Origin of the sequence: Rhodococcus sp. NPDC056743, assembly GCF_042790355.1 — a bacterium.
Taxonomy (GTDB): domain Bacteria; phylum Actinomycetota; class Actinomycetes; order Mycobacteriales; family Mycobacteriaceae; genus Rhodococcus_F.
Map to the genome: position 1 here is coordinate 114,807 of NZ_JBHTZI010000007.1, position 229,009 is coordinate 343,815.

At 62.7% G+C, this 229,009-nt stretch carries 220 protein-coding genes, 5 tRNA genes, 1 other RNA gene and 1 pseudogene (2 of these 227 only partly in view); 140 read left to right on the forward strand and 87 right to left on the reverse strand.

Annotated features, from left to right (window positions below):
• Positions 1–76, forward strand: partial view of an ATP-dependent Clp protease ATP-binding subunit ClpX gene (gene clpX / locus ACFRFQ_RS17160; protein WP_033232860.1) — the final stretch only. Its footprint begins 1,205 nt before the window's first position; only the last 76 of its 1,281 coding nucleotides appear in the window; its start codon lies off the left edge, out of view; its stop codon occupies positions 74–76.
• 85 nt (positions 77–161) lie between these two features.
• Here the strand turns inward: clpX and ACFRFQ_RS17165 are convergent, their stop codons facing one another.
• From ACFRFQ_RS17165 to ACFRFQ_RS17175, 3 genes are all read right to left on the reverse strand, one after another.
• Entirely contained in the window at positions 162–1,499 is a 1,338-nt protein-coding gene (locus tag ACFRFQ_RS17165) for an MFS transporter (RefSeq protein ID WP_378659918.1), read from the reverse strand.
• A 199-nt stretch (positions 1,500–1,698) separates the two neighbouring features.
• Entirely contained in the window at positions 1,699–3,930 is a 2,232-nt protein-coding gene (locus ACFRFQ_RS17170; RefSeq protein ID WP_378659921.1) for a glycoside hydrolase family 3 C-terminal domain-containing protein, read from the reverse strand.
• Between the two features lie 35 nt (positions 3,931–3,965).
• Positions 3,966–4,640 (reverse strand): TetR family transcriptional regulator, encoded by a 675-nt coding sequence (locus tag ACFRFQ_RS17175; RefSeq protein WP_378659923.1) that lies wholly within the window; start codon positions 4,638–4,640, stop codon positions 3,966–3,968.
• 114 nt (positions 4,641–4,754) lie between these two features.
• Between ACFRFQ_RS17175 and aroQ the strand changes: the two genes are divergently transcribed.
• The 3 genes from aroQ to ACFRFQ_RS17190 are packed head-to-tail and all read left to right on the forward strand — an operon-like array spanning position 4,755 to position 7,986.
• Complete coding sequence (gene aroQ / locus ACFRFQ_RS17180) at positions 4,755–5,204, forward strand: type II 3-dehydroquinate dehydratase (protein WP_378659926.1); 450 nt, start codon at positions 4,755–4,757, stop codon at positions 5,202–5,204.
• On the forward strand, positions 5,204–6,082 hold the full coding sequence (locus ACFRFQ_RS17185) for a shikimate dehydrogenase (protein ID WP_138872834.1): 879 nt from the start codon (positions 5,204–5,206) through the stop codon (positions 6,080–6,082). The genes aroQ and ACFRFQ_RS17185 overlap by 1 nt, the downstream gene beginning before the upstream one ends.
• Complete coding sequence (locus tag ACFRFQ_RS17190) at positions 6,079–7,986, forward strand: TIM barrel protein (protein ID WP_378659929.1); 1,908 nt, start codon at positions 6,079–6,081, stop codon at positions 7,984–7,986. The genes ACFRFQ_RS17185 and ACFRFQ_RS17190 overlap by 4 nt, the downstream gene beginning before the upstream one ends.
• Here the strand turns inward: ACFRFQ_RS17190 and fdhD are convergent.
• Both fdhD and ACFRFQ_RS17200 read right to left on the reverse strand, forming a co-directional pair.
• Complete coding sequence (gene fdhD / locus ACFRFQ_RS17195) at positions 7,943–8,812, reverse strand: formate dehydrogenase accessory sulfurtransferase FdhD (RefSeq protein WP_378659932.1); 870 nt, start codon at positions 8,810–8,812, stop codon at positions 7,943–7,945. The two genes, ACFRFQ_RS17190 and fdhD, sit on opposite strands and share 44 nt — an antisense overlap.
• Complete coding sequence (locus ACFRFQ_RS17200; RefSeq protein WP_378659937.1) at positions 8,812–11,124, reverse strand: FdhF/YdeP family oxidoreductase; 2,313 nt, start codon at positions 11,122–11,124, stop codon at positions 8,812–8,814. Before ACFRFQ_RS17200 ends, fdhD begins: the two co-directional genes overlap by 1 nt.
• A gap of 82 nt (positions 11,125–11,206) precedes the next feature.
• Here ACFRFQ_RS17200 and ACFRFQ_RS17205 point away from each other — a divergent pair, with 82 nt between their 5' ends.
• The 12 genes from ACFRFQ_RS17205 (at position 11,207) to proB (ending at position 30,696) form a co-directional block, all read left to right on the forward strand.
• Positions 11,207–11,815 carry a GNAT family N-acetyltransferase gene (locus ACFRFQ_RS17205; protein ID WP_378659940.1) on the forward strand — a complete coding sequence of 203 codons (609 nt, stop codon included), beginning with the start codon at positions 11,207–11,209 and terminating at the stop codon, positions 11,813–11,815.
• Positions 11,815–13,842, forward strand: coding sequence for a S9 family peptidase (locus ACFRFQ_RS17210; RefSeq protein ID WP_378660601.1), 2,028 nt, complete (start codon positions 11,815–11,817; stop codon positions 13,840–13,842). The genes ACFRFQ_RS17205 and ACFRFQ_RS17210 overlap by 1 nt, the downstream gene beginning before the upstream one ends.
• Before the next feature lie 164 nt (positions 13,843–14,006).
• Positions 14,007–18,146 carry a molybdopterin-dependent oxidoreductase gene (locus ACFRFQ_RS17215; protein WP_378659943.1) on the forward strand — a complete coding sequence of 1,380 codons (4,140 nt, stop codon included), beginning with the start codon at positions 14,007–14,009 and terminating at the stop codon, positions 18,144–18,146.
• A gap of 72 nt (positions 18,147–18,218) precedes the next feature.
• Positions 18,219–20,900 carry a valine--tRNA ligase gene (locus ACFRFQ_RS17220; RefSeq protein WP_378659946.1) on the forward strand — a complete coding sequence of 894 codons (2,682 nt, stop codon included), beginning with the start codon at positions 18,219–18,221 and terminating at the stop codon, positions 20,898–20,900.
• 44 nt (positions 20,901–20,944) lie between these two features.
• Positions 20,945–22,351 carry a bifunctional folylpolyglutamate synthase/dihydrofolate synthase gene (locus ACFRFQ_RS17225; RefSeq protein ID WP_378660604.1) on the forward strand — a complete coding sequence of 469 codons (1,407 nt, stop codon included), beginning with the start codon at positions 20,945–20,947 and terminating at the stop codon, positions 22,349–22,351.
• Positions 22,348–22,767, forward strand: coding sequence for a DUF4233 domain-containing protein (locus ACFRFQ_RS17230; protein ID WP_033232883.1), 420 nt, complete (start codon positions 22,348–22,350; stop codon positions 22,765–22,767). Before ACFRFQ_RS17225 ends, ACFRFQ_RS17230 begins: the two co-directional genes overlap by 4 nt.
• A gap of 18 nt (positions 22,768–22,785) precedes the next feature.
• Positions 22,786–23,205, forward strand: a complete 420-nt coding sequence (ndk, locus tag ACFRFQ_RS17235) for a nucleoside-diphosphate kinase (RefSeq protein ID WP_138872842.1) — start codon at positions 22,786–22,788, stop codon at positions 23,203–23,205.
• A 452-nt stretch (positions 23,206–23,657) separates the two neighbouring features.
• Positions 23,658–26,924 carry a translation initiation factor IF-2 N-terminal domain-containing protein gene (locus ACFRFQ_RS17240; protein ID WP_378659950.1) on the forward strand — a complete coding sequence of 1,089 codons (3,267 nt, stop codon included), beginning with the start codon at positions 23,658–23,660 and terminating at the stop codon, positions 26,922–26,924.
• Positions 26,925–27,258: 334 nt separating this feature from the next.
• Entirely contained in the window at positions 27,259–27,570 is a 312-nt protein-coding gene (rplU, locus tag ACFRFQ_RS17245; RefSeq protein WP_033232889.1) for a 50S ribosomal protein L21, read from the forward strand.
• A 42-nt stretch (positions 27,571–27,612) separates the two neighbouring features.
• Positions 27,613–27,882 carry a 50S ribosomal protein L27 gene (gene rpmA, locus ACFRFQ_RS17250; RefSeq protein ID WP_003944532.1) on the forward strand — a complete coding sequence of 90 codons (270 nt, stop codon included), beginning with the start codon at positions 27,613–27,615 and terminating at the stop codon, positions 27,880–27,882.
• 225 nt (positions 27,883–28,107) lie between these two features.
• The gene (obgE, locus tag ACFRFQ_RS17255; RefSeq protein WP_378659954.1) at positions 28,108–29,559 is read left to right on the forward strand and encodes a GTPase ObgE; all 1,452 of its coding nucleotides are present in this window, start codon (positions 28,108–28,110) and stop codon (positions 29,557–29,559) included.
• A gap of 33 nt (positions 29,560–29,592) precedes the next feature.
• Positions 29,593–30,696 (forward strand): glutamate 5-kinase, encoded by a 1,104-nt coding sequence (proB, locus tag ACFRFQ_RS17260; RefSeq protein ID WP_138872845.1) that lies wholly within the window; start codon positions 29,593–29,595, stop codon positions 30,694–30,696.
• Here proB and ACFRFQ_RS17265 read toward each other — a convergent pair.
• Entirely contained in the window at positions 30,669–31,526 is an 858-nt protein-coding gene (locus tag ACFRFQ_RS17265; protein WP_378659958.1) for an NAD-dependent protein deacetylase, read from the reverse strand. The two genes, proB and ACFRFQ_RS17265, sit on opposite strands and share 28 nt — an antisense overlap.
• Positions 31,527–31,692: 166 nt before the next feature.
• Here ACFRFQ_RS17265 and helR point away from each other — a divergent pair, with 166 nt between their 5' ends.
• Positions 31,693–33,870 (forward strand): RNA polymerase recycling motor ATPase HelR, encoded by a 2,178-nt coding sequence (gene helR / locus ACFRFQ_RS17270; RefSeq protein ID WP_378659961.1) that lies wholly within the window; start codon positions 31,693–31,695, stop codon positions 33,868–33,870.
• A 4-nt stretch (positions 33,871–33,874) separates the two neighbouring features.
• On the opposite strand, the gene ACFRFQ_RS17275 is transcribed toward helR, so the two are convergent.
• From ACFRFQ_RS17275 to ACFRFQ_RS17315, 9 genes are all read right to left on the reverse strand, one after another.
• Positions 33,875–34,807, reverse strand: a complete 933-nt coding sequence (locus ACFRFQ_RS17275) for a D-isomer specific 2-hydroxyacid dehydrogenase family protein (RefSeq protein ID WP_378659964.1) — start codon at positions 34,805–34,807, stop codon at positions 33,875–33,877.
• 9 nt (positions 34,808–34,816) lie between these two features.
• Positions 34,817–35,215, reverse strand: coding sequence for an ectoine synthase (locus tag ACFRFQ_RS17280; RefSeq protein WP_033232898.1), 399 nt, complete (start codon positions 35,213–35,215; stop codon positions 34,817–34,819).
• Between the two features lie 16 nt (positions 35,216–35,231).
• The gene (gene ectB / locus ACFRFQ_RS17285) at positions 35,232–36,494 is read right to left on the reverse strand and encodes a diaminobutyrate--2-oxoglutarate transaminase (RefSeq protein WP_138872848.1); all 1,263 of its coding nucleotides are present in this window, start codon (positions 36,492–36,494) and stop codon (positions 35,232–35,234) included.
• A 48-nt stretch (positions 36,495–36,542) separates the two neighbouring features.
• Positions 36,543–37,058 (reverse strand): diaminobutyrate acetyltransferase, encoded by a 516-nt coding sequence (gene ectA, locus ACFRFQ_RS17290; RefSeq protein WP_378659967.1) that lies wholly within the window; start codon positions 37,056–37,058, stop codon positions 36,543–36,545.
• A gap of 140 nt (positions 37,059–37,198) precedes the next feature.
• Positions 37,199–39,298 (reverse strand): RecQ family ATP-dependent DNA helicase, encoded by a 2,100-nt coding sequence (locus ACFRFQ_RS17295; RefSeq protein ID WP_378659969.1) that lies wholly within the window; start codon positions 39,296–39,298, stop codon positions 37,199–37,201.
• Between the two features lie 39 nt (positions 39,299–39,337).
• A complete protein-coding gene (locus tag ACFRFQ_RS17300) occupies positions 39,338–40,159 on the reverse strand; it encodes a MerR family transcriptional regulator (RefSeq protein ID WP_378659971.1) in 822 nt (273 codons plus the stop codon).
• A 69-nt stretch (positions 40,160–40,228) separates the two neighbouring features.
• On the reverse strand, positions 40,229–41,095 hold the full coding sequence (locus tag ACFRFQ_RS17305; RefSeq protein WP_378659974.1) for a ribokinase: 867 nt from the start codon (positions 41,093–41,095) through the stop codon (positions 40,229–40,231).
• On the reverse strand, positions 41,092–42,537 hold the full coding sequence (locus tag ACFRFQ_RS17310; RefSeq protein ID WP_378659977.1) for an MFS transporter: 1,446 nt from the start codon (positions 42,535–42,537) through the stop codon (positions 41,092–41,094). Before ACFRFQ_RS17310 ends, ACFRFQ_RS17305 begins: the two co-directional genes overlap by 4 nt.
• A gap of 242 nt (positions 42,538–42,779) precedes the next feature.
• Positions 42,780–43,883 carry an NADH:flavin oxidoreductase/NADH oxidase gene (locus ACFRFQ_RS17315; RefSeq protein ID WP_378659979.1) on the reverse strand — a complete coding sequence of 368 codons (1,104 nt, stop codon included), beginning with the start codon at positions 43,881–43,883 and terminating at the stop codon, positions 42,780–42,782.
• A gap of 115 nt (positions 43,884–43,998) precedes the next feature.
• Between ACFRFQ_RS17315 and ACFRFQ_RS17320 the strand changes: the two genes are divergently transcribed.
• The 11 genes from ACFRFQ_RS17320 (at position 43,999) to holA (ending at position 55,355) form a co-directional block, all read left to right on the forward strand.
• Positions 43,999–45,264 (forward strand): glutamate-5-semialdehyde dehydrogenase, encoded by a 1,266-nt coding sequence (locus ACFRFQ_RS17320; RefSeq protein ID WP_138872861.1) that lies wholly within the window; start codon positions 43,999–44,001, stop codon positions 45,262–45,264.
• A 41-nt stretch (positions 45,265–45,305) separates the two neighbouring features.
• Positions 45,306–46,187 (forward strand): MoxR family ATPase, encoded by an 882-nt coding sequence (locus ACFRFQ_RS17325; RefSeq protein ID WP_033232924.1) that lies wholly within the window; start codon positions 45,306–45,308, stop codon positions 46,185–46,187.
• A gap of 9 nt (positions 46,188–46,196) precedes the next feature.
• Positions 46,197–47,660, forward strand: coding sequence for a VWA domain-containing protein (locus ACFRFQ_RS17330; RefSeq protein ID WP_378659984.1), 1,464 nt, complete (start codon positions 46,197–46,199; stop codon positions 47,658–47,660).
• Positions 47,661–47,680: 20 nt separating this feature from the next.
• A complete protein-coding gene (gene nadD / locus ACFRFQ_RS17335) occupies positions 47,681–48,382 on the forward strand; it encodes a nicotinate-nucleotide adenylyltransferase (RefSeq protein ID WP_378659987.1) in 702 nt (233 codons plus the stop codon).
• A gap of 36 nt (positions 48,383–48,418) precedes the next feature.
• Positions 48,419–48,865 (forward strand): ribosome silencing factor, encoded by a 447-nt coding sequence (rsfS, locus tag ACFRFQ_RS17340; protein ID WP_138872864.1) that lies wholly within the window; start codon positions 48,419–48,421, stop codon positions 48,863–48,865.
• Entirely contained in the window at positions 48,862–49,536 is a 675-nt protein-coding gene (locus ACFRFQ_RS17345) for a histidine phosphatase family protein (RefSeq protein WP_378659991.1), read from the forward strand. The genes rsfS and ACFRFQ_RS17345 overlap by 4 nt, the downstream gene beginning before the upstream one ends.
• Positions 49,523–50,290: a diglucosylglycerate octanoyltransferase gene (gene octT / locus ACFRFQ_RS17350; protein WP_378659993.1), complete on the forward strand. Its 768-nt coding sequence runs from the start codon at positions 49,523–49,525 to the stop codon at positions 50,288–50,290. The genes ACFRFQ_RS17345 and octT overlap by 14 nt, the downstream gene beginning before the upstream one ends.
• Before the next feature lie 4 nt (positions 50,291–50,294).
• Entirely contained in the window at positions 50,295–51,137 is an 843-nt protein-coding gene (locus ACFRFQ_RS17355) for a DegV family protein (RefSeq protein ID WP_378659995.1), read from the forward strand.
• Positions 51,138–51,223: 86 nt separating this feature from the next.
• The gene (locus ACFRFQ_RS17360) at positions 51,224–52,024 is read left to right on the forward strand and encodes a helix-hairpin-helix domain-containing protein (protein WP_378659998.1); all 801 of its coding nucleotides are present in this window, start codon (positions 51,224–51,226) and stop codon (positions 52,022–52,024) included.
• Positions 52,021–54,381, forward strand: coding sequence for a DNA internalization-related competence protein ComEC/Rec2 (locus ACFRFQ_RS17365; protein WP_378660001.1), 2,361 nt, complete (start codon positions 52,021–52,023; stop codon positions 54,379–54,381). The genes ACFRFQ_RS17360 and ACFRFQ_RS17365 overlap by 4 nt, the downstream gene beginning before the upstream one ends.
• Positions 54,378–55,355, forward strand: a complete 978-nt coding sequence (gene holA / locus ACFRFQ_RS17370; RefSeq protein ID WP_378660004.1) for a DNA polymerase III subunit delta — start codon at positions 54,378–54,380, stop codon at positions 55,353–55,355. The genes ACFRFQ_RS17365 and holA overlap by 4 nt, the downstream gene beginning before the upstream one ends.
• Before the next feature lie 124 nt (positions 55,356–55,479).
• Here the strand turns inward: holA and rpsT are convergent, their stop codons facing one another.
• Positions 55,480–55,740, reverse strand: a complete 261-nt coding sequence (gene rpsT, locus ACFRFQ_RS17375; protein ID WP_033232941.1) for a 30S ribosomal protein S20 — start codon at positions 55,738–55,740, stop codon at positions 55,480–55,482.
• Between the two features lie 207 nt (positions 55,741–55,947).
• Between rpsT and ACFRFQ_RS17380 the strand changes: the two genes are divergently transcribed.
• From ACFRFQ_RS17380 to ACFRFQ_RS17395, 4 genes are read left to right on the forward strand one after another with little or no spacing between them, the layout of a single operon-like run.
• Positions 55,948–57,558, forward strand: coding sequence for a circularly permuted type 2 ATP-grasp protein (locus ACFRFQ_RS17380; protein WP_378660607.1), 1,611 nt, complete (start codon positions 55,948–55,950; stop codon positions 57,556–57,558).
• Between the two features lie 55 nt (positions 57,559–57,613).
• Complete coding sequence (locus ACFRFQ_RS17385) at positions 57,614–58,585, forward strand: alpha-E domain-containing protein (RefSeq protein WP_378660007.1); 972 nt, start codon at positions 57,614–57,616, stop codon at positions 58,583–58,585.
• A gap of 8 nt (positions 58,586–58,593) precedes the next feature.
• Positions 58,594–59,424: a transglutaminase domain-containing protein gene (locus tag ACFRFQ_RS17390; RefSeq protein ID WP_378660610.1), complete on the forward strand. Its 831-nt coding sequence runs from the start codon at positions 58,594–58,596 to the stop codon at positions 59,422–59,424.
• 60 nt (positions 59,425–59,484) lie between these two features.
• Complete coding sequence (locus tag ACFRFQ_RS17395; RefSeq protein ID WP_138872872.1) at positions 59,485–60,258, forward strand: aquaporin; 774 nt, start codon at positions 59,485–59,487, stop codon at positions 60,256–60,258.
• Positions 60,259–60,307: 49 nt separating this feature from the next.
• Here the strand turns inward: ACFRFQ_RS17395 and ACFRFQ_RS17400 are convergent, their stop codons facing one another.
• Positions 60,308–60,826: a type II toxin-antitoxin system PemK/MazF family toxin gene (locus ACFRFQ_RS17400; RefSeq protein ID WP_378660011.1), complete on the reverse strand. Its 519-nt coding sequence runs from the start codon at positions 60,824–60,826 to the stop codon at positions 60,308–60,310.
• 73 nt (positions 60,827–60,899) lie between these two features.
• Here ACFRFQ_RS17400 and lepA point away from each other — a divergent pair, with 73 nt between their 5' ends.
• Positions 60,900–62,792, forward strand: a complete 1,893-nt coding sequence (lepA, locus tag ACFRFQ_RS17405; protein ID WP_378660013.1) for a translation elongation factor 4 — start codon at positions 60,900–60,902, stop codon at positions 62,790–62,792.
• 6 nt (positions 62,793–62,798) lie between these two features.
• A complete protein-coding gene (locus ACFRFQ_RS17410) occupies positions 62,799–63,734 on the forward strand; it encodes an NAD(P)H-dependent flavin oxidoreductase (protein ID WP_378660016.1) in 936 nt (311 codons plus the stop codon).
• Positions 63,735–63,757: 23 nt separating this feature from the next.
• On the opposite strand, the gene ACFRFQ_RS17415 is transcribed toward ACFRFQ_RS17410, so the two are convergent.
• On the reverse strand, positions 63,758–65,716 hold the full coding sequence (locus ACFRFQ_RS17415; protein WP_378660019.1) for a glycoside hydrolase family 15 protein: 1,959 nt from the start codon (positions 65,714–65,716) through the stop codon (positions 63,758–63,760).
• Positions 65,717–65,799: 83 nt separating this feature from the next.
• Here ACFRFQ_RS17415 and ACFRFQ_RS17420 point away from each other — a divergent pair, with 83 nt between their 5' ends.
• From ACFRFQ_RS17420 to ACFRFQ_RS17445, 6 genes are all read left to right on the forward strand, one after another.
• Complete coding sequence (locus ACFRFQ_RS17420) at positions 65,800–66,021, forward strand: hypothetical protein (protein WP_378660022.1); 222 nt, start codon at positions 65,800–65,802, stop codon at positions 66,019–66,021.
• A 142-nt stretch (positions 66,022–66,163) separates the two neighbouring features.
• Positions 66,164–66,253, forward strand: a complete 90-nt coding sequence (locus ACFRFQ_RS17425) for an Ms4533A family Cys-rich leader peptide (RefSeq protein ID WP_313905520.1) — start codon at positions 66,164–66,166, stop codon at positions 66,251–66,253.
• Positions 66,254–66,457: 204 nt separating this feature from the next.
• The gene (locus ACFRFQ_RS17430; protein ID WP_378660026.1) at positions 66,458–67,489 is read left to right on the forward strand and encodes a sulfate ABC transporter substrate-binding protein; all 1,032 of its coding nucleotides are present in this window, start codon (positions 66,458–66,460) and stop codon (positions 67,487–67,489) included.
• A gap of 7 nt (positions 67,490–67,496) precedes the next feature.
• Positions 67,497–68,342, forward strand: a complete 846-nt coding sequence (gene cysT / locus ACFRFQ_RS17435; protein WP_378660029.1) for a sulfate ABC transporter permease subunit CysT — start codon at positions 67,497–67,499, stop codon at positions 68,340–68,342.
• Positions 68,342–69,148 carry a sulfate ABC transporter permease subunit CysW gene (gene cysW / locus ACFRFQ_RS17440; RefSeq protein WP_378660031.1) on the forward strand — a complete coding sequence of 269 codons (807 nt, stop codon included), beginning with the start codon at positions 68,342–68,344 and terminating at the stop codon, positions 69,146–69,148. Before cysT ends, cysW begins: the two co-directional genes overlap by 1 nt.
• On the forward strand, positions 69,145–70,182 hold the full coding sequence (locus ACFRFQ_RS17445; protein ID WP_378660032.1) for a sulfate/molybdate ABC transporter ATP-binding protein: 1,038 nt from the start codon (positions 69,145–69,147) through the stop codon (positions 70,180–70,182). Before cysW ends, ACFRFQ_RS17445 begins: the two co-directional genes overlap by 4 nt.
• Before the next feature lie 9 nt (positions 70,183–70,191).
• Here ACFRFQ_RS17445 and ACFRFQ_RS17450 read toward each other — a convergent pair whose 3' ends face one another.
• The 7 genes from ACFRFQ_RS17450 to ACFRFQ_RS17480 all read right to left on the reverse strand — a co-directional run bounded on the left by ACFRFQ_RS17450 (position 70,192) and on the right by ACFRFQ_RS17480 (position 77,373).
• On the reverse strand, positions 70,192–71,088 hold the full coding sequence (locus ACFRFQ_RS17450) for a universal stress protein (protein ID WP_378660035.1): 897 nt from the start codon (positions 71,086–71,088) through the stop codon (positions 70,192–70,194).
• Between the two features lie 54 nt (positions 71,089–71,142).
• A complete protein-coding gene (locus ACFRFQ_RS17455) occupies positions 71,143–71,889 on the reverse strand; it encodes a DUF998 domain-containing protein (protein ID WP_378660038.1) in 747 nt (248 codons plus the stop codon).
• A 65-nt stretch (positions 71,890–71,954) separates the two neighbouring features.
• Positions 71,955–72,710 (reverse strand): sirohydrochlorin chelatase, encoded by a 756-nt coding sequence (locus ACFRFQ_RS17460; RefSeq protein WP_378660041.1) that lies wholly within the window; start codon positions 72,708–72,710, stop codon positions 71,955–71,957.
• Between the two features lie 4 nt (positions 72,711–72,714).
• Complete coding sequence (locus ACFRFQ_RS17465) at positions 72,715–74,001, reverse strand: sulfate adenylyltransferase subunit 1 (protein WP_095969758.1); 1,287 nt, start codon at positions 73,999–74,001, stop codon at positions 72,715–72,717.
• Positions 74,001–74,936 (reverse strand): sulfate adenylyltransferase subunit CysD, encoded by a 936-nt coding sequence (cysD, locus tag ACFRFQ_RS17470; RefSeq protein ID WP_138872885.1) that lies wholly within the window; start codon positions 74,934–74,936, stop codon positions 74,001–74,003. Before cysD ends, ACFRFQ_RS17465 begins: the two co-directional genes overlap by 1 nt.
• Entirely contained in the window at positions 74,933–75,646 is a 714-nt protein-coding gene (locus tag ACFRFQ_RS17475; protein ID WP_378660044.1) for a phosphoadenylyl-sulfate reductase, read from the reverse strand. The genes cysD and ACFRFQ_RS17475 overlap by 4 nt, the downstream gene beginning before the upstream one ends.
• A complete protein-coding gene (locus ACFRFQ_RS17480) occupies positions 75,643–77,373 on the reverse strand; it encodes a nitrite/sulfite reductase (RefSeq protein WP_138872887.1) in 1,731 nt (576 codons plus the stop codon). Before ACFRFQ_RS17480 ends, ACFRFQ_RS17475 begins: the two co-directional genes overlap by 4 nt.
• A gap of 471 nt (positions 77,374–77,844) precedes the next feature.
• Here ACFRFQ_RS17480 and hemW point away from each other — a divergent pair, with 471 nt between their 5' ends.
• Positions 77,845–79,047 (forward strand): radical SAM family heme chaperone HemW, encoded by a 1,203-nt coding sequence (gene hemW / locus ACFRFQ_RS17485; RefSeq protein ID WP_378660047.1) that lies wholly within the window; start codon positions 77,845–77,847, stop codon positions 79,045–79,047.
• A 4-nt stretch (positions 79,048–79,051) separates the two neighbouring features.
• Here hemW and ACFRFQ_RS17490 read toward each other — a convergent pair whose 3' ends face one another.
• Both ACFRFQ_RS17490 and ACFRFQ_RS17495 read right to left on the reverse strand, forming a co-directional pair.
• Positions 79,052–79,864, reverse strand: coding sequence for an RCC1 domain-containing protein (locus ACFRFQ_RS17490; protein WP_378660050.1), 813 nt, complete (start codon positions 79,862–79,864; stop codon positions 79,052–79,054).
• Between the two features lie 262 nt (positions 79,865–80,126).
• Positions 80,127–80,819, reverse strand: a complete 693-nt coding sequence (locus tag ACFRFQ_RS17495) for a TetR/AcrR family transcriptional regulator (RefSeq protein ID WP_378660053.1) — start codon at positions 80,817–80,819, stop codon at positions 80,127–80,129.
• Between the two features lie 94 nt (positions 80,820–80,913).
• Here ACFRFQ_RS17495 and ACFRFQ_RS17500 point away from each other — a divergent pair, with 94 nt between their 5' ends.
• From ACFRFQ_RS17500 to ACFRFQ_RS17510, 3 genes are all read left to right on the forward strand, one after another.
• Complete coding sequence (locus tag ACFRFQ_RS17500) at positions 80,914–81,861, forward strand: ATP-binding cassette domain-containing protein (protein WP_378660056.1); 948 nt, start codon at positions 80,914–80,916, stop codon at positions 81,859–81,861.
• Positions 81,858–82,667, forward strand: coding sequence for an ABC transporter permease (locus tag ACFRFQ_RS17505; protein WP_378660059.1), 810 nt, complete (start codon positions 81,858–81,860; stop codon positions 82,665–82,667). Before ACFRFQ_RS17500 ends, ACFRFQ_RS17505 begins: the two co-directional genes overlap by 4 nt.
• Before the next feature lie 61 nt (positions 82,668–82,728).
• Entirely contained in the window at positions 82,729–83,364 is a 636-nt protein-coding gene (locus tag ACFRFQ_RS17510) for a hypothetical protein (RefSeq protein ID WP_378660061.1), read from the forward strand.
• Here the strand turns inward: ACFRFQ_RS17510 and ACFRFQ_RS17515 are convergent.
• The gene (locus ACFRFQ_RS17515; RefSeq protein WP_033232977.1) at positions 83,361–83,684 is read right to left on the reverse strand and encodes a type II toxin-antitoxin system VapB family antitoxin; all 324 of its coding nucleotides are present in this window, start codon (positions 83,682–83,684) and stop codon (positions 83,361–83,363) included. The genes ACFRFQ_RS17510 and ACFRFQ_RS17515 overlap by 4 nt on opposite strands.
• Positions 83,685–83,781: 97 nt before the next feature.
• Here ACFRFQ_RS17515 and hrcA point away from each other — a divergent pair, with 97 nt between their 5' ends.
• The 5 genes from hrcA (at position 83,782) to ACFRFQ_RS17540 (ending at position 88,981) form a co-directional block, all read left to right on the forward strand.
• Entirely contained in the window at positions 83,782–84,825 is a 1,044-nt protein-coding gene (hrcA, locus tag ACFRFQ_RS17520) for a heat-inducible transcriptional repressor HrcA (protein WP_033232979.1), read from the forward strand.
• 79 nt (positions 84,826–84,904) lie between these two features.
• Positions 84,905–86,056: a molecular chaperone DnaJ gene (dnaJ, locus tag ACFRFQ_RS17525; RefSeq protein ID WP_378660065.1), complete on the forward strand. Its 1,152-nt coding sequence runs from the start codon at positions 84,905–84,907 to the stop codon at positions 86,054–86,056.
• Between the two features lie 2 nt (positions 86,057–86,058).
• A complete protein-coding gene (locus ACFRFQ_RS17530; RefSeq protein WP_378660068.1) occupies positions 86,059–86,820 on the forward strand; it encodes a 16S rRNA (uracil(1498)-N(3))-methyltransferase in 762 nt (253 codons plus the stop codon).
• 134 nt (positions 86,821–86,954) lie between these two features.
• A complete protein-coding gene (locus tag ACFRFQ_RS17535; RefSeq protein ID WP_378660612.1) occupies positions 86,955–88,193 on the forward strand; it encodes an Ig-like domain-containing protein in 1,239 nt (412 codons plus the stop codon).
• A 14-nt stretch (positions 88,194–88,207) separates the two neighbouring features.
• Positions 88,208–88,981, forward strand: coding sequence for an alpha/beta hydrolase (locus ACFRFQ_RS17540; RefSeq protein ID WP_378660070.1), 774 nt, complete (start codon positions 88,208–88,210; stop codon positions 88,979–88,981).
• Here the strand turns inward: ACFRFQ_RS17540 and ACFRFQ_RS17545 are convergent.
• Positions 88,973–90,577, reverse strand: a complete 1,605-nt coding sequence (locus ACFRFQ_RS17545) for an MFS transporter (protein ID WP_378660073.1) — start codon at positions 90,575–90,577, stop codon at positions 88,973–88,975. The two genes, ACFRFQ_RS17540 and ACFRFQ_RS17545, sit on opposite strands and share 9 nt — an antisense overlap.
• A 99-nt stretch (positions 90,578–90,676) precedes the next feature.
• Between ACFRFQ_RS17545 and ACFRFQ_RS17550 the strand changes: the two genes are divergently transcribed.
• The 5 genes from ACFRFQ_RS17550 (at position 90,677) to era (ending at position 95,450) form a co-directional block, all read left to right on the forward strand.
• Entirely contained in the window at positions 90,677–91,357 is a 681-nt protein-coding gene (locus ACFRFQ_RS17550; protein ID WP_378660076.1) for a TetR/AcrR family transcriptional regulator, read from the forward strand.
• A 118-nt stretch (positions 91,358–91,475) separates the two neighbouring features.
• Complete coding sequence (locus ACFRFQ_RS17555) at positions 91,476–92,564, forward strand: PhoH family protein (RefSeq protein WP_378660079.1); 1,089 nt, start codon at positions 91,476–91,478, stop codon at positions 92,562–92,564.
• Positions 92,565–92,612: 48 nt separating this feature from the next.
• Positions 92,613–93,155, forward strand: coding sequence for an rRNA maturation RNase YbeY (ybeY, locus tag ACFRFQ_RS17560; protein WP_138872899.1), 543 nt, complete (start codon positions 92,613–92,615; stop codon positions 93,153–93,155).
• 22 nt (positions 93,156–93,177) lie between these two features.
• Positions 93,178–94,482, forward strand: a complete 1,305-nt coding sequence (locus ACFRFQ_RS17565) for a hemolysin family protein (protein ID WP_138872900.1) — start codon at positions 93,178–93,180, stop codon at positions 94,480–94,482.
• 50 nt (positions 94,483–94,532) lie between these two features.
• Positions 94,533–95,450 (forward strand): GTPase Era, encoded by a 918-nt coding sequence (gene era / locus ACFRFQ_RS17570; protein WP_378660084.1) that lies wholly within the window; start codon positions 94,533–94,535, stop codon positions 95,448–95,450.
• Here the strand turns inward: era and ACFRFQ_RS17575 are convergent.
• Together ACFRFQ_RS17575 and ACFRFQ_RS17580 are read right to left on the reverse strand one after the other, a co-directional pair.
• Positions 95,447–96,007 carry a TetR/AcrR family transcriptional regulator gene (locus ACFRFQ_RS17575; protein WP_378660087.1) on the reverse strand — a complete coding sequence of 187 codons (561 nt, stop codon included), beginning with the start codon at positions 96,005–96,007 and terminating at the stop codon, positions 95,447–95,449. The genes era and ACFRFQ_RS17575 overlap by 4 nt on opposite strands.
• Positions 96,008–96,012: 5 nt before the next feature.
• On the reverse strand, positions 96,013–97,437 hold the full coding sequence (locus ACFRFQ_RS17580; RefSeq protein WP_378660090.1) for an amidase: 1,425 nt from the start codon (positions 97,435–97,437) through the stop codon (positions 96,013–96,015).
• A 317-nt stretch (positions 97,438–97,754) separates the two neighbouring features.
• Here ACFRFQ_RS17580 and kdpF point away from each other — a divergent pair, with 317 nt between their 5' ends.
• Genes kdpF through ACFRFQ_RS17610 form a run of 6 tightly spaced genes read left to right on the forward strand, consistent with a single transcriptional unit; the run spans position 97,755 to position 105,492 of the window.
• Positions 97,755–97,853 carry a K(+)-transporting ATPase subunit F gene (gene kdpF, locus ACFRFQ_RS17585; RefSeq protein WP_116102890.1) on the forward strand — a complete coding sequence of 33 codons (99 nt, stop codon included), beginning with the start codon at positions 97,755–97,757 and terminating at the stop codon, positions 97,851–97,853.
• Entirely contained in the window at positions 97,853–99,538 is a 1,686-nt protein-coding gene (gene kdpA / locus ACFRFQ_RS17590) for a potassium-transporting ATPase subunit KdpA (protein ID WP_378660094.1), read from the forward strand. The genes kdpF and kdpA overlap by 1 nt, the downstream gene beginning before the upstream one ends.
• Positions 99,535–101,631, forward strand: coding sequence for a potassium-transporting ATPase subunit KdpB (kdpB, locus tag ACFRFQ_RS17595; protein ID WP_378660097.1), 2,097 nt, complete (start codon positions 99,535–99,537; stop codon positions 101,629–101,631). Before kdpA ends, kdpB begins: the two co-directional genes overlap by 4 nt.
• 6 nt (positions 101,632–101,637) lie before the next feature.
• Positions 101,638–102,288 carry a potassium-transporting ATPase subunit C gene (locus ACFRFQ_RS17600; protein ID WP_378660100.1) on the forward strand — a complete coding sequence of 217 codons (651 nt, stop codon included), beginning with the start codon at positions 101,638–101,640 and terminating at the stop codon, positions 102,286–102,288.
• A gap of 7 nt (positions 102,289–102,295) precedes the next feature.
• Positions 102,296–104,815: a DUF4118 domain-containing protein gene (locus ACFRFQ_RS17605; RefSeq protein ID WP_378660106.1), complete on the forward strand. Its 2,520-nt coding sequence runs from the start codon at positions 102,296–102,298 to the stop codon at positions 104,813–104,815.
• The gene (locus ACFRFQ_RS17610) at positions 104,812–105,492 is read left to right on the forward strand and encodes a response regulator (protein WP_033233006.1); all 681 of its coding nucleotides are present in this window, start codon (positions 104,812–104,814) and stop codon (positions 105,490–105,492) included. The genes ACFRFQ_RS17605 and ACFRFQ_RS17610 overlap by 4 nt, the downstream gene beginning before the upstream one ends.
• A gap of 17 nt (positions 105,493–105,509) precedes the next feature.
• Here ACFRFQ_RS17610 and ACFRFQ_RS17615 read toward each other — a convergent pair whose 3' ends face one another.
• Entirely contained in the window at positions 105,510–106,400 is an 891-nt protein-coding gene (locus ACFRFQ_RS17615) for a universal stress protein (RefSeq protein ID WP_378660109.1), read from the reverse strand.
• Positions 106,397–107,422 carry a zinc-dependent alcohol dehydrogenase family protein gene (locus tag ACFRFQ_RS17620; protein WP_378660112.1) on the reverse strand — a complete coding sequence of 342 codons (1,026 nt, stop codon included), beginning with the start codon at positions 107,420–107,422 and terminating at the stop codon, positions 106,397–106,399. The genes ACFRFQ_RS17615 and ACFRFQ_RS17620 overlap by 4 nt, the downstream gene beginning before the upstream one ends.
• A gap of 111 nt (positions 107,423–107,533) precedes the next feature.
• Between ACFRFQ_RS17620 and dinB the strand changes: the two genes are divergently transcribed.
• Positions 107,534–108,754 (forward strand): DNA polymerase IV, encoded by a 1,221-nt coding sequence (dinB, locus tag ACFRFQ_RS17625; protein ID WP_378660615.1) that lies wholly within the window; start codon positions 107,534–107,536, stop codon positions 108,752–108,754.
• A 27-nt stretch (positions 108,755–108,781) separates the two neighbouring features.
• Here dinB and ACFRFQ_RS17630 read toward each other — a convergent pair whose 3' ends face one another.
• Positions 108,782–109,060 (reverse strand): DUF1876 domain-containing protein, encoded by a 279-nt coding sequence (locus tag ACFRFQ_RS17630; RefSeq protein WP_378660114.1) that lies wholly within the window; start codon positions 109,058–109,060, stop codon positions 108,782–108,784.
• A 163-nt stretch (positions 109,061–109,223) separates the two neighbouring features.
• Between ACFRFQ_RS17630 and ACFRFQ_RS17635 the strand changes: the two genes are divergently transcribed.
• The 6 genes from ACFRFQ_RS17635 to ACFRFQ_RS17660 all read left to right on the forward strand — a co-directional run bounded on the left by ACFRFQ_RS17635 (position 109,224) and on the right by ACFRFQ_RS17660 (position 113,201).
• The gene (locus tag ACFRFQ_RS17635; protein WP_378660116.1) at positions 109,224–109,637 is read left to right on the forward strand and encodes a nuclear transport factor 2 family protein; all 414 of its coding nucleotides are present in this window, start codon (positions 109,224–109,226) and stop codon (positions 109,635–109,637) included.
• A 71-nt stretch (positions 109,638–109,708) separates the two neighbouring features.
• Positions 109,709–110,698, forward strand: a complete 990-nt coding sequence (locus tag ACFRFQ_RS17640) for a diiron oxygenase (RefSeq protein ID WP_378660119.1) — start codon at positions 109,709–109,711, stop codon at positions 110,696–110,698.
• A gap of 41 nt (positions 110,699–110,739) precedes the next feature.
• Positions 110,740–111,555, forward strand: a complete 816-nt coding sequence (gene recO / locus ACFRFQ_RS17645; protein ID WP_378660122.1) for a DNA repair protein RecO — start codon at positions 110,740–110,742, stop codon at positions 111,553–111,555.
• Positions 111,512–112,330 carry an isoprenyl transferase gene (locus tag ACFRFQ_RS17650; RefSeq protein WP_092808653.1) on the forward strand — a complete coding sequence of 273 codons (819 nt, stop codon included), beginning with the start codon at positions 111,512–111,514 and terminating at the stop codon, positions 112,328–112,330. The genes recO and ACFRFQ_RS17650 overlap by 44 nt, the downstream gene beginning before the upstream one ends.
• An 11-nt stretch (positions 112,331–112,341) precedes the next feature.
• Positions 112,342–112,764: a YbjN domain-containing protein gene (locus tag ACFRFQ_RS17655; protein ID WP_378660618.1), complete on the forward strand. Its 423-nt coding sequence runs from the start codon at positions 112,342–112,344 to the stop codon at positions 112,762–112,764.
• Positions 112,764–113,201, forward strand: a complete 438-nt coding sequence (locus ACFRFQ_RS17660) for a GNAT family N-acetyltransferase (RefSeq protein ID WP_378660126.1) — start codon at positions 112,764–112,766, stop codon at positions 113,199–113,201. Before ACFRFQ_RS17655 ends, ACFRFQ_RS17660 begins: the two co-directional genes overlap by 1 nt.
• Positions 113,202–113,211: 10 nt before the next feature.
• Here ACFRFQ_RS17660 and ACFRFQ_RS17665 read toward each other — a convergent pair whose 3' ends face one another.
• Together ACFRFQ_RS17665 and ACFRFQ_RS17670 are read right to left on the reverse strand one after the other, a co-directional pair.
• Positions 113,212–113,658 carry a Fur family transcriptional regulator gene (locus ACFRFQ_RS17665; protein WP_260683992.1) on the reverse strand — a complete coding sequence of 149 codons (447 nt, stop codon included), beginning with the start codon at positions 113,656–113,658 and terminating at the stop codon, positions 113,212–113,214.
• Complete coding sequence (locus ACFRFQ_RS17670; RefSeq protein WP_138872915.1) at positions 113,655–114,038, reverse strand: helix-turn-helix transcriptional regulator; 384 nt, start codon at positions 114,036–114,038, stop codon at positions 113,655–113,657. The genes ACFRFQ_RS17665 and ACFRFQ_RS17670 overlap by 4 nt, the downstream gene beginning before the upstream one ends.
• A 198-nt stretch (positions 114,039–114,236) precedes the next feature.
• Here ACFRFQ_RS17670 and ACFRFQ_RS17675 point away from each other — a divergent pair, with 198 nt between their 5' ends.
• The gene (locus tag ACFRFQ_RS17675) at positions 114,237–115,628 is read left to right on the forward strand and encodes a glycine--tRNA ligase (protein ID WP_138873721.1); all 1,392 of its coding nucleotides are present in this window, start codon (positions 114,237–114,239) and stop codon (positions 115,626–115,628) included.
• A gap of 91 nt (positions 115,629–115,719) precedes the next feature.
• On the forward strand, positions 115,720–116,301 hold the full coding sequence (locus tag ACFRFQ_RS17680) for a dihydrofolate reductase family protein (protein ID WP_378660130.1): 582 nt from the start codon (positions 115,720–115,722) through the stop codon (positions 116,299–116,301).
• On the opposite strand, the gene ACFRFQ_RS17685 is transcribed toward ACFRFQ_RS17680, so the two are convergent.
• Both ACFRFQ_RS17685 and ACFRFQ_RS17690 read right to left on the reverse strand, forming a co-directional pair.
• Positions 116,289–116,666 carry a MepB family protein gene (locus ACFRFQ_RS17685; protein ID WP_378660132.1) on the reverse strand — a complete coding sequence of 126 codons (378 nt, stop codon included), beginning with the start codon at positions 116,664–116,666 and terminating at the stop codon, positions 116,289–116,291. The genes ACFRFQ_RS17680 and ACFRFQ_RS17685 overlap by 13 nt on opposite strands.
• A 66-nt stretch (positions 116,667–116,732) precedes the next feature.
• The gene (locus ACFRFQ_RS17690) at positions 116,733–117,098 is read right to left on the reverse strand and encodes a nuclear transport factor 2 family protein (protein ID WP_378660135.1); all 366 of its coding nucleotides are present in this window, start codon (positions 117,096–117,098) and stop codon (positions 116,733–116,735) included.
• A gap of 132 nt (positions 117,099–117,230) precedes the next feature.
• On the opposite strand from ACFRFQ_RS17690, the gene ACFRFQ_RS17695 reads away from it, so the two are divergent.
• Positions 117,231–118,010 (forward strand): helix-turn-helix domain-containing protein, encoded by a 780-nt coding sequence (locus tag ACFRFQ_RS17695; protein WP_378660138.1) that lies wholly within the window; start codon positions 117,231–117,233, stop codon positions 118,008–118,010.
• On the opposite strand, the gene ACFRFQ_RS17700 is transcribed toward ACFRFQ_RS17695, so the two are convergent.
• Positions 118,002–118,739 carry a polyprenol monophosphomannose synthase gene (locus tag ACFRFQ_RS17700; RefSeq protein WP_378660141.1) on the reverse strand — a complete coding sequence of 246 codons (738 nt, stop codon included), beginning with the start codon at positions 118,737–118,739 and terminating at the stop codon, positions 118,002–118,004. The genes ACFRFQ_RS17695 and ACFRFQ_RS17700 overlap by 9 nt on opposite strands.
• Before the next feature lie 99 nt (positions 118,740–118,838).
• Positions 118,839–120,920 (reverse strand): TPM domain-containing protein, encoded by a 2,082-nt coding sequence (locus ACFRFQ_RS17705; RefSeq protein WP_378660144.1) that lies wholly within the window; start codon positions 120,918–120,920, stop codon positions 118,839–118,841.
• A 183-nt stretch (positions 120,921–121,103) separates the two neighbouring features.
• On the opposite strand from ACFRFQ_RS17705, the gene ACFRFQ_RS17710 reads away from it, so the two are divergent.
• Together ACFRFQ_RS17710 and ACFRFQ_RS17715 are read left to right on the forward strand one after the other, a co-directional pair.
• Positions 121,104–121,682, forward strand: a complete 579-nt coding sequence (locus ACFRFQ_RS17710) for a YdcF family protein (RefSeq protein ID WP_378660620.1) — start codon at positions 121,104–121,106, stop codon at positions 121,680–121,682.
• Between the two features lie 11 nt (positions 121,683–121,693).
• Positions 121,694–122,992: a deoxyguanosinetriphosphate triphosphohydrolase gene (locus ACFRFQ_RS17715; protein ID WP_378660147.1), complete on the forward strand. Its 1,299-nt coding sequence runs from the start codon at positions 121,694–121,696 to the stop codon at positions 122,990–122,992.
• Between the two features lie 4 nt (positions 122,993–122,996).
• Here ACFRFQ_RS17715 and ACFRFQ_RS17720 read toward each other — a convergent pair whose 3' ends face one another.
• Positions 122,997–123,512 carry a VOC family protein gene (locus tag ACFRFQ_RS17720; RefSeq protein WP_378660150.1) on the reverse strand — a complete coding sequence of 172 codons (516 nt, stop codon included), beginning with the start codon at positions 123,510–123,512 and terminating at the stop codon, positions 122,997–122,999.
• Positions 123,513–123,579: 67 nt separating this feature from the next.
• On the opposite strand from ACFRFQ_RS17720, the gene ACFRFQ_RS17725 reads away from it, so the two are divergent.
• Together ACFRFQ_RS17725 and dnaG are read left to right on the forward strand one after the other, a co-directional pair.
• Positions 123,580–124,374 carry a helix-turn-helix domain-containing protein gene (locus ACFRFQ_RS17725; RefSeq protein WP_378660152.1) on the forward strand — a complete coding sequence of 265 codons (795 nt, stop codon included), beginning with the start codon at positions 123,580–123,582 and terminating at the stop codon, positions 124,372–124,374.
• Between the two features lie 49 nt (positions 124,375–124,423).
• A complete protein-coding gene (gene dnaG / locus ACFRFQ_RS17730) occupies positions 124,424–126,343 on the forward strand; it encodes a DNA primase (RefSeq protein WP_378660155.1) in 1,920 nt (639 codons plus the stop codon).
• A 1-nt stretch (position 126,344) separates the two neighbouring features.
• On the opposite strand, the gene ACFRFQ_RS17735 is transcribed toward dnaG, so the two are convergent.
• Positions 126,345–126,596: a hypothetical protein gene (locus ACFRFQ_RS17735; protein ID WP_378660158.1), complete on the reverse strand. Its 252-nt coding sequence runs from the start codon at positions 126,594–126,596 to the stop codon at positions 126,345–126,347.
• 136 nt (positions 126,597–126,732) lie between these two features.
• Between ACFRFQ_RS17735 and ACFRFQ_RS17740 the strand changes: the two genes are divergently transcribed.
• Positions 126,733–126,805: transfer RNA gene (locus ACFRFQ_RS17740), tRNA-Asn, on the forward strand.
• Positions 126,806–126,941: 136 nt separating this feature from the next.
• Here ACFRFQ_RS17740 and ACFRFQ_RS17745 read toward each other — a convergent pair.
• A pseudogene (locus ACFRFQ_RS17745) lies at positions 126,942–127,094 on the reverse strand (tyrosine-type recombinase/integrase); the annotation flags it as partial.
• A gap of 286 nt (positions 127,095–127,380) precedes the next feature.
• Here ACFRFQ_RS17745 and ACFRFQ_RS17750 point away from each other — a divergent pair.
• A complete protein-coding gene (locus ACFRFQ_RS17750) occupies positions 127,381–127,656 on the forward strand; it encodes a hypothetical protein (RefSeq protein WP_378660161.1) in 276 nt (91 codons plus the stop codon).
• A gap of 25 nt (positions 127,657–127,681) precedes the next feature.
• Here ACFRFQ_RS17750 and ACFRFQ_RS17755 read toward each other — a convergent pair whose 3' ends face one another.
• Positions 127,682–128,743 carry a hypothetical protein gene (locus ACFRFQ_RS17755; protein WP_378660164.1) on the reverse strand — a complete coding sequence of 354 codons (1,062 nt, stop codon included), beginning with the start codon at positions 128,741–128,743 and terminating at the stop codon, positions 127,682–127,684.
• 122 nt (positions 128,744–128,865) lie between these two features.
• Here ACFRFQ_RS17755 and ACFRFQ_RS17760 point away from each other — a divergent pair, with 122 nt between their 5' ends.
• A complete protein-coding gene (locus tag ACFRFQ_RS17760) occupies positions 128,866–129,603 on the forward strand; it encodes a hypothetical protein (protein WP_378660167.1) in 738 nt (245 codons plus the stop codon).
• On the opposite strand, the gene ACFRFQ_RS17765 is transcribed toward ACFRFQ_RS17760, so the two are convergent.
• Positions 129,548–130,189 (reverse strand): hypothetical protein, encoded by a 642-nt coding sequence (locus ACFRFQ_RS17765; protein ID WP_378660170.1) that lies wholly within the window; start codon positions 130,187–130,189, stop codon positions 129,548–129,550. The genes ACFRFQ_RS17760 and ACFRFQ_RS17765 overlap by 56 nt on opposite strands.
• A gap of 140 nt (positions 130,190–130,329) precedes the next feature.
• Between ACFRFQ_RS17765 and ACFRFQ_RS17770 the strand changes: the two genes are divergently transcribed.
• From ACFRFQ_RS17770 to ACFRFQ_RS17780, 3 genes are all read left to right on the forward strand, one after another.
• Positions 130,330–130,632: a hypothetical protein gene (locus ACFRFQ_RS17770; protein ID WP_378660173.1), complete on the forward strand. Its 303-nt coding sequence runs from the start codon at positions 130,330–130,332 to the stop codon at positions 130,630–130,632.
• Positions 130,633–131,158: 526 nt separating this feature from the next.
• On the forward strand, positions 131,159–131,713 hold the full coding sequence (locus tag ACFRFQ_RS17775; protein ID WP_378660176.1) for a hypothetical protein: 555 nt from the start codon (positions 131,159–131,161) through the stop codon (positions 131,711–131,713).
• Positions 131,714–131,852: 139 nt separating this feature from the next.
• On the forward strand, positions 131,853–132,281 hold the full coding sequence (locus tag ACFRFQ_RS17780; protein ID WP_378660179.1) for a hypothetical protein: 429 nt from the start codon (positions 131,853–131,855) through the stop codon (positions 132,279–132,281).
• 108 nt (positions 132,282–132,389) lie between these two features.
• Here ACFRFQ_RS17780 and ACFRFQ_RS17785 read toward each other — a convergent pair whose 3' ends face one another.
• Entirely contained in the window at positions 132,390–132,749 is a 360-nt protein-coding gene (locus ACFRFQ_RS17785) for a hypothetical protein (RefSeq protein ID WP_378660182.1), read from the reverse strand.
• Between the two features lie 279 nt (positions 132,750–133,028).
• Here ACFRFQ_RS17785 and ACFRFQ_RS17790 point away from each other — a divergent pair, with 279 nt between their 5' ends.
• The 4 genes from ACFRFQ_RS17790 (at position 133,029) to ACFRFQ_RS17805 (ending at position 134,162) form a co-directional block, all read left to right on the forward strand.
• Entirely contained in the window at positions 133,029–133,205 is a 177-nt protein-coding gene (locus ACFRFQ_RS17790; protein ID WP_378660185.1) for a hypothetical protein, read from the forward strand.
• Between the two features lie 39 nt (positions 133,206–133,244).
• Positions 133,245–133,442: a hypothetical protein gene (locus tag ACFRFQ_RS17795; RefSeq protein WP_378660187.1), complete on the forward strand. Its 198-nt coding sequence runs from the start codon at positions 133,245–133,247 to the stop codon at positions 133,440–133,442.
• A gap of 68 nt (positions 133,443–133,510) precedes the next feature.
• Positions 133,511–133,804, forward strand: coding sequence for a glutaredoxin family protein (locus ACFRFQ_RS17800; protein ID WP_378660190.1), 294 nt, complete (start codon positions 133,511–133,513; stop codon positions 133,802–133,804).
• 52 nt (positions 133,805–133,856) lie between these two features.
• Complete coding sequence (locus tag ACFRFQ_RS17805; protein WP_378660193.1) at positions 133,857–134,162, forward strand: hypothetical protein; 306 nt, start codon at positions 133,857–133,859, stop codon at positions 134,160–134,162.
• Between the two features lie 20 nt (positions 134,163–134,182).
• Here the strand turns inward: ACFRFQ_RS17805 and ACFRFQ_RS17810 are convergent, their stop codons facing one another.
• Together ACFRFQ_RS17810 and ACFRFQ_RS17815 are read right to left on the reverse strand one after the other, a co-directional pair.
• A complete protein-coding gene (locus ACFRFQ_RS17810) occupies positions 134,183–134,551 on the reverse strand; it encodes a hypothetical protein (RefSeq protein ID WP_378660195.1) in 369 nt (122 codons plus the stop codon).
• Positions 134,552–134,687: 136 nt separating this feature from the next.
• The gene (locus ACFRFQ_RS17815; RefSeq protein ID WP_378660197.1) at positions 134,688–134,825 is read right to left on the reverse strand and encodes a hypothetical protein; all 138 of its coding nucleotides are present in this window, start codon (positions 134,823–134,825) and stop codon (positions 134,688–134,690) included.
• A gap of 32 nt (positions 134,826–134,857) precedes the next feature.
• Between ACFRFQ_RS17815 and ACFRFQ_RS17820 the strand changes: the two genes are divergently transcribed.
• Positions 134,858–135,280 (forward strand): holin, encoded by a 423-nt coding sequence (locus ACFRFQ_RS17820; RefSeq protein WP_378660200.1) that lies wholly within the window; start codon positions 134,858–134,860, stop codon positions 135,278–135,280.
• Between the two features lie 95 nt (positions 135,281–135,375).
• The gene (locus tag ACFRFQ_RS17825; RefSeq protein ID WP_378660203.1) at positions 135,376–136,305 is read left to right on the forward strand and encodes a recombinase family protein; all 930 of its coding nucleotides are present in this window, start codon (positions 135,376–135,378) and stop codon (positions 136,303–136,305) included.
• Between the two features lie 98 nt (positions 136,306–136,403).
• Here ACFRFQ_RS17825 and ACFRFQ_RS17830 read toward each other — a convergent pair whose 3' ends face one another.
• Together ACFRFQ_RS17830 and ACFRFQ_RS17835 are read right to left on the reverse strand one after the other, a co-directional pair.
• A complete protein-coding gene (locus tag ACFRFQ_RS17830; RefSeq protein ID WP_378660205.1) occupies positions 136,404–136,892 on the reverse strand; it encodes a hypothetical protein in 489 nt (162 codons plus the stop codon).
• Between the two features lie 26 nt (positions 136,893–136,918).
• Entirely contained in the window at positions 136,919–137,263 is a 345-nt protein-coding gene (locus ACFRFQ_RS17835; RefSeq protein WP_378660208.1) for a DUF2510 domain-containing protein, read from the reverse strand.
• Between the two features lie 507 nt (positions 137,264–137,770).
• On the opposite strand from ACFRFQ_RS17835, the gene ACFRFQ_RS17840 reads away from it, so the two are divergent.
• On the forward strand, positions 137,771–138,034 hold the full coding sequence (locus tag ACFRFQ_RS17840) for a cyclic-phosphate processing receiver domain-containing protein (protein ID WP_378660211.1): 264 nt from the start codon (positions 137,771–137,773) through the stop codon (positions 138,032–138,034).
• A gap of 307 nt (positions 138,035–138,341) precedes the next feature.
• Here ACFRFQ_RS17840 and ACFRFQ_RS17845 read toward each other — a convergent pair whose 3' ends face one another.
• The 3 genes from ACFRFQ_RS17845 to ACFRFQ_RS17855 form a co-directional block, all read right to left on the reverse strand.
• Positions 138,342–138,503, reverse strand: coding sequence for a hypothetical protein (locus ACFRFQ_RS17845; protein ID WP_378660214.1), 162 nt, complete (start codon positions 138,501–138,503; stop codon positions 138,342–138,344).
• A 665-nt stretch (positions 138,504–139,168) separates the two neighbouring features.
• Positions 139,169–139,381 carry a hypothetical protein gene (locus ACFRFQ_RS17850; RefSeq protein WP_378660649.1) on the reverse strand — a complete coding sequence of 71 codons (213 nt, stop codon included), beginning with the start codon at positions 139,379–139,381 and terminating at the stop codon, positions 139,169–139,171.
• Positions 139,382–139,484: 103 nt separating this feature from the next.
• Positions 139,485–139,682 (reverse strand): hypothetical protein, encoded by a 198-nt coding sequence (locus tag ACFRFQ_RS17855; protein WP_258957221.1) that lies wholly within the window; start codon positions 139,680–139,682, stop codon positions 139,485–139,487.
• Between the two features lie 178 nt (positions 139,683–139,860).
• Here ACFRFQ_RS17855 and ACFRFQ_RS17860 point away from each other — a divergent pair.
• Positions 139,861–139,934 (forward strand) — tRNA-Ile (locus tag ACFRFQ_RS17860).
• Positions 139,935–140,040: 106 nt separating this feature from the next.
• Here ACFRFQ_RS17860 and ACFRFQ_RS17865 read toward each other — a convergent pair.
• Positions 140,041–140,571 carry a hypothetical protein gene (locus ACFRFQ_RS17865; RefSeq protein ID WP_378660217.1) on the reverse strand — a complete coding sequence of 177 codons (531 nt, stop codon included), beginning with the start codon at positions 140,569–140,571 and terminating at the stop codon, positions 140,041–140,043.
• Between the two features lie 91 nt (positions 140,572–140,662).
• On the opposite strand from ACFRFQ_RS17865, the gene ACFRFQ_RS17870 reads away from it, so the two are divergent.
• Positions 140,663–141,181, forward strand: coding sequence for a DinB family protein (locus tag ACFRFQ_RS17870; RefSeq protein ID WP_378660220.1), 519 nt, complete (start codon positions 140,663–140,665; stop codon positions 141,179–141,181).
• On the opposite strand, the gene ACFRFQ_RS17875 is transcribed toward ACFRFQ_RS17870, so the two are convergent.
• Positions 141,182–142,654 carry a mannitol dehydrogenase family protein gene (locus tag ACFRFQ_RS17875; protein ID WP_378660222.1) on the reverse strand — a complete coding sequence of 491 codons (1,473 nt, stop codon included), beginning with the start codon at positions 142,652–142,654 and terminating at the stop codon, positions 141,182–141,184. It lies immediately after the preceding gene.
• Positions 142,655–142,661: 7 nt separating this feature from the next.
• Positions 142,662–143,672 (reverse strand): NAD(P)-dependent alcohol dehydrogenase, encoded by a 1,011-nt coding sequence (locus tag ACFRFQ_RS17880; RefSeq protein ID WP_378660623.1) that lies wholly within the window; start codon positions 143,670–143,672, stop codon positions 142,662–142,664.
• A gap of 143 nt (positions 143,673–143,815) precedes the next feature.
• Here ACFRFQ_RS17880 and ACFRFQ_RS17885 point away from each other — a divergent pair, with 143 nt between their 5' ends.
• The 9 genes from ACFRFQ_RS17885 (at position 143,816) to ACFRFQ_RS17925 (ending at position 152,974) form a co-directional block, all read left to right on the forward strand.
• Positions 143,816–144,814 (forward strand): sugar-binding transcriptional regulator, encoded by a 999-nt coding sequence (locus ACFRFQ_RS17885; RefSeq protein ID WP_378660225.1) that lies wholly within the window; start codon positions 143,816–143,818, stop codon positions 144,812–144,814.
• A 64-nt stretch (positions 144,815–144,878) separates the two neighbouring features.
• Entirely contained in the window at positions 144,879–146,231 is a 1,353-nt protein-coding gene (locus ACFRFQ_RS17890) for an ABC transporter substrate-binding protein (protein ID WP_378660228.1), read from the forward strand.
• A complete protein-coding gene (locus tag ACFRFQ_RS17895; protein WP_138872934.1) occupies positions 146,228–147,178 on the forward strand; it encodes a carbohydrate ABC transporter permease in 951 nt (316 codons plus the stop codon). Before ACFRFQ_RS17890 ends, ACFRFQ_RS17895 begins: the two co-directional genes overlap by 4 nt.
• A complete protein-coding gene (locus tag ACFRFQ_RS17900) occupies positions 147,178–148,035 on the forward strand; it encodes a carbohydrate ABC transporter permease (protein ID WP_378660233.1) in 858 nt (285 codons plus the stop codon). Before ACFRFQ_RS17895 ends, ACFRFQ_RS17900 begins: the two co-directional genes overlap by 1 nt.
• Before the next feature lie 45 nt (positions 148,036–148,080).
• On the forward strand, positions 148,081–149,175 hold the full coding sequence (locus ACFRFQ_RS17905) for an ABC transporter ATP-binding protein (protein ID WP_378660236.1): 1,095 nt from the start codon (positions 148,081–148,083) through the stop codon (positions 149,173–149,175).
• A gap of 90 nt (positions 149,176–149,265) precedes the next feature.
• Positions 149,266–150,177 carry a carbohydrate kinase gene (locus ACFRFQ_RS17910; RefSeq protein ID WP_378660239.1) on the forward strand — a complete coding sequence of 304 codons (912 nt, stop codon included), beginning with the start codon at positions 149,266–149,268 and terminating at the stop codon, positions 150,175–150,177.
• Between the two features lie 175 nt (positions 150,178–150,352).
• Positions 150,353–151,480 (forward strand): NDMA-dependent alcohol dehydrogenase, encoded by a 1,128-nt coding sequence (locus ACFRFQ_RS17915; protein WP_378660241.1) that lies wholly within the window; start codon positions 150,353–150,355, stop codon positions 151,478–151,480.
• Between the two features lie 36 nt (positions 151,481–151,516).
• Positions 151,517–152,344, forward strand: coding sequence for a serine hydrolase domain-containing protein (locus tag ACFRFQ_RS17920; RefSeq protein WP_378660243.1), 828 nt, complete (start codon positions 151,517–151,519; stop codon positions 152,342–152,344).
• Between the two features lie 123 nt (positions 152,345–152,467).
• Complete coding sequence (locus ACFRFQ_RS17925) at positions 152,468–152,974, forward strand: DUF3145 domain-containing protein (RefSeq protein WP_378660247.1); 507 nt, start codon at positions 152,468–152,470, stop codon at positions 152,972–152,974.
• A gap of 70 nt (positions 152,975–153,044) precedes the next feature.
• Here the strand turns inward: ACFRFQ_RS17925 and ACFRFQ_RS17930 are convergent, their stop codons facing one another.
• From ACFRFQ_RS17930 to aceE, 6 genes are all read right to left on the reverse strand, one after another.
• Complete coding sequence (locus ACFRFQ_RS17930; protein WP_378660249.1) at positions 153,045–154,478, reverse strand: acyl-CoA carboxylase subunit beta; 1,434 nt, start codon at positions 154,476–154,478, stop codon at positions 153,045–153,047.
• 108 nt (positions 154,479–154,586) lie between these two features.
• Positions 154,587–155,837: a KasA/KasB family beta-ketoacyl-ACP synthase gene (locus ACFRFQ_RS17935; RefSeq protein WP_378660252.1), complete on the reverse strand. Its 1,251-nt coding sequence runs from the start codon at positions 155,835–155,837 to the stop codon at positions 154,587–154,589.
• Positions 155,838–155,844: 7 nt separating this feature from the next.
• Entirely contained in the window at positions 155,845–156,120 is a 276-nt protein-coding gene (gene acpM / locus ACFRFQ_RS17940) for a meromycolate extension acyl carrier protein AcpM (protein WP_033233096.1), read from the reverse strand.
• A gap of 83 nt (positions 156,121–156,203) precedes the next feature.
• Complete coding sequence (locus tag ACFRFQ_RS17945) at positions 156,204–157,112, reverse strand: ACP S-malonyltransferase (protein ID WP_378660255.1); 909 nt, start codon at positions 157,110–157,112, stop codon at positions 156,204–156,206.
• Between the two features lie 142 nt (positions 157,113–157,254).
• Positions 157,255–158,583, reverse strand: coding sequence for a CdaR family transcriptional regulator (locus ACFRFQ_RS17950; RefSeq protein ID WP_138872944.1), 1,329 nt, complete (start codon positions 158,581–158,583; stop codon positions 157,255–157,257).
• An 81-nt stretch (positions 158,584–158,664) separates the two neighbouring features.
• Positions 158,665–161,505, reverse strand: a complete 2,841-nt coding sequence (gene aceE, locus ACFRFQ_RS17955) for a pyruvate dehydrogenase (acetyl-transferring), homodimeric type (RefSeq protein ID WP_378660259.1) — start codon at positions 161,503–161,505, stop codon at positions 158,665–158,667.
• 232 nt (positions 161,506–161,737) lie between these two features.
• Here aceE and ACFRFQ_RS17960 point away from each other — a divergent pair, with 232 nt between their 5' ends.
• The 6 genes from ACFRFQ_RS17960 (at position 161,738) to ACFRFQ_RS17985 (ending at position 164,517) form a co-directional block, all read left to right on the forward strand.
• Positions 161,738–162,307 carry a hypothetical protein gene (locus ACFRFQ_RS17960; RefSeq protein WP_378660262.1) on the forward strand — a complete coding sequence of 190 codons (570 nt, stop codon included), beginning with the start codon at positions 161,738–161,740 and terminating at the stop codon, positions 162,305–162,307.
• A 177-nt stretch (positions 162,308–162,484) separates the two neighbouring features.
• Positions 162,485–162,910 carry a DUF3052 domain-containing protein gene (locus ACFRFQ_RS17965; protein ID WP_033233108.1) on the forward strand — a complete coding sequence of 142 codons (426 nt, stop codon included), beginning with the start codon at positions 162,485–162,487 and terminating at the stop codon, positions 162,908–162,910.
• 105 nt (positions 162,911–163,015) lie between these two features.
• Positions 163,016–163,480 (forward strand): peroxiredoxin, encoded by a 465-nt coding sequence (locus tag ACFRFQ_RS17970; protein WP_138872947.1) that lies wholly within the window; start codon positions 163,016–163,018, stop codon positions 163,478–163,480.
• 32 nt (positions 163,481–163,512) lie between these two features.
• Positions 163,513–163,584, forward strand: a tRNA-Val gene (locus ACFRFQ_RS17975).
• A 73-nt stretch (positions 163,585–163,657) separates the two neighbouring features.
• A complete protein-coding gene (locus ACFRFQ_RS17980) occupies positions 163,658–163,912 on the forward strand; it encodes a hypothetical protein (RefSeq protein ID WP_378660266.1) in 255 nt (84 codons plus the stop codon).
• Positions 163,913–164,037: 125 nt separating this feature from the next.
• The gene (locus ACFRFQ_RS17985) at positions 164,038–164,517 is read left to right on the forward strand and encodes a hypothetical protein (protein ID WP_378660268.1); all 480 of its coding nucleotides are present in this window, start codon (positions 164,038–164,040) and stop codon (positions 164,515–164,517) included.
• 82 nt (positions 164,518–164,599) lie between these two features.
• Here ACFRFQ_RS17985 and ACFRFQ_RS17990 read toward each other — a convergent pair whose 3' ends face one another.
• Positions 164,600–165,181 (reverse strand): hypothetical protein, encoded by a 582-nt coding sequence (locus ACFRFQ_RS17990; RefSeq protein WP_378660271.1) that lies wholly within the window; start codon positions 165,179–165,181, stop codon positions 164,600–164,602.
• Positions 165,182–165,293: 112 nt separating this feature from the next.
• Here ACFRFQ_RS17990 and ACFRFQ_RS17995 point away from each other — a divergent pair, with 112 nt between their 5' ends.
• Complete coding sequence (locus ACFRFQ_RS17995) at positions 165,294–166,856, forward strand: bifunctional 3-(3-hydroxy-phenyl)propionate/3-hydroxycinnamic acid hydroxylase (protein ID WP_378660274.1); 1,563 nt, start codon at positions 165,294–165,296, stop codon at positions 166,854–166,856.
• On the opposite strand, the gene ACFRFQ_RS18000 is transcribed toward ACFRFQ_RS17995, so the two are convergent.
• Complete coding sequence (locus ACFRFQ_RS18000; RefSeq protein WP_378660276.1) at positions 166,829–167,506, reverse strand: YceI family protein; 678 nt, start codon at positions 167,504–167,506, stop codon at positions 166,829–166,831. The two genes, ACFRFQ_RS17995 and ACFRFQ_RS18000, sit on opposite strands and share 28 nt — an antisense overlap.
• Before the next feature lie 11 nt (positions 167,507–167,517).
• On the reverse strand, positions 167,518–168,831 hold the full coding sequence (locus ACFRFQ_RS18005; protein WP_378660279.1) for a glycosyltransferase: 1,314 nt from the start codon (positions 168,829–168,831) through the stop codon (positions 167,518–167,520).
• 152 nt (positions 168,832–168,983) lie between these two features.
• Between ACFRFQ_RS18005 and ACFRFQ_RS18010 the strand changes: the two genes are divergently transcribed.
• Both ACFRFQ_RS18010 and ACFRFQ_RS18015 read left to right on the forward strand, forming a co-directional pair.
• A complete protein-coding gene (locus tag ACFRFQ_RS18010; protein ID WP_378660282.1) occupies positions 168,984–170,039 on the forward strand; it encodes a type III polyketide synthase in 1,056 nt (351 codons plus the stop codon).
• Between the two features lie 34 nt (positions 170,040–170,073).
• A complete protein-coding gene (locus ACFRFQ_RS18015) occupies positions 170,074–171,078 on the forward strand; it encodes a cobalamin biosynthesis protein (protein ID WP_378660285.1) in 1,005 nt (334 codons plus the stop codon).
• Here the strand turns inward: ACFRFQ_RS18015 and ACFRFQ_RS18020 are convergent.
• Genes ACFRFQ_RS18020 through ACFRFQ_RS18030 form a run of 3 tightly spaced genes read right to left on the reverse strand, consistent with a single transcriptional unit; the run spans position 171,019 to position 173,127 of the window.
• Complete coding sequence (locus tag ACFRFQ_RS18020) at positions 171,019–171,924, reverse strand: SURF1 family protein (RefSeq protein ID WP_378660288.1); 906 nt, start codon at positions 171,922–171,924, stop codon at positions 171,019–171,021. The genes ACFRFQ_RS18015 and ACFRFQ_RS18020 overlap by 60 nt on opposite strands.
• Before the next feature lie 50 nt (positions 171,925–171,974).
• Positions 171,975–172,454, reverse strand: a complete 480-nt coding sequence (locus ACFRFQ_RS18025; RefSeq protein WP_378660290.1) for a low molecular weight protein-tyrosine-phosphatase — start codon at positions 172,452–172,454, stop codon at positions 171,975–171,977.
• Positions 172,441–173,127 carry an HAD-IA family hydrolase gene (locus ACFRFQ_RS18030; RefSeq protein WP_378660292.1) on the reverse strand — a complete coding sequence of 229 codons (687 nt, stop codon included), beginning with the start codon at positions 173,125–173,127 and terminating at the stop codon, positions 172,441–172,443. The genes ACFRFQ_RS18025 and ACFRFQ_RS18030 overlap by 14 nt, the downstream gene beginning before the upstream one ends.
• Before the next feature lie 56 nt (positions 173,128–173,183).
• Between ACFRFQ_RS18030 and cobC the strand changes: the two genes are divergently transcribed.
• The 4 genes from cobC (at position 173,184) to ACFRFQ_RS18050 (ending at position 177,293) form a co-directional block, all read left to right on the forward strand.
• Positions 173,184–174,218: an Rv2231c family pyridoxal phosphate-dependent protein CobC gene (cobC, locus tag ACFRFQ_RS18035; protein WP_378660294.1), complete on the forward strand. Its 1,035-nt coding sequence runs from the start codon at positions 173,184–173,186 to the stop codon at positions 174,216–174,218.
• Positions 174,215–175,345: a Nif3-like dinuclear metal center hexameric protein gene (locus ACFRFQ_RS18040; RefSeq protein WP_378660297.1), complete on the forward strand. Its 1,131-nt coding sequence runs from the start codon at positions 174,215–174,217 to the stop codon at positions 175,343–175,345. Before cobC ends, ACFRFQ_RS18040 begins: the two co-directional genes overlap by 4 nt.
• An 80-nt stretch (positions 175,346–175,425) precedes the next feature.
• Positions 175,426–176,163 carry a zinc ribbon domain-containing protein gene (locus ACFRFQ_RS18045; protein WP_378660299.1) on the forward strand — a complete coding sequence of 246 codons (738 nt, stop codon included), beginning with the start codon at positions 175,426–175,428 and terminating at the stop codon, positions 176,161–176,163.
• A complete protein-coding gene (locus ACFRFQ_RS18050; RefSeq protein WP_378660302.1) occupies positions 176,160–177,293 on the forward strand; it encodes a bifunctional RNase H/acid phosphatase in 1,134 nt (377 codons plus the stop codon). Before ACFRFQ_RS18045 ends, ACFRFQ_RS18050 begins: the two co-directional genes overlap by 4 nt.
• On the opposite strand, the gene ACFRFQ_RS18055 is transcribed toward ACFRFQ_RS18050, so the two are convergent.
• On the reverse strand, positions 177,294–178,523 hold the full coding sequence (locus ACFRFQ_RS18055) for an SLC13 family permease (RefSeq protein ID WP_378660305.1): 1,230 nt from the start codon (positions 178,521–178,523) through the stop codon (positions 177,294–177,296). It lies immediately after the preceding gene.
• Positions 178,520–179,047, reverse strand: coding sequence for a DUF1697 domain-containing protein (locus tag ACFRFQ_RS18060; protein WP_378660307.1), 528 nt, complete (start codon positions 179,045–179,047; stop codon positions 178,520–178,522). The genes ACFRFQ_RS18055 and ACFRFQ_RS18060 overlap by 4 nt, the downstream gene beginning before the upstream one ends.
• 54 nt (positions 179,048–179,101) lie before the next feature.
• Here ACFRFQ_RS18060 and rnpB point away from each other — a divergent pair.
• The 3 genes from rnpB to ACFRFQ_RS18075 all read left to right on the forward strand — a co-directional run bounded on the left by rnpB (position 179,102) and on the right by ACFRFQ_RS18075 (position 181,499).
• Positions 179,102–179,515: RNase P RNA component class A (gene rnpB / locus ACFRFQ_RS18065), an RNA gene on the forward strand.
• Between the two features lie 337 nt (positions 179,516–179,852).
• Positions 179,853–180,038, forward strand: a complete 186-nt coding sequence (locus tag ACFRFQ_RS18070) for a hypothetical protein (protein ID WP_033233133.1) — start codon at positions 179,853–179,855, stop codon at positions 180,036–180,038.
• 9 nt (positions 180,039–180,047) lie between these two features.
• A complete protein-coding gene (locus ACFRFQ_RS18075) occupies positions 180,048–181,499 on the forward strand; it encodes an RNB domain-containing ribonuclease (RefSeq protein ID WP_378660312.1) in 1,452 nt (483 codons plus the stop codon).
• 22 nt (positions 181,500–181,521) lie between these two features.
• Here the strand turns inward: ACFRFQ_RS18075 and pip are convergent, their stop codons facing one another.
• The 3 genes from pip to panB are packed head-to-tail and all read right to left on the reverse strand — an operon-like array spanning position 181,522 to position 183,827.
• Complete coding sequence (gene pip / locus ACFRFQ_RS18080) at positions 181,522–182,493, reverse strand: prolyl aminopeptidase (protein WP_378660315.1); 972 nt, start codon at positions 182,491–182,493, stop codon at positions 181,522–181,524.
• Entirely contained in the window at positions 182,493–182,927 is a 435-nt protein-coding gene (locus tag ACFRFQ_RS18085; protein ID WP_378660318.1) for a hypothetical protein, read from the reverse strand. The genes pip and ACFRFQ_RS18085 overlap by 1 nt, the downstream gene beginning before the upstream one ends.
• Before the next feature lie 54 nt (positions 182,928–182,981).
• Complete coding sequence (panB, locus tag ACFRFQ_RS18090) at positions 182,982–183,827, reverse strand: 3-methyl-2-oxobutanoate hydroxymethyltransferase (RefSeq protein ID WP_378660321.1); 846 nt, start codon at positions 183,825–183,827, stop codon at positions 182,982–182,984.
• Between the two features lie 196 nt (positions 183,828–184,023).
• Between panB and ACFRFQ_RS18095 the strand changes: the two genes are divergently transcribed.
• From ACFRFQ_RS18095 to ACFRFQ_RS18105, 3 genes are all read left to right on the forward strand, one after another.
• Entirely contained in the window at positions 184,024–185,616 is a 1,593-nt protein-coding gene (locus ACFRFQ_RS18095; RefSeq protein ID WP_378660324.1) for an alpha/beta hydrolase, read from the forward strand.
• A gap of 107 nt (positions 185,617–185,723) precedes the next feature.
• Positions 185,724–187,064 carry a type I glutamate--ammonia ligase gene (gene glnA, locus ACFRFQ_RS18100; RefSeq protein ID WP_138872968.1) on the forward strand — a complete coding sequence of 447 codons (1,341 nt, stop codon included), beginning with the start codon at positions 185,724–185,726 and terminating at the stop codon, positions 187,062–187,064.
• Positions 187,064–190,075 (forward strand): bifunctional [glutamine synthetase] adenylyltransferase/[glutamine synthetase]-adenylyl-L-tyrosine phosphorylase, encoded by a 3,012-nt coding sequence (locus tag ACFRFQ_RS18105; protein WP_378660625.1) that lies wholly within the window; start codon positions 187,064–187,066, stop codon positions 190,073–190,075. Before glnA ends, ACFRFQ_RS18105 begins: the two co-directional genes overlap by 1 nt.
• Before the next feature lie 3 nt (positions 190,076–190,078).
• Here ACFRFQ_RS18105 and ACFRFQ_RS18110 read toward each other — a convergent pair whose 3' ends face one another.
• Genes ACFRFQ_RS18110 through ACFRFQ_RS18120 form a run of 3 tightly spaced genes read right to left on the reverse strand, consistent with a single transcriptional unit; the run spans position 190,079 to position 192,880 of the window.
• Complete coding sequence (locus ACFRFQ_RS18110) at positions 190,079–190,930, reverse strand: spermidine synthase (RefSeq protein ID WP_378660328.1); 852 nt, start codon at positions 190,928–190,930, stop codon at positions 190,079–190,081.
• A gap of 25 nt (positions 190,931–190,955) precedes the next feature.
• A complete protein-coding gene (locus tag ACFRFQ_RS18115) occupies positions 190,956–192,239 on the reverse strand; it encodes an alpha/beta-hydrolase family protein (RefSeq protein ID WP_378660331.1) in 1,284 nt (427 codons plus the stop codon).
• Positions 192,236–192,880 carry a hypothetical protein gene (locus tag ACFRFQ_RS18120; protein ID WP_378660334.1) on the reverse strand — a complete coding sequence of 215 codons (645 nt, stop codon included), beginning with the start codon at positions 192,878–192,880 and terminating at the stop codon, positions 192,236–192,238. Before ACFRFQ_RS18120 ends, ACFRFQ_RS18115 begins: the two co-directional genes overlap by 4 nt.
• 182 nt (positions 192,881–193,062) lie before the next feature.
• On the opposite strand from ACFRFQ_RS18120, the gene ACFRFQ_RS18125 reads away from it, so the two are divergent.
• The 4 genes from ACFRFQ_RS18125 to gatB all read left to right on the forward strand — a co-directional run bounded on the left by ACFRFQ_RS18125 (position 193,063) and on the right by gatB (position 197,588).
• Positions 193,063–194,241 (forward strand): sensor histidine kinase, encoded by a 1,179-nt coding sequence (locus tag ACFRFQ_RS18125; protein ID WP_378660628.1) that lies wholly within the window; start codon positions 193,063–193,065, stop codon positions 194,239–194,241.
• Between the two features lie 9 nt (positions 194,242–194,250).
• Positions 194,251–194,913, forward strand: coding sequence for a response regulator transcription factor (locus tag ACFRFQ_RS18130; RefSeq protein WP_138872972.1), 663 nt, complete (start codon positions 194,251–194,253; stop codon positions 194,911–194,913).
• A 106-nt stretch (positions 194,914–195,019) separates the two neighbouring features.
• Positions 195,020–196,051: an ATP-dependent 6-phosphofructokinase gene (locus ACFRFQ_RS18135; protein ID WP_033233152.1), complete on the forward strand. Its 1,032-nt coding sequence runs from the start codon at positions 195,020–195,022 to the stop codon at positions 196,049–196,051.
• Between the two features lie 25 nt (positions 196,052–196,076).
• Complete coding sequence (gene gatB, locus ACFRFQ_RS18140) at positions 196,077–197,588, forward strand: Asp-tRNA(Asn)/Glu-tRNA(Gln) amidotransferase subunit GatB (RefSeq protein WP_378660338.1); 1,512 nt, start codon at positions 196,077–196,079, stop codon at positions 197,586–197,588.
• 407 nt (positions 197,589–197,995) lie between these two features.
• On the opposite strand, the gene ACFRFQ_RS18145 is transcribed toward gatB, so the two are convergent.
• The 3 genes from ACFRFQ_RS18145 to ACFRFQ_RS18155 all read right to left on the reverse strand — a co-directional run bounded on the left by ACFRFQ_RS18145 (position 197,996) and on the right by ACFRFQ_RS18155 (position 200,760).
• Entirely contained in the window at positions 197,996–198,373 is a 378-nt protein-coding gene (locus ACFRFQ_RS18145) for a hypothetical protein (protein WP_378660341.1), read from the reverse strand.
• Between the two features lie 114 nt (positions 198,374–198,487).
• Positions 198,488–199,519, reverse strand: coding sequence for a DUF222 domain-containing protein (locus tag ACFRFQ_RS18150; RefSeq protein ID WP_378660347.1), 1,032 nt, complete (start codon positions 199,517–199,519; stop codon positions 198,488–198,490).
• 80 nt (positions 199,520–199,599) lie between these two features.
• Positions 199,600–200,760 carry a PQQ-dependent sugar dehydrogenase gene (locus tag ACFRFQ_RS18155; RefSeq protein ID WP_378660350.1) on the reverse strand — a complete coding sequence of 387 codons (1,161 nt, stop codon included), beginning with the start codon at positions 200,758–200,760 and terminating at the stop codon, positions 199,600–199,602.
• An 89-nt stretch (positions 200,761–200,849) separates the two neighbouring features.
• On the opposite strand from ACFRFQ_RS18155, the gene ACFRFQ_RS18160 reads away from it, so the two are divergent.
• Positions 200,850–201,677, forward strand: coding sequence for a DoxX family protein (locus ACFRFQ_RS18160; RefSeq protein WP_378660353.1), 828 nt, complete (start codon positions 200,850–200,852; stop codon positions 201,675–201,677).
• Positions 201,678–201,746: 69 nt separating this feature from the next.
• Here ACFRFQ_RS18160 and ACFRFQ_RS18165 read toward each other — a convergent pair whose 3' ends face one another.
• Complete coding sequence (locus ACFRFQ_RS18165; protein WP_378660356.1) at positions 201,747–203,282, reverse strand: amino acid permease; 1,536 nt, start codon at positions 203,280–203,282, stop codon at positions 201,747–201,749.
• Positions 203,283–203,678: 396 nt separating this feature from the next.
• On the opposite strand from ACFRFQ_RS18165, the gene ACFRFQ_RS18170 reads away from it, so the two are divergent.
• The 5 genes from ACFRFQ_RS18170 to ACFRFQ_RS18190 are packed head-to-tail and all read left to right on the forward strand — an operon-like array spanning position 203,679 to position 208,806.
• A complete protein-coding gene (locus tag ACFRFQ_RS18170; RefSeq protein ID WP_378660359.1) occupies positions 203,679–204,632 on the forward strand; it encodes an STM4015 family protein in 954 nt (317 codons plus the stop codon).
• 7 nt (positions 204,633–204,639) lie between these two features.
• Positions 204,640–205,740: an STM4014 family protein gene (locus ACFRFQ_RS18175; RefSeq protein WP_378660362.1), complete on the forward strand. Its 1,101-nt coding sequence runs from the start codon at positions 204,640–204,642 to the stop codon at positions 205,738–205,740.
• Positions 205,737–206,576, forward strand: coding sequence for an STM4013/SEN3800 family hydrolase (locus ACFRFQ_RS18180; protein WP_378660365.1), 840 nt, complete (start codon positions 205,737–205,739; stop codon positions 206,574–206,576). Before ACFRFQ_RS18175 ends, ACFRFQ_RS18180 begins: the two co-directional genes overlap by 4 nt.
• Positions 206,573–207,913, forward strand: coding sequence for an STM4012 family radical SAM protein (locus ACFRFQ_RS18185; RefSeq protein ID WP_378660368.1), 1,341 nt, complete (start codon positions 206,573–206,575; stop codon positions 207,911–207,913). Before ACFRFQ_RS18180 ends, ACFRFQ_RS18185 begins: the two co-directional genes overlap by 4 nt.
• A complete protein-coding gene (locus tag ACFRFQ_RS18190; RefSeq protein ID WP_378660371.1) occupies positions 207,910–208,806 on the forward strand; it encodes an STM4011 family radical SAM protein in 897 nt (298 codons plus the stop codon). Before ACFRFQ_RS18185 ends, ACFRFQ_RS18190 begins: the two co-directional genes overlap by 4 nt.
• Positions 208,807–208,867: 61 nt before the next feature.
• Here ACFRFQ_RS18190 and ilvD read toward each other — a convergent pair whose 3' ends face one another.
• Together ilvD and ACFRFQ_RS18200 are read right to left on the reverse strand one after the other, a co-directional pair.
• The gene (gene ilvD, locus ACFRFQ_RS18195; RefSeq protein WP_378660373.1) at positions 208,868–210,709 is read right to left on the reverse strand and encodes a dihydroxy-acid dehydratase; all 1,842 of its coding nucleotides are present in this window, start codon (positions 210,707–210,709) and stop codon (positions 208,868–208,870) included.
• A 114-nt stretch (positions 210,710–210,823) separates the two neighbouring features.
• Complete coding sequence (locus ACFRFQ_RS18200; protein WP_378660630.1) at positions 210,824–211,351, reverse strand: PH domain-containing protein; 528 nt, start codon at positions 211,349–211,351, stop codon at positions 210,824–210,826.
• 267 nt (positions 211,352–211,618) lie between these two features.
• On the opposite strand from ACFRFQ_RS18200, the gene ACFRFQ_RS18205 reads away from it, so the two are divergent.
• From ACFRFQ_RS18205 to ACFRFQ_RS18250, 10 genes are all read left to right on the forward strand, one after another.
• Complete coding sequence (locus ACFRFQ_RS18205) at positions 211,619–213,559, forward strand: acetolactate synthase large subunit (protein WP_378660375.1); 1,941 nt, start codon at positions 211,619–211,621, stop codon at positions 213,557–213,559.
• On the forward strand, positions 213,556–214,059 hold the full coding sequence (ilvN, locus tag ACFRFQ_RS18210; protein ID WP_033236588.1) for an acetolactate synthase small subunit: 504 nt from the start codon (positions 213,556–213,558) through the stop codon (positions 214,057–214,059). The genes ACFRFQ_RS18205 and ilvN overlap by 4 nt, the downstream gene beginning before the upstream one ends.
• 52 nt (positions 214,060–214,111) lie before the next feature.
• Positions 214,112–215,113, forward strand: coding sequence for a ketol-acid reductoisomerase (ilvC, locus tag ACFRFQ_RS18215; RefSeq protein WP_172937779.1), 1,002 nt, complete (start codon positions 214,112–214,114; stop codon positions 215,111–215,113).
• 250 nt (positions 215,114–215,363) lie between these two features.
• The gene (serA, locus tag ACFRFQ_RS18220; protein WP_378660378.1) at positions 215,364–216,956 is read left to right on the forward strand and encodes a phosphoglycerate dehydrogenase; all 1,593 of its coding nucleotides are present in this window, start codon (positions 215,364–215,366) and stop codon (positions 216,954–216,956) included.
• Between the two features lie 73 nt (positions 216,957–217,029).
• Positions 217,030–218,043, forward strand: a complete 1,014-nt coding sequence (locus tag ACFRFQ_RS18225; protein ID WP_138872985.1) for a 3-isopropylmalate dehydrogenase — start codon at positions 217,030–217,032, stop codon at positions 218,041–218,043.
• 84 nt (positions 218,044–218,127) lie between these two features.
• Positions 218,128–218,901, forward strand: a complete 774-nt coding sequence (locus ACFRFQ_RS18230) for a fumarylacetoacetate hydrolase family protein (RefSeq protein ID WP_138872986.1) — start codon at positions 218,128–218,130, stop codon at positions 218,899–218,901.
• A gap of 344 nt (positions 218,902–219,245) precedes the next feature.
• Positions 219,246–220,406, forward strand: a complete 1,161-nt coding sequence (locus tag ACFRFQ_RS18235) for an alkane 1-monooxygenase (protein ID WP_378660381.1) — start codon at positions 219,246–219,248, stop codon at positions 220,404–220,406.
• A gap of 92 nt (positions 220,407–220,498) precedes the next feature.
• The gene (gene gltX, locus ACFRFQ_RS18240; RefSeq protein WP_378660382.1) at positions 220,499–221,974 is read left to right on the forward strand and encodes a glutamate--tRNA ligase; all 1,476 of its coding nucleotides are present in this window, start codon (positions 220,499–220,501) and stop codon (positions 221,972–221,974) included.
• Positions 221,975–222,127: 153 nt separating this feature from the next.
• A tRNA-Gln gene (locus ACFRFQ_RS18245) sits at positions 222,128–222,199 on the forward strand.
• A 121-nt stretch (positions 222,200–222,320) separates the two neighbouring features.
• A tRNA-Glu gene (locus tag ACFRFQ_RS18250) sits at positions 222,321–222,393 on the forward strand.
• Positions 222,394–222,551: 158 nt separating this feature from the next.
• Here the strand turns inward: ACFRFQ_RS18250 and ACFRFQ_RS18255 are convergent.
• The 3 genes from ACFRFQ_RS18255 to ACFRFQ_RS18265 all read right to left on the reverse strand — a co-directional run bounded on the left by ACFRFQ_RS18255 (position 222,552) and on the right by ACFRFQ_RS18265 (position 224,083).
• Entirely contained in the window at positions 222,552–222,764 is a 213-nt protein-coding gene (locus tag ACFRFQ_RS18255) for a DUF5302 domain-containing protein (RefSeq protein WP_378660385.1), read from the reverse strand.
• A 30-nt stretch (positions 222,765–222,794) separates the two neighbouring features.
• Positions 222,795–223,304 (reverse strand): pyridoxamine 5'-phosphate oxidase family protein, encoded by a 510-nt coding sequence (locus tag ACFRFQ_RS18260; RefSeq protein ID WP_378660388.1) that lies wholly within the window; start codon positions 223,302–223,304, stop codon positions 222,795–222,797.
• A gap of 77 nt (positions 223,305–223,381) precedes the next feature.
• Positions 223,382–224,083 (reverse strand): IclR family transcriptional regulator, encoded by a 702-nt coding sequence (locus tag ACFRFQ_RS18265; protein ID WP_033236580.1) that lies wholly within the window; start codon positions 224,081–224,083, stop codon positions 223,382–223,384.
• A gap of 174 nt (positions 224,084–224,257) precedes the next feature.
• On the opposite strand from ACFRFQ_RS18265, the gene leuC reads away from it, so the two are divergent.
• From leuC to ACFRFQ_RS18280, 3 genes are all read left to right on the forward strand, one after another.
• Positions 224,258–225,679 carry a 3-isopropylmalate dehydratase large subunit gene (gene leuC / locus ACFRFQ_RS18270; protein WP_378660391.1) on the forward strand — a complete coding sequence of 474 codons (1,422 nt, stop codon included), beginning with the start codon at positions 224,258–224,260 and terminating at the stop codon, positions 225,677–225,679.
• A 27-nt stretch (positions 225,680–225,706) separates the two neighbouring features.
• A complete protein-coding gene (leuD, locus tag ACFRFQ_RS18275) occupies positions 225,707–226,315 on the forward strand; it encodes a 3-isopropylmalate dehydratase small subunit (protein ID WP_033236578.1) in 609 nt (202 codons plus the stop codon).
• A gap of 157 nt (positions 226,316–226,472) precedes the next feature.
• A complete protein-coding gene (locus tag ACFRFQ_RS18280; RefSeq protein ID WP_378660394.1) occupies positions 226,473–227,096 on the forward strand; it encodes an HU family DNA-binding protein in 624 nt (207 codons plus the stop codon).
• Positions 227,097–227,202: 106 nt separating this feature from the next.
• On the opposite strand, the gene ACFRFQ_RS18285 is transcribed toward ACFRFQ_RS18280, so the two are convergent.
• Together ACFRFQ_RS18285 and ACFRFQ_RS18290 are read right to left on the reverse strand one after the other, a co-directional pair.
• Entirely contained in the window at positions 227,203–228,129 is a 927-nt protein-coding gene (locus ACFRFQ_RS18285) for an NUDIX domain-containing protein (protein WP_378660397.1), read from the reverse strand.
• Positions 228,130–228,140: 11 nt separating this feature from the next.
• Positions 228,141–229,009, reverse strand: partial view of an RNA degradosome polyphosphate kinase gene (locus tag ACFRFQ_RS18290; protein WP_378660633.1) — the 3' portion only. Its footprint extends 1,273 nt past the window's final position; only the last 869 of its 2,142 coding nucleotides appear in the window; the start codon falls outside the window, past its right edge; it ends in the stop codon at positions 228,141–228,143.

Genomic DNA, 229,009 nt, shown 5'->3' on the forward strand with positions numbered 1-229,009 from the left:
CGTCATCGACAACGTTCTGCCGACTATCGTCCCGCGTAAGCCTGAGCGCGGCGAACGCCGCGACAAGACGGCGTAGAACATCACGCAGTAGAATCTGAAAACAGTTGTGGCCCGGTATCTCTCGCGAGATACCGGGCCACAGTTCTATGTGGGGTGTTCGACTAGATCGGGTTGCCGAGTTCCTTGAGCGGGGTGCGGAAGGTTTCCTTGGCGGTGAAGGCGGAGATCGCACAGATGACGCAGGCGACGGACGTAAGGATTGCGACAGGCATCCAGTGCGTCTTGTCGCCGCCCATCAGAGCGTTGCCGATGGCTGGTGCAAAACCGGCGAGCGCAAATCCGACCTGGGTTCCGATCGCGATGCCGGAGTAGCGAACCTTGGTGTTGAACATCTCGGAGTAGAACGACGGCCAGATGGCGTTGGGCGCTGCGTAGAAGACGGACATCAAGCCGATCGCGGCAAGGAAGATGAGCGGAACGTTGCCGCTGGCGATCGCGCCGAAGTAGACGTAGATGAAGACCGCGCTGCCCAGTGCGCCGCCGATGAACAGTGGCCGACGGCCGATTCGGTCGGACAGCATCGCCCAGGCGGGCTGGCTGATCAGTGCGACGGCGTTTGCGGCAATGGCAACCCACAGCATCGTCGACTTGGGGATACCGACTTCTTCCGTGGTTGCGAAGGCAAGACCGAACACGGAGAAGATGGTCGACACCACGGCGATGAAGGCGCAGCAGATGACGCGGACAAGATTGGCGCTGTGGGTGCGAAGCAGATCGGCGACGGGGAGCTTGGCAACGGTCTTGGCGTCCTGCTGCTCGATGAACTCTTCGGGCTCTTCGAGCTTGAGTCGCATGATGTACGCGGCAATGAGAACAATCAGGCTGCCCCAGAACGGAATTCGCCAACCCCAGGTGTAGAGGATATCGTCAGGGAGTGCGGCGATGGGGAGGAATACCAGGCTGGCGAGGATGAATCCGGCTTGAGTGCCGTTGAGTGTCCAGCTGCAGAAGAAGGCGCGTCGACCTTCCGGCGCGTGCTCGAGAGTGAGTGAGCTCGCGCCACTCTGTTCGCCGGCCGCGGAGATGCCCTGCGCGATGCGCATCAGCACGAGCAGTATCGGGGCGAACACTCCGATCGAGTCTGCGCTCGGGATACATCCGATGAAGAAGGTGGCTGCGCCCATCATGATGAGTGTCAGCAGCATGATCTTCTTGCGTCCGACGCGGTCGCCGAAGTGTCCGAGGACCACGGCGCCGAGGGGACGCGCGATGTAGGCAACACCGAACGTCGCGAGGGAGAGCAGTGCCGCGTGTCCGCTGTCGGGGAAGAACACCGTCGGAAAGATGAGTGCGGCGGCTGATGCGTAGATGTAGAAGTCGTAGTACTCGAGCATGCTGCCGAGGAACGACGACGTGGCGGCGCGTTTGACCTTGGTGGTGTCTGTTGTGGTCAAGTGCCCCGCCTCAGGTCCCGACGGTGTGACCGTACTAGCTGACATGCTCATCTCCTGGTGGAAGCGACTGTGGAGGCTCTACATCCGCTTGTGGTGCCGTTCGTACTTTGAACGTTTGTGCGGAGAGCGATACAAGGAATGTAACTGACGCCACACCAACTACACAAGATTATTAACCAAATAGTTCATAAAAATCTAGCTGCAAGGAGAATGAACATGAAAGGCGCAGTTCAGAGGGTTATGGCTAAGGCTGCTGCGTGGCCGCGACCAGTTCGGCTACTTGCTCCTCCGTGATGCCGAGGCCAAAGGCTGCGAGTTTGCCGAGCGGCATGGAACCCGCCATGGCCATCAGTTCGGGTGCTATCGGCGGGGAATCCTCAGTGGCGGCAGCGGCCATTGCGGCACCGAGAACTGCGCCGCCGACCGGATGCGCAAACCACTCGGCGATGGTGGACATCGAATTCAGCGGGCGAGGGCCGATGTTTCCCGACAGGGTGATCGTGTCCGTGGTTGCAATGTCGCGCGACGAGAAACCGACGCGAATGTCGTAACCCCCGGCTTCGATCGCCCAGTCCTGATCCTCGACCGACCAGTAGGCAAACGCGCGCGGGTCGAGCGTGATCGTCGTAGTTGCCGATTCCCCGGCTTCCAGATGGACCTTGGCAAAGCCCTTCAGTTCCTGGGTCGGGCGGTCGATACCCGAGTTCGCGTCGTGGACGTACACCTGCACAACAGTGCTGCCGGCCCGATCTCCGGTATTGCGGACGGTCACGGTGACCTCGGCAGAGTTCTCGCCAGTGGTGAGTGTGGTGTCGGTGACGGCAAAGGTGGTGTAGCTGCGACCGAAGCCGAAGGGGTACGCAACCTCGCGGTCGATCGCGTCGTAGTACCGGTATCCCACATACAGTCCCTCGCCGTATCGGACATGTTGCGCGGACCCCGGAAAGTGAAGGTACGACGGGTTGTCTTGCAGCCGAAGGGGAATCGTCTCCGTGAGGTGACCGGACGGGTTGACGAGACCGAACAGGATGTCCGCGATCGCCGACCCGCCGGCCTGGCCGAGCAGCCATCCTTCGAGGATGGCGGCCGCGTACATGCGCCACGGGATGATCGAGACGACGCCACCGTTGGACAAGACCACGACGGTGTTCGGATTGGCGCTGTGCACGGCCTTCAGCAGAGCGATCTGATCGGCGGGCAAGTCGATGTCCGACCGGTCGAACCCCTCGGATTCGGTGGCTGACGGGAGGCCGAGGAAGAGGACGGCGACGTCGGATCTGCGGGCAGCGTCGACGGCTTCGGTGACTTTCTCGCTGTCTGGTTTGCCGTCGAAGGTGAATCCCGGTGCAAATGTCACGCGGTCGGAACCTGCGATGGCCAGGATTGCGTCCAGTGCAGTGTCGAGCGTGGTCGGTACCACCTGCGAGCTGCCGGCTCCCTGGTATCGCGGGCTGCAGGCAAACTCGCCGATGACGGCGACGGTGTGCCCGCCCGGCGTCAGGGGAAGGATCTCACCGTCGTTCTCGAGAAGGACCGCGGACTCTGCGGCAGCGGTTCGGGCGAGTTCGTGGTGACGTTCGACGTCGTAAGTGTGGCCGTCGATCCGGGCGTTTGCGGTGCGATCGACCAGCGTCGCTACGCGCTCGGCGGCTGTGGTGACGACGGATTCGTCGAGATCGCCGCGGCGTACGGCGTCGACGATCTGATCGTTGGAACCCGTGGGCGGCATCTCGAGATCCAGGCCGGCGGCGATAGCCGCAACTCGGTCGTTCACGGCTCCCCAATCGGAGACGACAAGGCCGTCGAATCCCCACTGCTCGCGCAGAACCTCGGTGAGCAGCCAATGGTTCTGGCTCGCGTAGACGCCGTTGATCTTGTTGTACGAGCACATCACCGTGGTCGGCGCTGCCGTCGTGACCGCATATTCGAATCCTGCGAGGTAGATCTCCCGCAGGGTTCGCTCGTCGATGTCGGCACTGACCCGCATGCGGTCGTGTTCCTGGTTGTTGGCGGCAAAATGCTTGAGCGACGTGCCGACCCCACGGGACTGAATGCCGGTGATCAGCGCGGCGGCCACGCGGCCGGATACGAAGGGATCCTCGGAGACGTACTCGAAGTTTCGCCCGCACAACGGGGATCGTTTGATGTTGATGCCGGGGCCGAGGAGGACCGAGACCTGCTCGGCTTTGGCCTCGTCGCCCAGCGCTTCGCCGACGCGGCGAATGAGGTCGAGATTCCAGGACGAACCGAGTCCGACCGCCGGCGGGAAACATGTGGCCGGGATGCTCTGGCCGAGCCCGAGAGCATCGCCGCCTTCCGGTTGTTTACGAACGCCGTGTGGACCGTCGGTCAGCAGAATCGACGGAATTCCGGTAACTGCCTGGCTGTGCCAGAAATCCGATCCCGAGGTCAAAGATGCCTTGTCTTCGAGGGAAAGGTCCTCGAGTGAAAGCTCGTGCGCGCGGTTCTCGGTCACGTGTGTCCTCTCGGTATGCGGTTGTATTGGGCTGATCAGGAGGGTGTAGCCGCTGTCAGGAAGGCGACGACCACGTCGCCGAGCATGGTTCGTAGGTGTTCGCGATGCGTCGGGGCGATGAGGTCGCGGTCGAAGAGCGCCTTGAAGGTGTAGCGGTTTGCGATGCGAAAGACGCAGAAACTGCTGATCAGCATGTGCACGTCGAGAGCGTCGACGTCGTCTCGAAATGTGCCGGCCTTCTGGCCGTCGAGGAGGATCTGTGACACCAGATCCGCAGCGGGAGCGCCGAGTCCGCTGAGCACTTCGGACTTCTCGATGTACTCGCCGCGCAGCATGTTCTCGTTGGCCACGAGGCGAATGAAGTTCGGGTGCCGCTCGTGGTGATCGAAGGTGAGTTCGGCAAGGGCGCGAACAGCAGCAGTGGGGTCGAGGCCCTCGAGGTCGAGTTCACGCTCCTGGGCGCGGATCACGCTGTATGCGTGTTCCAGAACCGACTTGTACAGCCCTTCCTTGTCGGTGAAGTAGTAGTAGATCATGCGTTTTGTGGTGTGAGTCTTGGTGGCGATCTCGTCCACGCGGGCTCCGGCGAATCCCTTGTCGGCAAACTCCTCAGTCGCGACGGCGATGATGTTCACGCGGGTGAGATCGCTGTTTCGACGTCGTTTCTCGGGCTTGGATGCCAGTGCATTCGCGGAGGGCTCGGAGACCATGCACCTCACTCTATCTGCGAGGGAGTTGGGTGAGTTCCTTGTCGAGTTCGCGTCGGAGGAGTAGTGTCCGATGAATTAACTCACTAGTTCGTACATTAGCTTCGAGGTGACCCGATGACAGCAACACGACCGATCCTGGTTCTCAACGGACCCAATCTGAATCTGTTGGGGCAACGTCAACCGGAGTTCTACGGTCGCGGCACCCTTGATGACGTGGTTGCGCGGTGTGAGGTCGCGGCCGCAAACTTCGGCGCTGTCATCGAAGCGAAACAATCGAACCACGAGGGCCAATTGATCGACTGGATCCACGAAGCGCGTGGGAAGGTCGCCGGCATCGTGATCAATCCCGGCGGCTACTCCCACACGTCGGTCGCCTTGCGGGACGCGTTGGTCACGCTCGAAGCTCCCGTGGTCGAGGTCCACATCAGTAACATTCACAGCCGTGAAGACTTCCGTCGGCACTCCTATGTCTCCGGAATTGCAGATGCCGTCATCTGCGGCTTGGGAATCGACGGGTACAGCGCCGCAGTCGAGTTCGTCTGCGCCCGAGGAGAAGAGAACTGATGAGCGAGACAATTCTCTGTGGTCTGATCGGCACCGGTATCGGTGCGTCCTTGACGCCGATCATGCACGAGGAGGAGGGGCGGGCGCAGTCTCTGCCGTACGTCTACCGCATCCTCGATCTCGACGTGATGGGACTCGAGCCGTCGGATATCGGTGAACTGCTCACCTACGCCAAGCGTTTCGGCTTCCGCGGGCTCAACATCACCCACCCGTGCAAGCAGTTGGTGATCGAGCACCTCGACGAATTGTCGCCTGACGCAGCCAAGCTCGGAGCCGTCAACACAGTTCTCTTCGATGGTGGGAAAGCGATCGGGCACAACACCGACTGGTCCGGCTTCGGACGCAACTTCGACACCGGGCTCCCCGATGCAAAGCTGGACCGGGTGGTCCAACTCGGTGCCGGCGGCGCGGGTGCTGCTGTTGCCTATGCCGCGTTGACGCGCGGCGCACACGTGCTGACGTTGGTGGATTCGAGTCTTGCGCGGGCGCAGGAACTCGCACGGACGTTGGGAGTGCAGTTTCCCACCCAAAGCGTGGAAGCGAAACACACCGACGACCTGGCCGGCGCACTCGCAGGCGCCGACGGGTTGATTCACGCGACCCCGATGGGAATGGCCGCGCACCCCGGTATGGCATTCTCCCCGGACCTGTTGCGCCCGGATCTGTGGGTTGCCGAGATCGTGTATCGCCCGCTCGAAACGGAGCTTCTCCGCCAGGCGCGCTTGATCGGCGCTCCGACGCTCAGTGGCGGCGGGATGACCGTTTTCCAAGCCGTCGACGCCTTCCGGATCTTCACCGGTATCGAGCCGGACAGTGATCGGATGCTCGCCCACATGACAGCTTTGGTCCAGGGCGAGCAGGCGGCGGTAGCACGATGAACACTCCGGTTCGGACGTCGATAGCAACCGTGTCGCTCAGTGGCACCCTCGAAGAAAAGTTGGTGGCGATTGCCGCGGCGGGCTTCGACGGTTTCGAGGTGTTCGAGCCGGATTTTGTCGCCTCGCCGTGGTCGCCGAAGGAACTGCGCACGCGGGCAGCGGATCTGGGGCTGAGCCTGGATCTGTATCAGCCGTTTCGTGATTTCGATTCCGTGAACGACGGCCAGTTCGCCCGCAATCTTGTTCGGGCGCAGCGCAAGTTCGAACTCATGGAGGAGTTGGGTTGCGAAACACTGCTTGTCTGTTCCTCGCCGCTGCCGGCGGCCAGCCATGACGACGGCCAACTGGTGGAGCAGTTCTCGGCACTGGCAGAGTTGGCGTCCGAGCACGGCAAGAAGGTGGCATACGAGGCGCTGGCCTGGGGTGCACACGTCAATACGTACGGTCATGCGTGGCGGATCGTCGAGGAGGTCGATCACCCGTCGCTCGGAACGTGCTTGGACAGCTTCCACATCCTGTCGCGCGGTGACGATCCCGCCGGAATCCGGGATATCCCCGGCGAGAAGATATTCTTCCTGCAGTTGGCCGACGCGCCGTTCCTGGCGATGGACATCCTTCAGTGGAGCAGGCATCACCGAAACTTCCCGGGGCAGGGCAGCTTCGACCTGAGCGCCTTTGCCGGGCACGTTCACGCCGCCGGCTACACGGGACCGTGGTCACTCGAAATCTTCAACGACGTGTTTCGTCGTGCCGACACCCAGCGAACGGCAGTCGACGCGCACCGGTCGCTGCTCCACTTGGAAGAGCAGGTGGCTGCCGCCGTGTCGGTGGGGGACGGACCGGAGTTGTTCACCGCGCCGGAGCGGACACCTCTCGAAGGTATTGTCTCGCTGCGCGTCGCGGCGGGACCGGCCAAGCAGGATCAGCTTCACACGATGCTGTCTTCGGTGGGCTTTCACCTGGTCGGGCGGCACCGCGATCACGATCTGCAGTTGTGGCGCCACGGCCTGCTGACCATCGCCGTCGACGCGACGGCCGGGACAGTGTGGAGCGCTCCCGGACTCCCGGCCGACCTGCCGGTTCTCACTCAGATCGGTATCCGCGCAAGTGAACCCGCCGTGTGGGGGCAGCGGGCTCGCGCGTTGGAGGTACCGGTCGAACAGGTGCGATTGCCAGGGTCGGCAGACGAGAACGCCGAAGTTCCGGACGTCGTCCGCCTGAAGGTCACCGATGCGACGTCGATCGACCTACGCGGCCCCGGCAGTGCGGCGGCGTGGGAATCGGCTTTCGACATCTATCCACGCTCGGCCGCCCGTAACCGTGCGGAGGCGTCGGTGCTCACGGGTATCGACCATGTCGCCCTTGCCGTCCCGGCCGAGAGTTGGGACTCCGTCATGCTGCTCCTGCGGTCGGTATTCGAGATGCATCCGCACGAGGGGTTGGACGTCACCGATTCCGTCGGACTTATGCGGAGCCAAGCGCTCACCCTTGTTCAAGACGGTTCGGGAAACACTCTGCGCGTGTCGCTGAACATGGTGGACGGCAGCCGAAGTGGGCTGCCCACCGTCCGCCGGGGCGGCGTCAGCCATGTTGCTTTCTCGTGTGACAACATATTTGCCGCGGCCGCCGCGATGGCGGACTGGGGATATGCGCCGCTTCCCATCTCCCCGAATTACTACGAGGACCTCGAAGCCCGCTTCGGGCTCAACGCCGAACTGCTCGACCGGATGCGCGCCGCCGGGATCCTCTACGACGCGGATGCTCACGGCGAATTCTTCCATCTGTTCACCCCGACCGTCGGCGCCGATCTGTTCTTCGAGGTCGTGCAACGAGTGGGTGGATACGAGGGTTACGGAGAGGTCAACTCCGCTGTGCGACTGTCGGCTCAGCTGCGCGCGGAGTAGACACGACCTCAACCCGGTGCGGATGGGAGTACACGTTCATCGAATCGCCGCGGATGAATCCGGCGAGCGTCAGTCCTGCCTCCTGCGCCAGCTCGACGGCCAATGACGACGGTGCGGAGACGGCGCCGAGAATCGGAATGCCCGCCATGACGGCCTTCTGGACGAGTTCGAACGACGACCGGCCGCTGACGATCAAGATCGTGTCGTAGAGGGGCACCCGGCCGTCGGTGATGGCCCAACCGATCACCTTGTCGACCGCGTTGTGACGGCCGACGTCTTCGCGCAGAGCAAGCAGTTCGCCGGTGGTGGTGAACAATCCGGCTGCGTGCAGGCCGCCGGTGGTCTCGAAGATGCGCTGTCGTTGTCGAAGAGTGAGCGGCATCGTCGACAGCGTGGTCGAGCGGACAGTTGTGGTGTCGCCGACCAGCGGGTGTCTGGTGGTTGTCCGGACGGCGTCGAGTGAGGTTTTGCCGCACACTCCACAGGCCGAACTGATGACGGTGTTTCGGTCCGTGGTGTGATCCGGCAACGGCACTGCGGGAGCCAGAGCGATGTCGAGGACGTTGTAGGTGTTCGCACCGGTTTCGTCGACGCCGTCGCAGTAGCGGACGACGCTCACATCTTCTCGGGTGGCGATGATGCCTTCGCTGAGAAGAAATCCGTGTACGAGGTCGACGTCGTTGCCGGGTGTTCGCATCGTCACCGACAGCACCCGACCGCCGACCCTCATTTCGAGTGGTTCCTCGACGGCCAGCGTGTCGGGGCGTGTGACGACTCGATCGCCCGAGATTCGAACGACCGGTGTTCGTGCGGTGACCCGGCCCATCAGCGCGGCTCGGCTGCTTCGAGTCGAACGGTGACTGCCTTCGAGACCGGCGTGTTCGATTTGGCTGCAACATGTTCGAGAGGGACGAGGGGATTGGTCTCCGGGTAGTACGCCGCAGCATTGCCGCGTGGGGTGTCGTAGGAGACGATCCGGAAATCCGTCACCCGACGCTCTTCGAGTGTTCCGTCAGGGGCGTTCCATTCGGACACGATGTCGACGAGTGCGCCGTCGTCGAATCCGAGTGCGGTGATGTCGTCGGCGTTGACGAGGATGACTTTGCGGCCGCCCTTGATGCCGCGGTAACGGTCGTCGAGGCCGTAGATGGTGGTGTTGTACTGGTCGTGGCTGCGCATGGTCTGCAGGATCAGCCGTCCGCTGGGGGTGGGTAGCCACTGCAGTTCGTTGATGCCGAAGTTGGCTTTGCCGGTGTGCGTGCGGAATTCGCGCGAATCACGCGGCGGATGAGGCAACTGGAAGCCGTCGGGTCGGCGCACGCGCGTGTTGTAGTTCTCGCAACCCGGTACGACGCGCGAGATGGAATCACGGATCAGGTCGTAGTTTCCTTCGAAGGCGGACCATCTGACGGAGTGATCATTGCCGAGTAGTTCACGGGCCAATTGGCAGATGATGGCGACTTCACTACGCAGATAGGGGCTGACCGGCGTGAGTCGCCCGCGCGAGAGGTGCACCATCGACATGGAATCCTCCACGGACACCAACTGCTTGCCGCCGGCCTGGACATCGAGGTCGGTGCGGCCCAAGGTGGGGAGAATAATCGCGGTGCGTCCGTGGACAACGTGGCTGCGGTTCAGTTTGGTGGAAACCTGAACGGTGAGTTCGCATTGGCGCAGCGCGGTTTCGGTGGCGGCGGTGTCCGGACTGGCCTGGATGAAGTTGCCGCCCATTGCCATGAAGAAGCCGGCCTTGCCGGCGTTCATAGCCCGGATCGCATCGACGGTGTCCCAACCGTGCTTTCGGGGCGCGGTGATCTTGAACTCGGTGTCGAGAGCAGCCAGGAATTCTTCGGGCATCTTTTCCCAGATGCCCATGGTGCGATCACCTTGGACGTTGGAGTGTCCGCGAACGGGGCAGACACCGGCGCCGGGCTTGCCCATCATTCCGCGCATCAGCAGGAGATTGACGGCTTCCTCGATGGTGGCGACTCCGTGTGCCTGTTGCGTCAGGCCCATCGCCCAGCAGATGACGGTGCGTTCGGAGCGAGCGAGCGCCGCAGCCGTTTCCGTCAGTTGTGACATCGTCAGCCCGGTTGCTTCGAGAACGGTGTCGAGATCAACAGCGCGAATGTTCTTTTCGTACTCGTCCCACCCGGCGCAGTACTCCTCGACAAACGCGCGGTCGACGACGGAGCCCGGATTGCGGTCCTCTCCTTCCAGGAGAAGCCGGCCAAGTCCCTGGAACAGTGCCATATCTCCGCCGAGGCGGATCTGCAGGAACTCGTCCGCGATGTCGATTCCGTGCCCGATCACGCCGGACACCTTCTGCGGATCCTTGAACCGTCGCAACCCCGCTTCGGGAAGGGGATTGACCGCGATGATCTTGGCGCCGTTGCCTTTTGCCTTTTCCAGGGTGGAGAGCATCCGAGGATGGTTCGTACCGGGATTCTGTCCTGCGATCAGGATCAGATCGGCGTTCTCGAGGTCGGGAACAGTCACGGAACCCTTGCCGATTCCGATCGACGCGGTGAGGGCGCTGCCCGACGATTCGTGACACATGTTCGAGCAGTCCGGCATGTTGTTCGTGCCGTAACTGCGAATCATCAACTGGTACAGGAACGCGGCCTCGTTGGACGTGCGACCGGAGGTGTAGAACACGGCTTCGTCGGGGGAGGCCAGGCCCGTCAGATGATCGGCGATCAACGCGTAGGCGCCGTCCCAGTCGATGGGTTGGTAGTGCGTCGCGCCGGGAACGAGCACCATCGGGTGCGTCAGGCGTCCTTGTTGCCCAAGCCAGAAGTCGGTCTTGCCATCGAGATCCGCGATCGAGTGTTCGGCGAAGAACTCGGGTGTGACGGTGCGCAGAGTCGCTTCCTCGGCAACGGCCTTTGCGCCGTTCTCGCAGAATTCGGCGGGCTTGCGGTGTCCCGGGGTTTCGGGCCACGCGCAACCGGGGCAGTCGAAACCGTGGCGTTGATTGAGCCGGGTCAAGGTTCGCGCAGTCCGGAGTGCGCCCATCTGTTCGACACCACGTTGCAAGGAGACGAGGACGGCGGGAACGCCCGCGGCGTAATCCTTCGGGTGGGTGACCTCGAGGTCGGATTCGTCGATGTCGTTGATGGGGCCCTGGCGCGTCATGACTCCATACTCTCCCGAATGCGGCGGGTATGCCATGAAAGCGGGAATGTGTGTCGCGGCGCCTTGCCGGTACGCTCGCACGATGGGTGTGAGCGTGCGGCCGGCCGAAACTGCGGATATTCCAGCACTTGCAGAAGTTCTTGCAGACGCGTTCGATGACGATCCGCTGATGGTCTGGATACTGCCCGATGATGAATCTCGACGAGTACGGTTGGCACGCTTGTTTGCCGCCGAAGTTCGGTATCACCACTTGGCCGGCGGTGGGTCGGAAGTAGCGGTCGACGAGAACGGTGTGATCGGGGGAGCAGCGCTCTGGGATCCACCCGGGCGGTGGAAGCAGTCGACGTGGGAGTCCGTGATCAGTTTTCCGGCTGTCGTGCGCGCATTGGGGACCCGCATGATGATCGGTGCCGAAGTGGGCGGCGTCCTCGAGAAGGCTCACCCACCGACCCCGCACTGGTATCTCGCGACTATCGGGACCGGGGCGCAGGCGCGCGGCGGCGGGTACGGCAAGGCCCTGCTGAACTCGAGGCTCGATCGGTGCGATCGAGATCGGATACCGGCCTATCTCGAATCCAGCAAGAAGGAGAACATCCCGTACTACAGCCGTTTCGGATTCGAGGTGAGCGACGAAATCGTGATACCTGATGGAGGACCCACCGTTTATCCGATGTTGCGGGAGCCGAAGTGATGTTGCCTGAACTGCACGGCGGTACGCTGTTCGACGAGTTGGACGATTACATCGCCCTACCGAGGTTGTCGGGTCTGGCACTCTCACCGGACGGTTCGATGCTGATCTGCGGGCGGGCTGTCCTCGACGAGACCGGTACCGAGTACGTGTCCTCGCTGTGGGAGTTCGATCCGCAAGGTCGCCGGCCGGCCAGGCGGCTGACCTGGGGCACCACCAGCGAGTCCGGTGCCACGTTTACTTTCGACGGAGACATCCTTTTCACCGCAACCCGTTCCGTACCGGGGGAGGACTCGCCGCAACCAGCTCTATGGCGGTTGCCCGCCGATGGCGGCGAGGCGAGCGTGGTGTGTCGGCGCACCAGCGGCATGTCGTCGATCATGGCTGCGCGGTCGGCACCGACCTTTGTGGCGCACACCCCGGTCATGGCGTCGGCGCGCGGTCTCGAACACGACGACGAGATCCGCACGGCCCGCAAGGACGGCAAGGTCACGGCCATGCTGCACACCGGATACCCGGTGCGGCACTGGGATCACGATCTGGGACCGGATCAACCGCACCTTGTCGTCGGCGAATCCGATGCAGAAGGTGCTGTTGTTCTGCGCGACGTGACACCGAACGCCGGAGCGGCGCTGCGCGAAGGTTCGATGTCGATCAGCGCCGACGGATTGTTTGTCGTGTCCACGTGGGCAGTCGGGGATTCCGGCGCCGCCCGCCGCTCGACCGTCGTGCGGGTCGACACGCTGAGCGGGAACCGGGTCACACTGGTGGACGACGCCGGTGCCGACGTGCACAGTCCCGCCGTTTCCCCGGACGGTACTCGGGTCGCGTTCATCCGTGAAACTCTTACTACTCCGGAGCATGCGCCGCGAGTGTCCTTGGGGCTCTACGATTTCCGAACCGGCGCAGTGACTGCTGTTGCGGACGGCTGGGACCGCTGGCCGACGTCGCTGGCGTGGCTGTCCGACGGATCAGGTTTGGTCGTCACCGCCGACGAGGGTGGCCGCGGGCCCGTCTTCACGATCGATCTGTGGGGTCAGCCTGTGCGGCTGACAAAGGACGCTGCCGCCTACACCGACATTCGCGTGTCGGCGGACGGTGAGTTTATCTACGCGCTGCGCGCATCGTACGAGGCTCCGCCGCACGTGGTTCGCATTACTCTTCGCTCGGGCGAAGTGTTGCCGTTGCGCGGGCCAGACGCGTTGCCGGAGCTGCCAGGCACCCTGACCGAAATCAGCGCGAGGGCCGAAGACGGGACGCAGGTTCGGAGTTGGTTGGCGTTGCCGACCGGCGCTGCGGCTCACGCGCCGGTACCGCTGCTGTTGTGGGTACACGGCGGTCCGCTGAATTCGTGGAACACCTGGTCGTGGCGGTGGAACCCCTGGCTGTTGGTCGCGAAGGGATACGCGGTGTTGTTACCGGACCCGGCCCTGTCCACGGGATACGGCCAGGACTTCGTGCAGCGAGGGTGGGGGCAGTGGGGCAAGGCTCCCTTCACCGACTTGATGGCCGTCACCGATGCCGCCGTGGCGCTTCCCGAGATCGACCCCAACCGCACCGGTGCGATGGGCGGTTCGTTCGGTGGCTACATGGCGAATTGGATTGCAGGCCACACCGACCGGTTCGACGCGATTGTCACGCACGCAAGCCTGTGGGCCCTGGACCAATTCGGTCCGACGACGGATTCGGCCTGGTACTGGCAACGCGAGATGTCCCCGGAAATGGCCGTCGAGAACTCGCCCCACCTGTACGTTGCCGACATCAACACCCCGATGCTCGTGGTGCACGGCGACAAGGACTATCGCGTTCCGATCGGTGAGGGGCTGCGACTCTGGTACGAACTCCTCGCGGAATCCGGATTACCCGCCGATGCTGACGGAAAGACCGATCACCGGTTCCTCTATTTCCCGGACGAGAACCACTGGGTCCTCAAACCGACGCACACGAAGATTTGGTACGAGGTGGTGATCGCCTTCCTGTCCGAGCACATCCTCGGTGAGGATGTCTCGCTTCCGGAGATTCTGGGCTGACCGAAGGTACTGGGCTGATCGGGGCCGCCGGCCCCTCACATCGGGGTAGGGGCCACCGTGAGGAAAGAGTGATTGACCCGCAACGTCGGGTACGAGGTCTCGAAACATCTGCGTCCGATGATCGATATCGACCTTGATTCTCGGTCGAAGGGATGCAAGGAACGATGGGCGCTCAACTCGGAACAACTCAACTCGGCACTACCAGCGTCGACACACTCTGCGCCTACTGCGGCGTGGGGTGCGGTCTGGTGCTCGACATCATCACCGACCCGGAGACGGGACGTAGGAAAGCGGCAAAATCGTCGGGTCTGAAGACTCACCCCACGAATTTCGGGCGGTTGTGCACCAAAGGCTCCACGACGGCGGACATGCTGGCCGGCCCCGGTCGAATGGAGTCCGCGTACCTGCGGCCCAGTCGTGGTGGTGCGATCGAAGCTGCGGACATCGACGCCGTGATCACCGAGACAGCGCACCGTCTGCGCGCGATGATCGACGAGCACGGCCCGGATGCCGTTGCGTTGTACGTGTCGGGGCAGATGTCTCTCGAAGCCCAGTATCTGTCGAACAAGCTGGCCAAGGGATTCATCGGAACCAATCAGATCGAATCCAATTCTCGGCTGTGCATGGCCAGCGCAGGCACCGGATACAAGCAGTCCCTGGGCGCGGACGGACCACCCGGTTCGTATCAGGACTTCGAACATGCGGACGTGTTCTTCGTGATCGGCGCGAACATGGCGGACTGCCATCCGATCTTGTTTCTGCGGATGATGGAGCGCGTCAAGGCGGGCGCGACCTTGATCGTCGTCGATCCCCGGCGCAACGCCACTGCCGACAAGGCGGATCTGTTTCTCCAGATCGCGCCCGGCACGGATCTTGCTCTGCTCAACGGACTGCTGCACCTCCTTGTCGAGAACGGCCACACCGATCCCGAGTTCATCGCCGAGTTCACCGAAGGCTGGGAGAGCATGCCCGGCTTCCTCGCGGAATACTCGCCGGACAAGGTCGCTGAGATCACCGGCATTGCGGAGGCCGACATCCGCGCCGCCGCCCGGTTGATCGGTGAGGCCGGAAACTGGATGAGCTGCTGGACAATGGGTTTGAACCAGAGCACCCACGGAACGTGGAACACCAACGCCATCTGCAACCTGCATCTCGCGACCGGCGCGATCTGCAAGACCGGTAGTGGCCCGTTCTCGCTGACCGGTCAGCCGAACGCCATGGGCGGCCGCGAAATGGGTTACATGGGTCCAGGATTGCCTGGTCAGCGTGCGGTGATGATCGACGCCGACCGTGAATTCGTGGAGGACCGGTGGGGCATTCCCCACGGGGCGCTGCGCACCGACGTCGGCGGCGGAACCATCGACATGTTCACCCGGATGGCGGCCGGAGAGATCAAGGCGTGCTGGATCATCTGCACCAATCCTGTTGCAACGGTGGCGAATAGAAAGACGGTACTCGCCGGACTGGAGAAGGCGGAGCTTGTCGTCACTCAGGACGCGTTCCTCGGCACCGAAACCAACGAATACGCCGACGTACTGCTCCCGGCGTCGCTGTGGACCGAATCGGACGGAGTGATGATCAACTCCGAACGCAACCTGACGCTCTTCCAGCGGGCACTGGACCCGGTCGGCCAAGCACTGCCGGATTGGCAGATCATCGCCCGGATCGCGTGTGAGATGGGCTATGCCGACGCATTCACATACACGTGTGCCGAGGACGTGTTCGAGGAAATCAAGCGGTTCTGGAATCCGAAGACCGGCTACGACCTGCGGGGAGTTACATACGAGCGCCTCCGGGAGAACTCCATCCAGTGGCCGTGCCCACCGGGCAGCGATCAGGACCGCCACCCCATTCGATACCTCAATGACGGCGTCAGCCAACGGCTTCTCGTGCGGGAGGACGGCAGCACACCCCGCCTTGCATTCCCCACCGCAAGTGGCCGCGCGTCGTTCTTCGCCCGGCCGCACATGCTGCCCGCCGAAATGCCCGACGACGACTACCCGTTCCTGCTCAACACCGGCCGACTCGCGCACCAGTGGCACACCATGACCAAAACCGGCAAGGTCGCCAAACTCAACAAACTCAATCCGGGCCCATTTGTCGAAATGCATCCCGATGATGCCGCCAGGCTCGGCATCGCCGACAAGGATGCGATCGAGGTTGCCTCACGCCGCGGTCGCGCGGTGCTACCCGCTCTGATCACCGACCGGGTGCGTCCGGGGAACTGCTTTGCGCCATTTCACTGGAACGACGCATTCGGCGAGTACCTGACCATCAACGCCGTCACCAACGACGCAATCGATCCGGCGTCGCAGCAACCGGAGTTCAAGGCTTGCGCCGTCACCTTGACCAAGGTTGCCGTGACCAAGCTTGCCGTGACCGTGCCGGAAGCAACTCCCGCCCTGAGGGGAACGCACGTGTCTCGGGTCGACGTTCTCGCTGATGTCCTCGGTCACAACGATGCGCCGGCAATAGTATTCGATCCACTCGAACAGCAGTATCTTGCCGGGCTTCTCGCCGCACTACGGACGGATGCCGACCGCACACCGGGCGTTCCGACCTTGCCTCCTACCGCGCCCTTCGATTCGGCTAAGCGGATGTGGGTCGACGGTGTCCTGGCCGGGCTGTACTCGCGAACGGCAATTCCCGGAGTCGACCGGTCCGAGAGCCGACCGGACGAGCAGCGGGCGCAGATCGTGGTGCTCTGGGCATCGCAGACCGGCAACGCCGAGGAATTTGCCGCCACGTGTGCTTCTCGGCTGCGGGAAGCGGGCTTGCCGGTGCGGATGCACGGGATGGACGAGTTCTCGGTCGCCGACCTCGCGGACACCTCTGAACTGCTGCTGATCACCAGCACGACCGGCGACGGAGATCCCCCGGACAACGGCAGTGGATTGTGGGATGCCCTGACAGGCGACGACGCCCCCTCGCTGGCCGGGACGCGCTATGCCGTCATCGGTTTCGGCGACTCCAACTACGACGACTTCTGTGGGCACGGGCGCAAACTCGACGCTCGGCTGTCCGAACTCGGGGCTACCCGCATCATCGATCGTGTCGACTGCGAACCGGACTACGAGGACGACGCTGCCGGGTGGTTGGACGCGGTCGCTACCGCTGTGGGGGATGAGCCCGCCCCCGCCGTCGTCGGGACAGCTCGTGTGAGCGCGCAGCAAGACAGTTCACCGGTGTACAGCAAGAAATCTCCCCTGATCACCAGCCTGTCGCGCAACGTCGTCCTCAATCGCCCTGGTTCGACAAAAGATGTCCGGCAGTTGGGTTTTCATCTGCCCGAGGGCACTGTCAGTTACGAAGCCGGCGACGCACTGGGGGTCTGGCCACGCAACAGCACCCCGATCGTCGACGAATGGCTCTCGGTCGCCGGACTCGACGGTGAGAGCACAGTCGAACTGGGGGAGTACGGTGCGATGACGCTACGTACCGCGCTCTCCGAACGCCTCGAGATCACCCGCGTCACCGGTGACCTGCTCCGGTTCGTACATCAGCGAACCCGGGACAGCGATATTGCGGAACTGCTGAAGCCGGAGAACAAAGCCGCGCTCAAGGATTGGTCGTGGGGCCGACAATCCGTCGACGTGCTGGCCCAGTCTCCGGTGCGGGCTTCCGTCGACGAATGGCTCGGTGTGCTCAAACCTCTTCAGCCGCGCCTGTATTCGATTTCTTCGAGCCCGAAGGAGAATCCGCACGAGGTGCAGTTGACCGTCTCGGCCGTCCGGTACAACGTCGTGGGTGTCCCGCGCCGCGGGGTCTGCTCGACGTACCTTGCCGACTACGCCGGTAGCGACGACATCGGCATCTACGTCCAGAAATCCAGTCACTTCCGGCCGCCGGCGGACCCCGCGGCGCCCATGATCATGGTGGGACCGGGTACCGGCATCGCACCCTTCCGGGCCTTCCTGCACGAACGACGAGCATTGGGGCATACCGGACCGAACTGGCTGTTCTTCGGGGAACAGCACGCCGCTACCGACTTCTACTACCGCGAAGAAATCGAAGAACTCCGCCGAGACGGATTCCTCACAGAACTCGACGTTGCGTTCTCTCGGGACCAATCCGAGAAGATCTACGTCCAGGACCGGATGCGTGAACGGGGCGCGCTGCTGTGGGAGTGGCTGCAGAACGGCGCACATTTCTATGTGTGTGGTGACGCCGAGCGGATGGCCAAAGATGTCGACGGCGCCCTGAGCGGTGTGGTCGCGCAATACGGAAAGCTGGCACCTCGCAGTGCCGAGGCGTACGTCAAGGCGCTGGCCGCGGAGAAACGCTACGTACGTGACGTCTACTGATTTGCGATCCCTGCATTGCAGCGGTGAGAGGTGCAAATTCACGCTGGACGGGGGAGTCACTAGGATCAAGGCGTGACCAGTGCAGCTCCAGAGAACCCGCAGACCCCCGCCGACGCCCTCCCCAAGAGCTGGGACCCCAGTGCTGTAGAGGCTGATTTGTATCAGGGCTGGGTGGATGCGGGCTACTTCCGCGCCGACGCCACCAGCGACAAGCCCGGCTACTCCATCGTGCTCCCGCCGCCGAACGTGACCGGAAGCCTGCACATGGGCCATGCGCTCGATCACACCCTCATGGATGTGCTGAGCCGCCGCAAGCGGATGCAGGGCTTCGAGGTTCTGTGGCTGCCCGGCATGGACCACGCCGGTATCGCGACGCAGTCCGTCGTCGAGAAGCAGCTGGCAGCCGAGGGCACCAAGAAGGAAGACCTCGGCCGCGAAGCCTTCATCGAGAAGGTCTGGGAATGGAAGCGCGAATCCGGTGGCACCATCGGCGGGCAGATGCGGCGCATCGGTGACGGCGTCGACTGGAGCCGCGAGCGCTTCACGATGGACGAGAACCTCTCGCGTGCGGTGCAGACCGTGTTCAAGCGCATGTTCGACGAAGGTCTGATCTACCGCGCCGAGCGTCTGGTCAACTGGTCGCCCGTGCTGCAGACCGCGATCTCCGACATCGAGGTCAAGTTCGAGGACGTCGAAGGTGAGCTGGTCTCCCTTCGCTACGGTTCACTCGACGACAGCGAGCCCCACGTGATTGTCGCCACCACCCGTGTGGAGACGATGCTCGGTGATACCGCGGTGGCCGTTCACCCGGACGACGAACGCTACAAGCACCTGCTTGGAACCACGCTGGAGCACCCGTTCACCGGTCGCCAGATCCCGATCATCGCGGACGACTACGTCGACCCCGAGTTCGGAACCGGCGCCGTGAAGATCACGCCGGCTCACGACCCCAACGACTTCGAGATGGGCGTGCGGCACAACCTGCCCATGCCCACCATCATGGACAAGACCGGCAGGATTGCCGACACCGGAACACAATTCGACGGCATGGACCGCTTCGAGGCGCGCGTCAAGGTTCGCGAAGCGCTGGCCGAGCAGGGTCGCGTCGTCGCCGAGAAGCGTCCGTACCTGCACAGCGTCGGACACTCCGAGCGCAGTGGCGAAGCCATCGAGCCGCGCCTGTCGCTGCAGTGGTGGGTCAAGGTCGAAAGCCTCGCCAAAGCTGCCGGTGACGCAGTCCGTAACGGCGACACCGTCATTCACCCGGCCAGCCAGGAGCCACGTTGGTTCGACTGGGTCGACAACATGCACGACTGGTGCATCTCGCGCCAGCTGTGGTGGGGTCACCGCATTCCCGTCTGGTACGGCCCGGAAGGTGAAGTCGCCAGCTTCGGACCCGACGAAACGGCGCCGGAAGGCTGGGTCCAGGACCCCGACGTTCTCGACACGTGGTTCTCGTCCGGACTGTGGCCCTTCTCGACGATGGGGTGGCCGGAAAGCACTGCCGAACTCGAAAAGTTCTACCCCACCAGTGTTTTGGTGACCGGATACGACATTCTGTTCTTCTGGGTCGCCCGCATGATGATGTTCGGCACGTACGTGTCCGAAGACGAGTCGATCACTGCCGGGGCCGGTAAGTCGGGCCCGCAGGTTCCGTTCAAGGACGTGTTCCTGCACGGTCTGGTCCGTGACCAGTTCGGCAAGAAGATGTCGAAGTCGCGTGGCAACGGGATCGACCCGCTGGACTGGGTCGAGCGTTTCGGCGCCGACGCGCTGCGCTTCACGCTCGCCCGCGGTGCCAACCCGGGCAGTGACCTTTCTGTCGGCGAGGATTCCGCCCAGTCGTCGCGCAACTTTGCCACGAAGCTGTTCAACGCCACCAAGTTCGCGCTCATGAACGGCGCCGCACCGGCACCGCTTCCGGCTCGCAGCGAGCTCACCGACGCCGACCGCTGGATTCTTGACCGCCTGGATACGGTTGCAGCCGAGGCCGATTCGGCATTCGATCGCTACGAGTTCAGCAAGGCCTGTGAGGGCCTGTTCCACTTCGCGTGGGACGAGGTGTGTGACTGGTACCTCGAATTGGCGAAGGTTCAGTTTGCCGCCGACGACACCGTTGCAGCCAACACCCGCGCGGTGCTGGGCAACGTGCTCGATGCGCTGCTGCGCCTGCTGCACCCGGTCATCCCGTTTGTGACCGAGACCTTGTGGAAGGTGCTCACGGGCGGTGAATCCGTTGTTGTCGCCGAGTGGCCGACGCAATCCGGCACTGCCGTCGACCTCGATGCCGCTACCCGCATCGAGGACACCCAGCGTCTGATCACCGAGGTGCGCCGCTTCCGAAATGATCAGGGCCTCAAGCCTTCCCAGAAGGTTCCGGCGCGTGCGTCCGGCCTCTCCGAAGCTGGTCTGGACGGACAGTTCGCGTACGTGCAGGCACTGGCCAAGCTCACCGAACCCGAAGAAGGCTTCACGGCCTCCATCTCGGTGGAAGTGCGCCTGAGCAAGGGGACCGTCACGGTCGACATCGACACCTCCGGCACCATCGACCTCGGCGCCGAGAAGAAGCGACTCGAGAAAGACCTGACGGCGGCTCAGAAGGAACTGGTCACCGCAGACAACAAGCTCGCCAACGAAGCGTTCCTCGCGAAGGCTCCCGACGCCGTCGTCGACAAGATCAAGACGCGTCGTCAGATCGCCGTCGAAGAGATCGAGCGCATCACCAACCGTTTGAAGGAGCTGGGCGACAAGTGAGCTCGGTAGAACCCCCGGAATTCGGGGAGTCCGGTTTCCCGCCGATCAGTTCGGTGCCTACTCCGGTCGACATCGCCGAGTTGGCGCTCGTCGAGGCAGAACTCGACAAGCGGTGGCCGGAAACCAAGATGGAGCCCTCGCTCACCCGTATCGAGGCCCTCATGGATGTGCTCGGCTCGCCGCAGCACAACTATCCGTCCGTGCACGTCACCGGAACCAACGGCAAAACCTCGGTGACGCGGATGATCGACTCGCTCATGACGGCGCTGCATCGCCGCACCGGCCGGACCACCAGTCCGCACCTGCAGATCGCGACCGAGCGGATCAGCATCGACGGAGCGCCGATCTCACCGCGTCTGTACGTGGACACGTTCCGTGAGATCGAACCGTACGTGCAGATGATCGATCAGCAGTCCGAAGCTGCCGGCGGACCGGCGATGAGCAAGTTCGAGGTGCTCACCGCGATGGCGTACGCCGCGTTTGCGGAAGCGCCCGTCGATGTGGCTGTTGTCGAGGTCGGATTGGGCGGACGGTGGGATGCCACCAACGTCATCGACGGCCAGGTTGCGGTCATCACCCCGATCAGCCTCGATCACGCCGAATACCTGGGCAGCGACCTCGCGGGAATCGCGGAGGAGAAGGCCGGGATCATCAAGAAGGGCCGCGAGAGCCTGGTGCCGGTGGACACCGTGGCGATCATCGCCGAGCAGACGCCCGAGGTCATGGAGGTGCTGCTGCGCCGCGCCGTCGAGGTCGACGCAGCGGTGGCCCGCGAAGGATCCGAGTTCAAGGTGCTGGGCCGGCAGATCGCCGTCGGTGGTCAACAGCTCGAACTCCAGGGCCTCAGTGGCGTCTACACCGAGGTCTTCCTGCCGCTTCACGGTGAGCACCAAGCACGAAACGCCGCATTGGCCCTGGCTGCCGTCGAAGCCTTCTTCGGCGCGGGGCCGGATCGGCAACTCGATCAGGACGCCATCCGCTCCGGCTTTGCCTCCGTCGTCAATCCTGGTCGCCTCGAACGAGTTCGGAGCGCGCCGACGGTATTTCTCGATGCGGCACACAACCCGGACGGTGCCCGCGCACTGGCGGCGGCGCTGGCGGCCGAGTTCGATTTCCGCAAGCTCGTCGGAGTGGTCAGCGTCATGAAGGACAAGGACGTCGACGCGATCATGACCGCGTTCGAGTCCGTCTTCGACGAGATCGTGGTGACACATAACGGCTCACCGCGCGCGATGGACGTCGAGGAACTGGCGAACATTGCCGTTGCCAAGTTCGGCGACGAGCGCGTGGTCGTAGCTCCGCAGTTGGTGGACGCGTTGGAGACCGCAATCGAAATTGCGGAACAGGTAGCCGAACCCGGCGAAGCAGTATCCGGAGCAGGTGTTGTGGTCACCGGATCAGTCGTGACAGCCGGCGCGGCCCGCACATTGTTCGGAAAGGACCCAGCGTGAGTACCCCGTCAGAATCGAACCCGGAGTCCGGGAGATCTCAGTTCGGCGCCCCGACAAAGGACCCGTGGAAGGGATTCCGCGGAATTGCGTCGGGAACCTTGATTCTCGAGGTGATCGTTGTTCTGCTGACTATCCCCGTCGTGCAAGTTGTCGGCGACGGATTGAACTGGTTCTCCGGCACGTACATCCTGGGCTTGGCAGTGCTGATGATCCTGGGCTGCGGCATCCAGGGACGTCCGTGGGCGATGAAGTACAACATCGCTCTGCAGGTGCTGCTGATTCTCGGGTTCTTCGTCCACTACTCCATCGGCATCATGGGAATCGTCTTTGCCTTGGTGTGGGCGTACCTGGTCTACCTGCGCAAGGACATCGCGCGACGGATGGATGAGGGCCTGCTTCCGGGTCAGCGCGACTGACCATTTAGGCTGGCCGACGTGACTGAGCGCACCCTCGTACTGATCAAGCCCGACGCCGTTGCCCGTGGATACGTGGGAGAAATCCTGAGTCGTATCGAGCGCAAAGGCCTGACCATCGCAGCACTCGACCTCCGCACCGCTTCCGAAGACGTGGCTGGTAGCCACTACGCGGAGCACGCCGAGCGTCCGTTCTACCCGAGCTTGTTGGAGTTCATCACCTCCGGTCCGCTGGTTGCCGCAGTGCTCGAAGGCCCTCGTGCCATCGCCGCATTCCGTCAGCTCGCCGGTGGCACCGACCCCGTCGAGAAGGCACTACCGGGAACGATTCGCGGCGACTTCGGTCTCGAATCGCAGCAGAACCTGGTGCACGGAAGCGATTCCGTCGAATCTGCCGAGCGTGAGATCGCGCTGTGGTTCCCGGCCCTGTCGTCCATCTGACTCTTCGACGCGTTTCCGCGAGCAGTACTTGTCCCACATTGGTGCGCCCTTGCAAGTAACGGGCGCATCGATGTGGGATACTGCTATTGGTTGAAGCGCAATTTTTGTTCTACGTGTGTTCAACCGGATGACACCCAAGTTTCGATGTGACACCAGGTTCGACGTGACATTGCGCTCGATGCCCTTTCATCGCTGCTATCGGTCAACAGGAAATCCCTGGACCTTTGCACGCTGGATGATCAGGCGCTCGGGCCACGGACCTCACGGACAACAGCCATCCAGCCAGGCACTTCATGTGTACGCAGTGAATAACGGGCACTACGGACCATGCGGAGCGAGACCTTACAATCTCGCACTCACTTCTGAGTGCGAGTACACACAGCGCGCCCCTGCGTGGCCGCGTGACAACTCGATTGCAGAGTTGGACGCGCCCGGGGGCTGAGGAGACTTACGTGGCCGATCAAGCCCCAACAGATTCAGAATCGAACGAAGCTCCGGTCTTTCCGGACAAGATGCGCGTACATGCGCTGGCCAAGTTGCTGGGAATCACCAGCAAGCAGGTCCTCGCGGAGGCTGCTGCTCTCGGAACCGAGATTCGCAGCGCTCAGTCGAGCGTGCACCGTGACGTGGCCGAACGTATTCATGCGTCGTTGCACTCTGTCGCCGATGTCATCGAGCCGGTAGTAGCCGAACTCGACGCACTGATCGACCCCGTGGTCGAGAAGCCTGTCGAAGAGACGCCCGCTGTAGAAGCACCGGCTGTAGAAGCACCGGCCGTCGAGGCTCCGCCCGTTGCGGAAAAGCCGGCCCGTGTGCGTCGTTCACGCAAGAAGGGTGTCGCCGAAGAGCCGGCCGTAGTCGACCCCGCCGTTGCGGAGATCGCGGCAGATCTCGATGCGGCCGCAGCGTTGCCGGGCAGCGAGCCTGAGCAGTCGGATCTATTCACGTCCTTCGAAGCGGCGCAGACTCACGCACCTGAAGCAGAGCAGGCGCCGGCCCAGGTTCCGCTCTTCCTGCAGCCCGACATGGAAGCGGTCGAGGTCGCGCCGCGTCGTCGCCGGGCTCGTCGCGAGCCGGCAGCGCCGGTGGTCGAGGAGAAGTCGAGCGCACCGGTCGAAGCCGAGACCACGCCGGCCGAGACAGCTGCAGTCGAGACAGCAGTAGCCGAAGCCCCACAGGCACCGGAGACCATCACCGCACCGCAGGCCGAAGGCGAGAATGCCGAGGCTGAATCCGACGAGGAAGACGACGACCAGCCGCGTCGTCGCCGTCGTGGACGCCGTGGCCGTGGTCGTGGGCGCGGTGAGCAGGCGGGGGAGCAGAGCGAGGACGAGTCCGAGTCTTCGGATGAATCGACTTCCGAGTCCGCTCCGGATGACAAGAGCACTTCGGCGGACGTCGAGGGCAAGTCCGACAAGACGGCGCCCGAAGAAGCCGAGAGTGACACCGAGTCCGAGAGCAGCGAAGATTCCGACCTCGACGCCGACGGCAACAACCGTCGCCGCCGTCGTCGCCGTCGTCGCAAGACCGGCTCCGACAGTGGCGCCGATTCCACCACGACATCCGAGGACGATCCGCCCAACACGGTCGTTCACGAGCGCGAACCGCGCAGCAAGACTCGCGTCGTGCGGGACGAAGTTCAGGGAATCAGTGGTTCCACGCGACTCGAGGCAAAGCGTCAGCGCCGCCGCGACGGGCGTGATGCCGGACGTCGTCGTCCGCCGATCCTGACCGAGTCCGAGTTCTTGGCACGCCGCGAGGCTGTTGATCGGGTGATGGTCGTGCGCGATCGCGCCGACAGTGGTCAGCCGCATGCAACAACGCAGGTAGCAGTCCTCGAAGACGGCGTCCTCGTCGAGCACTTCGTCACCAACTCGGCCGCAGCGTCGATGGTGGGCAACGTGTACTTGGGTCGCGTCCAGAACGTGCTGCCCAGCATGGAGGCCGCGTTCATCGACATCGGACGCGGACGCAACGGCGTGCTGTACGCCGGTGAGGTCAACTGGGAAGCTGCCGGTCTCGGTGGCAACTCCCGCAAGATCGAGCAGGCTCTCAAGCCGGGCGATCAGGTTCTGGTGCAGGTCAGCAAGGATCCGGTCGGACACAAGGGTGCCCGTCTGACCACGCAGATCTCACTTGCCGGACGTTTCCTCGTCTACGTGCCCGGTGGTTCGTCCACCGGTATCAGCCGCAAGCTGCCCGACACCGAGCGCAAGCGCCTCAAGGAAATCCTGCGCGACATCGTTCCGGCCGACGCCGGTGTGATCATCCGCACGGCGTCCGAAGGTGTCAGCGAAGAGGAGTTGGCGCGCGACGTCACTCGTCTGCAGGCTCAGTGGGCGGGAATCGAAGAGCAGGCCGCCGCGGCGGACTCCGGGAAGTCGGGCAGCCCGCAGGCGCTGTACGAAGAGCCGGACATGCTGGTCAAGGTTATTCGTGACCTGTTCAACGAGGACTTCTCGAAGCTGGTCATCGAGGGCGACAAGGCTCACGGCACGGTGGAGAACTACATCAACTCCGTCGCTCCGGACCTTCTGCCGCGACTCGAGAAGTACACGCCGAACAACGGCATCGACATTTTCCAGGCCCGTCGCATCGACGAGCAGTTGGCCAAGGCGCTCGATCGCAAGGTGTGGCTGCCGTCCGGCGGCACGCTGGTGATCGACCGTACCGAGGCCATGACAGTTGTCGATGTCAACACCGGCAAGTTCACCGGTGCCGGGGGCAACCTCGAAGAGACTGTGACGCGCAACAACCTCGAAGCTGCCGAGGAGATCGTTCGTCAGATGCGTTTGCGCGACATCGGCGGAATGATCGTCGTCGACTTCATCGACATGGTGCTCGAATCGAACCGGGATCTGGTCCTGCGTCGACTCACCGAATGCCTGGGCCGTGACCGCACGCGTCATCAGGTTTCGGAGGTCACGTCGCTCGGATTGGTCCAGATGACCCGTAAGAAGTTGGGTACCGGTCTGGTCGAGGCATTCTCGACAACATGTGAGCATTGCCACGGCCGCGGCATCATCGTGCATTCCGAACCGGTCGAGGTGAAGTCCGCCGATGACGGCGGAGCACGCTCCTCGCAGCAGCGCAGCGAGTCCGGAAGTTCACGCAAGAACAAGCGGGGCCGTGGAGACAAGTCCAACGCGAGTGAGTCCAACGGACACGAAGCGCCGACGCCGGAGGTTCCGGCAGTCGACGCGACAGTCAAGCGGGCGCACCCCGTCGCGCTGGCGATGGCGGCGCATCACGACGAGCACAGCCACGACGGGGAGAGTGTCGCAGAGGCGCAGGCTCCGGCGGAGCGCGATGCTTCCAAAAGTGCCGAATCGGCGCCGGTGGCAGCGGATTCGTCCACTGCCGATTCTGGCCGGGCTACTGATGGTGCTGTGGATAGTGTTGCGGCGCAGACAGATAACGGCACCAGTGACACCCGGTCGGGTGACGTCGGTGGCAGCGCGGTGGCAGCCGAGTCTGCTCCGCGAAGTCGTCGTCGCAGCCGCAGGGCGTCTCGGGCTGCGTCAGCGCCCAGCGTCGCGGCACCCGAGGTTGGCACGGTCTTTGTCCTGCCGACGCCCGAACCTGTGGCGGAAGCCGTAGCGGAGCCTGTCACCGCCGCTGCAGCGGCGCCGGTGGAAGACGACGTCGTGGTGGTCAAGAGGCCGCGTCGACGCCGCGCAGCAGCACGTCCGGCCGGTCCGCCGGTTGACGGCGAGTAAGAACTACCTTCGTTCGGAAATTGGCTTCGGTGCCTGACCCGCTGTGGCGGGCGCCGAAGCCATGAACCGGAGTTTCTGCTGGTAGAAGCAGTAAATGTAGGATCGTTTCACCCCTCGGCGGGGCGGTTTGACCATGACGGTTGCTTTCCCGTAACCTTGCATAGTCGCCACCCGGCGGTAGAGATTCCGTGTGCCTAGAGTGCGGGAATGTCTGCGGGAATCTCCCGGTGCATCAGCATCGAGCCGAGGTGACATAAACCAGACCAGTCGCGATGCATTTGACGCCTCAGGCAGCAGCGCGAGCAAGTTCGAAGAAGCAAGGGGTAGCCCTCCGATGGCAACGTACGCGATCGTCAAGACCGGCGGAAAGCAGTACAAGGTCGCTGTTGGTGACCTCGTCAAGGTCGAGAAGATCGAGGGTGAGCCCGGCACTGCTGTCTCGCTTGCTCCCGTTCTCGTGGTTGACGGATCTGACCTGACCACCGACACGGCCAAGCTGGCCAAGGTCGCGGTCACCAGTGAGATCGTCGAGCACACCAAGGGCCCGAAGATCCGCATCCACAAGTTCAAGAACAAGACCGGTTACCACAAGCGTCAGGGCCACAGGCAGCCGCTTACGGTGCTCAAGGTCACGGGCATCAAGTAACCAGTTCTTTCTAGCTAATTTCACCCGAGGAGGGTCAATAGCATGGCACATAAGAAGGGTGCATCCAGCTCCCGTAACGGTCGCGATTCAAACGCCCAGCGCCTCGGCGTGAAGCGCTTCGGCGGCCAGTCCGTCAGCGCAGGCGAAATCCTGGTTCGCCAGCGCGGCACGCACTTCCACCCCGGCGTCAACGTCGGCCGTGGCGGCGACGACACCCTGTTCGCTCTCGCTGCCGGTGCAGTCGAGTTCGGCCAGAAGCGTGGACGCAAGACCGTGAACATCGTTCCGGCCGTCGTTGCGGCTGAGGTCTAGTCTCTCTCGCTAGTTGTGCGTCACAGGTTCAACTGCTTTCAGTGACGACGTGACGCGTTCCAAGCTCCCAATAGGGGCGGACCAGGGTTGAAATAACCCGGTCCGCCCCTATTGTTTGTTTAGGCAGTGCATTCATTCCCTTAGTTCCATCCGAGCAACCCTGCTCACCTGAAGTTCAGCTCATCGCGTGAGACCCGCAATTGACTGAGGAAGGATCCGGCAGTCATGTCCCGATTCATTGACCGTGTTGTGCTGCACGTCAGCGCTGGAAAAGGCGGCAATGGTTGCGCCTCCGTACACCGCGAGAAGTTCAAACCGCTCGGCGGTCCTGACGGTGCGAACGGCGGACGCGGCGGCGATGTCGTCCTCGTCGTCGACGAAAACATCCATACTCTCCTCGACTTCCACTTTCATCCCAATGCGAAGGCCACCAACGGCAAGCAGGGTGCCGGCAGCAACCGTGAAGGCGCCAACGGCGAAGATCTCATCCTGAAGGTTCCGGATGGCACCGTCGTACTCGATACCGACGGCAATGTCCTGGCCGACCTCGTGGGAGTCGGCTCGCGCTACGACGCCGCTCAAGGTGGACGTGGTGGCCTCGGCAACGCGGCATTGGCCTCGAAGGCCCGCAAGGCTCCCGGCTTCGCGCTGCTCGGTGAAGACGGCGTCGAGCGTGATCTGGTTCTCGAACTCAAGTCGGTTGCCGACGTGGGTCTGCTCGGATTCCCCTCCGCCGGCAAGTCGTCGCTGGTTTCCGTCCTGTCGGCGGCCAAACCGAAGATCGCGGACTACCCGTTCACGACACTGGTTCCCAATCTCGGTGTTGTCTCGAGTGGCGACACCACGTTTACCGTCGCCGATGTTCCCGGACTGATCCCCGGTGCCAGCGAAGGCCGCGGTTTGGGTCTGGACTTCCTGCGCCACATCGAGCGCTGCGCTGTGCTGGCGCACGTGATCGACTGCGCAACTCTGGATCCGGGACGCGATCCGATGTCCGACATCGACGCACTCGAAGCGGAACTCGCTGCCTACACGCCGGCGCTGTCCGGCGACTCGGGACTCGGTGACCTCGACAAGCGTCCGCGCGTTGTCATCCTCAACAAGACGGACGTCCCTGAGGCTGCCGAGTTGGCGGAGATGGTCACACCGGAAATCGAAGCTCGCGGCTGGCCCGTCTTCACGATTTCGGCTGTGAGCCGTGAAGGTTTGCGTCCGTTGACATTCGCGTTGGCGAAGATGGTGCGCGACTACCGGGAGGCTAACCCCAAGCCGGAGCCGAAGCGTCAGATCATCCGGCCCATCAAGGTCAAGGATTCCAGCTTCACCATCGAGAAGGATCCCGATATTCCCGGTGGATTCGTCGTCCGCGGTACGCGCCCGGAGCGATGGATTCGTCAGACGGCCTTCGACAACGACGAAGCCGTGGGCTACCTCGCCGACCGTCTTGCACGGTTGGGCGTCGAAGATGCACTGGTCAAGAAGGGCGCACAGCCCGGAGCGTCGGTCACGATCGGTGACGTCAGCTTCGACTGGGAGCCGCAGACGCCGGCCGGTATCGACCTGACCCGCACGGGTCGCGGTACCGATCCGCGACTCGATCAGGTCGAGCGCATCGGCGCCGACGAGCGCAAGCATGCCCGGCGCGTTCGCCGCGGCTTGCTCGACGAAGACAGCTAACACACGCGAAACCAGAAGCGAGGGAACGGGACTGTGCTCGGTTCCACCAGGGAGTCGATTGCGTCGGCTCACAGTATTGTCGTGAAGATCGGGTCGTCCGCACTGACCAGTTTGGTCGCGGGCCTCGATACCCATCGGCTGGATCTGTTGGCCGACGCCATCGAGGCCCGCATGCGTGCGGGTTCGGACGTAGTTGTGGTGTCTTCCGGTGCCGTGGGTGCTGGATTGGCTCCGTTGGGGCTCACCAAACGACCTCGAGATCTCGCAACAAAGCAGGCGGCGGCCAGCGTCGGACAATTGGCGCTGGCCCATGCGTGGGGTACGTCCTTTGCGCGGTACGGGCGAACGGTGGGGCAGGTTCTGCTCACTGCCGACGACATCGCTCGGCGGACGCAACACCGCAACGCTCAGCGCACCCTCGATCGACTTCGGGCATTGCATGCGGTCGCTATCGTCAACGAAAACGACACTGTTGCAACAACAGAACTCCGTTTCGGTGACAATGACCGATTAGCCGCGTTGGTGGCTCACCTGGTCGGTGCAGACGCGCTGATTCTGCTCTCGGATGTAGACGGTCTGTACGACGGCGACCCCCGCAAGGGCAATGCCACCTTGATCCCCGAGGTCAACAGTCCCGAGGATCTTGACGGTGTGGTGGCCGGTTCGGGTGGCGCACTGGGTACGGGCGGTATGGCGTCCAAGCTCTCCGCTGCCCGCTTGGCTGCCGATTCCGGTGTGCCCGTTCTCCTTGCCGCTGCGTCCGACGCGGCAGCGGCCCTGAGCGGCGCCGATGTGGGAACCGCGTTTGCCGCGCGGCCCACGAGGCTCTCGGCCCGTCGGTTCTGGGTACGTCATGCCGCCGATACTCAGGGCGACGTGCATCTCGACGAAGGTGCCGTGCGTGCGGTTGTCACCAAGCGTCGTAGCTTGCTGTCCGCTGGAATCGTCGGTGTCTCAGGCGATTTCCATGCCGGCGACGTGGTGTCGTTGATGGGTCCGGGGGAGAAGCCCGTCGCCCGCGGCGTTGTTGCGTTCGACGCCTCGGAGATCGAGGAAATCCTCGGACGCTCCACCGCGGATCTGCCGGCGGATATGCAGCGTCCGGTTGTTCATGCCGACGACTTGGTAGCGCTGTAGCGCTCTCGTGCCGCTAGAGCGGAAAGTGCTTCGGTACAACCGATATCGAGTTTGATGGCGGCGAATTCGTCACCGCGGGTGTGTCCCCGATTGACTATCGCAACGGGCTTGCCCGCCTTCGCGGCGTAGCGCACGAATCGTAGTCCCGACATGACGGTTAACGACGAACCCGCGACCAGTACGGCGTCGGCTTCGTCGACCAGGCTGTATGCGCGGGCAACTCGTTCCTTGGGGACGGACTCGCCGAAGTACACGATGTCGGGCTTGAGAATTCCGCCGCACACGCCGCAGTCGACGACTCGGAAATGCGCGGTCGACTCGATGACCGCATCCGCGTCGGGTGCTATCTCGACTCCCGTTGCCGCAGCGACAGTTTCGGCAAAGCCGGGATTCGCGTCCTCGAGTTGTTCGGCAAGTGTTGTCCGCGAGATCAGTCGCTGACAGTCCAGGCACCGAACCTGGGCGTAGGTGCCGTGCAAGTCGATGACATTGCGCGCCCCGGCCTTGGTGTGCAGGAGGTCGACGTTCTGGGTGATGACTCCGACGGCTCGGCCACTGCGCTCGAGAGTTGCCACCGCCCGGTGGCCGAGGTTGGGGCGAGAGCTGTCCATGTACCGCCAGCCGATGTGGTTGCGCGCCCAGTAGTGGCGCCGGAACGCGGAGTCGCCGATGAACTGCTGAAAGGTCATCGGATTGCGAGGCGGCGAATCGGGTCCGCGGTAGTCGGGGATTCCGGAATCGGTGGAGATGCCCGCGCCCGTCAAGATCGCGAGTCGGCGCCCGGACAGGAACTCGGTGAGGGTATCGAGGCGGTTGTCACTGGTTGGCACCGTTCCAGGATAGGCCGTCGGAGTCAGTGACCGGGATAAACCCTTTCTTCCACTATCAATATATAGCCGACTGGGGGGCTTGCGGCAAGGCCGGGGTAGTGCCGCAGAATGGCTCTTCCGATCCCGTGTGTTAGGGATCGGAAGAGCCATGGAAGTGGAGGGGCACGTGCCAACTCGAGGGTACGAAGACGGGTATGAAGACGAATTGAGCGCCGAGCAGGGTTACGTGGCGGGGCTTTACGCGCGGCTCGATGCCGAGCGTGCGCGGGTGAAGGGCAGGTACACCGCCGCATTGCGGGGAGATGGCGGAACCCTCTTGCAACGCGATGACGAGGTACGCGCGCTTGCCACCGAGGCAAAGCGGCTCGATGTGGCCGACAACGGGCTGTGTTTCGGGCGGTTGGACAGCCTCGACGGTGAGCACACGTACATCGGTCGCATCGGGCTTCTGGACTCAGGCAACGAGTACGAACCGGTGCTTCTCGATTGGCGGGCACCGGCGTCACGTCCGTTCTACGTCGCCACTGCGGCTCACCCGGAGAACATGCGTCGACGCCGCCAGTTCCACACGCGTGGGCGTTGTGTGGTCGATTTCACCGACGAGGTGCTCGGTCGTCCGGGTGGTACCGAACGTGGGGATGCGGCCTTGCTTGCGGCGGTCAATGCACCGCGTGGCAACGGAATGCGTGACATCGTTGCAACGATCCAAGCCGAGCAGGACGACATCGTCCGCCTCGAACACTCCGGGGTTCTGGTGATCGAGGGTGGTCCGGGAACCGGAAAGACTGTGGTGGCGCTGCACCGCGTCGCGTATCTCCTCTACACCCAGCGGGAGCGGATGGAGCGCCACGGCGTGCTGGTGGTCGGGCCCAACCCGGCGTTTCTGACGCACATCGGCCGGGTACTGCCGTCGCTGGGCGAATCCGATGTGGTGTTCATGACAACGGGTGATCTGGTGCCCGGTTTGAGGGTCACCGCCGAGGACACTCCGGAAGTCGCCCGAATCAAAGGTTCCCTGAAGTTCCTGGACGTACTCGCGGCCGCTGTTGCCGACCGGCAACAACTGCCCGCAGAACCTGTACTGATCGAATTGGCGGACGCGACGGTGCGGATCGATGCCGAGACTGCGCAGTGGGCCAGGGAAGAGGCTCGCGCCAGTGGTCACGCGCACAACGACGCCCGGGCTGTGTTCACCGAGATACTCACGTGGGCACTCACCGAACGTGCGATAGCCCGGATCGGACGGGGTTGGTTGAGCCGGTCGGACCGCGACGCGTGGGAGCAACTGCGAGAAGACCTGATCGAGGAGCTGACGGAACATGCCGGGTTCGTCGCAGCGCTGGACGAATTGTGGCCGATCCTGACGCCGGAAACGCTTCTGGAAGAGCTGTATACGTCAGCTTCGCGGCTGCGAGCGGCGGGCGGCGACGAGGTGCTGCTGCGGGTCGACGGTGACGCGTGGACGGTCTCGGACGTGCCGTTGCTCGACGAACTCGTCGACCTGCTAGGCCGGGACAAACCCGTAGATCAGTCGGCCGAGCAGGAGCGTAAGGAAGAAGCCGCCTACGCTGCCGGCGTGCTGGACATGATGATCAGCCGCGAGGACCTGATGGACGACGAGGACCACCTGCTCGCTCAGGACATGCTGTACGCCGAGGATCTGGCCGAACGCTTTGTGGAGCTCGACACTCGGGATCTTGCCGAACGTGCTGCCGCTGACCGGGATTGGACGTACCGTCACGTTGTGGTCGACGAAGCTCAGGAACTGTCCGAAATGGATTGGCGGGTGTTGATGCGGCGTTGCCCCGACCGATCCTTCACGGTGGTGGGCGATCTCGCTCAACGACGGTCGGCGGCGGGTGCGATCACGTGGGGCGCGATGATGGAACCGTACGTGCCGGGGCGCTGGGTCTACCGACCGTTGTCGGTGAACTACCGAACTCCCGCGGAGATTATGAGCGTTGCCGCAGCCGTTCTCGCGGAGTTTGCGCCGTCGGTTTCGCCGCCGGAGTCTGTCCGATCGTGTGGCGTCGCGCCGTGGTCAAAGCGAGTCGAGGGCGGCGAACTGGATTCTGCCATAGAGGAATTCGTACACGAAGAAGCCGGCCGTGAGGGAACCAGTGTTGTCATCGGTCCACCCGGTGTACCTGGCACGGTGCCGGCGTCGGAGACAAAAGGCTTGGAATTCGACGCCGTTCTGGTCGTGGAACCGGAACGGATCCTCGCGCAGGGCCCTCGGGGCGCGGCCGACCTGTATGTAGCCCTGACCCGAGCCACCCAACGCCTCGGCGTCCTGCATCAGGGCCCCTTGCCGCAGGCCCTGGCCGGACTTGGCGAAGTCTGAGGGGTCAGTAGCCCGCGATCGGATCGACAAGTGCGGCGAGTGTCTCTCCGTTGGCAAACCGCGTCACGTTCTTGGACACGTGATCGGCGAAGGCGGCCGGCCGCACTCCCGGCGGATTGGAATCGTGGGGAGTGATGATGGCGTTGGTCAGATCCCACAGCGGGTGGCCGTCTGGTAGCGGTTCGGGATCGGTGACGTCGAGTCCGGCGCCACCGATCCGTTCGGTCGCGATTGCGTCCACCAGTGCGTCGGTATCCAGCAGAGATCCGCGAGCGACATTGATGACCCAGGAATGCGGCTTCATCGCGGCCAGTTGCGCCGCTCCGACGAGGTGGCGGGTTGCGGGCGTTGCCGGGGCCGCGATGACGAAGTGATCTGCGCGAGAGAAGATCTCGTTCATGCGCATTGCGGGGTACGTAGCCACTGCTCCGGGTACGGGACTGCCACTGCGATTGACGGCGATGCTGTCTGCCCCCTGTGCGGCCAGCATCGGAATCAACGCGCGGCCGATCCCACCGGCACCGATGATGCCCACCGTGGAACCTCGCAGCGTGCCGACCATGGGGAAGAACTCGAACTGACGCCACGTTTTTGCCTCGATGTGGGCGGGCAGGTGCCTGACTCCGGCCAAGAGCAACATCAGGGCATGTTCTGCCACCGACGAGGAGAATGCGCCCGCAGCCGACGTCCACGTGATGTAGGTGTCCTTCGGAATCACCCCGGCCTCGAACCAGTCCTCGATCCCGGCGGACGGAAGCTGCACCCACCGGACCGACGGCGGCAACTCCGTCGGAAACGAATCCGGTGACCCGGCCCAGATCAGAGCGTCGGCAGACTCGAGCGGACTGATCAATCCGCCGCCCCGAAGCACTGCACTGTCGAGCAGTGCATCGGGGGACGGGCCGATCGCTACACGTGGTGAGGTGTCAGTCGTCATGGCTTGACGCTACGCGGGCACCTCGACGAGTGGGTAGATTCCGTTCTCGTCATGTACTTCACGCCCGGTGACCGGCGGATTGAACACACACAGCATCCGCATCTCGGTGTCAGGTTCGACGCGGTGCCGCTCGTGCCCGTTGAGCAGGTACATCGATCCGGGGGCGAGGTCGTATTCCGTGTTGTTGTCCAGGTCGATCAGCTTTCCGGTGCCTTCGACGAGCCAGACGGCCTCGACGTGGTTGGCGTAGTGGAAGGTGTTGACCGATCCGGCCTTGATGGTGGTTTCGTGGAACGAGAATCCGACGCGGTCGCCGCCCAGGACGATGCGCTTGCTGCGCCAGTTGCCGTCCTCGCTGGTGATGTCGCGGTCGGTATCGGTGATCTCGGTGGTGGTGCGAACGATCATGGGGGAGTTCCTTTCTCTAGCTGCATACCTTGACGGTCGCTTCGGCCAGAATCGACAGGCCGTGTTCGATCTCGTCGTCGGTAATCGTCAGCGCCGGAAGCAATTTCACGACCTGGTCGGACGGGCCGGAGGTTTCCGCCAGCAATCCCTCGTCGAATGCCAGTTGGCAGACCTTGCCGGCCCGCTCGGGCTGCTCGAAGACGAGACCCTGAACCAGGCCCCGGCCTCGGGTCGAGACCTCACCGGGGAACTGATCGGCGAGATTGGCGAAGCATTCGCTGATGCGCGCACCCTTCTTCAGGGTGCTCTTGGTCAGTGCGTCGTCCGACCAGTAATGATCGAGTGCAACCTTCGACGTCACGAAGGCCGGGTTGTTGCCGCGGAATGTACCGTTGTGCTCGCCTGGGCCCCACACGTCGAGTTCACGTTTGAACAAGGTGAGTGCCATCGGCATGCCGTAGCCGCCGATCGACTTCGAGAGGGTGACGATATCCGGAACGATGCCGGCCTCTTCGAAGGAGAAGAACGGGCCCGTACGGCCACAACCCATTTGGACATCGTCGACGATCAGGAGGATTTCGCGATCGGAGCACAGTGTTGCGAGCGCCCGAAGCCATTCGGGGCGAGCGACATTCACGCCGCCTTCGCCCTGGACAGTTTCGACGATGACTGCGGCGGGACGGTTGATTCCGCTACCCGAATCGTCGAGGACGCGGGAGAACCACTGGAAGTCCTCGGTGACGCCGTCGAAGTAGTTGTCGAACGGCATCGGCGTCGAATGCACGAGGGGGATGCCTGCGCCGGCGCGCTTCATCGAGTTACCGGTGACGGACAACGCACCAAGAGTCATACCGTGGAAAGCGTTGGTGAAGTTGATAATTGCTTCGCGGCCGGTGACCTTGCGGGCCAGCTTGAGCGCAGCTTCGACGGTGTTCGAGCCGGTCGGGCCGGGGAACTGGACTTTGTAGTCCAAGCCGCGGGGTTCGAGGATGGTGCGCTGAAAAGTTTCGAGGAACTCGCGTTTGGCCACCGTGGACATGTCGAGGCCGTGCGTGATGCCGTCGCTCAAGATGTAGTCGACCAGTGCGGATTTGAGCACCGGGTTGTTGTGGCCGTAATTGAGGGCGCCGGCGCCGGCGAAGAAATCGAGGTAGTCGCGGCCGTTCTCGTCGCGGATCCAGGATCCGGAAGCGCTGCTGAACACTGCGGGCCAATCACGGCAATAGCTGCGAACCTCGGATTCGAGGGTTTCGAAAATGCTTGCTTCTACGGTATTCATATCTACTTTGTTCCTCCGGGGCAGGTTGTATACCAACGCGGAAACGCGCTAGTTGCCGATTCGGTAGAGATCTTCGGCTTCGTGTCCATCGGGAAAGTTGTTGGGCGAGAACAGGCTCTGCCTACTGATCGGCACATCGCGCCGTCGGGCAAGCGCAGTGAAGAGTGCGATCGAAGCCCCGTTGTCGGGGCTGATCGTCGTCTCCAGATGCGTAACACCCAGTGGTGCAGTGCGATCCATCAATGAATTCAGCATGCGGCCGGCAATTGCCTTGCCGCGCTGGTCTTCGTCGACGGCTACCTGCCAGACGAACAGGGTTTCCTGCTCGCTGGGGCGGGTGTAGCCGGAAACAAATCCGACCACACGTCCGTCTACCTCTGCAACGATAGACGTTGCACTGAAATCCCTGCACCACAACAGGTATGCATAACTCGAATTGAGGTCGAGCACACTTGAATCACGTGCGATCTGCCAGAGCCGGACTCCGTCATCGATCTGTGGGCTTCGTAACAGCACCGCGTCCGGCGCGGTGGTCGGGATAGCTCTCGTATCAACTGGCTTCATCGGTCATTTGAACGTAACAAGCATCGACACAGAAGTCATGCAGATGTCCGTTTAGGGCCGTGTGGAAGCGGGTACGGCGCAGGTGAGGCTATAGATGTGACGGTCCTCACATTGTGTAACTTTTGGTGTTGCCCGAGCGACTATTTGGGGCTTGCGAGCGCCAGCGGCAGTATCGAATGTGCACCGGCTTGACGCAATGCGCGCGCAGCCATCGTGAAAGTCCAACCGGTATCGGCAATTGCGTCGACGAGGAGCACCGGTCCGCTGTGTGCGCTCATATCCGGGACATCCCAGGCATCGACCAACCCGGACACACGATAAGCGGAGTTTGCCGCCGAGACAGGCGGGTGCTCGGGCCGTAGCTGCAACACTCCCAGATCTGTGAGTCGCCCCACCTGAGCCAACTTTGCGGCGAGGCTGCTGACAAGCAGTGGGTGAGTGGCGGATTCGAGTGCCATCACACCGGTTGGCCGCTCTGCCCAATCCCAGGCCGCCAACACGCTGATACAGGCGCTGACCACGGCGTCCGGCACTTCGGCATCGGGGCCGTCGAGTAGTGCGCGGAGGCGCTGGCCCCAGCCCAGATCCGACAGGCGACCGAGGATACGTCCGGATTCGGCGCCTTCCTTGATCTTTCCCGAAAGGTTGACTCCCAGCTTGCTCAGTCCGGTCGGCCACATCTTGCGAGGTTCGAGGTCGAAACCGGGCCGCTGCAGGCGCGCCCGAGTCTCGTCGAGCGCTGCGCTGTCGACAGTAGTGTCGTAACGCTGACCGGTGCAGTTGTCGCAGCGTCCACACTGAGAGTTGTCCGGCGTGAGCCCAGGATCGTCGAGTTGTTCACGGAGAAAAGTCATTCGACAGGTGGTGATGCTCTGGTACTCGACCATAGCGGCCTGCTCGGCCTGGCGGGCCTCGTCGAGACGGCCGTAGCGTTCGGCGTCGTAGATCCACGGTTCGCCCGTGCTGATCCAGCCGCCCTTCACACGTTTGACGGCGCCGTCGACGTCGAGCACTTTGAGCACCATCTCCAGGCGCGTGCGATTCAGTTCGACAAGGGGTTCCAATGCCGGTGTCGATGTGGCTTTTTCGGTGTCCAGGTGCTCGATCACGCTGCGTACCAGGTGCTCGCGAGGGAAGGCAACCGACGCGAAGTAGCTCCAGATCTGCTTGTCTTCGACGCCGGGAAGCAGGATGACGTCGGCGCGATCGGTGGAACGGCCGGCGCGGCCGACTTGCTGGTAGTACGAGATCGGCGACGACGGCGCGCCGAGATGGATCACGAACCCGAGATCGGGCTTGTCGAAACCCATTCCGAGAGCCGACGTTGCAACCAAGGCTTTGACGCGATTACCCAGCAAGTCCTGTTCCAGCGATTCCCGCTCGGTGGGGTCGGTCTGGCCGGTGTAGGCGGCGACGGTATGCCCGCGCTCGGACAGCAGGCTCGCCAGATCGCGAGCAGCGGAGACGGTGAGGGTGTAGATGATGCCGGAACCCGGCAAGGTGTCGAGCATCTGCGCGAGCCAGGCTGCACGTGCCGTCGCTTCGGGAATGTGTACGACGGAAAGGTGCAGCGATTCTCGCTCGAGCCCGCCGCGCAGGATCAGTGTTTCCTCGCCGCCCACCCCGAGTTGTGCCGAGACGTCGGCCACGACGCGGTCGTTGGCCGTGGCCGTGGTCGCGAGGACGGGAATGCCGTCGCCGAGTTCGGCGATCAAGGTGCGGATGCGGCGGTAGTCCGGACGGAAGTCGTGACCCCAGTCGGACACGCAGTGCGCCTCGTCCACCACCACGAGGCCCGCGTCGGCCGCCAGCGACGGCAGCACCTGGTCCCGGAAGTCCGGGTTGTTGAGGCGCTCGGGGCTGACCAACAGCACGTCGAGATCGTTGGCCGCCACTCGGGCGTGGATGTCGTCCCACTCGGTGACGTTGCCGGAATTGATGGTGGCGGCTCGCACACCCGCTCGCTCGGCTGAGGCAACCTGGTTGCGCATGAGGGCCAACAGAGGGGAGACGATGACCGTCGGACCGTGACCGGACGCGCGGAGCAACTTCGCCGAGATGAAGTAGACCGCAGACTTGCCCCACCCGGTGCGCTGCACGACCAGCGCGCGCTTGCGCTGCACCACCAGAGCCTCGATAGCCGTCCACTGGTCCTCACGCAAGCAGGCGTCTGGTCCGGCGAGTTCACGGAGCAGACGCTCGGCCTCATCGCGCAGTACGGGTGCAGTGGTGGCGGTCATGCCCTCCATGGTGCAGGACGCCACCGACAGGCGGGTGTTTCAGGCCTTCGCGATCGGCTGCTGAAGTTCGGTCACCCAACCGTCGACGTCCTCCGGGCACGCCAGCGTCACCTCACGGCCGGGGCCGGTATTGCGGTATCCCGCTGCGTCGATCCATTGAGCCAGGGCCTGATAGGCGGGCAGGCAGTTGTCCATCGAACCCTTGTGAAGCAGCGAGGCCACTTGCTCTTCGGCCCGCAGGTCCACCACAGCGAACTCGTAGTCGCCTTCGGGATCCGCGTCGACCGGTAGCGCGGCATGGACGACAACGTTCTCGTCGTCACCGGCATCCTCGTAGTAGGCGACAGCGGGTCCGACCGGGACGACACCGGCACGATCCAAACCGGTACAAAGCCGCTCGTACAGCCCGCGAACCACCGGACCGATCGACGACGGATCCATCGTCTTGGCGGTACCGGTCGACTCCGCGACCCGCAGCGCCGGAACGGACTTGATCACAACCTCGTATGCGGACATCTGCCCCTCACTTTCGATGATGCGTAGGCGCGCCTGGACATGCGCCAGTCGCGCGGTGTCTTCCTGGATTCGGGTCTCGAGTTCTGCTCGGCGAAGCGTGAGCATCCCGCGGATCTCGTCGACGGTGACCGCCGACTCCACCACCTGCTGGACCTGGGCCAGGGTCAGACCCAACTCTTTGAGGGCGACGATGCGGTTGAGCAGCGCCAACTGGCCCGCGGTGTACGACCGATATCCGGTGGATGCGTCGACCCTCGCGGGTGTGAGCAGGCCGATGGCGTCGTAGTGGCGGAGCATGCGCACCGACACCCGACCTGCTCTCGCGAAGTCTCCGATGCTCAACATGGTTACCAGCCCCGTTTCTCCCTCACAAACCCGACACCTACAGGTTTACGACCTCACACGGTGTCAGAGTCAAGCTTGCCGGTTCAGCACCTTCTCGATCGCAGCCCGAGTGGGCGACGACACCGAGGCGCCGCGAACCGTCGTCGCCAGGCTTCCCGCTGTGGCAGCGAACTTCAGGGCGCGTTCCTGGTCCTGCACCCACTCCACGGCGAAGGCACCGGTGAAGGCGTCGCCTGCGCCGGTGGTGTCGACGGGCGTCACGGTCGGAGAGTCCGCGTGAGTAGTGGTGTCGTGATCTCGTAGGTCCGCACCACCCGAGCCGAGTGTCGTCACGAGGTGTGCGACCCGGTCGGTGACCGGGCCGAGTTGCTTCGCTTCGGTGCGGTTCACGATCAGGATGTCGACGGCGCTGATCAAGTCTTCCGGAAGAATCTGTACCGGTGAGGGATTCAGAATGACCGTGGTGGCGTTGTCCCGGGCGTGGTGCACCGCGGCGATGACGGTCGCCAGCGGTATTTCGAGTTGGCACAGCAGGATGTCCGCCCTGGCAATGGCATCGAGGTCGTCTTCGGTCAACTCGGTAACGGATTCGTTGGCGCCCGCAACAACGATGATGCTGTTCTCCGCGTCGGCGTCGACGGTAATGGCCGCAATTCCGCTGGCACCGTTCACGCTACGTAGGAGTGACGTATCCACCCCGGCCTCAATGAGGGTGCTGCGCAATTGAGAAGCGAAGCCGTCGTCGCCGACCGCGCCGATGAACGTGACGTCGCCGCCCGCCTTTGCGGCCGCGATCGCCTGATTACTGCCTTTGCCACCCGCAGCGGTGGCAAAGGCAGTGCCCAGCAGGGTCTCGCCGGGTTCGGGAAAGCGGGGGACCGAGGTGGTCAGGTCCATGTTGATGCTGCCGACGACAACAATGCGGGGCTTGCTCATACCTCCAGGTTATCGGCGGCGGCAACTTTCTTGCGTCGAACCCGGCGGATGATCCGCCTTGCCTCCTCGTTGGTGGACACAGCCGGCGGTGAGCCCTCGAGTGGCTTGCGCGCTGTCTCCGGAATCATCAAGACGGCAATACCGCCGACGACTGCGGCGATCATCATGTACATCGGCGCAACAAGATTGCTGCCGGTCGAACTTTCGAGAGCCGTAAGCACCAGGGGGGTAGTACCGCCGAAGATCGCTACGGCAAGGTTGTATCCGATTGCCAGGCCGCCGTACCTGATTCCGGTCGGGAACAGGGCAGGAAGCACCGAGGGAAACACTCCGACGAACAGGAGCAGCAGTCCGCCGAGGATGGCGAGCCCGAGGAAGACGGTGACGTAGTTGCCCACTCCGATCAGCAGGTATGCCGGTAGCGACAACACGAAGAAACCGATGAAGCCGCTGAGCAGCAACGGCTTACGGCCAACCCGATCAGAGAGCTTGCCGACGTAGCTGATGCCGACCATCATCACGAGCATGACAACGATCATGAGAACCAGACCGTGGGATTCGTCGTAACCGAGCGTATTGGTCAGATAGGTCGGCATGTAGCTGAGTAGGCCGTAGTGAGCGATGTTGTACGTAGCGACGAGAACGATACACAGAACGAGTGGCCGCCAGTTCTCAACGAGCGTTTCGCGCAGTTTCGTTCCCGTGGATTCGTCGGCGAGAGAGCGTTCTTCGGCCTGTTCCATCTGTTGAAACGCGGGTGTCTCTTCGAGTCGAAGACGCAGGTAGAGGCCGATCAGGCCGAGCGGGCCGGCAATGAGAAACGGTATGCGCCAGCCCCATTGGAGCAGTTCTTCCGGACTGACCACGGTCTGGATGATCGTCACGATACCGGCGGCGGCGACATAGCCGGCCAGAGTGCCGAATTCGAGGAAACTGGCGAAGAAGCCACGACGCTTGTCCGGTGCGTATTCGGCGACAAACGTACTGGCGCCGCCGTATTCACCGCCCGTGGAAAACCCCTGTAGCAGGCGCAGGAGGACGAGCAGTATCGGCGCCGCCATGCCGATGGATTCGTAGCTTGGTACGAGACCGATGGCAAAGGTGCTGCCGGCCATCAGAATGATCGTGGTAGCCAGGACTTTCTTGCGACCGATACGGTCACCGAGTGGGCCGAAGAACAGACCACCCAGTGGACGGACGATGAAGGCCGCGGCAAAGATCGCGAAGGTCGACAGCAATTGCGCGCTGCCACTGGCCTCCGGAAAGAACACCTTGCCGATCGTGGTGGCCAAGTAGGCGTAGACGCCGAAATCGAACCACTCCATGGCATTTCCGAGCATGGTAGCTTTGACGGCCCGTTTCACCGATGCATCGTCGGTGACGGTGACATCAGGTGATTCGGCCACTTCGAGAGCGCTGATCGAGTTCTCTGGTGTTGTCATGACATGCGCTCCCCAGCGCAATCATCGAACCGAGCGGGGCACGTACCTGATGCACGCATCTTTGTCTTGCCCACTCGCCGATGAGCCGGATGGGAACGTGACGTCCGCGGCCCTGTGGCTCGATGCGACCCCCGTCGCACGGCTCTGGCTCACGGCAGTGTCCGAAGCCCTGGCGGGCTCCGGACGTCCGGCAAGTAAGACACCCACGCTATCAAGAGATAACGCAGAAACCGGTATTCGGGTCAGTAGGCGCGGGCGTACTGCGACGGAACCCGCGGCCCCACCTCGACATTCAGCTCACGTGCGGCGCGCCGTGCCCAGTAGGGATCGCGCAGTAGTTCGCGTCCCAGCAGCACCGCCACCGCACTGCCGTCCTCGATGATCTTCTCGGCCTGCTCGGGTTCAGTGATCAGTCCGACTGCCGCCGCGGGAACCAGGGATTCGTTCTGGATGCGACGGGCGAAGGGAACCTGGTAGCCGGGCCCGACCGGGATCTGTGCCCCCGGTGAATTGCCGCCAGTGGAGACGTCGACGAGGTCGACGCCGTAGTCGGTGAGGATGTTGGCAAGCGCCACAGTCTGATCCGCGGTCCAACTCTCACCCTCGAGCCCGCGTTCCTCGCTCACCCAATCGGTGGCAGACACACGCACGAACAGGGGCAACTCGGCCGGCCACACTTCGCGAACCGCCGTGAGGATTTCGAGGAGGAAACGGATGCGGTTCTCGAAGCTACCGCCGTAGTGATCTGTTCGCTTGTTGCTGAGGGGGGAGAGGAACTGGTGGATCAGGTATCCGTGTGCCGCGTGAATTTCGACGACCTTGAACTCCGCTTGGAGAGCGCGGGTGGCTGCGGCCGCGAAGTCGGCGACAATGCCGGCAATCGCATCCGTCGTCAGTTCCGTCGGCGGAGTGTAATCGCCGAATGCCGCCGCGCTGGGGGCGACGGTGTTCCACGACAGACGGTCGTCCGCGTCGAGGGATCTGCCGCCACGCCACGGAACCTTTGTCGACGCCTTCCGGCCGGCGTGCGCGAGCTGAATTCCGGGTACGGCACCGAAGTACGCGAGCTGCGCGTTGATCTCCGCAAACGCGCGAGCCTGCCGCTCGTTCCAGATACCGAGATCGGCCGGGCTGATTCGTCCCTCCGGGCTCACGGCGGTCGCCTCGGTGAGAATCAACCCGACACCACCGATTGCGCGGCTCGCCAGATGCGTTCGATGCCAGTCGTTGGGCACACCTACCTGATCTCCGATGACATCAGCGGAGTACTGGCACATGGGCGCCATCCACACGCGGTTGGGAAAGGTGACGCCGCGCAGGGTGAGAGGTTCGAACAGCACGCTCACGAAGTAACTCCTGATTCGAGGAAGAACGGAAAGACGGTTGATCCCGTGCAACAGCGGCACCAGTCGGAATCATTCCCGAAAGGAACGCGTCGGAGCCAATGGCTAATGTGTATTCATGACTGCTGTAACTTCCACCGGCTCGGACACTCGCGACGTCGTGCACGAGGCTGCCCGCCGGGCACGCAAGGCCTCGCGTGTCCTGGCGTTGCTGACAACAGCACAGAAGGACCAAGCGCTCCACGCCGCGGCCGACGCAGTTCTTGCTGCCAGTGATCAGATCCTGGCGGCAAATGCCGTCGACATCGACACGGCGAAGGCTGCCGGTACTGAAGAATCGTTGCTCGACCGCTTGCGTCTGACAGCGGATCGGATCGAAGGCATCGCGTCGGGTCTGCGCCAGGTTGCCGGACTACCCGACCCCATCGGTGAAGTGCTCCGCGGCTCCACACTGCCCAACGGCCTGGAACTGCGTCAGCAGCGCGTCCCGCTCGGTGTTGTCGGCATGGTGTACGAGGCTCGCCCCAACGTCACAGTGGACGCGTTCGGTCTGACCCTGAAGTCGGGAAATGCTGCACTGCTTCGCGGTTCGTCGTCGGCAGTCAAATCCAACGAAGCTCTGGTGGTTGCTCTTCGCGCGTCGTTGGCTGCGCAGGAACTCCCCGAAGACGCCGTTCAACTTCTGCCGAGCGCAGACCGGGCAACTGTGACGCACCTGATTCAGGCTCGCGGTCTCGTGGACGTTGTCATCCCGCGCGGCGGCGCCGGCTTGATCAGTGCCGTCGTTCGCGACGCCACGGTTCCGACTATCGAGACCGGCGTCGGAAACTGCCACGTCTACGTGCACTCGGCTGCCGATCTGCTGATGGCCGAGAAGATCGTGCTCAACTCCAAGACCCGTCGGCCCAGCGTGTGCAACACCGCCGAGACGATTCTGGTCGACGCTGCGATCGCGGACACGGCAGTGCCGAAGCTGCTGCAGGCGCTGCAGATGCACGACGTCGTAGTTCACGGAGATCTGCCCGAACTCGTTCCGGCCACCGAGGACGATTGGTCGAAGGAGTACCTCACGCTCGACGTAGCACTCAAGGTCGTCAAAGACTTGGACGAGGCAGTCGAGCACATCGACACGTACGGCACTGGCCACACCGAGGCGATCGTGACGTCGGATCTCTCGGCAGCCCGCGAGTTCACCGCTCGCGTCGACGCAGCAGCCGTCATGGTCAACGCATCCACTGCCTTCACCGACGGTGAGCAGTTCGGATTCGGAGCCGAGATCGGCATCTCGACGCAAAAACTTCACGCACGCGGCCCCATGGGGTTGCCGGAACTGACGTCCACCAAGTGGATCGTCTGGGGCGACGGACACACCCGACCCGCCTGAAAAGTTCACCCAGACTTGCCCCACCCTTTTAGGAGTTAACCGTGGACCGAGCTCTTCCCGATACAACACCGTTCTTCTCGAGCGTCGACGACGTGATCGAGCGTTTGGCTGAAACGGGTTACCTGTCCGACAAGGGCACCGCAACGGCAGTGTTCCTCGCCGACCGACTCGGTAAGCCCCTGCTCATCGAAGGACCGGCGGGCGTCGGTAAGACGGAGTTGGCGCGCGCGGTAGCTCAGACGACAGGTGCCGAGTTGGTGCGCCTGCAGTGCTATGAGGGTGTCGACGAGGCTCGTGCGCTCTACGAGTGGAACCATGCGAAGCAGATTCTGCGGATTCAGTCAGGCTCGGACCACAGCTGGGATTCGACCAAGGCGGACGTGTTCTCCGAGGAGTTCCTGCTCGCTCGTCCACTGCTCAAGGCCATTCGCCGCGAGGACCCGACAGTGTTGCTGATCGACGAGACCGATAAGGCCGACGTCGAGATCGAGGGACTGCTCCTCGAAGTTCTCAGCGACTTCGCGGTCACCATCCCGGAACTCGGAACCATCACCGCAACACGGAAGCCGTTCACGGTGCTGACGTCCAACGCCACCCGTGAGCTGTCCGAGGCACTCAAGCGTCGTTGCCTGTTCCTGCATCTCGATTTCCCCGATGCAGATCTCGAACGTCGCATTCTTGCCAGTCGCGTCCCCGAACTGCCCGAAGCCATCGCCGAGCAGCTGGTCAACACCATCCGTGTGCTGCGCGGCATGCAGCTCAAGAAGGTTCCCTCGGTGTCCGAGACCATCGACTGGGGACGCACCCTCCTCGCGCTGGGCATGGACACCCTCGACGACGACGCCGTCCGCGCAACACTCGGCGTCATCCTCAAGCACCAGTCCGACCAGGTGCGGGCAACCGCCGAACTTCGGCTGAACTGAGGTCTGGTCATGGCACTCGGAGGTTCGACGTCACCGATCAAGCCAGGCGGCTTGGCGGCGCCGTACGGTCTGCCCGGTCATCTCGTCGATTTTGTCGAGGCCCTTCGCCGACGCGGCATCATGGTCGGCCCCTCCGAGACCGTCGACGCCGGCCAGGTCATGTCGGTTCTCGATCTGCTCGATCGGGAAGCACTTCGTGAAGGGCTGGCGTGCTCGCTCCTGCGTCGCCCGACCCACCGCGCGACGTTCGACGCTGTCTTCGATCTGTGGTTCCCCAAGGCGATCGGTGACCGTGCCGTTGGCGACGTCGACGTCTCGTTGCCTCGCAAGGCCGACGGCTCGATCGATCTGCAGGCATTGCGCGAGTTGATCGCGGAATTGCTGATCGACGGCAGCGACGAGGCCATGGAGCTGACCGAGCTTCTCACCGCCGCGATGGTCGAAGAGCTCGGGCAGTACCAGTCGAGCAACGGGCCGTCTTTCTCCGCGTACCAGGCCTTGCGGGACGTCGCACCGGACACACTGCTCAACAAGATCCTCGAAGGGCTGCTCGGAAATCAGCAGGGCGCGGGCAGTGAGGGCAAGGACAACTCCGACTATCAATCGGAGGTTGCGAAGCGAACAGCAGCCCAGCGCATCGCGGACTTCCGCAAGATGGTCGAGAAGGAAACGCGTCGACGCACCGCCGAGAATCTCGGCAAGGAACGCGTCGCCACGTACGGGGTTCCGAAACTGGCCGAGGAAGTCGATTTCCTCCGCGCGTCGGATGCGGAACTCACAACGCTCAAGAAGAACGTGACGCCGTTGGCACGATTGCTCGCGAGCAGGCTTGCCGTCCGTCGTAGTCGCAGCCGAGCCGGTTCCATCGACTTGCGTCGAACCTTGCGCAAATCCATGTCGACCGGTGGTGTGCCGATCGATCTGGTGCAGCGCAAACCCAAGCGTGCGCGTCCCGAACTTGTCGTCATGTGCGACGTGTCCGGATCGGTCGCAGGGTTCAGCCACTTCACCTTGCTGTTGGTCAACGCTCTGCGAGAGCAGTTCTCCCGCGTTCGAGTGTTCGCGTTCATCGACACCACCGACGAAGTCACCCGTTACTTCGACTCGAACGCCGATCTCGGATCCGCGATGTCACGGATGGTTCGGGAGGCCGAGCTGATCACGTACGACGGCCACTCCGACTACGGCCACGCCTTCGGGGTATTCCAGGAGAAGTTCGCCCAGAGCATCACCAGCCGCACGTCACTGCTGGTACTGGGCGACGGTCGCAACAACTACCGCGACCCCAACCTGCAATCACTGGCGCAGATGGTTGCCGTGGCCAAGCACGCACACTGGCTCAACCCCGAGCCAAAGGGGCAGTGGGGGACGGGCGACTCGGCCGCCAAGGTCTACAACGAGGTCATCAGCATGCACGAGTGCCGCTCCGCCCAGCAGCTGGCCGACGTGGTGTCCGGTTTGTTGCCGGTGTGAGACACGTAAGCTCGTCAGCTGTGCAGAAGGGACAATCGGTGGAACGTGCTCGACGCCTCGGCGTGATGGGTGGCACTTTCGACCCCATTCACCACGGTCACCTCGTCGCGGCGAGTGAGGTCGCCGACAGGTTCGGGCTCGACGAAGTGATCTTCGTCCCCACCGGCAGACCGTGGCAGAAGGAGGCTCGAGGCGTCAGCCCGGCCGAGGACAGGTACCTCATGACGGTCATCGCCACCGCCTCCAACCCGCGGTTTTCCGTCTCCCGGGTCGATGTCGACCGCGAAAAAGTGACGTACACCGTCGACACACTTCGTGACCTGCGGGCCTATCATCCGGATGCCGAACTGTTCTTCATCACCGGTGCCGATGCGCTGGCCAGCATCCTTTCCTGGCAAGATTGGGAAGAGTTGTTCGCATTGGCAAAATTTGTCGGAGTATCGCGACCGGGTTTCGACCTCAACACCGAACACCTGGCCGGTCACCTCGACACGATGCCCGCCGATGCGGTGACGTTGATCGAGATTCCGGCTCTTGCCATTTCGTCGACCGAATGTCGGCGTCGGGCAAGCGAAGACCGTCCCGTCTGGTACCTCGTACCCGACGGAGTGGTGCAGTACATCTCGAAGCGGAACCTGTATCGACCTGTCGACGCGGAGCGCCGTGACGGTGCGACAACCATGTCGGAGCCGGCGCCTGGCAAGACAGCCGATTCGAACTAGAAGCACGACCAAGAAGACGAAACTGGAGAACATCGAGTGAGCGCAACAACCGAAGCCATCGACATGGCACGCATCGCGGCCTTGGCAGCCGACGAGAAGCTGGCCACTGAAGTGGTGGTGCTCGATGTGTCCGAGCAATTGGTCATCACGGACTGCTTTGTCATCGCATCCGCAGCCACGGAGCGTCAGGTGAACTCGATCGTCGAGAACATCGAAGATCGCCTCCGCGAGGCCGGCCACAAGCCGATCCGTCGTGAAGGAACTCGCGAGGGCCGCTGGGCACTGCTCGACTACGCCGAGATCGTTGTTCACGTGCAGCACGACGAGGAGCGCAATTTCTACGCTCTCGATCGTCTGTGGAAGGACTGCCCGGCAGTCGAGGTCGAAGGCCTCGGCCAGAACATCCCGGGACCGGCTGACGCACACACCGTGTTCGACACCGACACGGTTGCCGAGCCGGACGCGCAGGAACCTTCACTGTGACCTCCTCGGCGCCGGGAGCGGCGTCGAATCCTGTGCGGCGGCTGATACTGCTGCGCCACGGGCAGACCGTGTACAACGCCGATTCCCGGATGCAAGGGCAACTCGACACCGACCTGTCGGAGTTGGGGCGCACCCAAGCGAAGAGTGCCGGTCCGGTGATCGCCGACCGGGCGCCGTTGACCATCGTGTCCTCGGATCTCAAACGCGCATATTTCACGGCAGTCGCTGTCGGTGATGCGGCCGGACTTCCGGTCCTCACCGATATGCGTCTGCGTGAGACTCACCTCGGTGACTGGCAGGGGTTGACTCACAGCGACGTCGATCGGCTGACCCCGGGGGTGCGGGCGGCGTGGCGAGCCGACGCGACGTTGGCCCCGCCTGGCGGTGAAAGCCGCATCGACGTTGCGAAGCGCAGCGTGCCGGTGGTTACGGAACTTCTGGCCGCACTTCCCGACTGGGCCGAGAGGCCGGTTGTCCTGGTGGCGCACGGCGGTCTGATCGCGGCGTTGACTGCCGCGCTGCTCGACTTGCCGATCGACCGCTGGGCGATTCTGGGCGGGCTCGGAAACACGAGTTGGGTTCAGCTCAGCGGACACGGAGATCCTGCTTCCATCGAATGGCGACTCGACGTATGGAATGCTTCTGCGAGTGTCGCAAATGACGTTCTCTGAGAGTGCCGACGGGCAGCGCCCCGTCCTCCTGGTTATCGCCGATTCACTGTCGTATTTCGGCCCCAAAGGTGGACTGGCTGCCGACCATCCCCGGATCTGGCCCAACCTCGTCGCCGAGGAGCTGGGCTGGGACGTCGAGCTTGTCGCTCGCATCGGCTGGACGTGCCGCGACGCGTGGTGGGCGCTGACCCAGGATCCGCGGGTGTGGGCTGCCGTCCCACGCGCGGGAGCTGTCGTGTTTGCCGTCGGCGGTATGGATTCCCTGCCGTCGCCGTTGCCCACTGCGCTGCGTGAGACCATCCGCTACGTCCGGCCGCCGGCGCTGCGGCGCGTCGTGCGTGAGGGATACCAGTGGCTGCAACCGCGCCTGGCACCACTCGGCCGCCCGGTGGCACTGCCGCCGAAGCTGAGCGTCGAGTACCTCGAGAGCTCACGAAATGCGTTGGAATACATGCGTCCCGAGCTGCCGATGATCGCGACGTTGCCGTCCGTGCATCGCAGTGACGCGTACGCGAGCGTCCATGCCGGTCGTCCGGCTGCGGTATCCGCGATCACGGAATGGGCAACGGCCAAAGACGTACCCGTCGTGGATCTTGCCGATGCGGTACGTGAAAACGTGTTCTCCGACAATGGCAACCCGGACGGAATTCATTGGGGCTGGGACGGACACATCGGTGTTGCCCGAGCCATGACTGCCGCAATTCGCGCCGCCGAAGCTCAGCGTGCGCCCACGTCGGCGAGTGAGGTCGGGTAGCGACGTGTCAGTTGTCGTCGTCACGGATTCGTCCGCCTGCATCCCACCCGAAACCTCCGAAGCGTGTGGGCTCCAGATTGTTCCGTTACACATCTTGCGTGACGACTGTGATTTCCTCGAAGGCATCGACGCCGTTCCCGAGGATCTGTCCGGGCTCACGACGGCCGGTGCGTCACCGGCAGAACTGACCGAGGCTTACGGCCGCGCACTGGATCTGAGTCAGGGCGACGGTGTTCTCGCAGTCCACATCTCGCGGCAACTCTCGAGCACGTGGGACGCCGGCAGGCAGGCGGCCGAGGAATTCGGCGGCAAGGTACGCATCGTCGATTCAGCGTCCACCGGTATGGGTTTGGGGTTCCCGGCCTTGGAAGCGGCGCGATTCGCAGCGACCGGTTCTCCTCTCGATCTCGTGTACGAACGCGCCGTCGACGTCGCTGAACGTGGGCGCGCGTTCATCTTCGTGGACAAGCTCGACCAACTGCGTCGCGGCGGCCGGATCAGTACCGCGGCAGCGTTGTTGGGCACCGCGCTGGCGATGAAACCACTGCTGCACCTTGTGGATGGCAAGTTGGTCTTGAAGGAAAAAACTCGCACCAGCACCAAAGCGCTGGCGAGATTGGTTGATGCGGCCGTGGAGCGGGCGGGGCGCAGTCGTGTGGCCATCGCCGTTCATCACATGAAAGCTCGGGAACGAGCCGAGAGCATCGCGACACAGTTGTCCGAGCGAATCCCGAACGTCGTCGAAACTGTCGTCACCGATTTCAGTGCGGTGCTGGGCGTACACGTGGGCGTGGGGGCAATAGGTGTTGTGGTGTGCCCACTTCCGGAAGAGGACGGTGCGTCCTAGCCGGTCGGTTATCCACAGGCCGCCAGTTATCCCCAACTCGATTTCTCCCTCTACGCAGGTCAGCGCTCGCTCGCTAGCGTCGACGTATGCGGAGCAATCAAGAGCGGGAGAGGGTGCGTGATCGGCTTTCTGCGATGACCGGCGATGTCGACAGTCCGGCAGTACCCGAGTGGCTGCTGGATGGCGGCGACGACGAAGCAGATGGATCCGATGAGGATGCGCGGTTTTCCGCGGTGCCCGAACGCTGGCGCGGTATGCGATGGAGTCCGCACCGGCGCGGCGCAGTTGCGTTGGTGATCATTGCGGTTGCTGCTGCTGGGTTCGGTGTTTTTGCACTGTGGTGGGATTCGCCGACAATCCAGGCCGTGCCGGTACTACCTGCAGCCGTGGGGATTCCGGTTGCGACATCCAGTTCGGCCCCACCAACGACGGTCGACAGTGCTCCTACTCCTGTCCCGGCGTCGGTAGTGGTCAGTGTTGTCGGGTTGGTGCACAGTCCGGGTTTGGTGACACTGCCCGATTCCGCAAGGGTCGCTGATGCGCTGAGCGCGGCCGGTGGCGTGCTCGACAACGCCGACACTCTCAGCTTGAACCTGGCGCAGAAACTGTCCGACGGCGATCAAGTGGTTGTTGGTGCGGTGGGTGATTCGCCGCATCAACAGACCAGTTCGACTACAGCTTCGACTGCCGCTGGGGCGCCGGTCAATCTGAATACCGCGACCGAAGCCGAACTCGACGCGCTTCCCGGAGTTGGGCCCGTCACGGCAAGTGCGATCCTCGCGTGGCGTACGTCCAACGGAAAGTTCACGGACGTAGAACAGTTGGGTGAGGTGGACGGTATAGGTCCGGCTAGGCTCGACAAGCTGCGAGCTCTGGTCACGGTGTGAACGGGGAGGCAGAGCAGAGGGTTCTCGACGCGAGGCTGGTGCCCGCGGCGTTGGCGGTGTGGGGAGCAACTGCTGCGGGCATCGTATTCGGGTCCGGACTTGCCTGGTGTGTCGCAGTGGGTTCGGGTCTGGTCTGCGTCGGACTTGGTGCCTGCGCGTGGCGGTGGGGAAGCGCGGGCTGGATTCCGGTCTTGCTGGTGGCCTGCGTATTCGGCGGGGCATTCAGTGCTGTCACCGCGTGGCGAATGACAGATGTCGAAGCACATCCACTGGCGCGCGCGGCGGCGTCCGGTGGGTGGGTAACTGCGGAGGTGAGCCCCACCGAGGATCCGCGGACGAGTGCGTCGTCGATCGGCCCAGGGCACGTCTATTTCCGGGCGTCGGTCCGCTCGGTGACGGTGGGGGACAGACAGTACGACGTGGGCGGCGCGGTCACTGTTCGCGCGCCGAGCGGAGTGTGGCCGGAAATGCTTCCCGGGCAGGTGCTTACGGTCCGGGGAAAGGTGAGTGTGCCGTCGCGTTCGGATCTGACGTTGGCGGTGATCACTACCGAAGGTGGGCCGCTTCAGATCGGCGATGCGCCGTGGTATCAGCGGTGGGCCGGTGTTGTGCGGTCACGGTTTTCGGCCGTGTGCGCGCAGGCGTTGCCGTCCGATGCGGCGGGGCTGCTACCCGGTTTGGTCGTGGGGGACACCTCGGCGCTGTCTCCGGTGGTCAAGGACAACTTCACAGCGGCCGGTCTTTCCCATCTCACCGCGGTGTCCGGTGCAAACATCAGCATTCTCCTGGGCGCAGTGTTGTTACTGGTGCGGGCCGCAGCGTTCGATTCCCGGATCGGGGCAGTACTTGCGGCAGTGACGATTCTGGCGTTCGTGATTGTGGCGCGGCCGTCGCCGAGCGTGCTTCGCGCCGCGGTCATGGGCACGATCGGATTGCTCAGTTTGGTGACGGGTAGACGCAAACAGGCGCTGCCCGCGTTGGGCGCCGCCGTCATCGTGCTGGTGATCGTGATGCCGGAACTGTCCGTGGACTGGGGTTTTGTTCTGTCGACCACGGCAACCGGGGCATTGGTGATCCTTGCGCCCGTGTGGGTCGACGCACTTCGGAAGCGCGGGTGGCCGCGGTGGCTGGCAGAGTTGACGGCCGTGTCCGGCGCGGCGTTTGCTGTCACGGCGCCGGTGGTGGCTGCAATGGCGGGCACGCTCAGCCTGGTGTCGATAGCGGCAAATCTGTTGGTGGCACCCGTGATCGGGATTCTGACGGTACTGGGCGCACTGGTGGCATTACTCGCGTTGGTCAGTCCGCCGACGGCCGCGTTCCTGGCCCTGGCTGTGAGACCTCCGATGTGGTGGCTGCTCTCCGTCGCCGACCGGGCCGCCGCGGTTCCTTGGGCAAACATCACCGTGCCGTCAGGATTACTCGGGGGACTCGTTGCCGCAGGGTTGGTGCTTGTCGCGATTCTCCTGCTGTGGAATCGCATCTCGCGGTGGCTGCTTGGCGCAGTGGCGGCGGGACTGGTACTGGCACTGGCGTTTCACCACGTCTTCTCCGGCGGGCGACTGGCACCGGGCTGGGCCATGGTGATGTGCGACGTGGGGCAGGGTGACGGTCTGGTGGTGGCGACGGGAGACGGCCGGGTAGTCGTGATCGACGTCGGCCCCGACCCGACGTCGATGGACCGATGCCTGAACATGTTGGGGGTCGACGATATTGCGCTCGTTCTGATCAGTCACTTTCATGCCGACCACATCGGCGGGCTCGACGCCGTACTGGCCGGTCGGTCGGTGTCGGCTGTGGGCGTCGGCCCTATGTTGTTGCCGCAATCAGGTTTTCGCGATGTGGACGCAGCTGCGCGAGCACGCGGAGTTCCACTGGTCGGCCTGCGCGCCGGGTCCACATTTGTTCTCGGGACGGTGCAGTTCGACGTTCTCGGTCCGGTGTTGCCGGTGCCCCGTGATGTTACCGACGCCGACGCGTCGGCCAACGATCAATCCCTGGTGCTGATGGCACACACGAGCGTCGGCCGCATTCTGTTGACGGGGGACTCGGAGACCGCAGGCGAAGCATCGATGACGCGTAGCGGAATCGACGTGCGAGCCGATGTCCTGAAACTGCCACATCACGGGTCGCGAACCACATCGCGCGCGTTTCTCGAGGCAGTTCGCCCCCGGCTGACCCTGGTGAGTTCCGGAGCCGGCAACACCTTCGGCCATCCTCATCCGCAGGTGATGAGCGAACTGGAATCGTTGGGTGGCGTCGTGGCACGTACCGATCAAAGCGGCACGCTTGTGGTGTACGGAAGCGGCGACGGGTCCGTGTCCGTGGTGTCGGTCCCTCGTGGGACGATCTTCGGGTGAGTACTCCGGCTGGCCTCGACCCGTTGCACCTCGTTCTCGGAGACGACGAATTCCTGATCGAACGCGCAGTGTCTACGTTGATCAAGGCCGTTCGTGGTGATCGTGGGCAGGGAATCTCGGATCTCCCCATCACCCGGATGCGTGCCGGCGATGCCAATGCGCCCGAACTTGCCGAACTGCTGAGCCCGTCGCTGTTCGCAGAAGACCGCGTGATCGTTCTGGAAGCGGCTGCCGAGGCCGGTAAAGATGCCGTCGCACTCGTGCTCGAGGCTGCCCGCGAACCGTCCGAAGGTGTGGTGCTGATCGTCCTGCACTCCGGTGGGGGACGCGCAAAAGCACTGGCGCCGGCACTGGAGAAGTTGGGCGCCGTTGTTCATCAGTGCGCCAAACTCAACAAGTCTCAGCTGACCGATTTCGTTCGGGCCGAGTTTTCGGCCGCGAAGGTCAAGGTTTCTCCCGCCGTCATCGGGGCGATGATCGAAAGCGTCGGATCCAACCTGCGTGAGTTGGCGTCGGCGTGTTCCCAGTTGGCCGCCGATACCGGCGGGAAGATCGACGTCGACGCCGTCCACCAGTACTATTCCGGCAAAGCGGAGGTGTCGGGGTTCGATGTCGCGGACAAAGTGATCGTCGGGGATACCCGGGGCGCGCTCGAAGCGCTGCGCTGGGCGGATCAGATCGGAACCCCGCACGTTCTTCTGGCCGACGCTCTGGCCGACGCGGTGCATACCGTCGCGAAGGTCGGCCCGTATGCCCGCGGCGGTGATCCCTTCCGGTTGGCGTCGGAGCTCGGGATGCCGCCGTGGAAGGTCAAGAAGGCAATCAAGGAAGTAAAGGGCTGGGATCCGGCGTCGATCGGAGCTGCGATGCAGATTGTTGCCGCACTCAACGCAGATGTGAAGGGTGCGGCCGTCGACTCGTCCTACGCCCTGGAATCAGCAGTGCGAAAGGTCTGTGCGCTGCGCGCTCGGTGAACGCAGCTCGCAGTTGGGTTTAGCTGGCAACTGGGTTTGGAACGAACAATAGCCGCTCTGGTCGAGTAGACCGGAGCGGCTATTGAAACACCACTGATGACGGCGAACCGTCAACGAGGATGTGTCAGATCTTGTTTGCAGCCTGCGCGAGTGCAGACTTCTTGTTTGCAGCCTGGTTGGCGTGGATAACGCCCTTGCTGGCTGCCTTGTCGAGCTTGCGGCTGGTGGCGACGAGGAGCTCGTTGGCCTTGTCCTTGTCACCGGCTGCCGCAGCCTCGCGGAACGAACGGATCGCGGTACGCAGCGAGGACTTCACCGACTGGTTACGGAGTCGGGCCGCCTCGTTGGTACGGATTCGCTTCACCTGGGACTTGATGTTGGCCACGCGTAAAATCCTTGTCGTCTTTAGCTGGTTACGGTCGAGAAAGCTGTGGGCGCACTGATGCACCGACTGGCAAGATTACCAGTCCAGGGTCGAATATCCCAAACCGCCGCACGATGCGCCTGATTGAGAAGGTTACACGTGGTTTGCGGGGATGTTTCCGCGCTGCTCGAATCGCGGACCTGTAGCAGCATGTTTGCTATGACGCCGATGACAGACAATGTGGTGAATACAGGCTCGACCACGACGCGGGCGCGTCCCTCCGGAGTGTTCGACGGATATTCGGATATCGGTCGCTACGAGTTGGCTTTCGACGAGATGTTTGCGGCCGACGGATCGGTGCGCGAGTCCTATGCGGGTGTGTACTCCGCGCTGGCGCCGACGAGCAGCAAGGACCTCGGGGCTCGCGCTGACGCGCTCGGCCGCGCCTTCATCGACCAGGGGGTGACGTTCTCACTCTCCGGGCAGGAAAGTCCCTTTCCGTTGGACGTGGTTCCACGCGTTATCGCGGCGCAGGAGTGGGCGCGACTGGAAAAGGGCATCAAACAGCGGGTCAAAGCGCTGGAGTTGTTCCTGGCCGACATCTACGGCGAACAGCGGATTCTGCGCGATCACGTGCTGCCCCGCCGGTTGGTCACCTCCTGTGAGCACTTCCACCGTGAGGCTGCCGGCATCGTGCCACCCAACGGCGTGCGCATTCACGTATCCGGTATCGACCTGGTCCGGGACGAGGTCGGCGATTTCCGGGTCCTCGAGGACAACCTGCGATCACCGTCCGGGGTCTCCTATGTGATGGAGAACCGTCGGACCATGACGCGGGTGTTCCCGGACCTGTTCATGGCGCACAAGGTCCGTGCCGTCGGTGATTATGCAACTCATTTGCTGCGCGCGCTGCGTGCCGGGGCGGCCACGAACGAAGCCGACCCGACTGTGGTTGTTCTCACACCGGGTGTCGCGAATTCGGCGTACTTCGAACACTCGCTTCTCGCGCGGCAGATGGGCGTCGAGCTGGTGGAAGGTCGCGATCTTTTCTGCCGCGACAACGTCGTCTACATGCGCACGACGGAAGGTGAACGTCAGGTCGACGTGATCTACCGACGGATAGACGACGAGTACCTCGACCCGATGCACTTCCGCCCGGACTCGATTCTCGGTGTCGCCGGCGTACTCAACGCGGCCAGAGCCGGCAACGTCGTGATCTCGAGTGCGGTGGGGAACGGTGTCGGCGACGACAAACTTGTCTATACCTACGTGCCGCAGATCATCGACTACTACCTCGGTGAGAAACCACTGCTGCAGAACGTCGACACGTTCCGCTGCTGGCTCGACGAGGAGTGTGAGGAAGTGCTCGACCGCGTCGCGGAACTGGTGATCAAACCCGTCGAGGGATCCGGTGGGTACGGCATCGTGTTCGGCCCGGACGCGAGTGCGGCGGAACTGGCCGCGATCACCGAGAAGATCAGAGCCGATCCGCGCGGCTGGATCGCCCAACCGGTGGTGCAGTTGTCGACAGTGCCCACGAAGATCGGCGACGTCTTGTCGCCGCGTCACGTCGATCTGCGTCCCTTTGCGGTCAACGACGGTGACGACATCTGGGTGTTGCCCGGCGGGTTGACTCGCGTCGCGCTCCCCGAAGGCTCGTTGGTGGTCAACTCCAGCCAAGGCGGCGGAAGCAAGGACACGTGGGTATTGGCCGCGGCCACGTCAACGGACGCGGGGGAACTCGCGGGCGAAGGACTTGTCGGTGAGCCGCCGGAATTCGCAGAACCTGACAAGGGTCCGGAACTGACACCCTCGCAACTGAATCAACAACAGCAGTGATCAGGCCGCTGCCATCAACAGAGATGCGATCAACAGAACGGAGTGTGACGTAAGGATGCTTGCCAGAAATGCTGAATCTCTCTACTGGATCGGCCGTTACGTGGAACGGGCCGACGACACCGCGCGCATCCTCGACGTGACCGTCCACCAATTGCTCGACGACACGACCCTCGATCCGGATCGGACGTCGCGGTTGTTGCTCCGAGTCCTCGGAATCGACGCGCCGGAAGAGGAATTGGATGTTCGGTCGCTCACGGATCTTGTTGCGTTCAGTCGCAATCAGGTCGGATCGATCGTCGATTCGCTGTCGAGCGCCCGAGAAAACGCTCGAGGCGCACGCGAGGTGACGTCCAGTGAGATGTGGGAGTGCCTGAACACGACATACAACGGACTGGGGGAGCGTGAGCGGGCATCACGCTACCTGGGGCCACACGAATTCTTCCGCTACGTCGAGGAACGAGCGGCAATGTTTGCGGGACTGGCGGATTCGACGCTCAGTCGCGACGACGGTTACCGGTTCCTGCTGTTGGGCCGCTCCATCGAGCGAGTCGACATGATCGTGCGCATGCTCCTGGCCCGGGCGGGGGACAAGCCGTCGTCTCCGGCGTGGGTATCGGTGCTGCGCTCAGCCGGAGCCCACGACACGTACCTGCGCACCTACCGTGGCGCTCTCGACGCGAACCGCGTCGTGGAGTTCATCCTTCTCGATCGGCTGTTTCCGCGATCGGTGTTCCATTCGATTCGGCAGGCGGAGAAGTGCCTCGAGGAGCTGGACCCGCAGCAGTCCAGCCGGGTCGGCATCCGGGCTGAGGCCACTCGATTGCTGGGCAGAGCACGAAGTGAGCTCGAGTTCCTTCCGCAAGGAGTGCTGCTCGAGGATTTACAGTCGCGACTGCTCGGTTGGCAGGAGACGTGTCGCGAACTGGGTGAGGCTATTTCGTTGCAGTATTTCCATGCCGCGCCCTGGGTCGCGTGGACTGACGCGAGTGCTGTGTACGCGGAGGCGACTGTGGAGGGGGAACTGTGAGTTGGCGAATGAGGGTCGTGCACACCACCGGATATGCCTACGAGGCTCCGGTGACGTCGTCGTACAACGAGGCTCGGCTGACTCCGCGAGCCGACGGTCGGCAGACGGTCATCTTGAACCGAGTCGAGACCCAGCCGGCTTCGCGTGCCTACCGCTACACCGATTACTGGGGTACGGCGGTGACGGCTTTCGATCTTCATGCGCCGCATAAGGAACTGGAAGTCACCGGCCTTTCCGTTGTGGAGACGGAACCGTTTGTCGCGCCGGAAGAAAAGGTCGGGTGGGACGAGTTGGCCGGCAATCCGATCAAGGATCGGTTCAACGAACAATTGAGTTTCACGAATTACGTACCGCGGGACGAGAAGTTCACGGCAATTGCCGAAGAATTGCGACAGGGGCTTACACCGGAGGAGGCGGTGGTGGCGGTCTCGCGCTGGGTGAACGGCGAAATGTCCTACGTCCCCGGCACTACCGGAGTCCACACGTCGGCGGTAGAAGCCTGGGCAGCGCGCGAAGGTGTTTGTCAGGACTACGCGCATTTGATGCTCGACATACTGCGCACCATGGGAATCCCGTGTCGATATGTTTCCGGATATCTTCATCCGGCGCGCGATGCCGCTGTCGGGGACACGGTGGTGGGGGAGTCGCATGCCTGGATCGAGGCCTGGACGGGCGCCTGGTGGGGGTACGACCCGACAAATGCGATAGCTGTGAATGAACAACACGTCGCGGTGGGGATAGGGCGAGACTATTCGGATGTGCCGCCGCTGAAGGGGATTTATTCCGGCGGCAGATCGACAGATCTCGAAGTTGTTGTGGAGATCACTCGCCTTGCGTAAAGTCCGGCAAATCTAGTCGCGTGAGCATTACTGCCGTTTCATTGAGAAGAAGGTGGGAATATGTCTCCAACTGCACAGGAATTGACCGAGGTCGAACCGATCTCGGACGTGAAAAAGTATGCGGCCGAAGCGGTGGGGACATTTGTACTCGTGTTCTCTGCCGTCGGCACCGCCGTATTTGCCGGCGCGAAAGTCGGAAATCTCGGAGTTGCTCTGGCTTTCGGTTTGACCCTGCTGTTTCTGGTGTATGCCATCGGCCCAATTTCAGGCTGTCACGTCAATCCCGCGGTAACTGTCGGTCAGTTTGCCATCGGACGAATCTCCGCAGTGAATGCGGGCATTTACATCGTCGCGCAGGTAATCGGCGGCCTGCTCGCGGGTGTGGTCATCTATACCGTCGCAAACAGCCTTCCGGCTTACAACAGAGTGGCGGACGGACTGGGTGCCAACGGATGGGGAGCGCACAGCCCGTCGGCTGAGAAGAATCTCCTGGGAATGGTGGTGTCCGACGGCTACGGCATCGGCGCCACGATGATCATCGAGATTCTGCTGACCGCGCTTCTGGTGTTTGTCGTTCTGGCGTCCACCGACCAGATCTCCGACGTTCCGCTGGCCGGTGTGTCCATCGGCTTCACACTCGCCGTGATCCACTTGATCTCGATCCCGATCGACAACACATCCGTGAACCCGGCCCGCAGCCTTGCCGTCGCTCCCTACCAGGTCGGTGCCATGAGCCAAGTGTGGCTGTTCATCGTGTTCCCGATCATCGGCGGTGCACTCGGCGCACTCATCTACCGCGCGTTGTTCGGCCGATTCAATCGCTTGAACAGCTGAGCGTTTGAACAGTTGACCGATTCGGTCACGCGTCGTCCTCGGGTCGACTTCAGCTCCAACTGAAGTCGGCCCGAAGTTTTGTGGCGACCAGGTCGAACTTCTTACGGTCCATGACCGCTCCTTCGCGGCGAATGCCCGCTTCCGGAACGTCGAGGACACGATCCAGCCTGATCCAGCTCGGGCGGCCTTCGCTGTCCCACGGGCCGGATCCGATGGCGACCCAGTCCCGCTCGCCGTTGCGTTTGCTCTGCGACGACAGCATCAAACCCAGGAGCGTGTTTCCGTCTCGGCCGACTACGAGAACGGGTCGGTCCTTGCCCTGTGTCGGATCCTCTTCGTAAGCGACCCAGGTCCAGACGATCTCGCCCGGATCGGCTTTGCCGTCGAGGTCAGGGGAGTACTCGACCTTGCGGGCGCGATGCGCCGTGGGGACGGTGCGGGCGGCGACGGGTCGACCGGATGCGCCTTTCGGCGCGTTCGACGACTGCAGTTGGCGTAGCAGCGTCGGCCCCTTGTCCAGAGCGAAGTTGCCGAGGGTTCTGCCGAGCTGCTTCCACATGCTTGCCATGGCGACCGAGCATAATCGCATGCCGCGCGGGAACCCCTGACGCGGCGGCTGCGAGACTTGGATATCCTGAGGGTTGACAGTGGCCCGGATCCGGGCCGGTGCCGGTCCGATTAAGGGGTCTCCCATCAGCAGCTTCGCCGACAAGACGTTCACGGATCCTGCGCAGATCCGGAACTTCTGCATCATTGCGCACATCGACCACGGTAAGTCGACGCTGGCAGACCGCATGCTGCAGCTCACCGGTGTGGTCGAAGAGCGGGCGATGCGTGCGCAGTATCTGGACCGCATGGACATCGAGCGCGAACGCGGCATCACCATCAAGGCTCAGAACGTCCGCCTGCCCTGGACTGTCAACGGTGAAGAGTTTGTCCTCCACCTCATCGACACTCCCGGTCACGTCGACTTCACGTACGAGGTCTCGCGTGCGCTCGAGGCGTGTGAAGGTGCGATTCTGCTGGTCGACGCGGCTCAGGGCATCGAAGCTCAGACGCTGGCCAACCTGTACCTGGCGATGGAGAAGGATCTCAAGATCATTCCCGTCCTCAACAAGATCGACCTCCCGGCCGCTGATCCCGATCGCTATGCCGAGGAAATCGCGCACATCACCGGCTGCGAGCCCGGCGATGTCCTGCGCGTCTCGGGAAAGACCGGCATGGGCGTCAAGGAACTTCTCGACGAGGTAATCGTGCAGATCCCCGCACCGGTCGGTGATGCGGACGGTCCGGCTCGCGCGATGATCTTCGACTCGGTCTACGACGCGTACCGTGGCGTGGTCACGTACGTGCGTGTTGTCGACGGCCGGATCCGTCCGCGCGAGAAGATCACGATGATGTCCACGGGCACCACCCACGAACTGCTCGAGGTCGGCATCATCTCGCCCGAGCCGAAGGCCAGTATCGGTCTGGGTGTCGGCGAGGTGGGCTACCTCATCACGGGTGTGAAGGACGTTCGCCAGTCGCGAGTCGGTGACACGGTCACCACGACGCGCAACGGCGCCACCGAACCGCTCGTCGGTTACCGCGATCCCAAGCCGATGGTCTACTCGGGCCTCTACCCGATGGACGGCTCGGACTACCCCGTACTGCGCGACGCGCTGGACAAGCTCCGCCTCAACGACGCGGCCCTGGCGTACGAGCCCGAGACATCGGTTGCTCTCGGATTCGGTTTCCGCTGCGGCTTCCTCGGACTGCTGCACATGGAAATCACCCGTGACCGTCTCGAGCGCGAGTTCGGTCTCGAACTGATTTCCACCGCACCCAACGTCGTGTACCGCGTCGTGATGGAGGACGGGTCCGAGGTCATCGTCACCAACCCGTCGTACTGGCCCGAAGGCAAGGTTCGTGAAGTTTACGAGCCGGTCGCCAAGTGCACCGTCATCGCGCCGAGTGAGTACGTCGGCGCCATCATGGAGCTGTGCCAGTCGCGTCGCGGTGAGCTCGGCGGCATGGACTACCTGTCGGAAACCCGCGTCGAACTGCGTTACGAATTGCCCATGGGCGAGATCATGTTCGACTTCTTCGACGCGCTCAAGTCCCGTACCAAGGGCTACGCCAGCCTCGACTACGAAGAGGCCGGCGAGCAGCAGGCCGATCTGGTGAAGGTCGACATCCTGCTGCAGGGCGAGGCCGTCGACGCGTTCTCCTCGATCGTTCACCGTTCCAACGCCGGTGCTTACGGCGGCCGTATGACGTCGAAGCTGCGCGAGCTCATCCCGCGCCAGCAGTTTGAGGTTCCGATCCAGGCCGCGATCGGCGCGAAGATCATCTCGCGCGAGAACATTCGCGCGATCCGCAAGGACGTTCTTGCCAAGTGCTACGGCGGCGACATCAGCCGTAAGCGCAAGCTGCTCGAGAAGCAGAAGGAAGGCAAGAAGCGCATGAAGACCATCGGCCGCGTCGAGGTTCCGCAGGAAGCCTTCGTGGCGGCTCTGACATCCGAATCGGTCGGCGAGAAGCCCAAGAAGTAGGAGCGCATGATCACCACCTGGTTGTCCCGAGAATTCGGAATCGAGATCCCCGTTCTCGGGGCACCCATGGGTGGGCGAGCAGGTGGCGCCCTCGCCGGCGCGGTCTCCGCTGCCGGCGGGTTGGGTCTGCTGGGGGCGGCCAGATACAACACGCCCGAGTGGATCGAGTCCGAAGCCGACGTGGCTCGGTCGATCGGCGGGAGATTCGGTGTCGGTCTCATGACGTGGTCGCTGCCCGAGAACGAGTCGATGCTCGACACCGCGATCGCGGTCAATCCGACCATGATCACCTTGTCGTTCGGGGATCCCGCAGCGTATGTCGGACGCATCCACGACGCCGGGATTCCTGTTGTGTCGCAGATCAATACGATCGAAGACCTCCGCATCGTCGAGGCAGCCGGAGTGGACGCCGTCATCGCGCAGGGCGGTGAGGCAGGCGGCCACACCGGCCGAATCGGAACTCTGCCGCTGCTGCAGGAGATTCTCGAAGCGACCTCGCTGCCGGTGCTCGCTGCCGGTGGAATCGGAACAGGCCGCGGTCTGGCGGCAGTCATCGCGGCCGGTGGCCAGGGCGTCATGATCGGGACAGCACTACTCGCGAGCCCCGAAACCGTCGGCCCGGACTACGCGCGTGATCGCGTCGTCGAAGCCGGGAGCGCGGACACGGTGTACACCTCTGTGTTCGACCGGGCCCGTAGTCAGCCGTGGCCGCAGCGTTGGGGTGGCCGAGCCATCGCCAACGACTTCACGGCGGCGTGGGACGGCGTCGACGCCGACGAGGAAACTCTCGCGAAGGCGTACGACCCGTCCGATCCGCGCAACGGCGTCGTGTACGCCGGTGAAGCTGTAGGGCTGGTGCACGGAACTCATCCGGCCGCCGACGTGGTTCGGCGGATCGGCGCGGATGCGGAGCGCCACCTCTCTGCTGTGCGCCTTTCTTAACCGTAAAGGCGCACAGCAGGAGATTACGTCGCGTTGTGTGCCGGCTGGAAGGCTCCGGCTTCGGCGGCCTCCTCGGCACGGATCACGTGCACCACGGCGTTGATCAACGCCAGGTGTGTGAACGCCTGCGGGAAGTTTCCGAGATGCCGGCCGGTGTGTGCGTCGATCTCCTCGGCGTAGAGCTTGAGCGGGCTGGCAAATCCGAGTAGACGCTCACACAGGTGCTTCGCGCGATCGAGTTCGCCGATCTCGACCAATGCCGAGACCAGCCAGAACGAGCAGATGGTGAATGTGCCCTCCTCGCCGCTCAAGCCGTCGTCGGTGGTGTCGACGCGATAGCGCAGAACCAGGCCTTCTTCGGTGAGTTCGTCGGCGATCGCAAGAACGGTTGCCCGGATGCGGGGATCGTCGGCCGGGAGGAAACGCAGGAGCGGCGCGAGTAGCAGCGACGCGTCGAGTGAATTGTGGCCGTATCGCTGAGTGAGTACGCCGCGTGAGTCGACGCCGTGAGCGAGGATGTCTGCTTTGATCTCGTCGGCGATGGCGGTCCATTGCTGGGCAAAGCTCTTCTCGCCCTGCATTTCTGCGAGCTTGGCGCCGCGGTCGAGTGCAACCCAGCACATGATCTTCGACGACGTGAAGTGCTGCGGTTCGCCGCGCACTTCCCAGATCCCGCGGTCGGGTTGACGCCAATGCTTGATGGCTTCCTCGACTTGCCTCTTGAGGAGTGGCCACAACGCTTCGGGGACGCGTTCGCGGGTGCGGATGTGGAGATACACCGAGTCGAGCATGGTGCCCCAGATGTCGTGCTGCTTCTGGTCGAACGCGCCGTTGCCGATGCGTACCGGCCGGGCACCGTCGTAGCCGGACAGATGGCTCAGTTCGGATTCCTCGAGTGTGCGCTCACCGCCGATGCCGTACATGACTTGCAAGGGGTGCGGTTTCCCGTGGTCGGAACTGGAGACGTCGTAGATGAAGTTGAAGAAATCGTTGGCTTCGCGGTCCAGACCGAGTGTGTAGAGGCCCCAGAGCGCGAAGGTGGAATCGCGAACCCAGGCGTAGCGGTAATCCCAGTTGCGCTCTCCGCCAGGGGTTTCCGGGAGAGATGTCGTGGAGGCGGCCAGGAGAGCGCCGGTGGGGGCGTAGGTGAGTCCCTTGAGGGTGAGTGCGCTGCGCTGCAGGTAGGCCCGCCACGGATGGTCGGGGAACTTGCCGATGGTGACCCATTCACGCCACGATTTTGCGGTCTGCCACATCATCTCGGCGGCTTCGTCGAATGTCTGCGGCGACGGCAGTTCTGACCACGACAATGCGACGAACGCGTTGTCGCCCTCGACCAACCGGGTGCGGGCACGGGCTTCGCGACCCTCGAGTCCGAGCCGCAGATCGGTGGTGAGGCGAAGTGACGGATGATCGCCCGGCCGCGAGGAATGGCACGTAGCCGTCGCCTCTTCGTACACCTTGCCCGTGTACTCCCAGATTGCGGCGCCGCGGTGGTAATCGAAGGCCGGTTCGCAGCTCATCTCGAGCTCGACTGTGCCGCTGACGCACTTCACAGTGCGGAGCAGGATGTGTTCTGCATCCCAGTCGGTGGGGGTACGCCGGTGAGTGCTCGAACGCTTGTCGACGTTGTGCCACGGGCCGAGAACCAGTGCGTCGCGCACGACGAGCCATCCGGTCTCGGTCTGCCAGGTGGTCTCGAGAATGAGCCCGCCGGGAAGGTAGCGGCGGGCGGCCGGCACGTTCTGGCCGTACGGGCCGATCCGGAAGTGCCCTGCACTGCGATCCAGGATCGCGCCGAAGACGCTCGGAGAGTCGGGGCGTGGGACGCACATCCACTCCACGGATCCGTTCCGGGCGATCAAGCAGGATGTCTCGCAGTCGGACAGAAATGCGTAGTCGTCGATGGGTGGGAAGGTGCTTCGATGGTGGCCTGCCGTTGTGGAGGGGACGGCCTGCATTACTTCGTCGTCGACACTCATTCGGACATTGTCCGGCCAGATCTGAGGCACGTCCACTCCACGGGCATTCGGTGCCGGTGGCCCCGAACGATAGGGTGATGGGCGTGGAGCGAATTGCAGGGTGGTGGGACGGCGTGGAGCTGTGGATTGCGGGGCTTCCCTTCATCCCACAGGTCGTGTTGGTCCTTGCCGTCGTGCTTCCACTGTGCGCCGGCGTCGCGATCGGTTTGGATCGCGGATTGTCAGCGGTGTTGTCGTCGCCGGTCTTCGAGTGGCTGCGACGCAACCCGGCGACGGTCTCCGATAAAACGCCTGAGAAATCCTGAGAGAAGTCGAGGAAAACCGATGCCCCGCTCACGGGTCACTCTTGCCCTGATCGCCCTGATCCTTCTGTGTATCGTGGCGTGGCTTCTCACTCGGTAGAGATTCGATTCGAGACCGCCGGAACGCTCTGCTAGAGTCCACGACGTGTCCGAAGCAGCAGCTCCTGAGATCCGCCACCAGTTGGCGTTGATCGCTGTCGGCATGCTCGACGTCGCTGACGTCGCCTGTTGTTGATTTTCCTGTAGTTCGAATTCCGCGGCGGCGCCTGTGCGCCCCGCTCGAACTCTTCTGCGCGTAGTTCGCGCCCCCCGACCAAGGGCCTCTGAAAGCCCCGTCGGCTCTCCATGTCCGAACGTCCCGATGGATTCAGCCCCAGAGGTCTCGGACTTTCACGCTCTGTCAGCCCTTTTTTGTCAGCCCTCTCGGAAGGTATCTGCAATGAAACGCCGTTCCCGCACACTCCTCACTGCTATCGCGACCATGGGGGCCGTGGTACTCACAGCGTGCAGCGGTGGCTCGAGCGATACCGTCGGCGCCGACGCCGTTTCCAGCGACGGTAGCGCCGGCACGATCAACCTGTTTGCCTACGCGGTCCCGAAGCCCGGCTTCGACAAGCTGATTCCCGCCTTCCAGGAGACGGAAGACGGTAAGAACGTCGCGTTCAACCCGTCGTACGGCGCTTCGGGTGACCAGTCGCGCAAGGTGAAGGACGGTGCTGAAGCCGATTTCGTCAACTTCTCCGTCGAGCCCGACATCACGCGCCTCGTCGACGCCGGTCTGGTGGACAAGAACTGGAATCAGGACGCCTACAACGGAATTCCGTTCGGATCGGTTGTCACCATCGTGACGCGTCCGGGAAACCCGAAGGGCATCAAGGACTGGGACGACCTGCTGCAGCCCGGCCTCGAGGTTGTCACCCCGAACCCGTTCAGTTCGGGCTCGGCCAAGTGGAACCTGCTGGCGCCGTACGCGGCAAAGAGTGACGGCGGCAAGAACCCGCAGGCCGGGCTCGACTACATCACCGCGCTCGTCAACGATCACGTCAAGATCCAGCCGAAGTCGGGCCGCGAAGCATCGGAAGCCTTCTTGCAGGGTAGCGGCGACGTTCTGATCAGCTACGAGAACGAAGCACTGTTCATCGAGGGCAACGGAGATCCGGTCGAGCACGTCACCCCGCCGACGACGTTCAAGATCGAGAACCCGGTCGCTGTGCTGTCGAACAGCAAGGTCCTGGAGAAGGCAACGGCGTTCAAGGATTACCTCTACACCACCGACGGCCAGAAGCTGTGGGCCGAAGCAGGGTTCCGCCCGGTTGATCCCGCGGTTGCCGCCGAGTTCGCAGACAAGTTCCCCGAGCCCACGAAGCTGTGGACCATCACGGATCTGGGTGGCTGGAAGACCGTCGACGCCGAACTGTTCACCAAGGACACCGGTTCCATCGCCGTAATCTACGACAACGCAACCAAGTAAGACTGCCGTGACCGACACCATTGAACGCACACCCGTGACCCGCAAACCCAAACTCGCGCGGGTCACGGGAAGCGTCGGGCCACTCGGCATCGGCGTGGCCACACTCTGGCTTTCCGTCATCGTCCTGCTGCCACTCGCGGCGCTGACCGTCACCGCTTTCGACGACGGTATAGCCGGGTTCTGGGACGCCATCACCGCACCAGTTGCGTTGGCGTCGTTGCGGGTGACGTTGTTCGCCTCGATCGTCGTGGCGTTGATCAACGTCGTGATGGGCACGATCATCGCGTGGGTGCTTGTGCGAGACGAGTTCCCGGGCAAGCGAATTGTGAACGCGATGATCGACCTGCCGTTTGCGTTGCCGACCATCGTGGCGTCGATCGTGCTGCTGTCGCTGTACGGACCGCAGTCACCGATCGACATTCACCTCAACGCAACTCAGCCCGGCCTGATCGTCGCGCTGGCATTCGTGACGCTGCCGTTCGTGGTGCGTTCGGTGCAACCGGTGCTGATGGAGGTCGATCGTGAAGTAGAGGAAGCGGCAGCATCTTTGGGTGCGTCCAACTGGACGATCTTCCGTTCCGTGGTGTTGCCGACGCTGGCTCCCGCCGTGATTTCCGGAGCCGGCCTGGCGTTTGCGCGAGCTATCGGTGAATACGGTTCCGTGGTCCTCATCGGCGGCAACATTCCGCGCGTGACGCAGGTGACGTCGCAGTACATTCAGCAGCAGATCGAAATCGATCGTCCCACCAATGCTGCTGCGGTGTCGGTGGCCTTGCTGCTCATCGCGTTCGTGACGCTGTTCGTTCTGCGTCTCTTCGCTTCTCGGGGCCAACGACGTGAGGAACGCGGCTGATGAAGGTGTCCACGAAATCGCGGATCGGACTGCGGTCCGTTGCGCTTCTGTATTTGTTCGTTCTCCTGGTGGTGCCGATCGGCGTGATCTTGACGCGCACGTTCGAGAACGGGATCGGGGCATTCATCGACTCGATCACGACGCCTGCGGCTATTTCGGCGTTGAATCTGTCGCTGCTCATCGTGGTGATCGTGGTGCCGATCAACGTGATCTTCGGAATTGTCACTGCACTTGCCCTGGTGCGCGGGCGTTTTCCCGGTCGCGGTGTTCTGCAGTCCGTCGTCGACCTGCCGTTTGCGGTCTCACCTGTTGTGGTCGGTGTGTCGCTGATCCTGCTGTGGGGCGCAAATGGCTGGTTCGGCGGAATCGAGTCCTTGGGGTTCAAGGTGATCTTCGGGTTGCCGGGAATGGTGCTCGCGACCATTTTCGTCACGTTGCCGTTTGTCGTCCGCGAGGTCGAACCCGTCCTGCACGAGATCGGTGACGAGCAGGAGCAGGCCGCGGCAACGCTGGGCGCTTCGGGGTGGCAGACGTTCTGGCGCATCACGTTGCCCGCGATCCGGTGGGGCCTGACCTACGGAATCGTGTTGACCGTTGCGCGCTCGCTCGGTGAGTTCGGAGCCGTCATCATGGTGTCGTCGGGCTTCCCCGGGGTATCCCAGACGTTGACCTTGCTCGTACATTCGCGATACATCGACGATCACAACACCTTTGGTGCGTATTCGGCAGCTACTCTGCTGATGGGCATCGCCATCATTGTCCTGTTGCTGATGACGCTGCTGGACCGCAAGAGGAGCAACACATGATCACAGTGACCGGGGCGCGCAAGAACTACGGTGACTTCGCGGCGCTCGACGACGTGTCCATCGACATCCCGTCCGGTTCCCTGACCGCACTGCTCGGGCCGAGCGGCTCAGGCAAGTCGACGCTACTGCGCTCGATCGCGGGGCTCGAACAACTCGATTCGGGAACAGTCACCATCGCAGGGAAAGACGTCACCGGCGTCTCTCCGCAGAAGCGCGACATCGGATTTGTGTTCCAGCATTACGCTGCGTTCAAGCACATGACGGTTCGCGACAACGTCGCCTTCGGTCTCAAGATCCGTAAGCGTCCGAAGCCGGAGATCGAGAAGAAGGTCAACGAGCTTCTCGAGATCGTCGGACTCGACGGTTTCCAGCATCGTTATCCCGCACAGCTTTCCGGTGGTCAGCGTCAGCGCATGGCGTTGGCGCGTGCCCTTGCCGTCGATCCGCAGGTGCTGTTGCTGGACGAGCCTTTCGGCGCGTTGGACGCGAAGGTTCGTGCAGACCTGCGCACGTGGCTGCGCCGACTGCACGACGAAGTGCATGTGACGACGGTTCTGGTCACCCACGACCAGGAAGAAGCTCTCGACGTCGCTGATCGCATCGCCGTGCTCAACAAGGGGCGGATCGAGCAGATCGGTGAACCCGCCGACCTCTACGACCGCCCGGCCAATGATTTCGTGATGTCCTTCCTCGGGTCGGTAGCCAAGCTCAACGGCCAGTTGGTGCGTCCGCACGACATTCGTCTCGGCCGCGATCCCAGCATGGCTCTCGCTCAGGAAGCCGGAACCGCCGAATCACTCGGTATTACCCGTGCCACCGTCGAACGGGTGGTGTACCTGGGCTTCGAGGTTCGTGTCGACCTGCGTAACGAAGCGACGGGGGAGTTGTTCTCCGCTCAGGTCACGCGCGGCGACAGCGCTGCTCTGCATCTGGAAGCCGGCGAGACGGTGTACGCCCGCGCGACCCGCGTGCCCGACCTTCCGGAATCGCCGGTGGAATCTCCGACGGTGGTGAGCCTCGTCGGCCAGGTGTGACGGGTTTTCTCACCCTTCGCGGCACACCATCACGGGGCACTGCGCGTGGTGAATCAGGCTCTGGCTGGTGGAACCCACGATCGAGGCCATGAACGGGCTTCGGCCGTGGCTTCCCACGACAACTAGTTGAGCCTCGGCCGAATGCTCGAGAAGTGCCTTCATCGGTCCACTTCTCTGCACACTGCGAGTGACCTCGACCTCCGGGTACTTCTCGGTCCAACCGGCGAGGCATTCGGAAAGCAGTGCGTTCTCGTGTTCCTCGTACGGACCCCAATCGGTGAATCGCCGCGCTTCGGAGTATCCGCCGAGCGAGGCATGTTCGTTCCAGGTGTGAACGGCAACGAGGGGCACACCCAGAAACGCCGCAAACTCGAAGGCGTGGCCGGTAGCGAGTTCGCTGAGTTTGCTGCCGTCGATACCGACGACGATGGGCCGCGAGTCGGTCGTGGCGTGGTCGCTGCTGCCACGGAAGACGGTGACCGGGCAATGGGCGCGGTTCACTACTCTGATCGTGTCGGATCCCAGGAAGACGGACTGCATCTCGGTGGTTCCGGCTTGGCCGAGTGAGAGAATTCTTGCGGTTTTCGACAGTTCGACGAGCGCTGTCGCGGGGGTGCCGGCGACAAATGCACGTTCGATGGTGACGTCCGTGTGGTCGTCACGAATGGCGTTCTCGGCCTCCTCGACGAACTTCGCACCTTCGATACGGATGTGACGATCGAACATCTCTTCGTCGGTCACGGCACCGCCTTCGCTGAAATCCGGCTGTCCGGGCAGCACATGTGTCAGGCGGAGGGGTTCGTCGAATTTCCTGGCTGCGGACGCCGCCCATCGCGCAGCGTTCACCGCGCCGGGGGAGCCGTCGATTCCGGCCACGATTCCGTGTCGAACAGATGCACTGGTCATGGGAGTCTCCTCGCGTCGCCTCCTACCAGTGTGTCCCTGCTCACCTCGGGTTCGCTACACGGAAGCCTTCGCTCGCTGCGCCAGGACGTCGGTGGAGACCGGGGGTAGCGATCGGCGTGGCCGCAGTGACAGCAGGGCAGTGATGAATCCGTTACCGAGAAGTGTCATGTCGACGTTCTTCAGAACGGTTCGGCGCATCAGGGCGAGGAGCGCGGCGACGCCGGTGACGGCCATCCACATCGGTAGTGGATAGAGCGTGAGACGTTCACCGAGTCCGAAGGTGAGGGTTCGGCCGAGTAGAAGCACGGCACCGACGAGTCCTGTTGCCGCGCACAGGCCGGACCACACCGCGATCCACCGTCTGTGGTTCCAGAAAGCGACAGCGAGGAGAACGAGGACGGCGTGGCGGGCGACAAAACCGGGCAGGACGGCGGTCCAGTGGACGAAGGTGCCGTCGTTGGCGGGGAACATCCCGGTGGCAGCGGTGCTCAAGGCTACGACGACGGCCAGTCCTAGTATCCATTTCTTTGTGCGACCGTCCGGAATGTACTTGTGCAGCAACGCTGCTCCGAAAATGGTGAGCGCGCCGAGAATCATGAACGCGGCATTCATCACGTCGTGCAGTGGTGAACACGAATCTGTGCTGCACGTTGTGACACCCAGTGAGCTGATGGAATCGCGCGCAAAACTGTAGGGAGTCTTCCAGGCGCCGGCGGTGAGGATCTCGACCAGTAGGTACAGGACGGAAAGGACCCAGGCGACGCCGGCGGTGCCGAGTCGGAGATTGTGAGTGATCGTCATGCTCCCTGCTCGTTGGATGAATCCAACGGTACGGTAACAATCTGATAACGGCCTGTGGAAATTGCTCAGGCGGAGCGAACCAACCGGCCGGGCAGGGTTCCGAGCGCGGTGGTGTACCGGTCGATCATCGTCTCGACCAGCAGAGTGTGGGCACCGATCGTGTCCGCGAAGACCGTGCCGTGGAAGGCCGCGGTTGCTTCAGTGCTGAGTCGATCGGTCAGCAGTCCGGGAGCCAAGAACCACGGAGCGACGACGATACGTTCGGCGCCGTCGTGTTCGAGAGCGGAGATTGCCTGGGCAACTGTCGGTTCCGCGGACGTGGCGAAGCAGATGTGAACGCCCGACCAGTTGGTTCCGGCACGAAGGACGGCCGCCAACTCTGCAGTTGCGGCGTTGGCATCAGCGTCGGACGAACCGACTGCGGCGAGAGCAACCCCGACGGACGGGTCGTCCGGATGCGCGCCGGCTTCGAGGATTCTCTCGCGCACCGCCTCGGCCAATCGAACGTCACGACCCAGCACGTCGGCTTGGGTCACTGCCAACTGCGGGTGGCGCAGCGCGGCAGCTGCGAGGAGTCCTGGTAGGTCGACTCGCGCGTGGAAAGCGTTGCCCAGCAACATCGGGACCACGGCGGCCTGCGTGTAACCCTCCGCCGCGACACCGTCCAGCACCTGGTCGATCGACGGCGCATTGAGATCCAGGAAAGCCAACCGGACATCGAGGTCTGGCCGGGCTTCACGAAGAGTCGCCACGGCAGCCGCGATCACCCGTGCAGAACGGGGATCACGGCTGCCATGAGCAACAGCAATGAGCGGAACCATCTGCTTAGACGCGCTCGCCCAACTCGACAGCGGAAATGACGTCGCCGACCAGGCCGGCGGCGAGGGTGTTTCCACCAGCGGGATCGATCAGCAGGAAGCTGCCCGTGTGGCGGTTGACGGCATAGTCGTCAGCCACGATCGGCTCGGCCACGCGGATCGAGATCTTGCCGATCTCGTTGAGCTCGAGAGTTTCCGGGCCCTGATCCGTGGTGAGATCCTGCTCGTTGAAACGCTCCACCAGGCTGCCCACGATGGCCTGCGTCGTGCGTGTGCCGTGCTTGAGCAGCAGACGTGCGCCCGGACGCAGCGGCTTTTCGGCCAGCCAGCAGACGGTGGCGTCGAATTCGCCGATCGGCTCCGGTGCATCCGACGGTGACGCAATGGTGTCGCCGCGTGAGACGTCGACGTCGTCGGCGAGGATCAGCGTGACGCTGCGGCCGGCGTGGGCGACGTCCAGTTCACCGTCGGCGGTGTCGATCCGGGTGACGGTGGTACGGGTGCCCGAAGGCAGGATCACTACTTCGTCGCCGGGGACAACCGAGCCGGCGGCAACCTGGCCGGCGTAGCCGCGGTAATCGAGGAACTCGGCGGTGCGGGGACGGATCACGTACTGCACCGGGAAACGCAGGCCGACGCGATGCGGCTCGGCGTCGACCGGAATCGACTCGAGATGCTCGATCAGCGTGGGGCCGGTGTAGTACGGGGTCTTGTCCGAGCGGATGGCGACGTTGTCACCGTGCAGAGCCGACACCGGGATCTCGACGACGTCTTCACTTGCCCAGCCCAGTGAGCTGGTGAGCTCGTTGAACTCGGCGGAGATCGAGGTGAAGACCTCTTCGGGGTTCTCGACGAGGTCGATCTTGTTCACGGCGAGAACGAGCTTCGGAACACCGAGCAGCGCGAGAACGGCTGCGTGCCTACGCGTCTGCGCGATGACACCCTTGCGGGCATCGACCAGCAGGATCACGAGCTGCGCCGTCGAGGCACCGGAGACCGTGTTGCGGGTGTACTGCACGTGGCCCGGTGTATCGGCCAGCACGAACGTGCGCTTGGGAGTCGCGAAGTAGCGGTACGCCACGTCGATCGTGATGCCCTGCTCACGCTCGGCGCGCAGACCGTCCACCAGAAGCGAGAGGTCAGGGGTGTCGAGACCGCGGTCCACCGACGCGCGGGTCACGGCGTCGATCTGGTCGGCGAGAACGGATTTGGTGTCGTACAACAGACGGCCCACGAGGGTGGACTTTCCGTCGTCGACGCTGCCGGCAGTTGCCAGTCTGAGCAGATCGCTCATCAGAAGTAGCCCTCTCGCTTGCGGTCTTCCATGGCCGCTTCGGAAACTCGGTCGTCGCCACGGGTCGCGCCGCGCTCGGTCAAACGTGATGCGGCAACCTCGGCGAGAATCGCTTCGTTGTCAGCTGCATCGGAGAGGACAGCACCGGTGGTGGAGCCGTCGCCGACGGTGCGGTAACGCACCGAAAGGGTCTGCAGCTCTTCGCCTTCGGTCGGACCGCCCCAGACGCCGGGGGTCATCCACATGCCGTCGCGCTGGTACACCGGACGCTGGTGGGAGTAGTAGATGCTGGCGAGTTCGACGTTGTCGCGGGCGATGTAACGCCAGATATCCAGCTCGGTGAAGTTGCTGAGCGGGAAGACGCGCACCTGCTCGCCGGGGGAGTGGCGACCGTTGTACAGGTTCCACAGCTCCGGGCGCTGCTTCTTGGGGTCCCACTGACCGAAAGCGTTGCGCAGCGAGAAGATCCGCTCCTTGGCGCGGGCGCGCTCCTCGTCGCGTCGAGCGCCACCGAAGACGGCGTCGAAGCGGTTCTCGGAGATCGCGTCCAGCAACGGAACGGTCTGCAGCGGGTTGCGGATACCGTCGGGACGCTCGGTGAGCCGACCGTCCGCGATGTACTCCTCGACGCTGGCCACGTGCAGGCGCAGGTTGTACTTCGCCACGACGTGGTCGCGGAAGTCGAGAACTTCCTGCAGGTTGTGACCGGTGTCGACGTGCAGCAGAGTGAACGGCAGGGGCGCAGGCCAGAAGGCCTTGATGGCCAGGTGCAGAAGCACCGTGGAGTCCTTGCCGCCCGAGAACAGGATGACCGGGCGTTCGAACTCGCCGGCTACCTCTCGGAAGATGTGGATTGCTTCGGACTCGAGGGCGTCGAGGGTATCGAACTGCGTGCCGTCGAGCTGAGGCCGTGAGGGTGTCAAATCAACTGTCATGATGCGTGCAACCCGCATTCTGTCTTGGAGGCACCGGCCCAACGACCGCTACGCGGATCGCTGCCGGGGGCTGGCTTGCTGGTGCAGGGCGCGCAGCCGATGGATGGATAGCCCTCGTCGACAAGTGGATTGACGAGGATGGAATGGGTGTCGATGTAGTTCTGCATCTCCTCGTCCGACCACGGCGCGATCGGGTTGATCTTGACGAGTCCGAAGCCCTCGTCGAAGGAGATCAGGGGAGCGTTGGCGCGGGTGGGAGCCTCGACGCGGCGGATGCCGGTCACCCACGCGCTGTAGCCGGACAGCGTCTGCTTGAGCGGCGCGACCTTGCGGAGTGCGCAGCAGCGATTGGGGTCGCGGGCGAAGAGGTCCTTGCCTTCCGCGATGTCCTGCTCACCGACGCTGGCGAGTGCGCGAGCGTTGATGACGTTGACGCCGTACACCTGCTCGACAGCGTCACGTGTGCCGATGGTTTCGGGGAAGTGGTAGCCGGTGTCGAGGAAGAGTACGTCGACGCCCGGATGCACCTGTGCGGCAAGGTGAACCAGCACCCCGTCCTGCATGTTCGACGCAACAATGTACGAGTCACCGAACGTGTCCTCGGTCCACTGCAACAGTTCCTGTGCGTTGGCGCCGTCGAGTTCTACGGCGCCGCGCTCGGCGATTGCGCGAAGTTCGTCGGTGCTTGCTCGCGAAATGTCCACTGTCATCGCAAATCTCCTTCGTCTGCTCGCACTGCCCATTCGGCGAACCGCTCACCTTCGTTGCGGTTCTTCGCGAACTGGCGTACGACGCGGTCGATGTAGTCACCCATCTCGAGGCTGGTGACCTTGTGCTGGCGCAGCTTGCGTCCGAAGGCGCTGTCGAATCCGAGGCTGCCTCCCAGGTGAACCTGAAAACCCTCCACTTGATTCCCGTCGCCGTCGTCGACGAGCTGGCCCTTGAAGCCGATGTCCGCGACCTGCGAGCGGGCGCACGAGTTGGGGCAGCCGTTGATGTTGATGGTGATCGGCACGTCGAGCTGGCTGTTGATGTCGGCCAGGCGCTCTTCGAGTTCCGGAACGAGAACCTGTGAGCGCTTGCGGGTTTCGGCAAACGAGAGCTTGCAGAACTCGATGCCGGAGCAGGCCATGAGGTTCTTGCGCCAGTGCGACGGACGTGCGGGCAGGCCCAGTGCGTCGAGGTCGGCGATGAGAGGCTCGAGGGTCTCGTCGGCAACGTCGAGGATGATGAGCTTCTGGTACGGGGTGAAGCGGATCCGGTCGCTGCCGGCCTTCTCCGCCGCATCGGCGACCTGTCCCAGGATGTCGCCGGAGACGCGGCCGGCGATCGGTGCGAAACCGACTGCGTTGAGGCCGTTTCGGGTCTTCTGGATGCCGACGTGATCGATCGGGCGCGTGGGCTTCTCCGGTGCGGGACCGTCGATGAGCGGACGCTTGAGGTACTCGGTCTCGAGAACTTCGCGGAACTTCTCGATGCCCCAGTCCTTGATGAGGAACTTGAGCCTGGCCTTGGCGCGCAGACGACGGTAGCCGTAGTCGCGGAAGATCGAGACAACACCTTCCCAGACGTCGGGAACCTCGTCGAGCGGAATCCAGGCGCCGACGCGCTGCGCGAGCATCGGGTTGGTGGAGAGGCCGCCGCCGACCCAGAGGTCGAGTCCGGGACCGTGCTCGGGGTGGTTCACGCCGATGAAGGCGATGTCGTTGATCTCGTGAACGACATCCTGCTGACCGGAGATGGCGGTCTTGAACTTGCGCGGCAGGTTGGAGTACTTGGGGTCACCGATGTAGCGGCGCACGATCTCGTCGATCGCGGGAGTGGGATCGAGGACCTCGTCGAGCGATTCGCCGGCCAGCGGAGAACCGAGGACAACGCGGGGGCAGTCACCGCACGCTTCGGTGGTCTTGAGTCCGACGGCTTCGAGACGCTTCCAGATCTCCGGGACGTTCTCGACCTCGATCCAGTGGAACTGCACGTTCTCACGGTCGGACAGGTCGGCGGTGTTCCGGCCGAACTCCTTCGAGATACCGGAGATGGTGCGCAGCTGCTCGACGTTGAGTGCGCCGGCGTCGCAGCGCACTCGCATCATGAAGTACTTGGCCTCGAGGAGGTCGAGGTTCTCGTCGCCGGTGAAGGTGCCGTCGTATCCCTCTTCGCGCTGGGTGTAGAGGCCCCACCAACGGAACCGGCCACGCAGGTCGCTCTTGTCGATGCTGTCGAAACCCTGCTTCGAGTAGATGTTCTCGATGCGCGCTCGCACGTTGAGCGGGTTGTCGTCCTTCTTGGCCTGCTCGTTGGCGTTGAGCGGCTCGCGGTATCCGAGGGCCCACTGACCTTCGGCGCGCTGCTTCGTGGGGCGAGCAGCGCGTGCAGGCCGTGCCGCGGCGGGCGCTGCCGACTCGGCAGTCTGGGCGGCGTCGGTTGTCGACGTCATCGATGAACTCCTGGATCTTCGGCGGTGTTGATCAGGCGCGAGGCACACAAACGCTGCAGCGTTGTGACTCTGTCCGATCGGGGTGCACCGGACCGTGTCGAGTGAGGGGGCTGTCCTCGGGCTCGAAAGGCTTGCGGCCGGCAGATGTGCTCACCAAGCAGGCAGCAAAAACGCTGAAGGCTGGGGAAACAGGTGGAGATGAGCGGGGAAGGCTGGTTGATCAGATGAAGATCAACAGCAACAACAATGCAGACACGTGGAACTGCACACGCGCTTGAAGTCGACGTGGCGACGCGCCACAAGTCGTACTCCGAGTCCGGTCATGCGGACCATTGTGCCACGTCAACTCGATAATTCCGACTCGGGGACCTATTTCCACGAAATTTGGGGGAAATAGCGTGCTCAGGGGACTTGGCGGTCGGACCTGGTTGGCGAATAGGCGGGCGCGCGTGATGCTGGGAGACTGGTGGAGTGAATGCCACCGCTACAACCCCCTTCGTGTTGCCCGCTGCGTCGATCGAGGGCGTCGGGACGCGGCCGTTCGGAATTTACGTTCACGTCCCGTTCTGCGCGACGCGGTGTGGCTACTGCGACTTCAACACGTACACGGCCGGCGAGTTGGGGACCTCGGCGTCTCCGCAATCTTGGTTGGAAGGGCTCAAACGCGAACTCGACCTCGCGGCAGCAATGACGGGGGCTCCGGCAGTGGAGACGGTGTTCGTCGGCGGTGGCACTCCGTCGCTTCTGGGCGGCGACGGCCTGTCCGAGGTGCTCGGGGCGGTACGCAGCAGTTTCGGCCTGGCGGCTGGTGCAGAGGTGACGACGGAATCGAATCCCGAATCGACGTCGCCGGAGTTCTTCGACGCTCTGCGGAGCGCGGGTTTCACGCGAATTTCTCTCGGCATGCAGTCGGCGGCCCAGCATGTGCTCAAGATCCTGGATCGCACCCACACGCCGGGTAGGGCAGTGGCGGCCGCCAAAGAGGCTCGCGCCGCAGGGTTCGCGCACGTCAATCTCGACTTGATCTATGGAACGCCGGGGGAGCGGGACGAGGATCTCGACGCATCTCTCGACGCGGTGCTCTCGGCCGGCGTCGACCACGTTTCGGCGTACGCGCTCATCGTTGAAGACGGTACCGCGATGGCACGCAAGGTCCGTCGTGGTGAACTGCCCGCTCCCGACGACGATGTCTTGGCGTCGCGATACGAACGGATCGACGCGCGCCTGTCCGCGGCGGGCTTGAACTGGTACGAGGTCTCCAACTGGGCCAAGGCGGAAACAGTGGAGTCGGGGGATACGCGTTGCCGTCACAACCTCGGTTACTGGGACGGCGGCGACTGGTGGGGTGCCGGCCCCGGTGCGCACAGTCATATCGGCGGAGTGCGGTGGTGGAACGTCAAGCATCCGGCGCGCTACGCGGAGCAGCTCGCCCAGGGTGAACTGCCCGTCGGTGGCAGTGAGGAACTGTCCGCCGACGACATTCACATGGAGCGGGTGATGCTGACCGCGAGGTTGCGCACCGGACTGCCGCTGTCGGAATTAACTGTGTCCGAACGTAATTCGGCCGATCAGGTTGTTGCGGATGGTTTGGCGATCGTCGATGACGATCATCTGATCCTGACCGATCGTGGTCGACTGCTCGCCGACGCTGTCATCCGCACGGTACTGACCTGAGTGGCTACTTCGGGTAGATGTTCGTCACTTGCGTGACGTTGTCGTCTCCCCAGGAAACGATGGTGCCGTCGGCTTTCAGGGCTGATGAATGGTTCGCGCCGGCCTTGATGGCGGTGAAGCCGCTACCCCTGGGCGTATTCGTGACCTGTCTGTTGTTGTCCCAGCCCCACGAAGTAATGGTGCCGTCGGACTTCAGGGCGACCGAGTGGTGCGCGCCGGCGGCGACAGCGGTGAAGCCGCTGCCCTGAGGAGAGTTGGTGACTACCCGGTGGCTGTCGCCTCCCCAGGAAACGACGGTGCCGTCGGATTTCAAGGCCACCGAGTGGTAGTTGCCGGCGGCGATGGCGGTGAACCCGTTTCCGGCAGGGGTGTTCGTGACCTGGTTGAAGCCGTCATCTCCCCAGGAGGTGATGGTGCCGTCGGATTTCAGGGCCACCGAATGGCTGTCACCGGCAGCGATGGCGGTGAAACCGCTGCCGGTGGGAGTGTTCGTGACCTGGTTGTAGGTGTCCCAGCCCCAGGAGGTGATGGTGCCGTCGGCTTTCAGCGCCGCCGAGTGGTAGGTGCCGGTGGCGATGGCGGTGAAGCCACTGCCGGTGGGAGTGTTCGCGACCAGCTTGGAGCCGTCGTTTCCCCAGGAGGTGATGGTGCCGTCGGATTTCAGCGCCAGCGAATGGCTGCCGCCCTCGGCATAAGCAGTGAAGCCACTACCTTGCGGGGTTTTCGCGACCAGCGCGGAACTGTCCCATCCCCAGTACGTCGAGTTTCCGAGTGGTTCGACCGGCACGTCATCCGGTCTGGCCGCAGCGATCGCCACAGCAGCGACGGTGAGCACACCTCCAGTCACTATGACTGCGAGACCCTGTAAACGACTGCCGGGGCGTAGTCGGCGCCGGTGAACCATGGCAGTGCCTCTCTGCGGCAAAATTCCGCACAGGGGCGGTGTGGCACCGACGGTAACCACTGAGCAAAGATAACGGACAGTTCGGTCAAAAGCACGCATTATTTCTGGCCATTTTTGTCCAGTGCGTATGTGTGGACGAAAATGGCCGTTTTAGAAGTGGTGGTGAGGCGCTCGATTATTGGGCGATGCCGAACAGCAGTGCGTCGATTCCGGCCTCGAATGCTGTGTTGTTGTCGATCGATTCCGTTGCGGACGAGTTGATATCGGCGCTTGCATACAGCGCAACCAGATATGGATAGTCGCCCTGAGTGAGTAGTGCGCTGATGTGTTCGGCTCCGCTGTCGGCCGAGGAACCGGCGGACAGGCCGGCGGCTTCCTGTGCTGCGAAGCTGGTTACCCATCCCGTGAGCAACGCGATTCCGGTCATCGTCGCTGGGGCACTCAACCCGGTCGGTGACAGCGCGCCGACCATCTGGTCGAGGTATCGCATCGACTGCGGGCCGAGGCTGGTGGGCTGGATCTGACTCAGCCAGGGGTGTCGGCGGTGAATATCCCGTGACTGCACGGTGATTGCGAGGATGTCGGTGCGGACGTCCCCGGTCAAAGCTGGGTAGTCGTATTCGGCGCCGACGGAGTCGGCCATGAGCGCCATCAGATCGTCCTTGCCGTTGACATACCGGTACAGCGAAGCTGCGGCAGTCCCGAGTTCCTGCGCGACAAGACGCATCGACACCGCGCGGAGTCCCTGGGCGTCGGCGATTCGGACACAGGTATCGGCAAGTTGTTCCAGCGTGTAGGCGGGGCGGGGTCCTCGTTTGGTGTCCTCGCCTCGCAGCCACAGCGAGGCCGGTGGTCCGGCGTTGGTCATAGCACCAAGCATGCCTCACTTCGGAAGTTGCGAACATCGTTCGCAGTTGTCTATTCTTTTATTGCGAACACTGTTCCCAATTTAGGAGGTTGACGTGCCGGCTATCGAAGCGGAATCACTCACCAGGCGTTACGGAAAATGCACGGTGGTCGACGGTGTGGATCTGAGCGTCCCCGCGGGGAGCGTTCACGCACTGCTCGGGCCGAACGGATCCGGCAAGACAACGATCGTGCGGATGCTGGCAACGCTGCTGCGGCCGAGTGCGGGTAGTGCTCGCATTCTCGGTCTCGACACCGTCCGCGACGCCGCGCAGGTGAAGAAGAACATCGGGTTGGTCGGACAGTTCCATGCCGTCGACCCCCGTCTGACCGGCGCGGAAAACCTCACCATGTTTGGCAGGCTCAATGGGTATGCGCCCAAGGCTGCACGGCGGCACGCGGAGGAACTACTCGAACGATTCGAACTCGTGGATGCCGCCGACCAGCAGGTGCAAACGTATTCCGGCGGTATGCGGCGGCGACTCGACATCGTAGCGGGAATGGTGGTGCGCCCCGCAGTTCTGTTCCTCGACGAGCCGACGACGGGTCTCGATCCGAGAAGCCGGCACGAGATCTACGACTACGTACGAAGTTTCGTGAGCGACGGCACAACCGTCGTGTTGACAACTCAATACCTCGACGAGGCTGACAAGTTGGCGGACACCGTCACCATCATCGACGCGGGACGGGTGGTCGCTGCCGGAACGCCGGACGAGATCGTCCAGGTAGCCGGGACAGGACTCGACGTGGTGATCGTCGACGAGCAGCGATGCGTTGACGTCACCGAGATTATCGGGCGATTCGGCGGCCGGCCAGGTGATTCTGACGTGTCGGCGACGGAACTGTCCTTTGCCTTCGACAGGCAGTCGATCGCGCTGCTGCCGATACTGCGAGCGCTCGACGACGCGGGAATTGCCGTGCAGGACATCGGACGTCGCCGGGCAACACTGGACGACGCCTTCCTGGCCCTCACCGGCCACACCAGCGAGAGGATTTCCGCATGACTACACCCACCCGAACTGCCGTCTCGGCGTTCACCGGCACTCGAATCCTGTTCCTGCGGATCGTTGCGGTGTATCGCCACGCGCCTGCACTGGTTGCGGTGACTCTTGCTGCGCCCCTTGGCATGATGCTGCTATTTGGTTTCGTGTTCGGTGGCGCACTGTCCGGTGGTGCCGACGGGGCCGCGTATCGGTCGTATCTCACTCCGGGAGTGCTTGTTCTGGTGGCGGCGATGGGCTTGGTGGTCACTGCTTCGACAGTGAACGCGGATCTGCACAGTGGTCTCACCGACCGACTACGCACTTTGCCTATCCGACCCGTCGCTATGCCGGCGGGTCTGGCGTTGGCGGAAACCGTCACCGGCGTACTGGCTTTGGCGGCCATGGCGGGAGTCGGGTATCTGTCCGGATGGCGGATCGATGCGTCGGCCACGGACGTGGCCCTTGCGATACTGCTGCTCGTGGCATTTCGATGGGCACTGGCGTGGCTCGGGATCGTGCTCGGCAGCGCAATCCGGGACGAGCAGATGCTTCAGCAACTCGCCCCGCTGATCTTCGGAACAATCATGCTCTCGAACGTTTTTGTCCCGACGGAGACAATGCCGAGTGTTGTTGCGACGGTGGCCGAGTGGAATCCCGTCAGTGCGGTCGTAGCGGCCCTGCGTGAGCTGTTCGGTTCGGGTGCCGGTGTTGCGCCCGATGCATCCTGGCCCATGCAACATCCCGTTGCAGCAGCGTTCGGTTGGACTGCCGTGCTTCTTGCAGTCGCGGTTCCGATTGCGGTGCGGCGCTACTCCTCATCGCAGTGACCGCGCTGCCCGTGTGACCGCACTGCCCGTGTAACCGCACTGCCCGCGTAATCTCAGCTACGTGGCCCTCATACACAGCGCGACACTGAATCCGTCGAAGATCGACCTACTCAGGGCGTGGGTGCCTGAGCAACCGTGGGTCGGATCCGCCGATACGTCGAGTCTCGATCACATTGACGCGTACCGCTTCGATGATCCGGACGGCGAGGTCGGCATCGAGACCCATCTGCTCCGCACGGCGGACGGCTCCGTTCTCCAGGTTCCGCTCACGTACCGAGGCGCTCCACTCGCCGGCGCGGAAGCCTTCCTGATCTCCACCATGGACCATTCCGTCCTGGGCGAGCGGTGGGTCTACGACGCGTGCTGCGACCCTGCGTATGTCCTCGCACTGGCAACGACCATCCGCTCCGGGGGAACGGAAGCGGCACTGGAGTTCGCGAATCCCGGCAGCGCCAGGGCGGTCACAACACACGTGGTTGGCAGCGGATCCGGCGAGGTTCCGGCGATCGATGCGGTGACGTGCTCGGCGGTGACGTGCTCGACAGTGGATTCGGAGACCACGATCACGTCCGGTCCGTTGGAGTTGACGGTGGTCAGGGTGGTCGACGCCGCAGCGGAGTTGGGCGGTCTCACCCTGACCGGTACGTGGCCCGGCCAGGCTGATCCTGCCTTGCTTGCATCGCTGCAGATCGGTTAGTGCGAACCTTCGATGATTCCGGGCATCGCGTCGTAGTCGAAGACGCGAGCATGGAGAACCACACGATTTCGCAGCGCTGAACGCACCGCCCGGTGCAGGCCGTCTTCGAGATACAGGGTGCCCTTCCACTGGACGGCATGCGGAAAGAGATCGCCGTAGAACGTGGAGTCCTCCGACAGCAGGCGGTCGAGTTCGAGGACCTTGGTGGTGGTCACGATCTCGTCGAGCCGGACCTGACGCGGCGGAAATTTGGACCAGTCACGAAGGGACAGTCCGTGGTCGGGATACGGCTTGCCGTCCATAACGCCCTTGAAAATCATGACTCCACAGTAAGGGCAACACCCGAGACTGGCGCTCGGGCGATTAGACTGCCAGTTGAGATCAGTGCACAGAGCGCAGGAAACGGAGGTCGCAACTATGTCGAGTACCGACGACAGGCGATTCGAGGTCCTGCGGGCGATCGTCGCGGATTACGTTTCCACGCAGGATCCGGTCGGGTCGAAGGCTCTGGTCGAGCGTCACAATCTTGGCGTGTCGAGCGCCACCGTGCGCAATGACATGGCGTTTCTCGAAGCCGAGGGCTACATCGCCCAGCCTCACACCAGTTCGGGGCGCGTGCCGACAGACAAGGGATATCGCGAGTTCGTCGACCGCATCGCGGACGTCAAACCGCTGTCCGGACCTGAGCGCCGAGCCATTCTGGAATTTCTGGAATCCGGCGTAGACCTCGACGACGTGCTGCGGCGCGGTGTGCGTCTGCTGGCCCAATTGACCCGGCAGGTAGCCGTGGTTCAGTACCCGACGCTGTCGGCGTCGTCGGTCCGTCATCTCGAAGTGGTGGCGTTGACCCCGGCGAGGCTGCTGCTTGTTCTCATCACCGACTCCGGGCGAGTCGATCAGCGCATCGTCGAGTTGGGCGACGTCCTCGTGGACGAGGATCTGTCCAGGTTGCGTGCACTGCTGGGCGGCGCGCTGGAAGGCAAGCGCCTGGCCGCCGCGTCCATCGCCGTCTCCGAACTGGCCGACGAGGCTCCCGACGATCTGCGCGACGCCGTTGTCCGGTCCGCGACGATCCTGGTCGAGACACTGGTCGAGCATCCCGAGGAGCGTCTCGTGCTCGGCGGAACGGCCAACCTGACGCGTAATGCCTCCGACTTCTCCGGGCTGGCTGGATTCCCGGGCTCGTTGCGGGCGGTGCTCGAAGCGCTCGAAGAGCAGGTTGTGGTGCTGAAACTGCTGGCCTCGACCCAGAACGCCGGGATGGTGACCGTCCGGATCGGTGAAGAAACTCAGGTCGAGCAAATGCGCGGCACCTCCGTGATTTCGACGGGCTACGGTGCGGCCGGTACCGTTTTCGGTGGTGTCGGTGTGCTCGGTCCCACTCGGATGGACTATCCGGGAACAATTGCATCGGTTGCCGCCGTTGCCAGATACATCGGCGAAGTCCTCTCCGAACGATGACGTGCGTCGGTACCAGCCCACGCGCCTCTTCGTGAGGTACGAGGAAAACTAGAAGCAAGAGAAGGACGAGAGAAAAAACGTGGCACGGGATTACTACGGATTGCTCGGCGTCGACAAGAACGCGACCGACCAGGAACTCAAGCGCGCATACCGCAAACTGGCTCGCGAACTGCACCCTGACGTCAACCCCGACGAGGCAGCGCAGGCCCGGTTCAAGGAGATCTCGACGGCGTACGAGGTTCTCACCGATCCGGAGAAGCGTCGCATCGTGGACCTCGGCGGCGATCCCCTCGAATCCGGTGGAGGCGGCGGTGGCGGCTTCGGCGGTGGATTCGGCGGCGGTGGCCTCGGCGACGTCTTCGAGGCGTTCTTCGGCGGCGGCGGTGGCGCGGGCCGTGGACCTCGCGGACGAGTGCAGCCCGGTGCCGATTCCCTGCTGCGTACCAAACTGACTCTCGAAGAATGTGCGACGGGCGTCAGCAAGCACGTGACCGTCGAGACCGCGATTCTGTGTGACAGTTGCACAGGCGCCGGCACGAACGGTGATTCCAAGCCAGTCCGTTGTGAGACGTGTAACGGGGCCGGTGAAGTGCAGTCGGTCCAGCGTTCGTTCCTCGGTCAGGTCATGACCTCACGTCCGTGCCCCACGTGCCGCGGCGCCGGCGAGACCATCCCGGATCCCTGCCACAAGTGTGGTGGCGACGGCCGCGTGCGTGCAAAGCGTGACATCACCGTGAAGGTTCCGGCAGGTGTTGCCGGCGGCATGCGTATCCGCCTGACCGCGCAGGGTGAGGTCGGCCCCGGCGGCGGACATCCCGGCGATCTGTACGTCGAGATCGTCGAGCAGCAGCACGAGGTCTTCGTCCGCGACGGCGAAGATCTGCACTGCACCATTCGCGTCCCCATGGTTGATGCGGCACTGGGTACGACGGTTACCGTCGACACCATCATCGACGGACCCAAGGAAATCTCCATCGAACCAGGAACTCAGCCCGGTCACGTCGCTGTCCTGCGTGGACACGGTATGCCGAAGTTGCGGTCCGGTACTCGCGGCGATCTCCACGCTCACCTCGAAGTGGTCATCCCGAGTCGTCTCGACAACAAGCAGTCCAAGTTGCTCAAGGAATTCAAGCTGCTCCGCGATCGTGACGAGGCCGAAGTTGTCTCCACCGCTTCGCAGAACAGTGGCGGATTGTTCTCGCGTCTTCGCGAAGCATTCAGCGGCCGCTGACGGTGGCTGCGACGGTCTTTTTCCTCGACCCCGTTCCGGGTGTCGGGGAGACTGCAGTTCTGGACGGTCCGGAGGGTCGCCATGCGGCGACCGTCCGCCGGATCGGTGTCGGTGAGCGGCTTGTGTTGGCCGATGGCCGTGGACGCGTCGCCGACGCCGAGGTGACCAGCGCCGGGAAAGATCGCCTGGAACTTCTGGTCAGTGACGTACAGGTACTCGAGCAGCCGAAGCCGCTGGTGACCCTCGTTCAGGCATTGCCGAAGGCCGAACGTTCCGAGTTGGCTGTCGAGCTGGCAACCGAGGCCGGTGTCGACGCCGTCATTCCCTGGCAGTCACTGCGATGCGTCGCCAAATGGGAGGGCGCGAAGCTCACCAAGGGTGTCGCTCGTTGGCGCAGCGCCGCTGTGTCGGCGGCCAAGCAGTCGCGTCGGGCATTCGTTCCGGAGATCGCCGAACTGCACAAGACCACGGCTGTGGTTGCGCTGGTTCGCGACGCCGTGGCCCGAGGCGCCGTCGTCGCCGTTCTGCACGAGTCCGCGACGACGCCGTTGGCCGCACTGCCACTCGCCGGCGCTGACGAGGTGTTCCTCGTTGTCGGACCCGAAGGTGGGCTCGACGACTCGGAGATCGCAGCGCTCTCGGCGGCCGGCGCAACTCCGGTTCTGCTCGGCCCGACTGTTCTGCGGACGTCGACGGCCGGTGCAGTTGCATTGGGGGCTATCGGTGTCCTGACCGATCGCTGGGGACCACGACCACTGCACTGAGCGTGTGATCTTCAAGCCGTGTGATTTTCAAGCCGATTGAGACCTTGCGCTCAGCGAAGTGTCAGCCAGGAGCACTATCGTTGAAATCGCCCGGCGGCATTCCGCGGGTTCGTTCGGAAATCTCAGGAGGAATGATGCGCTCACGTGCGCATAAGCGAGTTGCCGTCGCGGTGGCTGCCGTCGCGGCAATGATGCTGGCTGCGGGGTGCACCGTATCCACCGACGACAAGGCCGATCCGGCCGCGAGTGCTGTTGCCACCACGGCGGCCAGTGTCGCTGTCATCTCCGTGTCTCCTGCAGAAGGTGGCACTCCGATCAATCCGCTCGACCCCATCACCGTCGAGGTCGCCAAGGGCACCTTGACGAGCGTCACCCTCACCAATCCGGAGGGTAAGGACGTCTCCGGAATCATCACCCCGGACAAGACCGCGTGGAAGCCGAGTGAACCACTCGGCTACGGCAAGTCCTATGACCTTACTGTCGATGCGGTCGACGCGAATGGTGTTGCCACAACCAAGAACACGACGCTCACAACCGTCGCGCCGAGCAATCAGACGCGTGCGTACATCAACACCACCGGCGGCGCGTCCATCTCCGAGGGTGGCACGTACGGCGTCGGCACCGTCGTCGCGGTTCACTTCGACGAATCGATCGGCGACAAAGCCGCTGCCGAGAAGTCGCTGGTGGTGACGACCAATCCGCCGGTCACCGGATCCTGGTACTGGGTGGACAGTCAGAACGTGCACTGGCGCCCGCAGGAGTACTACACGCCGGGAACCACGGTGTCGGTGAGCGCGAACATCTACGGGAAAGAGTTGGGCAAGGGCCTGTACGGAGAGCAGGACGACACGGTCGCCTTCACGATCGGTGACTCGCACATCTCCATTGCCGACGACAACACCAAGATGGTGACCGTGTACGAAAACGGTCAGGTGATCAAGGAAATGCCGACGTCCATGGGCATGGGCGGAACCGAAACCATCGGCGACACAACACTGTCCTTCTGGACCCAGCCCGGTACGTACACGGTGATGGACAAGGCGAACCCGGTCATCATGGATTCGTCGACGTACGGCCTGCCGATCAACTCGCGCCTCGGGTACAAGGAGTCCATCAACTGGGCGACGCGGATCAGTACCGACGGTATCTACCTGCACGAGTTGGAAAGCACGGTGTGGGCTCAGGGCAACACCGACACGTCGCACGGTTGCCTCAATCTCAGTGCGGCCAATGCCAAGTGGTTCTTCGACTTCGCGCAGCCCGGTGACGTCGTCGAGATCAAGAACACCGGTGGCGCACCGCTCGAGGTGTGGCAGAACGGCGACTGGACCCTGTCGTGGGCCGAGTGGGCCGCAGGCAGCGCGCTCGCCTGAGCTAGGTTTTCCTGGTGCCACGGATCAAGATTGCTTACGGAGCCCACAATCAGCAGTTCGGCCATCTGTACGTTCCCGATACTGCCGACGGACCGGTTCCTGTTGTCATGCAGGTACACGGTGGATTCTGGAGTAGTCAGTACAGCCTGATTCTCGGCACCGCATTTGCCGTCGAACTCGCACGATCCGGTGTGGCGGTGTGGAACATCGAGTACCGCAGACTCGGAGCCGGCGGCGGCTGGCCGGAGATGTCGGCCGACGTGAAAGCTGCGTACGACGCGATTCCCGGGATTGTGGCCGAGGCGTCCGAGGTCGAATTCGATCTGACGCAGGTTCGCCTGCTCGGGCACTCCGCCGGTGGGCACCTCGCCGTTTGGTTGGCGGGGGAGAATGACCTGTTCACCCGGCCGGAACGCGTTGTCGCTCAAGCCGCCGCACTCGATCTGGCGTCGGCGGCCGAGCGTGGTCGACGCATCAGCTACATCGAGGATCTCTTCGGTGTTCCCTTCGAATCCGATCCTGATCTGTATCGCACTGCGTCACCGCAACATCGGTTGCCGATCGGTGTGCCCGTCGTCTGTGTGACGGGCAGCGACGACATGCAAGTGCCGGCCAAAGTCAGTGCCCGGTATGTGACAGCGGCGCAGGCGGCCGGTGATCCCGCGGTCTCGAGAGTGGTCGAGGGCGAGGGGCACGACGCATTTCTCTCGCCCACGACGCAGTCGTGGCGGGTCTCCCGCGAGTTGGTGCTCAACGAAGACCCGCTGGCCCCGATCACGTCAGACTGACACAGGGCCTTCTTGCACAGTGGCCTTCTTGCCCGGCAGGATGAACGCGACGACGATCGCGCCGACTAGCAGTGCGAGGCCGCCTGCCCAACTCGCGGCCGAGATCGCGTCGGCATACGCGGTACCGGCCGCATCGAGCAGCGGCTGGGCCTGAGCTGCGACCAGGGGGTTGCCTGCCAACTCTTCGGTGACCAAGGAAGCGCCGCCGACGGATTCTCCGGACACCTCCAGCGCGTAGGCGGCTTGCTGCGCCAATTCGCCGGTCAGCTCCGGGACCTGCATTCCGCCGATGAAACCCGCAATCGAATCTTTGTAGCTCGCAGCCAGAATCGAGCCGAGGATGGCAATGCCGAGCGATCCGCCGAGTTCGATGGCGGTGTCGTTGAGACCGCCCGCAGCTCCGAGATCGTCTTCGGAGAAGTTGTCCATGATGGCGTCGGTGGCCGGTGGTTCACTGAGACCGATCCCGAGACCGAGCAGGATCAGCGGGACCGCGAACATCCAGTAGCCGGAGTCGCCGTCCACCTGCGTGAGGATGAGGACGCCGATCGCAGCGATGAACATGCCGCCGACGATGGATGCGCGGACACCGATCAGCGGGGTGATCCGGCCACTGACTACTGCGCCGATCGACACGGCAATTGCCAAGGGCAACAGACGAACACCGGTTTCGAGCGCCCCGTATCCGAGAATGAACTGGAATTGCTGCGAGATGTAGTAGATAGCGCCGAAAGCGGCCAGGAAAAGGAGCAGCACCGCCAGAGTTGCGCCGCCGACCACGCGCTGACCGAGCTTACGGACGTCGAGCAGTGGTTGGGGGTGACGCAGTTCCCAGACGACGAACATCGCGAGGCCGACTACGGCGAGCGCTGCTGCGCCGATGGGTCCGGCAGTCCACCCGAAGTGAAAGCCGTTGATGATCGAGTAGACCAGTGCGCCGATGGTGACAACCGACAGCGCGCCGCCGATCCAGTCGATGCGGCCGAGGTGCTCGGCCTTGCTCGGTGGAACCAGGAACACAGCCGCAAGCGCGGCGACCGCGGCGATCGGGACGTTGATCAGGAATGTGGCGCTCCACGAATGACTTTCGAGAATCCAGCCGGCAAGTAAGGGGCCGAGCGCGATCGCGAGACCTGAGGTGGCCGCCCAGGCTGCGATGGCGCGGGAGCGTTCGGATTTCGGGAAGGTCGCGACCAGGAGGGACAGCGTCGCGGGCATGATGATCGCGGCGCCGACGCCCATGATCATGCGCGCTGCGATGACGGCGTTGGTGGTGTCGGCGATGCTGCCGAAGACTGCGCCCGCGGCGAAGACAGCGAGTCCGGCGAGGAGGGCCCCGCGGCGGCTGTACTTGTCGCCGATCACGCCGAACAGCAACATCAGCGCAGCGTAGGGGACGGTGTAGCCGTCGATGACCCATTGAAGTTGTGTGCTGGTGAGTCCGAGGTCGCGCGTCATATCCGGTGCCGCGACGATCAGCGCAGTGTTTGCCATGACGGCGATCAGCAGGCTCAGACACAACACCCCCAGTGCTGCCCATCGCCGTGAGTACGGCTGGTCCATTTCTGCGACCGGTTTGCTCATGAGAGTTGTCATGGCTCGACTCCGTTTCTGATCAATTTGCACACTGCTGTGTAAGTTAATAACTTGCACAGCATTGTGCAACTATCATTGATTCAGATCACATCGGGAAAGGTGGACAGCGCGTTGACGGAATCGGGAACAGCTGCGCCGGGAACGCGTCAACGTCGCAGTCAGGCGCGGGCGAATCGAAGCCGCATCATCGAAGCGGCGATCACGGCATTCGCGGCCGATCCCGACGCGAGCATGGACGACGTGGCAAAAGCCGCCGGCGTCGTGCGGCGGACCGTGTACGCACATTTCGAGAGCCGCGACGCCCTGATCAACGGCATCGTGGACGAGGCATCCGCTGATCTGGTCGCGGCTTTGAGTCGCGCGGGGGAGCCTCCCGAGAATCCGGAATTGGCAACCGCGGTACTGGCATTGTTGGCCTGGCCGGTGGGAGACAGGTTCCGGGTGCTACTCAGTTTCGCCCGCAAGGAATTGGGTGAGCAGCGCATCCTCGACCTGATGGAACCCGCTCGCGCTTTGAGCATCAGGGTGGTCGAGCAGGGTCAGCGAGAAGGAACCTTCTCGACCTATCTACCGGCTGAAACCTTGGTCGCGATGACCGAATCGGTGACGATCACGCTGTTCGACCAGGCCAACAGCGGGGTAATCACCGACTCGGGAGAGTCCTTTGCGATCGTGTGCCTCGTGCTGGTCGGGATCAGCCCGGAGCGGAGCGCGGAGATCGTCGTGGACGCCTGGAAATGGATCCGAAAGTCGGTGCCGCCCGCTGCGCCCGCGGAATGACAAGGTGCCCGCGGATTAACAAGTGGGCGGTGTCGGACTCGGACGCTAGACTTCGAAGTATCGGAGCCCACGGGTCGAGCGGGCTCTTTCGGACCAGGAAGCAGGCCATATTCTCCACGTGAGTGAACACAGTGAGTTCGGCGGCAACCGTACATCCACCGTTACCGAGCGCGCTCTGCCCGCAGAGCGCACCGTCCGATCGAGTATGGACCTGGCGCCGGAAACCGTGCGTCAACTCCTGGGATCGACGGACGAAAACCTCACCGCGATCGAACGTGAGCTTTCTGCCGATATTCACGTTCGTGGCGGCACCATCACACTGTCCGGAACACCAGCAGACGTTGCTCTCGCAGAACGAGTATTTGCCGAGTTGGCCGTGCTGGCCAGGCGCGGGCAGCCCATCGCCCCCGACGCCGTCCGCAGAACCATCGGCATGCTCACCAACGAGGTCGGGGAGTCGCCAGCCGAGGTGCTCTCGCTTGACATTCTGTCGCGGCGTGGCAAGACCATTCGTCCCAAGACGCTTAACCAGAAGCGCTACGTCGACGCGATCGACGAGAACACCATCGTCTTCGGCATCGGGCCGGCAGGCACCGGCAAAACCTATCTCGCGATGGCCAAGGCCGTGCAGGCCTTGCAGTCCAAGTCGGTCTCCCGCATCATCTTGACCCGTCCGGCCGTCGAGGCCGGCGAGCGGTTGGGATTCCTGCCGGGCACGCTGCACGAGAAAATCGACCCGTATCTGCGCCCGCTTCACGACGCGTTGCACGACATGATGGATCCCGAAGCCATTCCGAAATTGATGGCGGCGGGGGTCATCGAGGTGGCGCCACTGGCGTACATGCGTGGTCGCACACTCAACGATGCCTTCATCATCCTGGACGAGGCGCAGAACACCACGGCCGAACAGATGAAGATGTTCCTCACCAGGCTCGGCTTCGGATCCAAGATCGTCGTCACCGGAGACGTCACGCAGGTCGACCTGCCGGGCGGCGCGCGATCGGGCCTACGGGCGGCATCCGAAATCCTCACGGGCATCAACGATATTCACTTCGCGAAGCTCGACAGCAGCGACGTCGTGCGTCACCGATTGGTCTCCGACATCGTCGACGCCTACGAACGCCACGAAACGGATCGCGACGGAGAGCCCAGGCTTGGCAACCGGGCACAACGCCGCGCTGCACATGCTCATTCACCTCGACGGTAGGCTGAGCGACGCACCAATCCCTACTTTTCCCAGGAAAGAGCGTCGCACATGAGCATCGAGGTCTCGAACGAATCGGGCATGGACATCTCCGAACCGGAGTTGATCAGTGTCGCCCGTTTCGTGATCGCACGGATGGATGTCCATCCGGCGGCCGAGCTGTCGATGGTTCTCGTCGACTCCGCGACGATGGCGGATCTGCACGTCCGGTGGATGGATCTGCCGGGCCCGACCGACGTCATGTCTTTCCCGATGGACGAACTGGAGCCGGGCGGACGCCCGGATTCTCCGGAACCCGGACCGTCGATGCTTGGCGACATCGTCCTGTGTCCGTCGTTCGCTGCTGATCAGGCCGACAAGGCCGGGCATTCACTGGCTCACGAGCTCGCGTTGCTGACGGTTCACGGCGTGCTGCACCTCCTCGGTTACGACCACGCGGAACCCGAAGAGGAGAAGGAGATGTTCGGACTGCAGAACAGCCTCCTCGAAGAGTGGTACGAGGATTTGCGCCGGATCGACCGCGAGGCCGCACTGGCCGAGCGCGATCAGAAACTGCTCGGCAAGACCGGGTTCGTCGACGGCGCAGACCGATAATCGAACAGCCGGGGGATCTGTAGTGAGTAGCGCCATCGCGCTGTTGGTATTAGCCGTTGCGCTTGTCCCGGTCGGTGGATTGTTCGCCGCCGTGGATTCGGCGCTCAACACCATCTCGTCGGCGCGTATCGACGAGATGGCAAAAGAGGAGCGGGCAGGCGCCGAGCGCGTGCAACGCATCCTGACCGACCGCCCGCGATACGTGAATCTCATGGTGCTGCTTCGCATTTTGTGCGAGATCACCGCAACAGTCGTGTTGGCAGGCGCACTCATCGACGTCATGTCGATGGGATGGGCTCTGGCAACCACGGCTGCTGTCATGGTGCTGGTCTCGTACGTGGTGATCGGTGTCGGGCCGAGAACGCTCGGTCGTCAACATGCGTACTCGATCGCCCTGACGGCGTCGTTGCCGCTGCTGTGGATCGGCGTTCTGCTTGGACCGATCAGCCGCATTCTCATTCTTCTGGGTAATGCGCTGACACCAGGTAAAGGTTTTCGGAACGGACCGTTCGCGTCGGAAATCGAACTGCGCGAACTTGTCGACATGGCACAGGCCCGTGGCGTCGTGGACGACGAAGAGCGTCGGATGATCCAGTCGGTCTTCGACCTCGGTGACACCACCGCGCGTGAGGTGATGGTGCCGCGTACCGACATGGTGTGGATCGAGAACGACAAGAGCGCCGGACAGGCGACGTCGTTGGCGGTGCGTAGCGGACACTCGCGACTACCGGTGATCGGTGAGAACGTCGACGACGTTCTTGGCGTCGTGTACCTCAAGGATCTAGTGAAGCAGACGTACCACCTGCCCGACGGCGGCCGTAGCGTCAATGTCTGCGACATCATGCGTCCCGCGGTGTTCGTTCCGGATTCGAAGCCGCTCGACAGCCTCCTCTCCGAGATGCAGCGCGACCGCAACCACATGGCGATCCTCGTCGACGAGTACGGCGGAATTGCCGGCCTCGCAACCATCGAGGACGTCATCGAGGAAATCGTCGGTGAGATCGCGGACGAATACGACGAAGACGAGACGCCACCCGTCGAAGATCTCGGGGACGGGATGTTCCGAGTCTCGGCGCGCCTGCCCATCGAGGACCTCGGGGAATTGTTCGACCTGGAGCTCGAGAACGACGAAGTCGAGACCGTCGGCGGGTTGATCGGTTACGTGCTCGGCCGGGTGCCGCTACCCGGATCCGAGGTGGAGTACGACGGTTTGATCCTGCGCGGTGAGGGCACCAACACCGGCCGTGGACGCGTACGCATCAGCACGGTTTTCGTGCAGCGTGCGCCTCGCTCGGAAGACGAAGCGGCAGAAGACAACGATGACTGAGCGAGATGACTGAGCGAGATGACTGAGCGAGACGTTCAAGAGGAGCAGGTATGAGTAACAAGGAATTCCGGTCGGGGTTCGTGTGTTTCGTGGGTCGGCCCAATACGGGTAAGTCCACGTTGACCAACGCGCTGGTCGGCAGCAAGATCGCCATCACGTCCTCGCGTCCGCAAACGACACGCCACACGATCCGCGGCATCGTGCACCGCGAGAATTCCCAGTTGATCCTGGTGGACACACCGGGTCTGCACAAGCCGCGCACGCTGCTCGGCCAGCGCCTCAACGATTTGGTTCGCGACACCTACTCCGAGGTCGACGTCATCTGCCTGTGTATTCCGGCCGACGAGCCCATCGGTCCCGGCGATCGCTGGATTGTGCAGCAGGTCCGTCAGATGGCACCCAAGACCACATTGGTCGGCATTGTCACCAAGATCGACAAGGTCAGCCGCGACGCCGTCGGCAAGCAATTGCTGGCACTGTCCACACTGCTCGGACCCGAGTGCGAGGTTGTGCCGGTGTCCGCGCAGTCCGGCGAGCAGGTCGAAATTCTGGTCGACGTGCTGTCCGGGCTGATGGACGAGGGCCCGGCCTTCTATCCCGACGGCGAACTGACGGACGAGCCCGAAGAGGTGCTCATGGCCGAACTCATCCGTGAGGCCGCACTCGAGGGCCTCGGCGAGGAATTGCCGCACTCCCTCGCCGTGGTGATCGAAGAGGTGATTCCGCGCGAGGGACGCACCGAGAAGCAGGGCGAGATGCTCGACGTCCACGCTCTGCTGTACGTCGAGCGGCCCAGCCAGAAGGGCATCGTCATCGGCAAGGGCGGAGCACGCCTCCGGGAAGTCGGCACCACCGCACGCCTGCAGATCGAGAAGCTCCTCGGTGTGCGGATCTTCCTCGAGTTGCACGTGAAGGTGGCCAAGGACTGGCAGCGCGACCCGAAGCAGTTGGGCCGGCTGGGGTTCTAGGGCGCAGCACCTTTCAGGACCAACAGGATCGACGACGCGACATCCGCGTTGTCGATCCCTGTTGCCAGGCGCCGCAATTGCAGGCCAACGATCATCGCGACCAAGTACGACGCGACGGACTCCGGATCAGGCGCCCCGAGAGCAGTCAGCACAGCGACAGCCAACGTGTCGTAGGAGGCAAAACACTCCGCCGCTATCTCGTGGAGTTCATGATCGCGGCCCGCAGCGATGAACATTTCGAACGGTGCTATCCGCTCGACGACAAAGGCAATGTCCTGCGCGATGCCTTCCGTGGCGGCCGCGGCATCGTCGACGCTCAAATCCTGGTTGCGGTACTGGTCGACGAGTTCGAGAATGCGAGCAGACTCCTCGGTGGCAAACCGGGACAGTGCAGCCCGGAGCATGTCCGACTGGCTCGGAAAGTGATACGTGACGGAGCCGAGCGATACCCCGGCCTCGGATGCGATACGACGGTTACTCACGCCGGAGATGCCTTCGGCGGCAACGATGTGAAGTACCGCGTCGAGGATGCTTGTTCGGATGTCTGCTGCGGCCATTCGGCTCACCACCACTGCTGAGGACGACTCTGATCCCAGCGGAGCACCGACTCCAGTTGCGATGCGAGTGAAACCAACAGCGGCTCGGTGCTCTCGCCACCCATCAATTGTGCTCCGATCGGCAGTCCGGCGCTGCTGAATCCCGCTGGGACGTTGATCGATGGCCAGCCGAGGACATTCCACGGCCACGCATACGGGCAGGCCGCGGTCATGACCTTGTCGGTTTCCCATCCGCCGATGCCGTCGATAGCGGTGACCGGGATCGGCGGAGTCGCCGTGGTGGGGGCGAGAACAACGTCGTACTTGTCGAAGATCGCGCCGATGCGCCGGCGCATTCGGGGCTCGGCTGCCCGGGCGGCGCGCAACGGCGCCCCACGAAGTAGCTTGCCGCTCTGTGCATTTCCGCGAGTTCGAGGATCTGCCAGCGCCGGGTCGGGGAGTCGCCCGAGCCAATCATGCACACCGGCGAGTGAGCGTGGCAGGAAGTTCAGGCCGAAGACCAGTCCGTAGGCCGGATCGTCCACGACGACGCGATGGCCGAGGCTGCGCAGGGTGTCGGCGACGGAATAGACGGCCCGCCGCACTTCGGGATCGAGTGTGACGGGTGTGGCGGTGAAGGGATTACGCAGGGAGAGAGCGATGTTCAGCTTTCCGGGGTCGTCACCGACAGCGTCGCTGACGGTGACCGGCGCCGGCGTGTGCAGATCGCCGTCATGGTTTCCGGCTGCCACGTCGAGGAGGAGCGCGGCGTCGGCGACCGTGCGTGCGAGTGGTCCGTTGACGGTCAGGCCGTAGAAGGCTTCGGCGTCGGGCCACGTGGAGATGCGTCCGCGCTGCGGTTTGATACCGACCAGATTGGTCCAGGCCGCCGGTATCCGGATCGACCCGGCTCCGTCGGAACCGATTCCGGCGCTGACCAATCCGGCTGAAACCGCAGCTGCCGTACCGCCGGACGAGCCGCCGGGCGTGTGCTCACGCGACCACGGATTGCGGGTGTACCCGAAGGCGCTACCGCTGGTGAGCGGCCATTGACCCAGTTCCGGGCTGTTGGTCTTTCCGACGATCACGGCGCCGGCGGCTCGCAGCCGTCGGACCATTTCGGAGTCTTCCGTCTTGGCGGGGAAGTCGCCCGGGCAACCGAATGCTGTGGGTTCGCCGGTGATGTCGACGTCGTCCTTGACCGCGATGGGTACGCCGAGGAGTGGGAGTCGTTCGCCGCGGGCAAGCCGGCGATCCGCGTCGGCGGCTTCCTCGAGGGCGCGCTGACGGCGAACGATCTTGAATGCGTTGAGTGTCGGCTGATCTGCATCGATGCGGTCGAGTGCCTCGGTCGTGGCTGTGACGGACGACGAAGCGCCGGACGCCAAGCCGGCTACCTGATCGATCAAGGTAGGGGCATGACGCAGTTCCGTGTGCGGTCTCGGCGGCATAGAACTCCTTTATCCGGAACTGGTCGAGCGACCGATCAGCAACGCATTTCAGTATCGACGACGGTGGTGGGTGCGTCAAGATCCCGTCAAGACGCCTGTTCGGTGTGTAAACGGATCGTCAGAGAGCGTCAAAGCGGACCTTTTCAGGTCAAAGCTGGGAGAGCGCTCCTAGTGCGTCATGGCTGCGATGAACTGCAGCACGGTTTTTGATGTCGAAGAGGGAAGCTCATGGCCGACGTGGCCTACGTTGCTCTGATTCTTGGTGGTTTTCTCGTGTGCGCGCTGGTTCTTCGCGCCCTAGCGGCGAGCGCTCCCAAATGACCGTCGCCGGCATTGTCAGCGTCGTGCTGATTGCCGTGGCCGCGGCCTTGGTCGTGTATCTCCTTGTTGCACTCGTAGATCCTGAGAGGTTCTGATGTCGCCCGCTCTGGCAGCCGGACTGCAGATAGCATTTGTCCTGGTCGTGCTGGCGATCGCGTACGTCCCCGTTGGCGATTACATGGCTCGGGTGTACACCTCGGCCCGTGATCTGCGGGTGGAGAGCGTGATCTACCGCGTCGGCCGGATCGATTCGCGAGCCGAGCAGACGTGGTACGGCTATGCCGCCAGTGTCCTGGGATTCTCCTTGGCCAGCGCATTGTTCCTGTACTTCCTGCAGCGGTTCCAGGGTGTACTGCCGCTCAGTGACGGGCTGTCAGGGGTAAGCCCTGCTGTCGCCTTCAATACGGCGATTTCCTTTGTGGCCAATACGAACTGGCAGTCTTACACGCCGGAAACGACGATGAGCAATGTCGTTCAGCCGCTGGGATTGGCTGTTCAGAACTTTGTATCCGCCGCTGTCGGTATGGCCGTGGCGATTGCACTCGTGCGCGGCTTCATCAGGGTGGCGAGGGCCGGTGAGATCGGCAACTTCTGGGTCGACCTGACTCGCGGTTCTCTGCGTATCCTTCTCCCGTTCTCCTTCGTGATCGCACTGATTCTGTTGAGCCAGGGCGTGATCCAGTCGTTCCACAACGGATTCGCCTCCACCGGTCTCGACGGCAATTCCGTGACCAATGCGCTTGCTCCTGTCGCGTCTCAGGAAGCGATCAAAGAACTCGGCACCAACGGCGGCGGCATCCTGGCCGCCAATTCGGCGCACCCCTTCGAGAACCCCACGCCGCTGAGCAACATCGTCGAAATTCTTGCGATCCTCCTGATTCCGGTGTGTCTGACACGGACCTTCGGAACAATGGTCGGTGACCGGCGCCAGGGACTGACCCTGCTCGCCGTGATGGGGCTGCTGTGGAGCGGCTTGCTGGCCGTCACTCTGGCCGCTGAATCGGGCGCCCGCGGTGTCGCGGCGACAGCAGCAGGTTCGATGATGGAAGGCAAGGAAGTCCGCTTCGGGATTCCCGGTTCGGCGCTGTTCGCGGTATCCACGACCGGAACCTCCACCGGCGCAGTCAACTCCGCACACGACAGCATGTCGCCGTTGGGCGGCGGCGCGGTCCTACTCAACATGTTGCTCGGAGAAATCGCTCCCGGCGGCGTCGGAACCGGTCTGTACGGGATCCTGGTCCTGGCACTGATCGCCGTGTTTGTCGGCGGACTCCTGGTTGGCCGCACACCCGAGTATCTCGGCAAGAAACTCGGCCGCCGCGAAATCACCCTCGCCGCCCTCTCGATTCTGGTCATGCCCGCGCTGGTTCTCATCGGCACCGGCATCACGGTGATACTCGGGTCGACCTTGGGGTATCAAGGAAACGGCGGAGATCCGGGAACTCCGGGGTCCATTCACGGCTTCAGTGAAGTGCTCTACGCCTTCGCTTCGGCGTCGAACAACAACGGCAGCGCTTTCGGAGGTTTGACCGTCACGAGTGACTGGTTCCAGTCCTCGCTCGGTATCGCCATGTTGCTGGGACGATTCCTACCCATCATCTTCGTTCTCGCCTTGGCGGGAGCGCTGGCCTCGCAGAAGAAGGTGGCGCCTACCGTCGGCACCTTGCCCACCTCGGGTCCGATGTTCACCGGACTCCTCACCGGCACCGTAGTCCTGGTTGCCGCACTGACATTCTTCCCGGCTCTCGCGCTGGGACCCATCGCGGAGGCGCTCCAATGATCCTGAATACCGAAGAGAAACCCGTGGTGGTGGACAGCACCCCGGACGCCGGTCAGTCCAGTCACGTCAAGGCCGGCGCCTTCAACCCGCGGCAGATGATCACGGCGCTGCCGGGTGCCGTACGCAAGCTCGACCCGCGGCATCTGGCGCGCAACCCGGTGATGTTCGTAGTGTTTGTCGGGTCCGTCATCACGACGGTCATGGCCGTGGCCGAACCGTCCGTGTTCTCCTGGGTGATCACACTCTGGCTCTGGTTCACGGTGATCTTTGCCAACCTCGCCGAATCCGTGGCAGAGGGGCGAGGCAAAGCGCAAGCCGCCAGCCTGCGAAAGGTCAAGCAGGACACCACTGCCCATCGCATTACGCAGAGCGGTGCTATCGAGGTGGTATCCGGCACCGACCTCGTTGTCGGTGATCGGGTCATCGTGGTGGCGGGGGAGGTCATCCCCGGCGACGGCGATGTCGTCGAAGGTATCGCGTCCGTCGACGAGTCCGCCATCACGGGGGAATCCGCTCCCGTGGTGCGTGAATCCGGAGGCGACAGGTGCGCCGTCACCGGAGGTACGACAGTACTGTCCGACCGTATCGTCGTGGAGATCACGGCGGCACCGGGACAGTCGTTCGTCGACCGCATGATTGCGTTGGTCGAGGGGGCGTCGCGTCAGAAGACACCGAACGAGATCGCGCTCAACATCCTGCTCGCGTCGCTCACGGTGATCTTCCTGCTCGCGGTGGTTGCAATCGGCCCGATGGGTCTGTACGCCGGGCACGAGCAGGATCCGATCAAGTTGATCGCCCTGCTGGTGTGCCTCATCCCGACCACGATCGGTGCGCTTCTGTCGGCCATCGGTATCGCCGGGATGGACCGTCTGGTGCAGCGCAACGTGCTTGCCATGTCCGGACGCGCCGTCGAAGCTGCCGGCGACATCGACACCCTGTTGATGGACAAGACCGGAACCATCACGTTCGGTAATCGCCGGGCAACGGCACTGCACCCCGCTCCGGGTGTCTCGGCGCTCGAACTTGCTGCCGCAGCACGGTTGTCGAGCCTGGCAGACGGAACACCCGAGGGCCGCAGCATCGTCGAACTGTGCGCTACGCAATTCGGTTCGGGGATCGAACCGACAGCGGACGAGAACCGGGCAGAGTTCGTTCCGTTCACAGCGCAGACGCGCATGAGCGGCCTGGACCTGCCGGGGCGTGAGATCCGAAAAGGCGCAGCCGATGCCGTGATGGGCTGGATCGCGCGAAGCGGCGGAACTGCCGACGTTGCCGTCACCGACGCCGTGAACGAGATAGCCCAAGCGGGCGGAACACCACTCGTCGTAGCGGCAAAAGAGGACGAGAAGGCAACGGTTCTGGGGGTCATCGCACTCTCGGACGTCGTCAAACCCGGTATGGCGGAGCGGTTTGCGGAACTGCGAGCCATGGGCATCCGGACGATCATGATCACCGGAGACAATCCGTTGACCGCCAAGGCCATTGCGGACGAAGCCGGGGTGGACGATTTCCTGGCGGAAGCCACTCCGGAAGACAAGCTTGCACTGATCCGGAAGGAGCAGGAGGGTGGTCGCCTCGTGGCGATGACCGGCGACGGTACCAATGATGCTCCGGCCCTGGCGCAATCGGACGTCGGCGTTGCGATGAACACCGGTACGTCGGCGGCCAAAGAGGCCGGGAACATGGTGGATCTCGATTCCGATCCCACCAAGCTGATCGAAATCGTCGAGATCGGCAAGCAGTTGCTGATCACTCGCGGCGCCTTGACCACGTTCTCGCTGGCAAACGACCTCGCGAAGTATTTTGCGATCCTGCCGGCCCTGTTCAGCGGTATCTATCCGCAGTTGGATGCGCTGAACATCATGCGACTGGCCACTCCCGAGTCGGCGATCGTCTCGGCCGTGATCTTCAATGCGCTGGTCATCATCGCGTTGATTCCGCTGTCCCTCAAGGGTGTCCGCTACCGGCCGTCGACGGCGTCGGCGCTGCTCGGCCGAAATCTGCTCGTATACGGGCTCGGCGGTGTGGTCACGCCGTTCATCGGTATCTGGCTGATCGATCTTGTTGTTCGTTTGATTCCCGGAATTGGGTGACCTGCTATGCGTTTCAGTATCGGTTTTGCCAAACAGGTGTGGGCGGGCCTTCTTGTTCTGCTGTCGCTCACCGTGGTTCTCGGCGTGATCTATCCCGCCGCGGTGTGGGGAGTGGGCCGGATCAGTTCCGGTTCCGCTGAGGGATCACCCGTGACCGACGCGGCCGGATGCGTCGTCGGAAGTGCGTGGGTAGGCGTCGATCCGCAGGTACCGGAGGGAGCGCGCGATCCGTTCTTCCACAACCGGGTTGTGGGATCGGTCTCGGACGAGGATCCGTTTGCGACGGGTGATCCTGCCGCTGCGCTGCCGTCGAATCAGGGTCCCAGCAGCGAGATTCTTGCCGACTTCATCGATGCGCGTCGGGCCGCGATCGCGGATCGTGAGGGTGTGGAGCCGTCCGCTGTCCCGGTCGACGCCGTCACCGGTTCGGGCTCGGGCATCGATCCGCACATCAGCCCGGCCTACGCTCTGCTGCAGGTGCCCCGGGTTGCCGCGATCAACGGGATATCCGAAGACGCGGTACGGGAATTGGTGAGTGAGAATACCGACGGGCGGCAACTCGGGTTCCTCGGTGAAGAGCGCGTCAACGTCCTCGCGCTGAATCTGGCTCTCGGTTTGACGGCGCCTACGTGTGCCACGTCGCCTGCTGGTGGATGATTGTCACGTGAGTTCTTCGGAGAAGGTCGGTACGCGCAAACGAGGTGAACTGCGCATCTACCTCGGCGCAGCACCTGGCGTCGGAAAGACCTTTGCGATGCTCGGGGAGGCTCATCGCCGCCGGGATCGTGGAACCGATGTGGTCGCGGCCGTTGTGGAATCACACGGCCGCGCCCGCACCGCCGAGCAGATCGGCGACCTCGAGATCATCGCGCCCAAACTGGTCGAATATCGCGGCACCCGGATGCCGGAACTTGATGTTGAGGCGGTTCTGGCCCGTCGTCCCGCCTTGGTGTTGGTGGACGAATTGGCGCACACCAACACCCCGGGAAGCAAGAATCACAAGCGGTGGCAGGACGTCCAGGAATTGTTGGACGCCGGGATCGACGTCCTCTCGACCGTCAACGTGCAACACCTCGAGAGCCTCAACGACGTTGTCGCGCACATCACGGGAGTGACTCAGCAGGAAACGGTTCCGGATGAAGTGGTCCGCGGCGCAGCGCAGGTCGAGTTGGTCGACATCACGCCGGAAGCATTGCGACGCAGACTGTCCCACGGAAACGTCTATGCTCCCGAACGTGTCGACGCGGCACTCGGCAACTACTTCCGGCGCGGAAACCTCACCGCGCTACGCGAGTTGGCGCTTCTCTGGGTAGCCGATCAGGTGGACGCGGCCCTGGCGAAGTACCGGGCCGAGAACAAGATCACCGACACCTGGGAAGCGCGTGAGCGCGTTGTCGTCGCGGTGACCGGGGGACCGGAGTCGGAAACCCTGGTACGACGCGCTTCTCGGATCGCGTCCAAGTCGAGTGCCGAACTGATGGTCGTGCACGTCGTCCGCGGTGACGGCCTCACCGGAGTTTCCGCACCGGAGATGGGAAAGGTGCGCGCACTTGCCACCGGGGTCGGCGCGACCCTGCACACTGTCGTCGGCGACGACGTACCGTCGACGCTCCTCGAGTTCGCTCGCGAGGAGAACGCCACCCAGTTGGTTCTGGGAACGTCGCGGCGGTCGCGGGTGGCCCGCATTCTCGACGAGGGAATCGGCGCGGCGGTTGTTCAGCAGTCCGGCGGCATCGACGTGCACATGGTCACTCACGAGGAGGCGACCGTCCGGCGCCGGATCTCGTTGTTCGGCCGGTCCGAGCGCCGCTTGCTGTCGTGGATTGCGGCAGTGGTGGTTCCGACCTTGGCGGCCGGGCTCATGGGGTTGGTGGATCGCGTGTCCGGCGTCAACGGCGAGAACGCGCTCTTCTTCGTGGTGGTCGTTCTTGTCGCCCTGCTCGGTGGTGTGGGGCCGGCGATTGCGTCCTCACTCATCTCCGGACTGCTACTCAATTACTTCTTCACCGATCCCAAATACAGCTTCACGATCGCCGAGCCGGACAACTTCATCACGACGGTGGTTCTGCTGATAGTGGCTGTGGCAGTGGCCGTTCTGGTTGACGCCGCCGCCAAAAAGGCGCGGGAAGCGAAGCGGGCTTCGGAGGAAGCGGAGCTTCTCACGCTGTTTGCGGGGTCGGTGCTCCGCGGCGCTGACCTCTCGACGCTGCTGGAGAAGGCTCGCGAAATCTACCGTCAACGTGGGGTTTCGGTAGTTCATCACGAGGACGGCGTTGTCGCGGCGGTGGGCGCCGAGCCGCCGACTCGTGAGGCTGACGCGGATACCGCGTGCGAGGTCAACGACGGCGAGTACGCACTGCTGCTGTCCGGGCCGGAGTTGAGTGCGCGGGATCGACGGGTGCTGACCGTTGTTGCGCACCAGGCAGTCGGCATGATCCGTCAGGAGAAGCTCACGGTCGAAGCGAGCAAAGCGGCGGCCCTGACCGAGGCCGATCAACTGCGCAGAGCACTGCTTTCGGCTGTGAGCCATGACCTTCGGACACCGCTCGCCGGAGTGAAAGCAGCTGTGTCGAGCTTGCGCAGTGACGACATCGAGTTCTCACCCGAGGACACGGCAGAACTGCTGGCCACCATCGAGGAATCGGCGGATCAGTTGACCGCTCTGGTGGGCAACCTGCTCGATTCGTCCAGACTGGCTGCGGGAGTGGTGAAACCGACGTTGCGGCCGGTCTACCTCGACGAAGTGGTGCACCGGGCGCTGCTCGGGCTGGGGATCGGCGGCCGATCCGACTCGCGCAGTGTGATCGTCGACGTGGGTACTGTTGCCGTGCAAGCCGATCAGGGTTTGCTCGAGAGGGTGATTGCGAACATCGTGGACAATGCCTTGCGATACGGCGGCAGAACACCGGTGCGGGTGGGAGCGGCACGCGTCGGAGACCGTGCCGTCATTACCGTCGCGGATACCGGACCGGGCGTACCCCGTGGTGAAGCCGAATCGATGTTTCAGCCGTTCCAGCGAATGGGGGACCGCGACAACACCGGCGGCGTCGGTCTCGGACTGTCCGTTGTTCGCGGATTTGTCGAGGCCATGGGCGGAACGGTCAGTGCGACCGACACTCCGGGTGGTGGGCTGACGATGATCGTCGAACTGGCCGGTGCAGGAACGAAGGGAAGCGAGTCATGAGCCGGATACTGGTTGTCGACGACGAACCGCAGATCTTGCGGGCATTACGCATCAATCTCACGGTGCGCGGATATGACGTGGTGACGGCATCCACCGGTGCCGGTGCGCTGCGCGCTGCAGCGGAACGGCCGCCGGACGTGGTAATTCTGGATCTCGGTCTGCCGGACATGGACGGCACCGAAGTGCTTGCCGGACTGCGAGGCTGGTGCACTGCGCCGGTCATCGTGCTGTCAGCACGCACCGACTCGGCAGACAAGGTCGAAGCGTTGGATGCCGGTGCGGACGACTACGTCACCAAGCCGTTCGGGATGGACGAATTCCTGGCGCGAGTGCGTGCGGCGGCGCGGCGCGGAGTATCGGCAACCGACACGTCGGAACCGTCGGTCGAGACGGCGTCGTTCACCGTCGACTTGTCGGCGAAGACGGTCAGCCGGCGCGGTGAGCAGGTGCATCTGACACCCACCGAGTGGGGAATGCTCGAAATGCTGGTGCGCAATCGCGGAAAGTTGGTCGGACAGAAGGAACTTCTCCGCGAGGTGTGGGGACCGGCTTACGACACCGAGACCCACTACCTGCGCGTGTATCTCGCTCAACTGCGTCGCAAGCTCGAAGACGATCCGGCGCACCCCAAGCATCTGATCACGGAAGCGGGGATGGGTTACCGCTTCGTGGTGTGAGATCAGGGCGCGTGAAATCAGGGGTGTGTCACGATCAGCAGTGGACACATCGCCCGGTGTAGGAGGTTTCGGCTGGTCGAGCCGAGCAGCATGGACTTGAAACCGCCGCGTCCCCGTCGGCCGACAACAACCAGTTGTGCCGACTTCGACTCGGTGATCAGTTCTTGGGCGGGGTTGTCGTGTACGACAACTCGACGAACCGCAACGTCGGGATACCGGTCCGTCCATCCGGCAAGCCGTTCGGCGAGAACCGCGTGCTCGGCAACGGCGATGGCATCCCAGTCGAGAGACTCACCGTCGGGATCGGTGCGGAATGCTGTCGACAGGTGCGAATCGCTCCAGGCGTGCACGGCAACAAGTTCGACGCCGTGCAGCGACGCTGTTTCGAAGGCTTCGGCCAGGGCTGGTTCGCTGTGCTCCGAACCGTCGACGCCGACAACAACGGGACCGCCTCGCAGTGGTTCGTCCGCCGGCGGTAGTTCTCGGATCACGGCAACCGGACACCGCGCATGGAGGACCGTCGCGGTACTGACAGAACCGAGAATCCCGTCTGCCCACCGGCCCAGGCCACGCGAGCCCACGACCAGCATTGCGGCGTCCTCCGATTGTTCGAGCAGAATGTCGACAGGGTGACCGAACCCTAGATGCTCGGTGACAAGCGGGCCGCCGCCTGTTGCAGGCTGCGCCACCGAACGCCCACGGGAGAGCCGCAGTTTTCCTTCTCGGCGCTTCGCGGCAAACTGCGGCGCACCAAGTGTGAAGGCATTTCCGTACGTGCTCGGTTCGCCGCGGATCGCGGCAACAAGATGTAGTGGCCGTCCCCGGAGAACTGCTTCGTGCGACGCCCAGCGAACCGCGTCCAACGAGCGGGTCGAACCGTCCACTCCCACGACAATTGGTGCGTTCATGCTCGTCCTCCTGAGTCGAGAAGTTGAGGCAGTAAGACGGCAGCGCCGGTGATTCGGTCCTCGGCCAGGTCGACCAATGCGCGATTCGCGTCGGCTAGTGGATACGTGTTCGTGGTGATCTCGAGGTGATGCTCGCCGGCAAATGCAAGGAACTCCCGAGCATCCTGCCTCGTATTTGCCGTGACCGAACGAATTTCGCGCTCGTAGAACAAGTGGTGCCGATAGTTCAGGCTGGGTATGTCGGAGAGGTGTATCCCGGCGATCGACAGGATTCCGCCACGATTCAACGCGGCGAGTGCAGTCGGAACAAGGTCCCCGACGGGAGCAAAGATGATGGCCGAATCCAGCAAGGCAGGCGGACGGTCGTAGCTACCTTGCACGGAGGCCGCGCCGAGTTGCGTGGCCAGCGCGCGCGCCGATTCGCTACGGGTCATGACGTGGACTTCTGCGCCGCGCGCCATCGCGACTTGCGCGGCAATGTGTGCGCTCCCACCGAACCCGTAGATCCCCAGGCGTCCGCCATCCGGGACCTCGGCACGCTGGAGTGCACGAAATCCGATGATGCCGGCGCACAGCAGCAGCGAGGTTTCGGCATCGCTGTATCCGTCCGGCAGACGCAACGCGAATTCGGCTGTCGCCACGGCATATTCGGCGTATCCACCGTCGATATCCCAGCCCGTGTACGTGGAGTTCGGGCACAGATTCTCCCGTCCGCGCAAGCAGTACTCACACTGGCCGCACGTGGAATGCAACCACGGGATCCCGACGCGATCACCAGGGGAGAAGTCCTGAACCGCGGCACCGACCTCTTCGACCACGCCGACAATTTCATGGCCGGGAACCACGTTTGCGCGATGCACGGGCAGGTCACCTTCGGCAACGTGCAGATCGGTGCGACACACTCCGCAGGCGAGAACCCGGACGAGCAGTTCACTCGAGGTCGGGATGGGGCGCGATCTCTGTACCTCGACCAGTGGATGCGTTCGGACCGGCCCAGGCTGGTGTACCTGCCATGAGGTCATCGGCATCGAAGTTCCGGAGAAAGCGTCCACCCCTTTATCGTGCGCCTGCGCGGTGCCCCGTGGAAGAGGGCGAAGTGTGTCGGTGGTCTGTGCGAACATCTGTTCGTGTCGATGTCGTCAGATGCTCGCGGCGATCACCGGTCCGGTGGCGCCACGATCCTGCATGCTGATCTCGACTCGTTTTACGCGTCGGTCGAACAGCGAGACCAGCCGGATTTGATCGGCCGGCCGGTCATCGTGGGCGGCGGGGTGGTGCTGGCCGCGAGCTACGAAGCTAAAGCGTGTGGGGTCCGGACCGCGATGAGTGGGGGTCAGGCGCGTGCGCTGTGCCCGCAGGCAATTGTCGTTCCGCCTCGCATGGATGCGTACTCGCAGGCGAGCAAGGACGTGTTCGAGGTTTTTCACGACACGTCGCCGCTGGTAGAAGGAATCTCGATCGACGAAGCTTTCCTGGAAGTCGGGGGATTGGCACGGATCGTCGGAACACCGCTGCAGATCGGCGCCAATCTCAGGCAAGATGTGGCCGAGCAAGTTGGCCTGCCTATCACCGTCGGCATCGCCCGCACGAAGTTCCTGGCAAAAGTTGCCAGCGCCTACGCCAAACCCGACGGACTGCTGCTGGTGCCACCAGACGGTGAGCGTGAATTCCTGCACCCGCTGCCCGTCGAAAAGCTGTGGGGCGTCGGCAAGATCACCGCGCAGAAGCTGCGGAATTTCGACATCGCGACGGTGGGGGACATCGCGCGGCACGACGAGTCGTCGATCGTGGCGATTCTGGGGCGCGGCGCCGGCCAACACCTGTACGCGCTCTCGCACAATCGGGATCCGCGGCCGGTGCGCGCGTACGGCGGCCGAAGCTCGATGGGCGCTCAACACGCGTTGGGTCGGGGTGTGCACTCGCGATCCGAACTCGAGGTGTCGTTGATGTCGCTGGTCGATCGGGTGTCGCGGCGCCTGCGTTCGGCGCAGCAGACCGGCCGCACCGTCACACTCCGGCTTCGGTTCGGCGATTTCACGCGGGCCACCCGTTCCCACACGATGCGCCGATCCACGGCGGAAACCACCGATCTACTGAATGCCGCGATGGTGCTGCTGAGTGACGCGGCGCCCCTCATCGCCGACAAGGGCATCACGTTGATCGGTGTTGCCGTATCCAATCTGGACCGCAGCGGCGCCGAGCAGTTGGAACTGTCCTTCGACGGTGGACCGGATACCGCTGCCCTCGACTCCGCGATGGACAGTGTGCGGAAGAAATTCGGCTCGGGAGCGCTCACACGTGCGGTGCTGATCGGCCGCGATCCCGATATCTCGGTGCCGCTGCTCCCGGACTAGCCCGCTGTGCTCAGGACGTCAGTGCGCTCAGGACGTCAGCCGAATCGGTTCGCTAGTCGTACGCGCGAGATCCGTTGTCGTGGCTTCGATCAATTGGCGAGACAGGTCGGCCAACGCACGTGCGACCGCGAGTTCGTCACCGATCTCGGGCACATCTCGGTCGACGGGATTGCAGCGAGCGAAACCCGCTCCGGCGAAGTGTGTGTCTTCCTGTGCCCGTAGCCGTGCGATTGCGCGAGTTCGGTTTGCCGTCTCGGATGTGTGTTCGTCGATGGTGATATCCACCGACCAGTGCTTCTCGTTCATGTTCTGACCCCCTTCGGCTTATGTTCCATTGTCCTCGGTCGAGCGACGCGTGCGATAGGGCTGAACGGCGGTATTCGATTGCTGCGTGGATGCGCGCCGCGGCGCGCATGATTACTCAGGCGCCGAACGTGCGACCTGTTCAATCGAATACCGAGGAGTCACCATGAAGTCCTTCCGAAGTGCTGTCGAATCGCGTGACACCGACGCCATGGCGGCGCTGCTCTCCGACGACGTCGTCTTCACCAGTCCCGTCGCTTTCAAGCCGTATCCCGGCAAGGCGATCACGGCGTCAATTCTGCGCGGTGTGATGCGGGTGTTCGAGGACTTCCGGTATGTCCGCGAGATCGAGTCGGTGGACGGGCGCGATCATGCGTTGGTTTTCGAGGCAACGGTGGACGGCAAACTTGTAAACGGTTGCGACTTTCTGCATCTGGACGACGACGGGTTGATCGACGAGTTCACGGTGATGGTCCGGCCACTGTCCGGCGCCAATGCGCTTGCGGCGGCGATGGGTGAGCAGTTTCCGCGCATTCAGGAGGAGGCGATCGCGGCGATGGAACGCGGTCAGACCCCGTAGGGGGTTGTGTGAGACTCGGCGTAGCACTAAGTTGAGCCACATCGAGTTACAGGCACTGTGAGGAGACACTGATGGCCAGGTCGACATCGATTGTCATGGATCAGCCGTATCGCGAGTTGCTGGCGACGCTGTCCGACGGCTCAGTGCACCGGCGGTTCGACCCCTACCTCGACATCGATTGGGATGCACCGGAATACGCGATAGATCCCGATGATCCGCGCTGGGTTCTCTCGTCGGTGTCCGATCCGCTCGGTGCCACGAGTTGGTACCAAGCGCAGTCGCTCGAACGCCGTATCGCGATGGGGAAGTGGCGCCAAGCCAACGTCACCAAGGTGGGTTCGGCGTTCGAGAGCATTCTGATCCGCGGAATGATGCAGTACATCATGGCGTTGCCGAACCAATCCCCGGAGTTTCGGTACTGCCTGCACGAGATGACCGAAGAGTGCAATCACATCCAGATGTTCCAGGAATTTGTCAATCGGGTTGGCGTCGACGTGCCGGGGATGCGCCCGCTGTTTCGCCGGTTGTCCCCCTACGTCGGCTTGTTGGGCGCCAAGTTCCCGGTCATTTTCTTCATCGGCATCCTGGCCGGCGAAGAACCGATCGATCACTTCCAGAAGGACCTCATCCGCGAAGGCAAGGACACCGTCCCGGTGATGTTGCGCACCATGGAGATTCACATCGCGGAGGAGGCCAGGCACATTTCCTTTGCACACGATTTCCTGCGCACGCATGTTCCGCGAATGGGTCCGTTCGGCCGCGCGATGACGTCCGTGGCCTTTCCCGGCACCATGCGGTGGCTCTCCGGCGAGATCATGGCACCGCCCAAGGAATTTGCGGAAAAGTTCGGCATTCCCGACTCGGTGATGAGGGAAGCATTTTGGCGCAGTCCGACGTCGCGTCGCATCCTGGGCAACTACTTCGGTGAAATGCGCGCATTGGCAGACGAGTTGGGGCTGATGAATCCCGTCTCGCGGCGGGCGTGGAAGAAGTTTGGAATCGCCGGCGACAAGGCCAGGTATCGCGGTGAACCGCGGCGCTGGACAAAATCGCGGCGCTAGCGGTCGTATAAACCGTCGGTGCCACGTGGGACACTGGTTCGGTGAGGTTGTATCGAGACACGGCGGTGGTGCTTCGCCTGCATAAGCTGGGCGAAGCCGACCACATCGTCACATTGCTCACCCGTCAATTCGGGTTGGTGCGTGCCGTGGCCAAGGGTGTCCGCAGAACCACCTCCAAGTTCGGGGCACGGCTCGAACCGTTCGCGCATATCGACGTCCAACTCCTGCCGGGCAAAAATCTGGACATCATCACGCAGGTCCAAACGGTCGACGCCTTTGCCACCGACATCGTCGACGATTACAGCCGGTACACCACGGCCTGCGCGGTGCTCGAAACTGCGGAACGGCTGGCCGGCGAAGAACGAGCCCCGGCGCCGCAGCTTCAGCGGCTCACCGTCGGTGCCCTGCGGGCTATCGCCGAGCAGGGTCGTCCCGTCGAATTTGTTCTTGACGCTTTCCTTCTCCGGGCCATGGGATACGCGGGTTGGGCGCCCGCACTCGGGGAATGCGCCAAGTGTTCGTCTCCCGGTCCGCATCGCGCTTTCCATGTCGCGGCCGGCGGGGCGGTCTGTACGTACTGCCGCCCGCCCGGATCTGCGACGCCGTCACCGGGTGTCCTGGATCTGATGGAAGCGTTGCTGCGGGGCGAGTGGGAAGGTACCGACGTGGTGCCGACCACTCTGCGTACTCAGGCAAGTGGCCTGGTGGCAGCGCATTTGCAGTGGCATCTCGAGCGGCAATTGCGCACGCTACCGCTCATCGAACGGTCAAGGCCGCATGCGGTCGTCGAGGTCGCTGCTGCGGTGGGGCAGGATGGAACGCGTGATTCGACGACGCGAACCGCGCACCCCGCTTGACTCTGCTGCAGATCGGGTGATCCGGCCACCGGACCCCCACCCGTCCGGAGCAAAACCGCCGATCCTGCAAACCGAACTGATCCCGCGCCACGTTGCGCTGGTGATGGACGGCAACGGACGCTGGGCTCAGGAGCGTGGACTGCCGCGCACAGCCGGTCACGAGCGCGGCGAAGCCGTACTGATGGACACGGTGTGCGGCTGCATCGAGATGGGCGTCGAGTGGCTCTCCGCGTACGCCTTCTCCACCGAGAACTGGAAGCGCAGCCCGGACGAGGTGCGTTTCCTCATGGGCTTCAACCGTGACGTGATTCGCCGTCGACGCGACGAGATGAACGAGATGGGTGTTCGGGTTCGCTGGGCCGGCCGGAAGCCTCGATTGTGGGCGAGTGTCATCAAGGAACTCGAGATCGCCGAGGAACTCACCAAGAACAACACGGTGATGAATCTGACGATGTGCGTCAACTACGGTGGGCGCGCCGAAATTGCCGATGCGGTCAAGGAAATTGCCAAGCGCGTTGCCGCCGGCGAGATCAATCCAGACAAGATCACCGAGGCGACCGTTGCCAAGTATCTCGACGAACCCGACATGCCGGACGTCGACTTGTTCCTGCGTCCGTCGGGGGAGCAGCGCACGTCCAACTTCTTGATCTGGCAGTCCGCGTACGCCGAAATGGTGTACCAGGAGAAGCTGTTTCCCGATTTCGACCGTCGTGACCTGTGGGCCGCGTGCGTCGAGTACGCCTCACGCGATCGCCGGTTCGGCGGAGTGAAATGACAGAGCGTGAAATGACAGGTGAAAACATGACCGAGACCTCCGACAACGCCGCGCGACTGCAAGAGCGTGCGGCCGAAGCGCTGGCGCATTTTGTGACCGTCGACGTGGCCGAGGACGGTTCACTGGGATTCCAGTACGCCGGGGCGCTGTGCTCGGTTCAGGCGATGAATCTTTCCGAAGGTCTCGACGTTCTGTCGATGACGTGTGTGCTGGCGTGGGACCGTCCGGTCAGCGCCGCGCTGCACCGCAAGGTGGCCGAGCGCAACCGCACCATCCAGTTCGGATCCATTGCGGTGTTCGGGCACGGCAGTCTCGCGGATGTCATTCTGCGGTACACGTTTCCGGCGGCGGGACTGGAAGACGAAGCGCTCACCACGATGCTGCTGCTGGCGCTCACCGGAGCCGATACGGCCAGGCAGGGACTACTTCCCTGATGGCGCTCGAAATCCACGAGGCCTCCGAAGTCACAGACGAGCTGGTCGATGCCTGCGCGAGACTCGTTCCGCAGCTGTCGAAGTCGGCACCACCTGTCACCGCGGCGATGCTCGAGACGGTCGTGGGCTGCACGACGAACACACTCTTCGTGGCCAGACTTGACGGTCACATCGTCGGAATGTTGACGCTCGTCGTCTTTCCTACCCCGACCGGCCACCGAGCGTGGATCGAGGATGTAGTGGTCGACTCGGCGGCTCAAGGCCGGCAGGTCGGATCTGCGCTGACGACGGCAGCGCTCGCCCGAGCCGGCGAACTCGGTGCCCGCACTGTGGATCTGACCTCTCGGAGCTCGCGGGTAGCCGCGAACAAGCTTTACCGGAAACTCGGTTTCGAGCCGCGCGAATCCAATCTGCTTCGGTTCTCGCTCGCCGACTGAAACGTGCCGTCTAAACGGCCGCTGCGCAATCGCGGCAGGTGCCGAAGATCTCGACGGTGTGGCTGACTTCGGTGAAACCGTTGTCGTCCGCAATGGTCTGCGACCACTGCTCGACCATCGCGCCCTCCACCTCCACGGTGTATCCGCAATTGCGGCACACGAGGTGGTGATGGTGGCCGGAAGAGCAACGGCGATAGACGGATTCACCGGTATCGGTGCGCAGGACGTCGATGGTTCCGGCGTCGGCAAGAGCTTGCAAGGTGCGGTAGACGGTAGTCAGGCCGATAGCTTCACCACGCTTGCGTAGTTCGTCGTGCAGCTCTTGCGCCGACTTGAACTCGCCGATGTCGTCGAGCAGCGCGGAAATCGCGCTGCGCTGTTTGGTCGACCGAATGCCGACAGTGGCGCTGCGCTTGAATGCAGACTGACCGGTGGTGTTCATGTTGGTGGTGATCATCCTTCTTCTGCGTGGGCGACAGCGTCCACGACTATGTGGGCTAGATGGTCATCGGCCAGTCGATAGAGAACTTCGCGTCCGTGGCGTTCGCCGCGTACGACGCCCGCGGCCTTCAGGACACGAAGGTGCTGGCTGATGAGCGGTTGGGTGACGCCCAGGGCGCCGACAAGTTCGTGGACGCACCGCTGCGACTGGTGGAGTTGGAGCACGATCGCGATGCGGACCGGTGCGGCGAGTGCGCGCAGGATCTCGCCGGCCGCGGCCAGGGTTTCCTTGGGCGGAACCACCGCCGGGGGGACGGGTTCGAACGGGTCGTGGGTGTGATCGAGATCAGCGTGATCGTGGTGGTTGTGGAGATCGCCGGTATCCGCAATGCTCACAGCGAGGCTCCTTCGAGGGATGTGTCACAACGTTCCTGCGTAGCCATCTGACCACACTATTGCAAATCACATTCATTTTGATATGCACAAGTACGCATGTCAACCGTGGCGCGAAGTCCACTTCTGGGGCCGGTTAGTCTGGACATGCAAAAAGCGCAGGAAAACCGTGCATCTATTACCCAGATGGAGAGCAATCCAGTGGCACCCAAGTCCAAGATCGAAGCCGTCGTCAATCTCGCCAAGCGGCGAGGCCTGGTCTACCCGTGCGGTGAGATCTACGGAGGAACCAAGTCCGCGTGGGACTACGGCCCATTGGGTGTCGAGCTCAAGGAGAACATCAAGCGTCAGTGGTGGCGCAACATGGTTACCAGCCGCGAGGACGTTGTCGGCCTCGACTCCTCGGTGATTCTGCCCCGCGAGGTGTGGGTTGCATCCGGACACGTCGGCGTCTTCAACGACCCGCTGGTCGAGTGCCTCAACTGTCACAAGCGTCACCGTCAGGATCACCTGCAGGAGGCGTACGCGGAGAAGAAGAAGCTCGACAACCCGGACGACGTCACGATGGACCTCATCGGTTGCCCCGACTGCGGCACCGTCGGCCAGTGGACCGAACCGCGCGACTTCAACATGATGCTCAAGACGTACCTCGGCCCCGTCGAGAGCGAAGAGGGCATGCACTACCTGCGTCCCGAAACCGCGCAGGGCATCTTCGTGAACTTCGCGAACGTACTCACCACGTCGCGTAAGAAGCCGCCGTTCGGCATCGGCCAGATCGGCAAGAGCTTCCGCAACGAGATCACACCGGGCAACTTCATCTTCCGCACCCGCGAGTTCGAGCAGATGGAGATGGAATTCTTCGTCAAGCCCGGCGAGGACGACGCGTGGCACAAGTACTGGATCGACTACCGCCTGGACTGGTACACCGGCCTCGGTATCAACAAAGACAACCTTCGCCTGTACGAGCACGCGAAGGAAAAGCTCTCGCACTACTCCAAGGGCACCACGGACATCGAGTACCGCTTCCACTTCCAGGGCAGCGAATGGGGTGAGCTCGAGGGCATCGCGAACCGCACCGACTTCGACCTCTCGACGCACTCCAAGCACTCGGGCACCGAGCTGAACTACTTCGACCAGACCACCGGCGAGCGCTACACGCCGTACGTCATCGAGCCTGCAGCCGGACTCACCCGTTCGCTCATGGCCTTCCTCGTCGACGCCTACACCGAAGACGAAGCCCCCAACGCCAAGGGCGGTGTCGACAAGCGCACAGTGCTGCGCCTGGATCGTCGTCTCGCTCCCGTCAAGGCTGCCGTCCTGCCGCTCTCGCGTAACGCGGATCTCACGCCCAAGGCAAAAGATCTTGCAGCGCAACTGCGTCAGAACTGGAACGTCGAATTCGACGACGCCGGCGCCATCGGTCGTCGCTACCGTCGTCAGGACGAGATCGGCACCCCGTTCTGCATCACTGTCGACTTCGACACCCTCGAAGACCAGGCAGTCACCGTGCGCGAGCGCGACTCCATGGCGCAGGAACGCGTCGCACTCGACCAGGTCGAGGGCTACCTGGCTGCACGCCTGATCGGTTCGTAAACCGAATCTGTCACGGGCGGCCTTCCTCGATAACGGGGGAGGTCGCCCGTTTCTCTGTTCCCGAGCGCGTTCGAGGCGTAGGAACAGAGATATGAGAAACCTCAGCGTGACCAACAGCGTGACTCTCGACGGTGTCATGCAGGCGCCGGGTGGGCCGGACGAAGACCGTCGCGGCGGCTTCGAACACGGGGGATGGGCTGCGCCGTTCAGCGACTCGGTCATGGCGCGAAAAATGGGGGAGGGAATGGCTGCGAGATCGCAGCTTCTCTTCGGGCGACGGACGTACGAGAGTTTTGCGTCGTACTGGCCGCACCAGACCGACAACCCCTTCACCGATGTCCTCGACAACACGCAGAAATACGTTGCGTCGCGGACATTGACCGAACCACTACCGTGGAAGAACTCGACCCTGCTCCGCGGTGACGCCTCCGACGCGGTTGCCGAGTTGAAGGACTCCGAGGGGCCGGACCTGGTCATCCTCGGTAGCGGGGAACTGATCAATTCGCTGGCGAAGCGCCGATTGATCGACACCTACATTCTGCTCATCCACCCTGTGGTCCTCGGCACTGGACGCAGATTGTTTCCCGACGGTGCCACACTCTCCCGGTTCACTCTCACCGAAACAGTATCCACCACAACGGGAGTCATCATCGCGACGTATCAGTTGCAGTGAGTGGGGTGAAAGAATCCCAGTTGCCAGCTCTGAGTTTTCAGTGCCTGGGCGCTGGTCGGCGTCACCCACGGCGGGTAGACGCGGATGGCACGTTTACCGCCTGCGAAATCAGTGGATACGACGCCGCGTCGAACCAGGGCGTCGACGGGAAAAATGAAGTGCCCCAGCTGTTCTTCGTGGTATACCTCCACGACGAACAATTCGACGCCGTCGGAAACATCGAATGGGCGGATGGGCCCGGCATCCGAGCGTTGCCACAATGTCACGAACTGCCCGAGTTTGGTGGGAGTCGTTTTAGCACGCCGGTACACAGCGCCCTCGGATTCGGGAATCGGTGTGGACCAGGTACATCCGTCAGCGTTCATCGGCAACGATGATGACACAGGCCACCGACAGTGCTGACGGTGCAGCGCTGTCGGTCGGCCCGAGATTCAGGCTGACGGCACCTTGTCGAGGAACCCGAGAACAAGCGTCAACCGGCCGTCGTCATTGCGCTCGAGTACGTCGAATCCGTCGATGAGGGAGTCCTCGCCGGCTGGTCCGAGCTTCCAGCCGAAACGAGCTTGGCTGTGGTGTGCGTCCACCGGTCCGGCAAGTGTGAAGATCATGCCCGGAAACTGCTGCTGCACAGCGCTGATCATCGCGTCGATCTGGCTGTGACCGGTCACGTCTGCCAGCGGATCGGTGTACCGGCCGTCGGGCGCGAACAACTGCTCGATTCGTTCCTGGCGTGCTGAGGCATCGGTTTCGTTCCACAGGTCGATGTAGGCGTGTGCGATTGCGTCGAAGTCACTCATGATCAATCCTCCTGGTTGTCGAGGTCCGGGGGTCGGCTTCCCGGCTGAGATCACTGTGCCAAGAGGATGTGACGTCAGTCGATTACCTCGGAGGTCATGGCGCTGGTTACACCTTGTCGCTACGTTGAGTGGATGACCCAGAGCGCGAATGTGGGAGCCCAACTGAGATCGTGGCGTGAGAGGCGGCGGCTTACTCAGTTGGGGCTTTCGTCAGCTGCGGGAGTCTCGACGAGGCATCTGAGTTTCATCGAAACCGGTCGATCGAAACCGAGCAAGGACATGATCATCCACTTGTCGGAGTGTTTGGAAGTGCCACTGCGGCAGCGGAATACGCTGTTGTTGGCGGGCGGTCACGCGCCGGCCTATTCGGAGAGTGCGTTGGCGGAAACACCGATGTCCGCGGTCAGTGACGCCATCAACCGCATCGTCGACGCCCATGACCCGTACCCGGCTGTGGTGGTCGATCACCAGTGGGATCTGATCGTCGGTAATCGGGCGGTAAGCATCCTGACGGATGGGTCAGCGTCGTTTCTTCTGGAACCGCCGGTCAATGTGTTGCGACTGAGTTTGCACCCCGAAGGTATGGCGCCGCGCATCGCGAACTTGGCGCAGTGGCGAACTCACGTGATCGCCCGGCTGCGCCGCGAAGTCGAGGTAACCGCCGACGCGCAATTGGGCGCTCTGCTGGAAGAACTGCGGACATACCCCAGCGGCGGTGAGTGGTACGAGGACGAAACGAGTTCTCTGTTGGTGCCCTTGCGGATTCGCGCGGGCGACACCGAACTGGCGATGTTCAGTACCACCACCGTGTTCGGTACGCCGCGCGATGTCACCTTGGCCGAGATCGCTATCGAATGTTTCTATCCGTCCGACCGCGAGACCGCGGAGTTCTTCCGAGCGAAATTACAGTGACTTCTTGCCGAACTTCAGCTTCCAGGGAACCAGGGCCGATTCCAGCTGAACGGCCAGGCTCATCTTCGAGACGCCGTCGGTGCGCTCCTCGAAACGGATCGGGGTTTCTGCGATCTTCATACCGCGCTGCACAACTCGGTAGTTCATCTCGACCTGGAAGGCGTAACCGTTGCTCTGCACCGATTCGACGTCGATGGCGCGCAACGTCTTTGCGTGCCACGCCTTGAATCCGGCGGTGGCGTCCTTGACGTGCAACCGCAGGATTGCGTTGACGTAGAAGTTGGCCCACGCCGACAGTGCCTTGCGGTGCCACGGCCAGTCGCCGGCCACGGCGCCGCCCTCGACGTAACGCGAACCGAGCACCACCGCGGCATCGGTTGTGGTGAGAATCTCGATCATGGCGGGGATCACTTCGGACGGGTGGGAGAGATCCGCGTCCATCTGAATGACGATGTCGGCATTCTCGGCGAGGGCCCGCGTCATACCGGCGACGTAGGCGCGGCCGAGTCCGTCCTTGGCGGTGCGATGCAGAACACCCACCGGGATGGGGCCGTCGATGCCGAGTTTGTCCGCGACCTCGCCGGTTCCGTCGGGGGAGTTGTCGTCAACGACCAGGACAGCCAGGTTCGGGATCTCCAACGCGGCGAGACGATCGACGAGCTTGGGCAGGTTTTCACGCTCGTTGTACGTGGGTACCACGACGGTAATCTGCGGAGCGACGTTGTTCATAACACCTTCGTATGATCTGTGATCCCGACTTGCCGGATGAAGCGTACGACGAGGTCGGTCGCGAACAAAGTCAGAATTTTACTACCTCGGGTAGTTGACTCAGAACCGGCCGCCGCCGCCACCTCCTCGACTGCCGCGGCCTCCGCCGCCGCCACCGAACCCGCCGCCGCCGAATCCGCCGCCTCGTCCGCTGCTGCTCGGACCGCCGTACGAGCGCGGTCCACCCCCGCCGCCACGGAGAACACTGTTGATGAGGATGCCGCCGAGAATGGCGCCGGCCGCATTGTTGCCGCCGCCGCTACCGCTGCGGGGACGCTGGTTTGCCTCCCATGTGCTGACGTCGCTCTGGGCTGCCCGCAGAGCATGGGTGGCCAGCGTTGTTGCGGCTTGCGCGTGTTGCAGGGCCGTCGACGGATCGGTGCCCTGCAACTGCTGAGCGGCCTGCAGATGGCGCTGGGCTTCGGCGTAGCGAGTGCGGGCCTCGGCGCCGATGACGCCACGTCGGGTATTGAGGAAATCGCCGGCAGCGGTGACCTGCGCCTGGGCCGCCAGAATGTCCTGCGCGAGGCGTTGCTGCGCCCGTTCGAGCTGTTGCTTCTGCTCCTGAGCCTCCGCGAGCAACGCGTCGAGCTGTGCGTCGGCGGCCACGATCTGGTTGAACGCGCCGAGCGGATCGCTGTCCTTCGCTGTCTGCGCGTGAGTCAACGCGGCCTGCGCGCCGGCCTTGGCTGCGGCCAATCGATCGCCGCCCTGGGCCAGGTAGGCGTCGGCAGCGGTGATGCCCTGCTGAACGTCGTCCATCGCGGCGGGGAGGGTAGCGATGGCGTTGCGGATATCGTCCGCCGCGTGATCCACGGCGTCGAGAAGTTTGCGAGCCTGATCCAGTGCGGCCTCCGCGGTCCGAATCGCTGTGACAGCGGCGCCCTGCTTACCGGCGGGCAAGGCAACGGCATCGCGGCCCTGCTCGATGGACTGCTCGGCCAGCGTCAACCGTTCACCGGCCATCGTGACGTTGCCGGCCACCGGCGCCAACGTCGGAGCCGGGAACTGGTTCTTCAGCTCGTTGAGGATTTTCTCCGACTCCGGCAGACGGACGCTGACAGCCACAACGGCCTGCGTCAGAGCATCGAGGCGGGCAGGCGCATTGATGAGAAGGTCACGCATGTTGTCGAACTCTTCGACCCGCGCTTCCAGTTCCTGATCGGCACGGCCACACGAGGAAATGATGTCGATGAGCATCTGGCGTCGCTGATCAGGGGACTCCGGGATGGCGTCGTCGAGCTTCTGCCTGATGCCGAAGGCGCCGGCGAGCGTCGCCTTGGCCTTGTCGAACGCCTGGGCAAACGGCGCGACTGCCGCATCGCCGAATTCGCTTCGCGCGAGTTCGAGTTCTTCCTGACTCGACGAGATTGCGTTGTCGGTCTCGACGAGAATGGCCTGAGCTCGATCGTCGAGCGTCGGCAACGGAAGTGCAGTCAAACCGGCGATATCGTCGGGTGCGATATTCTTCGCGGCTTCGAGGCTGGCCTTGTCCCGATCGCTCTTCCGTTTGCGTGAATACAGAACCACTCCGCCGGTTCCGACGATGACCGCGCCGCCGCCGATGAGGAGTGCGCTCACGGACATGCCGCCGCTCTTGGCGTTTGCGTCACCGAGCGCACCTGCGGTAGCGATCGCGGCTCCGGCCCAATCATCGTCGAGGAGCGCCGGTTCCAACGCATCCGACTTGATCGAGTCGATGTCGGATTGTGTGATGTTGGTCAGTCCGGGCGGCACGTCGAGGTAGTACGCACCTTCGGTGGTCGCGACTGCGAGCAGGACGTCATTACCCTCGAGAGTCGACTTCGTTGCAGTCTGATCGGCCCACGCCTGGCCGCCCATCTCGTTGAAGTCAGGCACGAACGCAACCCACAGATCGATCTGATGGTCTTCTCTGAGTTGATCGAGCGCAGCTTGGATGTCGTCCTTCTGTCCGTTGCCCAGGACGCCCGAGGTGTCGGTGATCTGGTTGGGAAGGACCAACGGCGGATCCGCCGACGCCGCAGCGGGGCTGAAGATCAATGCCAGGATCGCGAGGATCGCCGCTACGGCGCTCGCGCTTCCCCAACGCCGGATCAGCCGGACGGATACCCGGCCGTGGTCTGCTGGAGACGACTGCTCGATGTGTGCTGCGAAGGCCATGACGCAAATCTAACCGCTAGGGCGCGTCGGCAGCGCGGGGGAGCGATCCGGGCTGGCACAATTGCGGGAGTGAAACCAGCTTTCGGCAACCGCTCCCGCAACTCTGCGCCCTCCGGGGCTGGTGGCGGCTTCGGCGAAGGTCTGGCGCGATGGACCCGACGGTTTATCGCCGGGGCTCTACTGATGACATTCGTCTTGATCGGCGGAACGGCGGTCCGGGTCTGGCAGGTTGCGCGGATCGACGACACGACACCCGCCGACGCGATTGTGGTTCTCGGCGCCGCTCAGTATTCGGGAACACCGTCGTCGGTATTCGAAGCGAGGCTCGAGCAGGCGTACAAGCTGTACAAGCGTGGGGTGGCGCCGCAGATCATAACGGTCGGCGGCAAGCAAGAAGGTGACGAGTACACCGAAGCCGCGTCGGGAAAGATGTATCTCACCGACCGCGGGATTCCGTCGAGTGCGATCACTGCCGTCGAAACCGGCTCGGACACCCTGCTGAGTATTGATGCTGTCAGTGACGAAATGGCCTCGCAGGGAATCAGTTCCGCAGTTCTGGTCAGCGACCCGTGGCATTCCCTGCGCACCCGAACCATGGCTCGCGACACCGGCCTCGAAGCCTGGACTGCGCCCACGAGGCAAGGTCCGGCGGTGTTCACCCGCGAATCCCAACTTCACGGCATCGCGCGCGAAACCGGCGCCCTGCTCTGGTACCAACTGACACACTTTTCCGCTGACTTCCCCTACACGGCAGGGCAATAGGAACAACCGAGATGACGGCACACACCACGTACGGCGGCGGAACCTACTCCGAGCACGATCTGGAGCGCTTTGTTGTCGAGGCGCCCAAGCGAGCAGGATTGCCGGGTACACAAATTGCCGCCGCCCAACATCGGTCCGACTTTTCGCGGGATCGTGCTCGCGTGCAGCACTCCGCGGCGCTACGACGTCTCGCCGACAAAACCCAAGTAGTCGGTCCTCGCGACGGCGACACCCCGCGTACTCGGCTCACACACTCGATGGAAGTTGCGCAGATCGGTCGGGGTATCGCCGACGGCCTCGGCTGTGATCCCGATCTCGTGGACCTTGCCGGCCTCGCCCACGACATCGGGCATCCCCCATACGGTCACAACGGTGAGAAAGCTCTCGACGAAGTCGCGAAGGACTGCGGTGGATTCGAAGGCAACGCCCAGAATCTTCGTATCCTCACCAGCCTCGAACCCAAAATTCTCGGTCCGGACGGCCGCAGCGCCGGGCTCAACCTCACCCGAGCTTCCCTCGACGCCGCAATCAAGTACCCGTGGACCCGGCCGGACCCTGGAGCCAAGTTCGGTGCCTACGACGACGACGCCGATGTGCTGGCCTGGGTCCGCGACGGTGCGCCCGGGCGTCGGCAAGCGCTGGAAGCTCAGGTCATGGACTGGGCCGACGACGTCGCCTACTCGGTGCACGACGTCGAGGACGGCGTGATCGCCGGCCGGATCGATCTGCGGTCACTGGCCGACCCGAGTGAACAGCGCGCACTCGCCGAGTTGGGGGCCTCGGAATTCCGTGGCCTGGTGATCGATGATCTGATCGACGCGGCACAGCGGCTGTCCGAGCTGCCAGTAGTTCAGGGCGTCGGCAGTTACGACGGGACCCTGAACAGTTCCGTGGCACTGAAGAACCTGACCAGTGAATTGGTCGGACGCTTTGCGACGGCAGCTATCGCCCGCACCCGACTGACCAACGGCGACCGGCCGCTCTCGCGATACCAAGCAGACCTCGACATCCCCGAAGCTGTGGCATCCGAAGTCGCGCTGCTCAAAACCGTTGCGCTGTATTACGTGATGTCCGACAACGGGCACAAGGCGCGCCAAGACCGTCAACGTGACCGCGTTCATCGCGTCGCGGAATGGCTGCTCGCAACGGCGCCTGCCGGATTGGACCCCATTCTGCTGCCGGCCTGGGAGCGAGCGGAAAACGACGCGGCACGCACTCGCGTTGTCGTGGATCAGATCGCGTCGTACACCGAGAGTCGCCTCGAGCGGGTCGACAAAGCGAGCCTCGGCGCGCAGGCCAGTTGGGGCTGACTGCTCAACTCGAGGGCGTTTGCGTCAGCGCCCATTCTGCGACGCGCCGCGCGCTCTCGGCTTCGCTGAGGTCCTCGACACGCGTCATGATGGACCAACGCACGCCGAAAGGATCGCGGATCGAGGCAAACCGGTCGCCCGAGACGAACGTGCTCACCGATTCACGAACGGTCGCGCCGGCGTGCACTGCTCGCTCGACGACCGCGTCGACATCCGAGCAGTACAGCCCCATCGAGTAGGAGTCGGCATCGCCGGCAGGTGCCTCGACGAGGCCGTAATCGGCGTTGGGTTCGCCGAGTTGGAGCCGACCGTTTCCGAAATCGAGGTCGGCGTGGACGACGACGCCGCTGAACTCGGTTATGTCGACCACGCGTGCGCCGTACACAGACCGGTAAAATTCGATCGCGTCGGCGGCTCCCTTGATCGCCAGAAACGGGGTCAGGCTCGTCGAGCCGTGTGGGATGCCGTCTGTTGTGTGTTCGCCGGTCACGCCCTGCTGGGAAATGCTGTCTGGGTTCATGAACCGAAGGTATCGCCGTCAGGTGGGTTGTGGCTTGAAGATTCGCGACGAATGAGGAGGACGACAGTTGGTCACGCCCGGTGACAGTCGCGGGATTCTGTACCCCACCAAGCTCCCGACGTTCCACCGCGAACCGGCCGACGCCTCGTTGGAAGGGCGCATCCGCTGGTTCTGGATTCCGCGATGGCAGCTGGCGCCCGGCCGAACGGTTCGCCAGGAAGTGCTGCCGTTCCCCGCTTCCAATCTGGTGGTCGAACCGGGCGGGGTGTCTCTGGTCGGCCCGTCGACGGGGGCGTCGCACCGTGACCTGTATGGCAGTGGATGGGCGGTGGGCGCACTGTTGCGGCCGGCGGGCCTCGCGTCGTTGCGAGCTGATCCGCAGACCATCCAGAACTCCGTAGTGCAGATCGCCGCGCCGGACTTGCATGAGGCAGTCATGTCGGCGATGGGTGAGGCTGACCACGAGGTAGGTAGGCAGCGCGCGATTGCGGCTTTCTCCGAGTGGGCGGCCGAGCACATTGCGCCGGACGACGAGAGTGGCCGACTGGCAAATGTCATGGAAGACCTGATCGCTTCGGACCGGACAGTGATGCGTGTCGGTGATATCGCCAAACTTCTCGGCACTTCCACGCGTGGTGTCCAACGCCTTGCCCAGCGATACGTCGGGCTGCCACCCTTGGCGATCATTCGACGCTACCGACTTCAGGAAGCCGCGCAGCGGCTACGCGAAGATCCGTCGGTGAAGATCGCGCAGGTGGCGGCCGATCTCGGTTACGCGGACCACGCCCACCTGTCCGCAGACTTCCGCAACGTCCTCGGTTTCACGCCGAACTCCTACCGCCGACATCCAGACCGCCCGTGACGAACTTGCCGTGTCAGGCGCAGTTCGTGGACCGCCTAGACTGACATACGTGGCGGGCCGAATTTCTGACAGAGACATCGCGGCCATTCGCGAACGCACACGCATCGAAGACATCGTCGGTGAGTACGTCTCGCTCAAGCGCGCGGGTGGCGACTCCATCAAGGGGCTGTGCCCGTTCCACGACGAGAAGTCGCCGTCATTTCACGTTCGCCCCAACCATGGGCTTTACCACTGCTTCGGCTGCGGCGAGGGCGGCGACGTCTACTCCTTCCTGCAGAAGATGGACCACATCAGTTTCGTCGAGGCCGTCGAACAGTTGGCCGACCGGCTGAACTACTCGATTTCCTACGAGGGCGGCGGCCCCTCGGTGCAGCGGGATCGTGGCACACGAGCGCGCTTGATCGCGGCCAACGCGGCTGCGCAGGAGTTCTATGCGGCGCGCCTGCGGGAGCCAGACGCTCAAGCTGCGCGCGACTACCTCACCGAGCGCAATTTCGACGGCGCTGCGGCATTGCAGTTCGGTTGCGGCTACGCCCCCGAGGGCTGGGACACACTCACAAAGCACTTGATGGCCAAGGGATTCGAGTTCAAGGAGCTCGAAGCTGCCGGCCTGTCCAAGGAGGGTCGACGCGGCCCGATCGACCGTTTTCATCGTCGACTCCTGTGGCCAATCCGGAGCGTCGCCGGTGACGTGATCGGCTTCGGCGCCCGCAAACTTTTCGACGACGACACCATGCCGGGCAAGTACGTCAACACCCCGGAAACCATCCTGTACAAGAAGTCTCAGGTTCTGTTCGGGCTCGATCTCGCGAAACGCGATATCGCCAAGGGACATCAGGCTGTGGTGGTCGAGGGATACACCGACGTCATGGCGATGCATCTGGCCGGCGTCAAGACCGCCGTCGCGTCGTGCGGCACCGCATTCGGTGAGGAACACCTCGCGATGCTGCGCCGACTCCTGATGGACGACAGCTACTTTCGCGGCGAGATCATCTACACCTTCGACGGTGACGCCGCGGGGCAAGCTGCCGCGATGAAGGCTTTCGAAGGTGACCAGAAGATGGCCGGGCAGACATTTGTTGCCGTCGCACCCGACGGAATGGACCCGTGCGATCTGAGGCTGGCGTCGGGCGATGCTGCGGTCCGCGACCTCGTGGCCCGTCGAACTCCGATGTTCGAGTTCGTGGTCAAGTCGATACTCACCGAACACGATCTCGACACCGCGGAAGGCCGCGTCGAGGCCTTGCGCCGAACCGTCCCCGTCGTCGCGCAGATCAAGGAATCGACTCTGCGTGACAGTTACGCGAACCTGCTGTGCGGATGGGTCGGTTGGGACGACCTTCCGTCCGTGCGTCGACGCGTCCGTGACGAAGCTCGCAAACGTGCCTCCACCCGAGGTTCCTCACCCGCACCGAAGCGTCGTCAGGTCATTCCAGAGCCGAGCGACGACGCGCTTGCACTGCCGATCGGCATCTCACGGCCCCGGCCCAACGACCCAGGGCTGTCGACGCAGCGAGCAGTGCTCAAAGCGGCCCTGCAGTACCCAGGGATCGCGGGAACGGTCTTCGACTCACTGCCGGTCGAGACGTTCACCCATCCCGCCTACGTGGCAATCAGGCAGTCGATGTCCGACTCCGGAGGCACCAGCAAGGGCTACGGCGGCGCCGAATGGATCGAGGTCGTGACCAAGGGCGTCGAAGATGTGACCGTTGCCTCAGTTATCTCCGAACTGGCTGTCGAACCGATGCCGTGCGACGAGGACACAGTTCCTCGCTACATCAGCGGAGTGCTCGCGCGGTTGCAGGAGGCATGGGTCGGCGAGCAGGTCGCAGACCTCAAATCGAAACTGCAGCGCATCTCACCCGCCGCAGCACCCGAGGAGTACAACTCGCTGTTCGGTGACCTCGTAGCCCTGGAGCAGTACCGCCGACAGCTGCGCGAGCAAGCCGTCGGCGACAACAGCGTCTGACCTAGCGGTTCTTCTTCAACTGGTCATGGGGGATCAGGATCGTGGTTTCCTCGTTGATCGGCTTCATGGGCTCGAGTTTCGGTTGCGTGCTGAGCGAGTCGGCCAGCTTCTGCCGTGACGCGTCGAGCACCTTCTTCGTGGCAGGACTGGTCGCCACCGCCTTCGCGGCCTTACTGATCTGTTCGTACCGGGCGCGGCCTGCCTTCGTCCCCAGGACGTACCCAGCGGCAACACCGATCAACAAACGCATCATTCTTGCTTCCCTCCAGCACCGATCGTCCTGCCTCCATCCTGCCTGATGGCTCGCTGGGCAGGCGATTTGGTACTTCGGCGGTGGATTCGCTACAGTTTCTCAGGCAACGCCGGAACGGGCGAAGCGAGCAAGACAATCCCCTGTAGCTCAATTGGCAGAGCTTCCGACTGTTAATCGGACGGTTGCTGGTTCGAGTCCAGCCGGGGGAGCGTTCAGAGAAGTCCCTGATCCGCAACAGCGGGTCAGGGACTTTTTTGGTTCACGACAATTTCGAGGATTTTCACGGATTGTCACAAGTGATCCCAAACTCGTCGCAGCCGCTGCGAGAGCATCAGCCTGAGAGTGGGTATAGGTGCGCATTGTGAATGAGCTGTCGGCGTGACCAAGCCAGGCTGCGATGACCGCGATCGGGCCTCCCTGGAGGTGCATGAGGGTTCCGCAGGTCTGGCGGGCATCGTGGAGTCGCACCTGAGCGACGTCCAAATCTGCGAGGATCACTTTCTATCGCTTGGTCGGGGTGTAGAGGTGTCCGACTTCGTTGCAGACGACATATCCGCCTTCGCCGTACTCTTCGGCGAAGGCCAGCTTTCAGCCGCTTGTTGTCGTTTGGCGGCTTTGAGTTCGTCGGCGAGGGTTGGGGTAGCGGCAAGGTTCTTCCTGATGAGTCTGGATGGTGGGGCGTCTACCACGCCGAAAACACAGACCCCATCGCAGTGTTCCCCGCCTGGCAGCAGTGCATCGACGAACTCGGCACGTTCCTCGCCACCGGAAAATGGTGTGGGTAATGGCCGACGATCCGATCGGGCACCTCGACTTCGCACCCACATGCGCGCTGTACGACGTCCGCACCACCACACTGTGCGAAAACCCAGCCACCCACATCGCCGACGTCCACGTCCACGAACAGACCGGCATGGTTCGCATCGCGCTCTGCGGCACACGCCTCGCCGGATACAAAGCAATGGAAGCCCAAATCGAACCCGGCCGCCGAATCGTCTGCGGCGCCTGCCACCAACTCATGCAACCCGACGACTTCATCCGAAACGAAGAGACGCTGTGAGTCTGGCCTGCTGCGAGATAGCAATCTACGGTTTGAAGGAGCAGCGAGGGAGCACAGTCTCGACGACCTCAGTTGCGATCTCAACCGCTTGCCAGGCATTAGTTTCAGTCGGTTGTGTGCCAGAATGCGCACAGCTATTTCGCAGGAAAACTAGACCATCGAGAAACTGGATGGGGAGTTTCCCTCCAAGCTTTTCAAACAACTCGGAACGCCCCTTGAGTGTCTGGTGTTGAGCAAGCAACACCTCGTCCAGCTTCAGGGAAGGGGTCGATATCTTTCCGAGCAAGTGCCGACGTTTCTCGGATTCGGCTGCAGTTCGCATCTTGTCATCGATGTAACGGGTCAAAGCCAACTCCGCGGCAGTACCCGCATCAATAACAGCACGCCGGTGATGCTCGGCCTGGATGAGTGATCGTGCGTCTCTGATCAACATCCATTCAAATGGCGGTTCGCAACCGGCAGCTGTCAGGTCAAGGCACTTTTGAAATGACTCGGCATCAAGCAAATGGGCAGAGCGCGGCCACCTCAGAATTCCGCTATCTGCCACACCAACGAAGTGCGGAGTCTTGCCATCCCGACTCGACCAGAACGGAATGTTCTGACCGATACCCTGAGGCCTGCTCATTACTGGAGGATTTAGGTCCTGCTGGGTGAACAGTTCGATCCAACTTGAGACGCAGACCCACCACTGCGTTAGTGCGTCGTAAAGCGTCTGGGCAGCTTGCTTGCTGGCTTCGTCCGAATCCTCAACGCATGTCGAAAACCGAAACCGGGTCACCATAATCGTCCAGCTGGAGTTGGGCGTTCCGTCGTCATTCCTGGCTTGGCTACCCGCGAACCCCCAGTAAAAGCTGTCCACGTCGTCCTGCGGTTCCAGGTTCGGGTAGTGCCTTGAAGGTCCCACAATGTAGTGCCCGTAAGAAGCGGACGTGTTCTCCTCAAACGACGGCAAAGTGAGAGTGATTGCGAGACCGTTAATTGTCGTATGGAACGTGCCGAGATGATCGGAGCTGAATAGTGCGTTCTCGGGCAGTTTGAACGTACCTTCGACGACTCGATAGGGCCCTGCAATTGCATCATTCGTCATCAGGTAATCATGCCCGACTAGGTGGGCTGCCAGTCTCATTGCGAACTTTCATCTGAAGATCCGCAGTCCGTTTTGGGTGGGAGATTATCGCTTGGCCCCTCTGCTCAGGTAGAGATATGCGCATGGAACCGAGGACAAAGAAGCGATTACTACGTGCTGCATATGGAGGGGGCGTTGTCGTTTCCGCGGTGATCAGCTTCGCGCTCGGACGATTCGCGCGCCTACACGACTGGGATCTCACGCAGCCGCAAGCCGTACTAATCGCGGGGTTCGCGAGCGGGTTTTTCCTCGTCGCTGCAGCGTGGATCGCCTTTCATGGACAGAAACAGAACAGACTCGATGAGCGGCAGCGACACATAGACCAACTGAATGTTCAGCGCGAGGGTTGGGCTGCCGAGCATAAGGCGGTTTCGGATCGGGCATACCGAGATGAAGTTCGAGGGGTGTATCGAGCCGCAATTCGAGCCTCACGGAAAGTGCACATATTGTCGATTGAACTTGACAGAGCGGAACGATCGGGACGTGCGGCCGTGGATGTTGAGCATATCGGCGCGAGGTTCAACGAGGCTTTGGCAGAGGTCATGGTAATGGATGAAGAGTTGACGATGGTGAGTTCACCAGAGGTGAACGAGGCATACAAAGAAGTAGTGGATAAGGTCGAAATCAACGCAGATAGGAAGCGCACGAGGGCGGCGGCTGGAGAACTGCTGGACGAAGCGGCGATTCATGAAACGGAGGGTCTGTTCACTGCGCTCGCTTCACGTATGGGGGAGCATCTCGATTTTCTGCGACCAGTGAGCGCGACTAGCGCGGAACCTTCAGTCGAGACGAATCCTGCAACGCAACAATCAGATTCTTGACCGACCAGACCAGGATGATCGAGTCCTTTGCCCACAGCAGGCCGGCCTGAAACTTTGTTTCTTCCCCGACATGTTTGATTCGTTCTCGACGCTCGACGTCATAGTGGAGCAGTTCGCCGTACAGCCAATCGATGGCGATCTGCCGATCCTTGAGTAACGGGAAGGTCGCACCCTCGCCTTCTGAAATCGGTATCCCGCCAGCCGAGAAGTAGTGCATATCCGTAAAGCCGTCCCACATTTGGAGGATCGGAGAGACCCAATTCTCTCGAGCTTCCACATCGGTGTAACGACCGATGATTTTGAGGATCTTGCCCAGGTACACGTCTTCTTCCTGCGCAACCATTATTTTTCGCAACCGCGCTGCCGCTGCTTCGATCTCTTCTTCATGGGGTCGGTCCACGGCTATGCGCCATGGTCGTTCGGGGCTACCAGCGAGATTTGGCGTTATTGTGAAACTCTGGCCCAGAGTTTCGAGTTCCTCTCGCTTTGCAAGGCTGCAATTTAGAACCTGGTTAGCGGCTCCAAGATATGCGTCGATTTGCTTGCCTTCGCTTCCAATATGTTTGGTCTGGCGTCTTCCCGCCACGTCACATCGCCCCGATTCGCTTCATGTTGTTCAGAGAATCTCACACCTATCGCGGTCCTTGTAGCCACAGGCTTCTCGCGAATCGCGAGTTACGGTAGATACACTCAACTCTGTCCACCGAAATAGAGGAGCTGCGCATCGTGTCGATCACGATCTTTCTGCTGACGCTCGGTGCCGCCGCGCGGCTAACCCGACTCGTCACCGACGACTACATCACCCGCCACTTCCGCGCGTTTTTCATCCGCCGGTACGGGCCCGACAATGACCTCGCCTATCTCGTCACGTGCCCGTGGTGCATGTCGATGTACATCAGCGGCGGAATGTTCACCCTCGCATGGTTCTACGGGTGGCATCCCGCATTCATCATCGCCACCGCTGCACTCACCGTGTCGTACCTCATCGGTACCGCCGCCATTCTCGTCGGATCTGCAGAGGTGGACTGATACGCACACGCCGCCCCGACAGCACAGCCCACGCCATCGCCGAACGAATGACGCCCACGGCGCCGGCGTCAACTCATGCGGAGGGCAGACTCCGAAACAGTCGCACACCCCGCGGGCCTGCCGTCAGCCAATACGTCACACCCTCCATGAGTCGCCGCTTCGCGCCGCAATCCGTCACCGCAGCAGCCGAAGTGGTCTACGGAAAGAGTCTCGCCAAGCAGAAGAAGTCGGAGCGGGTTGAGGCTCGCCGCGAATTGGATGTCACGGCTGGTGTCGAGTATGAGGTTCCGCCGGCCTATCCGGAAGGGATCTTCAAGCACCGGGCGTCGGTGACTCCTCCCGGGGAGCAGTCGCGGTCGGTGGAGATTTGGCACGCCATCGCTGATGGTGCTTCTGTCCTTGCCCGCAAGGCTCTCCAGGCGATCGAGGGTGCCTATCCAGACATCTATGCGGACAGGACCCCGGAACGCGCGCAGCAGTCCGCTGAGCCACAGCACGCCACTATCCAGAACATGAAGGTCACAGTATGGGCATCATCGTGGTTGGTGTTGATCCAGGCGCGAAAGACACCGGCGTCTGCGTTGTCCGGGGCCGCGAAGTCCTCGCCTCCCACACAGTCACGACAGTCGGGGAGTTGTTCCCAGCAGATCGCGACTACCTTCAAGCGGTTGTCGCGGCTGTCAGAAGCTGCTTCACGCCAGGTTTCACGGACTTCGTCGATTTCGCTGACGAACCCACCCTTGTTGCTGTGGAAACCATCACGAAACCGAACTGGCACATGGGACGTGGAGGCGCAGCCGCCAACCCCACGGCACTCCTCGCGACCGCGCAAGTACTCGGAGCCGTCCTCGCCCACCCCTGGCCCGTCCCCATAGTCACTGTGCAGCCCGACAAAAACGGATCCCAACCCCTCGGCGCCTACCCACCTGACCTCGTCTCAGCGGCCGAACGGAGGGCGAAGAACTGGCAACTGAAAGTCGGCGGCGGTCAACTCCGACACCAACGCAGTGCATTCGATGCAGCCCGCACCGCAGTCCGCAACCACCAACCGCACCTCAATCACCTACTCGAAGAAGCATGACCATGAGCTGGACCAAGATTGACTCAGGCGATCGTGAACCGTGCGAACACTACGAATGGACGAATTAGGTTCACAGAGTTCCCTAATGCAAGATTGCGCAAAAGAACGCTTATCGGCATGACCAAATCGGGAGCTATATATGAAACGTGATACACGACGACTACTGTTTGCCACTTCGATTGTAGTCAGCGTTGCTGCGGCACTCACTGCATGTTCGTCAGGCGAGGATTCGTCTGTCCCTAAAGCCACAGGTCCGGATGCGGGCGTTATCTTGTTGGTCGATTGCGGAGAAGACGGCGTCGGTGTCGTTAAGGTCTCCTACGGAGTCGTCGACGACGAGTTCATGGTTGGCCGAAACTCCACCACCCAGTCGATTGGTGGTTATAAAACGCTTTCCAGAAACTATGGTTCTTCGGATGACGGCGACGGCGCAACACTCACAGTGTCAACGAATCCAACCCGTGGGACTTGCGCGACCTCACTGACGGACGAAAATGGCGGAGAGATTTTGGCTGAGAAGGAAACCGCTGGCAAAGTGGAGCTTTCTGCTTTCGTGCCAGCAGGCTAACTTCGGCAATGCGCTCGATATGCACGCATTACCGAGATACGCCTGAATATGACAAACGCCCGCCAGACTTCGTGTCTGGCGGGCGTTCTCGCGTTCGGGGTAGGTCAGTCAGAAGAAGCGTTGCCCAACCGCCCAACCGCCGAACATAATCGCTCCGATTGCCAAACCTGTTAGGCCAGGGGAATCATAAGTTCGGGCGAACGCGACCTTGATTCTCGCCCACGCGTACGCCGATAACCCTCGGCCGCGGGCTGCGGTGAGTGTCGCAATGTTGTCGAGTTCGTGCCGGACTGCCGCGTCGAGTACACCGTTCTCGTCGAGATTAGAGCGGCCATGCGGCATGGCCTGCCTGATTTCGACGAGTACCTTCAGGTTCTCATGCGGCGTCTTGCGGGCGAGCCTGATCGCGGCGCTGCCCGCGATCGCTGCGGCGAGGACGTATCCGATTGGGGTCAGGCTGACTGCCACCACGGACTATCTGCGGCTGCGGCTGCGGCTGCGAAGTTCATTCGCGCATCATGCCCGTTGGGTCACGTTCGCGCACAGCGTTCGCTACCGGGCGATGCCGCATAAATGCTGTCGATGTGCGGACTCCGCTACTCGCTCGACGTCCCGAAGCTATTGAACTACATCGACCAACAAGCAGTCGAACTTCGGCTGCTTCGAAGGTCGTAAACAACAACGCGTCACTGTAATTGCAGTAGATACACTCATCTGTACCCACCGAAATGGATGACACAAAGGCGAATGACAAATCACCCCAACACCCCAGACGGCACCTGGCCCGAAGACCTCGGCCGCCGAGAAACCGCACTCGAAGCGATGCGCCTGCGTCGTGACGGTAAAACGTGGGACGAAATCGCCACAGAGGTCGGGTACTCGAGTCGGCAAGACGCCCACAAGACCGTCAAACGTGTCATGTAACGCGTCGAAGGTGAAACCGCCGAAGACTATCGGGAGATCATGGTCGCCCGCTACGAAGCCCTCTACGCGAAGGCATGGGAAGCGATCACAGCGGCGGACAAGCAAGGGCAGTTGGTGGGGAAGTCGCAACTGATCGCGTCTGCTCGGGCGTCGTTGGATTCGTTGTCGAAGATGTTGGGTTTGCAAGCCGCATCGAAATCAGAGGTCACCGTGGTGACTCGCACGCAGATCGATTGAGAGATCGAAACATTGCTCGTCCATGGCGGCATTTTGGCCGGCGAGCAAACCGAAACCGAGGAAAACAAGTGAAGGTGACAGTCTTCACGAAGCCAGGGTGTCCACCGTGTGATGCGACGAAGACGAAGCTAGACAAGCACGGCGTCGAGTACGAGGTTTGTGATGTCATCACCGACCCGGAAGCGAAAGCGCGGGTGCAGGAACTCGGATATCTCAGCACGCCCGTCGTCGAGTGCGGCGACACGCACTGGCAGGGCTACAGCCCCGACAAATGCAAAGCCCTCGCAGACAGCCTCGCGGTGATGCGGCCCGCCCTCGATGCGGAGCTCTCACAGTCCGCCGCCGAATGCCTCGAGGTCTGACTCATGACCTGTACCGTCACCCTTGAAAGTGACCAGATAGCGAGGACATTCAGTGGCGACGTACGGACTGTGGAAATCGAAGATGTACTACATGTGTGGGGAGAAGGCACCGGCCGTCACAGCTGGCTCAGTGAGCGAACTTGTCGCAGAAGCGAAACGGCGGGGGTGGTCGACGCCGGCGCTGATCGCAGTCAAGGACGGCGGCGAATGGACGGTTCATCATTGGGTCTATGCGAAGGTCAACAAGCCGGTGTCAAACCTGCCCCAGGCGGCCAAGTACTACAACGTGCGAATCGGCGTGACGAAGGAATGGCCGGATCGACTGGGCGCGCGACCAACGGACGACGGATTGGCCTGAAGCATCAACAAAGCTCCCGGTTAGACGATCCGAATCTCATCCGGCCGCGACCTGACATGGGTCGCTGCTATTCCGCCGGCAACAACGGCACCGCCGACGACAAGGATCCAGCCGATCCACTTACGAGGCGCCAGCTGGTCTTCGCATCCAATCGCGTACTCCCGGCCCCTCGGCAGGGTCCTTTCCGGCGTGTTCTCCGTGTAATAGACAGAATTGTCAGCGAATTTCGGAGAGTCTGTGTCGGGGTTCAGGGCGGATCCACACACAACAAGGGCATCATCCCGCTTGGACAACGTGGGGTGAGCCCCCATGTCTGCACCGCTTGTCAGCACGATCCAACCTGCAACGAAAGCGACAAGCGCTATGCCGATATACACCCTCTTGGACAACGGCTGTCTCCCTCTGTGAATGCCTGGACACAGTCGTGCAAGCAGACAATTAGACCATCCGGTTGCCTCCATGAGGCGCCGGCGCTGTCCGGCGGTGCATTCGATGAGCATCCTCGAGTCCGGGGCGTGGCGGGCCTTACCCGCCGCCGACAAAGAACACCTCCGCAACAAGCTGGCAGAACAGCACGCCCGCAACGGAAACCCCATCGGCGGACCCCCACACCCGGAGCACTCGCAGTCGGCCACGAACCGACCATCCAAGTCCAACGCCCACACCTCGAACTCATCGACGAAGCACTCACCTAGGTGAAAGACACACCCAACGCCAAACTCATGATCTGGACACCGTCACGCGCCGGCGTCACTATCACCTCGGTGTCCTGGGCAGCGCTACTCGGTTCCGCCGGCTTGGCAGCCTTCGTGTCGTTCATCCTGGCGATCTCGACAGCGACTGCGATCACCTCCGGGAACTTTGTCATCGACCTCGCTGACCGTGCACTGAGAACCGGTGCAGGTTCACTTGTCGCGGCGATACCGCTGACTGGAAGCATCGCGGACATCAACTGGTCTGAAGCCCTCACCATCGCTGGTACCGCCGTTGTTGTTTCCGTGCTTACTTCGTTGTTGACGATCAATCTCGGATCGGCGAAGGGGCTGCCGAGCGCGGCGCCGGTGGAGACTCCTCTGGTTTTGAATCCGACAGGTTCGATCACGGAGTTCCGCGGCTGAACTAGGTATGCGAGTGAGGGGCGGGACCGTTGTGGTCTCTCCCCTTTCTCACGTCCGCTACAGTTGCAGTACATACAGTGATCGAAGGGGGCACAGTGAGCCGTGCATATGGCTGGAACGACAAAGGCAACGCCACCATCGAAGACGAAGCACCCGTAATCCGCATGATGGCAACCACCCTCCTCGAAGGCGGATCCCTCCGAGGCCTCGTCGAACACCTCAAAGCAGAAGGCATCGCCACCGTCTCAGGGAAAACGTGGCAGCCGGTCACCATCAAACGAGCCCTCACCAACCCTCGCATGATCGGGAAGAAGAAGGTCGGCGACAAACTTGTCGAACTAGCTGACGTGCCGCCGATCCTCCAGACACGCACTTACAACCGGCTGTGCAAACTTCTGCTTGATCCGGAGCGTGCGAAGTTCACCGGTGGCCGCACTCAGGTCGCGTTGCTCGGGGGTGGTATCGCTCGCTGCGGTGGCTGCGGTCGGGCCTTGTATTCGTCAGCGTCCACCGGTCGCGCAGCTGTTTACACTTGCTCGACTCGTAGTGGTGAATGCCCCGCGACGGTGTCCGTTCAAGCGGAACTCCTCGACGCCGATGTCACTGAACGTGTCCTCGCTCGGTTGTCGTCACCGAAACTTCGGGCGGCGTTGACGAAGTCGATCAATGAGCTCGGCTCACGCGACGCCGCAGAAGCGCGCATTGAAGATCTCCAATCCCGGTACACCGCGCTCGGGGAAGACTTCGCTGACGGACTCATCGAACGTGAAACGATGCGCGCCGGCACCGATAAAGTTCGGGCGAATATCGCGGCGACTGAACTGAAGATGAAGCAGCAAGAAGTGCTCGCTTATTTACCTGAGCCTGATCCGTCGGCGATCGTTGAATGGCGGGAGCAGGCCGGGCTGCGTCAGTATCGAGACGTTGTGTCTATCCTTCTCGACCACGTGACTGTGAAACCGACGGACCGCCGCGGCCCGGGTGGGCTTGATGACGAGCGCATCGTTTACGTCTGGAAGAAGTGACTGGGTAGGCTATTTCCTGGTCTATTTTCACCCCAGAATTTACATCTGAAAAGACTGAAGGCCTCACCAATCGGTGGGGCCTTCACTGTGGACTGCGATCAGTTCGCTACTTCGGGGCAGTGGTATTTCACTGCTAGAGATATCAACCGTAGGGTATCGCTTTGCGACATCCCCATCTCGTTTCCGAGTTGGGTGGCGATATCTTCTTGTTCCTCAGCTCCCCATTCTTCTGCCAGGTCGTTTAGTTTGATTCCTACGCACACGATTCCTGCGAGTGTTTGCGCCTCGACCGGAGTGGCTGGCTCGCCAACAATTTTTGATGTCTCGATAGCGAGCTTCGCTGAGCCCTCCGGATCTTCCTGAACCTTCTGGCGTGCTTCCTTGTCTAAGCCATCTCCGACAGGGTCGTTGTTGTTCGGGAAGTTGGCAGTGGAAGTGAGAGCTTCGACTTCTTCGACGGTGGCGGCAACCGTAGTGCTGGGCACTATGGTTGCCGATTCACTGTTCACTGCAACAGGAGTGCTGTCCGTTCCGCATCCTGTTAATAAGGCAGCGGCGGCAATTGCAGCAAGGAACGTTCGTTTCATTGCAAATGCATACCAGGTTGCCTGAATCAGTAACTCGGAGGCGGGGGAGGTGTGTTCGCGGGCTGCACGTGGGACGTCCATTGTGTGCCGTCGTACCAACGAATGAATCCGGGGCTTTGCTGATCTGGATACCATCCTGGTCCAAGCCCCGCCTGTGGCGCAACGAACTGGACAGGTGGCGGCCGCTTGTCGCCGACTCGGATAAGGGCTCGGACAACGAGAACGACGAATGCGATGGGCAGAACGATGAAGATCAGGAAGAGCATGATCTGTGCGGGAGAAGTGTCGCCCATGGCGCCGCCGCCGACGATTATCGCGAAGGCCATGACACCTGCAAGGTAGAGACCGCCGCGTACACGTTTGCCGTCCATGACTGACCTTTCGGGAAGTGTCCGTAATGCATACCAGACAGTCCGGACGAAGGACGATGGTGTCGCACGATCGCAGGACTAAAAATTGTCACACAGTTGTCACAAGTCATGCACCGGCACTGCCCGACCACTCCCGTTCGACCCCGACATCTCCAGCTTCACCCGGCCAGTCCCGCCCCAGAATGTCTTTGACCTGGACTGTTAATCGGACGGTTGCTGGTTCGAGTCCAGCCGGGGGAGCGTTCAGAGAAGTCCCTGATCCGCAACAGCGGGTCAGGGACTTTTTTGGTTCAACACAATTTGATCCCGAACTTGGCAAAAGCACCGGTTCGATAATCGGTCAGGCCAACCGTCCAGCCGGCAGCGAATTGCTCACAGTAGAGCCGAACGTCACGCTAGGGGTGGACGAATTGCTGTCGAAGGGCCACACTGAAACAACTCGAGCCGGATCGTTCGGTCCAGAAGTGCTCAGCGGCAAACCGAGTTGAACGAACAAAGGACTTGAGTATGAACCTTTGGGTCGACAACTCATGCAGGCCGCCCGATGGCTGGGTATGGGCACAGACGAGCTCAGGGGCCATCGACGCACTCTGTTTCGGCATGGTGGAACGCCTGTCGCTCGGTGACGAGCTGGGTGGTGACGACACCACGCGCCCGGTTATCCGCTGGATGCGCGAAAACAGTGTGTGGCCAAAAGATATTCGAGTGCATTGCGCCAACCGGGTATGTGCCGAGTGGCTGATCGGGATGATCGACCGGTACCGCAAATAGCCCCCCGGGATTGCTCTGATGCCCCGCCCCCGACGAATCGGGGACGGGACACGCCAGCCGGCACGTCAACATCCCGAAGGCGTCAACAGCCCGTTGCTGGACGTACTGGCAGAGCCGCGCTCAGTCCTTCACAACAATTATGTAACCAATGGGTTCGAAATCGAAACCCTCATTGTGGACAATCAAGCCAAGGTGGACGGATTCGTTCCGGGCCGCCGGCCGATGAAAAACGACGGCGTTCTGATTGTGGCGTTCCCTCGGTCCGTAGCCCGTTGATCGCCGGCCTCCGCATTGGGCTGTTCCAGCATTATTCGCGGCGATGATTCGTCTGCTTTTCGTGCCTCTCGGCACGTCGAAGTTCGGCGGCGGATTCCTCGAGTTCGGTGTGGCTGACTGCTCGTCCGATCCAGAGTGCGGCAAACGTGGCCGCGAGGACCCAGATAGCGACAATTCCGGCAATCCACCACATAGCTGAAAGTGTGCCACAGCAAGGATGGAGGTCGAGGCCCGGTCGCTGGGTTACCTCAGATTTCACCCATCCTGAATTGCTCACGTGTGGTTGTTGGGCAAGGTTGCCTATGTCTCGTTTCGATCACGACCAGGTGGGTACACGGTTCGCAGGCCGCGACGGTCGGGGTTAGCATGCGGTCTCGCAGCCTTGCGGTTCAGGTTCTTGTCGGTTGAGCACACAGCCCTCGAGAGCCGCTGTCGTTTTGGGACTACTTCCTCTTCGGATTGCCTCCCGCAAGATGAACGACGCCCCCGCTCTCATCGCTGAGAGTGGGGGCCTTTGTCGTCATCCACGTTGAGCACACAACATAGGAATCCCTTATCCGTGCCGGGCTGACCCCGCATGTCCACCGTAGTCCTGCGCCTCGGTGCCGGCGGAATTACTCAGCGCGAGAAGCGGTGCGGTTCCTCCAGTTCGGCATTGTTGATGGCGCGGCCGAGCCAGATCGCAACATAGGCGCCGGCAGCAGCCCACCCGACAAGAATTTCGGCAATCCACCACATGGCAGGAGCTTCGCACGTAACGCGCTGACGCACTGGACTTTTGTCCCGCGATGCGTGAATGAAAGATCCCTGCAACGCAATTGTGACCCACCTCCATGGGTCGAATTGGCCGACCGCAGGCTACTCGAATTGCGCGCCGGGGCTGTGGGTTTGGTTGATGTCGAGCGTGACCTCGATATCCTCCGCGGGAGCACCCGCGAGAAGGTGTACGGCGTCTGCGACCATTTCGGGAATCTGATCGAGTCGGCGAGCTTGGGTGAATGCTCCGTCGACCTCGGGCACTTCGACTGCCCACCAATCGCCGGATCTTGTGACTGTGGCGGTGACCTTCATGGAATGCCTTTCTGGTCGGTGGTTGTTCGAAGCTGATGGTCGTTCGATACGAAAGCCCGGCGCAGGTTTCTGCGCCGGGCCTCGGTGTTCGTGGTGCGAGCGTCTACTTCGCTGCGCGGTCCGAAGGCTCGAACAAGCGAACGATGTGGGCCGGGTTGATGTAGTAGACCCCGTTGGGGGAGTTGAGAACCAACGTGTCCTCAGTGAAGTCCTTGACGGTGCCGTTGAGCTTCGCGCCGTCGGACATGATGATCCGGATCGTGGCCTTGGAGTTCTTGAATTCAGAGAGTGCAAGCTTCATGTGATGATCCTGTTCAGTGGGGTGTGCTCTCCAACGTTATCGGGTTCCGGCACCCGTGCGAACCAAGTCGAGCTACCTGCTTCGATATGAGTTGAACCAGTCACACCCTGCCCGGTTGTGATTCGCGTCGGCGGTGCCGGTAACATTCGGACTCGCCGAGATGTCATGCAACTCGGATGGGGCGGTAGCTCAGTCGGTTAGAGCCGTGGACTCATAATCCATTGGTCGCGGGTTCGAGCCCCGCCCGCCCCACGTCAGATGCCCTGTCTCGTAGGTCGAGGCAGGGTCTTCTTCTACTTGTGTGAATCTCAGCTCTCGTAGCGCTCCGGCAGTTGGCATGGTTGCTGTAGCGTGCCGGCTATTCTCCGAGCGAAAATGCCAGCGGCTCACGCGCTTCGGCTTCGGAATAAGTCAGCCCGCCACGATGGGATATCTCGACCTGGTAGAACGTGCTTCCGGCGGGAACACCGCTTACGGTGAATGGTAGGACGCACTCACCGTTCGAAGTTTCGCCTCCCTCCAGGCGGCCGGTTGCCAGCGTCTTTCCGGCTTCGTCGGTGACCTTCACCTCGGCGCCCGGTCGGATGTCGTCGTAACCACCGTCTCCGACGCAGCCGGATCCGATCCGTTGTGCATCGCTCGACGACAAGCTCATCGTCCCTGTAATTGCAAAGGAGCCGGGTTTGGTTGTTTTGTTGACCAGTGCAATCGCACCGGCGATAAATCCACCGACTGCCATAGTTCCAACCGCGCCGACGAGAACCCAGATCAGAGGGTGTGTTCGCTTGGGTGCCAGTGCAATGCCGTGATTGACGCCGAGGTTGTAGCCGTCGTGCCACGCGTGATCGATGTTCGAGTCCGGCTGAAACGGCGGCTGAGGTTGTGTCATAGGAAATAGGTAGCAAAAAAGAGACCGGTCGTTACACCTTTTGGGTGGTAAGTGAACTTCTTCTCATAGGCAGTCGGGCTAGTCTCGGGCTATGCCGATTACGCCGGACACGAAGAACTGGACCTGGGTGCTCGAGCGCCCTTGCACGGAGTGTGGGTTCGACTCGAGCACCATCACCTTCGCGGATGTTCCCGACCTAGTCCGCAGGAACGTGGCGGCCTGGGGTGAGGTGCTGCAGCGCGAGGACGTGGCGATACGGCCGAACAGCGAAACCTGGTCCGCGTTGGAGTATTCCGCCCACGTGCGTGACGTGTTCAGGATCTTCAAGATTCGGCTCGAGCAGATGCTCGAATTCGACGATCCGGAGTTCGAGAACTGGGACCAGGACGCGACAGCGATTGCCGATCGCTACAACGAGCAGGATCCGGGAAAAGTCGCTTCGGAATTGGCCGTCGCAGCCGAAGCCGTTGCGAGCGCATTCGAATCAGTTGCCGACGACCAGCTGGATAGGCGTGGGCTTCGCAGTGACGGATCGGCGTTCACCGTCGAATCATTGGCGATGTACTTCATCCATGACCCGATCCATCACCTGCACGACGTTTCGGAGTAGTCAGAGCCCGCGCTCCTCCTCCAGAGTTTTCCGGGCACCGACGGAGTGCAAGGAATCGAGAGTTGTTCGGAAGCTCGCCACAAATCGTCGATTGTCGACCAGGTCGCCGAAAACGGCGCGGTTGCCGATGAAGGCGAGAGGGTCGACCGACTGCTTCTGAGCGAGGGGCACCAACGTGTCGGCCATTTGATCGACAACGGTGATCGGGTTGCCGTGCTCGTCGACACCCTCGGCGTAGCGAGCCCAGCTGGCCACTATTGCGGTGGACAGATTGATGGGGCCCCCGGTGTCGAGTTGCTTTCGGATGACCGGCAGGAGCCACTTGGGAATTCGATCGGACGATTCGGCGCACAGACGCGCAATCGTGTCGCGGACCTGCGGGTTCGAGAATCGTTCGATGAGCGTCTTCTTGTACTGGTCAAGATCGACGCCTGGCACCGGGTCGAGGGTGGGGGTCGCTTCGAGGTTCATGTAGTCGAGCAGGAAACCGGACAGGAGTTCGTCCTGGCATGCCTCGTGAACGAGACGGTATCCGGCGAGGTAGCCGAAGTACGCAATGCCCTGATGGCTGGCATTGAGAAGGCGTAGCTTCATGAGTTCGTACGGGCGAACGTCCGGCACCATGTTCACGCCGGCATTTTCCAAAGGTGGTCTGCCCACGGTGAACTCGTCTTCGAGAAACCACGCCGTAAACGGTTCCGCCGCGACGGGCCAATGATCGTCGACGCCGAATGCCTGCGCGATCTCGGCGGTCACCTCGGCTGTCGTGACGGGTGTGATCCGGTCGACCATGGAGTTGGGGAACGCGCCGTTCTGCTCGATCCACTCGGCAAGTTCGGGATCCTTCAGGGCGGCAAATGCTCCGAAAGCTGTTCGTGCGACGGCACCGTTCCCTTCGATGTTGTCGCAGCTCATGATCGTGAAGGGTGCGAGGCCGCGTTCTCGGCGAAGGGCGAGGGCATCGCAGACCAGTCCGAAAGTCGTGCGGGGGAGCGCGCCTGGCCGAAGATCATGTACGACATCAGGATTGGACACGTCGAACTCGCCGGTCGTGTGCGAGATGTTGTAACCGCCCTCGGTGATGGTGAGGGACACGATCTTTGTGGACTCCGACGCCATCTTCTCGATGACCGCGCGTGGATCGTCCGGAGCAAACAGGTACTCGACGATGGACCCGATGACCCGGCCCTCGAGCGTTCCGTCAGCATGCTTGAGCGCCAAGGTGTACAGACCGTCCTGGGCGCCGAGCGCATCCTTCATCCGCTTGTCCGACGGCATCACTCCCACACCACAGATGCCCCAGTCGAAGCCTTCGCCGCGTCGCAGGAGGGTGTCGATGTACATCGCCTGATGTGCTCGGTGAAAGCCGCCGACGCCAAAATGCACTATGCCGGTTGTGACTTTGCTCCGGTCGTAGTTCGGCACTTCGAGTGAAGCATCGAAGTCGCGCAGGGTCTTCGTGTTGAGTTCCATGAAAGTTCTAGTCTCCTTCGGCGACGATGACAATGGCTTTGATGCTGCCGGGAACGCGATCAGCTACCAGGGCCTCTTGCGACTGTTCGAGTGAAAAGCGGGCTGTGACCATCGAATCCAGATCGACACGGCCGGCAGCGACCAGTGCGGCGGCGATCGGCCACGTGTTGGCGTATCGGAACACACCGGTCAGGATCAGTTCGCGGTTCTGAATGATCGGGACCGGCAAAGGGATTTCGTCGGCGCCCATTCCTACCAAAACGACTGTGCCAGCGGGCCGAACGGCGTGAATGCCGTCGATCACGGCGGCCGTGGCACCCGACGCGTCGATGAACGCGTCGACGCTGAGGGAACGCACATCGCTCTCGCGGGGATCCACCACGGTGGTTGCGCCGAATTTCAGTGCCACCTCGCGCCGGGCCGCATCGATGTCCGAGACGATGACCTCGGTGGCACCAAAAGCCTTGGCTACCTGCGCGGTCACGATTCCGACGGGTCCGGCGCCGGCGATGAGGACTCGAGACCCTGCGGTGATGCCCGCCTTCTGGACAGACGCAATGCCTACGGAGAGGGGTTCGAACAGCGCCGCGGCTTCATAGGACACGGAATCAGCGATGGGATGCGCGAAGTCGGCACCGATCGTGACGTAGTCCGTCAACGCACCGTCGATGGGAGGCGTCGCAAAGAACTCCATGTGTGGGCAGAGGTTGTACCTTCCCGCCTTCGATTCCGAACTGGTCGGATCGGGCTTCTGCGGTTCGATGGAAACCCGTTGTCCGATGCGACTGGGATCAACACCGTCCCCGACGGCTGCGATCCGGCCTGACGCCTCGTGCCCGAGAACGAGGGGAGCGTCGACCACATAGGGCCCGATACGGCCTTCACGAAAATAGTGCGCGTCGGATCCACACACGCCGACTGCGTGGACGCGGACGAGGACTTCGCCGGGTCCGGGCGACGGTCGCGGTCTTTCCTCCATCTGCATCTTTCCGACTTCAATCAGGACATTTGCCCGAATTGTTGCAGGTAGATCGAGTGATTCACCGGAAACTGTTGTGTGGGTCACAACGTAGATGTTAGCTTAATGAGCATAAGAACATCTAGTGAGCATCTGCTCACGATCACATGAAGCAGCGTCAAATGAATCAACAAGGAGAACGCGTGAACCAGTCGGCACAGCCAACAGGACTCAAGACGTCGAAGACGCCGGCGTCCGAGGATGTCCGACTCGCGTTGCGGGCGGCAACGATGTATCACCTCGAAGGTGCTACTCAGGCGGAAATCGCTGCAAAACTCGGCGTCTCGCGGCCGACGGCGGGTCGCCTGTTGGCTCGGGCACGGTCACAAGGTTTGGTCAGGGTCGAAATTTTGGTTCCACCGGAGCTGGAAGGTTCGGTGAACACGGAACTGGAGTCCGAACTCGAGAAGCATTTCGGGCTGGCTGAAGTTCTGGTTGTCCCCGAAGCAAATTCGGATTCAGACGATCCTGACTACGATGCGCTGGGCCGCCGCGCTGCTGACGTATTGGTTCGGCGTCTGCAACCGTCGAGCGTTCTCGGATTCACGTGGGGACCGGAAACCGTTGCGGTGGCTGGTTCTTTGCCGGACCGGGCCGCAAAGTGCTCGGCTGTGGTACAACTTGACGGCTCCATGACGGTGACCGACTATCAAACCGGCGTTGACTTCACTATCGGCCGATGTGCACAACAGTTGCAGGCCAATCCGATTCGCCTCAATGCTCCGTTGTACGCCGATCCGGCGACTGTGGAGTCGATGCGAAACGATTCGGTCATATCGAAGGCCCTGCAGGCCGGAACTGATTCCGACATCATGGTTTTCGGTGTTGGCGCCGTATCGACGGCTACCACGTTGTTTGCCGGCAGCTTTGTCGATTCGACGATGCTCGACGAGTTGGACAGTCGCGGCGCGGTCGGTGAAATCGGGGGCCGTTTCTACACGATCGACGGAACTCCAGTGGAGGGGCCACTGCCCGAGCGCACGGTCTCCGTATCGCTCGAAGCAGTGAAATCCTGTGATCAGACCATTCTGATTTCGGGGGGAACACACAAACGCCAGGCCGTTCTGGGCGCATTGCGCGGAGGTTTGGCACACGTACTCGTCACCGATGTCGAGTGCGCCCAGTGGCTGCTCGAAAGCTAGCGCTCTTACGAGTTCAGCCGGCCGAGCGTGCAACTGACACGTGAGTGTGAAGGAAGGTAAATCCGTGAAAACAGGAAGACGAGTGTGGGGCGCTGCTACTGCAGCTCTCTGCCTCCTGGTGTCGGGATGTGCGGGTGCGGGCGCACTCGGTGGTTCCGGCGAACGAACCGTCACCATTGCGATGGTGTCGAACTCGCAAATGCAGGACGCCATCAAATTGGCGCCCGCTTTCGAAGCCGAGAACCCTGGGATCGACCTCAAGTTCGTCAGCCTTTCCGAGAATCAGGCGCGCGCCAAGATCACGGCATCGACAGCTACCGGTGGCGGTGAATTCGACGTAGTCATGATCAGCAACTACGAGACGCCGCAATGGGCTGCCAACGGTTGGCTCGTAAATCTGTCCGAGTATGCCGATGCGACACCGGGTTACGACGAAAACGATTTCATTCCGTCGATCAAGACGTCGCTGTCCTACGAGGACAGCATGTACGCCGTCCCGTTCTACGGTGAGTCGTCGTTCCTGATGTATCGCAAAGACCTGTTCGACCAGGCCGGCATCACGGTTCCCGAAGATCCGACCTGGCAGGAAGTTGCCGGGTGGGCCGAGAAGTTCGACAACCCCGACGCAAAGATGTCGGGCATCTGCCTTCGTGGTAAGCCAGGTTGGGGTGAGGTGCTTGCACCACTGAACACCGTGATCAACACCTTCGGCGGCCGCTGGTACGACGAAGATTGGAATGCGCAGCTGACCAGTCCACAGGTGGAAGACGCCGTCCAGTTCTATGTCGACACCGTCAAGGAACACGGTCAGCCGGGCCCGGCGACCAGTGGATTCGGTGAGTGCGCAACACAATTCGCACAGGGAAATACGGCGATGTGGTACGACGCGACGTCGGCTGTCTCGGTGCTGGAAGACCCCGCGTCGTCGAAGGTGCCCGGAAACATCGGCTACGCGAAGGCTCCGAAGGTCGAGAAATCCGATCCAGGATGGTTGTACACCTGGGCGCTCGGTATCCCGGAGTCGGCCAAGAACAAGGACGATGCGTGGAAGTTCGTTTCGTGGATGACAAACAAGGATTACATCCAGAGAGTCGGTACGGAGCTCGGGTGGTCGAGGGTGCCGCCGGGAAGTCGTCTTTCGACCTACGAGATTCCGGAGTACCAGGAAGCAGCCAAGGCGTTCGGTGAGATCACACTCCAATCTATCAACAACGCAGATCCGAAAAACCCTACAGTGCAACCGGTTCCGTATACCGGCGTCCAGTTCCTCACCATTCCTGAGTTTCAGGACCTGGGCACTCGCGTCAGCCAGCAGATCAGCGCTGCCATCGCGGGTCAGAAGAGTGTGAAAGAAGCACTCGAACAATCGCAGCAGTATGCCGAGGTGGTCGGCAAGACCTATCAGGAGAACCGATGACTACGGTTGCTGAGCCCAGAACTGCGGTGGACGACGCGCCGCCGGTCCGAATCGACAAGAAGATCTCTCGCGCCGAGGGGTGGCGTCGGCGAGGTCCGTTGCTGCCGGCGTTGATCTTCTCGATCGTCGTCACTCAGATCCCCTTCCTGTTCACGCTGTACTACTCCACGCAGTCGTGGAACCTCGTGCGGCCGGGATCACGGCAATTCAACGGCCTGGACAACTACATCGAGGTGTTCAAGGACAGTCAGTTCCGTGAGGTGGCTGTCAACACGGTCATCATGATCGTGGGTACGGTCATCGTGTCCGTGATCCTCGGACTGGCGCTGGCACTGCTTCTCGACCGAGCGTTCCTGGGTCGCGGAATTGTGCGAACCCTGCTGATCACGCCGTTCCTCATCACCCCGGTCGCCGGCGCATTGCTTTGGAAGACAACGATGTTCGACCCCGTGTTCGGCATCGTGAACTTCGTTCTCCAGCCGTTCGGCGTCGGCCAGGTGGACTGGGTGAGCAAGTTCCCGCTCGCCGCGGTCATGATCAATCTGATCTGGCAGTGGACCCCTTTCATGATGTTGCTGATCCTGGCCGGGCTGCAGTCCATGCCCCGCGACATTCTCGAAGCCGCACGGGTCGACGGCGCCAAGCCGTTCGCGATGTTCCGCGAATTGACGTTGCCGCATCTGCGCCGCTTCATCGAACTCGGCGCGGTACTCGGTGCGATCTACCTCGTGAACACCTTCGACGCGGTGTACATGATGACGTCGGGAGGGCCAGGAGTGGCCAGCTCGAACCTGCCGTTCTACATCTACCAGCGTGCGTTCCTCGGCTTCGACGTCGGTCAAGCCGCGGCGATGGGCGTCGTGACAGTGATCGCGACCATCATCGTGTCGACACTCGCGCTCCGATTGATCTTCAAGAGCTTCACCGGTAATGAGGAGGCTGCGTGATGACTACCGCACACACGACAACCGACAAGCCGATTGTCAAGCAGAAGAAAAGCGGCAAGTTCAGCCCATGGTCGGTGGTGGCGTGGATTGTCGCCCTCGGCTTCTTCTTTCCGGTCTTCTGGATGGTTCTGACGGCCTTCAAAACCGAGGCCGACGCGTACACGGATCCACCGAAGTTGTTCTTCACCCCGACGCTCGAGCAGTTCCGTGCCGTTCTCGATTCGGGTCTTGGTACCACGCTGGCTAACTCGGCATTCGCAACCGGAATGTCCACGATTCTTGTTCTGCTACTGGGTGTTCCGGCAGCGTTTGCGCTCTCTCTCCGCCCCGTGAAGAAGACGCAGGATGTGCTGTTCTTCTTCATCAGCACCAAGATGCTCCCCGTCGTGGCAGCGATCGTGCCGCTGTACGTGATCGTCAACGACATCGGATTGCTCGACAACATCTGGGCGCTGGTCATCTTGTACACGTCGATGAATCTGCCGATCGCGGTGTGGATGATGCGCTCGTTCTTCCTCGAAGTACCCGGCGAACTCCTCGAGGCCGCCAGCATGGACGGCGCGAGCTTGTGGACCTCGGTTCGTGAGGTCATCCTGCCGCTGATCTCGCCCGGAATCGCTGCCACAGCGCTGATCTGCGTGATCTTCTCGTGGAACGAGTTCTTCTTCGCAGTCAACCTGACGGCTGTTCAAGCGCAGACGATTCCGGTGTTCCTGGTCGGATTCATCACCGGTGAGGGCCTCTACTGGGCCCGGCTGTCCGCAGCGGCAACCATGGCGGCGCTTCCCGTCATCCTGGCCGGGTGGTTCGCCCAGAACAAACTCGTGCGCGGTCTGTCCTTCGGCGCCATCAAATGACCCGGTGCAATCCACTAGCTCGCCTCACACTTTCAGGAGTTCGTCATGGCTGAAATCTCGTACCAGAAAGCGTCTTGCATCTACGAAGGTGCCGGGACCCTCGCTGTCGATTCGCTCGATCTCGATATCAAGGACGGCGAGTTCATCGTCCTCGTCGGACCGTCAGGATCGGGAAAGTCCACTGCGCTACGCATGTTGGCTGGGCTCGAGGACATCGACTCGGGTGCAATCACCATCAACGGCAAGGACATGACCGATGTCCCGTCGAAGGATCGCGACATCGCGATGGTCTTCCAGAACTACGCGCTGTACCCCAACAAGACCGTCGGCGAGAACATGGGCTTTGCGCTGAAGATGCGTGGGGTTCCCCTGGAGGAACGAAAGAAGAAGGTTGCCGAAGCGGCAAAGCTCCTCGACCTGACCGAGTACCTGGACCGCAAACCCGCCAAACTGTCCGGTGGCCAGCGTCAGCGAGTTGCCATGGGACGCGCTATCGTTCGTGAACCTCAGGTGTTCTGCATGGACGAACCGCTGTCCAACCTCGACGCAAAACTGCGGGTCCAGACGCGTACGCAAATCGCGGCGCTGCAGCGTCGGCTCGGAACCACCACCGTGTACGTCACCCACGATCAGGTGGAAGCGATGACGATGGGCGATCGCGTCGCAGTGCTCAAAGGTGGCAAGTTGCAACAGTTTGCGTCACCGACCGAACTCTACGATCGTCCCGCAAACGCGTTTGTCGCCGGCTTCATCGGTTCGCCGGGCATGAATCTGGTGACGGCCCCGGTCACTTCAGGTGGCGTTCGGTTCGGGTCCGTCGACGTTTCGCTCGACCGCGAGCAGATGACGGCAATTGCGGCCGCCGGCTTGGACTCCGTCACCGTCGGAATCCGGCCGGAACAATTCCAGGTGGTTCCCGCGGGAACCGGTATCGCCGCTCAGATCGATCTGGTCGAAGAACTGGGCAACGAGTCGTACATCTACGCGCACGTGCCGGGAACGGATGCCGATCCCATTTCACTCGTCGCTCGTACGGGTGGACGATCACAACTGCAGTACGGCCAGACGCTCGGATTCGAGCGGGTAGAAGGACCGGTTCATCTCTTCGACCCCACGACCGGTGAGCGCGTAGGTAACTGAGCCCATCCGAAATCGTGCCCTGCTCGGCGCTCGAACTCGATCGCGCCGAGCAGGGCATTGCCATGATCGCCTCAAAGTTAAGGTCTATCGATGAGTGATACCCGAAATCGATCCGTCGTGGTGTGTGGTGAGGGACTGGTCGATCTGGTGCCGGTGGGGGAGAATTTCTCACCCAAGCTGGGCGGCGGACCGTTCAACGTCGCACTCGCGTTGGGCAGGCTCGGGTCGGCTGTGGGTTTTGTCTCCCGGTTGTCGGCCGACGCGTTCGGTGATCGCATGATCGCCTCCCTGACCGCGTCCGGCGTCGACACCAGTGGAGTCGACCGTGGACCGGAGCCGACCACACTTGCCGTCGTCAATCTTTCCGACGACGGTAGCGCCCGGTACAGCTTCTATCTGGAGGGGACGGCGGATCGACTCTTCAGTGCGCCGGAACTTCCCGATGCCCGCGCATTTTCCTTCGGAACCCTCTCGCTGGTGCTGGAACCCGGGGCGTCGGCGTACGAAGCTCTGCTGATCGAGGCGCACGCACGTGGACGACTCACCATGGTGGACCCCAATATCCGCCCGGCCGTCATCGCTGACCCCGACGCGTACCGTCGACGCTTCCGCACGTGGTTGCCGTCCGTCGACATTCTCAAAGTGAGCGATGACGACGCGCTGTGGCTGGGCTCGGTCGACGGTCGTGAGTGGCTGGACGAAGGTGTGGGGGCGATCTTGTTGACGCGCGGCGGCGATGGATTGACAGTGCTGACACCGGGATTCGACGTATCGGTATCGGCGCCGACGGTTCGGGTCGCAGACACCATCGGAGCGGGAGACACGGTGCACGGTGCGCTGTTGGCATATCTGGAGCGCCATGACGCACTCGATCCCGCCGCTGTTCGCAGCTTTACGGCACCGCAATGGGAGGCGGCGCTGGAGTTCGCGGCGCGGGCGGCGGCCGTCACGGTGTCACGGCCAGGTGCTGACCCGCCGTGGTCGGCGGAGTTGTCCCACTGAGAGTTTGTCCCACTGAGCGGGTCGTTTCCGAAATGCCGGGCACGTGTTTTCCCAGCTCAATTGGACGTCTGACCTGCGGCACGAAAACTTTCGTTAGAACACGTTCCAATTTCGGCTATTTGTGGCTATGGTCACAGTGATAGATGCGGGTGTGCGAATGAAAGGGTGAACTGACGTGAAGACCAAGGGTGCAATCCTGTGGGGCCTGGGCGAGAAATGGTCCGTCGAGGAGATCGAGATCGGCGATCCGGTAGCCGGCGAAGTCCAGATCCGCATGGAAGCGGCCGGAATGTGCCACTCCGATCACCACATCGTCACCGGCGCTACGCCGATGCCGTCGTTCCCCGTGATGGGTGGACACGAAGGCTCGGGCGTCATCACCAAGCTCGGCCCCGAGGTCTCCGGTCTCGAGGTCGGCGACCACGTTGTGCTGTCCTTCATCCCGGCCTGTGGAACCTGTCCGGCGTGTTCGGCCGGACATCAGAATCTCTGCGATCTCGGCATGGGACTACTCAGTGGTCAGGCAATCAGTGACGGCACGTACCGAATTCAGGCTCGCGGCGAGAACGTGATCCCGATGTGCCTGCTTGGAACGTTTGCCCCGTACATGGTGGTGAACCAGTCCTCGGTAGTGAAGATCGACAAGGACATCCCCTTCGAGGTGGCCGCGCTTGTCGGTTGCGGCGTTCCTACCGGTTGGGGTTCGGCGACGCACATCGCCGACGTCAAGCCGGGCGAAGACGTGGTGATCATGGGCGTCGGCGGCGTCGGCATCAGTGCGCTGCAGGGTGCCGTAGCATCCGGTGCGCGGTACATCTTTGCCATCGATCCGGTGCCGTGGAAGCGTGAGCAGGCCCTGAAGTTCGGTGCCACCCATGCGTTCGAGAGTGCTGCTGCGGCAATTCAACCCATCATCGAGGCGACGCACGGACGCATGGCACAGAAGACCATCATCACCGTCGGTGAGATGAAGGGCGAGTACGTCGAAGAAGCGATGATCCTCACCGCCAAGGCCGGACGCTGTGTTGTCACCGCAATGGGCCACCTGACGGACATGGACGTCAAGCTCAATCTGTTCCTGATGTCGATGCTGCAGAAGGATCTTCAGGGCAACATCTTCGGCGGCGGCAACGCCCGTCAGGATGTTCCGAACCTGCTCGCGATGTACAAGGCGGGCAAGCTCAACCTCGACGACATGGTCACTCGCACGTACACCCTCGAAGGTGTCAACGACGGCTACCAGGACATGCTGGACGGCAAGAATATCCGCGGCGTGATCCGTTACACCGAAGCGGACTGGTGATCCAGAGCTGAAATCACGGGCCAGTAGTCTGATCGAGTGCACAGTCTTGACGTCATCGATCAGTGGCCCGTCGACAACGCGGCAGCGGTCGTCCTCACGGGAGAATCTTCCGGCGGGGGCGGCCGCATTTCTGCGTCGCACGGAGACCAGAGCCGAGTATTTCCGTTGGCGTCGGTGACAAAACTCCTGTGCGCCTATGCAATTCTCGTTGCGGCGGAAGAGGGTGCCGTCGAACTCGATCAACCAGCCGGCCCCGAAGGTTCTACGGTGCGGCATCTGCTGGCTCACGCGTCGGGACTGGCTTTCGGGGAGCGAGTTGTCCAAGCTCCCGTCGCGTCGAAGCGGATCTATTCGAGTGCGGGGTTCGAGGTACTCGCCGATTTGATCGAACATGAAACCTCGATTCCCTTTGCCGACTATCTGGCCGAGGCGGTGTTCGAACCATTGCAGATGACGACCGCGGCACTGGTCGGCCCCGCAGGCCACGGAGCGCAGGCGTCTGCAGCCGACCTGTCCCGGTTCGCCGCTGAACTACTCGCCCCGACTCTGATTTCGCGGCAGACGTACAAAACCGCGATCTCGGTGCAATTCCCCGGGCTCAATGGCATATTGCCGGGATACGGCTCCAAGCGCCCTAATGATTGGGGATTGGGCTTCGAGATACGTGGACAAAAGAATCCGCATTGGACCGGACTCGAGAATTCTGCGTCGACGTTCGGCCATTTCGGTCAATCCGGAACCTTCCTCTGGGTGGACCCCAGCATCGACGCTGCCTGCGTCGTTCTGACCGATCGAGCCTTCGGTGATTGGGCAAAGCCGCTATGGACTGAATTGTCCGATCGCGTAATAACGGACATTCGGTAACAATTTTCTCTTGTTCCACTGGCGCAACACGAGTAACACAGGCACACTATTCAATCGAGCCTGCTCCACACATTCGACAGAGGTCGTTGGGGAAGACGTCCCTCGTCGAAGCAGGAGGCTCGAGTGCAACCGAATCACCTCGCGGAACTGACGACTGGTGTGGTCTTCATCCACTCGTCACCCGCAGCGCTGTGCCCGCACGTGGATTGGGCTTTGTCCGCCGCGTTGGGTTGTCCTGCCAAACTGCGGTGGACATCGCAGTTGGCAGACAATGGACTGCTGCGTGCAACAACGGATTGGTCGGGGCCCGTCGGAACCGGTGCCCGACTGGTGGATTCACTACGTGCGTGGCCGAAGCTGCGATTCGAGGTCACCGAGAACCCCAGCGACGGCGTCGACGGTGAGCGCTACAGCCACGTGCCGGGCCTCGGACTGTGGCGCGGTTCCACCAGTGCCAACGGGGACGTTGTCGTCGGCGAACTGCGGCTGCGATCCATCATCGACGCGGGCGGCGACATCGTCGGAGAAATCGACCGGGCGATGGGTGCCCCGTGGGACGAAGAGTTGGAACCGTATCGATGCTCCGGCGAGGGCGCTGAAGTGATGTGGTTGCACCGCCGCGTCAGCTGATCGACAAACATGAATGAAAAAGGTGAGCCTCGCCGTTGTCGGCGGGGCTCACCTTGCATTCGACAAGTTCTTACAGCGGAATATTCTTGTGCTGCCCACGCACATTCGGAGCGGCGGCGAGGGCGGCCGTGACGATACTGCGAGTCTTCGCCGGATCGATTTCCTGATCCACCACACCCATCTCGACGGCCCGGTCAACGCCACCGGCGATGGCTTCGTGCTCAGCAGCCAAACGGTCGTGGAGCGCTTCACGCTCGTCGTCGGGTGCAGCGGCGAGCGCGCGCTTGTGCAAGATGCCCACCGCGGCCTTTGCACCCATGACGGCGACCTCGGAATTCGGCCACGCGAACACTGCCGTGGCGCCGAGCGCCCGCGAATTCATGGCAATGTAGGCGCCGCCGTAGATCTTTCGGGTGACCACGGTGACGCGGGGGACACTCGCTTCGGCAAAGGCATGCAACAGCTTTGCCCCGCGTCGGACGACGCCTTCCCACTCCATCGACACACCCGGGAGATATCCGGGGACGTCGACGACCACAACGAGCGGCACGCCGAAGGCATTGCACAGGCGAACGAATCGTGCGGCCTTCTCGGCGCTCTCGGAGTTGAGGCAGCCACCGAGTCGCAGTGGATTGTTCGCAATGACACCGACAGTGCGGCCGGCCATCCGGCCGAACCCTGTGACGATGCTGCGGGCGTAGTTACCTTGCAGCTCTTCGAAACTCGATTCGCCTTCGACGTTGTCGAGCAGTTCGTGAACGATCGGACGCACGTCGTACGCGCGCTTCGCCGACGCCGGCATCATTGCCCGCAGATCGGAATCACCGAGTTCGGCGGCGCGCTGATCGAACGTGCCCTGGTCGCAGAGCATGGAGACGAGTCGGCGTGCCCGATGCAGGGCGTCGGACTCGTCGTGCGCGGCAATATGGGCGACGCCTGACTTCTTGCTGTGGGTGTCCGGGCCGCCGAGTGAGACCATGTCGACCTGCTCGCCGGTCACACTGCGTACGACGTCTGGTCCGGTGACGAACACTCGACCTTCGGGCGCCATGATGACGACGTCGGTCAAGGCCGGCCCGTACGCTGCGCCGCCGGCGGCAAATCCGAGGACAACGGAAATCTGTGGGATAAGGCCTGATGCGCGGACCATTGCCTCGAAGACAAGTCCGACAGCGTGCAGTGCTTCGACGCCCTCAGCGAGGCGGGCACCACCGGAATGCCAGAGTCCCACGATGGGGGTCTGCTCGTCGATGGCGGTGTTGATGGCGTCGACAAGATGCTTGCACCCGTCGAGGCCCATGGCGCCGCCCATGACGGTGGCATCGGAACAGTAGGCGATGGTGCGGACACCGTCGATCTTTCCGGATGCGGCGAGCACACCTGACTTGTCGCGCGGGTGGAGCGGAACCGTGGTTCCCGGATCGAACAGATTCTCCAGGCGCGCAAGGGGATCACGCGGATCTGTCGACGATTCGGACTTTGTCACGGGGGCCAGGATGGTCATCGCGTCCTCCTTCAATACGTGCCTTCGGCAGAAATGCCGATCGGTGTGCCCGCGGGTGGTGTTGTCGTGTGCGTTTCAACATCACCCGCGGACAAGGTCAACGACTGGCTATGCCCGGCCGAAAGCGAGCGCAACATTGTGCCCACCGAAACCGAACGAGTTGTTCAGTGCGAAATCGAAACTGCCGGTTCGGGCTTCGCCCTTGACGACGTCGAGATCGATTTCTGGATCCTGGTTGTCGACATTGAGCGTCGGCGGAATGATTCCGTCGCGAACAGCCAGAACCGTGAGAACCGACTCGAGGGCGCCGACAGCGCCGATCGAGTGTCCCAGTGCGGATTTCGGTCCGTACACCGCCGCGTGGTTGCCCACGGCGGCGTTGATTGCCGTTGCCTCCGCGATGTCGCCGATCGGCGTCGCGGTGGCGTGAGCATTGATGTGCTTGATGTCGGCCTTCGACAGACCGGCCATCTCGATTGCCCGCGTCATGGCTCGCGCCGCGCCCAGACCCTCGGGATGCGGCGCCACGATGTGGTAACCGTCGGACGTGATTCCCGCACCCAACAAACGTGCGTGGATCGTCGCGCCACGTGCCTTTGCATGCTCCTCGGTTTCGAGGATCATCAGCGCGCCGGCTTCACCGAACACAAATCCGTCGCGGTCCTTGTCGAACGGACGCGAAGCCGCAGTCGGATTGTCGTTATTGGTGCTCATCGCACGCATCATGGCAAAACTTGCGATGGGAACGGCGTCGATGAAGCTCTCGACACCGCCGGCCACCACCATGTCCACGTCACCCATGACAAGCATGCGGTGCGCGTGAGCAATGGCTTCGGAACCGGACGAACACGCGGAGACGGGAGTAATGACGCCACCGCGGGCGCCGAGCTCGAGTCCCACTGTTGCCGCCGGCCCGTTCGGCATGACCATCTGCACCGAGAATGGGGACACCTTGCGGTATCCACCCCCGCGAAGCTTGTCGACTGCGTCGATCAGGGTGTCGCCGCCGCCCAGTCCGGTGCCGATGACAACCGCGAGGCGGTCCTGATCGACCTCGGGACTGCCGGCATTGCTCCACACAGTCCGGCCGAGGGTCAGCGCGAGTCTCTCGACCCAACTCATCCGTCGGATTTCCACTCGCGACAGACCCTCGTCCGGTGAAACTTTGAGGTGCCCGCCGATGCGAATCGGAAGGTCGAATTCGTCGATAAACGGGTCGTCGAGGACTCCGATGCCGCTTTCGCCGGCGAGCAAAGCCTTCCACGTGCCATCCACATCACCAGCCACCGACGTCGTCGTCGCGAGGCTCGTGACAACGATGTCGGGAAATTTCCCCCTGCGGGTAGAAGCGGAAGTCACGGTCGGCTCACTCTGCGTTCTTGGCTTCGGCGCCTTCGGCTTCGAGCTTCTGGATGTACGCGACGATGTCGCCGACGGTGCGCAGGCCGGCAAGATCCTCGTCCGGAACCTTCACGCCGTACTTGTCTTCCGTCTGAACTGCGATCTCGACCATGGACAGGGAGTCGATGTCGAGGTCGTCGACGAACGACTTGTCAGCGGTGACCTCGGAAGGCTCGATTCCGGTGACCTCCTCGACGATCTGGCCGAGTTCCGCGATGATTTCTTCCTGAGTGTGGGCCACTGTTGTGGCTCCCTTCTTAATCGATTGAGGTGGTAAACCAAGTCCAGCTTCTGGGCAGCTGAATTCGGGGTGAAGCGTCCGAGCTAAGTCAGTCCGGACAGAGCGGAGATGTCCTCCGGGTTCTTGAGGGCCACCGTCGGCGTGCCACGCATTTCGCGCTTGGCAATACCGACGAGGGTTCCGGCCGGCGGGAGTTCCACGATCGCCGTGACTTCTGCGGACCGCAACGACGCGGAGCAGAGGTCCCAGCGGACGGGACGAGTTACCTGCGCGGCAAGTTTGGTGAGGGCGTCGGCACCGGAGGTGACCGGCGCGCCGTCTGAATTGGACAGCAGCGTGCGCGTGGGATCATTCGGGGTGATCTTGGCAGCAGCAGCAGCAACGGCATCCTGAGCCGGAGCCATGAATCGGGTGTGGAAGGCGCCGGCGACGGGCAGTGCTCGCACGCGAGCCTTCTCGGGTGCAGTGGCGGCAAGCTCTTCGAGGGCGCTGAGTAAACCAGCTGCAACAATTTGACCAGCGGCATTTCGGTTAGCGGCTTCTAGGCCGAGTTCCTCGATGCGAGCCAGTACCTCAGCCTCGTTGCCGCCGAGTACCGCGGACATTCCGGTGGGCTCGAGCGCGCAGGCCTTAGCCATCTCCGCGCCGCGCAGTGCAGCGAGCGCGACAGCCTCGTCAGCAGTGATGACGCCGGCGATAGCCGCGGCAGCGAGTTCACCGACCGAGTGACCGGCGGCAATGACGTCAGCTCCGAGGAGGCCCTGTGATTCGATTTCCTCGTAGGCAAGCAGTGCTGATGCGACGACCAGGGGTTGCGTCACGGAGGTGTCCGTGATTTCTTCCGCGGTCGCGGTGGTTCCGAGGCGGACGAGGTCGAGACCTGCGGCTTTCGACCACATTTCCAGGCGGTCTTGCGCTCCGGGCAATGCCAGCCAGGGGCTGAGCATGCCGGGTGTCTGAGAGCCCTGTCCGGGGGCAAGCAAGGAAATCACTTATTAAGAGAACACTGGCAGCGGTGTAGTTCGAGATGTCGGTGACCATGAACTCTGGTCGTGTGTTTTGTAGGTTTCCCACAAATTCCCACGTCGGGTTTCCTCATCGGAATTGGACGCGAAAGGGTTACAAGGCAATTTGTCACACTGTGAACGGTGTGACTGGAGTGAACGTTGTGTCCGATTTGTTATCGATTTCGCTTAATCGGCCCACCGTAGCGGCTATACGCAACACGTAGGCGTCGCGCGGATTGGTTGGATCCCGACCGGTCACTTCGGTAATTCGCTTCAAGCGGTACCGCACGGTATTTGGATGAACAAACAGCTGGCGTGCACAAGTCTCAACCGCACCTCCACAGTCGAGATATGTGTCCAAAGTGTCGGTCAAAACCGAGCCGCTTTCGGCCAACGGAGTGACGAGATGATCCTGGAGAGCGTCGACGGCAGCCTGATCGCCGAGTAGTGCGCGCTCCGGCAGGAGTTCCGTTGCAAACACCGGACGCGGAGCTCCCCGCCACCCCGCGACCGCCTTGATGCCGGCAAAAGCCTCAGACGCACTGAAATGTGCGGCGCTCAGGCTCGGGGTGGTCGGGCCGATCACCACCGGGCCACCTGCGAAGCTCCGCAGCAGATCCTGCATGAACTCGCTCTCCGCGGACTTGCTGGTCACGTCGCCGCTGACAACCATCACCAGGCGGCTGCCCTGAACGACTGCCAGTACCGGTCGGCCGTGAGCCGCAGCCGTGGCATGGACGGTTCCTGCGACCGAGACGCGTTCATCCGGCGGCGGTGATCCGACGATGACAGTTGCCGGCGCCGTTGCATCCCAATTCAATGTGGCTGCGCGAGAGAGCATGTCGGAGCCGGTGTCGCCGCGCACCACGGCGTCGACCACCAGCGCTTCGAGTCGGCTGTCCAAGGCGCCACGGGATTCGGCGGCACTGGCGTACACAGATGCGGCCGCAAATCCGAGTTCACGTCCGTACCGGAGAACGGCCTCGGTCAACGCAATGAGCTGTTGATCGTTGCGGGCCAACGCCGGCAGCCACTTCTCGAAGAACTCCATGGCAACGCGAACCATGTCGACCGTCTGCCGCAGGGTCAACCGCCGCGCCAACTCCTGGGGAATGACCGGAAACGACTCATATCCGAAGCTGATCTCGGAATCCAACTGCCGGAGCCATTCGAGGAAGTTCACCACTGACGTCTGCACCAGCAGTTGAACGTCGGCGCGGTGAGACGCGTCGAGACTGTCGAAGAAGGGGAGCTGTTCCTCCATGACCGTCACGGCTTCGGTTGCCAGCCGCCCGGAGAACTGTTTTACCCGACGCAGCAAAGCCTCGGGGAGTGGATCACGAACCTGACGCCGCCGCGACAGCGACGCCTGCAACCCGGAAGTCGACGACCGGATGCGTCGTACTCCTACCGGAGGTACCCCGGCTGCAGGTACGTCAGAATCAGGATCAGGCATGACAAAAACCTACGCCCATCGCTGCGGATGTCGTGATGACACCCGCAGCAATGGGCGGAAGGAGCGGTGAAGCGGCAATACTTATGCGCTACCGGTGTCCCCGGTCTGCTCGGGAGCAGCGTTCACATCGTCGATGCGGTACCGAGTGGCTGCCTCGACGGCCTTGCTGCGGTCGATCGAGCCTTCCTTGGCCAGACCGTTGAGCACGGCGACGGTGATCGACTCGGCATCGACGTTGAAGTAACGACGAGCGGCCGTTCGGGTATCGGAGAATCCGAAACCGTCGGTGCCCAACGTGATGTAGTCACCCGGAACCCACTGGCGGATCTGATCCGGGACAGCGCGCATCCAGTCCGAAGCCGCAACAACGGGACCCTGCGCCGACGCCAAAGCGTTGGTGACGAAGGGAACCGGAGCATCCGCAGCCGGGTTGAGCAGAGCCTGGCGCTCGCACTCGACACCCTCGCGGCGCAGTTCGCCCCACGACGTGACGGACCAGATGTCAGCCGAGACGCCCCAGTCGTCCGCGAGCATCTGCTGAGCCCGCAAGCCTTCCGGCATGGCAACACCGGAAACGAGGATCTGAGCCTTCGGACCCTGCACGGCGGACGCCTTGTAGAGGTAGATGCCCTTGAGCAGTCCCTCGACATCGAGATCAGCAGGCTCCGCCGGCTGCACGTACGGCTCGTTGTAGATGGTGAGGTAGTAGAAGATGTTCTCGCCGCCGAAGCCGGCCACACCCTCGGTACCGCCGTACATACGACGCAGGCCGTCCTTGACGATGTGCGCCAACTCGTACGAGAACGCCGCGTCGTAGGTGACCGCGGCCGGGTTGGTGGACGCCAGGAGCAGTGAATGTCCGTCGGCGTGCTGCAAGCCCTCACCGGTCAGCGTCGTGCGACCGGCCGTTGCGCCGAGAACGAATCCGCGGGCCATCTGGTCGGCTGCTGCCCACAGGCCGTCGCCGGTGCGCTGGAAACCGAACATCGAGTAGAAGATGTACAGCGGAATCATCGGTTCGCCGTGCGTCGCGTACGACGTGCCGACCGCGGTGAACGACGCCGTCGAACCGGCTTCGTTGATGCCCTCGTGCAGAATCTGGCCGACCGGGCTCTCCTTGTAGGCGAGCATGAGTTCGGCGTCGACGGACGTGTAGAGCTGTCCGTTGCGGTTGTAGATCTTCAGCGACGGGAACCACGAGTCCATACCGAAGGTACGAGCCTCGTCCGGGATGATCGGCACGATGCGCTTGCCGATCTCCTTGTCGCGCAGAAGTTCCTTGAGGATGCGGACGATGGCCATGGTCGTGGCCACTTCCTGCTTGCCCGAACCCTTGCGGATGACGTCGTACGTCTTGTCCTCGGGAAGCTTCAGCGGTGCAACGTCCGTGTTGCGGGACGGCAGGAAACCACCGAGTGCCTTACGACGATCGAGCATGTACTGGATCTCGGGAGCATCGTTGCCGGGGTGGTAGTACGGAGGCAGGTACGGATCCTTCTCGAGCTCGGCATCCGAGATCGGGATGTGCTGCATGTCGCGGAAGGCCTTCAGGTCGTCCAGCGTCAGCTTCTTCATCTGGTGCGTCGCGTTGCGGCCCTCGAAGTGCTTGCCGAGCGTGTAGCCCTTGATGGTGTGCGCGAGGATGACCGTCGGCTGGCCCTTGTGAGCCATTGCCGCGGCGTAGGCAGCGTGAACCTTGCGGTAGTCGTGGCCACCACGCTTGAGGTTCCAGATTTCCTGATCGGTGAGATCCTTGACCAGTTCCTTGGTGCGCGGGTCGCGACCGAAGAAGTGATCGCGTACGAACGCGCCGTCGTTGGCCTTGTACGTCTGGTAGTCGCCGTCCGGGGTCACGTTCATCAGGTTGACGAGCGCGCCGTCCTTGTCGGCGTGCAGCAGTGAATCCCACTCGCGGCCCCACACGACCTTGATGACATTCCAGCCGGCGCCGCGGAAGAACGACTCCAGTTCCTGGATGATCTTGCCGTTACCGCGAACCGGGCCGTCGAGGCGCTGCAGGTTGCAGTTGACGACAAACGTCAGATTGTCGAGGCCTTCGGTCGCAGCCACGTGCGCGAGACCGCGCGACTCCGGCTCGTCCATCTCGCCGTCGCCGAGGAACGCCCACACATGCTGATCGGTGGTGTCCTTGATACCGCGATCATTGAGGTAGTGGTTGTAACGTGCCTGGTAGATGGCATTCATCGGGCCGAGGCCCATGGATACCGTCGGAAATTCCCAGAAGTCGGGGAGCAGGCGGGGGTGCGGGTACGACGGGAGTCCGCCGCCCTTGTCGGCGTGGCTCTGCTCCTGGCGGAAGCCGTCCATCTGTTCGGCCGGGATGCGGCCTTCGAGGAATGCTCGCGCGTAGATGCCGGGGGAGGCGTGGCCCTGGATGAAGATGTGGTCGCCGCCGCCCGGGTGATCCTTGCCGCGGAAGAAGTGGTTGAAGCCCACTTCGTACAAGGCAGCGGAGGACGCGTACGTGGAGATGTGGCCACCGACTCCGACACCGGGGCGCTGCGCGCGATGCACCATGATGGCCGCGTTCCAGCGGATCCAGGCGCGGTAGCGACGCTCGACCTCTTCGTCACCCGGGAACCACGGCTCGTTCTCGGTCGGGATCGTGTTGACGTAATCGGTGGACGTCAGAGCGGGCAGTGCGACGTGCTTCTCGCCGGCGCGTTCGAGCATGCGCAGCATCAGGTAGCGGGCGCGGGTCGGGCCTGATCGATCAAGAAGCCCGTCGAACGATTCGAGCCATTCGGTGGTCTCGTCCGGGTCGATGTCCGGTAGGTACGACGCGACGCCTTCTCGAATGACGCGGACACGGCCGTCCGCTCCAGGGGGTGAACCTGGCACTCCCGTGCCGCCTGACTCGGCGTTCGGCTCGGACGAAGGACCCTGGATCAGGTCAGACAACGTGTGCTCCTCAGAGGGGTTTGGGACGCGTGGTTGGGCGTCCTTACGTAGGTGATCGGGACCTTGTTAGGCCCGATCCACTTCCATGACGAATATGGCGCGTACCTCATCTTTCACCATCCCGGTCGGCCTGGCACACTGTGGCCCCGGTTACCGTCGGGTAGCGTTCTCGAGTTCGGCTGCAGGCTGCAAATAGTTGCCGGTGGCAACGCGATGTGAGGGGGATTTGTCGGTGTTGAAGGGGAAGCCGGTCAGGGGATCGGAAAAGAGCGCGGACCGGTATCGACGTCGGGGACTCGTTATTGCGATCGGTGCGTTGACGGTGGGGTCGGTGGTAATCGCGGGGTGTTCGGGTGCCGTCGAGGGGTCGCCGACTTCGAACAGGTTGCAGGTTGCCGCCTATCAGGCCGAGGTGACGGCTTCCGTTGCGGCGTCGTCGTCGAAAGCTGCGGCCGACGCGGCCGAAATTGCATTCCAGGCTTGCGAACAGCTACTGCTCCGATCGAAGGACGACGTGACCGTTTTCAACGCCTATATCGACGCCAACAACAACGACGCATCCGACGTGATGAGCAAAGCGCAGGCAGCTGCGTCCTCGGCAGACGAATTCGCCGGGTGGCTCGACACCGCGACCTCCGACGTCCCCGCCTCGCTGTCCGGACTGTTCGCCGACCTGGCCGACAACCTGCGGTTGATTGCCCGCGTCGTCGAACGCGATCATTCGGCCGACGAAATCAATTCGATCACCGATACGACCAACTCAATTCGAGATTCGATCCGGACCGAATGCGGAGCCCTGTGACCTGCGGATTTTCGGAGGCGTAAGGTTCCGGGCGTGTCTGCGGACACAAATCTGGAAAAGTTTTCGGCGTGGTCGGCTTGCGCTAACGCCTTCGACCATGTTCGCTTTCCCTAATCGAACGTTAAACGGTCGGTGCACGGGGACTCCGTGCGCCATCAACAAAAGGAGGACCCCACCGTGGTCGCCGCGGCGGATGCCCAGAACTACGCTCAGAAACTCGGGATTACTGCCGATATGGTGGTGCAGGAACTGGGCTGGGATGAGGATACCGACGACGGCATTCGTGCCGCGGTTGAGGAAACCATCGGCGGGGAAATGCTCGACGAGGATTCGGACGAAGTCATTGACGTCGTGCTGCTGTGGTGGCGCGACGAAGACGGAGACCTTGTCGACGCTCTGATGGATGCCATCGGTCCTCTCGCAGACGAAGGTTTTGTCTGGGTTCTCACACCTAAGACAGGGCGAGACGGACACGTCGAGCCCAGCGAGATCGCTGAATCTGCCCCTACAGCAGGACTCACTCAGACGTCTGCTGCGAACCTCGGTGACTGGTCGGCAAGCCGACTCGTTCAGCCGAAGGCTCGCCCGGCCGGCAAGCGCTGATCAAGCCAGCAATAAGCAACAGTGCATCGGATGACGCAATCGCGACGTCCGATGCACTGTCGTATTTTCCGACCCTTTTCCTATCGTCAGTGAAGGATGAAATCCATGCCACTCGAAGTTGGTGCTCAGGCACCGGAATTCACGCTGAAGGATCAGAACAACCAGGAAGTCTCGCTCGCAGACTTCCGCGGTAAGAAGAACGTTCTGCTTGTCTTCTACCCGTTGGCTTTCACCGGAACCTGCCAGGGCGAACTCTGCAAGGTCCGCGACGAGCTTCCGACGTTCGAAAATGACGACACGGCAATCCTCGCCATTTCCGTCGGCGCTTCCCCGACGCACAAGATCTGGTCCGCTGAGCAGGGTTACACCTTCCCGTTGCTGGCCGATTTCTGGCCGCACGGTGAGGTTGCCCAGAAGTACGGCGTCTTCAACGACAAGCTGGGCTTCGCAAACCGTGGAACCTTTGTCATCGACAAGGACGGAATCATTCGTTTCGCCGAGATGAATGGTCCCGGAGAGGCCCGTGACCACGCGCTTTGGGCAAATGCGATTGCCGCGCTAGAGTCTTAGAGCACTCCCGGTGAGGTTCTCGCCGGGAGTTCGGGCGTGTAGCTCAGTGGTAGAGCTCTGGTTTTACACACCAGCGGTCGGGGGTTCGAAACCCTCCGCGCCCACCGAATAACAAAAACCCTGATCTGCGCTTCAGCGCGATCGGGGTTTTTTCTTCTCGCAGTAGTGTTCTGCGGCATGAACACTCGCCGCGGACTTGTAGCAATACTGGCGCTGACGGTGCTCGCGACGGGATGCAGTCTTGTCCGGAAACCGGCACCCCCTCGTGAGCCGGCTGAGGTCGTGGACGCAGTGCTCTGCCGGATCCCTCGAGGAGGCGAATCGAGCGGCGTCCTCGCGCCCGGTGAATTGATGCGTGAGGTGCGTGCAGGAGCTATTCCGACGGACTTCGAGCCGGTCTCAGCTTCGAGCGTCGCTGGGAGGGCGATCTGACCTCAGTGATCGACAAGCTCAATGCACCCTCACGATGGCAGCGCAACTTTCAGAGCGGGTGTGGTGACTATGGGAGCACAGCGCCACTTCCGGACGTGTGGCTGGTCGATGCACAGGGGCGAAGCATGCGGGCGTCCTACCCACTCGACGAGTGCGGTTCCCCCAAGGTTGGCGGTATCGCCGAAATCGAGAAACTCGACGAGGTCAGTCGGATCGAACACGTAGTTCAGCTCACGCCGGACGCGGTCCCGGAGTGGATGGGATGCACCATGATTCGGGTAGTGCCCGAAATCGGCCGTGAAACGTTGATTGCCAACCAGTATTGGGTTAGAGATGCAGTGTGCCGGTACATCACCGGGCCGGACGGAAACACCGCGTTCGCTGGAGCTGAATTACTCGAGGAAAGCCTTGATCAGCTGTTCACCGATCTCCCGTCTGCAGATGAATGCGCGGCGGTCGCGAGCGTCACCGCCGGCACGTCGCTGTCGCTAGCGGGGGCAGGGACAATTCCGGTGCTCATCGAAATCGACGGGTGTCAGCGTGTCCTCATCGACGGACATATCCCGCTGCAAGCGTCGTCGGACATCATCGCCCAGGTCGCCTGAGGCGCGCGAGAGGATTTCCAGGACGTGGCTTCACTGTGACGGTCTCCTCAACTGTCACAGGGATTCCGATAAGACATCACGACTATTTGTTGGACATCATTTCTGGATCCCAGCGCACTGGACCTCGTAGCCGCACCGTTGCGTCGGAAATACGTCTGTCTGACGCATCAACCTTTGGTGAAGGTGATTTGTCGATGTGATCAGCCCACGTCGAGTCTGTGCTCTTCACGATCTCATGCACCGCCGGACCCCGTCCGGGCCAAGTCTCGATCAAGTATTCCTCGCTTGAATCCTCGACATCCAAGTCCCAATTCTCGGCCCGCCCTCGCACCGACACTCGGACAGTCAGGTATCCCGTGCCAGGCGGATCGACTGCGCCAAGATCCACTGTGACATCGCCCAATGTCGTCAAGATGACCAGAGGTTGCGTTACGGCCAAGGTTGCCTGGTTTACATTGTCCCAGCTGTCCGACTTACCGACAGACGGTTCCTTCAGAATCGACAGGGCAACCCGTGCCCGTCCCGAGGCTATTCCGGTATGGACGACAACAAGATTGGGCCCGGAATCGAAGACATCGCCTCGACTCGAAACCGCAGAAGGGTCAGCGCCCGAAGCGCAGAGAAAGAACTGGTGGTGATCGACGTCAACAGCGGAGAAGGTCATATTGCCAGCTAAACACACTACGACGCATCGAACTCCTCGAGATCGAACCCCTTGACGTAGCGGGCCCGCCCACAGATGATCGAACTCTTGCACGTCGAACTCTGGAGCATCGGTGCCAACGCACGCCCAACATGTAGCTGTACTGATCATCGGAGCCGGGCCGACTGGCATTGCCGCCGCGACGTTGCTCGCCCAACGTGGTGTCGAGACCGTCGTCGTGGAACGCCACCGCGGCATCTACCCGCTACCTCGTGCGGTGCACCTCGACGACGAGGTCCATCGGATACTCCAAAAGATCGGTGTCGCTGACGAATTCGCTGCGATAAGCAAGACCGCCAGAGGGATGCGGTTGGTGGACGGTGATTTGGAAACACTGCTGGAGTTGCGCCGTGAAGGCGTCGGAGAACACGGCTGGCCCCAGGCGAATATGTTCGATCAGCCTGACCTCGAAAACCTGCTCAGGCGCAATCTTGCAGGCTTTTCCGCGGCCACTGTGATCACCGGGGTGGAGGCGACTATCACGCGGTCCGTGGGGTCCGTCGTCGAAGTTGAACTCGTGGAACAGGATTCCGGGGATCAGCGCATCGTCACTGCCGACTTCGTGCTCGGGTGCGACGGCGCGAACAGCCGGACCCGCGAGTTCATCGGCACGAAGATGCGTGATCTCCATTTCGAAGAACCCTGGTTGGTCGTCGATGTGCGATGCGACACCTCTCTCGACGTGTGGGACGGCGTCTACCAAGTGTGTGACCCGGCGCGACCGTCGACGTTCATGCAGATCGGCCCCGACCGCTACCGGTGGGAGTTCCGGATCAATCCCGGCGAGAACGTCGACGACCTCGCGTCGGAAGATTCACTGCGCGCATTGCTGGCGCCGTGGTTCCGTGACGTTCCCTGGGAGGCAGCGGAAGTGCTGCGTCATACCGGATACACGTTTCGGGCCGCTGTAGCGGACGTATGGGGGCGCGACGGCGTCTTCCTGCTCGGTGATGCCGCGCATTTGACGCCGCCCTTCATCGGGCAGGGCATGGGCGCAGGTTTGCGTGACGCGGCCAATCTTGCGTGGAAGCTGGCAGCGGTGGTCGACGGAACTGCTGAGCGGTCGATACTCGACAGCTATCAGGAGGAGCGGAAACCGCATGTGACGCAGATCATCCGAGCGGCTGTGGCAATCGGCTGGGTGATGGCAGGCGGAAAGGGATTCATCTCGCAGGCGCGTCAGACAATCCTGACAGCGGTGTGCAGACTGCCGGGGTTCAGCGGCCCGGCAATGAAGTCGATTTCTCCGAGGTTGCGGGCCGGACTGCTGGCCCGGCATCGAGTGCTGGCGAGAAACCCTGTCGGATTGATGTTTCCGCAACCACAACCCGGCGACGACGATCGATTGGGCGCGGGTTATGCACTGGTGTACCGCGACGAGATGGACTCTCGGCTGCGGACTCTCGCGTCGACGCTCGGAGCGACGGAAGTGCGTGTCGGTAGCGATGGGTCCGGGCGCGCGGTGTCGTCGTGGATGGATCGGCACCGAGCACGGGCGGTTCTCGTGCGTCCGGACAGGGTGGTGGCAGACTACGTCGGGCTCGGGGACGGACCCACACGCGAATCCACGTGGGCGCGTGCGCTGGTCGGTTCCCGAGCCGCGGCGAACTACTTGGACAGGATGATCGAGAACTGAATCTGCCCGGCATCCTCGACGATGATGTTGGCGAACATGGTGGGCTTGTCGATCTTGTAATCGGTCCACGTGACATCGATGGCGCCGGCAGCTTCGATTCCTGCTGCTGACCTGCGAATTTCGAAATCGGTTGTCACCGGCCGGGTTTCGCCCTTGAGTGTGAGCTCGCCGGTGATCGGGATGGTGGTGATGGTGCCGTCGGCGGGGACGGTGCTCAAATCAACGGGTTCGGTGATCGTGAACGTCGCCTTGGGGAACTTGCTGGCGTTCATCACGGCGTTGCTGAACTGCAAGTCGCGTCGGCCGTCGTCGGTGGCGATAGTGGCAACGGCGACCTCGACGGTTCCCTCAGTCAGCTTCTCGGATTCGACGGTCGCGCTGCCGCTGAGTTTCTCGGTCTGTCCGCGGACGAAGACCCGTTGGCCCTGGAGTGTTTCCCAGACTTCGTAGCCGGCTTTCGATCCGGGGCCGACAGTCCACGTGCCGTCGATCTCTGCCGCCGGGTCAGCGGGAGCAGCGTTGTCGCTGAGTCCGAGCGCGTCCGGCTGATCGCCGTGGATGAAATTTGCGTACACCCAGGGTCCGGCGAGTACGACTGCCACCACTACGGCCACTGCGGAGCCGATCACCCACCACCATCGTTTGTTCATGAGGGCGAAGATTAGTGCAATTGTGAACCAGATGGGGGAGTTACGTTTTCGGACGCCTCCGCAATGGTCGCCGCAATGCTCGTGCCGGCTGACAGCTCGGAGAGGTCTCGTTGCAATTGCTGCGCGCGCGTGCGGAATGAGTTGTCGCCCAGGACACGGCGAACGGCCTTGGTGATGGATTGTGAACGCGGGGTGCCGCGTCGCAGGTTGATGCCGGTTCCGGAGATTTCCACCCGGCGGCAGATTTCGGCTTTGTCCTCGGTGGTTCCGGCAACCACCAAGGGGACACCGTGTGCGAGGGCGTAGTGAACGCCGCCCCAGCCTCCGTTAGTGACCATGACGTCGACCTTGGGAAGAAGTTGATCGTAGGGGAGGAACTCTGCGACGCGGAGATTGTCGGCGCTGGTGGATACGTCGGAGATCGGGCGGCCACCCGTTGTGGCTACCACGAGTACGTCCTGAGTGGCAAGGCCTCGAATTGTGGGTTCCATCAATCGATTCAGGTCGTCGTTGTCGAGGGTTCCCTGGGTGACCAGCACTACCGGGCGGTCGCCGTCGAGGTCGTCCCACCAGGTGGGCGGCGTGAAATCGCTGCTCGATGTCGACTGGATCGGGCCGCTGAACGTCAATCGGTGGTCACGATCGCTGCGCGAATACTCGAACGCTTCGGTGGTCAGCACGAAGGTTTTGTCGGCGAGTAGCGGCCAGTTCAGAACAAAATCCGGGATCGGAGCGCCGGTCAGTTGTTGGTGCACACGGTTGGCGGACGATTGTGCGGTGCGCAGAATGCCGTGCTCGAAAATCTTGTTGAGCGCTTGGTTCCGGATGCGTCCCGCGCGGGTCGAGGATGGCGCAAACCCTGGCCCGAAGGGTGCGGTGTCGACGCTGGTGCACATGAGTGGCGATGTGCAGACTGCGAATACGCGTGGCCGGGCAGTGGGTGATTCGCTCAGGAGCGGGATCAGGCCCATGAACAAATTCTCGCCGACGACAGCATCGACTGATGTGGATTCGATGATGCGTTGAACTGCCCTGAACTGCGTGGACATGGCTGCGACAAACATCTTGTCGAGATCGAAGCGGGCGCGGAGTGGGCCGGGCCACCGTGAGCGTCCCGGGAATGCGGCGTCCATGTTGTGCTCGTCGTAATCACATTCGGCAGGAAGGGGGATGTGTGTGACGCCCAGTGCGCCGGCGCGCTGCGCGAACTTCCGGCCGGTCAGTATCGATACGGTGTGGCCCGTCTCGACCAGTGATTTCCCGACTGCGAGCATCGGCGCCACGTGGCCGGTCAGGGGTGCACTGCAGAGCAGTATCGAACTCATCGGTCTCCTTTTTTCTTCACGCCGGGGGTCGGATCCATTGTGAGACTGGACAGTCCGCCAACTGACGTAGGTCCCCATTATGTTCTCGGATGTGATTTCATCTGACTTCTGCACACTGTAGAAGCTTCAACCAAGTGCCTCGGAGGCTCGACATGACTACCGCCTACATCAACAAGATCTCGACGGTCGTGCCAGAGCATGACATACACGACGCCTTCGTGGAGTTCGCAGATAATTCCTTCACACTTCGGCGGAAGCAGTTGCTGTTCCGTCGGATGGCCGATCGAGCGCAGATCTCGCACCGATATTCCGGGATCAGTTCTGTTGACGCCTTTTACAGCGGTGATCCCAACGGAATCAACACCGAAACCCGCATGATCGAGTTCGAACGCACCGCACCGGCGCTGGCCGTGCGCGCCGTGAACGGTCTGAATCTCGGTGACCGCGCCTCCGAGATCACCCACTTGATCGTCATCACCTGTACTGGATTCTATTCTCCTGGAATCGACTTCGAAATCATCAAACAGTGCGGTATCAGCCCGTCCGTCGAGCGAACTCAGATCGGCTTCATGGGCTGCTTCGCGGGTATCAACGGACTCAAGCTGGCACATCACATCGTTCGTTCGGAGCCGAAGGCGCGGGTTCTGGTCGTCAGCACCGAACTCTGCTCGCTGCATCTTCAGAAGTCCGAGGATCTCGAGACGATGCTCTCGTTCCTCGTGTTCGGTGACGGCTGTGCCGCCGTCCTGATCTCCGCGGAGTCCGAAGGGCTGGCGATGAACTCGTTCCAGGCAGTGATGGTTCCCGATTCGGCAGAGCTGATCACGTGGCGAATCGGTGAGCTCGGCTTCGACATGGTGTTGTCCGGCAAGGTGCCCGGAACTCTCTCGCGTGCTTTGGACGACGAAAGCATGAAGCTGATTCTTGCCGGTGCTGACAAGAGTGACATCGGCCTGTGGGCAGTGCATCCCGGCGGTCGGTCCGTTCTCGACGCCGTCGAAATGTCGCTGGAGTTGGCTCCGACTGATTTGGCCGCATCACGAAAGATCCTCAACGACTACGGAAACATGTCCTCGGCCACCGTGCTCTTCGTTCTCGCCGAGATGATGGAACAGAACAAGAACGGTGAGCACAGCGGGAAGGCCGGTTGTGCGATGGCGTTCGGTCCGGGCCTCACTGCGGAAACCATGCGTTTCCAGGCCGTCTGAACCTGACGGTAGCGGGCGCGGGTAGAACTGTTCTGTGTTCAACGCGTCCAAGAACTGTTCTCCTGCCACTGCTCGCGCCGCGGGTCTGCTGCTCGGCTTTGCCGCTGATCGGTACTTTGCCGACCCGGCCAGATTTCATCCCGTCGCCGGTTTCGGTACGAGTGCGATTGCTCTGCAGCGGGTTTCCTATTCCGACAGCAAGGCTGCCGGCACTGGGCACGTGACGGTGTTGCTCACCGGCGTGGGGGTACTCGGACTGGTCTCCGAGAGCGTTGCTCGCCGCGGCGGGTGGCTCGTACACACGAGCGTCATGGCTGCAGCGACATGGGCAGTGCTCGGTGGGACATCGCTCGCGCGGACTGGGAACGACATGGCGGTGCGCCTCGAGGGGTCCAGACGAAGTGGGGACCTCACCGCTGCGCGCGACCTTCTCCCGTCACTGTGTGGACGCGATCCATCGGTTCTGGACGAGGAAGGTCTCACCCGAGCGGCCCTCGAATCGGTGGCCGAGAACACGTCAGACGCCACAGTCGGGGCACTGCTGTGGGGCGCCGTGCTCGGTATCCCCGGCCTGTTCGTCTACCGCGCCGCGAACACATTGGACGCGATGATCGGCTACCGCTCCGAGAAGTACCGGAACTTCGGATGGGCCGCAGCCAAGTTCGACGATCTGGTCAATCTTGCGCCGGCCCGATTGACGGGCGTCATCACGGCCGCATCGGCACCGCTGGTCGGCGGTTCGCCGCGCGAGTCGCTCGCGGCCTGGCGACGCGACGCGTCGGCGCATCCCAGTCCGAATGCGGGCGTGGCCGAGGCCACCGCTGCGGGAGCCTTGGGTATCTCGCTTGGTGGACGCACGCAGTACGCGCACGGCGTCGAAATGCGTCCGGTGCTCGGAAACGGGCCAGCCCCGACGCCGACGGATTTGCGTCGGGCGTCGAGGCTGTCCTCGGTAGTTCAGATCGGAGCGGCGGTGACCTCAGCGGGAATTGCCGTAGCGGTCGGCAAGTTTGACTTCCTTCGCCGTCCGCGGGACTGATTCGGGCTCGGGCTTTTTGCGACGCCCCATGGTGCGGGCCGGGGTCGGAGCCGGCGCTGGAGTTGTGTCATCGCCCGGTTCGTCATCGTGCACGTCGTCGGACTCTTCCTTCTCCTTGCGTCGTTCCCGCCATTCCGCGCGGATGAAGTACGCCAGTCCGAGCGGCGCCATGATGCCGAACGCGAGCCATTGGAAGCCGTAGGAAAGATACGGGCCGGCGTCGAGCTGGGGGAGCGGAATGGTGCCGAGTCCGCCGGGCTGGTCGGGCTCGAGCTGGATGTAGGCGTTGACAAGATCGGTACCGATGAAATCGCCGATGGGACCGGCGTCGATGGAGTAGACCTGCGTCGCGCCGTCTTCGAACATCGGAACGCGGCCGGGGGCTGTGCCTTCCGACAAGCGAACCCGGCCGTTCAAGGTGACGGGATCGGTGGGCGGTGCGGCAATCGGGGGTGCCTCGGCGCCCGTGATCGGGCGAACGTAGCCGCGATTGACGAGAATGGTTCGACCGTCGTCGAGGGCGAACGGAGTCAAGACCTCGTAGGCCGGTGCACCCTCGACGGACTGAAGGCGGACAAGGATGTCGGCATTCGGCACATAAGATCCGGCGGCCGTGATGTTTCGCCACTCGTCGGCCGGCGCGATGGTGCCGTCGGCGATGACGTTGCCGATGGGCACTGTCTCGGCGTTGATGGAGTTGGAGATCAGATCGTTGCGGTACTCGGTGGACGTGTTCTTTCCGAGCTGCCATGGCGCCAGCACGGTGAAGCACATGTAGGCGAAGACGCCGACCACAGCTGCCAATACCAACCAACCGGGCCGCAACAAGAATCTGAGTCTCCGCACGACTACTACGGTATCCGTTCTTCCGAACTGAGTGAATTCAGCTCCGCGTCCTACAGCCGTTCGCGGATCCAGACCAGGATGTCCGGAATTGCCGCTTCGATCTGATCCTGGACCAGTTCGAATCCGGAGAAGTCACCGTAGTAAGGGTCCGGTACGGAATCCCCGTCTGCGTCGGGGTCGAAAGAACGCAGCAGCCGACGACGCTCGGTCGGAACGCCGAGGTGAGCGAGCTCACGATCGTGGCCGGTGTCGAGGGCGACAACGAGGTCTGCCGACAGATGGTCGTCGTTGACCTGAGCCGCGCTGTGGCCGGTCGGATAGTTCGCCGCGACGAGAATCTTGTTGGTGCGTGAGTCGGCTTCCTCGCCGCTGTGCCAGCCGTCGATGCCGGCGCTGGTCACCCGAACCTGGTCGCCGAGACCTTCGCGTTGCAGATGGCCGAGCAGGATCTTCTCCGCCATCGGAGACCGGCAGATGTTGCCGGTGCAGACAAACGTCACGTGCAGCGCTGACGAGTCAGTGTCGGCCATCGAGTAGTCCTCCCAGTTCGTTGGTCGACGCAACCGAGTGATGAGCGCCGTCCGCTTCGGATGCGTGACCGTAACCCCATTCGACGAACAGCGCCGGGATCCCGAACTTGGCTGCTCCCAGAATGTCGTGATCGCGATCGCCCACCATGATCACATCCGCGGTGCCGCCGTCGGTTGCGCTCACCGGAGTCAGTCCGAGTGAGGTCAACGAATGTGCAATGACGTCCGGCTTGGCCCGCCGGGAGCCGTCGTCGCTGGCGCCGCCGATGAACTCGAAATAGTGGGCGAGGCCGAAATGCTCGAGGATGCGGATCGCGAACCGCTCCGACTTCGACGTCGCGACCGCCAACCGGGTGCCGTGCGCGCTGGCCCGGGCCAGTACGTCGTCCATACCGTCGAAGACCGAGTTTTCACTCCATCCGACGGCGTCGTAGCGCTCGATGTACGCGCTGATCGCTGCGTCGACCTCGTCGGCGGGCATGTCCATCGAGCGAAACGTGTCGATCATGGGCGGGCCGATGACTGCGGCGAGCATCTCTTCAGTGGGTTCGGGCCGGCCGACGGCAGCCAGTGCATGACGGAACCCGCGATGAATTCCGGGGGCCGAATCGGTGATGGTTCCATCGAGGTCGAAGAGGACTACGGGAAATCTATCGAGGGGAAGTGAGCTCACAGAAGCTCATTATCCCGCACGTGGGGAGCCCTGTCCGCGCCCGTAGTCTCGTCACCGTGAGTATCGCAGCGGACAACCTGGACAGTTTGCGTCACCACGGAGACGTCGACGCGCAGCCGGGGCTTCTCGATTTTGCCGTTAACGTTCAGGGCAGCGGCCCCCCGGCGTGGCTGCAGGAGCGCCTGGCGCACGAGTTGTCGACGCTCGGTGCGTACCCCTCTGTGGCAGCGGAACTGCGGGCCAGGGAAACCGTCGCGGCGCGGCACGGCCGCCGGCCCGACGAGGTGTTGTTGCTTTCCGGTGGGGCCGAGGGATTCGCCATGCTGCCACGGCTCGGCTCGACAGCGGCGGCGCTGGTCCATCCGTCGTTCACGGAACCCGAGCTGGCTCTGCGGGAGGCCGGCGTGCCCGTGACGCAAGTGACGTTGGAACCGCCGTATCTGTTGCGTGACGCGGACGTGCCCGAATCGGCCGATCTTGTGGTTCTGGGTAACCCCACCAATCCGACGTCGGTGCTGCATCCGAAAGACGATGTGCTGGCGCTGCGTCGGCCGGGCCGAATTCTGGTCGTGGACGAGGCCTTCGGCGACGCGGTACCGGGAGAATCCGAGAGCGTGGCCGATCGGTCGTTGCCGGACGTGCTGGTGCTGCGAAGTCTGACAAAGACATGGGCGCTGGCAGGTTTGCGATGCGGCTACGCCCTCGGAGCACCCGACGTGCTGGCGCGGCTCACCGAGGGTCGGGCGCATTGGCCGCTCGGTAGCTTGCAGATCGAAGCGATCAGGGCGTGTTGTGAACCATCGGCGGTGAGGCAGTCGCAAGAGAAGGCAATCGAAATTGCCCGCGATCGGGAGTCGATGTGCCGCGAACTGCGCGGTATCGGAATCTCGGTCCACGAACCCGCGTCGGCGCCCTTCGTTCTTCTCGAGCTTGCCGACGGAGAAGCGATGCGTCTGCACCTTCGTGAGCGCGGAATCGCTGTACGTCGGTGCGATACGTTTCCCGGACTCGGCCCCGATCATCTACGCCTGGCAGTTCGCCCGCCGCATCAGGTGTCGATCCTGATCGACGCAATGAAGGAGATTTTGTGAGCACAACCCTCGCCGACGTCATAGCGGTACTCGAGGCCGCGTACCCACCGGCACTCGCCGAGTCGTGGGACTCCGTCGGATTGGTGTGCGGCGACCCGGCCGATTCGGTAACCCGGGTGGTCGTTGCCGTGGATCCCACCGAATCCGTGGTCGACGACGCTATCGCCTCGGGCGCGGACCTGCTGGTCGTGCACCATCCGCTCCTGCTGCGCGGAGTCGATACCGTCGGCGCGCACACGCCGAAGGGCGCCCTGGTGCACAAGCTGATCAAAGCGGGATGCGCCTTGTTCTCGGCGCACACCAACGCCGATTCGGCCGATCCCGGCGTCTCCGACGCTCTGGCCGATGCGCTCGGTCTGACAGTGCTGCGCCCGATCGAACCGAAGCCTTCGCAGCCCCTGGACAAATGGGTGGTCATGGTGCCGATCGAGACCGCCGCCGCAGTGCAGGACGCGTTGTTCGAGGCAGGTGCCGGCCGCATCGGCGACTACAGCGAGTGCAGTTGGACCGTCACGGGTACCGGACAATTCCGTCCCGGCGACAATGCAACTCCGGCCATCGGAAGCGTTGGAGCATTGGAGCAGGTCTCGGAAGATCGGATCGAGGTCATCGCGCCGCGCCCCAAGCGCGCGGCGGTACTCGAGGCTCTGCGCACCGCACACCCCTACGAAGAACCGGCCTTCGACGTGTTCGAGTTAGCCACCTTCGCGAGCTCACTGGGCCTCGGCCGCATCGGTGAGCTTCCGCACGCCGAATCGCTGCGCGAGTTCACCGCGCGCGTCGCGGGAGGTTTGCCGTCGACGGAATGGGGTGTTCGAGCCGCCGGTGACCCCGACGCGATGGTGCGTACCGTCGCGGTCTGCGGCGGTTCCGGCGATTCGTATCTCGGCGTGGTGTCCGCGCTGGGCGTCGACGTGTATGTGACGTCCGACCTGCGGCATCACCCGGCTGACGAGCACCTGCGGGCTGGTGGACCGGCACTCGTCGACGTTGCACACTGGGCCAGTGAATATCCGTGGTGCGCCCAGGCGAAGTCGGTGGTCGACGCCGCCTTCGGGTCCGTTCCCGAGTGGCACAGCCGAGTCAGCACCATCCGCACCGATCCGTGGTGCCTGAGTGCGTCGTAGGTGGCCACCGATCAAGGTACGGTTGCACGAACATTTCAACAGCAGACCCGTCACCGGACATACAGCAGGAGTTACACAGCGTGAACGTCCAACCACAGGTGCAAGCCAAGCTTCTCGACCTCGCCGGCGTGGATGCGGAGCTCACCCGGATCGCACATCGACGCGGTGCCCTTCCCGAGCAGCAGGAAGTTGACCGTCTCGAGGCTGAGCGCGTCAGCCGCAAGGATGCGTCCGTCGGCGTCGAAATCCAGATCGACGACATCGATCGCGATATCCGCAAGCTCGAAGGTGAGATCGACGCTGTTCGTCAGCGTGAAGACAAAGACCGCACTCTCTTGCAGAGCGGCAAGGTAGCTGCCAAGCAGCTCACCGAACTCGAACACGAACTCGGCAGCCTCGTGCGTCGACAGGGGCTTCTCGAAGACGAGTTGCTCGAGGTCATGGAGCAGCGTGAGGCGCTGCAGGCAGATTACGATCACGCCGGCGCGCAGCTGTCGCAGGCAGAAGAAGAATTGGTCGACGCCAAGCGTCGTCGCGACGACGCCGTCGCCGATCTGAACAAGGCGCAGGAGCGTTGCGCCGCGGACCGTGAGCGTTTGGTCGCCGAGTTCCCCGCCGATTTCCTGGCGGTTTACGAGAAGCAGCGCACTCTCGGCGGACCCGGCGCAGCCCTGCTTCAGGCTCGCCGCTGCGGCGCCTGCCGAATCGAAATCGACCGCGGCGAGATTTCGCGCATTGCGGGCACGGCGTCCGATGTTGTCGTCCGTTGCCCCGAATGCGGCGCAATCATGGTGCGTACCAAGGAGTCCGGTCTGTGAGTTTGTCACGAGTCATCGTCGAGGCTGACGGTGGATCGCGGGGAAACCCAGGTCCGGCTGGCTACGGCGCCGTTGTGTTCGACAGCTCCCGCACGGTGCTGGCAGAACGCAAGGAAAGCATCGGCACCGCCACCAACAATGTTGCGGAGTATCGCGGGTTGATTGCGGGTTTGACCGCTGCCGGCGAACTCGGCGCCTCCGACGTTGATGTCCGGATGGATTCCAAACTGGTTGTCGAGCAGATGTCCGGGCGCTGGAAGGTCAAGCACCCGGACATGATTCCGCTGCAGCGGAAGGCCGCGGAGTTGGCGGCGCAGTTCGCGAGCGTGACGTACACCTGGATTCCCCGCGCCGAGAACTCGCACGCGGATCGCCTGGCCAACGAGGCTATGGACGCGGCCGCCGGTGTGGACACCGCAAGCGACCCTGTCCCGGTGTCGACACCGCGAACCGCGCCCGCCGAGACCTCGTCCGAGCCGCAGATCGCCGGTTCGCCCGGGTGGACGGCCAGCGTGGGTAAGCCGACGCGCATGTTGCTGCTGCGCCACGGCCAGACAGCGATGTCGGTCGATCGCCGGTACTCGGGTCGGGGTAACCCGATCCTCACGGCACTGGGGCGGGCCCAGGCTGCCGGTGCAGCAGCACGATTCGGCAGTCGCGGCGGCATCGACGCCATTGTCTCGTCTCCGTTGGGCCGCACGCGCGAAACGGCCGAGGAATCGGCGCGGGTTCTCGGCCTGCCGGTGATCGAGCACAAGGGTCTGATCGAAACCGATTTCGGTGAGTGGGACGGGCTCACGTTTCGTGAAGCGGCGCAGCGCGATCCGGAACTGCACACGGCGTGGTTGTCCGACACGTCCGTGAAGCCGCCTGGCGGTGAGAGCTTCGACGAGGTTCGTGAGCGGGTGATTGCCGCCCGTGACGATCTGCTCGCAACCTACGGTGGATCGACCCTGCTCGTGGTCTCGCATGTGACACCGATCAAGACTCTGGTGCAATTGGCGCTCGATGCGGGCCCGTCGTTGCTGTATCGCTTGCACCTGGATTTGGCGTCGTTGAGTATCGCCGAGTTCTACCCGGACGGGGGAGCATCGGTGCGACTGGTGAACGACACATCGCACCTGCGCTAGCTACAGAACGAGCCAGAGCGCGCTGACCGCTCCGAGCAGGGTCAGCGGCGTGGTTGCCAGACCGAGCAGTGTGAAGGTTGCCAGCGTGGGCGCAGCGTCCACGCTGGTAGCCACTCGCCGCCACAGCATCGTGGCCAGTGATCCGACGTAGGTGAGGTTGGGGCCTAGGTTCACCCCGATGAGCATGGCCAGGATCAGACCGGCCGGGGCCGAGGGCCCAAGGGCCGCGATCATCAGCAAGGTGGCCGGCAGGTTGTTCACGAGATTGGACGCGATAGCCGCCACCGCTGCCACCACGAGCAGTGAGACGTAGCTGGTATCGGACGGCAGCATCCGGGCCACGGCATCCCCGACGGGACCGTTCGCGACGCCCGCCACCACAATGCCGAGCACCAGAACAAATGCGCAGAACCACAGATCGGCCGCGTAGACGATCCGCGTGAAGTCGGTTCTGTGGTGGCGAAGGGCGATCGCAGACAGCACTGCGGCCCCGGCAACCGCCACCCACGCCGGTTCGATGCCGACGAATCCCGAAGCGCCGAAGCCCAACAGCGTTGCCCCGATGACAACCAACGGCAGGACGGGAGCCGGTGCGTGGTGAACTTCTCGAACCGGGGCAGCCACGGGACCGAGCTCCGATCGGAAGAACCATCGAAAGATGACGTACTCGATCACGATCGTCACGATCCACGGCAGCGCCATCAGCGCGGTGAAGTGCAGGAAAGTCAGTCCTGTTGCCGAAAACGCAATGAGGTTGGTCAGATTGGAGACGGGGAGAAGTGTCGACGCCGAATTCGAGAGGTGCGCAGCGGCATACGAGTGCGGCTGCGGGCTGACGCTGATGGATCGGGCGGCGACGATCACTGCCGGGGTGAGCAGCACAACCGTCGCGTCGAGACTCAGTACGGCCGTTGTCACGGCCGCTGCGCCGAACACATAGGTGAGCAGGCGCCGCGGATCGCGGCGCGAACCTTGCCTCAGAATCTGACTGACCCAGTGGAAAACACCCAGTGCGTCGGCGGCATGAGCGAGGATCAGCACCGCCACAAGGAACACGACGGTCGGCGCCATCGCCGTCACTTCATCGCGTGCCTCACCGAGCGTGACCGCCCCGGCCAGAACGACAGCCAGGGCGGCGGGGCCGGCCACCACGATCTCGGGCAGTCCGCGCGGGCGAACAATCGCGAACACAAGCACGAGCCCGACCAGAACGATCGGAAGAAGACTCACTTCAGAAGTTTGTGGAGAGTGTTCAGATTGCGGGTGGTGGTGTACGCCTTGAACTTCGGCTTGCCGGTGTTCTTGCCGAATGTGCTCTTGATGGTCATGCCCTTCTCGACCTCCCAGTACAAGACACCGTCACCCGGGGCGACCCGTTCGACTGCTGGATCGAGCCCCGCCGCCGATTCGACGAGTTCTGCGAGTACCGACGGTTCCGACGCGATCATCGCGTACGCATGCCAACCCTCGCGGTCGGGGTCGAAAGGATATCCGTCGACGATGGCCGCCAAGGCTGAGGTGTCGAGCACGAACACCCAGGCTTCGTACCCGAATTCGCGGTTCAGAGCTGTTTCGATGGTTTTCTTCAGCGCCGGCACATTCGCACTGGCGCTGTCGAAGAGGACATTGCCCGAGGCCAGGACCGTCTTCACACGCTCGAATCCGAGTTCGGTGAAGACGCGCGCAAGGTCCACCATCTTGATGTTGATACCGCCGACATTGATGCCGCGTAGCAGGGCCACGTACCGAGTCATAAGGCGACCATAGTTCGGGTCACCGACAGCGACCCGGTAACCTACTGGGGCGGACGAGTTGGCCGGGCGGCCGCGGATCAGGGAACCAGCGCGTCGTGCGCACAGGCCCCGAGTCGAGGAAAGTCCGGACTCCACAGAGCAGGGCGGTTGTTAACGGCAACCCGAGGCAACTCGCGGGACAGTGCCACAGAAAACAGACCGCCTGCCTTTCGGGGCAGGTAAGGGTGAAACGGTGCGGTAAGAGCGCACCAGCACCCCGGGTGACCGGGGTGGCTAGGTAAACCCCGCCCGGAGCAAGGTTGAAGGTCGCATCGCGTGCGGTGCGGCTGCGCAAGTGTTCGAGGGCTGCTCGCCCGAGCTTGCGGGTGAACCGCGTGAGGCACCCGGCGACGGTGTGTCCAGATGGATGGTCGCCACTCGTCACTTCGGTGTCGAGGACAGGATCCGGCTTATACGCCAACTCGTTCGCCCTGACTTGTTCAAGGCGTCGCAAGCGCAGACAACCCCCGTCGGCATGGCCGATGGGGGTTGTCTGTCGTAGATCGTGTGGCGGTGGATCAGATGGGCTTGATGACCAACAGCGTCGCCCAGTAGGTCGCCGCGTCATGGCCCATGAGCGGGAGGAGGTAATCGTAAAGAATTGCGGACATTGCGCGCTCCAATTTCTGTTCGTAGCTTGTCGAGGGCGATCAAGCAGAACTCACCGTTCGATTGTCCGGTTTTCACCTGCCAGGCCAAGTCGAAAGAATAGCAGTCTCACAGCGATCTACAAGCTTGACTCCCACTGAAATGCCACACTGTATTCATGACTGATGAAGATCGACTCTGGTACTTCGACGTGTCCGATGGTTCTGTCTCTCAAGGCAAGGGTCCCTCATCTTTGACGAGAATGGGGCCGTACCCTGATCGGGAGTCGGCAGAGCATGCACTGCAGATCGCGGCGGAACGCAACAAAGCCGCTGATCGGGCCGATGACGACTGGAACAACTGAGTTCGGTTGATGCGCCGAATCGAAGGTGGAGGACGCGTGCCCGCAAGTCGAATAACGGTGCAGGGAATCGACTTCGGGACGATTCGGGCGGAGTTTTCGTTACCCGATGCGTTCGGTAGGGCGGCACAGAGCGAAGCCGACAACGCCCGAGATCGGCATGCCGACGGCCGAGTCGACGCCACACACATCGAGTTCGTCACCATCGACCCGCCCGGATCGATGGACCTCGATCAGGCAGTGCATCTGGAAAAGTCGGCCGACGGCTTTGTTGTCCACTACGCCATCGCGGACGTCGCCGCGGTGGTGATTCCGGGCGGCGCGCTCGACGTCGAAACCCGTAAGCGGGGCCAAACCTTCTATCTCCCGGACGGTTCCGTACCCCTGCATCCGCGTGCCCTGTCGGAAGGGTCGGCCAGCCTGTTGCCGGATGTGGTCCGCCCGGCAGCACTCTGGCGAATCGAACTCGACGTCAACGCAGAGCCGACGTCGTGGACCGTGACCAGAGCCCTCGTGAAATCCGTGGCGCGTCTGGACTATTCGACGGTCCAGGCCGACGCCGATGCCGGTACCTTGCACCCCTCGATCGCAGCTCTCCCGGAATTCGGCAGGCTACGTGGTGACTCGGCGGTAGCCCGCGGCGCAATCGAACTGAAGTTGCCGGAGCAGTCGGTGGTCCGGGAAGAATCCGGGCCGGACGAAACCGGTCGGTGGCGAATTGTGTTGGAACCGCGCACGGAAGCCGACGACTGGAATGCCGAAGTATCGCTGTTGACGGGGATGTGTGCCGGCAGGATGATGATCGACGCAGGTGTCGGATTGTTGCGGACGCTGCCGCCGGCCGAGCAATCGGCAGTGGACACGTTGCGGAGAACTGCGGTTGCACTGGGTATTACGTGGCCGCCGGGCAAATCGGTTGGCCAAGTTCTCGCGGGACTCGACGCGCAGGAGCCGTCCACGATGGCCTTGATGTCGGTAGCGCCGTCTTTGCTGCGTGGCGCTGACTATGCGGCGTTCGACGGCCAATTGCCCGATCTGACAGTGCATGCGGGGATCGGCGCGCCCTACGCTCACGTGACCGCTCCGTTGCGCCGGTTGTCCGATCGATTCAGTACCGAGATTTGTCTGGCGATCAGCGCTGGTACGCCGGTACCGGATTGGGTGCGCGCGGCACTTCCGGAATTGCCGCCGATCATGAGTGGATCGGATTCGGTTGCCAACAAGGTGGACCGGGCCTGCATCGATCTGACCGAGGTGACGTTGCTCGAGGGACGCGTCGGCGAGGTGTTCGACGCTGTCGTGATGCGATCGAAGGACGGCAAGCGTGCGGCTGAGGTGTTCATTCCGTCGGTAACCGTGATCGCAAAATGTGTGGGCACTCCCGACGACGGTGAGCGGGTGAAGGTGCGACTCACCGCCGTCGACACGACCAAGCGAACTGTGGAGTTCACTTTCCCGGCGTAGAGCTTTCCGGCACAGAGCAGAGTTACCGGTAGGAGTCCGTTGCCTCGATCAGGTGATGGGTGATGCCGGGTTCCATCGCGGAATGGCCGGCGTCGTCGACTATCACGAGCTTTGACTCCGGCCAGGCATTGTGTAGGTCCCAGGCACTGGTGGCGGGGCAGACGACGTCGTAGCGACCTTGCACGATGGTTCCGGGAATGCCGTGCAGGGCGGAACTCTTGGTCAGTAGTTGACCTTCGTCGAAGAAACCGCCGTTGACGAAATAGTGGTTCTCGATCCGGGCAAAGGCCAGCGCAAAGCGCACTTCGGAGTTCTCCTCGACCTTGTCCGGCTTCGGGATCAGGTAGCTTGTCGCACCCTCCCACGCGGACCAGGCGATGGCAGCGCGCTCTGCCACAGCGGCGTCGTCGGAATGCAGGAGTCGGTGGTACACCGCCACCAGATCGTCGCCGCGCTCGTTCTGCGGCACCGGTTCGAGGAACTTGGCCCAGCGTTCGGGGAACAGATGACCCGCTCCGCCGTTGTAGTACCAGTCGATTTCGCTTCGACGCAGGAGGAAGATCCCGCGCAGCACAAGCTCGGTGACACGGGCTGGAAAGGTTTCGGCGTAGGACAGTGCGAGGGTTGAGCCCCACGATCCGCCGAACACCATCCACTTCTCGATACCGAGATGCTCACGCAGGGCTTCGATGTCGTGCAGCAACTTGTCGGTGGTGTTGACCGACAGATCGGCGCCGTCAGCGACGTGCGGAGTGGACCGACCGCATCCACGCTGGTCGAGAAGAATGATCCGGTAGGCGTCTGGATCGAAGAACTGCCGCAGCGACGGGTGTGTCCCACCGCCGGGGCCGCCGTGCAGAAACACGACAGGTTTGCCGTCGGGGTTTCCGCTGATCTCCCAGTACATGTTCTGGTTGTCGCCGACGTCGAGGAAGCCTGACGTGTGCGGCTCGATCGGGGGATAGAGCTCGCGGAGTTCACCTGTTTCGGCCATCAGAAACCGACCATGCCCGACGCGAGGTCGGGGATCTCCAGCGCGTACAGCGCACCGTCTCGGATTTCCGGACAGGTGGTTGCCATGGCCGTGTCGATACGATCACGGTGAGCCGCAAGGTCGAGCAGGTTTATGCCGTTCTGGCTCGCCCACGTACCAACCAGGAGATTGAGCGCGCCCTTGCCCAGCGTCGGGGTGACTGTTCGCCAATTCTGAAGCTCGGCTTCCATGTCCGAGCACAACTGCTGCACCTGAGCGTCGGTGAATGTGCCCGCTGCGGCGGCCGTCGTAGTCGCCGCAGCAGCGGAAGTGGTCGGTGTGGCCGAGCTGGGCGCGGGAGAGGTCGTTGTCCCTCCCGCGCATCCGCTCAGAACCGTCACGAGAGCAGCAGCACCAACGCCGGCCGCTGTGAAATGACGACGGTTACCGATCATGAACGCACCCCTGAATTTCTTTTCGAGAGACAGGCGGCGTTCGCCGGTCTCGGATCAGAAACTGTGCTCGACGGCCGGGAAGGCGCCCGTGCGAACTTCTGACGCATAGGCTGCGGCCGCTGAGCGCAGTTCGTCACCGACGTTACCGAAACGCTTGACGAACTTGGCTGTCTTGCCGCTCGTGTAGCCGGCCATGTCCTGCCAGACGAGGACCTGGGCGTCACATTCGTTGCCCGCCCCGATGCCGACGGTGGGGATGGTCAATTTGCGTGTGACCTGGCCCGCGATGTCGGCCGGAACCATTTCCATGACAACGGAGAAAGCGCCGGCTTCCTGAACGGCAATGGCGTCCGCCACAAGCTGGTCGGCGCCGTCGCCGCGGCCCTGGACGCGGAATCCCCCGAGCGAGTTGACGCTCTGCGGCGTGAAACCGACGTGTGCCATGACGGGAATGCCGGCCGAGGTGATAGCGGCAATCTGCTTGCTCATCCGCTCGCCGCCCTCGAGCTTCACGGCGTGCGCGAGGCCCTCTTTCATGAAGCGGGTAGCGGTAGCCAGAGCCTGTTCGGGGGAGGCTTCATAGGTACCGAACGGAAGGTCGGCAACAACAAGTGCGTGGGGAGCGCCGCGAACTACACCGCGAACCAGCGGGAGAAGTTCGTCGACCGTGATCGGCACGGTGGTGTCGTACCCGTATACGACGTTGGCGGCGGAATCACCGACGAGGAGAACCGGAATTCCGGCTTCTTCGAAGATTCGGGCCGTCGAGTAGTCGTATGCCGTGAGCATCGACCAACGTTCGCCGTTCTGCTTCATCTCGGCGAGGTGGTGGATGCGTGTCTTGCGCATCGGAGCAGCCGGGGTAGCAGCTGCGGAACCGTACAAAGGAGTCTCGGACATCGTTGTCCCTTTCGTGCCTCGAGGCCTTAGGCATTGATTGCCGTCGGGTCCCCGGGTGTGGGTGATGACACGCTCAGTCTGCCACCGGAAACCGTCGGTGCGAATAGCAAAACCTGGTGCGATGGGTCACACCGGCAAGCGATGCCGCAGAAGTAGCGAATGGCTGGTAACCGTCGTTTCCTGGCACCATCGAGGTATGTCGAAGTTCGTTCGCCTCTCCGGTGTGTGTACCGCAAGCGTCGCTGTTCTCCTGTTGGTTGTCGGTTGCACCGCTGCCGACGGTGACAATCCCTCGTCTACTTCCATCGCTTCCGAGGGGTCTGCAGATTCCGCGGCAGCGGGTTCGGTTCCGGCGGGGTTGGAGACGTTTTACGAGCAGACTCTCGACTGGGGTTCGTGTGCACGATTTGCCACCCCGGGTGATTCACCGCTCAGCAGTTCGGTCGATTGCGCCGCGGTCACGGTTCCGGTCGATTACGCGGAGCCGACCGGAGAGACGGCGCAGGTTGTCATTTCGCGAGCAGCGGCGACGGGGGATCGAATCGGATCGCTCCTGATCAACCCTGGTGGACCTGGTGCGTCAGGACTGGCGATGGCGACTCAAGGTTCCAGGACGGAGCTCGCGGAGCGTTTCGACCGGATCGGGTTCGATCCGCGCGGCGTGGGGGCGTCGACGCCTCAGGTCCGCTGTCTGACGCCGGCGGAGTTCGATGCCGAGCGCGCGGATGTCGACATCGACATGACCCCCGAGGGGATTTCCGACGCGGAACAGGACAGTAGGGATTACGCCGCGGCATGCGTGGAGAACACGGGAGCCGAGTTCCTTGCGCACGTCGGAACCTATGAAGTGGTGCGCGACATGGACGTGATTCGCGGTGTGCTCGGGGATCCCGAGTTGAACTTCCTCGGGTTCTCCTACGGAACGCGAATCGGCGCGACCTACGCCGAAACTTTCCCCCAGAACGTTCGGGCCATGGTGCTCGACGGCGCTTTGGATCCGAATCAGGACGTCGTCGACGAAGTTGTGCTGCAAGGGCAGGGCTTCCAGGTCGCGTTCGATGCCTTTGCCGCCGACTGTGCGTCGCGGCGCGATTGCCCGCTCGGAAGTGATCCGGCCCGGGCACGAGAGCGGTTCCAGGCGTTGATAGAACCACTGATCGACAACCCTGCCGCCACGACGGATCCGCGCGGACTCAGCTACGAGGATGCGATCACCGGTGTGCAGCAGGCGCTGTATTCGCAGCAGTTGTGGACGACATTGCGCATGGGTCTGTCCGGCCTGGCGGATGGTCGAGGCGATGCGTTGCTGAGTTTGGCCGATCAGTACGAGGGCCGAAACATCGACGGCACGTATTCCAACATCAACGACGCGTTCAATGCGATCCGGTGCGTCGACGATCCGGCCACCACTGATCGGGCAGAAGCAGGTGAAGCCGACACCCGGTATCGCGAGGCCGCACCGTTCCTCGACGACGGGCGAGGTACCGGCCAGGCGCCGCTCGATCTGTGTGCGTTCTGGCCGGTTCCGGCGACCGGTAGTCCGCATGAGCTCGATCCGCAGGCACTCGCCGACGCCGGCCTTCCGACGCTGGTCGTCGTGTCGACGACGCAGGATCCGGCAACTCCGTATCAGGCCGGCGTGGACCTCGCGCGACAACTCGGAGCCTCGCTCGTCACGTTCGAGGGAACGCAACACACCGTTGCTCTGGACGGCGAGCCATGCGTCGACGACGCGGTGATCAACTACCTCGTCTACCTGAAGATCCCGGAGGACGGGCTGACATGTTAGTACCTGTAGGCCCGCACGCAGGGGCGATGTGGGAGTGACGCATCACTCCCGCAACTCGTGCCGCTGATGTAACACAGATTTAACGTGGCTTGCTTACTCTCGCGTGCATGGATCGCCAAAAAGAATTCGTGCTTCGTACCCTGGAAGAGCGCGACATTCGGTTCGTCCGCTTGTGGTTCACCGACGTTCTCGGTTACCTCAAATCGGTGGCGATCGCCCCCGCGGAACTCGAAGGTGCCTTCGAAGAGGGAATCGGTTTCGACGGTTCCGCCATCGAGGGGTTCGCCCGAGTGTCCGAAGCCGACACCGTTGCCCGCCCCGATGCGTCGACGTTCCAGGTGCTGCCGTGGGCGCACAAGGACGGCGCGCAACATTCGGCCCGTATGTTCTGCGACATCACGAACCCGGACGGTTCTCCGTCGTGGGCGGACCCGCGCCACGTGCTTCGTCGTCAGCTGAGCAAGGCGAGCGACCTGGGCTTCAGTTGCTACGTGCATCCGGAGATCGAGTTCTTCCTTCTCGAGAACGGCCCGATGGACGGCACTCCGCCGATCCCGGCCGATTCCGGCGGATACTTCGATCAGGCCGTGCACGATTCGGCCCCCAACTTCCGTCGTCACGCGATCGACGCTCTCGAGTCCATGGGCATCTCGGTCGAGTTCAGCCATCACGAGGCAGCTCCCGGGCAGCAGGAGATCGATCTCCGCTACGCCGACGCGCTGTCCATGGCCGACAACGTGATGACCTTCCGGTACGTCGTCAAGGAGGTTGCGATCGGTGAAGGCGTGCGGGCGAGCTTCATGCCCAAGCCGTTCAGCGATCAGGCCGGTTCGGCGATGCACACCCACATGAGTCTCTTCGAGGGCGACACGAACGCGTTCCACAATCCGGACGATCCGATGCAGCTCTCGGAGACCGGAAAGGCATTCATCGCCGGCATTCTCGAGCACGCCAACGAGATCAGTGCCGTCACCAACCAGTGGGTCAACTCCTACAAGCGTCTGGTCCACGGCGGTGAGGCTCCGACGGCAGCGTCGTGGGGACCGTCCAACCGCTCGGCGCTGATTCGCGTTCCGATGTACACGCCGAACAAGGCGTCGTCGCGTCGTGTCGAGATTCGCAGCCCAGACTCGGCGTGCAACCCGTACCTGACGTTCGCGGTGTTGCTCGCTGCTGGTCTGCGCGGCATCGAGAAGGGCTACACCTTGCCTCCCGAGGCCGAGGACGACGTGTGGTCGTTGACGTCCGCTGAGCGCCGCGCCATGGGCTACAAGGAATTGCCGAGCAACCTCGACGGTGCTCTGCGTGAGATGGAGAAGTCGGAGTTGGTGGCCGAGGCTCTCGGTGAGCACGTTTTCGACTTCTTCCTGCGGAACAAGCGGCGCGAATGGGAGGAATACCGCAGCCACGTGACGCCGTTCGAGCTCAAGACCTACCTCGGCCTGTGATGGTCAAGCCGCCGTCCGCACGATCCGTGGTACCCGGGCCGGGCCGGCTCGGGTTGGTCGAGAACACCGCAGCCGACGAGCTTCGTCAACTCGGCTGGGTGGACTCGGAGAGCATCGAACTCCTGTGGTCGCTCTCACGTTCGGCCAACGCCGATCTTGCGCTGCGCACGTTGGTGCGCATCAAGGATTCGTTGGGCGACGGCTGGAGTGACCTCGACGACGCGCTGCGTAAGGACAAGAGCCTGCGCGGACGCTTGCTCGGGCTGATCGGAGCGTCGGCGGCATTCGGGGATCACCTCGTTGCCGATCCGTCCGCTTGGCGCATTCTCGACGGCACGTCGCTGCCGACCAAGGACGCTGCCACCACGGCGCTGCTCGGCGCCGTCGGCGCAACGTTGGACGAGGGTGCAACCCCCGGCTCGCAGACGTACCGCGCTGCGATGACCGGTCCGGACGCCGTAGTCGCGCTGCGAAAGTCGTACAAGGATCAGCTGATGTTGCTGGCCGCGTGCGATTTGGCGGCCACCGTCGAAAACGAACCCGTGGTGCCGTATCAGACGATCGGGCATCAGCTCTCGGATCTGGCCGACGCGGCCCTGACCGCTGCTCTGTCGGTTGCCATCGCCACCGTATGCCCCGAAGGCACGTGCCCCATCCGGCTCGCCGTTATCGCGATGGGCAAATGTGGTGCGCGCGAACTGAATTACGTGTCCGATGTCGACGTCGTGTTCGTTGCCGAACCCGCCGACGCCACCGCGTCGCGCGTAGCGGGCGAGCTGATGAGGATCGGCACGTCCGCCTTCTTCGAAGTCGATGCTGCGCTCCGTCCAGAGGGTAAGCGCGGCGAACTCGTGCGCTCGCTCGAATCCCACATCGCGTATTACAAGCGATGGGCCAAGACGTGGGAGTTCCAGGCTCTGCTGAAGGCCCGCCCGATGACGGGGGACATGGAACTCGGGCGCCAGTACGCCGCGGCCATGAGCCCGATGGTCTGGACGGCATCCGAACGTGAGGACTTCGTTCCCGAGGTGCAGGCAATGCGCCGACGCGTCGAGGAAATGGTTCCGCCCGAGATGCGTGAGCGCGAGCTCAAACTCGGGCGTGGAAGTTTGCGTGACGTCGAATTTGCCGTTCAGCTCTTGCAATTGGTGCACGGCCGCGCTGACGAGAGTCTGCACGTGCAGAGTACCGTCGACGCGCTGACGGCATTGGCTGCCGGTGGCTACGTCGGCCGAGACGATGCTGCGAACCTCACGGCGTCCTACGAGTTCCTTCGCCTCCTCGAGCATCGTCTGCAGTTGCAGAAGCTCAAGCGCACCCACACGTTGCCGCCGCCGGACGACGACGAGGCGTTGCGCTGGCTGGCCCGCGCCGCGCACATGCGTCCCGACGGCCGCCTCGACGCGCTCGGGGTGTTGCGCGCCGAGATCAAACGGAATTCCCATCGAATCCGCCGGTTGCACGCCAAGCTGTTCTACCGTCCGCTGCTCGAGTCCGTGGCTCGGATGGACAAGGAATCGTTGGCTCTCGGGCCCGAAGCTGCTGTTCGTCAGTTGGCGGCGTTGGGATACACCGCCCCTGAGAATGCGCTCGGCCACCTCACGGCCTTGACTGCCGGGGCGTCCCGCAAGGGGCGGATCCAGGCGCTGCTCTTGCCGACGTTGCTCGAATGTCTTGCCGACACACCGGATCCCGATGCCGGACTGTTGGCGTACCGACGCTTGTCCGACGCGCTTGTCGATCAGACCTGGTTCCTGCGGTTGCTTCGCGACGAGGCTGCCGTAGCCGAACGCCTGATGATGGTGCTGGGTTCCTCGGCCTACTTGCCGGATCTGCTGATCAAGGCACCCGACGTCATTCGCCTGTACGCGGATTCGCCGAGTGGCCCGCGTCTGATCGAACCGGTACCCGAGGACGTCGCGCGCGGAATTCTCACCGCCTCGGCACGGCACAGTGAGCCCAATCGCGCTGTTGCAGCGGCACGTTCGTTGCGTCGCCACGAATTGGCGCGCATCGCGTCGGCCGACATTCTGGGAATGCTCGACGTTCCTGCGGTGTGCAAGGCACTGTCGTCGGTGTGGGCTGCGGTTCTCAACGCGTCGCTCTCCGCTGTGATCCGGGCCAGTGTTGCCGAACTGGGAACGCCGGCACCCGCCGCGTTCTCCGTCATCGGCATGGGCCGACTCGGCGGCGGCGAACTGGGATACGGCTCAGACGCCGACGTGCTGTTCGTGTGCGAGCCGGTGGAGGGCGTCGACGAGACCGTTGCGGTCAAGTGGGCCAACAGTATTGCGGACAAGGTCCGCAAGCTGCTCGGTGCGCCCAGTACCGATCCGCCGCTCGAGGTGGATACGGGACTTCGCCCCGAGGGACGCAACGGCCCCATGGTCCGCACTCTCGAATCGTACGACGCCTACTACGCAAAATGGGCGCAGGCGTGGGAGATTCAGGCACTACTTCGTGCGCACCCGGTAGCCGGTGACCCCGATCTGGGTCTGCGGTTCCTGCACATGATCGACAAGACCCGTTACCCCGAGGGTGGGGTCAGCGAAACGGCGGTTCGCGAGATTCGCCGAATCAAGGCTCGTGTCGATTCCGAACGCCTACCTCGTGGAGCCGATCCCGCGACACACACCAAATTGGGTCGCGGTGGGCTGGCCGACATCGAATGGACCGTGCAGCTGATCCAGTTGCGTCACGCCGACAAGGTCGAGTCGCTGCACAACACGTCGACGCTCGAAACGCTGGACGCGATCGGCGCAGCCGAGTTGCTCAGTGAATCCGACGTCGAGTTGTTGCGCGACGCGTGGATCACCGCGACCAAGGCGCGCAATTGCCTTGTGCTGGTTCGGGGGAAGCCGACCGATCAATTGCCAGGTCCGGGACGCGTCCTGTCCGCCGTGGCGCAGGTTGCTGGATACGGAGACGACTCGGGGGAGTTCCTCGACAACTATCTCCGCATCACGCGACGGGCAAAGGCCGTGGTGGAACGGGTGTTCGGCGGAGAGTAGCGTTCAGTCCTCCCGGACGGATGCTGCGGCGGCAAACTTTCGGACCTCGGCGTCGCCCCACACGTGTGCGGGAACTCCGCCGCCCAGAAGTTCGCGGGCCAGGGCCGGCGACTGCGCAATCGGAACGTCGCTACCGGCGATGATCATGTTTCCGTAGCGCCTGCCCTTGAGCATTGCCGGATCGGCGATGATCGCCAGGTGCTCGAATTGTGCACCGATAGTTGCAGCTTCGGCGCGCGCTCCCTGCAGGTCCGGGGTGTCGCCGCAGTTGACGAGGTAAATCCCTCCCGGCGCGAGGACGCGTCGTACGTGCGTGGTGAACTGCGCCGTGGTCAGTGGCACCGGAGTTGTGCTGCCGGCAAAGACATCTCGGATGATGATGTCGCGTGTCGAATCGGTGAGGGTCTCGGTTACTGTGCGCGCTTCGCCGACGCGGATGCGCAGCAGCGGTGCGCGTGGCAGGTCGAACCAGTCGCGAACCAATTCGGCCAACGCACCGTCGATTTCGACGACAACTTGACGGGCGTCGGGGTATGTCGCGGAGAAGTACCGAGCCATCGAACAGGCGCCGCCGCCGAGATGGAGGACTCGCAGACGCTCAGTGGTGTCGCGTTCCGAATCGACCAGGTGGGCGATCCAGCGCATGTATTCGAAGTCCAATGTCTTCGGATCGGCCAGGTCGATGTGTGAACTGGGAACACCGTTGATCTGCAGAATCCACCCCGTGTCCGAGTACTGATCACGAACAAGTTCACACGTACCGGTATCGATGGGGAAGACGCCGGGGACGGGCCCGTCGTCTCGGCGGTCGGGGGTGATGCTGCGAGTCTTGGTCTTGCGCGTTCCTTTGGCCACTGCACCCACTCTAGGCGCTGACCCTCTAGTGGCATGTCCCGAGTTGCGTGCCCTGCTCGGTGCCGTACCGATGACCGTGGCCCGCGGGGACGTCGAGAGAGGCGAGCATGTCCACGCTGGTCTGAAGGAAACTGACTACCGGAATCCACTGCGGCATCGGGGCGTCCTGGACTGCGTGGCTCAGGTCCGGCGGCGTTGTCATCAGGGTAGGCGACCACCACACCACGGGATCGGAGGTGTTGGCCAGAACTGTCGTCCCCTCCACTCGGGTGGCGCCGGCAGGTGGTCCGGCCCAGAGGACGGCGCAGAGTTGCGTCGGAAGGGTCTCGGTCAGGGCAGCGCTGCCGCCGACGGCGCCGAGACTCTGTCCGTACAGATAGAGGTCGGGGCGATCAGCGGCGGGAAGTTCCGCGATGCGTGTGGCGACAGCGGTCAGCAACGTCTGGGCCGATTCCTCGGCGTCGGAGCGTTGAAACAGAAATGCCGCCCAACTCGGGGCAGCGGAGTATTGCTGACCCACGATCGCGACATCACTGCCGAAGCGCTGCTCGATACCGTCGACGGCCCGAGTATCGATCCACCCCGAACCGGTGGGAACAGCCACAACGACGGCGCTGCGGGCAAACCCGCCGACGTGATCAAGTTCTGCCACCGCCTGGTCGGCGCGTGATCGCGCGTTCGGTCCGGAGTCGAGATCGGCATAGACACGCACCGAATCGGTGCCCGCGGCAAGGAACTTCTGCCCTTCCACTGACTGCGCCGACGCTGTGGCGATACCGCCGAATGCCAGGTGGAGTCCGAAAGCGCAGATCGCTGCGATGCCCAGACTGCGGGCAAAACCCAAACGGTGCAGCACTTTCCGGATTCCGGATGTCACTGCTGTCAGGATCAGTACGGTCAGGGCGGCGATGCACATGACTTCGACCCAGTAGCGAACTCCGATCGGCGGCGCTCCCATCGCAACGCGAAGTGAGTTCTGCCAGCCGTTGGCGGAAGTAGCGAACATCGCAACCACGGCGGTGGAAACGAAGGTGGTTCGCGCCCGCCAGGATCGAGTGTCGACCCGCCGTGGTCCGGTTCGCAACGCCGTTTTCTGCAATGCGGTAGTCAGGGCCCAAGCGACAAAGATTCCCACCGCCATGAGTACACCACTGAAAAGTCCCTGCAGCACCGCGGTTCTCGGCAATAGCCCCGGCGCCAGTGACACCGCGGCCATCGAACCCGCGGCAACCGTTGCCGAGATGCGGGGGAGCGGAACCGCTCCGATCCGAGAGAGCGACGACGGGTGGACGACATCGAGAACGCTCATGCTGCCACGGCTTTCGTTGAGTAGGTGCCGGCCGGGGCAGACCGCCGCGGCCGGAGGAAAGTGAGCCCGAGTGCGGACAGGCCGAGCACACCAGCGGCGGCGTATCCGAACCCGGATTCCTGAACCGGTGTCAGGTAGTTCTGACGCCACGAATTCCCGTTCACGGCAGTGACGGCGATATCGGCCATGGCAAAGCAGTAGGACCGCGACGCCGGCGATTCCCGCGTGTCGCAGGCGTCGTGCATTCGCCGGTCGAGTTCACCGTCGAGTGCTTGCCTTGCCCATGGGCCCAGTTCGGCGCCGTGGAAATGCGAGTAGCGGAGCAGGTCGTAGCCAAGATCGTGGGCCTTGCAGGGGGAGTCGAACTCGTCGGGAAGGGGCACGGGAGACGAGCAGGCACCGTTCGGATTGGCGAGATAGCCGTCGACGACGACGGGTTCGTAGCCGGAGAACGCAGCAAAGTCGCGCGGCACGGTTGGGGTGGCGTCAGACGTGACCGCTGCAACGGCTTGTGCTGCAAGGCGATTCTCCGGCGCTGCCGCCTGCGCATCGCGGGGCGCGGCACTGATGGTGACCGTCGCCGCTGCGACAACACTCAGTGCTGCCCAGGTTGCGCTCGTCGTTGCTCGTGTGATCCGCATGCAGTCGACGCTATGAACGGCGGGCGCATCCCGGCATCGCTCCGCAGAGTGGTTTGTGCGGCGTCTGGGGTGAGAGAAACCCTGGACGACTGATACTGCGGAGTTAGGGGTTTCTCACTCCGCAGTATGACGACTTTCGCGGGTTCGCTTTCTAGGCTGGACAGGTGATGAAGGCAGGAAAGATGAAAGTAGCGCAGGCGCAGGTGACACGCGCGTCGCGGCGGTCGACCAGGGATCAGTTCGCAAACGTGGCTGTTGTTGTCGTGACGTTGATTCTCTTTACGGTCGCCTGGCCGACGTTGCACCTGACACATGCGGTGTCACCGCCGATTCAGCCGTTTGTCGCTGCGTTGGCCGCGTTTCCCTTTGTCTTGATCCGAATCAATCCCGCTCTGGGTTGGGCTGTTTCCGCGATTTCGGCGTTGGTGATTCCGCACGTATTCGACCTGGTGCCCGGGTACGAGTATCCCTGGCAGGTTGTTCACATCATGGTGATCATGGCTCTGCTTGCCGCAGTCAGCCTGACAGCCGCCGTACCGGTGGTGGGGGTGGCGTGGATCTCGACGGTGCTGTTGTTCTTCGCCGAGACTCCCGGTCAGGACGGTGCCGGCTGGGCGGTGGGCCTGACAGCCTTGGTGGTCTTCTGTTTTCTGATTCGGTGGCTCGTTCTTTCACGGCGCGCGCTGGCGAAGCAGGAAGAAGTAAATGAGGTCGAACGTGCCCGCCGAACCGTGTTGGAGGAGAAGGCCCGGATAGCCCGCGAGCTGCACGACATTGTCGCCCACCACATGTCGATGGTGGTGGTGCAGGCGCAGAGTGCGCCGTATCGACTCGACGACGTGACGCCCGAGATCCGCGCCGAGTTCGATTCGATCGGTGACACAGGGCGCGCCGCGCTCAACGAGATTCGTGGATTGTTGGGTGTTCTGCGTAGCGACGCCGAGGCCACCCAGATCGCGCCGCAACCGGGAGCGTTGCAACTCGACGAGCTACTGGCGGGCAGTGCCCGTGCGGGAATTCCGTTGGTGTGGAACGTTGATGGTGATCGAACACGCGTTTCTGCGTCGACGGGTCTTGTGGCGTATCGCATCGTGCAGGAATCGATCACCAATGCCGTCCGGCATGCGCCGGGCAGTCAGATCGAAGTGTCCGTCGAGTTCGGCCCCGCGTCAACGCATGTTCGGGTCGTGAACGGTCCGTCGGCGGGTGGCAGTGGCCCGACACCTCCGGATACAGCCGGTGGCAATGGAATCCGCGGAATGGTCGAGCGAGCGTCAGCCGTCGGCGGAACGGTCGACGCCGGGCCGCAGCCGGGCGGCGGGTTCGAGGTCCGCGCCGTGCTGCCGACAGCGGGCGCCTAGGCTGTCGGAGTGCCCATCACAGTATTCATCGCCGACGATCAGGCAATGGTCAGACAGGGATTCGGAGCTCTGCTCGCCGCGCAACCCGACATCAGCGTCATCGGAGATGCCCCGGACGGCAAGGTTGCGGTTGCCGAAGTAGCGCGTCTGCGTCCCGACGTCGTGTTGATGGACGTCCGCATGCCGGAGATGAACGGCCTCGATGCGGCACGCCAGATTCTGGCGACGGGCGCAGAGCCACCGGTTCGGGTTCTCATGCTGACGACTTTCGACATCGACGACTACGTCTACGAGGCTCTGCGTATCGGTGCAAGCGGTTTCATGCTCAAGGACGCCCCCGCTGAAGAACTGATCCGGGCGGTGCGCGTCGTCGCCGAAGGACATGCGCTGTTGGCTCCGACGGTGACACGTCGGTTGATCGAGGAAGTGACGAGTAGACGAACACCGGCCAGGGTTCGTTCCAGTGCTCTCGACATGTTGACCCCTCGTGAGCGCGAAGTGCTCGAACTGATTGCGCGAGGTCTCTCGAACATCGAGATTGCCGAGCACCTGTTTGTCGCGGAGCAGACGGTGAAGACTCACGTCGGCAAAGTGTTGTCGAAACTGGACTTGCGTGATCGAGCGCAGGCGGTTGTCGTGGCATACGAAAGTGGACTTGTCACACCGGGCTGACGGCTGGCCCTGATCTGAAAAGTGACAATCCTGCGCCGCTGCGCGTGCTGGGGGAAGATGGACATCAGATCCTGAACCACCCAACTGTTGAGAGGTGCTTTTTACAATGCGAATCGGAGTCCTCACAGGTGGCGGCGACTGCCCAGGGTTGAACGCGGTTATCCGTGCAGTGGTTCGCACGTCCGACGGGCGGTACGGCAGTACCGTCGTCGGTTTCCGTGACGGCTGGCGTGGTCTGCTCGAAGACCGCAAAGTTCCCCTCGCTGCCGACGACCGCATCAATCGCATCCTCACGCGCGGCGGAACCATCCTGGGAACCGCACGCGTCAACCCCGACAAACTCCGGGCTGGACTCGATCAGATCAAGCAAACTCTCGACGACAACGGAATCGACGTCCTGATCCCGATCGGCGGCGAAGGCACACTCACTGCGGCCAGCTGGCTCGCGGAGAGTGGTGTTCCGGTGATCGGAGTGCCCAAGACGATCGACAACGACATCGACTGCACCGACGTCACATTCGGTTTCGACACCGCGCTCGCCGTTGCCACCGACGCCATCGACCGGCTCCACACCACAGCGGAATCGCACCAGCGCGTCATGCTGGTCGAGGTCATGGGCAGGCATGCCGGCTGGATCGCACTGCAGGCCGGATTGGCGTCGGGTGCTCATCTGACGTTGGTTCCGGAGCAGCCGTTCGACGTCGACGAGGTGTGCGCGATGGTGAAGAAGCGATTCCAGCGTGGTGATTCTCACTTCATCTGTGTCGTTGCCGAAGGCGCGATGCCAGATCCCGCTTCCATGACCTTGCGCGAAGGTGGCATCGACGAGTTCGGCCACAAGATTTTCACCGGCGTCGCCCAGCAGTTGGGCAACGAAATCGAGCGCCGCATCGGCAAGGAAGTTCGTACGACGGTTCTCGGCCATATCCAGCGTGGTGGCACCCCGACACCGCACGATCGAATCCTCGCCACCCGTTTCGGCGTCCACGCCACCGATGCAGCTCATCGCGGTGATTTCGGCCAGATGGTGGCCCTGCACGGTACGTCCATCGACCTGGTTCCGCTCGCCGAGGCAACCCGCAAGCTCAAGACCGTGCCCAAGGAGCGTTACGAGGAGGCAGCCGCATTCTTCGGCTGAGCGTCCGGCGCATAAACTAGTAGCCATGACTGCTGTCGATGCGCCCGACATCCTCGATTACGACGAAGTGCTGACCAAGTACGAGCCTGTGATGGGTATGGAGGTGCACGTAGAACTCGGCACCGCTACCAAGATGTTCTGCCCGTGCCCCACCGAGTTCGGTGCCGAACCCAATACCCAGGTGTGCCCGGTCTGTCTGGGCCTGCCTGGTTCGTTGCCCGTGGTGAACGCTGCTGCCGTCGAGTCCGCGATCCGGATCGGTCTTGCACTCAACTGCTCCATCACACCGTGGGGTCGATTCGCGCGCAAGAACTACTTCTACCCGGATCAGCCCAAGAACTACCAGATCTCCCAGTACGACGAGCCGATCGCAACCGAGGGCTACCTCGACGTGATCCTCGACGACGGCACCACGTGGCGCGTCGAGATCGAGCGCGCCCACATGGAAGAGGACACCGGTAAGTCCCTCCACGTGGGTGGCGCTACCGGCCGTATCCACGGTGCCAGCCACTCGCTGCTCGACTACAACCGTGCAGGTGTGCCGTTGGTGGAGATCGTCACCAAGACCATTCACGGCGCCGGTGAGCGCGCTCCAGAGGTCGCCCGCGCGTACGTCACGGCGCTTCGTGATCTGCTCAAGTCCCTCGACGTCTCCGACGTCCGCATGGACCAGGGCTCGATGCGATGCGACGCCAACATCTCGCTGAACCCGATCGGATCCACCGAACTGGGTACTCGCACCGAGACCAAGAACGTCAACTCCCTCAAGAGTGTCGAGGTCGCAGTCCGCTACGAGATGCGTCGTCAGGCTGCAGTGCTCGACGCCGGGATCGAAGTTATCCAGGAGACGCGTCACTTCCAGGAAGCCGACGGCACCACCTCGGCCGGTCGACGCAAGGAAACCGCGGAAGATTACCGCTACTTCCCGGAACCCGATCTCGAGCCCGTAGCACCCAGCGCCGAGTGGGTCGAAGAACTGCGCGCCACGTTGCCCGAGTTGCCCTGGATCCGCCGCGCGCGAATTCAGAAGGACTGGGGAATCTCCGACGAGGTCATGCGTGACCTCGTCAACGCCGGTGCGATCGAACTGGTCATCGCCACCACCGAAGCCGGCGCTTCGCCCGAGGCCGCTCGGTCCTGGTGGCTGTCGTACCTGTCCCAGCAGGCCAACACCCGCGGCGTCGAACTCGGCGCGCTGCCGATCACCCCGGCGCAGGTCGCTCAGGTTGTCGCCCTCATCGACAGTGGCAAGCTCAACAACAAGGTCGCTCGCCAGGTAGTGGACCACGTCCTCGACGGCGAGGGTGACCCCGAGCAGGTTCTGGCGGCGCATCCCGAACTGGTTGTCGAACGTGACGAGACCAAGCTCAAGGCTGCTGTCGACGAGGCGCTCGCTGCCAACCCCGATATCGCAGACAAGATCCGCAGCGGCAAGGTTCAGGCCGCCGGAAAGATCGTCGGCGACGTTATGAAGGCCACCCGCGGCCAGGCTGACGCGGCGCGGGTGAAGGAACTTGTCCTGGAGGCGTGCAGCTAGTCTCGCCGATCCCTCGAGGTGGATTCTTCTTTGATGCCCGGCCGAATCGAATTCGGCCGGGCATCAATGTCGAAGATGCCGGCGTGTGCCAGGTCGATCAATTCGATTAGCTCGTTGCGGGCTCCCCAGTACGGAAGTGTCACCGAAGCCTCGTACCGACTTTGGAAGAACCCCACTTTCGCAGGCGCGCTGCCGTCGCGGTGAACTCGGCCAGTGCACCGGGGGCGCCCCGTCCGGGCGGGTGAATGTCGAGTTCCTGTGTGCGAGAACAGTAATTCTCGAGTCCTTGTGAGCAGTGCCAGCAGTTTCCGCAGTCCCAGGGGCCGTAGACCACGACGTGGTTGGCCAACCGTTCCTGGCATCTGCGCGGTGATTTGCCCCGGTAACAAAAGAACACGCAAACCTGCTCAAAATGGCGGCGGGTCGTCGCCGTAGTCGACGGGTTTGTGGGGCGCCCGTTTTCGGGGTGTGGAGATCGGGAACGTCTGCCGGCGTACCCGATCCGACTGTTTCGCTGTGCGACGCCGGATCTTTGCTCGTTGATGTTTCCGTTCGCTGCGGATGCGGGCAGCTTTGTTCTCGAGTCGTGTCCGCCGTCTGGTGCCGCCGTCCGGTGGCGGCGGTTCCTGCATCCCGGCGAGTATCCCGGCCGCTCGGGTTCGGTAGCGATGCCCGGTCTGCGAGGTCAGGGTGATGCTGCGATCCGGATTCGGGTCTAGCTGCCAGGCTCCGGAGTGCTTGAGGCGGTGGTGGTTCCGGCAGAACGCGCCCAGATTCGACGCCACCGTCCGCCCACCACGGGTGGGGTTGGCGTGGTTGAACGGAACTCGGTGGTCGAGGTCGCAGTTCCAGGCCGGGACATCGCAGTGCGGCCACAGGCAACTGCCCGAGAGGACGCGTCACCAGGTGTCGAGTGCCGCGCCGGGACGGTACACAAACGCCGACGCAGGCGCAGAATCTGCGGGTACGGGGTCTGCCGGTACTCGTACTTCCCGCACGGTGGCGTCTTTCGCGATGTCGCGGGCATGCTCGGCACTAATCACGCCGTACCCATCCAAATGGGCCGGCTCATCCGAGTCCGTATCCAGGGTGGTTTCGTACATCACCACATGCACCAACGGCCGACGTACGACGATCAGACCACTGCGGTCCTGCGGACAATCATCACGATCGCAGTCACACACCAACACCGTCGACCCGCTCACCAGCACGCCGAGCGCGTCGGCGCGGCGCTGCTCGTCGGTTCGGGAGTCGTGGCGGCAGACCGACATCGCCAATTCCCGCAACCGCCCGTCGAACGCCCGGGCTTGCTCGGCCGGGATACTGCCCAGGATGCGGGCCATCCCGTCCTCGGCGGCACTGACCCCAACGAACCTGTCGGCGAGGGCTCGGCGTCGGCGTTCCCGCAGCCCTTCCGGATCAACCCGAGCCACGATCCGATCGATCGCCGCCGTCAACCGCCGCCCAGTCAACCCGGTCCCACCGTCCACGGGCGGGGCCAAGACTTGCTCGAGGAGTAGCCGTTCAACCTCGTCGATCAACTCGTCACCGACATTCGCCGTCGCCGACTCGATCAACGACACCCGGTAGAAGTCGAGTTCACCGCGCGCCATCGCCGCCCGCGTCCGATGCAACCGCGTCCTCAAAGCAAAACCCAACCCGATGAGCTTCCCCGCCGCAGCACGCCCCATCGTGAGCACCGCGCCGACCTCGGATTCGGCCAACTCATGCGCCGACGACGTCCAGGTTCCGCCCTCGGCATGCTCGGCGCTACGGCGGGTGAAGAACTCCGCCACCACCGCCAGCTTCCGCTCGACCAGCATCGCCTCACACGCATGCAACTCGGCCATCAAATCAACAAGGGCACAGGCGGTTTCGGTACCACTCAGCTGCGCCGAGCGACCGAAACTCCCCACCCCCGGATCGAACATTCCTCCACCGTAATCGAAATCCTGTTCGAATTCGAGAGGTTCTCGAGATCAGTCGGAAACGTCCGAAAGATGATCGAGTGTCAGTCGACTCCGCCGCCACCGCTGGGCATGGGAATCTTGATGACCTTGTCGTCGTTCGGGCCCGGCTCGCCCGCGGTCTTGTTGGCGGTGCTGACCCACAACAATCCGTCCGCGCCCAATGCGAGTCCTTCGAGTTGTCCGTAGGTGTCCTTGGCAACAGCAGACGGCGGTGTGGTGATGGCGCCGGTGCCGGGGTCGGTTGCCAGTGAGGCCACGGCTTTGCCCGCACTCAAAGCAACTGCGACAACACCTTGAACGGCCACGCAGCCGCCGACTCCCGGGCGGTCGGGCCACGTCCACGCCGGAGCCGTCACGGTGCCGTCCGCGCCGACTCGTTGGAGACGGTCTTCGAGTGCGGTGCGATCGGTGACCCAGGTTGCGATGCCGGGGTCCACGCACACGCCGCCGCCGTTGCCGATGCCTGACAAGACAACTTCGGGGCGTGGGGGAGCGGGATTGGGGGCGAGAGATCGAACGCGAAGCAACTTGCCGGCCAGCGAGGCGGGATCGTTTGCGGCAGAGGGATTTCCGGAATCACCGGTCAGGACCATGAGTTGGTCGGGTGCGGCAAACTCCAGGGAACCTCGGTTCCCGTTGGCGCCCCGAGGGATTCCGCCGAGTACTACCTTTGCGGTGTCGCCCGGCGCTATCCGGACCACACGATTGTCCGTGCCCGTAGTCACGTACGCGTAGATCAAGTTGTCTTCGACGAAGGTAGGGGACAGTGCAATATCGAGCAGTCCGCCGTCGCCAGTCCCGTCGACGTCGATCTTGGCCACCTCGACGGGGATCTGGCCGGGGGCGACCTGCAGTATCCGGCCGGTTCGGCGTTCGGCAACCAGACCCGAGTTTCCGTCGGGCAAGGTGAGCAGTCCGCCGGTGGTGTCGAGGCACGTTGCGATGACCGCTGGGTCGGCATCCTGACACGGGCCGAGGGGACCGGTGGGTGCTATCGGCGGAGCGGTAGTTGTCGAGGGTTGCGGGTTCTGCGGGGCAACTTCCGCGTTCGATTGGATGGTCGGTTCCGGGGTGAACGGGCTGGCTGTCGATTCGTCGAAGTCGGCGCAACCGGAGAGGACGGACGCAGTGAAGGCGAGTGCCAAGGTTGCCGATGCGATGCGTCGTGTTCTGCGCGACGTGTTGCGCCCACCCGTTGTCATGGTGAAGACGTTACGTAACCGATGCCCTGCGCCGCCACGCCGGAGTAGGTTCCCCGACGTCGTCGTGCAACCGCTTTAGGCTCTCCTACGTGACTGACGAGCGAAAAGACCCCAGCGAACTGTCGGAACCCGGCGTGGCGACGGGCAAAGTGTCCAGTCCGTACGACTCGCCGACGGAGCAGTTTCCACCGGTGAATGCCGGCAATTCGTTACCGCGAACCGACGACGATCTCGATTTCGGTTCAGCGCAAGCGAATTCCGTGACCGAACAAATCCCGACATATCGTCCGGGGTCACCTGATAAACCGACTGAGGTGCTCACACGCGATACTGCGTACGAGATGCCGGCCGATCCGGTCGCGGTTGCGGACCCGATTCCGGTGACCGAAGAGCCGCGTCCGAGTCGAGGAACGTTGGATCTCGGACTTCTTGCGCTTCGGTTGGCGGTGGGCGGCACCGCGCTGGTGCATGGCTTGCAGAAGCTGACGGGTATCTGGAACGGTCCGGGGCTGGGCGGCTTCGAAACGATGTTGGCCGAGGCCGGATTCGAACAGGCAAAGTTGTTGGCCATTCTGGGTGCGGTCGGCGAGGTTGCGGGTGGCGCACTGTTGATCGTGGGTCTGTTGACCCCGATTGCCGCAGCGTCGGTGCTGGCCGTGATGATCAATGCGTGGGCGCTGCGCCAATTGGCCGAGCCCGGCCTCGAGTACTTTGCGCCCAGCGGAACCGAATACGAGATGCTCTTGGGGATCTGCGCTGGTGTCATCATTCTCACGGGACCAGGGCGAATTGCGCTGGATGGCCGTCGTGGTTGGGCGAAGCGGCCCTTCATCGGTTCGCTGGTCGTGTTGATTCTGGGTATCGGCGCCGGCGTGTGCACGTGGATCTTCCTGAACGGGGCGAACCCGCTCATCTGATCGGATCTCGAAACCAACAGAAGCCGTCGCCTTTGGAAGGCGACGGCTTCTGTTTTCGATCTGTGGTGATCAGTCCTTGACGAGCACCGGTGCGTCATTGGCGGCCGGGATTGCCGTGCCATCCTTCAGCTTGCGGCCCAATACCGATTTGCGGTGACCGTAGGCGAAGTACACGACAACGCCGATCGCCATCCAGACGATAAATCGAATCCAGGTTTCGACCGACAGGTTGAGCATGAGCCAACCGCAGGCGAGAACAGCGAGAATCGGTACGAACGGTACCCACGGCACGCGGAATCCGCGCGGCAGATCGGGACGGGTGCGGCGAAGGACGATCACGCCGACGCAGACGAGCACAAAGGCGAACAGCGTGCCGATGTTGACCATCTCTTCGAGAGTTCCCATGGGGAAGAAGGCTGCGAGCACTGCGACGATGCCGCCGACGATCAGCGTGATGCGCAGCGGGATGCCCTTGCTTGTGGTCTTGGCGAGCTTTCTGGGCATCAAGCCGTCACGGGACATGGCAAACAGGACGCGGGTCTGGCCGAGCATCATGACCATGACCACGGTGGTCAGACCGGCGAGGCCGCCGAAGTTGATGGCCGTTTGTGCCCATCCGATTCCGTTGGCTTCGAAGGCGGTGGCGAGCGTGGCGCTCGAGTCGCCGACGAGGGGGCTACCGTCCTTGAGTTCGGTGTACTTGACCATGCCGGTCAGCACCAGCGTCACAGCGACGTACAGGACGGTCACGATGGCGAGTGAGCCGAAGATTCCGCGAGGCAGTGACTTCTGGGGATTCTTTGTCTCTTCGGCGGTGGTGGCGACGACGTCGAATCCGATGAAGGCAAAGAAGACCAGGCTGGCGGCGGCCAGCAGGCCGTAGGCGCCGTAACTGCTTCCACCGGCACCGGTGAGCCAGGAGAACAGGGTCTGGTGAATTCCGCTTGCCGTGCTCTCAGAGCCTTCGGCGGGCGGGATGAAGGGCGAGTAGTTCTCCTTCTTGATGTAGAACGCACCGACGACGATGACAAGGAGAACAACTGCGATCTTGATCGCTGTGATGACGGCCGAGACGCGGGACGAAACCTTGGTGCCGATCGCGAGAATGAGCGTGATGGCTCCGATGATGAGCAGTGCTCCCCAGTCGAAGCTGATCGATCCGATGTGGGCTGTGGTGCTCCCGCTGGCCCCGATCACGTTGCCCAGGTACAGCGACCAACCTTTGCCGACCACGGCGGAGGCGAGAGCAAATTCGAGGATGAGGTCCCAGCCGATGATCCAGGCCGCGAATTCGCCGAAGGTGGCGTACGAGAATGTGTACGCGCTACCGGCGACTGGAACGGTCGAGGCGAACTCCGCGTAACAGAGGGCTGCGAGCGCACACGCGATGGCTGCGAGAACAAAGGCCAGTGAGATCGAGGGGCCCGCTACGTTGCCGGCGGTTCTGGCGGTGAGGGTGAAGATACCTGCGCCGATGACAACGGCGACTCCGAAGACCGTGAGGTCCTTCGCGGTCAGTTCCTTTTTGAGCTTGGTTTCAGGCTCGTCGGTGTCCGCGATCGATTGCTCGACGGATTTGGTGCGCCATATGCCGACTCCGGGCATGTATTGCTCCTTGATTGATTCCCGGCGACCTTGTGGGGGACGGGAGGTGGCTGACAGTTGCCGAATGTGATGTGGGTCTCATCGACTTGATGAGGGAACCATTGGTGAGCGCAGTGCGCAAGTCGCGGCCACTCAACTGAATAAAATGATCACTTCACTCGTCATCAACCCCCCGTACTTAACTACATTGATCAGCTGGTCCCGTGCACACTACGGGAAGTGAATTCGATCACGAACGTTCTGCGCCAATGCGTCCGAATTGTCCGCGGTACCAGAGCATTCCGGCCGGTCTCCCGGCGCGTCGAGTCGAGCAATTTCAGTACCTGTCGGTCGGTCTTGCTATCAATAGGCCGTAGGCCGCGACGCTCGCGGTACCCGACATTGAAGGAGATCGTGATGATCCAGGCCCACCTCGACGCGTTGTACGGGCTCCCGGCCTTCGACTTCCCGGCTGCCGACGCCACTGATGCACCGTTGCCGGCCGTCGACGCGGTAGCGTGGCGCGTCTCGGTAGAGCCGTATGCGGATGATTCGGAGGAGTTTTCCGATGCCTGGGCTCGGTTTGTCGAGAAGGTGGACCTGTCGGCGGTGCAGGCTCTGATCATCGGTCAGTGGGGTGAGTCGTACGAGGTCAACTCGTCGTCGATCGTTGAACTGATTGTCGGGCAACGTCATCGGTTGACATCCCTGCGAGCACTGTTCCTTGCAGATATCACACAAGAGCAGCAGGAGATTTCCTGGATTCAACAGTCCGATGTCACTCCTGTCCTCGAGGCGTTTCCGGAGTTGGTCGAATTCGGCATTCGTGGTGGCACGGAATTGGAGTTCCCGGAAGCGCGTCACGCTGCGTTGCGTCGATTGACCATCGAGTCGGGTGGACTGCCCGCCGCGGTTGTCCGCGGTGTGGCATCCAGTAGCTTTCCCGCTCTCGAGTTTCTCGATCTGTGGCTCGGGACCGAGGGTTACGGCGGAGACTCTACTGTCGATGATCTGGCTGTCATTCTCGGCGGCACGGGGCTACCGTCGTTGCGTCACCTGGGATTACGTAACAGTGAAATCCAGGACAGCATCGCCAAGGCGATTGTCGAGGCTCCGATTCTCCGCCAATTGACCACATTGGATCTCTCGATGGGCACTCTCTCGGATGACGGTGCCGCAGCTCTCCTTGCCAGTACGGCTTTTTCAGGTCTCGAGTTCCTCGACCTGCATTACCACTTTCTCAGCGACGCCACAGTTGCAGAGTTGACCAAGCACTGCGCCGAGCTAGGGGTGCGGGTCGATCTGTCCGATCAGACCGAGCCGGATGAGTACGACGACGAGATCTCGCGATATGTTGCTGTCTCCGAGTAATCCTTCGGTGGTTTCTTCTCATCCGCGGTTGGTGGTCGTCGGAGTTCCGGGCAATCGCCGAGTGTCGGGATTTGTCGATGCAGTCACGGCGGCGGGATTTCCGGCGCCGCGGATTCTGGGTTGGCGGCAGGTTATCGGTCGAGATTACGGTTTCGATGCCGGCGAGATTGTTCGAATCGATTCGCCCGGCGAAGATTCCGTGGTCGATCGATATCTTCGCGGTACGGACGAGCCGACCCGGGTTGAGGGTACCGGCACTTGGTATCGGCGATTCTCCAGTGAGATCCGCGAGATTGCCGATCGAGCTGATCGTGCTGGTGCTCGTGTTCTCGGCGACGCGAACGAGATGGCGGTGATGTTCGACAAACGTCGCTGCCATCGCCGCCTCGACGCTGCTGGGGTGCGTGTCCCCGCAGCGTTGGACTCTGCGCCTCGCAGTTATGCCGAACTCGAGCAGCTCGCAGCCGACGCACACATGCCGCGAGTGTTCGTCAAGCTGTCTCACGGTTCGTCGGCGTCGGGAGTGATTGCGCTGCAATGGGGTCCACGTGGGCAGGTCCGGGCGGTCACGTCGGTGGAGGTAGGTGCTGATGGTGCGCTGCACAACTCACTCCGCGTGCGCACGTACCGAACGAGGGTAGCCATCGAGTCAATCGTCGATCGACTCGCGCCCGACGGACTTCACGTCGAAGCGTGGATACCCAAGGCGTCACTCGGCGGCCGGACCGCCGACGTTCGTGTGGTGGTTGTCGGGGGTGTTGCCACCCATGCAGTAGTGCGGACCAGTGCTTCTCCGATTACCAACCTGCATCTCGGCGGTACCCGCGGCGCACTTGCCGACGCGATGTCTGTTGCGGGTGAGAATTGGTCGCAGCTCCTGGAATTGAGTGAGCGGGCAGCAGCGTGTTTTCCGGCAGCACCCCACGTCGGAATCGACATCCTGCCCGGTGTCGGGTGGCGACGCTTCACGGTGGGAGAGGTCAATGCGTTCGGAGATCTCCTGCCCGGGCTCACCGGTCTGCCCGGCTGCCCCGCCGAAGGTATGACTACGTATCAAGCGCAAGTTGATTCGCTAATGGAATCGGAAAACATGGAGTATGCCCGGTGAACAACTTCGATACGAGTCACCCCGACATGAATGAGGTCGTGGGGCAGGATGACATCCTGTTGCTCACGCTGGACACGCTCCGCTACGACGTTGCGTGCGAGTTGGCGGCGAGTGGGCGCATACCCACGCTTGCGTCGTATTTGCCAGGGGGAGTGTGGGAGAAGCGGCACGCGCCAGGAAGCTTCACGTACGCCTCTCATCAGGCGATCTTTGCGGGTTTTCTCCCAACGCCCGCCAGTCAGGGTCCACACCCACGATTGTTTGCCGCACGATTTGCGGGGAGTGAATCCACCGCGGACGGAACGTATGTGTTCGAGGGCCCCAATGTGGTGGACGGCCTGCGAGCGGCCGGATATCGCACCGTCTGTATCGGCGGGGTCGGGTTCTTCAACAAAGCCGCACCCCTCGGGTCGGTGATGCCCTCGATGTTCGACGAGAGTTATTGGGAATCGCGTTTCGGGGTGACGTCTCCGGAATCCTTCGAGGCACAAGTCGAGTGTGCCGAGACGGTGGTCGCCGGGCTGGAACCGGACCAGAAGCTATTCTTGTTCGTCAATGCCGCTGCGCTGCATCAACCTAATTGGTTTCACCTTGCCGGCGCGAGTGCCGATTCGGGAGACACCCTTGACTCTCATGCTGCCGCACTCGAATACATCGACCGGCATATCGCACAACTTCTGCAGGCCATGAGTTCACGGCGGCGGTGCTTTGCCATCGTCTGCTCCGATCACGGAACGGCGTACGGCGACGACGGCTGGACCGGGCACCGGTTAGGTCACGACAGCGTGTGGACGGTTCCCTATGCACACTTCTTTTTGGAAGGTCCACAACGATGAGTCTCGCAGTTGCGGTACGTCCGTACCAGAATTATGTTTATGCGTATCCACACAAGACGGCATACCGGCCGCTTGATCCCCGTCCGTCGTTGCAGAAATTGTGGGCGGCAGAGCCGAAAGACGCACTGTCGCTGTACCTCCATATTCCGTTCTGCGAGGTTCGCTGCGGATTCTGCAATTTGTTCACCCGTATCGGCGCGCCGGGTGAGATGACCACTGCGTACCTCGACGCGCTCGAACGGCAAGCACGTGTTGTGTCGGATGCCGTCGGCGACGGAACTCACTACGACGCAGTGGCCTTCGGTGGCGGTACCCCGACCTTTCTCGACGCCTCCGAACTCGACAGACTGTGCGACATCGCGGAACTCCGCATGGGCGTCGATCTTTCATCCGTTCCGTTCTCGGTCGAGGCGTCACCGTCGACGGTGACCGCTGATCGGATGTCCGTGCTGGCTTCCCGCGGAACCACCCGCCTGAGTCTGGGCGTGCAGAGCTTCATCGACTCCGAGGCCAGGGCAGCGGCTCGGCCACAGAAGCGGGCCGACGTCGACGCCGCGCTCGGTCGGATCCGGGACGCTCGAATTCCCGTGCTCAACATCGATCTCATCTACGGCATCGACGGTCAGACCGAGCAGACCTGGCGGCAGTCCCTGGATGCTGCGTTGGCGTGGGAACCAGAGGAGCTGTATCTGTATCCGCTCTACGTTCGGGCGCTCACGGGTCTGGGTAAGAAGACAGCGGTCGCCGAATCGGATGCGGAGTGGGACGAGCGGCGTCTGCGCTTGTATCGGTTCGGCCGCGACTATCTGGAGCAGGCGGGATATCAGCAGGTCTCGATGCGCATGTTCCAGCGCACAGGCGCGGTCATCGACGGGGCAGCCGATTACGCCTGCCAGACCGACGGCATGATCGGATTGGGGTGCGGCGCACGCTCGTACACCGCTGACCTTCACTATTCGTTCGACTACGCGGTGGACATGCGGGAGATCCGCGGAATCATCGACACGTTTATCGCCCGTCCGGCGGGCGAGTTCGCTTACGCCGAAGTCGGTCGATTCATGACTCCGGACGAGACGCGTCGCAGGCACCTCGTCCAGTCGGTGCTTCAGGCCGAAGGAATGGATGTAGCCGACTATCGCGCGCGGTTCGGAACACAACCTGCCGACGACTTTCCGGACGAATTGAATGGCTTCGAGGCGGCGGGCTGGTTGGCGGGCGACCTGCATTCGGATCGCCTGATGCTCTCGCCGGAAGGTCTGGCGCACTCCGACGCTATCGGGCCGGCGTTGTTCTCTGCGAGTGTTCGCCGGGACATGTCGGAGTACGAGGCCAAATGAACCCGCCGCTGTCGATTCTCTACCGTGGTCCGTTGGCGAGTTGTAATTACGACTGCCCGTACTGCCCGTTTGCGAAGCGTCGTGACCCGCCGGCTGAATTGCGAGCGGACAGAGCATCGTTGGAGCGGTTTGCCGCCTGGGTCACCGAGCAGACTGATCGACAGTTGTCCGTGCTGTTCACGCCCTGGGGTGAGGCGCTGGTGCGTTCCTGGTATCGCCGCACTCTCGCGGAGCTGAGCTGGTTACCCCACGTCGAACGGATTGCGGTCCAAACCAATCTCAGCGCTCGCACCACATGGCTCGCCGACGCCGACCCGTCGACGCTGGCGCTGTGGTGCACATTTCATCCGGGGCAGATCTCACTCGAGCGATTCCTTGCAAAATGTGGGGAACTCGATCGAGGCGGCATCCGCTATTCGGTGGGGGTCGTCGGATTTCCGGAGCATCTGGATCTGGCCCGTGAACTGCGGCAGAAACTGCCCGAGAATATTTATCTATGGGTGAATGCCGCCGAGGGATGGGTGTATTCGGACGCCGAAGCCCAGTTGTGGACCGAACTCGATCCGCTTTTCCCGTTCAGCCGCAGCCCGCATCCGAGTGTCGGAAAAGCCTGCAGAACCGGCGAATCCGTTATCTCCGTCGACGGTGACGGCACCATTCGGCGGTGCCACTTCGTTCCCGAGGTGATCGGAAACCTGTACGACGGCAGTCTCGACACAACGCTGACCGCCCGAGACTGTCCAAAAACGCTGTGCGACTGTCACATCGGTTACGTGCATCTCGAATCGCTACCGCTCTACGACGCCTTCGCCGGCGGAGTGCTCGAGCGGATACCCGTCGCGCTGCCGAGCCCGCGGGTGAGCCGGCAGCTGCCCCTGCACGTAGTGCGGTGAAACAGGAGATCCCCGGCCAGATTTCTAGCGTGACCGGGGATCTGCGTCTGCGTGGTACTGCTTACGGGACGTACCGGACCGCGCCCTTGTCAGCCGACGTTGCCAGCGCAGCATAAGCGCGCAAGGCGGTGGTGACGGTGCGCTGACGGTCAACCGGGTGCCACGGACGCTCCGAAGCTTCCATCTTGGCGCGGCGCTCAGCGAGGACGTCGTCGTCGACGAGGATCTCGAGCGTGCGCGACGCGACGTCGATGCGAACCTGATCGCCGTTCTGCACCAGGCCGATAACTCCGCCGGCAGCAGCCTCGGGGGAGATGTGGCCGATGGACAGACCGGACGTGCCACCGGAGAAGCGGCCGTCGGTGATCAACGCACATTCCTTGCCAAGGCCTGCGCCCTTGAGGAAAGCGGTGGGGTGCAGCATTTCCTGCATGCCCGGTCCGCCCTTGGGTCCTTCGTAACGCACCACCAGGACGTCGCCGGCCTTGATCTTCTTCTGCAGGATCACCGAGACGGCTTCTTCCTGCGATTCGACGACCAGAGCGGGGCCCTGGAAGGAGAACAGTTCCTCGTCGATGCCGGCCGTCTTGAGGATTGCGCCGTCGAGTGCGATGTTGCCGCGCAGGACGACCAGGCCGCCTTCGACGGTGTAGGCGTTCTCGACGTCGCGGATGCAGCCGCCGGCCGCATCGGTGTCGAGGGCAGACCAACGGTTGTCCGTGGAGAACGGTTCGATGGTGCGCACGCCGCCGGGAGCAGCGTGGAACAGTTCGATGGCCTCGTCGGTTGCTTTGCCGGAGCGGATGTCCCAGTCGTCGAGCCACTGGTCGAAGCTCTTGGTGTGCACGGTGGAGACGTCGGTTTCGAGGAGTCCGCCGCGACGAAGCTCACCGAGCAGCGCGGGGATTCCGCCGGCGCGGTGGACGTCTTCCATGTGGTAGTCCGAGTTGGGGGAGACCTTGGACAGGCACGGAACCTTACGGCTGATCGCGTCGATGGTGTCGAGGTCGAAATCGACCTCGCCTTCCTGTGCCGCAGCCAGCGTGTGCAGGACGGTGTTGGTGGAACCGCCCATGGCGACGTCGAGTGCCATCGCGTTGCGGAACGCTGCCGGGGTCGCGATGTTGCGCGGCAGAACCGACTCGTCGCCGTCGCGGTAGTACTTGAGAGCAGCTTCGACCACGGTGGTGCCCGCGCGGGAGAAGAGTGCGTGACGAGCCTTGTGAGTTGCCAGCGTGGAGCCGTTGCCCGGCAAGGCGAGGCCGAGGGCTTCGGTGAGGCAGTTCATGGAGTTGGCCGTGAACATGCCTGAGCAGGATCCGCACGTGGGGCATGCGCTGCGCTCGACCTCGTCGAGGCCTTCTTCGGACACGGCGTCGTTGGCCGAGGCGGAAATCGCGGTGATGAGGTCGGTGGGGGCTTGCGCCACCCCGCCGACGACCACGGCCTTACCGGCCTCCATCGGACCGCCGGACACGAAGACCGTCGGGATGTTCAGACGCATCGCGGCGTTGAGCATGCCGGGAGTGATCTTGTCGCAGTTGGAGATACACACCAGTGCGTCGGCCGTGTGGGCGTTTGCCATGTACTCGACCGAGTCGGCGATGATCTCGCGGCTGGGGAGCGAGTAGAGCATTCCGCCGTGGCCCATGGCGATACCGTCGTCGACTGCGATGGTGTGGAACTCGCGCGCGACGCCGCCGGCCTCACGAATGGCCTCGGCAACGATCTCGCCCACGTTCTTGAGATGCACGTGGCCGGGTACGAACTGGGTGTACGAGTTCGCTACGGCGACGATCGGCTTACCGAAGTCGGAATCCGTCATTCCTGTGGCGCGCCACAGGGATCGGGCTCCGGCAGCGTTACGTCCGACGGTGGTGGTGCGTGACCTCAACGGGGGCATGGGCGTGTTCCTTATGTGATCGTTGCTGATCTACTTCTGCTGCGCGAACAACAGGGCTGTGTGCTCACGCGGCGAAAAGAATTGAAGCGAGGGCGATTCAACGCTACTCGCGTGCTACTTCTGTTCTGATTCGGGCTGGTCGTTCGACGGCTCGGATTCGGATTCCGGCTCGGGGGCACGCTCGTTTGTGGACTGTTCGGCCCGTTCCGCTTCTTCGGCGTCGTAGGCTGCTGCCGCGGCGGCATAGGGATCGGTGATGCGGCCGCCACTGGCGATCGCGATCTCGGGGAGTCGGACAAAGCTGACGGCGGGCAGCGTCACTTCCGTTCCGTCGGTGAGTTCGGCGCGAGCCCAGCTGCGCTTGGGGAAGCGGAAGCCCTTGACCTCGTCCCAGCTCAGTGTGCGGCTGGAGAACATCGAACGAACCTCGAGGCCGTCGGGGCTGACGGTGGTGCGGACCCGGGCGACGAAGTAGACGGCGATGATCGGGAGGATTACCAGCCAGCTGAATGCCGCGGGCCAGCCGAAGATCGGGAAGCTGACCGCGAAGAGCAGGAAGGCGCACGCCATGTAGGCGAGCTGCGAAATGCGGATGACGTGCCGAAGTGGTTTCGGCGTGTGGGATGATTGAACCGGTGGCACGGGCTGCTGCGAAGTTGACACCTCTACATCTTCGCATTGCAGCCGATGTATCTCAGATTCTGGGACGGTTGACTCACCAAGTTTGCCGTTCGCGACTAGCGCCTCTACTGTCGAGTGCGTGAAACAGAATGAGTTGCTCGTAATCGACTGGCGCGTCGTCGCCTGAGTCGATAATTTTCAACTCACCAGATAACGACGCGCCACCCTCGCTCAGCAGATGCTGACGGGGGTTTTTTGTTGCCCGGAGCCAAATCAGAGGATTTCCCAGTGAGCGCACCAACAGCACGGCCTCAACCCACGCCGCGCAAGTCAGGGACACCGAGCCCGACTACCGCGGCTGCCGCATCGCAGACGGCTACCCGTCGCCAGCTCCCCCCGGAGCGGGTAACGGGCGCGCAGTCTGTCGTTCGCGCCCTCGAAGAGCTCGACGTCGACACGGTATTCGGCATCCCCGGCGGTGCAGTGTTGCCTGTGTACGACCCGCTCTTCGATTCGGTCAAGGTCCGTCACGTACTTGTGCGCCACGAGCAGGGCGCCGGCCATGCCGCGACCGGCTACGCGCAGGCCACCGGCAAGGTCGGCGTCTGCATGGCTACCTCGGGTCCCGGTGCAACCAACCTGGTCACGCCGCTGGCCGACGCTCAGATGGACTCCGTTCCGATCGTGGCCATCACCGGCCAGGTCGGTCGTAGCCTCATCGGCACCGACGCGTTCCAGGAAGCCGACATCTCCGGTATCACCATGCCGGTCACCAAGCACAACTTCCTGATCACCGACGGCATCGACATCCCGCGCATCATGGCCGAGGCGTTCTACCTCGCCTCGAGCGGTCGTCCCGGCGCAGTCCTGGTCGATATCCCCAAGGACATCCTCCAGGCCCAGACCACGTTCTCGTGGCCGCCGGAGATGCGTCTGCCCGGATACCGTCCGGTCACGAAGCCGCACGGCAAGCAGGTCCGCGAAGCTGCGCGTCTGATCGCCGACGCCAAGTCTCCCGTCCTGTACGTCGGTGGCGGCGTCATCAAGTCCGACTCCTCGGCTGAACTGCTCGAGCTGGCCGAACTGACCGGCATCCCCGTCGTGACCACACTGATGGCCCGCGGCGCGTTCCCGGACAGCCACGACCTGAACTGCGGTATGCCCGGCATGCACGGCACCGTTGCCGCCGTTGCCGCGCTGCAGAGAAGTGATCTGTTGATCACACTCGGCGCCCGCTTCGACGACCGCGTCACCGGTCAGCTGGATTCCTTTGCGCCCGACGCCAAGGTCATCCACGCCGACATCGACCCGGCCGAGATCGGGAAGAACCGCTACGCCGACGTCCCGATCGTGGGCGACTGCAAAGAGGTCATCACCGAACTCATCGAGGCCATCCGTGCCGACATGGCCACGGGCACCACGTTCGAACTCGCCGAATGGTGGGCGTACCTGAACGACATCCGTCGTACGTACCCGCTGAGCTACGACCGTCCGACCGATGGTCAGCTGAGCCCCGAGTTCGTCATCCAGTCCGTCGGCAAGCTCGCCGGACCTGACGCCATCTACTGCGCCGGCGTCGGCCAGCACCAGATGTGGGCCGCCCAGTTCGTCAACTACGAGAAGCCGCGTACGTGGCTCAACTCGGGCGGACTCGGCACCATGGGCTACGCGGTTCCCGCTGCCATGGGCGCCAAGATGGGCATGCCCGACACCGAGGTGTGGGCCATCGACGGCGACGGCTGCTTCCAGATGACCAATCAGGAACTGGCCACCTGCGCACTCGAAGGTATCCCGATCAAGGTTGCCCTCATCAACAACGGCAACCTCGGCATGGTCCGCCAGTGGCAGACGCTCTTCTACGACGAGCGTTACTCCAACACCAACCTCGGAACGCACGGCGCCATCCGCATCCCGGACTTCGTGAAGCTCGCAGAAGCCTTGGGCTGCCACGGAATTCGTGTCGAGCGTGAAGAGGACGTCGAAGCCGCGATCCGTGAGGCGCAGTCCATCAACGACAAGCCTGTCGTGATCGACTTCATCGTCACCGCCGACGCACAGGTGTGGCCGATGGTCGCCGCGGGAACCAGCAACGACGAGATCATGGCGGCCCGGGGAATCCGGCCGCTGTTCGACGACGACGAGGCCGCAGCCGAGCCCGCCGTCATCCATGAAGCCATGTCGCGCGAGCAAGCCGGACCCGCCGCGGGCACAGGGGAGGACAAGCAGTGAGCACCACCCACACCCTCAGCGTGCTCGTCGAGGACAAGCCAGGCGTGCTCGCTCGCGTCTCCGCCCTGTTCTCCCGTCGAGGATTCAACATCGAATCCCTCGCAGTCGGCGGCACCGAGATCCCCGAGATCTCTCGAATGACCATCGTCGTCACGGTCGACGAGTTCCCCCTCGAGCAGGTGACGAAGCAGCTCAACAAGCTGATCAACGTCATCAAGATCGTCGAGCAAGACGGTGATGCTTCCGTCGCTCGCGAGCTTGTGCTCATCAAGGTGCGCGCAGATGCAAGCGTGCGCACCCAGGTCATCGAAACGGTGAACCTGTTCCGCGCCAAGGTAATCGACGTCTCCCCGGAGTCCGTCACCATCGAGGCGACCGGTACCCGGTCCAAGCTGGATGCACTGCTGCGGATGCTTGATCCGTACGGTATCCGGGAGATCGTTCAGTCCGGGGTCGTGGCAGTCGGTCGAGGGCCGAAGTCGATCACGGCCACCCGCTAGTACTTTAGACACGTAATAATCCAAGGAGAGGTTGAGAACTGTGGCAGTCGAGATGTTCTACGACGACGATGCCGATCTGTCGATCATTCAGGGCCGCAAGGTTGCTGTGATCGGCTACGGAAGCCAGGGCCACGCCCATTCGCTGAGCCTGCGCGACTCGGGTGTCGAGGTCCGCATCGGCCTCAAAGAGGGCTCCAAGTCCCGCGACAAGGCTGAAGAAGCCGGCCTGACGGTCGGTACGCCGGCAGAGGTTTCCGAGTGGGCCGACGTCATCATGGTGCTCGCACCGGACACCGCTCAGGCAAGCATTTTCACCAATGACATCGAGCCCAACCTGAAGGACGGCGACGCGCTGTTCTTCGGTCACGGCCTGAACATTCACTTCGACCTGATCAAGGCTCCGGAGTTCGTCACCGTCGGCATGGTTGCCCCCAAGGGCCCCGGCCACCTGGTGCGTCGTCAGTTCGTCGACGGCAAGGGTGTTCCCGCGCTCATCGCCATCGACCAGGATCCCAAGGGTGAAGGCCAGGCTCTCGCTCTGTCCTACGCCAAGGGCATCGGTGGAACGCGCGCAGGCGTCATCAAGACCACGTTCAAGGAAGAGACCGAGACGGACCTCTTCGGCGAGCAGGCTGTGCTCTGCGGTGGCACCGAGGAACTGGTCAAGACCGGTTTCGAGGTCATGGTCGAGGCCGGCTATGCACCCGAGATGGCGTACTTCGAGGTTCTGCACGAGCTCAAGCTCATCGTCGACCTCATGTACGAAGGCGGCATCGCCCGCATGAACTACTCGGTGTCCGACACCGCTGAGTTCGGTGGCTACCTGTCCGGACCGCGCGTCATCGATGCAGGCACCAAGGAGCGCATGAAGGCGATCCTGGCCGACATCCAGTCCGGCGAGTTCACCCGTCGCCTGGTTGCCAACGTCGAGAACGGCAACACCGAACTCGAAGGCCTGCGCAAGGCCAACGCCGAGCACCCCATCGAGGTCACCGGCAAGAAGCTGCGCGACCTGATGAGCTGGGTCGATCGTCCGATCACCGAAACCGCGTAATTCGTAGTTTCAGCTTGTCTTCACTCCGGCCTGATGTCTGCTCCGGTCCAATTATCTTGGACCGGAGAGTCATTGGGCCGGAGGTCTTTGTCGGGCCGAACTGAGGTCCGACGCAATTCTCATTGAGAATTCGCCCGCAAAAGTGTCCACTATGTGGTATTGCCTACCGAGTTGTGGACGCCGAGACGGCGCGCACTAAACTACTGGGGGTTAAACCACCCCCACACCCACCTAATCAGGGAGTTTGCACGTGAGCCAGCCTGGCCGCCCCGTTGTTCTGATCGCAGACAAGCTCGCGCCATCCACAGTCGAGGCACTGGGCGACGGTGTGGAGGTGCGTTGGGTCGACGGACCCGACCGCGCTGCCCTGCTCGCAGCTGTGCCCGAGGCCGACGCGATTCTTGTTCGCTCCGCCACCACCGTCGACGCCGAGGTTCTGGCTGCAGGCACCAAGCTGAAGATCATCGGCCGCGCCGGTGTCGGCCTGGACAATGTCGAGATCCCCGCAGCCACCGAGCGCGGCGTGATGGTCGTCAACGCACCGACCTCCAACATCCACTCGGCAGCCGAGCACGCAGTTGCACTGCTCATGTCGACCGCTCGCCAGATCCCCGCCGCAGACAAGACCCTGCGCGAAAGCACCTGGAAGCGAAGCAAGTTCAACGGTGTCGAGATCCTCGGCAAGACCGTCGGCGTTGTCGGCCTCGGCCGCATCGGCCAGCTGTTCGCGCAGCGTCTCGCCGCTTTCGAAACCACCATCATCGCGTACGACCCCTACTTGCCTGCAGCTCGCGCAGCGCAGCTCGGCATCGAACTGGTCAGCATCGACGAGCTCGTCGAGCGTGCGGACTTCATCTCCGTGCACCTGCCCAAGACCAAGGAAACGGCCGGCCTGATCAACGCCGAGCGTCTCTCCCGCGCCAAGGACGGCGTCATCATCGTCAACGCCGCTCGCGGTGGCCTGATCGACGAAGACGCGCTGTACGACGCTCTGGTCTCCGGCAAGGTTCGCGGCGCCGGCCTCGACGTTTTCAGCACCGAACCGTGCACCGATTCCAAGCTGTTCGAGCTCGACAACGTCGTCGTCACCCCGCACCTCGGCGCATCGACGTCCGAAGCTCAGGACCGTGCCGGCATCGACGTCGCCAAGAGCGTTCTCCTGGCTCTGGCCGGCGACTTCGTTCCCGAAGCCGTCAACGTCTCCGGTGGCCCGGTCGGCGAAGAAGTTGCTCCGTGGCTCGAGCTCGTCCGTAAGTTGGGTCTCCTCGCTGCGACGCTGTCTCCCGAAGCTGTTCAGACGGTTCAGGTTGTCGCCTCCGGTGAACTGTCCGCCGAAACCGTCGACATCCTCGGCCTCGCTGCCCTGCGCGGCGTGTTCTCCGCCAGCAGCGACGAAGCAGTCACGTTCGTCAACGCTCCGGCGCTCGCCGAACAGCGCGGCGTCACTGTGTCCGTCGAAAAGCACTCCGAGGCACTCGCTCACCGCAGCGCCGTCGAGGTTCGCGCGGTTGCCGCTGACGGCACCGTCACGTCCGTCACGGGCGCACTCACCGGTCTGCAGCAGGTCGAGAAGATCGTCAACATCAACGGCCGCAGCTTCGACCTGCGCGCCGAGGGCCACAACATCGTTGTTCACTACAACGATCGTCCGGGCGTTCTCGGTGTCCTCGGTACCGTTCTCGGTAACGCCGGCACCGACATCCTGGCCGCAGCATTGAGCCAGGACGCCGAAGGCGAAGGCGCAACGGCCATCCTGCGCGTCGACAAGGTTGTCGCCGACGCCGATGTCGAGGCAATCGTCTCGCAGCTCGACGCTCGCGTCGCCCAGGTCGACCTTTCCTGATTGTTTTCACTGTGCGCCTTTATCAACCGCCGGCGGTTAATAAAGGCGCACAGTTCTACCGAATGAGGATTCAATGAAGCTTGCGGTCATTCCCGGTGACGGAATCGGTGTCGAGGTAACAGCTGAAGCACTCAAGGTGCTCGGCAAGTTGGTCCCCGATCTGGAAACCACCGAATACGATCTCGGTGCCCGTCGCTACAACGCCACCGGTGAACTGCTGCCTGCAGACGAGCTGGACCAGATCCGTCAGCACGACGCAATCCTGTTGGGCGCCATCGGCGATCCGCGGATCGTTGCGCCGGGCATCCTCGAGCGCGGTTTGCTGCTGAACATGCGCTTTCAGCTCGATCATCACGTCAATCTTCGTCCGGCGCAGCTGTACCCGGGCGCCACGTCACCGCTCGCGGCGCAGCCCGAGATCGACTTCGTCGTGGTTCGTGAAGGCACCGAGGGCCCGTACACCGGAAACGGTGGAGCCATCCGCGTCGGCACCGATCACGAGATCGCGACCGAGGTGTCGATCAACACCTGGTTCGGCGCAGAGCGTGTTGTTCGTTACGCATTCGCGTTGGCGCAGACGCGTTCCAAGCACCTCACGCTGATTCACAAGACCAACGTGCTCTCCAATGCCGGAGCGATTTGGACGCGTGCGATCGAGACCGTCGGAGCGGAGTTCCCGGACGTCGAGACGGCGTACTGCCACATCGACGCTGCCACCATCTACATGGTGACCGACCCGTCGCGCTTCGACGTCATCGTGACGGACAACCTGTTCGGTGACATCATCACCGACCTCGCCGGCGCAGTGACCGGCGGAATCGGTTTGGCCGCAAGTGGAAACATCGATGCGTCCGGCACCAACCCGTCGATGTTCGAGCCCGTGCACGGCAGTGCCCCGGACATCGCCGGTAAGGGAATCGCAGATCCCACCGCCGCGATTCTCTCGGCCGCACTGCTTCTTCGCCATCTCGGCCGTGAGGACGACGCCGCTCGCGTCGAGGCTGTGGTCGCTGCCGACCTGGCTACCCGCGGCGACGGTCCGATCGTCACCACCGAGATCGGTGACCGGATCACTGCCGCTCTGTAATCAACACTGCACGGACTCTGACGCGCGTGGGCCTTACGGCTTGCGCGCGTCAGTCGTTTCCGGCACCCCGATAGACTTGCGCGCATGCGTCTTGGTCGAATTGCCAGTCCCGATGGTGTTGCGTTTGTCAGTATCGAAGGTGAAGAGGATGCCCTCGTTGCCAAGGAAATTGCCGAGCACCCGTTCGGGAACCCCACCTTTACCGGCCGTAGTTGGCCACTAGCCGATGTGCGCCTGTTGGCGCCGATCCTTGCCAGCAAGGTGATCTGCATCGGCAAGAACTATGCGGCTCATGCTGCCGAGATGGGCGGCGAGGCACCGGCAGATCCGGTGATCTTCCTCAAGCCGAACACGTCCATCGTCGGCCCGGGTGCGCCTATTGTCCTGCCGCCCAGTTCAACCGAAGTTCACTACGAGGGCGAACTCGCGATCGTCATCGGTCAGCCCTGCAAGGATGTTCCGGCAGCAAAGGCGCTCAGCGTCGTGCTCGGGTACACCGTCGCCAACGACGTCTCTGCCCGAGATCATCAGCGTCACGACGGTCAGTGGACCCGCGCGAAGGGGCACGACACGTTCTGCCCGTTGGGGCCCTGGATCGAGACGGCCCTGGATCCGTCCGACGTCGACATCAAGACCGAGGTCAACGGAGCGGTCAAGCAGGACAGCAGCACGGCTTTCCTGCTGCACGACGTCCCGAAGATCATCGAGTGGGTCTCGGCAGTGATGACCTTGCTGCCGGGTGACGTCATCCTCACCGGTACGCCCGAAGGCGTCGGCCCGATCGTTGCCGGCGATTCCGTCTCGGTGACGGTGTCCGGTATCGGCACGCTCACGAACCCGGTGATTGCAAAGCGCTGACCACCAGGTTCGGCCGGGGCCTCATCCTTTCGGATGGGGCCCCATTTTTCTTTTTCCCGGTGATAGCTGGACGGTCGCCTGCGCTGTTTTGTCGAGCGGAACGACAATATGACGGATGTCGCAATTATGGTCGTATTCAGCCATTTGTTTGAGACGGACGGCAAGTGGTTATGCGCAAACAGCTGCCTGCGCCTTTCGAAAATAGGATTAATACGCAAATTGGGCCAAAGCTCCCATTTGATAACCCTAAGTTTGCCAATGTAACGATGATCCGTATTCTGTCGATATCCGGTGTGATGCCGGTGGGGTATTGATGAGTTTTCGGAAATTGGAGGCTGTGGCACATGGGGGCCTTTACTGCGTACCGGCGCACTCGGTCGACCGAGCTGAGTGAGTCTGCAGCGCCGAAGTGGCGTGACAAGAAGCGCTACCTGTGGCCATTGGGTCTGCTGGTGCCGCTCAGTCCGTTCGCGGCGTGGTTCCTGGTGGAGAAGCTGACTCTGGGTCTGTTCTGGGCAGTCGGAGCCTGGCTGATCGTCATTGTGATTCCGCTCGTCGATCTACTCGCCGGTGAGGACGGGAACAGCCCCCCGGACGAGAAGATTCCGGAGCTGCAGGCTGATCGTTACTACCGCTGGTGCACGTACCTGTTTCTCCCGTTGCAGTACATAGGCCTCGTGTTTGCCTGCTGGTGCTGGGTGAACTCGCCGATGGCGTCGGGGGAGAAGTTCGCGCTGGCGATGACAGTCGGAGTGGTAGCCGGCGTCGGTATCAACGCGGCGCACGAAATGGGCCACAAGAGTGAGAAGCTCGAGAAGTGGTTGGCCAAAATCGCGCTGGCGCAGTCCTTCTACGGCCACTTTTTTGTCGAACACAACCACGGTCACCACGTGCGAGTGGCAACTCCGGAAGATCCCGCCAGCTCGCGGTATCGAGAGAACTTCTGGTTCTTCCTGCCGCGGAGCGTCATCGGGGGACTGCGTTCGGGCTGGCAGATCGAGCGTGCCCGCCTCGCGCGTGCAGGTGTGAGTACATGGAGTTACAAGAACAACATCCTCAATGCGTGGGCGATGAGTGTGGTGTTGTTCGGCTCGCTCATCGCGGTGTTCGGCTGGGAGATCGCACCGTGGCTCGCGGTGCAGGCAATCGCCGGATTCACCTTCCTCGAAACGGCCAACTACCTCGAGCATTACGGGTTGCTGCGCGCCAAGCGTGACGACGGAACGTATGTACGCTGCTCGCCCGAGGACAGCTGGAACAGCGATCACGTCGTGAGCAATCTGTTCCTCTATCAGCTGCAGCGCCACAGCGATCACCACGCCAATCCGCGGTTGCGCTACCAAAGCCTTCGTAGTGCCGCCGACGCACCGCAGTTGCCGGCCGGATACGCGGTCATGATCGTCTGTGCGTGGGTCCCGCCACTGTGGCGTTCGATCATGGACAAGCGACTTCTCGCGTACTACGACGGCGATATGAACCGGATAAACGTGCTGCCTGGGCGCTGACGGTTGGCGCGCTCACCACTTTCAGGGAAAACGAAGAGCCGGCGGGACTAATCTGTAGTACGACCATCCATCATCGCCGAGCCAAGTGAGCCATGACCAACAGCGAAGTACGCGTCCGTTTCTGTCCGTCACCCACCGGAACCCCGCACGTGGGTTTGGTGCGCACCGCCCTGTTCAACTGGGCGTTCGCACGACATCACGGTGGAACCTTCGTGTTCCGCATCGAAGACACCGATGCTCAACGGGACAGCGAAGAGTCTTATCAGGCGATCCTCGACGCCCTGCGCTGGCTGGGTCTGACGTGGGACGAGGGCCCGGAGGTCGGGGGGCCGCACGCGCCGTACCGTCAGTCCGAGCGTCGTGATCTCCATCTCGATGTTGTTGCGAAGCTGCTGGCAGCCGGAGAAGCGTACGAGTCGTATTCGACCAACGAAGAGGTGGAAGCGCGCCACAAGGCAGCCGGACGCGACCCGAAGCTCGGCTACGACAATTTCGATCGGGATCTCACCGACGAGCAGCGTGTGGCGTACATCGCCGACGGACGTAAGCCGGTAGTGCGCCTTCGGATGCCTGATCACGACCTGACGTGGAACGACCTCGTTCGCGGCGAGACCACGTTCAAGGCCGGAACGGTGCCGGACTTCGCGTTGACACGCGGCAACGGCATTCCTCTCTACACCCTGGTCAATCCCGTCGACGATGCGCTGATGAAGATCACGCACGTCCTGCGCGGCGAGGATCTCCTCTCGTCCACGCCGAGGCAGTTGGCTCTGTACGAGGCGATGATCCGGATCGGTGTTGCGGACTTCACGCCGTCCTTCGGTCACCTTCCGTTCGTGATGGGCCAGGGCAACAAGAAGCTCTCCAAGCGTGACCCCGAATCCAACCTGTTCATTCACCGTGACCGCGGGTTCATCCCCGAGGGACTGCTGAACTACTTGGCTCTGCTCGGCTGGAGCATTGCGGACGATCACGACGTGTTCTCGCTCGACGAGATGGTCGCGGCGTTCGACATTTCCAAGGTCAATTCCAACCCGGCGCGGTTCGACCAGAAGAAGGCAGACGCGATCAACGCCGAGCACATTCGTTTGCTCGAGCCGGCGGACTTCGCGTCGCGCCTGAAGTCGTTCCTGGTGGAACACGGCCATATCAGCGCCGACGTGGACGAAGCGACGTTCACCGTTGCTGCAGAGCTCGTGCAGACCCGCATCGTCGTTCTGTCCGACGCGTGGGATCTGCTGAAGTTCCTGTTCGTCGACGAGGCGTCGTTTGCTCTCGATCCCGCTGCTGCGGCCAAGAACCTGAAGGAAGACGCGGGTCCGGTTCTGGACGCGTCGCTTGCAGCGCTCGACGCCACGTCGGAGTGGACGGCAGCAAGTATCGAGGAAGCCCTCAAGAAGGCTCTCATCGAGGATCTGGAGCTCAAGCCGCGTAAGGCCTTCGCTCCGGTGCGGGTGGCAATTACGGGCTCTCACATCAGCCCTCCGCTGTACGAGTCGATGGAATTGCTCGGTCGCGATGTCTCACTCGCCCGGTTGCGGGCCGGTAGGGCAGCGGTAACCGCTTAGTTTGGGTGCTCGCCGGCCGAAAATGAAGCAAAAAGGTGCCGTGACCATACGATTTGGTATTTGGGGCAGGGGTACTGGTAATCTTCTTTTCGGCCGGAGACGAGCCGCCAAGCATTACAGCGACGCGGAGCGAGCAAGGCCGAGCAAGACCTTTGGGGTATGGTGTAATTGGCAACACAGCGGTTTCTGGTACCGCCATTCTAGGTTCGAGTCCTGGTACCCCAGCGAAAATCCGGTCGATTTTGCAGCCGGACTCAGACAAGCTAAGCTTGCTGAGCTTCCAGAGAACAGCCCGAAAGGGAAGTTCTTGAAGTGCAAAGAATAGAACATGCATAAAGCGTGTCCTGGCCCCGTCGTCTAGCGGCCTAGGACGCCGCCCTCTCAAGGCGGTAGCGCGGGTTCGAATCCCGTCGGGGCTACAAAAGAAAGACCCTCCGATCATCTGATCGGAGGGTCTTTTTCTTATGTCTGCGATCAGATGACAAGTCGCGAATCAAAACAATCGCCCCGAAAACAAATCACCCCAGTCGAAATCGACTGGGGTGATTGTCATCTCATCTTCACTAACGCGGCTGTACTATCCGCTCTTGCGGCGGAATTCGCGTTTGTGATCAGCGGCACCATGAGTGCTGTGGACCTTCGACTGACCGTCACGATGATCGGCTGCAGCAGCGTTGCTGTGGTTCTTACGCTCGAGTGCTTCGCGGAACTTGCGCTTGTTGGCCTCCGCCGGTGTTTCCGATTCAGACGCTGTTTCGGATTCCGGCTTGGTGCTGTCCTGCTCGCTCATCTGTGTGCTCCTTGGATGTCGGTCCTGTGGTCAAGCTACGCCTTCAGCGGCGGGAGCTGTAGTCCCGGACAGCGGCATCGCCGGCATTCCGAGCTTGCGATGGTCCCAGGACCGTGTGCGATCGGGGACGAATCGCACTGCGACACGTTTGTGGAGCATGGCGTCGACCGCAGGCCGGAGATCGTCGGAGTACGGCCCGGTGTATCGCTCCCAGACGCTGATTCCGACCGCGAACAAGGCCTCGGGGTCGTCGACTATTTCTCCGACACCTTCCATCGATACTCCGCGGAGCGCGTCGTACGTGAGACCGTCCTCGATCAAGACCGACATCCGCGAGTCGCGTCGCAGGTTCACAGCTTTCTGCGATTTGGCTTTGGTCTCGAACCAGATCTCGCCATCCACGATCGCAAACCACATGGCGATGAGGTGCGGCATGCCGTCCGCACTCAGTGTGGCCATCGTTGCGGTACGGCTCTTTTCGACGAAGTCCGAGATTTCGGACTCGGTCATCGTGATCTGGCTGCGTTGTTTCCCGGTCATGACGGCAGTGATCTCCTCGGCTGCGGGTGCTCTTGAAGTTCTTACTGTGGCACGGATTACATGATTACGTGTCTGATTTACAAGCGCTTGTGCAGTGCTTCTGCGGCCGCGAGAAGGTCGGCTGCCCACCGGGCACCCGGGCGCCGACCCATCCGGTCGATCGGTCCGGATACCGAAATCGCCGCCACAACAGTGCCGGAGCTGTCCCGCACCGGTGCCGCCACACTGGCAACGCCGGGTTCTCGTTCGGCCGCACTCTGGGCCCAGCCACGACGACGAACTTCGAGAAGGACGCGCTCGCCGAAGGTCGCGTCGGCGAGAACCGCGCGCTGAGTCTGCGGATCTGCCCATGCGAGAAGAACCTTGGCACCCGACCCGGCGTTCATCGGCAGGCGCGCGCCGACCAGGACGGTATCGCGCAGGCCCGTCGGCGGTTCCATCGATGCGACGCAGACGCGTGCGGTGCCTTCGCGTCGGTACAGCTGCACGCTCTCGCCGGTGATCTCGCGCAAGCGGGGGAGGATGAGCCCCGCCGCGGCGATCAGAGGATCATTGGCAGTGGCAGCCAATTCGGCGAGGCCGGGGCCGGGGCACCACAGGCCGTCGGAGTCGCGGGCGAGAAGTCGATGGACCTCGAGGCCGACGGCAAGACGGTGTGCGGTGGCTCTTGGCAGGCCTGTGCGCGCACAGAGTTCGGACAGGCTGCACGGTTCTTCGGCTACTGCATGAAGCACGCCCATTGCTTTGTCCAGCACGCCGATGCCGCTATGCTGTCTCATAGGTCGATACCAGATTCTCGCATAGTGGGATAGTAGCGCATGATCTTCGAGAGGTCAGCAACATCCACTTTCCGAGAGTTTGATGCGCAGCATGAGAACTGTTGGGCGGTCGGACTTACATTTCACGCGCGGCGGGCCAGCCCGTAGTTCGTCGACGCGAGGCTACGTACAGAGGTGGAAGACATGGCACAGAAAGCACGCACTCTCGCCGAGAAGGTGTGGGACGACCACGTAGTGGTGAAAGGTGAGGGCCAGAGTCCCGACCTGATCTACATCGATCTCCACCTCGTCCACGAAGTGACGAGCCCGCAGGCATTCGACGGATTGCGGTTGGCCGGCCGGAAGTTGCGCCGTCCTGATCTGACGATCGCCACCGAAGATCACAACGTCCCGACGGTCGACATCGACAAGCCGATCGCCGATCCCGTCTCCAAGACCCAGGTCGACACCCTGCGCCGAAATTGTGAAGAATTCGGAGTTCGCTTGCACCGCATGGGCGATCTGGATCAGGGCATCGTGCATGTCGTGGGCCCACAGCTCGGACTGACGCAGCCGGGAACCACCGTCGTGTGCGGCGACTCGCATACCTCGACCCACGGCGCTTTCGGTGCTCTCGCAATGGGAATCGGCACCAGCGAGGTCGAGCATGTGATGGCAACGCAGACACTGTCCTTGCGCCCCTTCAAGACAATGGCGATCACGGTCGACGGCGAATTGCCGCCAGGCGTCACGAGCAAGGATCTGATTCTTGCCGTCATCGCCAAGATCGGCACCGGCGGTGGCCAGGGATATGTCCTCGAGTACCGCGGCGAGGCGATCCGGAAACTGTCGATGGAAGCGCGGATGACCATCTGCAACATGTCGATCGAGGCCGGCGCCCGCGCCGGCATGATCGCCCCGGACGAGATCACGTACGAGTTCATCAAGGGGCGTCCGCACGCTCCGACCGGCGCGGATTGGGATGCCGCCGTGGCTGCGTGGGAACTGCTGAAGACCGACGACGGAGCGGAATTCGACAACGAAGTCCACATCGACGCCAGCGCTCTGACGCCTTTTGTCACGTGGGGAACCAACCCGGGACAGGGTGCGCCGCTCGGTGACCGCGTTCCGAATCCGGAAGAAATCGTCGAAGAGAACGAACGTCAAGCGGCCGAGAAGGCGCTCACCTACATGGGACTCGACGCCGGCATGCCGTTGCGCGATGTCTCGGTCGACACGGTCTTCGTCGGTTCGTGCACCAACGGGCGCATCGAGGATCTGCGTGAGGTTGCCGGCGTTCTCGAGGGTCGCCATGTCGCAGAAGGTGTTCGGATGCTCATCGTTCCCGGCTCGATGCGGGTGCGCGCGCAGGCCGAAAGTGAAGGCCTGGGCGACATCTTTGTCGCCGCGGGAGCTGAGTGGCGACAGGCCGGTTGCTCGATGTGCCTGGGTATGAACCCGGACCAGCTGGCGCCAGGCGAACGTTCGGCCTCGACGTCCAACCGGAATTTCGAAGGCCGCCAAGGTAAAGGCGGGCGGACGCACCTGGTTTCTCCGCTCGTCGCCGCAGCCACCGCCGTCCGTGGAACGTTGTCGGCACCGTCCGATCTGGTCTGACGCACTTATTACTCGAGGAGATTTTTGATGGAATCCTTTAGCACGCACAAGGGAATCGGCGTACCGCTGCGCCGCTCGAACGTCGACACCGACCAGATCATCCCGGCCGTTTATCTGAAGCGGGTGACGCGCACCGGGTTCGAGGACGGACTGTTCGCCGGCTGGCGCACCGATCCGAACTTCATCCTCAACCACGCGCCGTACGACAAAGGCAGCGTCCTGGTTGCCGGCCCGGATTTCGGTACGGGCTCGTCGCGAGAGCATGCCGTTTGGGCGCTATCCGACTTCGGTTTTCGCGTTGTGATCGCGTCGCGCTTCGCAGATATCTTCCGCGGCAACGCCGGAAAAGCGGGCCTGCTGGCCGCGCAGGTGGAGCAGAGCGACGTCGAACTGCTGTGGAAGTTGCTCGAAGAACAGCCCGGACTCGAATTGACAGTCGATCTCGAGAATCGGACAGTGAGCGCCGGAACAACGGTGGTGCCCTTTAGCATTGACGACTACACGAGGTGGCGTCTGCTCGAAGGTCTCGACGACATCGGACTGACATTGCGCCAGGTAGAGGCGATTTCGGAGTTCGAAAAGTCAAGGCCGTCATGGAAACCGACTACCCTCCCGGCCCAAATTTCCCAGGGCTGAACGGATATCGGGGATAGCGGGCAAGAAGAGAAATAGGTCACGATTTCGGGGCTACGTTGATTGAGAATTGGCGTGGCACATAGACTCTTGCCGTTATCAGGTTTACCGTAGTTCTCAGTCGGTCCTACGGTGGACCATTATTTGCGGAGGAATTTCAATGAACAAGGCAGAGCTCATCGATGTTCTGACTGAGAAGCTGGGTTCGGACAGGCGCACAGCAACCGATGCAGTGGAGCACGTCGTGGACACCATCGTCCGCGCCGTCCACCGTGGCGAGAGCGTGACCATCACCGGCTTCGGTGTCTTCGAGCAGCGTCGTCGTGCGGCACGTGTCGCACGTAACCCGCGTACGGGCGAGACCGTCAAGGTCAAGCCGACGTCGGTTCCGGCTTTCCGTCCGGGCGCACAGTTCAAGGCGGTTATTGCTGGCGGCCAGAAGCTTCCGGCCAGCGGCCCGGCAGTCAAGCGCGGCGTAGCAGCACCGGCCACCAAGGCAGCAGCCAAGAAGGCAGCAGCCAAGAAGGCAGCAGCAAAGAAGACGGCAGCAAAGAAGGCTCCGGCCAAGACTGCAGCCAAGAAGACGGTTGCCGCCAAGGCTCCCGCCAAGAAGGCTCCGGCCAAGACTGCAGCCAAGAAGACGGTTGCCGCGAAGGCTCCCGCCAAGAAGGCTCCGGCCAAGACTGCAGCCAAGAAGACGGTTGCCGCCAAGGCTCCCGCCAAGAAGGCTCCGGCCAAGAAGGCTCCGGCCAAGAAGGCTCCGGCCAAGCGCGCTTCCAAGTAGTCTCGTTCGGGCGAAAAGCCTGACGCTGGAAAGCAAGCAGTAAAAGCAAGAGGCCCAGTTGCGATGACGATCGCAACTGGGCCTCTTGCTTTGTTTTCAGAACTCTTTACGCATTGGCGACTTTCGGGAGCGGGCTGTCGAGATGATCAGCCGCAATCAGTCGGTCGCCCACAAGCGAGAGCACCCAGGTGCTGGCCTTGCGGTTGCGCGCTGAGGGCAGTGTTACACCGGCTGATTCGCTCCACCAGGCCATCAGATCCGGAATGACGCCTCCTTGGCTGCAGATGACCGGTGTGCCGCCTGCAGACGCAATCTCCAGTACCCGCGCACGGGCAGCCGCTGGATCTTCCGCGTAGCCCTCTTCGCTCAGAAGGGGTTCGATCCCGATCTCTACTCCGAGAGCCTCGGCGAGTGGCATCACAGTTTCGATGCAGCGAGTGCGGTCGGCGGAATAGACGGTGTCCGCACCGAAGATGCGTAGCTGCTCGACTAAGGCTGCGGCCTGTTCCTTGCCTTTGGCTTCGAGCGGGCGGAGCGTGTCGTCGCCCTTGTACCGCTTACGACTTCCCGCCTTTGCATGGCGGACCAGCAGCACGGTGCGCGTATCAGGTGGTACGGAGACAAAGCGGCGCAGGATCATCCGATCCATCGGATACGAGAGATGGTCAGGGACTTCGTCGATCGGAAGCCAGTGCAGAACGTCCACTTCGCTGTTCGGACCAAAATCTCCGTCGACGGCTTCTGCGGCCCAATATTCGACCCGCTTCAGTTTGCGGTGTCCAGGAACCGGATAGGTGACACCGCCGAGGTGACGACCGAAGCGGCCGGTGATGGACGTTTCTTCCTGGACTTCACGAACGGCGGCTGTCAGGAACGTTTCACCCGGATCGAGTTTTCCTTTGGGAAAAGACCAGTCGTCGTATTTAGGGCGGTGAACAACGGCGATTTCGACGGCCTCCGGATTATCAGGAGCCTTTCGCCATAACACCGCGCCGGCGGCAAAGATATTCGCTTTGACAGGTTTGTCAGCCATGGCAGCGACCGTCAGGATCCGCTGGACGTGCGACTGCGCATCAACGAATGCTGATGCTCGCGTACATCCTCGCCGTGTTCGGGGGAGGCAACCCAACTTCCGTCGGGATGGAGTACCCAGCACCGGGTGCGCGGGTCGAGCGCGGAATCGAAGATGTCGGCCAACTGCTTCGCCAACTTGGGATCCGTCACCTGAACCATCACCTCCACTCGGCGATCGAGGTTGCGGTGCATCATGTCTGCGCTGCCGATCCAGAATTCGTCGGCTGCCCGGAAATGGAACATGCGTGAATGCTCGAGGAATCGTCCGAGAATGGAACGGACTTCGATGTTGTCGCTCAGTCCCGGTACACCGGGTTTGAGCGCGCAAATTCCGCGAACCACGATCTCCACGGGCACGCCGGCTTTGGATGCCCGGTACAGCGCGTCGATAACCTGTTCGTCGACAAGTGCATTGGCCTTCATGCGGATGGCAGCATCACGCCCGGCCAACTTGTGTTCGATCTCGGCTTCGATCCGTTCCACGATTCCGCGGCGCACACCGTAAGGGGCGACCAACAGGTTGCGATAGTTGGTCTTGCGCGAGTAACCGGTCAACGAGTTGAAGAGGTCCGTGAGGTCGGCGCCGACCTCCGGTGCGGCTGTGAACAATCCGACGTCCTCGTACAACCGTGCAGTCTTGGGGTTGTAGTTGCCGGTTCCGATGTGGCAGTACCGCCGGATGGTCGAGCCTTCACGCCGAACCACGAGGCACGTTTTGCAATGAGTCTTGAGTCCGACCAGGCCGTACACGACGTGCACTCCGGCCTGTTCGAGCTTGCGAGCCCACTTGATGTTTGCCTGCTCGTCGAAGCGAGCCTTGATCTCCACAAGGGCGACAA

Bases quoted from the DNA above. Each gene is read 5' to 3' on its own strand.
- ACFRFQ_RS17165 (WP_378659918.1), bottom strand. From the start codon at position 1,499: ATGTCAGCTAGTACGGTCACACCGTCGGGACCTGAGGCGGGGCACTTG.
- ACFRFQ_RS17175 (WP_378659923.1), bottom strand. From the start codon at position 4,640: ATGGTCTCCGAGCCCTCCGCGAATGCACTGGCATCCAAGCCCGAGAAA.
- aroQ (WP_378659926.1), top strand. From the start codon at position 4,755: ATGACAGCAACACGACCGATCCTGGTTCTCAACGGACCCAATCTGAAT.
- ACFRFQ_RS17185 (WP_138872834.1), top strand. From the start codon at position 5,204: ATGAGCGAGACAATTCTCTGTGGTCTGATCGGCACCGGTATCGGTGCG.
- ACFRFQ_RS17190 (WP_378659929.1), top strand. From the start codon at position 6,079: ATGAACACTCCGGTTCGGACGTCGATAGCAACCGTGTCGCTCAGTGGC.
- fdhD (WP_378659932.1), bottom strand. From the start codon at position 8,812: ATGGGCCGGGTCACCGCACGAACACCGGTCGTTCGAATCTCGGGCGAT.
- ACFRFQ_RS17200 (WP_378659937.1), bottom strand. From the start codon at position 11,124: ATGACGCGCCAGGGCCCCATCAACGACATCGACGAATCCGACCTCGAG.
- ACFRFQ_RS17205 (WP_378659940.1), top strand. From the start codon at position 11,207: ATGGGTGTGAGCGTGCGGCCGGCCGAAACTGCGGATATTCCAGCACTT.
- ACFRFQ_RS17210 (WP_378660601.1), top strand. From the start codon at position 11,815: ATGTTGCCTGAACTGCACGGCGGTACGCTGTTCGACGAGTTGGACGAT.
- ACFRFQ_RS17215 (WP_378659943.1), top strand. From the start codon at position 14,007: ATGGGCGCTCAACTCGGAACAACTCAACTCGGCACTACCAGCGTCGAC.
- rplU (WP_033232889.1), top strand. From the start codon at position 27,259: ATGGCAACGTACGCGATCGTCAAGACCGGCGGAAAGCAGTACAAGGTC.
- rpmA (WP_003944532.1), top strand. From the start codon at position 27,613: ATGGCACATAAGAAGGGTGCATCCAGCTCCCGTAACGGTCGCGATTCA.
- obgE (WP_378659954.1), top strand. From the start codon at position 28,108: ATGTCCCGATTCATTGACCGTGTTGTGCTGCACGTCAGCGCTGGAAAA.
- ACFRFQ_RS17275 (WP_378659964.1), bottom strand. From the start codon at position 34,807: ATGACGACTGACACCTCACCACGTGTAGCGATCGGCCCGTCCCCCGAT.
- ACFRFQ_RS17280 (WP_033232898.1), bottom strand. From the start codon at position 35,215: ATGATCGTTCGCACCACCACCGAGATCACCGATACCGACCGCGACATC.
- ectB (WP_138872848.1), bottom strand. From the start codon at position 36,494: ATGAATACCGTAGAAGCAAGCATTTTCGAAACCCTCGAATCCGAGGTT.
- ectA (WP_378659967.1), bottom strand. From the start codon at position 37,058: ATGAAGCCAGTTGATACGAGAGCTATCCCGACCACCGCGCCGGACGCG.
- ACFRFQ_RS17295 (WP_378659969.1), bottom strand. From the start codon at position 39,298: ATGACCGCCACCACTGCACCCGTACTGCGCGATGAGGCCGAGCGTCTG.
- ACFRFQ_RS17300 (WP_378659971.1), bottom strand. From the start codon at position 40,159: ATGTTGAGCATCGGAGACTTCGCGAGAGCAGGTCGGGTGTCGGTGCGC.
- ACFRFQ_RS17305 (WP_378659974.1), bottom strand. From the start codon at position 41,095: ATGAGCAAGCCCCGCATTGTTGTCGTCGGCAGCATCAACATGGACCTG.
- ACFRFQ_RS17310 (WP_378659977.1), bottom strand. From the start codon at position 42,537: ATGACAACACCAGAGAACTCGATCAGCGCTCTCGAAGTGGCCGAATCA.
- ACFRFQ_RS17320 (WP_138872861.1), top strand. From the start codon at position 43,999: ATGACTGCTGTAACTTCCACCGGCTCGGACACTCGCGACGTCGTGCAC.
- ACFRFQ_RS17330 (WP_378659984.1), top strand. From the start codon at position 46,197: ATGGCACTCGGAGGTTCGACGTCACCGATCAAGCCAGGCGGCTTGGCG.
- octT (WP_378659993.1), top strand. From the start codon at position 49,523: ATGACGTTCTCTGAGAGTGCCGACGGGCAGCGCCCCGTCCTCCTGGTT.
- ACFRFQ_RS17360 (WP_378659998.1), top strand. From the start codon at position 51,224: ATGCGGAGCAATCAAGAGCGGGAGAGGGTGCGTGATCGGCTTTCTGCG.
- ACFRFQ_RS17380 (WP_378660607.1), top strand. From the start codon at position 55,948: ATGACAGACAATGTGGTGAATACAGGCTCGACCACGACGCGGGCGCGT.
- ACFRFQ_RS17385 (WP_378660007.1), top strand. From the start codon at position 57,614: ATGCTTGCCAGAAATGCTGAATCTCTCTACTGGATCGGCCGTTACGTG.
- ACFRFQ_RS17390 (WP_378660610.1), top strand. From the start codon at position 58,594: ATGAGGGTCGTGCACACCACCGGATATGCCTACGAGGCTCCGGTGACG.
- ACFRFQ_RS17395 (WP_138872872.1), top strand. From the start codon at position 59,485: ATGTCTCCAACTGCACAGGAATTGACCGAGGTCGAACCGATCTCGGAC.
- ACFRFQ_RS17400 (WP_378660011.1), bottom strand. From the start codon at position 60,826: ATGGCAAGCATGTGGAAGCAGCTCGGCAGAACCCTCGGCAACTTCGCT.
- ACFRFQ_RS17410 (WP_378660016.1), top strand. From the start codon at position 62,799: ATGATCACCACCTGGTTGTCCCGAGAATTCGGAATCGAGATCCCCGTT.
- ACFRFQ_RS17415 (WP_378660019.1), bottom strand. From the start codon at position 65,716: ATGAGTGTCGACGACGAAGTAATGCAGGCCGTCCCCTCCACAACGGCA.
- ACFRFQ_RS17430 (WP_378660026.1), top strand. From the start codon at position 66,458: ATGAAACGCCGTTCCCGCACACTCCTCACTGCTATCGCGACCATGGGG.
- cysW (WP_378660031.1), top strand. From the start codon at position 68,342: ATGAAGGTGTCCACGAAATCGCGGATCGGACTGCGGTCCGTTGCGCTT.
- ACFRFQ_RS17445 (WP_378660032.1), top strand. From the start codon at position 69,145: ATGATCACAGTGACCGGGGCGCGCAAGAACTACGGTGACTTCGCGGCG.
- ACFRFQ_RS17450 (WP_378660035.1), bottom strand. From the start codon at position 71,088: ATGACCAGTGCATCTGTTCGACACGGAATCGTGGCCGGAATCGACGGC.
- ACFRFQ_RS17455 (WP_378660038.1), bottom strand. From the start codon at position 71,889: ATGACGATCACTCACAATCTCCGACTCGGCACCGCCGGCGTCGCCTGG.
- ACFRFQ_RS17460 (WP_378660041.1), bottom strand. From the start codon at position 72,710: ATGGTTCCGCTCATTGCTGTTGCTCATGGCAGCCGTGATCCCCGTTCT.
- ACFRFQ_RS17465 (WP_095969758.1), bottom strand. From the start codon at position 74,001: ATGAGCGATCTGCTCAGACTGGCAACTGCCGGCAGCGTCGACGACGGA.
- cysD (WP_138872885.1), bottom strand. From the start codon at position 74,936: ATGACAGTTGATTTGACACCCTCACGGCCTCAGCTCGACGGCACGCAG.
- ACFRFQ_RS17475 (WP_378660044.1), bottom strand. From the start codon at position 75,646: ATGACAGTGGACATTTCGCGAGCAAGCACCGACGAACTTCGCGCAATC.
- ACFRFQ_RS17480 (WP_138872887.1), bottom strand. From the start codon at position 77,373: ATGACGTCGACAACCGACGCCGCCCAGACTGCCGAGTCGGCAGCGCCC.
- ACFRFQ_RS17495 (WP_378660053.1), bottom strand. From the start codon at position 80,819: ATGACCAACGCCGGACCACCGGCCTCGCTGTGGCTGCGAGGCGAGGAC.
- ACFRFQ_RS17505 (WP_378660059.1), top strand. From the start codon at position 81,858: ATGACTACACCCACCCGAACTGCCGTCTCGGCGTTCACCGGCACTCGA.
- ACFRFQ_RS17515 (WP_033232977.1), bottom strand. From the start codon at position 83,684: ATGATTTTCAAGGGCGTTATGGACGGCAAGCCGTATCCCGACCACGGA.
- hrcA (WP_033232979.1), top strand. From the start codon at position 83,782: ATGTCGAGTACCGACGACAGGCGATTCGAGGTCCTGCGGGCGATCGTC.
- ACFRFQ_RS17535 (WP_378660612.1), top strand. From the start codon at position 86,955: ATGCGCTCACGTGCGCATAAGCGAGTTGCCGTCGCGGTGGCTGCCGTC.
- ACFRFQ_RS17545 (WP_378660073.1), bottom strand. From the start codon at position 90,577: ATGACAACTCTCATGAGCAAACCGGTCGCAGAAATGGACCAGCCGTAC.
- ybeY (WP_138872899.1), top strand. From the start codon at position 92,613: ATGAGCATCGAGGTCTCGAACGAATCGGGCATGGACATCTCCGAACCG.
- era (WP_378660084.1), top strand. From the start codon at position 94,533: ATGAGTAACAAGGAATTCCGGTCGGGGTTCGTGTGTTTCGTGGGTCGG.
- ACFRFQ_RS17575 (WP_378660087.1), bottom strand. From the start codon at position 96,007: ATGGCCGCAGCAGACATCCGAACAAGCATCCTCGACGCGGTACTTCAC.
- ACFRFQ_RS17580 (WP_378660090.1), bottom strand. From the start codon at position 97,437: ATGCCGCCGAGACCGCACACGGAACTGCGTCATGCCCCTACCTTGATC.
- kdpF (WP_116102890.1), top strand. From the start codon at position 97,755: ATGACCGTCGCCGGCATTGTCAGCGTCGTGCTGATTGCCGTGGCCGCG.
- kdpA (WP_378660094.1), top strand. From the start codon at position 97,853: ATGTCGCCCGCTCTGGCAGCCGGACTGCAGATAGCATTTGTCCTGGTC.
- kdpB (WP_378660097.1), top strand. From the start codon at position 99,535: ATGATCCTGAATACCGAAGAGAAACCCGTGGTGGTGGACAGCACCCCG.
- ACFRFQ_RS17600 (WP_378660100.1), top strand. From the start codon at position 101,638: ATGCGTTTCAGTATCGGTTTTGCCAAACAGGTGTGGGCGGGCCTTCTT.
- ACFRFQ_RS17610 (WP_033233006.1), top strand. From the start codon at position 104,812: ATGAGCCGGATACTGGTTGTCGACGACGAACCGCAGATCTTGCGGGCA.
- ACFRFQ_RS17615 (WP_378660109.1), bottom strand. From the start codon at position 106,400: ATGAACGCACCAATTGTCGTGGGAGTGGACGGTTCGACCCGCTCGTTG.
- ACFRFQ_RS17620 (WP_378660112.1), bottom strand. From the start codon at position 107,422: ATGACCTCATGGCAGGTACACCAGCCTGGGCCGGTCCGAACGCATCCA.
- dinB (WP_378660615.1), top strand. From the start codon at position 107,534: ATGTCGTCAGATGCTCGCGGCGATCACCGGTCCGGTGGCGCCACGATC.
- ACFRFQ_RS17630 (WP_378660114.1), bottom strand. From the start codon at position 109,060: ATGAACGAGAAGCACTGGTCGGTGGATATCACCATCGACGAACACACA.
- ACFRFQ_RS17635 (WP_378660116.1), top strand. From the start codon at position 109,224: ATGAAGTCCTTCCGAAGTGCTGTCGAATCGCGTGACACCGACGCCATG.
- ACFRFQ_RS17640 (WP_378660119.1), top strand. From the start codon at position 109,709: ATGGCCAGGTCGACATCGATTGTCATGGATCAGCCGTATCGCGAGTTG.
- ACFRFQ_RS17650 (WP_092808653.1), top strand. From the start codon at position 111,512: ATGGAACGCGTGATTCGACGACGCGAACCGCGCACCCCGCTTGACTCT.
- ACFRFQ_RS17655 (WP_378660618.1), top strand. From the start codon at position 112,342: ATGACAGGTGAAAACATGACCGAGACCTCCGACAACGCCGCGCGACTG.
- ACFRFQ_RS17660 (WP_378660126.1), top strand. From the start codon at position 112,764: ATGGCGCTCGAAATCCACGAGGCCTCCGAAGTCACAGACGAGCTGGTC.
- ACFRFQ_RS17665 (WP_260683992.1), bottom strand. From the start codon at position 113,658: ATGATCACCACCAACATGAACACCACCGGTCAGTCTGCATTCAAGCGC.
- ACFRFQ_RS17680 (WP_378660130.1), top strand. From the start codon at position 115,720: ATGAGAAACCTCAGCGTGACCAACAGCGTGACTCTCGACGGTGTCATG.
- ACFRFQ_RS17685 (WP_378660132.1), bottom strand. From the start codon at position 116,666: ATGAACGCTGACGGATGTACCTGGTCCACACCGATTCCCGAATCCGAG.
- ACFRFQ_RS17690 (WP_378660135.1), bottom strand. From the start codon at position 117,098: ATGAGTGACTTCGACGCAATCGCACACGCCTACATCGACCTGTGGAAC.
- ACFRFQ_RS17695 (WP_378660138.1), top strand. From the start codon at position 117,231: ATGACCCAGAGCGCGAATGTGGGAGCCCAACTGAGATCGTGGCGTGAG.
- ACFRFQ_RS17700 (WP_378660141.1), bottom strand. From the start codon at position 118,739: ATGAACAACGTCGCTCCGCAGATTACCGTCGTGGTACCCACGTACAAC.
- ACFRFQ_RS17705 (WP_378660144.1), bottom strand. From the start codon at position 120,920: ATGGCCTTCGCAGCACACATCGAGCAGTCGTCTCCAGCAGACCACGGC.
- ACFRFQ_RS17710 (WP_378660620.1), top strand. From the start codon at position 121,104: ATGACATTCGTCTTGATCGGCGGAACGGCGGTCCGGGTCTGGCAGGTT.
- ACFRFQ_RS17715 (WP_378660147.1), top strand. From the start codon at position 121,694: ATGACGGCACACACCACGTACGGCGGCGGAACCTACTCCGAGCACGAT.
- ACFRFQ_RS17720 (WP_378660150.1), bottom strand. From the start codon at position 123,512: ATGAACCCAGACAGCATTTCCCAGCAGGGCGTGACCGGCGAACACACA.
- ACFRFQ_RS17735 (WP_378660158.1), bottom strand. From the start codon at position 126,596: ATGATGCGTTTGTTGATCGGTGTTGCCGCTGGGTACGTCCTGGGGACG.
- ACFRFQ_RS17750 (WP_378660161.1), top strand. From the start codon at position 127,381: ATGGCCGACGATCCGATCGGGCACCTCGACTTCGCACCCACATGCGCG.
- ACFRFQ_RS17755 (WP_378660164.1), bottom strand. From the start codon at position 128,743: ATGACGAATGATGCAATTGCAGGGCCCTATCGAGTCGTCGAAGGTACG.
- ACFRFQ_RS17760 (WP_378660167.1), top strand. From the start codon at position 128,866: ATGGAACCGAGGACAAAGAAGCGATTACTACGTGCTGCATATGGAGGG.
- ACFRFQ_RS17775 (WP_378660176.1), top strand. From the start codon at position 131,159: ATGGGCATCATCGTGGTTGGTGTTGATCCAGGCGCGAAAGACACCGGC.
- ACFRFQ_RS17780 (WP_378660179.1), top strand. From the start codon at position 131,853: ATGAAACGTGATACACGACGACTACTGTTTGCCACTTCGATTGTAGTC.
- ACFRFQ_RS17790 (WP_378660185.1), top strand. From the start codon at position 133,029: ATGACAAATCACCCCAACACCCCAGACGGCACCTGGCCCGAAGACCTC.
- ACFRFQ_RS17795 (WP_378660187.1), top strand. From the start codon at position 133,245: ATGGTCGCCCGCTACGAAGCCCTCTACGCGAAGGCATGGGAAGCGATC.
- ACFRFQ_RS17830 (WP_378660205.1), bottom strand. From the start codon at position 136,892: ATGAAACGAACGTTCCTTGCTGCAATTGCCGCCGCTGCCTTATTAACA.
- ACFRFQ_RS17835 (WP_378660208.1), bottom strand. From the start codon at position 137,263: ATGGACGGCAAACGTGTACGCGGCGGTCTCTACCTTGCAGGTGTCATG.
- ACFRFQ_RS17840 (WP_378660211.1), top strand. From the start codon at position 137,771: ATGAACCTTTGGGTCGACAACTCATGCAGGCCGCCCGATGGCTGGGTA.
- ACFRFQ_RS17845 (WP_378660214.1), bottom strand. From the start codon at position 138,503: ATGTGGTGGATTGCCGGAATTGTCGCTATCTGGGTCCTCGCGGCCACG.
- ACFRFQ_RS17850 (WP_378660649.1), bottom strand. From the start codon at position 139,381: ATGAAGGTCACCGCCACAGTCACAAGATCCGGCGATTGGTGGGCAGTC.
- ACFRFQ_RS17855 (WP_258957221.1), bottom strand. From the start codon at position 139,682: ATGAAGCTTGCACTCTCTGAATTCAAGAACTCCAAGGCCACGATCCGG.
- ACFRFQ_RS17865 (WP_378660217.1), bottom strand. From the start codon at position 140,571: ATGACACAACCTCAGCCGCCGTTTCAGCCGGACTCGAACATCGATCAC.
- ACFRFQ_RS17870 (WP_378660220.1), top strand. From the start codon at position 140,663: ATGCCGATTACGCCGGACACGAAGAACTGGACCTGGGTGCTCGAGCGC.
- ACFRFQ_RS17875 (WP_378660222.1), bottom strand. From the start codon at position 142,654: ATGGAACTCAACACGAAGACCCTGCGCGACTTCGATGCTTCACTCGAA.
- ACFRFQ_RS17895 (WP_138872934.1), top strand. From the start codon at position 146,228: ATGACTACGGTTGCTGAGCCCAGAACTGCGGTGGACGACGCGCCGCCG.
- ACFRFQ_RS17900 (WP_378660233.1), top strand. From the start codon at position 147,178: ATGACTACCGCACACACGACAACCGACAAGCCGATTGTCAAGCAGAAG.
- ACFRFQ_RS17905 (WP_378660236.1), top strand. From the start codon at position 148,081: ATGGCTGAAATCTCGTACCAGAAAGCGTCTTGCATCTACGAAGGTGCC.
- ACFRFQ_RS17910 (WP_378660239.1), top strand. From the start codon at position 149,266: ATGAGTGATACCCGAAATCGATCCGTCGTGGTGTGTGGTGAGGGACTG.
- ACFRFQ_RS17930 (WP_378660249.1), bottom strand. From the start codon at position 154,478: ATGACCATCCTGGCCCCCGTGACAAAGTCCGAATCGTCGACAGATCCG.
- ACFRFQ_RS17950 (WP_138872944.1), bottom strand. From the start codon at position 158,583: ATGCCTGATCCTGATTCTGACGTACCTGCAGCCGGGGTACCTCCGGTA.
- ACFRFQ_RS17970 (WP_138872947.1), top strand. From the start codon at position 163,016: ATGCCACTCGAAGTTGGTGCTCAGGCACCGGAATTCACGCTGAAGGAT.
- ACFRFQ_RS17980 (WP_378660266.1), top strand. From the start codon at position 163,658: ATGAACACTCGCCGCGGACTTGTAGCAATACTGGCGCTGACGGTGCTC.
- ACFRFQ_RS17985 (WP_378660268.1), top strand. From the start codon at position 164,038: ATGCGGGCGTCCTACCCACTCGACGAGTGCGGTTCCCCCAAGGTTGGC.
- ACFRFQ_RS17990 (WP_378660271.1), bottom strand. From the start codon at position 165,181: ATGACCTTCTCCGCTGTTGACGTCGATCACCACCAGTTCTTTCTCTGC.
- ACFRFQ_RS18000 (WP_378660276.1), bottom strand. From the start codon at position 167,506: ATGAACAAACGATGGTGGTGGGTGATCGGCTCCGCAGTGGCCGTAGTG.
- ACFRFQ_RS18005 (WP_378660279.1), bottom strand. From the start codon at position 168,831: ATGAGTTCGATACTGCTCTGCAGTGCACCCCTGACCGGCCACGTGGCG.
- ACFRFQ_RS18010 (WP_378660282.1), top strand. From the start codon at position 168,984: ATGACTACCGCCTACATCAACAAGATCTCGACGGTCGTGCCAGAGCAT.
- ACFRFQ_RS18025 (WP_378660290.1), bottom strand. From the start codon at position 172,454: ATGGCCGACACTGACTCGTCAGCGCTGCACGTGACGTTTGTCTGCACC.
- ACFRFQ_RS18060 (WP_378660307.1), bottom strand. From the start codon at position 179,047: ATGACTCGGTACGTGGCCCTGCTACGCGGCATCAATGTCGGCGGTATC.
- ACFRFQ_RS18070 (WP_033233133.1), top strand. From the start codon at position 179,853: ATGACTGATGAAGATCGACTCTGGTACTTCGACGTGTCCGATGGTTCT.
- ACFRFQ_RS18075 (WP_378660312.1), top strand. From the start codon at position 180,048: ATGCGCCGAATCGAAGGTGGAGGACGCGTGCCCGCAAGTCGAATAACG.
- pip (WP_378660315.1), bottom strand. From the start codon at position 182,493: ATGGCCGAAACAGGTGAACTCCGCGAGCTCTATCCCCCGATCGAGCCG.
- ACFRFQ_RS18085 (WP_378660318.1), bottom strand. From the start codon at position 182,927: ATGATCGGTAACCGTCGTCATTTCACAGCGGCCGGCGTTGGTGCTGCT.
- panB (WP_378660321.1), bottom strand. From the start codon at position 183,827: ATGTCCGAGACTCCTTTGTACGGTTCCGCAGCTGCTACCCCGGCTGCT.
- ACFRFQ_RS18095 (WP_378660324.1), top strand. From the start codon at position 184,024: ATGTCGAAGTTCGTTCGCCTCTCCGGTGTGTGTACCGCAAGCGTCGCT.
- glnA (WP_138872968.1), top strand. From the start codon at position 185,724: ATGGATCGCCAAAAAGAATTCGTGCTTCGTACCCTGGAAGAGCGCGAC.
- ACFRFQ_RS18105 (WP_378660625.1), top strand. From the start codon at position 187,064: ATGGTCAAGCCGCCGTCCGCACGATCCGTGGTACCCGGGCCGGGCCGG.
- ACFRFQ_RS18115 (WP_378660331.1), bottom strand. From the start codon at position 192,239: ATGAGCGTTCTCGATGTCGTCCACCCGTCGTCGCTCTCTCGGATCGGA.
- ACFRFQ_RS18120 (WP_378660334.1), bottom strand. From the start codon at position 192,880: ATGCGGATCACACGAGCAACGACGAGCGCAACCTGGGCAGCACTGAGT.
- ACFRFQ_RS18125 (WP_378660628.1), top strand. From the start codon at position 193,063: ATGAAAGTAGCGCAGGCGCAGGTGACACGCGCGTCGCGGCGGTCGACC.
- ACFRFQ_RS18135 (WP_033233152.1), top strand. From the start codon at position 195,020: ATGCGAATCGGAGTCCTCACAGGTGGCGGCGACTGCCCAGGGTTGAAC.
- gatB (WP_378660338.1), top strand. From the start codon at position 196,077: ATGACTGCTGTCGATGCGCCCGACATCCTCGATTACGACGAAGTGCTG.
- ACFRFQ_RS18150 (WP_378660347.1), bottom strand. From the start codon at position 199,519: ATGTTCGATCCGGGGGTGGGGAGTTTCGGTCGCTCGGCGCAGCTGAGT.
- ACFRFQ_RS18155 (WP_378660350.1), bottom strand. From the start codon at position 200,760: ATGACAACGGGTGGGCGCAACACGTCGCGCAGAACACGACGCATCGCA.
- ACFRFQ_RS18165 (WP_378660356.1), bottom strand. From the start codon at position 203,282: ATGCCCGGAGTCGGCATATGGCGCACCAAATCCGTCGAGCAATCGATC.
- ACFRFQ_RS18170 (WP_378660359.1), top strand. From the start codon at position 203,679: ATGATCCAGGCCCACCTCGACGCGTTGTACGGGCTCCCGGCCTTCGAC.
- ACFRFQ_RS18185 (WP_378660368.1), top strand. From the start codon at position 206,573: ATGAGTCTCGCAGTTGCGGTACGTCCGTACCAGAATTATGTTTATGCG.
- ACFRFQ_RS18190 (WP_378660371.1), top strand. From the start codon at position 207,910: ATGAACCCGCCGCTGTCGATTCTCTACCGTGGTCCGTTGGCGAGTTGT.
- ilvD (WP_378660373.1), bottom strand. From the start codon at position 210,709: ATGCCCCCGTTGAGGTCACGCACCACCACCGTCGGACGTAACGCTGCC.
- ilvC (WP_172937779.1), top strand. From the start codon at position 214,112: ATGTTCTACGACGACGATGCCGATCTGTCGATCATTCAGGGCCGCAAG.
- ACFRFQ_RS18225 (WP_138872985.1), top strand. From the start codon at position 217,030: ATGAAGCTTGCGGTCATTCCCGGTGACGGAATCGGTGTCGAGGTAACA.
- ACFRFQ_RS18230 (WP_138872986.1), top strand. From the start codon at position 218,128: ATGCGTCTTGGTCGAATTGCCAGTCCCGATGGTGTTGCGTTTGTCAGT.
- ACFRFQ_RS18235 (WP_378660381.1), top strand. From the start codon at position 219,246: ATGGGGGCCTTTACTGCGTACCGGCGCACTCGGTCGACCGAGCTGAGT.
- gltX (WP_378660382.1), top strand. From the start codon at position 220,499: ATGACCAACAGCGAAGTACGCGTCCGTTTCTGTCCGTCACCCACCGGA.
- ACFRFQ_RS18255 (WP_378660385.1), bottom strand. From the start codon at position 222,764: ATGAGCGAGCAGGACAGCACCAAGCCGGAATCCGAAACAGCGTCTGAA.
- ACFRFQ_RS18260 (WP_378660388.1), bottom strand. From the start codon at position 223,304: ATGACCGGGAAACAACGCAGCCAGATCACGATGACCGAGTCCGAAATC.
- ACFRFQ_RS18265 (WP_033236580.1), bottom strand. From the start codon at position 224,083: ATGAGACAGCATAGCGGCATCGGCGTGCTGGACAAAGCAATGGGCGTG.
- leuD (WP_033236578.1), top strand. From the start codon at position 225,707: ATGGAATCCTTTAGCACGCACAAGGGAATCGGCGTACCGCTGCGCCGC.
- ACFRFQ_RS18280 (WP_378660394.1), top strand. From the start codon at position 226,473: ATGAACAAGGCAGAGCTCATCGATGTTCTGACTGAGAAGCTGGGTTCG.
- ACFRFQ_RS18285 (WP_378660397.1), bottom strand. From the start codon at position 228,129: ATGGCTGACAAACCTGTCAAAGCGAATATCTTTGCCGCCGGCGCGGTG.